The organism is Acidobacteriota bacterium, assembly GCA_004299485.1.
Taxonomy (GTDB): Bacteria; Acidobacteriota; Terriglobia; order Terriglobales; family SCQP01; genus SCQP01.
Window position 1 is genome coordinate 171900 of sequence record SCQP01000001.1, and the last position, 230686, is coordinate 402585.

General features: G+C 64.1%; 207 protein-coding genes, 3 tRNA genes and 2 pseudogenes (3 of these 212 cut by a window edge). 137 read left to right on the plus strand and 75 right to left on the minus strand.

Annotated elements, in window-relative coordinates:
• The 7 genes from EPN33_00770 to EPN33_00800 all read left to right on the plus strand — a co-directional run.
• Positions 1–367, plus strand: the final stretch of a protein-coding gene (locus tag EPN33_00770; GenBank protein ID TAN24332.1) for an NADP-dependent oxidoreductase. It extends 629 nt beyond the left edge of the window; only the last 367 of its 996 coding nucleotides appear in the window; the start codon falls outside the window, past its left edge; the stop codon is at positions 365–367.
• Between the two features lie 14 nt (positions 368–381).
• Positions 382–687 carry a hypothetical protein gene (locus EPN33_00775; protein ID TAN24333.1) on the plus strand — a complete coding sequence of 102 codons (306 nt, stop codon included), beginning with the start codon at positions 382–384 and terminating at the stop codon, positions 685–687.
• Positions 680–1036, plus strand: a complete 357-nt coding sequence (locus EPN33_00780) for a DUF86 domain-containing protein (GenBank protein TAN24334.1) — start codon at positions 680–682, stop codon at positions 1034–1036. Before EPN33_00775 ends, EPN33_00780 begins: the two co-directional genes overlap by 8 nt.
• 7 nt (positions 1037–1043) lie before the next feature.
• A complete protein-coding gene (locus tag EPN33_00785; GenBank protein TAN24335.1) occupies positions 1044–2012 on the plus strand; it encodes a CoA ester lyase in 969 nt (322 codons plus the stop codon).
• Positions 2002–2616, plus strand: a complete 615-nt coding sequence (locus tag EPN33_00790) for a MaoC family dehydratase (GenBank protein ID TAN24336.1) — start codon at positions 2002–2004, stop codon at positions 2614–2616. Before EPN33_00785 ends, EPN33_00790 begins: the two co-directional genes overlap by 11 nt.
• A gap of 25 nt (positions 2617–2641) precedes the next feature.
• On the plus strand, positions 2642–5104 hold the full coding sequence (locus EPN33_00795; GenBank protein ID TAN24337.1) for a sensor domain-containing diguanylate cyclase: 2463 nt from the start codon (positions 2642–2644) through the stop codon (positions 5102–5104).
• Positions 5105–5305: 201 nt separating this feature from the next.
• Positions 5306–5674, plus strand: coding sequence for a hypothetical protein (locus EPN33_00800; GenBank protein ID TAN24338.1), 369 nt, complete (start codon positions 5306–5308; stop codon positions 5672–5674).
• A gap of 222 nt (positions 5675–5896) precedes the next feature.
• Here EPN33_00800 and EPN33_00805 read toward each other — a convergent pair whose 3' ends face one another.
• Entirely contained in the window at positions 5897–6505 is a 609-nt protein-coding gene (locus tag EPN33_00805; protein ID TAN24720.1) for a peptidylprolyl isomerase, read from the minus strand.
• A 68-nt stretch (positions 6506–6573) separates the two neighbouring features.
• Between EPN33_00805 and EPN33_00810 the strand changes: the two genes are divergently transcribed.
• Both EPN33_00810 and EPN33_00815 read left to right on the plus strand, forming a co-directional pair.
• Positions 6574–7110 carry a DinB family protein gene (locus EPN33_00810; GenBank protein TAN24339.1) on the plus strand — a complete coding sequence of 179 codons (537 nt, stop codon included), beginning with the start codon at positions 6574–6576 and terminating at the stop codon, positions 7108–7110.
• A 26-nt stretch (positions 7111–7136) separates the two neighbouring features.
• Positions 7137–7213, plus strand: a tRNA-Pro gene (locus tag EPN33_00815).
• A gap of 216 nt (positions 7214–7429) precedes the next feature.
• Here EPN33_00815 and EPN33_00820 read toward each other — a convergent pair.
• Positions 7430–10390 carry a DEAD/DEAH box helicase gene (locus tag EPN33_00820; protein ID TAN24340.1) on the minus strand — a complete coding sequence of 987 codons (2961 nt, stop codon included), beginning with the start codon at positions 10388–10390 and terminating at the stop codon, positions 7430–7432.
• Between the two features lie 78 nt (positions 10391–10468).
• Here EPN33_00820 and EPN33_00825 point away from each other — a divergent pair, with 78 nt between their 5' ends.
• Genes EPN33_00825 through EPN33_00835 form a run of 3 tightly spaced genes read left to right on the plus strand, consistent with a single transcriptional unit; the run spans position 10469 to position 12238 of the window.
• Positions 10469–10840 (plus strand): hypothetical protein, encoded by a 372-nt coding sequence (locus EPN33_00825; protein TAN24341.1) that lies wholly within the window; start codon positions 10469–10471, stop codon positions 10838–10840.
• Between the two features lie 18 nt (positions 10841–10858).
• Entirely contained in the window at positions 10859–11425 is a 567-nt protein-coding gene (locus EPN33_00830; GenBank protein TAN24342.1) for a hypothetical protein, read from the plus strand.
• Positions 11426–12238, plus strand: coding sequence for a hypothetical protein (locus EPN33_00835; protein TAN24343.1), 813 nt, complete (start codon positions 11426–11428; stop codon positions 12236–12238). It begins immediately after the preceding gene.
• Positions 12239–12380: 142 nt separating this feature from the next.
• On the opposite strand, the gene EPN33_00840 is transcribed toward EPN33_00835, so the two are convergent.
• Positions 12381–13136 carry a hypothetical protein gene (locus tag EPN33_00840; GenBank protein ID TAN24344.1) on the minus strand — a complete coding sequence of 252 codons (756 nt, stop codon included), beginning with the start codon at positions 13134–13136 and terminating at the stop codon, positions 12381–12383.
• Between the two features lie 401 nt (positions 13137–13537).
• Between EPN33_00840 and EPN33_00845 the strand changes: the two genes are divergently transcribed.
• Together EPN33_00845 and EPN33_00850 are read left to right on the plus strand one after the other, a co-directional pair.
• The gene (locus EPN33_00845) at positions 13538–13852 is read left to right on the plus strand and encodes a nucleotidyltransferase (GenBank protein ID TAN24345.1); all 315 of its coding nucleotides are present in this window, start codon (positions 13538–13540) and stop codon (positions 13850–13852) included.
• A gap of 136 nt (positions 13853–13988) precedes the next feature.
• Positions 13989–14165 carry a DUF86 domain-containing protein gene (locus EPN33_00850; protein TAN24721.1) on the plus strand — a complete coding sequence of 59 codons (177 nt, stop codon included), beginning with the start codon at positions 13989–13991 and terminating at the stop codon, positions 14163–14165.
• Positions 14166–14494: 329 nt separating this feature from the next.
• On the opposite strand, the gene EPN33_00855 is transcribed toward EPN33_00850, so the two are convergent.
• On the minus strand, positions 14495–15433 hold the full coding sequence (locus EPN33_00855; GenBank protein TAN24346.1) for a restriction endonuclease: 939 nt from the start codon (positions 15431–15433) through the stop codon (positions 14495–14497).
• 571 nt (positions 15434–16004) lie between these two features.
• On the opposite strand from EPN33_00855, the gene EPN33_00860 reads away from it, so the two are divergent.
• From EPN33_00860 to EPN33_00870, 3 genes are all read left to right on the plus strand, one after another.
• Positions 16005–16391, plus strand: coding sequence for a hypothetical protein (locus tag EPN33_00860; GenBank protein TAN24347.1), 387 nt, complete (start codon positions 16005–16007; stop codon positions 16389–16391).
• Positions 16392–16570: 179 nt separating this feature from the next.
• On the plus strand, positions 16571–17029 hold the full coding sequence (locus EPN33_00865) for a hypothetical protein (protein TAN24348.1): 459 nt from the start codon (positions 16571–16573) through the stop codon (positions 17027–17029).
• A gap of 8 nt (positions 17030–17037) precedes the next feature.
• Positions 17038–17724 carry a hypothetical protein gene (locus EPN33_00870; GenBank protein TAN24349.1) on the plus strand — a complete coding sequence of 229 codons (687 nt, stop codon included), beginning with the start codon at positions 17038–17040 and terminating at the stop codon, positions 17722–17724.
• Positions 17725–17846: 122 nt separating this feature from the next.
• Here EPN33_00870 and EPN33_00875 read toward each other — a convergent pair whose 3' ends face one another.
• Entirely contained in the window at positions 17847–19280 is a 1434-nt protein-coding gene (locus tag EPN33_00875; GenBank protein TAN24350.1) for a hypothetical protein, read from the minus strand.
• Positions 19281–19607: 327 nt separating this feature from the next.
• On the opposite strand from EPN33_00875, the gene EPN33_00880 reads away from it, so the two are divergent.
• Positions 19608–20618, plus strand: a complete 1011-nt coding sequence (locus EPN33_00880; protein TAN24351.1) for a hypothetical protein — start codon at positions 19608–19610, stop codon at positions 20616–20618.
• Positions 20619–20822: 204 nt separating this feature from the next.
• On the opposite strand, the gene EPN33_00885 is transcribed toward EPN33_00880, so the two are convergent.
• On the minus strand, positions 20823–21092 hold the full coding sequence (locus EPN33_00885) for a hypothetical protein (GenBank protein TAN24352.1): 270 nt from the start codon (positions 21090–21092) through the stop codon (positions 20823–20825).
• Positions 21093–21214: 122 nt separating this feature from the next.
• On the opposite strand from EPN33_00885, the gene EPN33_00890 reads away from it, so the two are divergent.
• On the plus strand, positions 21215–21628 hold the full coding sequence (locus EPN33_00890; protein ID TAN24722.1) for a helix-turn-helix domain-containing protein: 414 nt from the start codon (positions 21215–21217) through the stop codon (positions 21626–21628).
• 53 nt (positions 21629–21681) lie between these two features.
• On the plus strand, positions 21682–24885 hold the full coding sequence (locus EPN33_00895; protein ID TAN24353.1) for a carboxypeptidase regulatory-like domain-containing protein: 3204 nt from the start codon (positions 21682–21684) through the stop codon (positions 24883–24885).
• Positions 24886–24890: 5 nt separating this feature from the next.
• Here EPN33_00895 and EPN33_00900 read toward each other — a convergent pair whose 3' ends face one another.
• From EPN33_00900 to EPN33_00915, 4 genes are all read right to left on the minus strand, one after another.
• Positions 24891–25319 carry a hypothetical protein gene (locus EPN33_00900; protein TAN24354.1) on the minus strand — a complete coding sequence of 143 codons (429 nt, stop codon included), beginning with the start codon at positions 25317–25319 and terminating at the stop codon, positions 24891–24893.
• A gap of 147 nt (positions 25320–25466) precedes the next feature.
• Positions 25467–26948, minus strand: a complete 1482-nt coding sequence (locus tag EPN33_00905) for a hypothetical protein (protein ID TAN24355.1) — start codon at positions 26946–26948, stop codon at positions 25467–25469.
• Between the two features lie 11 nt (positions 26949–26959).
• Positions 26960–27655: a hypothetical protein gene (locus tag EPN33_00910; GenBank protein ID TAN24356.1), complete on the minus strand. Its 696-nt coding sequence runs from the start codon at positions 27653–27655 to the stop codon at positions 26960–26962.
• A gap of 76 nt (positions 27656–27731) precedes the next feature.
• On the minus strand, positions 27732–28775 hold the full coding sequence (locus EPN33_00915; GenBank protein ID TAN24357.1) for a GGDEF domain-containing protein: 1044 nt from the start codon (positions 28773–28775) through the stop codon (positions 27732–27734).
• Between the two features lie 63 nt (positions 28776–28838).
• Between EPN33_00915 and EPN33_00920 the strand changes: the two genes are divergently transcribed.
• Together EPN33_00920 and EPN33_00925 are read left to right on the plus strand one after the other, a co-directional pair.
• Positions 28839–31079 (plus strand): acylase, encoded by a 2241-nt coding sequence (locus tag EPN33_00920; protein ID TAN24358.1) that lies wholly within the window; start codon positions 28839–28841, stop codon positions 31077–31079.
• Positions 31076–32047 (plus strand): D-2-hydroxyacid dehydrogenase, encoded by a 972-nt coding sequence (locus tag EPN33_00925; GenBank protein TAN24359.1) that lies wholly within the window; start codon positions 31076–31078, stop codon positions 32045–32047. The genes EPN33_00920 and EPN33_00925 overlap by 4 nt, the downstream gene beginning before the upstream one ends.
• Here EPN33_00925 and EPN33_00930 read toward each other — a convergent pair.
• The 6 genes from EPN33_00930 to EPN33_00955 all read right to left on the minus strand — a co-directional run bounded on the left by EPN33_00930 (position 32044) and on the right by EPN33_00955 (position 40309).
• Positions 32044–33399: a hypothetical protein gene (locus EPN33_00930; protein TAN24360.1), complete on the minus strand. Its 1356-nt coding sequence runs from the start codon at positions 33397–33399 to the stop codon at positions 32044–32046. The genes EPN33_00925 and EPN33_00930 overlap by 4 nt on opposite strands.
• Positions 33351–34409: an aminotransferase class I/II-fold pyridoxal phosphate-dependent enzyme gene (locus tag EPN33_00935; protein TAN24723.1), complete on the minus strand. Its 1059-nt coding sequence runs from the start codon at positions 34407–34409 to the stop codon at positions 33351–33353. The genes EPN33_00930 and EPN33_00935 overlap by 49 nt, the downstream gene beginning before the upstream one ends.
• Before the next feature lie 84 nt (positions 34410–34493).
• Positions 34494–35633: a radical SAM family heme chaperone HemW gene (gene hemW, locus EPN33_00940; protein TAN24361.1), complete on the minus strand. Its 1140-nt coding sequence runs from the start codon at positions 35631–35633 to the stop codon at positions 34494–34496.
• Positions 35634–35645: 12 nt separating this feature from the next.
• Positions 35646–36656: a tagatose 1,6-diphosphate aldolase gene (locus EPN33_00945; protein TAN24362.1), complete on the minus strand. Its 1011-nt coding sequence runs from the start codon at positions 36654–36656 to the stop codon at positions 35646–35648.
• Between the two features lie 24 nt (positions 36657–36680).
• A complete protein-coding gene (locus EPN33_00950) occupies positions 36681–39134 on the minus strand; it encodes a glucan 1,4-alpha-glucosidase (GenBank protein TAN24363.1) in 2454 nt (817 codons plus the stop codon).
• The gene (locus EPN33_00955) at positions 39131–40309 is read right to left on the minus strand and encodes a site-2 protease family protein (protein TAN24364.1); all 1179 of its coding nucleotides are present in this window, start codon (positions 40307–40309) and stop codon (positions 39131–39133) included. Before EPN33_00955 ends, EPN33_00950 begins: the two co-directional genes overlap by 4 nt.
• Before the next feature lie 58 nt (positions 40310–40367).
• Between EPN33_00955 and EPN33_00960 the strand changes: the two genes are divergently transcribed.
• From EPN33_00960 to EPN33_00975, 4 genes are all read left to right on the plus strand, one after another.
• The gene (locus EPN33_00960; protein ID TAN24724.1) at positions 40368–41069 is read left to right on the plus strand and encodes an iron transporter; all 702 of its coding nucleotides are present in this window, start codon (positions 40368–40370) and stop codon (positions 41067–41069) included.
• On the plus strand, positions 41069–41983 hold the full coding sequence (locus EPN33_00965; GenBank protein TAN24365.1) for a GTPase Era: 915 nt from the start codon (positions 41069–41071) through the stop codon (positions 41981–41983). Before EPN33_00960 ends, EPN33_00965 begins: the two co-directional genes overlap by 1 nt.
• Positions 41984–41992: 9 nt before the next feature.
• Positions 41993–42448: a transcriptional repressor NrdR gene (gene nrdR / locus EPN33_00970; protein TAN24366.1), complete on the plus strand. Its 456-nt coding sequence runs from the start codon at positions 41993–41995 to the stop codon at positions 42446–42448.
• A gap of 140 nt (positions 42449–42588) precedes the next feature.
• Entirely contained in the window at positions 42589–43350 is a 762-nt protein-coding gene (locus EPN33_00975) for a hypothetical protein (protein TAN24367.1), read from the plus strand.
• Positions 43351–43437: 87 nt separating this feature from the next.
• On the opposite strand, the gene thiO is transcribed toward EPN33_00975, so the two are convergent.
• Positions 43438–44517 carry a glycine oxidase ThiO gene (gene thiO / locus EPN33_00980; protein ID TAN24368.1) on the minus strand — a complete coding sequence of 360 codons (1080 nt, stop codon included), beginning with the start codon at positions 44515–44517 and terminating at the stop codon, positions 43438–43440.
• Between the two features lie 45 nt (positions 44518–44562).
• On the opposite strand from thiO, the gene EPN33_00985 reads away from it, so the two are divergent.
• Genes EPN33_00985 through hutH form a run of 4 tightly spaced genes read left to right on the plus strand, consistent with a single transcriptional unit; the run spans position 44563 to position 48089 of the window.
• A complete protein-coding gene (locus EPN33_00985; GenBank protein ID TAN24369.1) occupies positions 44563–45534 on the plus strand; it encodes a KpsF/GutQ family sugar-phosphate isomerase in 972 nt (323 codons plus the stop codon).
• A gap of 2 nt (positions 45535–45536) precedes the next feature.
• The gene (locus tag EPN33_00990; GenBank protein TAN24370.1) at positions 45537–46118 is read left to right on the plus strand and encodes a phosphatase; all 582 of its coding nucleotides are present in this window, start codon (positions 45537–45539) and stop codon (positions 46116–46118) included.
• Positions 46115–46567 carry an acyl-CoA thioesterase gene (locus tag EPN33_00995; GenBank protein TAN24371.1) on the plus strand — a complete coding sequence of 151 codons (453 nt, stop codon included), beginning with the start codon at positions 46115–46117 and terminating at the stop codon, positions 46565–46567. The genes EPN33_00990 and EPN33_00995 overlap by 4 nt, the downstream gene beginning before the upstream one ends.
• Positions 46568–46571: 4 nt before the next feature.
• Positions 46572–48089 carry a histidine ammonia-lyase gene (gene hutH / locus EPN33_01000; protein ID TAN24372.1) on the plus strand — a complete coding sequence of 506 codons (1518 nt, stop codon included), beginning with the start codon at positions 46572–46574 and terminating at the stop codon, positions 48087–48089.
• Positions 48090–48104: 15 nt separating this feature from the next.
• Here the strand turns inward: hutH and EPN33_01005 are convergent, their stop codons facing one another.
• Entirely contained in the window at positions 48105–48533 is a 429-nt protein-coding gene (locus EPN33_01005) for a hypothetical protein (protein ID TAN24373.1), read from the minus strand.
• The gene (locus EPN33_01010) at positions 48530–48787 is read right to left on the minus strand and encodes a hypothetical protein (protein TAN24374.1); all 258 of its coding nucleotides are present in this window, start codon (positions 48785–48787) and stop codon (positions 48530–48532) included. Before EPN33_01010 ends, EPN33_01005 begins: the two co-directional genes overlap by 4 nt.
• Before the next feature lie 57 nt (positions 48788–48844).
• On the opposite strand from EPN33_01010, the gene EPN33_01015 reads away from it, so the two are divergent.
• The 4 genes from EPN33_01015 (at position 48845) to EPN33_01030 (ending at position 54924) form a co-directional block, all read left to right on the plus strand.
• Complete coding sequence (locus EPN33_01015; GenBank protein ID TAN24375.1) at positions 48845–51064, plus strand: S9 family peptidase; 2220 nt, start codon at positions 48845–48847, stop codon at positions 51062–51064.
• Positions 51065–51073: 9 nt separating this feature from the next.
• Positions 51074–53122, plus strand: coding sequence for a thioredoxin domain-containing protein (locus EPN33_01020; protein ID TAN24376.1), 2049 nt, complete (start codon positions 51074–51076; stop codon positions 53120–53122).
• Between the two features lie 84 nt (positions 53123–53206).
• Entirely contained in the window at positions 53207–53680 is a 474-nt protein-coding gene (locus EPN33_01025) for a redoxin domain-containing protein (protein ID TAN24377.1), read from the plus strand.
• Between the two features lie 41 nt (positions 53681–53721).
• Positions 53722–54924, plus strand: a complete 1203-nt coding sequence (locus EPN33_01030) for a PAS domain-containing sensor histidine kinase (protein ID TAN24378.1) — start codon at positions 53722–53724, stop codon at positions 54922–54924.
• Here EPN33_01030 and EPN33_01035 read toward each other — a convergent pair.
• From EPN33_01035 to EPN33_01045, 3 genes are read right to left on the minus strand one after another with little or no spacing between them, the layout of a single operon-like run.
• Entirely contained in the window at positions 54809–55858 is a 1050-nt protein-coding gene (locus tag EPN33_01035) for an A/G-specific adenine glycosylase (protein ID TAN24379.1), read from the minus strand. The two genes, EPN33_01030 and EPN33_01035, sit on opposite strands and share 116 nt — an antisense overlap.
• Positions 55859–55863: 5 nt before the next feature.
• A complete protein-coding gene (locus EPN33_01040; protein TAN24380.1) occupies positions 55864–56292 on the minus strand; it encodes a PIN domain-containing protein in 429 nt (142 codons plus the stop codon).
• On the minus strand, positions 56289–56564 hold the full coding sequence (locus tag EPN33_01045; protein ID TAN24381.1) for an AbrB/MazE/SpoVT family DNA-binding domain-containing protein: 276 nt from the start codon (positions 56562–56564) through the stop codon (positions 56289–56291). Before EPN33_01045 ends, EPN33_01040 begins: the two co-directional genes overlap by 4 nt.
• Positions 56565–56671: 107 nt before the next feature.
• Between EPN33_01045 and EPN33_01050 the strand changes: the two genes are divergently transcribed.
• The 3 genes from EPN33_01050 (at position 56672) to EPN33_01060 (ending at position 60978) form a co-directional block, all read left to right on the plus strand.
• A tRNA-Val gene (locus EPN33_01050) sits at positions 56672–56748 on the plus strand.
• A 456-nt stretch (positions 56749–57204) separates the two neighbouring features.
• Positions 57205–58866 (plus strand): NAD-dependent malic enzyme, encoded by a 1662-nt coding sequence (locus EPN33_01055; protein ID TAN24382.1) that lies wholly within the window; start codon positions 57205–57207, stop codon positions 58864–58866.
• Between the two features lie 390 nt (positions 58867–59256).
• On the plus strand, positions 59257–60978 hold the full coding sequence (locus EPN33_01060) for a chloride channel protein (GenBank protein TAN24725.1): 1722 nt from the start codon (positions 59257–59259) through the stop codon (positions 60976–60978).
• A 5-nt stretch (positions 60979–60983) separates the two neighbouring features.
• Here the strand turns inward: EPN33_01060 and EPN33_01065 are convergent, their stop codons facing one another.
• Both EPN33_01065 and EPN33_01070 read right to left on the minus strand, forming a co-directional pair.
• Positions 60984–62105, minus strand: a complete 1122-nt coding sequence (locus tag EPN33_01065; protein ID TAN24383.1) for a hypothetical protein — start codon at positions 62103–62105, stop codon at positions 60984–60986.
• Positions 62106–62110: 5 nt separating this feature from the next.
• Complete coding sequence (locus tag EPN33_01070; GenBank protein TAN24384.1) at positions 62111–64654, minus strand: FtsX-like permease family protein; 2544 nt, start codon at positions 64652–64654, stop codon at positions 62111–62113.
• Between EPN33_01070 and EPN33_01075 the strand changes: the two genes are divergently transcribed.
• The 5 genes from EPN33_01075 to EPN33_01095 all read left to right on the plus strand — a co-directional run bounded on the left by EPN33_01075 (position 64515) and on the right by EPN33_01095 (position 73885).
• On the plus strand, positions 64515–66326 hold the full coding sequence (locus EPN33_01075; protein ID TAN24385.1) for an amidohydrolase: 1812 nt from the start codon (positions 64515–64517) through the stop codon (positions 66324–66326). The genes EPN33_01070 and EPN33_01075 overlap by 140 nt on opposite strands.
• A 96-nt stretch (positions 66327–66422) precedes the next feature.
• Complete coding sequence (locus EPN33_01080) at positions 66423–67928, plus strand: peptidase S10 (protein ID TAN24386.1); 1506 nt, start codon at positions 66423–66425, stop codon at positions 67926–67928.
• Between the two features lie 54 nt (positions 67929–67982).
• Positions 67983–69545: a hypothetical protein gene (locus EPN33_01085; GenBank protein ID TAN24387.1), complete on the plus strand. Its 1563-nt coding sequence runs from the start codon at positions 67983–67985 to the stop codon at positions 69543–69545.
• A gap of 103 nt (positions 69546–69648) precedes the next feature.
• Positions 69649–70788, plus strand: a complete 1140-nt coding sequence (locus tag EPN33_01090; protein TAN24388.1) for an efflux RND transporter periplasmic adaptor subunit — start codon at positions 69649–69651, stop codon at positions 70786–70788.
• A 7-nt stretch (positions 70789–70795) separates the two neighbouring features.
• Positions 70796–73885: an efflux RND transporter permease subunit gene (locus EPN33_01095; GenBank protein ID TAN24389.1), complete on the plus strand. Its 3090-nt coding sequence runs from the start codon at positions 70796–70798 to the stop codon at positions 73883–73885.
• A 7-nt stretch (positions 73886–73892) separates the two neighbouring features.
• Here EPN33_01095 and EPN33_01100 read toward each other — a convergent pair whose 3' ends face one another.
• The 3 genes from EPN33_01100 to ypdA form a co-directional block, all read right to left on the minus strand.
• A complete protein-coding gene (locus tag EPN33_01100) occupies positions 73893–75104 on the minus strand; it encodes a GGDEF domain-containing protein (GenBank protein TAN24390.1) in 1212 nt (403 codons plus the stop codon).
• Positions 75105–75187: 83 nt separating this feature from the next.
• A complete protein-coding gene (locus EPN33_01105) occupies positions 75188–75628 on the minus strand; it encodes a DUF111 family protein (GenBank protein ID TAN24391.1) in 441 nt (146 codons plus the stop codon).
• A gap of 8 nt (positions 75629–75636) precedes the next feature.
• Positions 75637–76620: a YpdA family putative bacillithiol disulfide reductase gene (gene ypdA, locus EPN33_01110; protein ID TAN24392.1), complete on the minus strand. Its 984-nt coding sequence runs from the start codon at positions 76618–76620 to the stop codon at positions 75637–75639.
• An 81-nt stretch (positions 76621–76701) separates the two neighbouring features.
• Here ypdA and EPN33_01115 point away from each other — a divergent pair, with 81 nt between their 5' ends.
• On the plus strand, positions 76702–77757 hold the full coding sequence (locus tag EPN33_01115; GenBank protein ID TAN24393.1) for a hypothetical protein: 1056 nt from the start codon (positions 76702–76704) through the stop codon (positions 77755–77757).
• Between the two features lie 17 nt (positions 77758–77774).
• Here EPN33_01115 and EPN33_01120 read toward each other — a convergent pair whose 3' ends face one another.
• The 7 genes from EPN33_01120 to EPN33_01150 all read right to left on the minus strand — a co-directional run bounded on the left by EPN33_01120 (position 77775) and on the right by EPN33_01150 (position 85491).
• Positions 77775–78683, minus strand: coding sequence for a tetratricopeptide repeat protein (locus tag EPN33_01120; protein TAN24394.1), 909 nt, complete (start codon positions 78681–78683; stop codon positions 77775–77777).
• A 92-nt stretch (positions 78684–78775) separates the two neighbouring features.
• A complete protein-coding gene (locus tag EPN33_01125; GenBank protein TAN24395.1) occupies positions 78776–79531 on the minus strand; it encodes a flagellar motor protein MotB in 756 nt (251 codons plus the stop codon).
• Positions 79532–79590: 59 nt separating this feature from the next.
• On the minus strand, positions 79591–81000 hold the full coding sequence (locus EPN33_01130) for a translocation protein TolB (protein ID TAN24396.1): 1410 nt from the start codon (positions 80998–81000) through the stop codon (positions 79591–79593).
• Positions 80952–81425, minus strand: coding sequence for a cytochrome c (locus EPN33_01135; GenBank protein TAN24397.1), 474 nt, complete (start codon positions 81423–81425; stop codon positions 80952–80954). Before EPN33_01135 ends, EPN33_01130 begins: the two co-directional genes overlap by 49 nt.
• Before the next feature lie 231 nt (positions 81426–81656).
• Positions 81657–83063: a transglutaminase domain-containing protein gene (locus EPN33_01140; GenBank protein ID TAN24398.1), complete on the minus strand. Its 1407-nt coding sequence runs from the start codon at positions 83061–83063 to the stop codon at positions 81657–81659.
• 48 nt (positions 83064–83111) lie between these two features.
• Entirely contained in the window at positions 83112–84476 is a 1365-nt protein-coding gene (locus tag EPN33_01145) for a DUF2029 domain-containing protein (GenBank protein ID TAN24399.1), read from the minus strand.
• Positions 84436–85491: a hypothetical protein gene (locus EPN33_01150; protein TAN24400.1), complete on the minus strand. Its 1056-nt coding sequence runs from the start codon at positions 85489–85491 to the stop codon at positions 84436–84438. Before EPN33_01150 ends, EPN33_01145 begins: the two co-directional genes overlap by 41 nt.
• Before the next feature lie 43 nt (positions 85492–85534).
• Here EPN33_01150 and EPN33_01155 point away from each other — a divergent pair, with 43 nt between their 5' ends.
• Positions 85535–87781: a DUF3488 domain-containing protein gene (locus EPN33_01155; GenBank protein ID TAN24401.1), complete on the plus strand. Its 2247-nt coding sequence runs from the start codon at positions 85535–85537 to the stop codon at positions 87779–87781.
• Between the two features lie 2 nt (positions 87782–87783).
• Here EPN33_01155 and EPN33_01160 read toward each other — a convergent pair whose 3' ends face one another.
• A complete protein-coding gene (locus EPN33_01160; GenBank protein ID TAN24402.1) occupies positions 87784–88644 on the minus strand; it encodes a hypothetical protein in 861 nt (286 codons plus the stop codon).
• A 7-nt stretch (positions 88645–88651) separates the two neighbouring features.
• A complete protein-coding gene (locus EPN33_01165; GenBank protein ID TAN24403.1) occupies positions 88652–89503 on the minus strand; it encodes a hypothetical protein in 852 nt (283 codons plus the stop codon).
• On the opposite strand from EPN33_01165, the gene EPN33_01170 reads away from it, so the two are divergent.
• The 7 genes from EPN33_01170 to EPN33_01200 all read left to right on the plus strand — a co-directional run bounded on the left by EPN33_01170 (position 89492) and on the right by EPN33_01200 (position 97051).
• Positions 89492–90646: an acyltransferase gene (locus EPN33_01170; GenBank protein TAN24404.1), complete on the plus strand. Its 1155-nt coding sequence runs from the start codon at positions 89492–89494 to the stop codon at positions 90644–90646. The genes EPN33_01165 and EPN33_01170 overlap by 12 nt on opposite strands.
• 162 nt (positions 90647–90808) lie before the next feature.
• Entirely contained in the window at positions 90809–93763 is a 2955-nt protein-coding gene (locus EPN33_01175) for a hypothetical protein (GenBank protein TAN24405.1), read from the plus strand.
• A 106-nt stretch (positions 93764–93869) separates the two neighbouring features.
• Positions 93870–94115, plus strand: coding sequence for a type II toxin-antitoxin system Phd/YefM family antitoxin (locus EPN33_01180; GenBank protein ID TAN24406.1), 246 nt, complete (start codon positions 93870–93872; stop codon positions 94113–94115).
• Positions 94096–94512, plus strand: coding sequence for a PIN domain-containing protein (locus EPN33_01185; protein TAN24407.1), 417 nt, complete (start codon positions 94096–94098; stop codon positions 94510–94512). Before EPN33_01180 ends, EPN33_01185 begins: the two co-directional genes overlap by 20 nt.
• 26 nt (positions 94513–94538) lie before the next feature.
• Complete coding sequence (locus EPN33_01190; GenBank protein TAN24408.1) at positions 94539–96386, plus strand: CocE/NonD family hydrolase; 1848 nt, start codon at positions 94539–94541, stop codon at positions 96384–96386.
• 30 nt (positions 96387–96416) lie between these two features.
• Positions 96417–96671 (plus strand): hypothetical protein, encoded by a 255-nt coding sequence (locus tag EPN33_01195; GenBank protein TAN24409.1) that lies wholly within the window; start codon positions 96417–96419, stop codon positions 96669–96671.
• Complete coding sequence (locus EPN33_01200) at positions 96653–97051, plus strand: type II toxin-antitoxin system VapC family toxin (protein TAN24410.1); 399 nt, start codon at positions 96653–96655, stop codon at positions 97049–97051. The genes EPN33_01195 and EPN33_01200 overlap by 19 nt, the downstream gene beginning before the upstream one ends.
• A gap of 10 nt (positions 97052–97061) precedes the next feature.
• Here the strand turns inward: EPN33_01200 and EPN33_01205 are convergent.
• A tRNA-Arg gene (locus EPN33_01205) sits at positions 97062–97139 on the minus strand.
• A 39-nt stretch (positions 97140–97178) separates the two neighbouring features.
• Between EPN33_01205 and EPN33_01210 the strand changes: the two genes are divergently transcribed.
• Both EPN33_01210 and EPN33_01215 read left to right on the plus strand, forming a co-directional pair.
• Positions 97179–98486, plus strand: a complete 1308-nt coding sequence (locus EPN33_01210) for an amidohydrolase (GenBank protein ID TAN24411.1) — start codon at positions 97179–97181, stop codon at positions 98484–98486.
• Positions 98487–98502: 16 nt separating this feature from the next.
• Complete coding sequence (locus EPN33_01215; protein TAN24412.1) at positions 98503–99423, plus strand: CPBP family intramembrane metalloprotease; 921 nt, start codon at positions 98503–98505, stop codon at positions 99421–99423.
• On the opposite strand, the gene EPN33_01220 is transcribed toward EPN33_01215, so the two are convergent.
• Positions 99420–100472 (minus strand): NAD-dependent epimerase/dehydratase family protein, encoded by a 1053-nt coding sequence (locus EPN33_01220; protein ID TAN24413.1) that lies wholly within the window; start codon positions 100470–100472, stop codon positions 99420–99422. The genes EPN33_01215 and EPN33_01220 overlap by 4 nt on opposite strands.
• A 197-nt stretch (positions 100473–100669) precedes the next feature.
• Here EPN33_01220 and EPN33_01225 point away from each other — a divergent pair, with 197 nt between their 5' ends.
• From EPN33_01225 to murG, 10 genes are all read left to right on the plus strand, one after another.
• Positions 100670–101113, plus strand: a complete 444-nt coding sequence (locus EPN33_01225; GenBank protein ID TAN24414.1) for a division/cell wall cluster transcriptional repressor MraZ — start codon at positions 100670–100672, stop codon at positions 101111–101113.
• Positions 101114–101119: 6 nt separating this feature from the next.
• The gene (gene rsmH, locus EPN33_01230; protein ID TAN24415.1) at positions 101120–102010 is read left to right on the plus strand and encodes a 16S rRNA (cytosine(1402)-N(4))-methyltransferase RsmH; all 891 of its coding nucleotides are present in this window, start codon (positions 101120–101122) and stop codon (positions 102008–102010) included.
• An 8-nt stretch (positions 102011–102018) separates the two neighbouring features.
• On the plus strand, positions 102019–102405 hold the full coding sequence (gene ftsL / locus EPN33_01235) for a cell division protein FtsL (protein ID TAN24416.1): 387 nt from the start codon (positions 102019–102021) through the stop codon (positions 102403–102405).
• A gap of 76 nt (positions 102406–102481) precedes the next feature.
• On the plus strand, positions 102482–104479 hold the full coding sequence (locus EPN33_01240; protein ID TAN24417.1) for a PASTA domain-containing protein: 1998 nt from the start codon (positions 102482–102484) through the stop codon (positions 104477–104479).
• Between the two features lie 8 nt (positions 104480–104487).
• A complete protein-coding gene (locus EPN33_01245; protein ID TAN24418.1) occupies positions 104488–105966 on the plus strand; it encodes a UDP-N-acetylmuramoyl-L-alanyl-D-glutamate--2,6-diaminopimelate ligase in 1479 nt (492 codons plus the stop codon).
• Positions 105954–107186: a UDP-N-acetylmuramoyl-tripeptide--D-alanyl-D-alanine ligase gene (locus EPN33_01250; GenBank protein TAN24419.1), complete on the plus strand. Its 1233-nt coding sequence runs from the start codon at positions 105954–105956 to the stop codon at positions 107184–107186. The genes EPN33_01245 and EPN33_01250 overlap by 13 nt, the downstream gene beginning before the upstream one ends.
• Before the next feature lie 6 nt (positions 107187–107192).
• On the plus strand, positions 107193–108326 hold the full coding sequence (locus tag EPN33_01255; protein TAN24420.1) for a phospho-N-acetylmuramoyl-pentapeptide-transferase: 1134 nt from the start codon (positions 107193–107195) through the stop codon (positions 108324–108326).
• A gap of 73 nt (positions 108327–108399) precedes the next feature.
• Entirely contained in the window at positions 108400–109824 is a 1425-nt protein-coding gene (murD, locus tag EPN33_01260; protein ID TAN24421.1) for a UDP-N-acetylmuramoyl-L-alanine--D-glutamate ligase, read from the plus strand.
• Positions 109825–110913: a putative lipid II flippase FtsW gene (gene ftsW, locus EPN33_01265; GenBank protein ID TAN24422.1), complete on the plus strand. Its 1089-nt coding sequence runs from the start codon at positions 109825–109827 to the stop codon at positions 110911–110913.
• 1 nt (position 110914) lies between these two features.
• Positions 110915–111976 carry an undecaprenyldiphospho-muramoylpentapeptide beta-N-acetylglucosaminyltransferase gene (gene murG, locus EPN33_01270; GenBank protein ID TAN24423.1) on the plus strand — a complete coding sequence of 354 codons (1062 nt, stop codon included), beginning with the start codon at positions 110915–110917 and terminating at the stop codon, positions 111974–111976.
• A gap of 1284 nt (positions 111977–113260) precedes the next feature.
• On the opposite strand, the gene EPN33_01275 is transcribed toward murG, so the two are convergent.
• The 3 genes from EPN33_01275 to EPN33_01285 are packed head-to-tail and all read right to left on the minus strand — an operon-like array spanning position 113261 to position 116094.
• Positions 113261–114145, minus strand: a complete 885-nt coding sequence (locus EPN33_01275; GenBank protein ID TAN24424.1) for a hypothetical protein — start codon at positions 114143–114145, stop codon at positions 113261–113263.
• Between the two features lie 16 nt (positions 114146–114161).
• A complete protein-coding gene (glmU, locus tag EPN33_01280) occupies positions 114162–115670 on the minus strand; it encodes a UDP-N-acetylglucosamine diphosphorylase/glucosamine-1-phosphate N-acetyltransferase (GenBank protein ID TAN24425.1) in 1509 nt (502 codons plus the stop codon).
• Positions 115570–116094 carry a hypothetical protein gene (locus tag EPN33_01285; GenBank protein ID TAN24426.1) on the minus strand — a complete coding sequence of 175 codons (525 nt, stop codon included), beginning with the start codon at positions 116092–116094 and terminating at the stop codon, positions 115570–115572. The genes glmU and EPN33_01285 overlap by 101 nt, the downstream gene beginning before the upstream one ends.
• A 305-nt stretch (positions 116095–116399) precedes the next feature.
• Here EPN33_01285 and EPN33_01290 point away from each other — a divergent pair, with 305 nt between their 5' ends.
• The 13 genes from EPN33_01290 to EPN33_01350 all read left to right on the plus strand — a co-directional run bounded on the left by EPN33_01290 (position 116400) and on the right by EPN33_01350 (position 129628).
• On the plus strand, positions 116400–116741 hold the full coding sequence (locus EPN33_01290) for a four helix bundle protein (GenBank protein ID TAN24427.1): 342 nt from the start codon (positions 116400–116402) through the stop codon (positions 116739–116741).
• A 12-nt stretch (positions 116742–116753) separates the two neighbouring features.
• Complete coding sequence (locus tag EPN33_01295; protein TAN24428.1) at positions 116754–118169, plus strand: phenylacetate--CoA ligase family protein; 1416 nt, start codon at positions 116754–116756, stop codon at positions 118167–118169.
• Positions 118170–118252: 83 nt separating this feature from the next.
• Positions 118253–119572 carry an inositol-3-phosphate synthase gene (locus tag EPN33_01300; GenBank protein ID TAN24429.1) on the plus strand — a complete coding sequence of 440 codons (1320 nt, stop codon included), beginning with the start codon at positions 118253–118255 and terminating at the stop codon, positions 119570–119572.
• Positions 119573–119643: 71 nt separating this feature from the next.
• Positions 119644–120411: an SDR family oxidoreductase gene (locus tag EPN33_01305; protein ID TAN24430.1), complete on the plus strand. Its 768-nt coding sequence runs from the start codon at positions 119644–119646 to the stop codon at positions 120409–120411.
• A gap of 24 nt (positions 120412–120435) precedes the next feature.
• Positions 120436–120927 carry an acyl carrier protein gene (locus tag EPN33_01310; protein TAN24431.1) on the plus strand — a complete coding sequence of 164 codons (492 nt, stop codon included), beginning with the start codon at positions 120436–120438 and terminating at the stop codon, positions 120925–120927.
• A 59-nt stretch (positions 120928–120986) separates the two neighbouring features.
• Positions 120987–121496: a beta-hydroxyacyl-ACP dehydratase gene (locus tag EPN33_01315; GenBank protein ID TAN24432.1), complete on the plus strand. Its 510-nt coding sequence runs from the start codon at positions 120987–120989 to the stop codon at positions 121494–121496.
• A complete protein-coding gene (locus EPN33_01320) occupies positions 121493–122785 on the plus strand; it encodes a beta-ketoacyl-[acyl-carrier-protein] synthase family protein (protein ID TAN24433.1) in 1293 nt (430 codons plus the stop codon). Before EPN33_01315 ends, EPN33_01320 begins: the two co-directional genes overlap by 4 nt.
• Positions 122754–124076, plus strand: coding sequence for a beta-ketoacyl-[acyl-carrier-protein] synthase family protein (locus tag EPN33_01325; GenBank protein TAN24434.1), 1323 nt, complete (start codon positions 122754–122756; stop codon positions 124074–124076). The genes EPN33_01320 and EPN33_01325 overlap by 32 nt, the downstream gene beginning before the upstream one ends.
• Positions 124054–124815 carry a 3-oxoacyl-ACP reductase FabG gene (locus EPN33_01330; protein ID TAN24435.1) on the plus strand — a complete coding sequence of 254 codons (762 nt, stop codon included), beginning with the start codon at positions 124054–124056 and terminating at the stop codon, positions 124813–124815. Before EPN33_01325 ends, EPN33_01330 begins: the two co-directional genes overlap by 23 nt.
• A complete protein-coding gene (locus EPN33_01335; protein TAN24436.1) occupies positions 124812–125702 on the plus strand; it encodes a hypothetical protein in 891 nt (296 codons plus the stop codon). The genes EPN33_01330 and EPN33_01335 overlap by 4 nt, the downstream gene beginning before the upstream one ends.
• 1 nt (position 125703) lies before the next feature.
• Positions 125704–126948 (plus strand): beta-ketoacyl-[acyl-carrier-protein] synthase family protein, encoded by a 1245-nt coding sequence (locus tag EPN33_01340; protein ID TAN24437.1) that lies wholly within the window; start codon positions 125704–125706, stop codon positions 126946–126948.
• A 3-nt stretch (positions 126949–126951) separates the two neighbouring features.
• A complete protein-coding gene (locus tag EPN33_01345) occupies positions 126952–128289 on the plus strand; it encodes a phenylacetate--CoA ligase family protein (GenBank protein ID TAN24438.1) in 1338 nt (445 codons plus the stop codon).
• 82 nt (positions 128290–128371) lie between these two features.
• A complete protein-coding gene (locus tag EPN33_01350) occupies positions 128372–129628 on the plus strand; it encodes a DegT/DnrJ/EryC1/StrS family aminotransferase (GenBank protein TAN24439.1) in 1257 nt (418 codons plus the stop codon).
• Between the two features lie 4 nt (positions 129629–129632).
• Here the strand turns inward: EPN33_01350 and EPN33_01355 are convergent, their stop codons facing one another.
• From EPN33_01355 to EPN33_01380, 6 genes and pseudogenes are all read right to left on the minus strand, one after another.
• Positions 129633–130130, minus strand: a complete 498-nt coding sequence (locus tag EPN33_01355; protein ID TAN24440.1) for a type II toxin-antitoxin system VapC family toxin — start codon at positions 130128–130130, stop codon at positions 129633–129635.
• Entirely contained in the window at positions 130025–130285 is a 261-nt protein-coding gene (locus EPN33_01360) for a ribbon-helix-helix protein, CopG family (protein ID TAN24441.1), read from the minus strand. Before EPN33_01360 ends, EPN33_01355 begins: the two co-directional genes overlap by 106 nt.
• A gap of 166 nt (positions 130286–130451) precedes the next feature.
• Positions 130452–132989, minus strand: a pseudogene (locus EPN33_01365) (hypothetical protein).
• 178 nt (positions 132990–133167) lie between these two features.
• Positions 133168–133707 (minus strand): DNA starvation/stationary phase protection protein, encoded by a 540-nt coding sequence (locus EPN33_01370; GenBank protein ID TAN24442.1) that lies wholly within the window; start codon positions 133705–133707, stop codon positions 133168–133170.
• A 26-nt stretch (positions 133708–133733) separates the two neighbouring features.
• Positions 133734–134885, minus strand: coding sequence for a glutathione-dependent formaldehyde dehydrogenase (locus EPN33_01375; GenBank protein ID TAN24443.1), 1152 nt, complete (start codon positions 134883–134885; stop codon positions 133734–133736).
• The gene (locus tag EPN33_01380) at positions 134886–135686 is read right to left on the minus strand and encodes a hypothetical protein (GenBank protein ID TAN24444.1); all 801 of its coding nucleotides are present in this window, start codon (positions 135684–135686) and stop codon (positions 134886–134888) included. It lies immediately after the preceding gene.
• A gap of 144 nt (positions 135687–135830) precedes the next feature.
• Between EPN33_01380 and EPN33_01385 the strand changes: the two genes are divergently transcribed.
• The 4 genes from EPN33_01385 (at position 135831) to EPN33_01400 (ending at position 139534) form a co-directional block, all read left to right on the plus strand.
• Positions 135831–136247: a PaaI family thioesterase gene (locus tag EPN33_01385; GenBank protein ID TAN24445.1), complete on the plus strand. Its 417-nt coding sequence runs from the start codon at positions 135831–135833 to the stop codon at positions 136245–136247.
• A 17-nt stretch (positions 136248–136264) separates the two neighbouring features.
• Positions 136265–137056, plus strand: coding sequence for a hypothetical protein (locus tag EPN33_01390; protein TAN24446.1), 792 nt, complete (start codon positions 136265–136267; stop codon positions 137054–137056).
• A 240-nt stretch (positions 137057–137296) separates the two neighbouring features.
• Positions 137297–138454, plus strand: a complete 1158-nt coding sequence (locus EPN33_01395) for an MFS transporter (protein ID TAN24447.1) — start codon at positions 137297–137299, stop codon at positions 138452–138454.
• 141 nt (positions 138455–138595) lie between these two features.
• Entirely contained in the window at positions 138596–139534 is a 939-nt protein-coding gene (locus tag EPN33_01400) for a hypothetical protein (GenBank protein TAN24448.1), read from the plus strand.
• Between the two features lie 50 nt (positions 139535–139584).
• On the opposite strand, the gene EPN33_01405 is transcribed toward EPN33_01400, so the two are convergent.
• Entirely contained in the window at positions 139585–141006 is a 1422-nt protein-coding gene (locus tag EPN33_01405; GenBank protein TAN24449.1) for a hypothetical protein, read from the minus strand.
• 189 nt (positions 141007–141195) lie between these two features.
• On the opposite strand from EPN33_01405, the gene EPN33_01410 reads away from it, so the two are divergent.
• The 4 genes from EPN33_01410 to EPN33_01425 all read left to right on the plus strand — a co-directional run bounded on the left by EPN33_01410 (position 141196) and on the right by EPN33_01425 (position 143216).
• On the plus strand, positions 141196–141591 hold the full coding sequence (locus EPN33_01410) for a hypothetical protein (GenBank protein TAN24450.1): 396 nt from the start codon (positions 141196–141198) through the stop codon (positions 141589–141591).
• 289 nt (positions 141592–141880) lie between these two features.
• Positions 141881–142141: a hypothetical protein gene (locus EPN33_01415; GenBank protein TAN24451.1), complete on the plus strand. Its 261-nt coding sequence runs from the start codon at positions 141881–141883 to the stop codon at positions 142139–142141.
• The gene (locus tag EPN33_01420) at positions 142138–142698 is read left to right on the plus strand and encodes a hypothetical protein (protein ID TAN24452.1); all 561 of its coding nucleotides are present in this window, start codon (positions 142138–142140) and stop codon (positions 142696–142698) included. Before EPN33_01415 ends, EPN33_01420 begins: the two co-directional genes overlap by 4 nt.
• Positions 142695–143216: a hypothetical protein gene (locus EPN33_01425; GenBank protein ID TAN24453.1), complete on the plus strand. Its 522-nt coding sequence runs from the start codon at positions 142695–142697 to the stop codon at positions 143214–143216. Before EPN33_01420 ends, EPN33_01425 begins: the two co-directional genes overlap by 4 nt.
• A gap of 340 nt (positions 143217–143556) precedes the next feature.
• On the opposite strand, the gene EPN33_01430 is transcribed toward EPN33_01425, so the two are convergent.
• Positions 143557–144465, minus strand: a complete 909-nt coding sequence (locus EPN33_01430; GenBank protein TAN24454.1) for a pirin family protein — start codon at positions 144463–144465, stop codon at positions 143557–143559.
• 96 nt (positions 144466–144561) lie between these two features.
• Here EPN33_01430 and EPN33_01435 point away from each other — a divergent pair.
• Positions 144562–144675 (plus strand): annotated as a pseudogene (locus EPN33_01435) (XRE family transcriptional regulator).
• Positions 144676–145907: 1232 nt separating this feature from the next.
• Here the strand turns inward: EPN33_01435 and EPN33_01440 are convergent.
• Entirely contained in the window at positions 145908–146177 is a 270-nt protein-coding gene (locus EPN33_01440) for a superinfection immunity protein (protein ID TAN24455.1), read from the minus strand.
• Between the two features lie 78 nt (positions 146178–146255).
• Here EPN33_01440 and EPN33_01445 point away from each other — a divergent pair, with 78 nt between their 5' ends.
• The 6 genes from EPN33_01445 (at position 146256) to EPN33_01470 (ending at position 151400) form a co-directional block, all read left to right on the plus strand.
• Complete coding sequence (locus EPN33_01445; GenBank protein TAN24456.1) at positions 146256–147302, plus strand: L-threonine 3-dehydrogenase; 1047 nt, start codon at positions 146256–146258, stop codon at positions 147300–147302.
• Between the two features lie 23 nt (positions 147303–147325).
• A complete protein-coding gene (locus EPN33_01450; GenBank protein ID TAN24457.1) occupies positions 147326–148510 on the plus strand; it encodes a glycine C-acetyltransferase in 1185 nt (394 codons plus the stop codon).
• A 134-nt stretch (positions 148511–148644) separates the two neighbouring features.
• Positions 148645–149457, plus strand: coding sequence for a cytochrome c biogenesis protein CcdA (locus EPN33_01455; GenBank protein ID TAN24458.1), 813 nt, complete (start codon positions 148645–148647; stop codon positions 149455–149457).
• A gap of 10 nt (positions 149458–149467) precedes the next feature.
• On the plus strand, positions 149468–150067 hold the full coding sequence (locus EPN33_01460) for a TlpA family protein disulfide reductase (protein TAN24459.1): 600 nt from the start codon (positions 149468–149470) through the stop codon (positions 150065–150067).
• Positions 150042–150560: a hypothetical protein gene (locus EPN33_01465; GenBank protein TAN24460.1), complete on the plus strand. Its 519-nt coding sequence runs from the start codon at positions 150042–150044 to the stop codon at positions 150558–150560. Before EPN33_01460 ends, EPN33_01465 begins: the two co-directional genes overlap by 26 nt.
• Positions 150561–150566: 6 nt before the next feature.
• Entirely contained in the window at positions 150567–151400 is an 834-nt protein-coding gene (locus EPN33_01470; GenBank protein TAN24461.1) for a prephenate dehydrogenase, read from the plus strand.
• A gap of 1 nt (position 151401) precedes the next feature.
• Here EPN33_01470 and EPN33_01475 read toward each other — a convergent pair whose 3' ends face one another.
• From EPN33_01475 to EPN33_01485, 3 genes are read right to left on the minus strand one after another with little or no spacing between them, the layout of a single operon-like run.
• Positions 151402–151818, minus strand: coding sequence for a PIN domain-containing protein (locus tag EPN33_01475; GenBank protein TAN24462.1), 417 nt, complete (start codon positions 151816–151818; stop codon positions 151402–151404).
• Entirely contained in the window at positions 151815–152045 is a 231-nt protein-coding gene (locus EPN33_01480; GenBank protein ID TAN24463.1) for a hypothetical protein, read from the minus strand. Before EPN33_01480 ends, EPN33_01475 begins: the two co-directional genes overlap by 4 nt.
• Before the next feature lie 10 nt (positions 152046–152055).
• Positions 152056–152970: a tetratricopeptide repeat protein gene (locus EPN33_01485; GenBank protein TAN24464.1), complete on the minus strand. Its 915-nt coding sequence runs from the start codon at positions 152968–152970 to the stop codon at positions 152056–152058.
• 126 nt (positions 152971–153096) lie between these two features.
• Here EPN33_01485 and ggt point away from each other — a divergent pair, with 126 nt between their 5' ends.
• Entirely contained in the window at positions 153097–154878 is a 1782-nt protein-coding gene (ggt, locus tag EPN33_01490) for a gamma-glutamyltransferase (GenBank protein ID TAN24465.1), read from the plus strand.
• Between the two features lie 5 nt (positions 154879–154883).
• Positions 154884–155732 (plus strand): sugar phosphate isomerase/epimerase, encoded by an 849-nt coding sequence (locus EPN33_01495; GenBank protein TAN24466.1) that lies wholly within the window; start codon positions 154884–154886, stop codon positions 155730–155732.
• On the opposite strand, the gene EPN33_01500 is transcribed toward EPN33_01495, so the two are convergent.
• Positions 155729–156175 carry a VOC family protein gene (locus EPN33_01500; GenBank protein TAN24467.1) on the minus strand — a complete coding sequence of 149 codons (447 nt, stop codon included), beginning with the start codon at positions 156173–156175 and terminating at the stop codon, positions 155729–155731. The genes EPN33_01495 and EPN33_01500 overlap by 4 nt on opposite strands.
• A gap of 31 nt (positions 156176–156206) precedes the next feature.
• On the opposite strand from EPN33_01500, the gene EPN33_01505 reads away from it, so the two are divergent.
• The 6 genes from EPN33_01505 (at position 156207) to EPN33_01530 (ending at position 164461) form a co-directional block, all read left to right on the plus strand.
• Positions 156207–157514 carry an asparagine--tRNA ligase gene (locus EPN33_01505; GenBank protein TAN24468.1) on the plus strand — a complete coding sequence of 436 codons (1308 nt, stop codon included), beginning with the start codon at positions 156207–156209 and terminating at the stop codon, positions 157512–157514.
• 2 nt (positions 157515–157516) lie between these two features.
• Positions 157517–158599: a hypothetical protein gene (locus tag EPN33_01510; GenBank protein ID TAN24469.1), complete on the plus strand. Its 1083-nt coding sequence runs from the start codon at positions 157517–157519 to the stop codon at positions 158597–158599.
• Positions 158550–162665, plus strand: a complete 4116-nt coding sequence (locus tag EPN33_01515; protein TAN24470.1) for a carboxypeptidase regulatory-like domain-containing protein — start codon at positions 158550–158552, stop codon at positions 162663–162665. Before EPN33_01510 ends, EPN33_01515 begins: the two co-directional genes overlap by 50 nt.
• Positions 162666–162834: 169 nt before the next feature.
• Positions 162835–163746, plus strand: a complete 912-nt coding sequence (gene rocF, locus EPN33_01520) for an arginase (GenBank protein TAN24471.1) — start codon at positions 162835–162837, stop codon at positions 163744–163746.
• Positions 163747–163784: 38 nt separating this feature from the next.
• On the plus strand, positions 163785–164054 hold the full coding sequence (locus EPN33_01525) for a type II toxin-antitoxin system Phd/YefM family antitoxin (protein TAN24472.1): 270 nt from the start codon (positions 163785–163787) through the stop codon (positions 164052–164054).
• Positions 164051–164461 carry a PIN domain-containing protein gene (locus EPN33_01530; protein ID TAN24473.1) on the plus strand — a complete coding sequence of 137 codons (411 nt, stop codon included), beginning with the start codon at positions 164051–164053 and terminating at the stop codon, positions 164459–164461. Before EPN33_01525 ends, EPN33_01530 begins: the two co-directional genes overlap by 4 nt.
• Here the strand turns inward: EPN33_01530 and EPN33_01535 are convergent, their stop codons facing one another.
• The 5 genes from EPN33_01535 to EPN33_01555 are packed head-to-tail and all read right to left on the minus strand — an operon-like array spanning position 164462 to position 169132.
• Positions 164462–164950: a DinB family protein gene (locus tag EPN33_01535; protein ID TAN24474.1), complete on the minus strand. Its 489-nt coding sequence runs from the start codon at positions 164948–164950 to the stop codon at positions 164462–164464.
• A 15-nt stretch (positions 164951–164965) separates the two neighbouring features.
• Positions 164966–166432 (minus strand): fatty acid--CoA ligase, encoded by a 1467-nt coding sequence (locus EPN33_01540; GenBank protein ID TAN24475.1) that lies wholly within the window; start codon positions 166430–166432, stop codon positions 164966–164968.
• A gap of 9 nt (positions 166433–166441) precedes the next feature.
• Positions 166442–168427, minus strand: coding sequence for an excinuclease ABC subunit UvrB (gene uvrB, locus EPN33_01545; protein TAN24476.1), 1986 nt, complete (start codon positions 168425–168427; stop codon positions 166442–166444).
• 4 nt (positions 168428–168431) lie between these two features.
• Positions 168432–168878 carry a PIN domain-containing protein gene (locus EPN33_01550; protein TAN24477.1) on the minus strand — a complete coding sequence of 149 codons (447 nt, stop codon included), beginning with the start codon at positions 168876–168878 and terminating at the stop codon, positions 168432–168434.
• Entirely contained in the window at positions 168875–169132 is a 258-nt protein-coding gene (locus EPN33_01555; GenBank protein TAN24478.1) for a CopG family transcriptional regulator, read from the minus strand. Before EPN33_01555 ends, EPN33_01550 begins: the two co-directional genes overlap by 4 nt.
• Positions 169133–169194: 62 nt before the next feature.
• Here EPN33_01555 and EPN33_01560 point away from each other — a divergent pair, with 62 nt between their 5' ends.
• The 5 genes from EPN33_01560 (at position 169195) to EPN33_01580 (ending at position 174314) form a co-directional block, all read left to right on the plus strand.
• Positions 169195–169452 (plus strand): AbrB/MazE/SpoVT family DNA-binding domain-containing protein, encoded by a 258-nt coding sequence (locus EPN33_01560; GenBank protein ID TAN24479.1) that lies wholly within the window; start codon positions 169195–169197, stop codon positions 169450–169452.
• Positions 169452–169844 carry a PIN domain-containing protein gene (locus EPN33_01565; GenBank protein TAN24480.1) on the plus strand — a complete coding sequence of 131 codons (393 nt, stop codon included), beginning with the start codon at positions 169452–169454 and terminating at the stop codon, positions 169842–169844. The genes EPN33_01560 and EPN33_01565 overlap by 1 nt, the downstream gene beginning before the upstream one ends.
• 55 nt (positions 169845–169899) lie before the next feature.
• Entirely contained in the window at positions 169900–170241 is a 342-nt protein-coding gene (locus tag EPN33_01570) for a PadR family transcriptional regulator (GenBank protein ID TAN24726.1), read from the plus strand.
• A 1-nt stretch (position 170242) separates the two neighbouring features.
• Positions 170243–172843, plus strand: coding sequence for an ABC transporter permease (locus EPN33_01575; GenBank protein TAN24481.1), 2601 nt, complete (start codon positions 170243–170245; stop codon positions 172841–172843).
• A 178-nt stretch (positions 172844–173021) separates the two neighbouring features.
• A complete protein-coding gene (locus EPN33_01580) occupies positions 173022–174314 on the plus strand; it encodes a DEAD/DEAH box helicase (protein TAN24727.1) in 1293 nt (430 codons plus the stop codon).
• 287 nt (positions 174315–174601) lie between these two features.
• Here the strand turns inward: EPN33_01580 and EPN33_01585 are convergent, their stop codons facing one another.
• On the minus strand, positions 174602–174898 hold the full coding sequence (locus tag EPN33_01585; protein TAN24482.1) for a type II toxin-antitoxin system Phd/YefM family antitoxin: 297 nt from the start codon (positions 174896–174898) through the stop codon (positions 174602–174604).
• 69 nt (positions 174899–174967) lie between these two features.
• Here EPN33_01585 and EPN33_01590 point away from each other — a divergent pair, with 69 nt between their 5' ends.
• The 15 genes from EPN33_01590 to EPN33_01660 all read left to right on the plus strand — a co-directional run bounded on the left by EPN33_01590 (position 174968) and on the right by EPN33_01660 (position 188923).
• On the plus strand, positions 174968–175261 hold the full coding sequence (locus tag EPN33_01590) for a type II toxin-antitoxin system prevent-host-death family antitoxin (protein TAN24483.1): 294 nt from the start codon (positions 174968–174970) through the stop codon (positions 175259–175261).
• Positions 175258–175686 (plus strand): PIN domain-containing protein, encoded by a 429-nt coding sequence (locus tag EPN33_01595; GenBank protein TAN24484.1) that lies wholly within the window; start codon positions 175258–175260, stop codon positions 175684–175686. Before EPN33_01590 ends, EPN33_01595 begins: the two co-directional genes overlap by 4 nt.
• Positions 175687–175747: 61 nt before the next feature.
• Complete coding sequence (locus tag EPN33_01600; protein TAN24485.1) at positions 175748–176140, plus strand: NADH-quinone oxidoreductase subunit A; 393 nt, start codon at positions 175748–175750, stop codon at positions 176138–176140.
• Positions 176140–176520, plus strand: a complete 381-nt coding sequence (locus EPN33_01605; protein TAN24486.1) for an NADH-quinone oxidoreductase subunit C — start codon at positions 176140–176142, stop codon at positions 176518–176520. Before EPN33_01600 ends, EPN33_01605 begins: the two co-directional genes overlap by 1 nt.
• Positions 176521–176522: 2 nt before the next feature.
• The gene (locus tag EPN33_01610) at positions 176523–176723 is read left to right on the plus strand and encodes a hypothetical protein (GenBank protein TAN24487.1); all 201 of its coding nucleotides are present in this window, start codon (positions 176523–176525) and stop codon (positions 176721–176723) included.
• Positions 176723–177934: an NADH-quinone oxidoreductase subunit D gene (locus EPN33_01615; protein TAN24488.1), complete on the plus strand. Its 1212-nt coding sequence runs from the start codon at positions 176723–176725 to the stop codon at positions 177932–177934. The genes EPN33_01610 and EPN33_01615 overlap by 1 nt, the downstream gene beginning before the upstream one ends.
• A 99-nt stretch (positions 177935–178033) precedes the next feature.
• Positions 178034–178528, plus strand: a complete 495-nt coding sequence (locus tag EPN33_01620) for an NAD(P)H-dependent oxidoreductase subunit E (GenBank protein ID TAN24489.1) — start codon at positions 178034–178036, stop codon at positions 178526–178528.
• The gene (gene nuoF / locus EPN33_01625) at positions 178525–179841 is read left to right on the plus strand and encodes an NADH oxidoreductase (quinone) subunit F (protein TAN24490.1); all 1317 of its coding nucleotides are present in this window, start codon (positions 178525–178527) and stop codon (positions 179839–179841) included. The genes EPN33_01620 and nuoF overlap by 4 nt, the downstream gene beginning before the upstream one ends.
• Positions 179841–182006, plus strand: coding sequence for an NADH dehydrogenase (quinone) subunit G (nuoG, locus tag EPN33_01630; GenBank protein ID TAN24491.1), 2166 nt, complete (start codon positions 179841–179843; stop codon positions 182004–182006). Before nuoF ends, nuoG begins: the two co-directional genes overlap by 1 nt.
• Positions 182006–183016 carry an NADH-quinone oxidoreductase subunit NuoH gene (nuoH, locus tag EPN33_01635; protein ID TAN24492.1) on the plus strand — a complete coding sequence of 337 codons (1011 nt, stop codon included), beginning with the start codon at positions 182006–182008 and terminating at the stop codon, positions 183014–183016. The genes nuoG and nuoH overlap by 1 nt, the downstream gene beginning before the upstream one ends.
• Positions 183017–183026: 10 nt before the next feature.
• Positions 183027–183590 carry an NADH-quinone oxidoreductase subunit J gene (locus tag EPN33_01640; GenBank protein ID TAN24493.1) on the plus strand — a complete coding sequence of 188 codons (564 nt, stop codon included), beginning with the start codon at positions 183027–183029 and terminating at the stop codon, positions 183588–183590.
• Between the two features lie 12 nt (positions 183591–183602).
• Positions 183603–183905: an NADH-quinone oxidoreductase subunit NuoK gene (gene nuoK / locus EPN33_01645; protein ID TAN24494.1), complete on the plus strand. Its 303-nt coding sequence runs from the start codon at positions 183603–183605 to the stop codon at positions 183903–183905.
• A 3-nt stretch (positions 183906–183908) separates the two neighbouring features.
• Positions 183909–185876 (plus strand): NADH-quinone oxidoreductase subunit L, encoded by a 1968-nt coding sequence (locus EPN33_01650; GenBank protein TAN24495.1) that lies wholly within the window; start codon positions 183909–183911, stop codon positions 185874–185876.
• A gap of 3 nt (positions 185877–185879) precedes the next feature.
• A complete protein-coding gene (locus EPN33_01655) occupies positions 185880–187460 on the plus strand; it encodes an NADH-quinone oxidoreductase subunit M (protein TAN24496.1) in 1581 nt (526 codons plus the stop codon).
• The gene (locus EPN33_01660; GenBank protein TAN24497.1) at positions 187457–188923 is read left to right on the plus strand and encodes an NADH-quinone oxidoreductase subunit N; all 1467 of its coding nucleotides are present in this window, start codon (positions 187457–187459) and stop codon (positions 188921–188923) included. The genes EPN33_01655 and EPN33_01660 overlap by 4 nt, the downstream gene beginning before the upstream one ends.
• On the opposite strand, the gene EPN33_01665 is transcribed toward EPN33_01660, so the two are convergent.
• On the minus strand, positions 188920–189255 hold the full coding sequence (locus EPN33_01665; protein TAN24498.1) for a hypothetical protein: 336 nt from the start codon (positions 189253–189255) through the stop codon (positions 188920–188922). The two genes, EPN33_01660 and EPN33_01665, sit on opposite strands and share 4 nt — an antisense overlap.
• A 122-nt stretch (positions 189256–189377) precedes the next feature.
• Entirely contained in the window at positions 189378–189740 is a 363-nt protein-coding gene (locus EPN33_01670; GenBank protein TAN24499.1) for a hypothetical protein, read from the minus strand.
• Positions 189741–189946: 206 nt separating this feature from the next.
• On the opposite strand from EPN33_01670, the gene EPN33_01675 reads away from it, so the two are divergent.
• From EPN33_01675 to ygiD, 14 genes are all read left to right on the plus strand, one after another.
• Positions 189947–193084, plus strand: a complete 3138-nt coding sequence (locus tag EPN33_01675; protein TAN24500.1) for a DUF3857 domain-containing protein — start codon at positions 189947–189949, stop codon at positions 193082–193084.
• 546 nt (positions 193085–193630) lie between these two features.
• Positions 193631–194140 (plus strand): GNAT family N-acetyltransferase, encoded by a 510-nt coding sequence (locus EPN33_01680; GenBank protein TAN24728.1) that lies wholly within the window; start codon positions 193631–193633, stop codon positions 194138–194140.
• An 18-nt stretch (positions 194141–194158) separates the two neighbouring features.
• A complete protein-coding gene (locus EPN33_01685) occupies positions 194159–195094 on the plus strand; it encodes an MBL fold metallo-hydrolase (GenBank protein ID TAN24501.1) in 936 nt (311 codons plus the stop codon).
• A complete protein-coding gene (locus EPN33_01690) occupies positions 195094–196074 on the plus strand; it encodes an aldo/keto reductase (protein ID TAN24729.1) in 981 nt (326 codons plus the stop codon). The genes EPN33_01685 and EPN33_01690 overlap by 1 nt, the downstream gene beginning before the upstream one ends.
• Before the next feature lie 150 nt (positions 196075–196224).
• Entirely contained in the window at positions 196225–199311 is a 3087-nt protein-coding gene (locus EPN33_01695; protein TAN24730.1) for a glycoside hydrolase, read from the plus strand.
• A 94-nt stretch (positions 199312–199405) separates the two neighbouring features.
• Complete coding sequence (locus tag EPN33_01700) at positions 199406–200428, plus strand: hypothetical protein (protein ID TAN24502.1); 1023 nt, start codon at positions 199406–199408, stop codon at positions 200426–200428.
• A 485-nt stretch (positions 200429–200913) separates the two neighbouring features.
• Entirely contained in the window at positions 200914–201204 is a 291-nt protein-coding gene (locus EPN33_01705; GenBank protein ID TAN24503.1) for a hypothetical protein, read from the plus strand.
• Positions 201185–201625: a PIN domain-containing protein gene (locus tag EPN33_01710; protein ID TAN24504.1), complete on the plus strand. Its 441-nt coding sequence runs from the start codon at positions 201185–201187 to the stop codon at positions 201623–201625. Before EPN33_01705 ends, EPN33_01710 begins: the two co-directional genes overlap by 20 nt.
• A gap of 133 nt (positions 201626–201758) precedes the next feature.
• Positions 201759–202925 (plus strand): ADP-forming succinate--CoA ligase subunit beta, encoded by a 1167-nt coding sequence (locus EPN33_01715; protein ID TAN24505.1) that lies wholly within the window; start codon positions 201759–201761, stop codon positions 202923–202925.
• A 3-nt stretch (positions 202926–202928) separates the two neighbouring features.
• Positions 202929–203825 carry a succinate--CoA ligase subunit alpha gene (sucD, locus tag EPN33_01720; GenBank protein TAN24506.1) on the plus strand — a complete coding sequence of 299 codons (897 nt, stop codon included), beginning with the start codon at positions 202929–202931 and terminating at the stop codon, positions 203823–203825.
• Positions 203815–204234: a nucleoside-diphosphate kinase gene (locus tag EPN33_01725; protein TAN24507.1), complete on the plus strand. Its 420-nt coding sequence runs from the start codon at positions 203815–203817 to the stop codon at positions 204232–204234. Before sucD ends, EPN33_01725 begins: the two co-directional genes overlap by 11 nt.
• Before the next feature lie 52 nt (positions 204235–204286).
• Positions 204287–205141 (plus strand): YihY/virulence factor BrkB family protein, encoded by an 855-nt coding sequence (locus EPN33_01730; protein ID TAN24508.1) that lies wholly within the window; start codon positions 204287–204289, stop codon positions 205139–205141.
• A gap of 12 nt (positions 205142–205153) precedes the next feature.
• Positions 205154–205558 (plus strand): NADPH-dependent 7-cyano-7-deazaguanine reductase QueF, encoded by a 405-nt coding sequence (queF, locus tag EPN33_01735; protein ID TAN24509.1) that lies wholly within the window; start codon positions 205154–205156, stop codon positions 205556–205558.
• Positions 205474–206331 (plus strand): 4,5-DOPA dioxygenase extradiol, encoded by an 858-nt coding sequence (ygiD, locus tag EPN33_01740; protein TAN24510.1) that lies wholly within the window; start codon positions 205474–205476, stop codon positions 206329–206331. The genes queF and ygiD overlap by 85 nt, the downstream gene beginning before the upstream one ends.
• A 119-nt stretch (positions 206332–206450) precedes the next feature.
• Here the strand turns inward: ygiD and EPN33_01745 are convergent, their stop codons facing one another.
• Together EPN33_01745 and miaB are read right to left on the minus strand one after the other, a co-directional pair.
• Positions 206451–206936 carry a bifunctional nuclease family protein gene (locus EPN33_01745; protein ID TAN24511.1) on the minus strand — a complete coding sequence of 162 codons (486 nt, stop codon included), beginning with the start codon at positions 206934–206936 and terminating at the stop codon, positions 206451–206453.
• A gap of 8 nt (positions 206937–206944) precedes the next feature.
• Positions 206945–208312 carry a tRNA (N6-isopentenyl adenosine(37)-C2)-methylthiotransferase MiaB gene (gene miaB, locus EPN33_01750; protein TAN24731.1) on the minus strand — a complete coding sequence of 456 codons (1368 nt, stop codon included), beginning with the start codon at positions 208310–208312 and terminating at the stop codon, positions 206945–206947.
• A 138-nt stretch (positions 208313–208450) separates the two neighbouring features.
• Between miaB and EPN33_01755 the strand changes: the two genes are divergently transcribed.
• Entirely contained in the window at positions 208451–208756 is a 306-nt protein-coding gene (locus EPN33_01755) for a prevent-host-death protein (GenBank protein TAN24512.1), read from the plus strand.
• Between the two features lie 379 nt (positions 208757–209135).
• On the opposite strand, the gene EPN33_01760 is transcribed toward EPN33_01755, so the two are convergent.
• From EPN33_01760 to EPN33_01780, 5 genes are all read right to left on the minus strand, one after another.
• Positions 209136–212285: a glycosyl hydrolase gene (locus EPN33_01760; GenBank protein TAN24513.1), complete on the minus strand. Its 3150-nt coding sequence runs from the start codon at positions 212283–212285 to the stop codon at positions 209136–209138.
• 76 nt (positions 212286–212361) lie between these two features.
• On the minus strand, positions 212362–214806 hold the full coding sequence (locus EPN33_01765; GenBank protein ID TAN24514.1) for an ABC transporter permease: 2445 nt from the start codon (positions 214804–214806) through the stop codon (positions 212362–212364).
• A 1-nt stretch (position 214807) separates the two neighbouring features.
• Complete coding sequence (locus EPN33_01770) at positions 214808–217354, minus strand: ABC transporter permease (protein ID TAN24515.1); 2547 nt, start codon at positions 217352–217354, stop codon at positions 214808–214810.
• A gap of 39 nt (positions 217355–217393) precedes the next feature.
• Complete coding sequence (locus EPN33_01775; protein TAN24516.1) at positions 217394–217939, minus strand: Uma2 family endonuclease; 546 nt, start codon at positions 217937–217939, stop codon at positions 217394–217396.
• Positions 217940–217948: 9 nt separating this feature from the next.
• A complete protein-coding gene (locus EPN33_01780) occupies positions 217949–220483 on the minus strand; it encodes an ABC transporter permease (GenBank protein ID TAN24517.1) in 2535 nt (844 codons plus the stop codon).
• A 95-nt stretch (positions 220484–220578) separates the two neighbouring features.
• Here EPN33_01780 and EPN33_01785 point away from each other — a divergent pair, with 95 nt between their 5' ends.
• Both EPN33_01785 and EPN33_01790 read left to right on the plus strand, forming a co-directional pair.
• A complete protein-coding gene (locus tag EPN33_01785; protein ID TAN24518.1) occupies positions 220579–220842 on the plus strand; it encodes an Arc family DNA-binding protein in 264 nt (87 codons plus the stop codon).
• Positions 220839–221222: a PIN domain-containing protein gene (locus EPN33_01790; protein TAN24519.1), complete on the plus strand. Its 384-nt coding sequence runs from the start codon at positions 220839–220841 to the stop codon at positions 221220–221222. Before EPN33_01785 ends, EPN33_01790 begins: the two co-directional genes overlap by 4 nt.
• Here the strand turns inward: EPN33_01790 and EPN33_01795 are convergent.
• The 4 genes from EPN33_01795 to EPN33_01810 form a co-directional block, all read right to left on the minus strand.
• Entirely contained in the window at positions 221219–224164 is a 2946-nt protein-coding gene (locus EPN33_01795; protein TAN24732.1) for a hypothetical protein, read from the minus strand. The two genes, EPN33_01790 and EPN33_01795, sit on opposite strands and share 4 nt — an antisense overlap.
• 133 nt (positions 224165–224297) lie before the next feature.
• Positions 224298–224747: a hypothetical protein gene (locus tag EPN33_01800; GenBank protein ID TAN24520.1), complete on the minus strand. Its 450-nt coding sequence runs from the start codon at positions 224745–224747 to the stop codon at positions 224298–224300.
• 42 nt (positions 224748–224789) lie between these two features.
• Positions 224790–225203 (minus strand): DUF3887 domain-containing protein, encoded by a 414-nt coding sequence (locus EPN33_01805; GenBank protein ID TAN24521.1) that lies wholly within the window; start codon positions 225201–225203, stop codon positions 224790–224792.
• An 11-nt stretch (positions 225204–225214) separates the two neighbouring features.
• Complete coding sequence (locus EPN33_01810; protein TAN24522.1) at positions 225215–227341, minus strand: M20/M25/M40 family metallo-hydrolase; 2127 nt, start codon at positions 227339–227341, stop codon at positions 225215–225217.
• A 279-nt stretch (positions 227342–227620) separates the two neighbouring features.
• Here EPN33_01810 and EPN33_01815 point away from each other — a divergent pair, with 279 nt between their 5' ends.
• Positions 227621–228058, plus strand: coding sequence for a PIN domain-containing protein (locus EPN33_01815; protein TAN24523.1), 438 nt, complete (start codon positions 227621–227623; stop codon positions 228056–228058).
• A gap of 1 nt (position 228059) precedes the next feature.
• Here the strand turns inward: EPN33_01815 and EPN33_01820 are convergent, their stop codons facing one another.
• Positions 228060–230686, minus strand: the 3' portion of a protein-coding gene (locus EPN33_01820) for an ABC transporter permease (protein ID TAN24524.1). 1 nt of this gene lie beyond the right edge of the window; 2627 of the gene's 2628 nt are visible here — the last part of the coding sequence; the start codon is cut by the window's right edge — 2 of its three bases fall inside, at positions 230685–230686; it ends in the stop codon at positions 228060–228062.
• A protein-coding gene (locus tag EPN33_01825) for a PadR family transcriptional regulator (GenBank protein TAN24525.1) crosses the window boundary here: on the minus strand, positions 230684–230686 show its final stretch. The gene runs 330 nt beyond the window's last position; the window shows 3 of its 333 coding nt (coding positions 331–333); its start codon lies off the right edge, out of view — the gene reads right to left on this strand; its stop codon occupies positions 230684–230686. The genes EPN33_01820 and EPN33_01825 overlap by 4 nt, the downstream gene beginning before the upstream one ends.

The following is a 230686-nucleotide window of genomic DNA, read 5'->3' on the forward strand; positions in this document are numbered from 1 at the left end:
CGCCGATCCGGTTATCGATAACCAGTCGCAGCGCTTTGAGAGCGTGGTTCACGCCCTGGATGCCGTCATCGATCTGGTGGGCGGCGAGCTGCAGGAACGCTCCTACCAGGTGCTGAGGCGCGGAGGCGTGCTCGCTTCCACAGTTGGCATTGCCGACGCAGCGGCGGCGGAGCGACTGGGCGTGCGTACGCTTGCCTTCTTCATGCGCCGCAAGGCCGCCGACCTGGTGAGGCTGGCACAACTGGCGGCGGGTGGAGCGCTGCGGGTCCGGGTTGCGCAGGTGCTTCCCTTCCCCGAGGCCCGGCGGGCGCAGGATTTGAGCCAGCATGGGCACCCGGACGGCAAAGTGCTGCTGCGCGTGGGCTAAGTTATTCTGAAGCCATGCACGCCATCATCGAGGCCAACCGAAAGGCCCTGGAAGAGCTGTGCCGGCAGTATCACGTGCGCAGCCTGTCGTTGTTTGGCTCGGCACTGGGCGATGAATTCGAGCCGGGCCGCAGCGACGTGGATTTTGCGGTTCAGTTCGAGCCGTTGGCTCCGGGAGAATGGCTGCGCACTTACTTTGGGCTGGTCTGGGCGCTGGAACGGCTGTTCGGGACCAAGGTCGATCTGACCGAACTCGATGCGGTTCGCAACCCCTATTTCCGAAATGAATTGATGAGAACTCGACAGCCAATTTATGGCTAAGGAACTCCGGATGTACGTTCTGGATGCACTCGATGCATGCGCGCGCATCTTCGAGTACACCGCCGAGCGTGATCTGGAGAGCTTTCTCGCGGACTCCCAGCTCCGCTCGGCGGTCGAGCGACAGTTTATTACCGTAGGTGAGGCACTGCAGAGGGCAGCGGAACTGGCGGCCGACGCTGATGCACGCATCGGCGAACTGCGTGAAATTGTCGGGTTCCGCCACGTCCTGGTACATGGGTACAGTCGCGTCGAGGCAAAGCGAGTCTGGGACGTTCTGACGGGTGATCTCCCGGGGATCCGGAGCGAATTGGAAGCGTGGCTGCGGGAGCTGGACCCTGATTTAAGATAGTCACTGTATGGGCATCCCGGAACGGCTGGAACGAACGGCGCTGTTTGTACCGGCGACAAACTGGCACCGCATTGAAAAGGCCGCGGCCTCGGAGGCCGATGCGGTCTGCATCGATCTGGAAGACGCCGTGCCGGCGGAGCAGAAAGCCGCAAGCCGCGCGAATGTCATCCGGGCGCTGCGCGAGCTCGACTTTGGACGGCGGATCCGGATGTTCCGCATCAATGGACTCGACACCCCGTTCGCCTATCGCGACCTGATTGAGGTGGTCGAAGCAGCCGGCGACCGGCTCGATTTGGTGATGCTTCCGAAAGCCGGCTCGGCCGGGGACATTGAGTTTGTGGACCGGCTGTTGACGCAGATCGAGCAGAGTAAAGGTTGGGCGCGGCGCATCGGGATTGAAGCCCAGATTGAGACGGCGCGCGGATTCATGTACTGCCGCGAAATCGCCGCAGCCTCGCGGCGCCTCGAAGCATTGATTTTCGGGCCGGGCGACTTTGCCGCCTCGATGGGGATACCGTCGAGCGGCATCGGCGATTTCGACGAGCACGACGCCCTCTACCCCGGCCACCGCTTCCATGCGCCCATGGCCGCCATTGTGGGCGCGGCCCGCGGCAATCTGCGTGGCGTCGCCTTGCGGGCGATTGACGGACCGTACGCGGCCTTCAAGGACGAACCGGGCTTTAATCTCTCCTGCCGGATTGCGCTGGCCATGGGCTTTGACGGCAAGCAGCTCATTCACCCCGCGCAAATCCCCATCGCCCGGAGCATCTTTACCCCCAAACCGGAAGCGGCGGCGCACGCGGCACGCGTGGTGGCGGCGTATGAGGCTGCGGCGGCCGAGGGGCGCGGAGCGGCGAGCCTCGATGGCGAGATGATTGACGCCGCGAACCTGCGGCTGGCGCAAGTCGTAGCCGCGCGGGCAAAACGCTGCCGCGAAGCGGATGCAGTCTCAGGAAAGGAAAGTCATGCCCGATAACGATAAGCACGATGCGCGCAGCACCGGGCTGGGGCTCGGGGGCCCCCAGCCCAGTGCGAGCACAAGCGGGACGCGCGGTGAAGCCGCGCAGGGGCCCGCGCCAATCGAAGCCAGCGCGGGGCGCTGCTATGAGGATTTTGAAGTGGGCGCGATCTTGCGCCACCCATTGGGCCGTACGGTCAGCCAGACCGACAACACCTGGTTTACACTGCTGACGGCGAACACCAACCCTATCCATTTTGATACCTATTACGCAGCCCAGACTGAATTCAAGCGGCCGCTGGTGAATTCCTGTTTCACGCTGGCCCTGGTGGTGGGCCTTTCGGTCAACGACGTTTCGCGCAATGCGGTCAATTTGGGCTGGGATGAAGTGCGGCTGCCTGCACCGGTATTTGAAGGCGATACGATTTACGCCCGAACGGAAGTGTTGAGCAAGCGGGAGTCCAAATCACGGCCGCATCAGGGGCTGGTTGAAATCAAGACGATTGGCTACAAGCAGGATGGGACGGTTGTACTCACCTACCGGCGCACGATTCTGGTGTACAAGCGCGGTCACGCGCCCCGCATCCCGCAGCCGGTAATTGCAACATCGGCGAGCCGGTAAGCGAAGCTGCATCATCTTTTACAACATGAGACTGCGGTCTGCGTCCGAGTGGATGGCGGTGTCGGCGGGCGTGCTGGGCACACTGGTGCTCGTGGGCTACGCGATGCGGTCGACGGTGCTGGCGCAGTTGCAGCCCTGGCACAACGCGACCATTGTCCCCGGCAGCGCCATCAGCTTGATTTTGGGCGCGCTGGCACTGCTGTTCGTCAAGCGCTGGCGAACGATCTTCGCCCTGCTGCTGCTGGCGCTGAACCTGGAAATGCTGCTGGAGATCGCCTTCGGGTTGAACCTGCGGCTGAAGCTGGCGGAGAACTACCTCTGGCTGCAAGGGCCTGGGGTAGTACCGGACCGGATATCGCTGCTGGTCAATATCGGCTTTCTGTTGCTGGGCGTGGCCGTATTGCTGCTGCTGTGGGCGCCCCGGCGCAGCGCCTGGGTATTGCGCTGGTTGACCTGGCTGGTGGTGGCCATCGGCATTGCGAGCGTGCTGACGCCATATCTGCGGCTCGACCTGATTTATGAGTTCCATGCCCTCACGCGTCCGGCGCAGCTCAGCGGCCTCGGCATGCTTCTGCTGGGCTTGGCGCTGTGGCTAGCCTGTCGTGACTGCCGCTGGAACCGCCCGGCGGCGGGCTATGAACAGGCCAGCCGCATTCTTTCAGCGGCCACGCTGGCGCTGGTGGTGGTGCTGGCGGTCGCGGCCTTCAGCGGCCTGCTGATGATGCGGCGTCTGGCCGAGCGCGGCGCGATGGATAACCTTACGCTGCGGCGCGACGAACGCATCAACTATGTGCGGCTGCTGATTCAGGAAGCTGTGGCACGGGGCCGGGCGTACGCGCAGGATGCAGCCCTGGTGGCAGCGGTGCAGCATCCGAACGGCGCCATGGCGCGGCTTCGACCGCCGCAGGACTTCAGCTCGGTAACGGTGTATCGCGGTCAGCGGAAGCTGTGGGAGTATGGGACGCCGGTGCAAAGTCCGGAGGCAAGCGTGCCGCTGCCGCTGAGTTCCCCGGCCAAGCTGCTCTGGGAGGGGGAGTTCTTTCTGCGCCAGCGCCTGCCGGTGATGGCGCCGAACCAGCAGAACCAGGTGTTAGGCACGGTGGTGATTGAACAGCCGCGCCCGCTACTGGGAACCATCGGGATGGAGAGCGCGGCATTTGGTTCCAGCGGCGAAGTGGCACTCTGCGGGCTGCCCTCGCTCGACAGCGCCACGCTTGCGTGTTTTCCGACCCGTCTCCGCCAGCAGCCGTATCAACGGCCGGATAGCGATAGCGGCGATGGGTCGGCGCATCCGATGGCACTCGCTCTCGCCGGCAAGGCGGGCATCGTGGACACAATCGATTATCGGGGCGTACGCGTGCTGGCCGCCTATGCACCCGTGCCCGGCATGGGACTCGCGCTGATGGTAAAAATGGACACTCAGGAACTGTACGCTCCCATACGCGATGAGATCAACATTCTGGGACCGGTGTTGCTGCTGCTGGCGGTACTCGGCATTCAACTGCTGCGCTGGAGGGTGCAGCCGGTGGTGAGCGCGCTGGTAGCCAGCCGGAATCAGGTCGCCAGCAGTGAGGCCCGCTTCCGCGCGGCGGCGGAGAGCGGCATGGATCCGTTCTATATCTTTGAAACGGTGCGCTCCGCGGTTACCGGCGGGATTTCGAACTTCCGCCTGATTTACGCCAATCAGCCCGGCGAGACGTTTGCCGGAATCGAGCCTGGGCGCGGAGAAATCCTGGGCCTGGCGTCGGTGCCACAGTTGCAAGCTACCGGCGATGTGCTGTCGAAATTGCAAGCGGTGGTGATGCGCCGCCAGCATTGGGTAGAGGAATTCGCCGTGCCTGGCCGCAAGACCGCAAACGGACCCCAATGGCTGTATTTGCAGGCGGTTCCGCTCGGCGACGGCGTGGCCGTCACCCTCCGCGACATCAGCGAGCGCAAATGGGAGGAGGACCGGCTGCGGGTGATGGCGCAGACCGACGCGCTCACCGGTCTGGCCAACCGGGACGCGTTTCGCAAGCGGCTGGCACACGCCATGGCCAGCTCGCGCCGGCTGCGGCGGCAGGCGCTGCTGGCCGTGCTTTACCTGGATATAGATTATTTCAAGGACATCAACGATACTTACGGCCATACCTTCGGTGACCGCATCCTGCAGGCATTTGCCGCGCGGCTGCAGCGCTCGGTGCGCAGCGCGGATACGGTGGCGCGGCCGGGAGGCGATGAGTTCGCCATCCTGCTGGAAAACATGGAAAGCACGCAGGATGCCGAGCGCGTAGTGGCGGCCATCTTCGCCGCGCTCGAGGATCCCATCCACATCGGTAGTCACCAGGTCCGGATCTCCACCAGCATCGGCCTGACCTACTACCGTGGCGAAGCCTGTGATCTGGAAGAACTGGTGCAGCAGGCCGATGCCGCCCTCTACATGGCGAAGCGCAGCGGCAAGAACACTTGGCGGCAATTTGCCGAACGCGGCAACTTGGAGACGCCCTGATCGCCAGCCGGCGTCCGGTACAGGGGGGCGACGCTGGGCCACAGCCCGACCATCGCCGGGGCCCCCAAGCCGCACGCGGCTTGGGGTGGCAGCGGGAGGGCGGCTCCAATAAGAGGTGGCCGTGCCACTTGACCGCAGGATTCGGCCAGCCGGGCAGGGGAAAGTACCGTTCAGACCAGCAACCTGCTAAACTAGGAGTGCATGGAACGCAAGCAGCACACCATCGCCATCCACCATCGTCATGCGAACGAAGAAGGCGTAGTGGACACTATTACCGAGTCCGTGCCGGTCGATGAGCTGGAATCGGGGCTGAAGCGCGCCAACCAGGTCCTGGCGAATAGCCAATGCCGCAACTGGGGCTGCCGCATCGAGTTGGACGATCAGGTCATTGTCTATACACTGGTGCGCGATAATAGCCCGCTGCCGGGACCGGTGCGCTTTTGCAAGCTGGATGCGCTGGCGCTGGCCAAAGAACGCAACGCCTCGTTGAGCTTTGAGACCACCTGGCGGGTCAACCGTGACCTTCAGCCGTCCAACCGCCCCGTGAACCGCCGCGCCCGCGGGCGCTAATTAATCGCGGGCACCCAGCGCGGCTGCGCCGCGCGGCCCGCTCTCTACGGCCGACAGCCCGCTGCGCCGGGGGCCCCTACGCCCCGGCTTCGCTTAAAGCAGTTTTAGCATCGCTGTAGCCCGTGTCAACCATACCGCATGCGGCTTTGACAACAGGAAAAGCCGCACGTACTCCGCCGGAGCAGGGTACACCGACGCTAAAACTGCTTTAGGACAATCCATTCACCGCCGAACCGTCGCAACCTGGGTCGAGAGGATGCGGTCCAGCAGCGGAAAATCCTTGCGCAGGTAAGCAGCGCCCTGCTGGGTGATCTTGTCCTGATTAGGGCCGTGGCCGCGCGGTGGGCCGTCACCGTAGCCGGCATAGAGGGCATCGACGACATCCATGCCGGAGATCACTTTGCCGAACGGGGCAAAGCCCATTTTGTCGAGCCGCGCGTTATTGCCGTAGTTGATGTAGACCTGCGTGGTGCGGGTGTTGGGGCCGCCGGTGGCGTAAGTAATCATGCCGCGCGTGTTGCTCTGGGTCACGGGATCGTCGGGGATATTGGCGTTGTTCCAGACGGCGGCAATTTTAGGCTCGGGGCTGATGCCCCACTGCACCACGAACTTCGGCACCACGCGAAAAAACGCGCAGTCATCATAGAAGCCGTGCCGCGCGAGGTAGTAGAAGCGGTCGGCGCCGCGCGGAGCCCAGGCGCGATGCACTTCGACCACAAACGCCCCGCGGGTGGTGCGGAAGGTGACGGTGTAGAGAGCGGGCGCGGCGTGCTCGGACTGCGGCACATGCAAGAGCGCATGTTGCGGCTGCAGGAAGCAGCCGGACAACATTAGCGTCAGGGCGAACGCGAGCGAAGCGCCGAACTTTTTCATGGTGCACATTATGGCATCATCGAGGAATGACAGGCACCAGTGCGATCCCCACGCTTGAGGAAACCCACGAAACTGTCCGGCTGCTGGAGCGCTCACGCGACGAGCTGGTCGCGCACTGCGCCGCGCTTTCGCCCACCGATTGGGCGCGCAGCGATGGTCCCGGCCGCTGGACGCAGGCAGGCATTCTGGAGCATCTGCTGATCGTCGAGCGCGGCATCCAAAAACGCATGGAGGCCATACTGGCCGGCCCGGCGGACCCCGATTGGGAGGCGCACACCACCGCCAAGGATGCCGTGGCCCCGGAAGTGGCCCAGGTTACCGAGCGCGTGATGGCGCCCGAACGGTTGCATCCAACGGGGAAGGCGGCACCGGCCGAATCGCTGGCCGCGTTTCAAGCAGCGCGGGCGCAGACGATTGCGCTGGCGCAGCAGCCGGGCGTGCCCTTCAAGCAATACACGTTCGAGCACCCGGCGCTGGGCCTGCTGAACGGCTTTCAGGTGCTGCGCGTGACGGCCTACCACACCCTGCGCCACCTTGGCCAAATGCGCGGATGTAGCGCCTGACCGCTTGCTATAATTAAGTCCGGCGTCGGGGCGTGGCTCAGCCTGGTAGAGCACCTGGTTCGGGACCAGGGGGTCGGAGGTTCAAATCCTCTCGCCCCGACCAACATTCCATAAAGGTTGCGGCGTTCCGCTGCCCTGCCCGCAAAAGCCGCTGTAGATGATTTTGTAGCTGTGGAAGCCTTCAGGCTCAACCATTCGCAGAATTCCCTGGTACCGCGATCAAACGTCGCAGTGAAGTTGGGGAGCGCTGGTGAGCTCGACAGCGTAGCGCCCGCACTTCATGTTTGGTGTAAGAGATTGAGGCGCTGCACCGTGAAGCCTATAGGGAATGCGTCGGTGTGCCGCCAAGCCTTTCAAGATCGGCGACACCTGGCGTTATAGCCCACGCGAGAAAATCTGTGGGAGGCAGGTTGCCCGATACAACCCGCAAGATCCCTTCGATGAACGCCGCATGCTCAATAAGGGTGATGTCTCTTGCGCCCGCAGCCTTTTTCTTTGACGACTCGTCGAAAGCAGGTTTCCCCAACGTTACGCGGCAGAACGCAGCCTCGTAATCGGCAGCCTTCTGCATCACCGCCCAAGCATCCTCCTTCTTGACCAGCGCCGGGTTGCGAGTGCTTGTCTTGCATTCGAGCAGAATCCTGAATTCTAGGTGCCGAATCATGATGTCCGGCACATTCCGCCGACTACCGTCGTCAAGTTGGTCAACGGTCCAATCCGTTGCCCGGCGCATAAGGGCGATGACCGCTTCTTCGTATGCAGTTCCAGTCGCGCGGTTGCATTCGTCAACGAGGGCACCCATGCCCATCTTCTCGGCCACATGCTGATGTTGAGCCTGAAGGCGATTTGTGCCGAGCCCGTCCGTGCCGCATATCGCCTCCACGAGGGCGTTTGCACGTTGTGCGCTCTGAAGCAAACGGGCAAGGAGATCAATAGGAGCCTCGAGTACCTTGTGAAAGGTCTCGATGCCTGCAGACAGCAGCGCCATTGCCCGCTGCCGCCCCAATCCCGGGACACGGTGGCGTTCAGAAACTCGAATGACGTCCAACGCCTCGGCAGGCGCCCCCCAACGGACCCGACGAGCCAACGCCGCGATCTGATTGCTTACCCCTTGAAGGCATCGGAGCTCGGGCGCGCAGGATATCTTGTGAACGCCATCTAGCACCCATGCAACATCGCCCGCCAAGCGATGAATGTTACCGGCCGAGACTGCAGTCGCCTGACTGATCTGCTTTTCCGGAATGCCCTCTTTGAAAAGTTGTATCGCGTGAGCACACTGCGCGAGCTTAGTATCAGTGTCGTCAATCGTCGCCCACGGTGCTGCGTGGTGCCAAAACCCGACCGAATCGTACAAGGTTCGGCGTGGAAACGGAAGGAACCGTGTCGCCAATTCTCCCTGAAACTCCTGACAAGCGCATGCGACATAAATGAGCCCGTCGCTTCGATCATCAAAAGAGCGCTCAAGCTCGGCTGCAGACGCACGCAGAATATTTACGAACGTAATGGCGCTGTCTGGCTGCAGTCCCGACTGTGCCACCGCTTTGCCCAACGGTGTAGCTGAAACCGCTCCGCCGCCGCGATCCACAACCAGCTGGTGATCAATGAGCCATCTCACCGCCTTGTCGATCATTCCCGGTAGACTTGTGAATCTCCCCGGTGTGCGCTGTGAATAGAGGAGTGTGGACTCAAAAAATGCAATCGCATCTGCCGCCGTCTGAACGATTCGCGATGCGAATATCGAAAGCAGGGTCTTACGGATACTGATATTCCCAAGCTGCGAAACGATGTTGTCGTCTTCAGGCCGAACAAGTACCTTTGCGTGCTCGAGCTCCACAGCATTCGTAGGGAGGAGCACCGCATAGCCATCCACGTGAATCCCAAGTCGGCCGGCACGCCCGGACATGTTACGGTAGTCGGTTCTTGAGAGGCGACCATCGCGATGCTGATATGTTATTTTCGGAAAAACGACCGTTCGGAACGGGAAATTGACTCCTGCGGCAAGTGTCGACGTCGCAAAGCAAACCTCAAAGTGGTTCTTCTTAAAGCCATCTTCGATGATCTGGCGCTCATGGGAGGAAAGATCGGCTGAATGGAACGCGACTCTGCGTTCGGCGCCAGTGCGCAGCAATGCCGAAGAATCCGTAGGCTCTGTGAAAAGATCCAACTGTTCCGCCACCGCAACGCCAGCTGCGGTTACTTGCCGCGATTCAGCAAACTCCCTCGCGAAATCGGTAGACTCTCGGCGAGTCTCGGTGAACACAAGAATGGGTCCGCGTCCCGAAGCAAGAATGCTGCGAACTACGGCGAATGTGTCTCGCAGCGCCGGGCCAGCAGCTATTTCCCGAACGTCAGCTTCACCAAACGTTGCACACCAGCGGCGAGTACCCATCCAAATTTCCTGGTGCAATGGGACGACTCGTTCCGTGCTTCGAATGACGTCACAGCCTAACCATTCAGCCAGTTCCTCGGGATTCGAGATTGTTGCCGTCAGCGCCACGAACTGCGCAGGAGCACGTTGGCGCAAGACGGTACATAACACTTCAATATCGGGGCCTCGCTTTTCTTCGCCGATGATTTGAAGTTCGTCAGCTACGATCAGAGAGCCCGCAGGCCGGATTTCGCCGGTCAGAAGGAGGCCGAGCGCTTTCTCGTAGGTCGCGACGAGCACCTGAGCATTTGCTGCGCCGTCAGACCTGTCGCCAGTGCTCAGGCCGACGGACGCAATTGGCCTCGCAGCCTTTTCGCCAAGCCGTGAATCAAAGTCGGCAAACTTCTGCTCCGCAAGCGCTCGGTGAGAGACGAGGTATACAGCCCTGTGACCCCGTCGAATCGCGGCCAGCAATGCCATCTCCGCTACAAGTGTCTTGCCGGAGGAGGTCGGCGAGCACACGACCATACTCTTCTCATCAAGAATTCCCGCTTCGACAGCTTCGCGCTGAATGTCGGTAAGCGACGTGATTCCCCACGCGACGAGGAACTCTCGAGCCCAGCCGTCAAGCCGTGCAGGGAAATCGTCTCTTGATGCTGCTTCTTGGCCTTTCACATGCATGCGCCTTGTGAGTCCTGCACCGTGCGGCCTTCGGAATTGCTTGTCCGAAAACTGACTGCAGCTTGCTCGCATTCTAGATTGTAGTGCACGGAATACGGCATTATGGCGTTGATAGGCCATGATGGGCACATGATGGGCAGCGGTCATCATCCTCGAGCAACCTCCGGCAGCAGATGAAATATGGCTGCATGGTGCGATACAGATCCCAATTTTCCTTTGCCTACGGAGCATCCAGCTACGCCTGGTGGCACACCTTGACACCGCAGCAGTGCACGACGATAATAGCCAATACCATCAAATAGTAGGACTATGGCGAAAGCGACAATCAAATCAAATAAGGGCGCGTTGATCACGATCGAAGGTACTGAAAGTGAGGTGTCGAGCATTCTCACAATGCTCGAGCGGAGCGCCACCGCGGGCCACGCTAAAGCGGCAATTGGCAAGGAGCAGGCCACAAAGAAGGATCAGAAAAAGCGAGCTGCCGCTTCGGACCTCGTCGTTGATCTCAAGGAAGAGGGATTTTTTGAAAAGCCGCGCGGCCTCGGCGACATTTCAAAGGCTCTCGAAGAGAAGGGTTATCTGTATCCCTTGACCACGCTGTCGGGCGTCGTTTTGGGTCTCGTTCAGCGCAGGCTGCTTGGAAGAAAAAAGGTCGATGGAAAGTGGGTCTATGGAAAATAGCCCACAATCGGAGCGCAGATGGCAAAAAAGCAAATGAAATTGACCGATGTTGTCACGAAGATCGTAGACACGTTGGAGCCGCTTTCTTCCGACGATCGGAAGAAGGTATTGAGGTCAGCTCTTGCATTGCTCGATGAAGCCGTCTCGGCATCGACTGGCGGTTCTGATGCCGAAGATGATTGGGGTGGCTCTGGTCCCGGCGAGCTTGGGCTTCGCGTAAAGAGTTGGATGAAGCAGAACCAGTTGACTTCTGCGCAAATCGCAGAGACGTTCCACCTTGAGGACGATGCGGCGCAGTTCATTGGCGAGGCGCAAGGGAAGAGCGCCAAAGAACAGACTTTTAACGCCTACATTCTCGCGGGGCTTGCCGCATTCCTTGTTTCCGGCGAAACAAAGTTCACGGAGAAGGATGCAGTCGAGCTGTGCAAGAAGCTGGGCTGCCACAACACCGCAAACCATGCCGCCTATTTGAAAAACCACGGCAATGAATTTACAGGAACCAAGGCGAAGGGGTGGACCCTGACGACCCCTGGGTTGCGGCGCGCTGCGGAGTTGGTGAAGACCATCGCCAAGACAGAGGGATAAATGGAAAGGGCGAAGGTATTTGCAGGGATTCCATCTGGCTTGCGCGAGCCGTTGCTCAAAAGCTACGAGGAGATCGCGGCGAATTACGCGAATCGGAGGTGGGAGCCGTCCGAGCTGAACGGCGGCAAGCTATGCGAAGTCGTTTACACGATCATCGAGGGTGCACTCAAGGGTGCCTTTCCGACCAAGCCATCGAAGCCATCGAACATGCCTCAAGCCTGCAGAAATCTGGAAAGCATCTCGGGAACTCCGCTGCCCGTTGGTGATCGCAGCCTCCGAATTCTGATTCCCCGCGCATTGCCTGCTCTTTACGAAGTCCGCAATAACCGTGGCGTTGGTCACGTCGGTGGCGATGTTGATCCGAATTTCATGGACGCTACCTTTGTGTTCGGCACGGCGAGCTGGATCATGGCTGAGCTCGTCCGAGTGTTTCATCAAGTTGATACTGGCGAGGCGCAAGAGACCGTCAACGCGCTCGTCGAGCGGAAGCATCCGCTTGTTTGGGAAGTGGGCGACAAAAAGCGGGTTCTCAGCCCAAAGATGAGCAAGACTGACCAGACTCTTGTTTTGCTCTATGGCGAGCCCGGTTGGGTGTCGGAAGCTGACCTACTTCAGTGGGTAGAGCACAGCAATCCTGCGGTCTACGGCCGCGATGTCCTCAAGCGCCTCCACAAGAATCGGCTAGTCGAGTACGACCAGGAGCAGAAGCGAGCGCATATTTCATCTCTGGGCGTTGCGGAAGTCGATGAACGGATACTCAAGGCGCAGCCGGCCACTAGCAAGAAGACGCGCCACAAAAAGCGGTCACGCTGAAGATGGCCGTCGCTCGAGGGAACAATGCCCGCTTTCGACAATCGCGACTCGATATATGTTCTGTAGCTGGCTGTGAATTCAATTGGCGGCTACGATGCTACCTTCGAGGCGCCGTGCACCCCGCTTCAAAACGTTCAGGGCGTTAGTGGTCGAGTTGAACGCCCCAGAACTTCAGCACTTCTAAAACTTCGTCGCGCGGAAAATGTTTGAGTCCGCGATCCTCGATGAGGTTCTTTATTCGTTGTTTCTGCTTTGCGATCTTCTCCTCAATGCAACCCGTGAGAGGAGCAGTCCCCTGGGGCAGAACGTTGGGCCGCTCGGGCGCTGGCCAGGTCCTTGGATATCCATCGGGAACCCAGCCGGATCGCACCCTGGCAGATTTTTCCGCAACTGCCGGGTGATCGCAGGCCCATCCATACAATTGAAAAGCGCAGACGCGCAGCATGTCTTTGACTTCCGGGAGGGCGTCCGTGAAGCCCTTTAGCGGCGTCGGCAACCAGATCATGTTTGCAAGGCATGAATAATAGCGTGGGTCCTGGACAACCTCGCTCCGCTGAGCGTACGAGGAATCGTCGTATCCCCAGATGTGGCAGACCGTCCAATTTTTGGGCCTTGGATTCGTCACGCCGAGCGCGGCCTGTAATGCCTTGAGTGCCGCGACATTCCCTTCGACTTTTTCGGCGGTGACGCCGGTAGCCTTTCGCGTGTTTGTGTAACGGCGATTCCACTCCGCGTTGTAAAGCGAACGTCCGCGAGCCATGTAAGGCGCCCAGACCGGCAAGCGACGAAAGGTCTCGGGGTTCACCCAGAGCGCCGTGCGTTCAATGAGCTCAACGACGACTGGGATGTCGCCGCGAAGCGCTTCGTTTCCGTCGGGTATGACGAATTCGTTTCTCATCTTCGGCTACCAGCGCTGTACCAACCCGCGCCACCGCCGCCGCCGAAATGCAGGCGCCGATCGCTGTGCTCTGGGGCCATTCTGCCACTTGCTGTGGGGAAACCGAACAACTTTACATGAGCCCGCCGGATCTGTACGGGGGTTGCTGCGCTGAAAACCTCGATCAACTCTCTGTCGGTGTTACGGCCTGGGATTATGCGCGCCGTGTAGGTGATTTCGTAGCTGCCGAAGCACCCCGCTTCAATACGCTTCAACCAAATTCGACAAGCGCGCCCCAACGCCTTCAACATCAATGACTTGGAATCTACAAAAAAACGGTAGAATTCGAGAAGGCCCGAATTGGGGTTCGGGACCAGGCGGTCGGAGGTTCAAATCCTCTCGCCCCGACCACTTTTACGCGCATGATCCCGAGCGCCCATCCCGCGTCGCCGCCGGTTAGCGCAGCGCGACTTGACGAGATCTGCCGTCGCTACCAGGTACGTGAGCTTTCGGTCTTCGGCTCGGTAGCGCGGGGAGAGGACCGGGACGAAAGCGACATCGACCTCCTGGTCGAGTTTCTGCCCGGAGCGACTCCCGACCTGGTCGACTTCGCAGGGCTCATGCAGGAGCTGTCGGCAGCCTTTGGCAGGCATGTAGATTTGGTCTCCAAGCATAGCCTTAGCGCGCGAATTCGTCCCTCAGTGTTAGCCGACGCCCGGCCTCTGTATGCGGTCTGACGCGGCATTGCTTGCCGACATTCTCGATGCAGCGGGCCACGTTGCGAGCTTTATCGCCGGACTAAACGTTGGTTGGCGCGGGGCCTGGCGTGGCTGCGCCACGCCACCCGCTTGACGCTCGGCCGGGCCGGGGCCCCTGGAGTCCCAGTCCGGCGGGTTCCGTGAATCGGAGCTGGTTCGGAGCGCGGTCGTGCAGAAGCTCTCTGTCATCGGCGAAGCTGCCAGCCGATTATCAAAGGATTTCCGGGACCGTCAAGCCGGGATACCGTGGCCCCAAGTGATCGCGTTTCGGGACCTCCTGATTCACGCCTAGTTCAGCGTCGACTGGGATATCGTCTGGCGCACCGCTGTCGTCCGATGCCCGCAACCACGCGGTCAGATCGCCACGATCGCGGCCTCGGGAAACGACACTGCCGGCTAATGTGAGCGGCCTCCCGCCCTGCACACCAGCGACAGGTAGGCGCTGGCCAGATCCATGCACACCACCCGCACCTCGGCTTTGGAAGGATCGACGGGCGAGCCGCAACGCCCTAACCATCAATCACTTGGAATCTACAAGAAAGAGGAATATCCAGTGATCTGCCCACTTTTTCTAATCAGGCGCAATCGGAGGCGCGCCGGGCTTCCGGGGATCGGTAGCGCTCACCCAATGCGGTCGCTCCCTACCTCGGCGGGAGGCGTGGCACCGTAGCTGCACTCCATCATTAGCGCCTTCGTTGCAACCCATTTCAGCGCGGGCACATACAGGCGATCTTCACCTTCGGGACACAGCAGCACGAGCACTAGGACGCCTTCGGGGTGATCGATATACACGGAATATTCGGGCCCCCGATACCCCGCGCCGACCCGGCCTATCCTGAAAATTGTGTCCTCGGGGGTTCGACCCGCCCAGCTCTCTCGCTTGATCGGCGTGAGCCGCTCAAACGACGCCCCAGGGCACTCGGCCAGCACCGCGACCTCATGTCGCGACGCAATTGCCTCCATGGTTGGCTCCGGTTTTGTCTTGAGAACAATGTTTCCATACAAGAACGCACCGTGTCGCATCGCGGATTCTCGGCTGTGCCCAAGTAAATACATGGAAAATTGGAACGAGTTCGGTGCTGTCTGGTTATCGACGACCCAGCCGCTAGGCGGGCTGCAAAGGGCAGCAACCGAACCTTTCCAGAGGAGCGCGCAGCCGATGTGTTGAAATTCAGAGAGTCGCTCGGCGTCGATTATTTTCAATTCGATATCCCTTGACGCTTTTTCGGCTCGCCGGTACGCAGATTTTGTGTAGCCCGCGGCAGATACAAGCACGCCTTTGCTGATTCGTACGTCCTCCAGCGTGCCGAGGAACCGATCTACGTCGCTTACCGTGACTTTACGCCGGTGGTGCTTGCAGTCTACAGCGATCGTCAACTCGAATGGGCCGCATGCCTTGCGGACGAGGACATCGACCTGTCGCTGGCGGCCGGACACTATTCCAGGCAGCCGGATGTCTCGTTCCACTTTTGCGCCCGGGATTAGACGGCTCAGTGTGCTGAATACGTAGGTTTCGTATTCCTGCCAGCTGACTTCGAATCGCTTCACACTCGCTCCCATAACGATCCCCCAGGAACCATACAAGCGAGGGTACAACGTTGCGCTCGCGACGCGGGCCACGTTATCGACGACGCCGCCCGGGGGCGTCTACCTGGTACATTTCGCCGGAGCGGCGTCGGCCCCCCACTCTGCAGGCTTAATAAAATGGCGGCCGGGCGCGCGCCCCTCGGTGAAGCCGTGTTTGCGGGGCGGCGAAGCCGCCAAGCCCGTCTCTCCTGAGATACGCGCTAAGCTGGCTGCCCTGAATTGGGAGGCGATTTGCGGCATGCGCGACATGCTGATCCACGATTAAGTAGCCGATCTGGATGACGTGCGGTTCAACCACAAAGTGCCTTGGCGCATGCAGTAGTTTTCGAAGTCCCGAAAACCGCACTCTTGGCGGCTCATGGGATCCATTTAGTCGTGAAAGCCATCGGTGATGCCGTCGTTGCGGCTAAGGAGCCGCATCGTGGCGATTTTCTCCAACCATGCAAGGTCCTCGCACTCCCGAACCGGCCCCGCGCGCTAGCTTGCGCAATAGGCCGCGCCGGCGCTTGATAGACTTGGGGGAATTTCACCCAAGGGGCGACTCATGCGCTTCGCCATGCTCATTTATGAGACGCCGGAGGCGTTCGCGTCACGCGCCCACAACGATCCCGAGCCGTACCGCGCCGCCTGGCGCCTTTACCACGAGGCCATGACCGCCGCCGGCGTCGATGTCGGCGGCGATCCGCTGGACTTGCCGCACACCGGCGCCACCGTCCGCGTCACCGACGGCAAGCGGCACGTGCGGGACGGCCCTTATGCCGACACCAAGGAGCAGTCGGCCGGAGTGGCGATCCTGGAATTACCCTCGCTGGAGGAGGCCATCGCCTGGGCTACGCCGCCTTCGGTCTGGGGTGGAACGCTGTCCCTGGCATTCCCGGCGACGCCGCCCGTCCGGCGCCCACGCTGGCGCCCGCGCTGGCGCCCACGCTGACAGAAGAGGCTCTCTGGATCGCCCGCGACCTGGAGCACCTGCTGCCCGACGAGCCGGAAGCGCTCGGCCTGCTGGCGCTGCTGCTCCACTGCCATGCCCGCTGCGGCGCGCGCCGCACCCCGGCCGGCGCCTACGTTCCGCTCGGCGAGCAGGAGACGCGCCTGTGGGATCAGGCGCTGATGGCCGAGGCCGAGTCCCTGCTGGCCCGCGCGGCATTGACTGGCGCGGGACCGCGCGCAGGGTTCCGCCGCGCCGGACGATTTCAATTGGAGGCGGCGATCCAGTCGGTGCATGCCGAGCGTGCCCGCACCGGCCGCACGGAATGGACCGCCATCGTGACGTTCTATGAGCAGCTCGTGCGCCTGAGCCCGTCCGTGGGCGCGCGCACCGCCTATGCCGCCGCGACGGCCGAGGCCGACAGCCCCGCCGCAGGACTTGCTCGTCTCGAGGCCATCCCGGCAAAAGCGGTTGCGGGCTATCAGCCCTACTGGGCCGTGCGCGGCCATCTGCTCGGGCAACTGGGACGCCGCCAGGAGGCGCAGGCTGCCTACACGCTTGCAATCGAGCTCAGCAACGATGCGGCTGTCCGCGATCACCTGTTGTCGAAAAGCCGCGTCCTGGCACGTCATGGTTTGTGAGGCCCACCATGAACTCCAGAATTTCCGCCGCGGCAGCCCTTGCCGCGCTTCTGTTCCTCGCCGTCCGGCTCCCCGCCCAGGCCATGCCGCAATCCTACCCGCACATGACGGCGCTGGCGCGCTATCTCATGCCCCGCGCGGCCGAGATCGCGCTCGCGCGCAGCGCCGCTCCGCCCTCCGTTTCCGCCGCCGCGACGGTGCTGGTGCTGACGCCGAAAGGCTACGTGACCGCCGCCAAGGGCAGCAACGGCTTCGTTTGCCTCGTCGAACGCTCGTGGGACAGCCCTTTCCATAGTTCCAAGTTCTGGAACCCCCATATCCAGGGCGCGGACTGCCTCAACGCGCCTGCCGCGCGATCCGTACTTCCGATCTTCCTGTTACGCACGAAGCTGGCGCTGACCCGCCGCTCTCAGGCGGGAATTCTGGCAGGGTTGCGGGCCGCAGTGGCCGCCCATCGGCTGCCGCCGCTGGCGCCGAACTCGTTCTCGTTCATGCTGTCGAAGCACTCGTACATCACCAACTCCGGCGGCAACGCGGCGCACGTGATGTTCTTTCTCCCTGCCGTCCCATCGAGTGAAATGGGAGCCGACCTGCCCGGCTCGCCCGTCAGCCTGGCCGGCGATTTCGACGTGGTTCCCATCGCCATCTTCGTCGTCCTGGTTCCCCAGTGGTCGGACGGCACGCCCGCGATGTAGCCACACGCGGGCCGGGCTGCGGCCAGAATGGCGCAAGCAGGGTGGCTCGCCACTTTTTGCCCTGGTCGCTCCCGTTGGTCGCTTGTGAGTCGTGGGCCTGGGGGGAATTGTGAGATCTGCGGTCACTTCTTGGCGAGGTCGCGGAAGAAGAGGTCGAGGCGATTTCCGACGGCTGCGGGTTCGGTGGCGCGGAACCGCGGCTGCTGGGCGGCCAGCAGTGAAATCAGATGTCCGGAGCGCATCTCACACAGCTTGATCTGGAACACAGCGCGCCGGATGAGGTCGTCGTCACGCTCGCCGGAGTTTCTCGAGAACAGAAGGTGCCCCGCGCGGGTGACGTTGACCATGGCGGACGCGTTATCGCGGTAGCCGGCGGGGTCGAAGGAGATGGCGTAGGGGCATCCCGCAACGGTATTGAAGGCGTCGCGAAAATCCAGCTCGCCATGGAAAACGAGGTTGAGCATTGTTCCACGTAAGATCCGCAGATCTCGCGCCAGGTCCCGATCCTGTGTTTTGCCGACAATAATAACTTTGAAGGAGTCCGGAAATTGCGCCCGGCGAAACATCGAACAGAGATTCCGGACATTGTCGACGGTTGTGCCGTGGCGGGTGGTGATCATTCCGAAAATCAGCACCCCCGTGAATCCGCGCGTCATCCGATTGCCCATCGAATGCGTGTAGGTGTTCTGCAGCCGCAGCCGGTGCAGCAGACATGCACCCGCGAGGTTGAGAAAATCGGCGCTCTCTCCCTGCAGGAAGCGCAGGACGATATCGACGCTGGTGGTGTGCAGGCTGGTCATGAGACTTGGCACCTGCGAGAGGCCGGTCGGCAGTCCTGAATTTTGGAGGAACTGCTGTACGGTAGGGTTTAGCGCCAGCAGCGCCGTGGGATAGAAGCACCATGCGTTGGCCCAGTCATTACCTAGTCCCTCGCTCTCATGGACGGTGTAGACCACGATCAGCCGGAAGCCAGCCCGGCGGGCGAGCCCCTGCAAGCTCTCGACCAGGCCCCGGTTGCTCCCGCGGCCCGTCCAGGCGTTGGGCCGTCCGGTGCGGCGGATGTGCCAATTGAGGATGATAGTCCGGGTTTGCGTTAGCGCCCGGCTCCCCAGAATCTGCTGGAACTGCCGACTAAAATCATCGTTCAGAAGTGGTATGAGAGCGGCATCACGGCCTACCCGTCTTTGCCCATAAATCATCTGTTGCACCGCAATGCAACCCTCCGGATCAAGGCTGGCCAGGAAATGCCGGTGCAACCAATCAGCGTAGGCTCCATCACCGCCCATTGGATCCGGTGCATTCAATCCAAGCGTGTGAACTAGCGCATATGACGACTGGGGAAGGAGGCGGGGACGTCGGAGCGGGGGGTGAATCGTGGAGGCCAGTTCCTCGGCGGAGCCGGAGGCGCGCCTTTTTCTGAGATTGGGCTCCTCCTCCTCGCCGACTTCCTCAATGGTGATTGTGCTGGAGCTGGGTGTGAACGAGGTGGTGTGGCAGACGGGACAGACACGTGAGCCGCAAATAATATGGCCACAGTGCAGGCATTCGTAGTTCATCTTGCGGATGACCCGTCACTTGTGGGCCCGATCTATCTTCGTGCGCTCGGAGGGGGTTCCCGCTAGCGGCAGGGTCCACCCGCTCGCGCCCACGCCTTTTCTAGGCTACCACTAGGGTTACCAGGCTGGCGACTAATTAACACTTCCATTGGGGTACTTTATCGCGCCGGGAGGAAACTCCGTGATGCACTGCGGTGGAGATGATTCCGTAGCTGCCAGGCACCCCACAAGCCTTCACCAACAATCACTAGTAACCTGCAAGAAGCTGTTATATTCAAAAAGGCCCCAGCAGAAGAGGTTCAAATCCTCCCGCCCCGACTGCTTGCTATGATTGCGACCCCTGTCTGGAACCCGGCAATTTGGGCAGCGCGCGTCCAGCCCATGAACGCGCGAACCAACTGCGCCCGAATCGGCATGGCGCAGATCCTCAACAACTACTTTCAAGACTCAATCAACTGTCTGGCGAATCGCCGTGCCGACGGCCTTGCGCCGATTGACCAGGCCGCGCACGCCCTCACCGCCGCCTGGCCGGGCGCAGGTCCCTTAAGCGCTCTGATCGATGCCCGCGTAACCGCCGTGTTGAACGCCTGTAGTTCGTGGCTTACCAACCGGCGATTCTTAGGTTTCCGCGTCACGGGTTGGCGGGAGGCAGCCATCGCTGCGCTATACTGGCAGACCGCCTGGTGCTACTCCTGCGATAATTATGCGCGGCGGGCAATTTTGGCCATCGGAGTCAATAATGGGCTGAATGTCGCCACCACCGCTACTGAACCCGTCCTCGTGGCTCAGTTGATTGGCAATCCCTACCAATTTGCCGGCAGCGGTTATGCACATCAGAACGTACCTGGCCTCCTGCGCGGGGACAGCCGGGGTCCGGACACGATTGCCAACGTTTCCAATGGATTTCAGCCGCGCACGGTAATCTATGGCGCTTATCAGCCCTGGTTTGACGGCCACAATACGGCGACTCCTTCCACGACCAATGACCAGCAACTGGCGATCAATGCCGCCAAGGCAGCAGCCGGCCCGGGTGGATCGCCCGCCGGGATCCTGCCTGCCTGGCTGAACGGCGTACTGACTGGCCTGGCCCCGTTGGGAGCCAATCGGCGCGGGTTCGTCTATGAACTGGGCAATCTTGGCGCTCTCAATTCCACGCGGTTGCTGGCCGCTCCCCTCGGTCGCGAGCACATCTTCCTCGCCATACCGCCGGCAGCAATCACCCGATGGTGGGTGGTTCTCAGCAACAGCCACACCGTCGGCCCTTTTCCGTTCCCGGCTGCCGCCCTCGCTCCCGCCATGGGCGTAGCCTATTCCGGGAACCCGAACGTGCTGGCCTAGGTGGCTCGCCACTAGTTGCCCTGGTCGCTCCCGTTGGTCGCTTGGAGTGCGGGTTTCGATTCCCAGCAGGGTCCGCCGGCTGGCGCTCGGGGCTCCTCCAAGCTGCCGCCACCGGGTCGAAGGTTCAATTCCTGTCGTGCCGACAAAATTTCCCAATGACTTGCGTGACCTCCAGGTCCCACGCCAGCGACAGCGGCCGGGGCATCAGGGCCGAAGCGGATCAACGACTTCGAGGAACGGGAAGCGGTGAAAGCCGGTATCGCGCGTGCACACGCGCCGGATTCCATGCTCGCGCATGAGGATGGCCGTATGCGTATCGTGGAGCACATTGCCCATCAGATCGGGCAGTTCCTCGACCACCTGCGCGGCAATATCCGGGTGCCGCTGCGTCGGCACGAGCACGCCGAGGCCCGGCGAGGCCAGCAGCGCGGCCACAAAGCCCCATGCTGCCGACAGGTTCCACGGTCGCCTCATGACCCGTGGGTGCGTGGTCACGCGCAGGAACTCGTACAGAATCGGCCAGGTCGCCAGGGCAAAAAGTGGCGAGCCACAACCCGTTGCCGGCTTGACGGCATAGGCCCTTGTCGGTCAGGCTCATGGTTGTGCCCGGCACCGACTTGCTCAGACCGCGCGAGGCCGCTCAGCTTCTGGGCGTGAGCTATCCGACCCTGAAGCAATGGATCTACCGGAAAAAGATTCAAACGGTGCGGACCGCCGGCGGCCATCATCGCATTCCGCGCAGCGAGGTGGATCGCTGGCTGCGGCATACGGGGGCGTCCGCGTTCGTCGCCCGCAACCTGGGGAAACGCATCAGCGGCCGCAATCAGTTGATCGGGCGGGTGGTGGAGATTCGGCGGAGTGGTTTACTTGCCCAGGTAAAGCTTTCGATTTCGGGACAGACCGTAACCTCGCTGATCACTGCAGATGCGGTGCGCGCCATGGGGTTGAAGGTCGGCGATCTCGCGGCGGCACTGATCAAATCCACGGAAGTGATGATCATCCTGCCGTAGTAGCTTAACGATTCCGACCACTCATACCGTATTAAGCCGTATTAACATGGAGCATGCTTCGCCGGCTTTGCCTGATTGCGGCGGGCCTGCTCCTGACGTTGCCGCTTTGGAGCCAGGCCACGGCGCGGATTTCTGGACTGGTAACCGACGCCTCGGGCGCGACCATCGCGGGCGCCGCGATCAGCGTGACCAGTTCGCAGACGGGGTGGGTGCGACACGCTAGGACCAGCGCGCACGGCTTCTACCAGGTGGCGGCGCTGCCGGCGGGTTCGTATCGCGTGGCCGCCACTAAATCCGGCTTTGCCGCTCAGGGCCATGGTGGCGTGGGCCTGGCGGTGGGGCAATCGGCCACAGTCGATCTGCGCCTGCGCCTGGGCGGCCAGAGCCAGCGGGTCTCCGTCGGCGGCCGGGCCGCCGTGGTTTCCGTCACCTCAGCCGGCGCCGCCGGCCTGGTCGAGGGGCAAACGGTCCGCGACCTGCCGCTGAACGGCCGCAGCTACGACCAGTTGCTCACCCTCAACCCAGGGGTAGTCAACTTCACCGCCGAGAAGGTGGGCGGGGTCGGGGTATCCAACTCCACCGTGGCCAACGATTTTGCCGTCAGCGGTAACCGTCCGCAGCAAAATCTGTTTCTGCTGAACGGCATCGAATTCACCGGCGCGGCCGAGAATAACATGCAACCGGGCGGGGTGAGTGGCCAGTTGCTGGGGGCGGACGCGGTGGCCGAGGTCAACACCCGCGACGATTCCTACAACGCCACCTACGGCAAGCGCCCGGGCGCGCAGGTGCAGATCGTCACCCGCGGCGGCGGTGACGCGTGGCACGGCAGCGTGTACGAATACCTGCGCAACAACGTGATGGATGCGCGTAACTTCTTCGATCGCGAGCGTACGCCGGGCTTGCAGCGCCATCAATTTGGCGCAGCCGCCGGCGGCCCGCTGCAACGCGGCAGAACCTTCCTGTTTGTCAACGCCGAAGGCTTCAACCAGCATCTGCATCAAACCGGCGTGGATCTCGTGCCCGACGCCCAGGCGCGCCAGGGCCTGCTGCCCTGCGCCCTCGTCAGCCATGCCCTGCAGTCCTGCCCACCCTCGGGCCTGGTGCCGGTGGGCGTCAACCCCGGCGTTGCCTCCTGGCTCAACCTCTGGCCGGCGCCGGCAGCCAACTCGCCCGACCTGGGCGGCATCGCCGAAGTCTTCAATCAACCCCTGCAGACCATCCGCGACGGTTTCTTCACCTCCCGCCTCGACCGCGTGGCGTCGCCGCGTGACTTGATCACCGTGGTCTACACGCTCGATGAAAGCTCCGACCACACCCCGACCCGCAGCAACGCCTTCAGCACCGATATTGAGTCGCTGGGTGAACAGGTCGTCAGCCTGGAGCAGAACTTTGCCATCTCACCGGATGCGGTCAATGTCCTGCGCGCCGGCTACTCCCGCGCCGCCTACTTCTACACCGGGGAACCGACCCCGGGCACACCCGCGGCCGCCGTGCCGGGATTTCTCCAGGGGTTGCCGCCGGGAGCGGTGGTGGTCGGCGGCAGCGCCGCCTCCAATCCCGCCGCGCAACTCAGCCTTGCCGGCAGCAACAACGGCAGCCAGTTGAACCTGACGCGCAACCTTTTTACCGCCGAGGACACCCTCACCCTGACCCGCGGCCGCGACACCCTGCAGGCCGGCTACTGGGCGCAGCGCGTCGAATCAAACGAGGATTTGGCGCTCAGCCAATACGGCCAGGCGAGCTTCACAGGCTTGCAGGCGTTGCTTGCGGGCAAAATCAGCACCTTCCTGTTTGACCCTTCGCCAACCGAAATGTACTGGCGAAGCTGGCTGGGCGCGCCCTACCTGGACGACACCTTCCGCTGGCGGCCGAACCTGCTGATCGAGATCGGCTACCGGGGCGAGTTCACCACCGGGTGGAACGAAGCCCAGGGACACGCGGCCAACTTCATCCTCCGTGACGGCGTACTGCAGACACAGCCGCGGATCGCCCGCTCCGCATTCACCGTCAACCGCGCTACCTTCCTGTCGGAACCGCGTCTCGGCCTCTCCTGGAGCCCCTTCGCCGCAACCGTGCTTCGCGCCGGCTTTGGCCTGTACAACGATCTGCAGGATGCGCTCGGCTACCGCCTCGACCAAAACGCTCCCTTCAACCCCACCTACAGCCTCGCCAACATCGCTGCCGCCCAGCTCCCGATCGCACCTGGCGCCATCCCCGCCGCCGCGAAAGTCCTGCCCGCTGGAGTCCAACCCGATCTCTACACGCCTACGCTGGTGTCGTGGTCGATGCGCGTCGAGCACGCCTTGGGCGCGAACAGCAGCGCCAGCCTGGGCTATGTCGGCTCGCACGGTTACCATGAAATCCTCAGCCTCGACGACAACGAACCCGTGCCGGTGCGCTGTCCCTCGAGGCAGTGTCCCGCGTCGTATCCCGGCAATTTTCCCGCCGGCATCGCCGGCACGCCGGTGCCGACGGGCGCCGACTATATTCCCACCGGCACGCCACGCAGAAACCCCGCCCTCGGCGCCGCCTGGGCGTGGTACTCGGAGGGCAACAGCTCCTATAACGCGTTGCAGCTCGAGGTGCGCCACCGTTTCGGCGCCGGCAGTTTGCGCGGTGCCTACACCTGGTCCAAGGCGCTCGACGACGGCGACTCGCTCAACTCGACCGCTGCCGGCAATGCGCCCGGCCTGGTCTCCGACCCCGCCAACCTGCACGCCGACTGGGGTCCGGCGACCTACAACGTCACCCAGGCCGCCGTGGTCGAGGCCGCGGTGCCGCTGCCGCGCGGCTGGACGCTGACGTCCATCCTGACCTTGCAGTCGGGCTTCCCGTTCACGCCACAGTTGAGCTACAACCCGTCGAACAATGGCGATTCCAAAAATCCGGTCCGGCCATTCCAGAACCCCAACTTCTCCGGCCCGGTCATCGTAGGCCGGCCCGGTGAGTGGTTCAATCCCGCGGCCTTTCTCGCGCCGCCGCCCGGCAGCGGCTTCTACGGCAATGCCGGCCGCAACAGCCTAGCCGGCCCCGGCCTGGCAGATTGGGACCTTTCGATGGCGAGGGATCTGGCGCTCGGCGAACGCTGGCACGTTCGTCTCAGTGCCGACGCTTTTAACGTCCTCAACCACGCCAACTTTAGGACCCCCAACGCCGTCGTCTTCACTCCCGCCGGCGCCTCGCCCACCGCCGGCGTCGTCACCGCGACCTCGACCCCGTCGCGCCAAATCCAACTCGGTCTGCGCGTCGTGTGGTAATCCGGCTAGGAACGCTGCGCCGTCTGCGGCACGCGGGCGAGGACCGGCGTGGCGGACCGGAACAGCAGGCCGCCGCAGAGCAGCAGGATGGCGGCGGCGCCGATCATCTCGTTGCCGATAAACCAGCCCATCGCCCAGGCGCCGGCCAGCGCCTCCAGCAGCACCGCGGCGCCGCAGAACAGAACAATTGCGTTCCGCAAGCGGGTTTGGACGGCGCTAGCAAGAGCCGTGACCACGGCGGTCATAATCCAGTGCCAGCCCAGCGAGACAAAGACGACCTGAAACGCCGACTGTACCGCCGGGCTCAGGTTCGATGCCGCCAGAGCGGGAAAACCCACTTTAATGCCGCCAAAGACGTGCAAGACGGCGCTGATCACAAGGACTGCGCAGCCGGCAAGGGTGAGAGGTCGAGCGAGCCTGTTAGGGTTCGTCATCTTCAGGCGAAGTATACACTGGCCGAGGGCGGGTCACTATTTCAGTTCCGCCGGGCACACCCCGACGTCCCGTGCCAACTGAAATACTGACAAACTGAAATACTGAAATACTCCATCAGAGCGTGCTTCCGCCCCATTGTCTGATTTTCAGATTCCTCCGGCACCCCTGCCGCCGCGCGCACCGCGCCGCTTGGTTTCGGTCATGTGATCCATCAGAGCGCCGTAGGAATCGCCGGAGCGCACCAGGTAGTTGATCCAGGGTTGCGCCTGCGCCGCGGTGGGCGGGCGGTGATAAAACCGTTCCCAGGCACGTGTGACCATGTCCCGGCGTTCGGCAGCCGCGGCGGCGCTGTTGCCGCGGAGCAGACCACCCAGATAGTCCTGCAGGGCGGCGGCGCTGCTGACCAGCGGGTTGCCGGCGGGGACACGCGACCAGACGGCCATTTCCGTAGGGTTGGGGTTGCGGCCGTAAGCGTTGGCAAACGCGTCGCTCACCAACTGGCTGCGGCTCACGACCACGGTACGGGGCGGAGGCGGAGACGCCGGCGGCGGCACCGGCGGCGGCGTGGGCCGGGGTGCAGGCGGCGCGGCGGCAGCGCGCGCGAGCGCGCTGACGATGGCATTGTAGAGCGTGCCCTGGGCACGCACGGTCGCGTCCCATTGATTCATCTCCTCTGGACTGGGATCGCGATGCAGCGCGGCCTGAAAGGCGCGGGCAATAGTAGCCGAACGCTCCGCGGCGTTTCCGCGCAGCCAGTTGGAATTGGCGCCCAGCAAACCGTTGAGGCTGGGCGGACGCGACAGCGTGGCCCAGTAATGGAGTTCGCCCTGCAGGCCGCCACTGGGGAAGCGGCCGAAGGCCTGCACATAGCCCTGCATGACGATGCAGACCTCGCCGATGGCGTTCAGTTGGGCCGCGCTGGGGGGGTGGCCATACACGCGCTCATAGGCAGCCTCGCCATTACACTGCATCGCAGCGGAGCTGAGCGCCTGCACACCGTAGCCCGATGGATTTGCCAGATTGTTGCCGATTGGCATAGTGAAAGGCGCCGAACTGGTAAGAGGCGAAGCACTGGTCAGCGGCGAGGCGCTGGCGAGGGAATCGCCCGGGCCCAGGAACGGCGACGCGCTGGTCAACTGCGCCAGGAGTTGGCCATTGATGTCCAGCGTGGGCGCCAAGTTGGGCGCTGGGGGCTGCGGACGTTGGGGCGTGGGCTGAGAGGGCGCTGCGGCTGGGGCGTTCCAGTTGAATCCCCAGGTATTCGCAATGCGTAAGGGGCTGACCCAGCCGTTGGCGCAATACGTATGCGTCTGATGATCCCAATTGCAGTGTGCCGGCGACTGCAGCGTACCATCAACATAAATGTCCGCGGTGTAGTTGAAGCTCCAGCCGCCGGGAATCTTGACGTTCACGCCCAGGCTGCTGCCATTCCAGCTTTGGTCCCAAGCGTCTTTCTGGTTGTTGCAGGTACGCGCCATGCCGCCGTTGACTACAACGGAGCAATCCAGGCCGTAGCCATTATGGCTGGCCAGCACCACCCGGAATGTATGCTGCGCCCGGGCCGAGATCGGCAGCCAACAAGCCCATAACAGGGCGGCAGAAACCACAACGGTGCTTTTGAGTTTCACTGTGTTCTCCTTTACCAGGAACGCCAATGCAGGACTTCTTTGCCCAGGACTAAGCCGCTTGCGCCCTGAGGCCCGATCATCTTAATGGGGACGGTTTGCGACGGGGCAGCTTGGGCGCTGCTGGCGCCCGAGAAACGGCCGCTTACCGAGGCGGAGACAGAGGGAGCGAATTGCAGGGTGATGGTGCCATCGCGGTTGAGGGTGTAGACGCAACGCTGGCTGCTGCCGCCGGCAAAGCCCACGGCATGGACGACGCCCCGATGCAGGCAGGTGCCATCGGTGTAGAAGTCCCACTTGTCGAGGTGGCCCTGCACCATGGCGTAGTAGGAGCCGCTCCAGCCGCTGGGGTGATAGTGAAGACCGGCCTTCAGCACCGCCTGCTCGCCCCAGGTCAGACCCGCCTGGGGCGCAGGGACGGCAGCGGGTAGCAGCGGCTGCGTGGCTGGAGTGGCGGCGGGAGCGGCGGGTTTGCCGCCATTGGGAGCAGGGACCTCGCCGAATTGTGGGGCAGGGACTTCGCCAAATTGAGGAGTGGGTACCTGCCCGAAGGCAGGAGGAGCGGTGCTGTCGCGGGAAGCGGGGGCAGCCGCTGGCACGGCCGTCTTTGGCGGGGCGGTCTGGGCGGGCGGTTTTACGCCCTGGGCGGCGAGCGACAATAAACCGGCCAGGAAAACCGAGGGAATCAGGGCAGCGGTGCGCCTGGGCATAACTGTCTCCATTAATAAACGCGAAAACGGCGGTAAAACCCTGCCAGCAAAACAGGTGGAGCGGGCTAGCGCAGAGCTAACGGGTGGGTGTGGCAGCGAGTTTGCGGCGGCGCTTCTCCGCATACATGTCGCGGTCGGCGCGGTCGAGGAGGGTTTCGGCGGTGTCGTTGGGTTGGGAGGCAGCGGCGCCGATGCTGGCGCCGACGACCACGCGGGCGTCTTCCTCGGCACGCGTGAGGAGGAACTCCCCGAAGCCTTCGCTCAGAATGCGCTCCGCGGTGGCGCGGGCCAGGTCCAGATCGGCGTGGCGCATGATCACGACGAATTCGTCGCCGCCCCAGCGGCAGACCAGGTCGGCATCGCGGACCAGGCGGCGGGTCTGATAGGCCACCAGGCGCAACAGGCTGTCCCCCTGACTATGGCCGTAGGCATCGTTAACGTTCTTGAAGCCGTTCAGGTCGATCATCAGGATACTGACGGGTACGCCCTCGGCCAAAGCCTGGGCGACGGCGCTTTCGGCCAGACGGCGATTGCCCATACCGGTGAGGGTGTCGGTGCTGGCGAGCGTCGAGGCCTGCTCCAGCTTCTCACGAGCGTGGCGCAGTTCTTCATTCAACTGCCGCGCCTGCGCTTCGCCCTCCTGTCGCGCCAGCGTGGCAAATTCGCGCAGCTCGAGCACCAGGGCATGCAATTGGCGGCGGGTTTCGATAGTGGGTTCTGAGTTGGCGATCGCTTCCAGGCGCGTGGCGTGGCCCTGCAGCGCGTCACTATGGGCCGCGCCGGTTTGGGCGATGGTGGCGCCGGTACGCGCCAGGATGCGGATAATATCGCGGTATTCGGCCTCGCGGCGGTTCACCGCCTCGGTGAGTGAGCGCAGCGCCTCGACTGCCTGGGTGCGGGTCTTTTCGAGCGTGGCCTTGTCCGGGACCTGTTCGGACGGCGGCTTGAGGTAGCTCAGGATGGCCTGCATGTCCTCGCGGAACTGGCCGCCCAGGCCACGCGACATTTCCCCGGCGGCGGTTTCGAGCGCCTGCAACAGATGCAGATAGCCCTCACCGAGCAGCCGGATGCGGCCCTCGAGGCTGTCCCATTCCTGCCAATGGCGTTTGAGCGATATCATGAGTGCCCTTGCTCCGCCTACGGTCCCTGGAGTAGGCTGACAATGTTCCACACAGGATACGCCATGACCAAACGCATTGCTACCGGCTTGGTGACGGGCCTGGCCGTCGCCGGCTTTTCCCTACTGGCACAGGCACAAGTGGTGCCTGCGCCCACACCGCAGGAACTGGCGCGCTGGAGCCAGGAAGCCACAGCGGTGACCATCACACGCGACAACTGGGGAATCGCGCACGTGCACGGCGCGACCGACGCCGAGGCGGTCTTTGGCATGGAATACGCCCAGGCCGAGGATGATTTCCATCGCGTTGAGACCAACTATATCAATGCGATAGGCGAGCTGGCGCAGGCCGAAGGGCCGTCGCAAATCTGGCGCGATCTGCGCATGAAGCTGTTCATGGACCCTGCGGCGCTAAAGCAGAAGTACGCCGCCAGCCCGGCGTGGCTGCAAAAGCTCGACGACGCCTTTGCCGACGGCCTGAATTACTACCTGTACACGCACCCGGAGGTGCATCCGCGCGTGATTCACCGCTTTTACCCCTGGATGGCCTATGCCTTCAGCGAAGGCAGCATCGGCGGCGATATCGAACGCGCCAGCCTGCACTCGATTGCCGCGTTTTACGGGACCCAACCGGGCGGCATCGATCCGGCGGCGCCACGCTTCGCCGAAAATTTTTTACCTCCGCATCCCGGAGGGTCGAACGGCATCGCCATCGCACCCAGGAACACGCTTGACCACCACGCCATCCTGGTGATCAACCCGCACACGTCGTTTTACTTTCGCTCGGAGCTGCAAATGTCGAGCGACCAGGGGCTCGATGCCTACGGCGCGGTGACCTGGGGACAGTTTTTCGTCTACCAGGGCTTCAATACGCGCTTGGGCTGGATGCACACCTCGGCAGAAACCACCAACAATATTGATTTCTATCTGGAGACCGTCAGCAAGCGCGGCGATCACTACGTCTACAAGTACGGCAATCAGGAGTTACCGGTGACGCAGCGGGTCATCGAAATTCCCTACAAAACCGCGCACGGCATGGCGGTGCGACGCTTCACGGCCTACTGGACGCGGCACGGGCCGGTGATTGGCGAAGTCAATGGCAAGTGGGAAACGATCCGGCTGATGCAGCGGCCGACACGGGCGCTGGAACAGGACTTTCTGCGCACCAAGGCGCTCAACTTCCAGCAGTTTCAGAAGACGATGGAGCTGCACACGAACTCCAGCAACAACACCATCTACGCCGACGCGGACGGCAACATCGCCTACTGGGATTCGGATTTCATTCCGCGCCGCGATTCCAACTTCGACTGGCAGCAGCCGGTGGATGGCAGCAATCCGGCGACCGAATGGCACGGCGTGCTGTCGCTCCAGGAAACGCCGCATCTGTTCGATCCGGGCACCGGCTGGCTGTATAACTCGAACAACTGGCCCTGGTCGGCGGCCGGGCCGGACAGCCCGAAAAAAGCCGATTACGCGCCTTACGTCGATTACGCCCGCTACGAAAGCATGCGCGGCCTGCATGCGCTGCGGGTGCTGACCGGCATTCACGATGAAACCGTCGCCAGCGTCATCCAGACCATCGACTTTGACAGCTACCAGCCCTGGTTTGCGCGCACCATTCCGACGCTGCTGAAAGACTACGATGCGCTACCGGCAACGGATCCGCTGAAGGCGAAGCTGGCGGGACCGATCGCCGAGCTGCGGCACTGGAGTTACCGCTGGGGCGCGGACTCGATCCCGACTTCAATTGCCGTTTATTGGGGCCGGGCGATGTACCGGTTGACGGGAAGCGAGGCGCGGGCGCGGTTTGAGGACGACTCCACCTACGTGCAGCACAGCGCCAAGCCGGAGCAATTGCTGCAAGGCCTGTCGCAGGCGGTCGATCGGCTCACCCGCAACTGGGGCACGTATCAGGTGCCGTGGGGCAAGATCAATGTCTTCCAGCGACTGGATGATTCCATCCATCATCCCCGGTTTGACGATTCCCTCCCCGGCACGCCGGTCATGTTCACCACGGCCACCTGGGGATCGCTGGCCTCATTTGCACCCTGCCGCGGCTTGACCACCAAGCGCATTTACGGCTGCAGCGGCAACAGCTTTGTCGCGGTGATCGACTTCGGCCCCAAGGTCACGGCCCGCGCGATCACGGCCGGCGGCGAGAGCGGCCATCCCGGCAATCCGCACTTCAAGGACGAAGCCGAGCGCTACGCCACCGGCAACTTGCGGACGGTGTATTTCTTTCCGGCGCAGCTCAAGGGGCACACGGAGCGCGTTTACCACCCCGGCGAAAAGCCCGCCTACGAATGAAACTACTGGCGATTGTACCGGATGAACTTCCGTCGCTACGGCTGCTGCGGCCCCTGCGCCGGGAGGGCGTCGAGATCGCTGTCGGCCATACGCCGGAAGTGATCGCGCGGGAAGCGCCGGGCTCAGAAGTCATTTTGTACTCGTCGCTGGCGGGAGGGACCCCGCCGTTTTCGGAGGTGTGGCCACACACGGGGCCAGGCTTGAAGTGGGTGCATTCGTTTGAAGCCGGACTCGACCGGCTGCTTACGCCGGAACTCATCGCCAGCCCCGTGATGGTATCGAACGCGCGCGGGGCGTATGCGCCCCCTCTCGCCGAGTTTGCCGTCTACGGCATCCTGTTTTTTTACAAGCAGACGCGACGGATGCTGGCGCAACAGCAGGCGCACCGCTGGGAGCAATTTGAAGTCGAGAGCCTGGCCGGCAAAGTCATGGCGGTAGTGGGCTACGGCGGCGTGGGTAGCGCCTGCGCCCAAGCAGCGCGCCGGCTGGGCATGCGTATTCACGCCCTGCGGCGGCATCCGGAACGGAAAGAGCGGGGAGTCGAGCGCTTCTTTGCGCCCGAGGACCTGCTGCCGATGCTGCGCGGCGCCGACGTTGTGCTGGCAGCGCTGCCGCTGACGCCGGCAACGCGGCACTGGCTCAATGCCGAGGCGTTCGCCGCGATGAAGCCGTCGGCAATATTCATCAACCTCGGCCGCGGACCGGTGGTCGATGAAGCGGCGCTGGTTGAGGCCCTGCGGCGGGGCCAGATTGCCGGGGCGGCACTCGACGTCTTCGAGCACGAGCCGCTGGCCGCCGACAGCCCGCTCTGGGCGATGGAGAACGTGCTGCTCTCGCCGCACTCGACCGACCGCACGGTCTCGCCGCACTGGACCGACGTGGGAATGCGCTGCTTTCTCCAGAATTGGCGCTGCTACCGCAAAGGCGTGCCGCTGCTTACGCGAGTGGACAAAGCCGCCGGCTATTAGTGAGCGAGCCGCAGGGCGCCCAGAATTTGGATCAAGCCGTGGCCCAGACTGCCATCGGCATCGCCGGGAATGGCCGGGTCTGCGGTGCCCTCGATTTCGTTCACGATATCGGCACGCGATTGGCCGAGCTGGACCAGCAGCGCGGCCTCGCCGCTGACCAGGGCGGCGCTGAACGACGTTCCAGTCGATTCCGCCCAGATCAGGCCGAAGCCGGGGAAGGTGGTTAGCAGGCGCACGCCGGGCGCGGCCACATCGGCGTCCAGAATACCGGCTGGAGGGTCGTAGTTGGAAAAGCCGGCGCGCAGCAGCAGAGGATCGGCGAGGCAGGAAGCGGGCGCCCGCGTACCGCAGCCATCGATGGCGCCAACGCTCAACACGCCGGGCAGTGCGGCAGGATAGAACGGAGCATCGGTAGCGGAATTGCCGGCCGCAGTCACAACCACAATGCCGTGAGCCTGCGCGGCCGCCACGGCAGCTTCAATGACCGCATAACGCTGCGGGCTGGTGAAGCTCAGGTTGATTACATTTGCATGCCGGGCGATGGCGTAACGTATGGCTGCGGCAATCGCAGCGGGTGTGGCTCGTCCGTTCGGCCCGAAGGCATTGATGGGCAGGATTTTTGCCTGAGGTGCGACGAGGTGAATCAGACCGGCCGCCGCAGTGCCATGGCCAAAGCCGGGTTCACACTTCTCCAGCCTGGTCATGAGTGCCAGGACTTCACCGGTCGAATCCTGATCAGAATCGAAAGGCTCGGTAATGCCATTGAGGATGATGTTGGCCTTGAGCGGAGCGGGTTGAATAAACGGACAGGTGCCGGAGCTGGCAATAGCCTTCAAAACGCCGCCCAGCGGCTGACCGTTGGGTGCCAGTTCGGACCAGGCGGACCAGTTCGCCGAGTTGTCGTAAAAGTTCCAGCCTTGGGAACCCAGCAGAGCGCCGTTTAGGGCGGGGTTAAATGGATCGACACCGTTGTCGATCAGGGCGACGATGACGCCTGCGCCTGTAGCGGTTTGCCATGCGGCTTCCCCGGCGGCGATCTGCGAGCCCAGGGACTGTTTGAGGTAGGCCGAAGGCACCGAAACACCGTAAAACTCGGCGTCAAGTCGCAGCGGTGCCAGGGCGCCGGTCCGCGGCGGGATGGCCAGCGCCGCCGAGGCCAGAGCCAGACAGATCACTCCAATCCAGGTCGTCCGGCGGCAGCATGGAGGAGCCCTGAGCGTCAGCGGGCGGACCCTGCCGGAAATCGAAGCCCGCACTCCAAGCGACCAACGGGAGCGACCAGGGCAAATAGTGGCGAGCCACCTCATTCGCGCTCGATTACCGCCCGGAGGGCAAACAAAGCCTCCTGGCATTGCGCCTCGTCGACGTCCCGATGGGTGACAAAGCGGATATGAGTAGGATCGAGCGCGCTGGCCAAAACGTTGCGGTCGCCCAGATTCTCGACGACGTGAGCCGCAGAAAACTCCGTTTGGCCAACGTCAAAGATGACGATGTTGGTGGCGACTTCGGGCGGATCGAGGCGCAGGCCGGTGATGGTGGGGATTTCTTTGGCCAAAAGTTGGGCGTTGCGATGGTCCTCCGCCAGGCGATCCGGGCCTTTTTCGAGTGCGACTAATCCGGCGGCGGCCAGTACGCCCGCCTGCCGCATACCGCCGCCGAGCATTTTGCGTACGCTGCGGGCGCGAGCGACGAACTCCGCACTGCCGAGCAGCATCGAGCCTACCGGCGCGCCCAGCCCTTTAGACAAGCAGAACATCACGGAATCAAACGGGGCGGACAATTCGGCCACCGATACGTCCAGCGCCGTTGCCGCGTTGAAGATGCGGGCGCCGTCCAGGTGCGTAGCTACGCCCAGCTTGCGCAGCTCGCCGCACAAGTGCTTCGACACCTCAGGCTTGGTGACCACGCCACCGGCAAAGTTGTGCGTATTCTCAACGACCACAAGGCCAGTCTGCGCATGGTTCTGAGGGTCGTCCAGGCGCAACGCGGGCTGCACTAAATCCCAGGGCATGCGGCCGCTGCCGGAGGTGACCGGACGGAAGATGCATCCGGAAAACGCCGCCGCCATGGCCATCTCAACGTTATAGGTGTGCGACTTGGCTTCGCAAATGATTTCCTGGCCTGGCCGGGTATGCACGTGAATGGCGATCTGGTTCGCCATGGTGCCGCTGGGCACGAAGACGGCGGCTTCGCGCTGAAAAATTGCCACCGCCTGCGCTTCGAGGCGGTTGACGGTGGGGTCTTCGCCGTAAACATCGTCGCCAACTTCGGCGGCCATCATGGCGCGGCGCATTTCCGGCGTGGGGCGGGTAACGGTGTCGCTGCGCAGGTCGACGGCGGCATGCACACCGCGGCCTTCCATCTCTGCGACAGCAGTCATGCCTTTGGGGGTGAAGCGTCCGCGCATGAGTTCAAGTTTACAGCTTACAGTTCACAGTTCACAGTCTCACGGGACGACGACGGGTTCGAGGAATTCGGCGAGGACGCGATTGGAGAGCATGCGGCCGCGCGCTGTCAGTGCAATGTTGCTGCCGGTGCGTCGCAGCAAGCCGGAGGCGACCAACGCCGGAACGGCGGCGGCTTGGGGATCGTCTTCGCGCAAGGCGACGCCGGCGGTGCGGCGCAGGCCGAGAAAGTAGTATTCCTCGCGGGCAGCGGCGTCGGTCAATGCGGTTGCAGGCGTGCGCGGCAGGCGTCCGGCGCGCAAGGGTTCGCAATAGGCGGTGAGCGTGTCGGGGTTGGCGAAGCGGCGATTGGCGATGAACGAATGCGCATCGAGGCCGCAACCGAGATAGGGTTGCCGCAACCAGTAGCCCTCGTTGTGGCGGGACGCGAAGCCGGGACGGGCGAAGTTGGAAATTTCATACTGCTGCACGCCGGCCGCCGTAAGCTGATCGCAGGCCCACTCGTAGTTGTCGGCAATAAGATCGTCGTCAGGCACAAAATGGGCGTGGTAACGTTCGCCGCCGGCCAGCAGCTCGTGGCCGAGGCGGCTGTCATCATCGACTTCGAGCATGTAGACCGAAAGATGCGGCACGCCGGTGTCCAGGGCGCGCTCGACCGAGATGCGCCAGGATTCTGCAGTTTGGTGGGGCAAACCGGCAATCAGGTCGAGGTTGAGGTTGCGGATGCCGGTGGCGCGGGCACGGGTGATGTCGCTGTCGCTCGCCTCGGCACGATGCAGGCGCCCGACGGCGCGCAGCTCGGCATCGTGATAGGATTGCGCGCCGAGACTGAGACGGTTCACGCCGCAGGCAGCCAGCAGGTCGAGGCGCTCGGCGTTGAGCGTGCCGGGTGCGGCCTCAACGGTGTGCTCGCAATCGGGCGCGAGCTGGAAGGTGCGCTGGATGGCGGCGATGACGCCGGCGAAGCCATCAGCCGGCAGCAGCGTGGGCGTGCCACCTCCCCAATAGATGGTGTCGACGGCTGCGCCCTCGAGGCCATCGGCGGCGGCGGCCAGCTCGATTTCGCGCGCCAGCAGCTCGCAGTATTCGCGATAGACCGCAACCGGATAGACCTGGCTGGCGAAGTTGCAGTAGCTGCACTTCGAGCGGCAAAACGGCACCGCGAGATACAGGCCCAGCATCGTCTCCTGCTTTCAGGCGAGCGCGGCTGCGGAAGAGGCGCCGTAGGCGGCGAACCAGGGCGTGGCGGCCTGCAAGCTGCGGTTGACGGCTTCGATATTGGCGCGGCCCTCGGTAGCCAGCCACTTCTCAAACGCGGCCAGGCCCTGCTTGCCGTAAATGGGGATGCCATCTTTCCAGGTGGCGCGGCCACAGAGCACGCCATTGAACTTCACTCCGGCCTCGGCCGCCACTGCCAGGCTCTCGTTGAACTCAGCGTTGCTGACACCCGCGCTCAGGTAAATGAAAGGCTTGTGCGCGGCCCCGGCGGCAGCGCGGAAGTGGTCGGAGGCTTCGGCTTTGCTGTAGGCCGACGCGCCGGTGCAGGCGGCGGCGCCGGCAACGAATTTCATGTTCACGGGAATTTCCACCTTGAGCACGTCCACGGCGTAGATATCCTTGGTGAACTCGGCGATGCTGCCGCGCACGACTTCCGGTTTCCTACGCGCGTACTCCAGGCCCTTTTCATCTCCGCCATCGGGATCGTAGCCGACGAACTCGAGGAAAAAGGGTATATCGTTGGCGCGGCACTCAGCGCCGATGCGCTCGATAAAGGCATGCTTGATATCGTTGATGGGCGCCTTTTCCAGCGGCGTGTAATAGAGCAGCACCTTGATGCAATCGGCGCCGTCGGCCTTCAGGCGGCTGACCGAGCAGTGTGGCAGCAGATCAGGCAGACGGCCGGGCTGGGTATTGTCGTAGCCGCTCTGCTCGTAGGCGAGCAACAGGCCGGCATTTTTGGCGCGGCTCTTGGCCGCCGGCAGGCCATACTCGGGATCGAGCAGAATGGCGCTGGCATAGGGAGTGAGCGCCTTGCTGACGGCGACTTTGAATTCCTCCATCATCGCCGGCTGCGCCGGGCTGCCTTTTTCCTTGGCCAAAGCCTTTTGCAGACTGCCGCGCTGATCCATGGCGGTAGCGGCAATGACGCCGCGCGCATCGGAGACTGCATTCATGCCTTTGAGTTTTCCAGGAGTGAGTTTCATAGGATTCAAGGTTACGGTTACAGGTTACAGTGTTCCGGACTCAGGGACTATTTTGACCTCAAAGTCCTGGCCTTGCCAGCGGCCATCGGCGACGTAGCGCATGGTGAAGCGGAGGGGAGCTTTTTGCGCCGGTTTGGTAACAACATCCACGTACTCGAAGCCGCAATCGGTAGGGGTTGAGCGCTGGTCGGTCACGGTGGTCCATTCATCCAGACTAGAGTGCAGGAAAAACGGCGCATCGATTTGGACGCGCAGGGTCGCGCCGGCCGGCATGCGGGCGACCTGGCGATGGAACTTCCAGACTTCGAGGAAGCGGGTACGCTTGCGGGCGCCACGGCTGTAGCGGTCGGCAACTTCGGGAATGAGATCGAAGACGGCGCCGTCAGCAAGGGAGCGCAGCAGGCGGACGTACTCGGCATGCGCCCACAGCAGCGGCATGGCGCTGCCGCTGGGGCGGCCGAAGTACAGGAACCGACGCGGCAGGTCGGGTAAGTCCCAGATTTGCTCCGGCAGCATCTGCATATGGTTGGCAAGCCGCTCCATCGCGTGGACGTAAGGCGCGGCATCGCGGCCGGCGGCCAGCTCGTAGTGGCCGCGCTCGCCGGTGAGCAACGGCCAGGCGCCGCCGCGGCCCCAGCCGGTATAGGCCGAGCCATCCGTGTGCTGGCCATAGCCGTCGTGGTTGTAGCGATGCCAGCAGTCGCCAAAGGGCGTGGAGACTTTCAGGACAGCATCCACGACGCGGAGAGAGTCTTCGATCAACGGATCGCCGCCGGCGCGGATGCCGTAGCGCACCAGTTCGAGAAAGCCGCCGTCGATGATGTCGCGGGCGGGAAAATCCGATGGTTCGCCGGGCGCGATGTTGTTGATATGCAGGATGGCGGAGTTGGGATCTTCATCCGCGCCCACGCCCATGCGCGGTGCGGGATTGATGCGGATGTAATGCCGCCGGATGCCGGGCACGATCGCTCCTTGCGTGGTCACGGTCCAGGCTTCGAGGTGGCTCTCGACGAAATCGGCGTAGTCCAGGGCTAACTGCGCCATCGCGGCATTGCCATGCGCGCGGGCCAGATCGGCGGCACAAACCAGGCCGGCGATATGAACCGCGAGGCTGGAGGGCGAGTAGCCGCCCGCTTCTTCCCAGCGCTCCTGCGGCGTGGCGGGGCCGTGGCGCAACATGTAACCGACGGCGCGCGCCACCATGGGATACGGATCAATGTCGGGCAGGGCCCCTTCACGGCGCATCCGCCAGGCGAGCAGAACCGGAAATGCGACTTCGTCGAGCTGAATGCCTTGCCAATAGGGCGTGCCGTTGACCCAGAAGTTCTGCGCGAAGCCGCCGTCAGGGTGCTGCGAGGCCGCCAGGTACAACAGAGCGCGCCGCGGCGTTACATGGTCGCCGCTGGCGAGCAGACCGGTAGCGCTCTGCACCAGGTCGCGCGTCCAGACCAGATGATAGCCGCCCAAATCCTCATCGCCCTTGGTTTCACCCCAGGGAATGGAGAGGGAGGCGATCATGGCGCCGGGATAAGTTTTATCCTCATGGGCGAGCAATAGGCTGACGCTGCGCTGGTAGAGCGCCCCACCGTCCTGCGCGTATTGCGTCAGGGCCTTGCGATGAACGCAGGTGCGCTGCCACTGCTCCAGAAAGCGGTCCCGCGCCGCGTCGTAGGGCTGATCCAGGCTTTGCAGCAGGGTGTTGATGGCGGCCTGGCGGGTATCGCCAAAGGCGAGGCTCACGACAAACTCGCGGCTGGCGCTCAGGTCTAGCTCGGCCGTGAGCGCCACGTTGCCATCGCTCGCGGTGTCGAAACTGAAGTTGGGCTGGCAATCGGCGGCCAAGTCGGTCCAGCCGTCACTTTTGCCCACAAAACCGGCGGAGCTGTGATGCAAGGGCACGGTGGCGCCGATGGCCAGCCAGGAGGTGCAGCGGTGCGCCAAAAGAATGGGGCGTGAGGCAACTTCGGACACTTTGGCGAAATTGTGCCAGCCGATGCCGTCCATGTGCGGGGCGCACAGCAGGAACATCCGCAGGTTGCGCGCCAGCGCAGCGCTGGACTCGACTTTGGTATGCAGCAGCACGCAGCTCAGATGTGGGTCGGCGATCAGCTCCTTATGGCAGCGATAGCGGCCCTGACGGTCTTCGGTGGTGATGCGGAAGCCGAGCGCTTCCTGCGCCAGTGCCTCGACGTGGGAGTCGCAGTCGCGCCGCTCGCTATGAAAGAACGTCTGACCGTCGGTGAAGAGGAACTGGAAGTCGCGGACCTGGGGACGGTCAAGGGTAGGAAAGTAAATCTCCGTGAGCGTGCCCTGCGCGAGTGTGAACCACACGCGGCTGGAGGCGGCGTACGCAGTGCCGATGGCGTCCTTGCCACCGCGCGTCCAGCGCGGCGCAATGCCGGGCGAGCCGAACGCTTCCCCTCCCTGTCTTTGCGGCTGTGCCCCTGGTTCCACGCGGATGGCGCTGGCTGCGCTCATGAATTCCCTCCTGCCAGAGTTGTATTCAACAGTTCGATAATGCGATCACGGCGGATGATGCCGCGGACGCCGCTATCAGTCAGTATGGGCAATTGGCCCACATTGTGCTCCACCATTTTCCGCAGTGCCGAGTGCAAACCTTCGCCCGGCAGCACCGTAGCCATGGCGTCGCGCGGCACCATCACATCACGAACCAGCGTCGTGCCCCACCGCTCACGGGGGATGCGCGACAGATCGGCGGCGGTAATAATGCCCAGCAAGTTGTCGTGGGTGTCCATCACCAGGCTGGCGCGGAACTGATGCTGGGTAGCCAGATCAGAGATGAAGCTTTCGAGATTGATGTCCGGTGGCACGCGCGAGAAAAATGGCGTCTCCAGATCGCGCACGGTGTAGTGGCTGAGCGCCGATTCCAGCTCCGTCTGACGCCAGCTCTGTTCGGCCGCGCTCAGCAGGAACCAGCCGATGAAGGCGAGCCAAATGCCGTCAACGCCCTGCCCGCTGAAAAACTGAAACACGCCCCAGAGAATGAAGCCGATGGCTACTACCTTGCCGACCTGGGTGGCCCAGCGCGTGGACTTGACAAAGTCCTTGTTCGAGCTCCACAAAATGGCGCGCAGCACGCGGCCGCCATCCAGCGGGAAGCCGGGGATGAGGTTGAACAAGGCAAGCAGGATGTTGATGTAGCCCAGCCATTCGAGGATGGCGAAGAAGGGCGTGTGGACATTGCCGCTCTGGCCCCACCACAAACAGAGGCCGCCAAGGACCAGGCTGCAGAGCGGGCCGGCGATGGCGACCTTGAACTCCGTGCCGGCATCGTCCGGCTCGCGCGTCAGCTCACTGACGCCGCCGAACACGAAGAGCGTGATGACATGGACGGGCAAACCTTTGGCGCGGGCGACCAGGCTGTGCGCCAGTTCGTGGAGTACGACCGAGACGAAGAACAGGATGGTGGTGACCGCGGCGGCGGCGACGACGGCGAGCTGGGACCAGTGCGGGTTAGCGCCGGCGAAATAGCTGGCCAGAGTGACCGCAATGAGCACCAGGATGATGATCCAGCTCATATGGAACTGGATATCAATGCCAAACAGGCGCACCAGACGATGGCTTTGGGGGCTGCGCGGCGGCATGAGGCTTCTACCCCCTATTATGGCCGGGACTGCGCCCCCGCGCTGCATGGCGGAAAGCTGTTAGCATCGTAGCGTGAGCACGCCCACTCCTGCTGCCGCCGCCCACATGCCTGCGACCGAGCCTCAGCATACCGAGCATCACTTTCGCGGCAGCGCCCGCCTGCGCGATTTCGTCATTGGCATGTCGGACGGGCTCACGGTGCCGTTTGCTCTCGCCGCGGGACTGAGCGGGGCGGCACTGAGCAGCCGGATCGTGGTCACGGCAGGCCTGGCGGAAATTGCGGCAGGTTCGATTGCCATGGGCCTGGGAGGGTATCTTGCGGCGCGCAGCGATGCAGAACACTATGCCAGCGAGCTTGCCCGCGAAGAACGTGAAATCGCCGAGCGTCCGGAGGACGAGCGCCAGGAAGTCGCCGAGATCCTCCAGACCTATGGCATGAGCGAGCGCGAAAGCACGCAGGTCACTTCCGCCCTCGCGGAGAGGCCGCGCGCCTGGCGCGACTTCATGATGCGCTTCGAGCTAGGCCTGGAAGCGCCCGAACCCGGCCGCGCCTGGGCGAGCGCCTCCACCATTGCCGGCGCCTACATCCTGGGCGGGATGATTCCGCTGGCGCCTTACTTTGCGCCGATTTCGCTGCACGTGGCGCTGGCAGCGTCGATTGCGGTCACAGGGACGGCCTTGCTGGTGTTCGGCTATATCAAAGGCCGCTTTACGGGTTCGCAGCCCTTGCGCTCGGCACTGCAAACGGCCGTCATTGGCGGCCTGGCGGCGACAGCCGCCTTCTTCATTGCCCGCGCGATTTCCTAATGCACTCTGGATTCGTCACCATCCTGGGGCGGCCGAACACGGGCAAAAGCACGCTGGTCAACGCTCTGGTGGGCAGAAAAATCGCTGCCGTCACGCCACACCCGCAGACCACGCGCACGCGCTTGCTGGGCGTGGTCCGTACGCCGCAGGACCAGGCCGTGTTTGTGGATACGCCCGGCGTTCATCGGGGCAAGGGCCCGCTCGCGCGCGAGCTGACGCGCAGCGTTCACGCCGCGCTGGAGGGACGCGACCTGGCTCTATTCATGGTGGACGTTACCCGCGCCTGGGGAGCCGAAGACGCCATGGCGCTCGACCTGTTGCGCGGCGAGAATGCCCCGCCGGTTTTCCTGGTGCTGAACAAAGTGGATCTGCTGCCACGCCGGGATGAGTTGCTGCCGCTAATTACCAGCTATCGCGAACGTTACCCGTTTGCCGAGATGATTCCGATTTCGGCGCTCAAGAAAGTGAACCTGAAAGAGTTGCTGCGGCTGGTATTCGCCGCGCTGCCGGAGGGTCCGGAATATTTTCCGGGCGAGCAGACGACCGATCAACCGGAGCAGTTCTGGATTTCAGAAGTCATCCGCGAGCAGGCGATGCTGGCGATGCGCGCGGAAATCCCCCATGCGCTGCGGGTCAGAATTGAGGGCGAACGGATGCGCCGCTCCCAGGGCAAGCCCTTGCGGATCATCGAAGCGGTGCTTATCTGCGAGCGCGAAGGCCAAAAGGCGGCGCTGGTCGGCCGCGGCGGTACGACCATCCGCCGCATCGGTTCGGGGGCACGCCAGCAGCTCGAAACGACGCTAGGTACGCACATTCTGCTGCAGCTACGGGTTCTGGTGCGTGCGGACTGGCGTGAAAACCCGCGAGCGGTCGCGGAAGTCGATTTCCATAATGGATCCAGCAGCTTAGGGTAGAATGCCGCCATGCGCTGTCCGTTCTGTGGGCACTTGGAAGATCGCGTGGTGGACTCGCGCGAAAGCAAGGAAGGGGCGTCGATCCGCCGGCGTCGGGAGTGCCTGGCTTGCGAAAAGCGCTTCACCACCTACGAGCGGCTGGACGAAATTCCCTACATGGTGGTGAAGAAGGATGGCCGGCGGGAAAAATTCGAGCGCCAGAAAGTGCTCACCGGTCTATTGCACGCCGCAGAGAAGCGGCCCATCTCGATGAGCCAGCTCGAAACCATCGTGAACGAAGCCGAGGCAGTGATTGTGGACTCGCCCGAGCGGGAAATTCCGACCAGTACCATCGGCCAACTGCTGATGGAACGCCTGCGCCAGATCGACAAAGTCGCCTATGTCCGCTTTGCTTCCGTGTACATGGATTTTAAGGACGTGAGCGAGTTCCTGACCGAGCTCAACCGGCTGTTGCACCAACGCTAGATGGGGCGGATACGCGAAGGCCGGGCTGGGGCTCCCGGGGCCCCCAGTCCGGCCGAGCGTCAAGCGGGTGGCGTGGCGCAGCCACGCCAGGCCCCGCGCCAGTGAATAGATGTAGCCTTCTCCACCTTTGCCGGCATCGCATGATTCGGGGGTGTTTTATGCGAACACGAACCGGACTCACCGCCTTGGCAGTGGCAGCTCTGCTTTTCGCCTGGATCGGTCCCACCTGGCTGCACGCGGACAGCACACGCGACGACGATGTCGCGCGGCTGAAAAGCGCCTCCCAGGTCTTCCAGCAGATCATGGCCACGCCCGATCGTGCCATTCCTCAGGAGATTCTCGACGGCGCCCACTGCATTGTCATCATCCCGGGCATGAAGAAAGGCGCGTTCGTATTCGGCGCCAACTACGGCAAAGGTGTTGCCACCTGTCGCAACCAGAGCGGACAAAAGTGGGGTCCACCGCTGTTCGTCACGATTGGCGGCGGGAGCTGGGGGCTGCAAATCGGAGCCCAGTCGAGCGACATTCTCATGGTGATGGGCAGCCGTGCGCAACTGAATAGCCTGCTGAGCAGCAAATTCCGCGTGGGTGCGGAAGCCGCCGCGGCCGCTGGGCCGGTGGGCCGGCACGTGGAAGCCGGCACCGACGTCAAGCTCAACTCGCAGATTCTGACCTATGGCCGCAGCAAGGGCGCCTTTGCCGGCATCAGCATCAGTGGCGCGGTGGTGCAGCCGGATACGACCGGCAACGAAGCCATGTACGGCAAGCACAGCAACATGGAGGAAATTCTCAGCGGCAGCGGCGTGACGGCGCCGTCTGCGGCGGTGCCGCTGCTGCAGCAACTCAACGCCTTTCCGGCCAAAACGGCCGGCACCGCTGGCGGCAGCTTGGAGGAGCCCTGAGCGCCAGCGGGCGGACCCTGCCGGGAATCGAAGCCCGCACTCCAAGCGACCAACGGGAGCGACCAGGGCAATAAGTGGCGAGCCACATCAGGCCGCCACGGCAAAGCGGCCCGGCCGGAACGGGGTTAGATCGAGCGCGGACGTCAAGAAACCTTTGGTGATGGCCGAAGTCAGAATTTTCGCTGTTATGGGGGCGAGGAGAATGCCGTCGCGGTAGTGACCTGCCGCCAGCCAGTATCCAGGACAACTGGTCGGCCCCAGAATCGGCAACTCATCGCCCGAACAGGGGCGGAACCCTGCCCAGGTCTCCTGCACGGCAGCATCGGCCAGCGCCGGCACCAGCGCGGCGGCGTGCCGGCGAAATTCTTCGATGCGCGCCGGCTCGACGCCGCCGGCAAAGCCCACGTCCTCGACGGTTGAGCCAACCAGGATGCGCCCATCGGTGCGCGGCACCAGATAGATATCGGCGCCTTCGATCACATGGCGCAACGCGATACGGCTGCGCAGGCAAAGCATCTGACCCTTGCGCGGGCGCACCGGAACGCTCACCGGCGCCACAATTTGGGACGCCCAGGCGCCGGCCGCGTTCACCACGATGGGCGCATGATGGCGCTCGCTCCCAGCCGTGACCGTCAACCCGCCGTCCAGCGCTGGCTCAATGGCGCTGACGGCTGCGTGTTCGACGAGGCGAACGCCGCGAGCACGCATCGAGGTGAGCAGCGCGGCCGACAAGGCGCGATTATCTACGCTGTGGTCATCGGCGATGCGCCAGACTTCGATTTTGCCATGGCAGGCAAGCTGCGGCTCCAGCTCGGCAAGGCGGGCGTGATCGATCTTTTGCCAGCCTTCCAGGGCCGGCGCAGGCGCCGGATGATTCGCGCTGGCCAGAAACAGCGTTCCACCGGGACGGTAACCGACCGAAGCGCCAGTTTCACGCTCCAGCTCGGCGACCCAGGTGGGATAGAGCCGCGCACTGGCGATCGTCAGCGGCCGCAGTTGCGGATCGCTCGTCTGCCGGCCTGCCAACATGCCCGCGCCCGCCCAGGAGGCCTGCTGCGCGGCCGCGCCGGCGTCGAACACAGCGACCCGAAGTCCGTGCGCTGCGAGTTCGCGCGCCAGCGCCAGACCGATCAGTCCCGCGCCGGCAACGATTACATCAGTCTCCATGAGTCCAGCTTAACGCGGCGCGAATGCTACCATGGGCTTTCACTCATGCCTGATTCTCGCGCCATTCAAGCCGCAGCGAAACGCGTCCTGGCCGTCGAGGCCGCAGCCGTAGCGGCCTTGAGCGAGCACATCGGAGCGGATTTCGAGCGCGCAGTAGCCCTGGTGCTGGCGTGCCAGGGCCGGGTGGTGGTCACCGGCATGGGCAAGAGCGGCCTGATCGCCCGCAAGATTGCGGCCACGCTGAGCTCGACCGGCTCGCCGGCGGTGTTTCTTCACCCCGCCGAGGCGCTGCATGGCGACTTGGGCATGCTGGTGCGCGGTGATGTGGTCATCGCGCTCTCACAGAGCGGCGAGACGCTCGAGCTGGTAAATCTGCTGGCGCCGATTCAGCGCCTGGGCATTCCGACGATTGCGCTCACGGGCGCGCCGCAATCATTGCTGGCGCGCACTGCCGAGGCGCATCTCGACGTGAGCGTGCCGGAAGAAGCCTGTCCGCTGGGGTTGGCACCCACGGCCTCAACCACAGCCGCGCTGGCGATGGGCGACGCGCTGGCGTTGGCCGTGGCGGAGCAGCGCGGCTTCAGTTCGCGCGATTTCGCGGATTTGCATCCCGGCGGCGTGCTGGGCAAGCGGCTTAAGCCGGTCGAGGAACTGATGCACACCGGCGACGCGCTGCCGGCAGTCGCTCCCGCCTGCGCCTTCGCCGATGTTGTGTATGAAATGAGCCGCAAAGGCTTCGGCATGGCCTGCGTAGTCGAGGAGGGCAAACTTGCGGGCGTCATCTCCGACGGCGACCTGCGGCGGCTGTTTCAGGCGCAAGGCGCCAAGGCCGTCGAGCTGGCAGCGCGCGAATACATGACACGCCAACCCGCCACGATCGCCCCGGACTTGCTGGCGCCCGCCGCCCTGCACGTCATGGAAGCGCGCAAGATTACCGCGCTGCCGGTGGTAGATGGCGACGGACGATTACTGGGTCTGGTCCACCTGCACGACCTCTGGACCACGGAGATGATCTGAACATGACCACGCCCGATGCCATCGCCCGTGCCCGTTCGATCCGGCTCATTCTGTTTGACGTGGATGGCGTGCTAACGGATGGCGTGCTGTGGTACGTGCCCGGTGAGACCGCGGAAAACGGCCTGGTCGAGGTCAAGGGCTTCAGCGCCCACGATGGCATCGGCATCGCCCTCGCCCGCCGTGCGGGCCTCAAGACTGGCGTCATCACCAAGCGCACCTCCGCCTCGCTCGCCCTGCGCGCGCGCGACCTGCGCATGGATTACGTACGCCAGGGTGTCGACCGCAAGGGCGCGATGCTGGAGGAGATCTGGAAGCTGAGCGGCTGCGCGGCCGAGCACACCTGTTGCATGGGCGACGACATTGTGGACCTACCCATGCTGCGTGTCGCGGGCCTGGCCGCCGCGCCTGCCAATGCCCGTGCGGAAGTGCGTGCAGCGGCTCATTTTGTGGCGCAGCACGCCGGAGGCGGCGGCGCGGCGCGCGACTTGATCGAGTTCATTCTCAAAGCACAGGGCAAGTGGGAGCAAGCGATGCAGAGCTTTCTGGCGGCGCCGGAATCCGACTACGCTCCGGAAAACGCATGAAGGCAGTTACCGAGACCCAGGTGCGCGTGCGCTATGCCGAGACCGACCAGATGGGCGTGGTCTACCACGCCAACTATCTGGTCTGGTTCGAGGTCGGCCGCGTCGAGCATTTGCGCCAGAACGGCATCAACTACGCCGATATGGAGGCCGACAACTGCATCGTTGCGGTGGTCGAAGCACGCTGCCGCTATAAGTCGCCGGCGCGGTACGACGACATCATCACTATCCGCACGCGCGTCACCAGCCAGCGCGGACCGATTATCCGTTTTGAATACGAAGCGCTGCGTGCCGACGATGGAGTGTTGCTGGCCGAAGGCGAAACCGTGCATGTGTGCATCGACCGTGAATTCCAGGCCTGCCCGCTGCCGGACAAATACCGTTTACCGCTCGCGGAGACAGGGCTGGGGCCACGGGTCCCCGCCCGTGCCCGTCAAGTGGAAGGAGAATAATTTCATGCCCCGGGTTCTGGAACTGAAAGGCGCCGGACTGACGCTCGAGCAGGTCGCCGAAGTTGCCACGGAATATCGTCCGGTGCGTCTGGCAGCGAGCGCTGTGCCCAAGCTGCGGCGCACGCGGTCGGTTGTGGAGGCCGCGCTCGGCAAAGATGTTCCGGCCTATGGCATCAACACCGGCCTCGGCCGGTTGAGCGATGTGCGCATCCCGCCGGACAAGATCCGCGAGCTGCAGCTCAACCTGATTCGCAGCCATGCCTGTGGCGTGGGTGCGCCGCTCGGGACGCCGGTGGTGCGCGCCATGCTGCTGCTGCGCGCTAACTCGCTCGCCAAAGGGTTTTCCGGCGTCCGGCCCCGGGTGGTCGAGGCGCTGTGCGCGCTACTGAACCGGCGCGTGCATCCCGTCGTTCCCAGCCAGGGATCGGTGGGCGCGAGCGGCGACCTGGCGCCGTTGGCGCACCTGGCGCTGGTGCTGATTGGCGAAGGTGAGGCCGAATATAACGGCCGCGTCATGTCGGGCAGGGCGGCGCTGCAACAGGCGGGCCTGCGGCCGCTCACGCTCGAAGCCAAGGAGGGCCTGTCGGTACTCAACGGCACCAACGCCATGCTCGCCAGCGGCTCGCTCAGCCTGCTCACTGCCGAGCGCTTGGTGGAAGCGGCCGAAGTGATCGGCGCACTCTCGCTGGAGTCGCTGCGCGGCACGCCGGCGGCCTTCGACGCCCGCCTGCAGGAAGTGCGCGGCCAGACGGGCCAGGCCGTTTCCGCAGAAAAGCTGCGGCGGCTGATTGCCGGCAGCGCCATCCGGCGATCGCACCTGCATTGCAATCGCGTGCAGGATGCTTACAGCCTGCGCTGCATGCCGCAGGTGCATGGCGCCGTACGCGACACCCTGGCTTTCGTGCGCCGGACGTTTACCAACGAAGCCAACGCCGCGGTAGACAATCCTCTGGTATTTCCGACGCCCGGCAGCGCCGCGAATGGCGCTGTGCTCAGTGGCGGCAATTTTCATGGCGAACCGCTGGCCTACGGCCTCGACTACCTCGCCATTGCCCTCTGCGGCCTGGCCGGTATTTCCGAACGCCGCCTCGAACGCCTGGTCAATCCGGCCCTGAACGAAGGCTTGCCGGCGTTTCTCGCGCCCGATGCCGGTTTGAATTCCGGCTTGATGATGGCGCAGGTTACGGCGGCCGCGCTGGTGGCCGACAACCGCGTGCTCGCGCATCCGGCATCGGTCGATAGCATCACGACGTCAGGCAATAAGGAAGACTACGTCTCTATGGGCATGGGCGCCGCGCTCAAGCTGGAACGCGTGGTCGCCAATACCGCCTCGGTGCTGGGCATCGAACTGGTGGCCGCCTCGCACGCACTCAAGCACCTCGAACCCCTGCTGCCCGGCCGCCGCCTGCAAGCCGTACTCGCCATCGTGCGCCAGCGCATCCCACCGCTCGGCCGCGACCGCATCCAGGCGCCTGACCTCGCCGCCGCGCGCGAGCTGATCCTCGCCGGCGCGATCCTCTAAATGCCGGGCAGCGGGTTAGTCTAGAGGGTCCACCACCCGCAGTCCTTCGGGCGCGCGAAACGACCGATCGTGCGTCCACAACTCGGTCGCGCCGTTTTGCAGCGCCGTCAGCCCGATTTGCCAGTCGAAAATGCGGCGTCCGGAAATCTCTTCTCCGGCGGCTCTCTCGAACAACCACCGGCCGAATCCCGGTAGGGGCAGCCAGAGATGAGCGCCCGCCGTGTAAAGTTCCGAGAGGTAGCCGTCAGCCTCCGAGGGAGTCGCGGCCGCAGGGCCTCGCAGCGGGCGGGTCACAATGCTCCAATACTCAACCGCGCTCGCCAATGCAAAACCCCAATCGTTGTCTCCAGCCGCTAAGCTCTCGATCATCGCGCGCGTCCTAAGGTGCTCGGACGTGCCGGCGTCAAACGCGTAAACCAGAAGGTTTGTGTCCAGCGCGATCAATGGTTAAGTTCCGGTTCGTCCGACTCTGGACTCTCCAGCCATTCCCACATCTTCTCGCGGCTGGAAAGGTCAAGGTCCTTCGGCAGCGTTCCCGAAGCCGTGACCCAGCGAATCTTCCCGCGCGACGGCAGCTTTGGCTTCGTCTCGCGCTGCAAGCCCTCCTTCACCATTTCTCGCATGGAAATCCCAAATTCCGCGCCAATCCGCTTGGTCTGCCGTAGCAAGGTGTCGTCGATCTCTACCGTGGCCTTCATTTTGCCTGCTTCGCTCCTTTCATCTGCTGTTCTTTCACTTTTTGCGACGGCAGCACGATGATCGACCAACGCAGCGCACGCTCGACCATCTCCCGCATCGTGATCCCACGCTCGGCAGCAATGATCTTCGCCTTCCGCCAGAGGGCCTCGTCAACTTCGAACGTGGTTTTCATAGTATGGCCATATTACCATATCTTGCGTTGCCGGCCGGGCTTTGGTCTAATCCGAGCTATGTTGCGGCTCTTCTCGCTCATTCTGCTCTCGGCCGGCTTGGCGCTGGCGCAAACCCCGAAATTCACCAATTGCGTGACCAACGCGCAGATGCGCGACTATGGCACGGTGAGCAACCCGCAGCTTTCGCCCAACGGGCACGAGGTGGTGTGGGTGCAGCATGAATCGACCGCCGATGGCGCCGCCAGCCATCTCTGGATAGCGCCGAGTGATGGATCGGCGCCGGCGCGGCAAATCACCTTCTCACCGGCGTCGGATAAATTCGGCGAGAGTTCGCCCGAATGGCTGCCCGACGGCTCGGCGATTCTGTTTACCGCCAAGCGCGGCGCCGCGCACCAGATTTTTCGGCTGCCCATCGGTGGTGGTGAGGCAGCACCGATTACCCTCGAGACGGGCAAGCTGGCGCTCAGCCCGGGCCGCTTCGAGGTCTCGCCAAATGGAAAATGGATTGTATTTAGCGCGCGCCAGCCACAGACCGAACAGGAAAAGAAAGACAAAAAGGACAAGAAAGACGCAGTGATCGTCGGCCAGAACACCAACCCCACCCGCATCTGGCTCTACTCGCTGACCGGTAAGACGATAACCGCGGTCACACCCATGTCGGAAGAAGCGGAAGGTTTCGCCTGGAGTCCGAACTCCAACCAGCTCGCCATCAGCGTAGGTCCGGCGGAAAATCATGCCGAGCTGCCGCCCAGCTCGAAGTTGGAAATCGTATCGGTCACCAACCTCAGCAACGTCCGCACCGTTGCCGGAATCCCGCCGACGATTCAGACCTTCGCATTCTCACCCAACGGCCAGCGGATTGCCTACCTGGCGCAGTCGGAGCACGATACGCCGCCGGGCGTAAGCGACCTCTATGTGACTGCGACCGACGGCAGCGACGCGCCGCACGATTTAAGCGGATCGAGTTCATTTGCCATCAGCGGTTATGGCGGCGGGCTGGTTTGGAATCACGACGGCAACGGCATTTACGTCGAGGCGCAGCACGGGACCAGCCGCGCGCTGCTGGCATTTGGCCTATCGGGCGACACGCCGCAATGGCAGGCCGCCGCAACGGCGATTGCCAGCGGCTACTCCACCAATCACGCCCAAACCGGCTGGGCCTTCATCGCGCAATCCACGGACCGCATGCCGCAAGTTGTCTATGCGAGCTCACCCGATACGCCTGGCAAGGTGCTGAGCAACAACAACCCGGACTGGCCGCAAACCGGCTGGCGCGGAGCGACCCCGGTTTCCTGGCAAGGACCGGACAACCTGACCATCCACGGCCTGTACTATCAGCCGGCCTCGTGTCCCGGCGGCTCGCCTGCGAGTGACGGCAAAACCCCGATGATCCTGCGCGCTCACGGCGGGCCGACGGGCGCCTTCACGGAAACCTTCGACCCGTTCATGCAATGGCTGACCTCCCAGGGCTGGGCGGTGCTGGAGATCAACCCGCGCGGCAGCACCGGCTACGGCTGGCAGTTCACCGCTGCAGACCGCAACGATTTGGGCGGTAAGGATTTTCTCGATGAAATGGCGGGGCTTGATTGGGCGCTGGCGCACAAGCCGGTCGACGCCAAGCGGTTGGGCATGTTCGGCTACAGCTATGGCGGCGAGATGGCCGGCTTCATCGAAGGCAAGACTGACCGCTTTGCCGCCATCGTCTCCGGCGCACCGGTGATCGATCAGTACAGCGAGTACGGCACCGAACGCGGCCCGAACTATGACGAGTGGTTCTTTGGCCGCCCCTGGCAGCGGCCGGCCGATGCCTGGCGCCAATCCGGGCTCTCCTACGCCAAAAACGCCAAAACGCCGCTCTTGCTGCTGCAAGGCCAGGCGGATACGACCGACCCATTGGGACAGTCGGAAGAGGAATACCGCGCGCTCTTCGAAGACGGTGTGCCGGTGCGTCTAGTGACCTTCCCCGGCGACGATCATGGCCCGTTGGCGGAAGCCATTTTCGGCGCGCCCAGCCATGACCCCTGGCACGGCTACGAAGGCCGCTCGCAAATCCTTGACTGGTACACCCAATGGTTCAAGAAGGCTGAATCAAGCGAACGCTAAAATGGATTAGTGCCCAATCGTCTTGCTGCCGCCGCCAGCCCGTACCTGCAACTGCATGCGTCCAATCCCGTGGATTGGTATCCTTGGGGCGAGGCGGCGTTTGCGCGCGCGCGGGAGCTGGACCGGCCGATTTTTCTCTCCATCGGCTACTACACCTGCCATTGGTGCCACGTCATGGAGCGGGAGTCGTTTTCCGAAGCCGCCTGCGCGGAATTGCTGAACGACAACTTCGTCTCCATCAAGGTAGACCGGGAAGAGCGACCCGACATTGACCGGCTCTACATGAGTTTCGTACAGGCAACGACCGGCGGTGGCGGCTGGCCCATGTCGGTGTTCTTGACGCCCGACCGGAAGCCATTTCATGGCGGCACCTATTACCCGCCGCGCGACCGCCATGGCTTGCCCTCCTTTAGCCGGCTGCTGCGCACCATTGCCGCGGCCTGGCGTGACGACCGGCCACGTCTGCTCGCTGCTGCTAATGATGTGAGCGCGTACTTAGAGCAGGCGCTCACGCCGGCGGCCGCCGCTGCGGGAGCATCTACTTCGGCGGCGGTGATGCTCCAGGATTCGTGGCCAAAACTCTTTGCCGAGCTGAAGGCCAGCTACGATCCCGCCAGCGGCGGCTTCGGCGGCGCCCCGAAATTTCCCCGGCCGGTGGCGCATGCGTTTCTGCTTCGCTACGCCAAGCTCCACCAAGGCGAGCCCGAAGCCGGCGAGGCCATCGCCATGGTCACCTCCAGCCTGCGCGCCATGGTCCGCGGCGGAGTCCATGACCAGCTCGCCGGCGGCTTTCACCGCTACGCGGTCGATGCCGCCTGGCGCGTGCCGCACTTTGAAAAAATGCTCTACGACCAGGCGCAACTGGCCTCCTCGTTTGTTGAAGCCTGGCAGGTCACGCACGCGAGCGATTTGGCTGAAGCTGCGAGCTCGACCTGCGATTTTGTGCTGCATGAAATGACCAGCTCTGAGGGCGGTTTCTATTCGGCCCAGGATGCCGACAGTCCGGTTCCGGAAAACCACCGTGAGTTGAGTGGGAGCCACGAAGGCGAGGGCGCCTATTATCTCTGGACACAGGAGGAGATCAACGGCCTGCTGCAGCCCGAGCCAGCCGCGCTTTTCTGCCGCGCCTATGGAGTGAAAACGGACGGCAATGTGGCCATGCCGCTTGATCCCCAAGGCGAGTTCCGTGGCCGCAATATTCTCTACCTAGCCGATGAAGCCGCCAGCCAGGACCCGAAACTTACCGAAGCGCGCGCGCTTTTGTACGCCCGGCGTCGTGAGCGCCCGGCGCCGCCGATCGACACCAAGATTTTGACGGCCTGGAACGGGCTGATGATTTCCGCCCTGGCGCAAACTGCGGCGGCGCTCGATGAACCCAGCTTCCGGGCGGCCGCCATGCGCGCCGCTACGTTCATCGAGGCCTCGCGTTGGGACCGCTCGGCGCAACTGCTGCGCCGCACGGCTGAAGTTGATGGTTTTGCCGAAGACTACGCCTATCTCATTCAGGGCCTGCTCGACCTGCATCAGGCCAGCCTCGAGCCGCACTGGCTGGAGTGGGCGCACCTCTTACAGCAAGCACAGGAAGAACGCTTTGCCGCACCCGGCGGTGGCTATTATTCCTCGCAGCCCGATCCCGAGCTGCTGCTGCGCGTGCGCGAGGATTATGACGGCGCCGAACCTTCGCCCAACTCGGTCGCGGTCTCCAACCTGCTGCGGCTAGGCCTTTGGTATGAGAACGAGGGCTGGCGGGAAAAGGCGGAAGCGGTAATTACGGCGTTCGCCGACAAGCTGCGCACGATGCCGCAGGCGCTGCCGTTGCTGTGCGCCCAGCTTGAGGCAGTCGCGGCACCGCCGCGGCGGCTGATGATCGCCGGTGATCCAGCCGCGAGCGACACCCATGCCCTTCTCGCCATCGCGCGCCGGCGCTTCCTGCCCGGTTACTGGATTATGCCTGCAGCCGCACCGGCGTCGGGCAGGGCGGCTGCATATCTTTGCGAGGATTACACTTGCCAGCTTCCGGTCACTACTCCCGAAGCTCTCGAGCAAGCACTGATCTGATCCTTTTCTGGCCCCTGGCCCCTGTCCTCTGCTCCCTTTTCTTCTCCGAGCGCATCCGCTTAGGAGAAGGGATAGACTGAGGTCATGTCAGCGATAGTCGGTGAGTTGGCGTTGGAATTTAGCCTACCCGACACGGACACCCACGTGCGGTGGCTAAGCGAATTTCATCGTTTGGGGCCAGTGGTGCTGCTGTTTATGCCGAGTGCCTACGGCTGGCGGCCACGCTGGCAACTCTGGAGCCTGCTGCGGCACTATGACAGCTTCGTGGAGATGGCCACCGAGGTTGTCGTGGTCACCCGTGACCCGCTTCCGGAGTTGCGCATTTTCCAGATCCGCCGCGGCTTCCCTTTCGTGTTCCTGTCGGACCGCGACGGCGCCGTGGCCCGCAGCTATGATGTGCTCCCGGGACGTGCGGGGGCGTTTGTAATCACCACCACGGGCGTGATCCGGCTGCACCGCGTGGTTGAAGGCATGGGGTTGCGCAGCTCGGGCGCTTCCCTGCTGCGGCTGCTGCACCGGCTCGACGGCCGGGATCGTCTGCCCGCCCGTGCCCGTTAAGCCATTGACCAGAGTGACTGATTCTTGCCACACTTGAGCCGTTGGCAAGGCTTCCCCCAAAGCGCCCACAGCCGGAAGTTTGGCTTGGCATCTCCGAATTCCAGGCCACGAAAGTGCTCGACGCTACGAGCGAAGGGATTTATGTGCTCGATCCCGAGGGGCGTTGTCTGTGGTCGAATCCGGCCGCGGCGCATATCTTTGGCTACGAAAGCCCGCAGGCGTATGTCGGCAAGCAAATGCATGCGGTCGTGCATCATACCCGCGCGGACGGCACCCCTTTTCCGGAGTCCGAATGCCGTGGTCTCCAGAGCCTGCGCGCAGGCGCTGGAGTGGTTCAATCTCAGGAGATGCTCTGGCGTGCTGACGGCACCAGTTTTTACGCCGAAGCCCGTGTCAACCCGGTTTACGAAAATGGGCAGCTGCAGTTTGCGGTGGTCATGTTGCGCGACATCACCGAGCGGCTCCGGCTGGAAGAGCAATACCGGCATGCGCAAAAGATGGAGGCGGTCGGCCGCATCGCCGCCGGCACCGCGCACGATTTCAACAATCTGCTGACCGTGATCAGCGGCTACACGCAGCTTCTGCTGAAAGATCCGCCGGATCCGGTCCGGAGCAAGCGCCTGCATGGCATCAAACAGGCCGCCGCCAGCGCCGCCATGCTGACGCGCCAGTTGCTCGCCTTCAGCCGCACCGACCCTGCCAATCCGACGGTGCTGGATCTGAATCAGGTGGTGGCGTCGGCCGAGCCGCTGGTCCGCAGCACGACGGGCAATCAAGTCGAACTGGAGATGACCCTGGCGCCCGACTTGCCGCCCGTGATCGCTGATTTCCATGAAATCGAGCAGGCGCTGATGAATCTCGTGGTCAACGCCTGCGATGCGATGCCGCAAGGCGGCCGGCTGAGCATCCGCACCTGCGCGGTGGCGTCGTCTCCGGCGGCGCTGCGCGCGCAAGCCCTGCAACCCTGCGCCTGCGTTCTACTCGAGGTCACCGACAGCGGAATTGGCATGGACGAGGCCACCAGAACCCAGATGTTCGAGCCTTTTTTCACGACCAAACCGCCGAGTCAGGGCACCGGGCTGGGCCTGGCGATGGTCATGAGCGCGGTGCGGCAGGCAAATGGCGGCGTCACGGTTGAGAGCGAGCCCGGCCGGGGAACGAAGCTGCAGGTTTTCCTGCCGGTAGCGAAAGAGCTAGCGGTGAAGGCCAAAGCCGCAGCAGCATCTTCCGCGCCAGACCGGTAAGCGGCGCCTGGAACGCCTGCTCGCGCGACCACCAGCGGCCAGCGCCAGCCGGAGCGCGCACGCGAAAGACGCGGGCCGTAATGCGGGAGTTGGTGATGGTATGGCGGAGGATGAGCAGGGGTGTTGCGCCCTCGGACGGCGTTGCGGTGGGCAGCTCCCACAGGCCCGACATTTGGCGCGCGGCCGGGGAACGCTGGCAAAGCCACGCCTTGCCGCCGCCTAGCAGCCAGCCGTAGTCGGCGGTGACGGCGCGCGCCGCCGGTCGCGGCCTCACGGCGGGCACGTGGTCGCGGCTGCGGCAGACCCGTCGCAGCGGGCAGGCCTCGCAGCGCGGGCCCCGGGGCGTACAGACGGTTGCGCCCAGATCCATGACCGCTTGATTGAACTCGCCGGCACGCCGCGGCGCTAGCCACTGTGCCCAGAGTGCGCGCGCCTGCGCAAGCGTCAATGCGCGCCGCGTAAGCCGGCAGGCAATGCGCAGACCGTTGCCGTCCACCGCCGCCAGACGGAGACCACCCGCAATGCTCAGGATGGCGCCGGCAGTGTACTCGCCGATGCCCGGCAGTGCCCGCGCCGCAGCCGCATCCAGAGGAAATTGCCCACCATACCGCTCGACGATGATCGTCGCCGCCGCCTGCAACTGCCGCGCCCGCCGGTAATAGCCCAGCCCGCTCCAAGCCGCCAGTACTTCGGCTTCCGGCGCCCGCGCCAGTGCCGCGGGATCAGGAAATCGTTCCAGGAAGCGCCGATAGTAGGGAATCACCGTAGCGACGCGCGTCTGCTGCAACATGATCTCGGAAACCCAGACGCGGTAGCCCTCCGCCCGCTCGCCTGGCTCCGCCCGCCAGGGCAGTGAGCGCCGATGGCGCCCGTACCAGCGCAGTAGCTGGCGCCGCATCCAGGCCGGACTGTCGAGGCTGCTCGTGTTTTTCACCCTTTCTAGGCCGGCGTTCGTACTCGAGCGGCGATCTCGGGACCAAGGCGCAAGAAGTCACGCAGGTTCCAGGTATACACGACGTCGGCACGGAACTTCAGTGCGCACTGCGCCAGCAGGGCGTCGTAGACCGCAGCACCCGCGAGACCTGCGGCCGCGGCGCTTTCCAGCACCTGTGCGTAGTCGGTGTCTACCAGTGCGATTTGCGTCAGCCTCTCGCGCAGGCTGGCGATGTACAGTAGCGCCTGATCTGGTCCGACTCTCGCCGGTGCAGGCATCCGCGTCAGGTTGCAATAAACTTCGGCCAGACTGTGTAAGGCACAAGCGGACTGGGACACTCGGGACCGCCGCAGGAGGCCAAAACTCGGCGTATGGTGGGGATGGTCGGGATAGAACGCCGCAATCATGACCGAGGTGTCGAGAAATTCTCTCACCCGTCCACCCCGGAGACGTGGCGGTCGCGCTCCTCGCGCAGCTTGCGTTGCAGCTCCTCGGTTTCACCCTCGCCGAAACGAGCGTGGCCGCCGAACACCCAAATGCCCTGCTTCTTCCGCAGCGGCGGGCTATTGCGACGAGGACGGAGTGTGATTTCCTCCTCATGCACGGCAATCTCCAGCGTGTCTCCCGGACCTAAAGACAACGCCTCGCGCACACGCTTGGGCAGCACAATGCGGCCGGCGCCATCCATAGCTATAGTGGTATTCACAGTGCCAATTTACCACTGCAGCTACCATGGCTGCAATCGTCCGCGATGGCCCGCACCATGGCTGCGTCGGCGAACGCGTCCCGAATGATAAACTAGGGCATCGGCGTAGGCGCGTAGCTCAGTTGGTTAGAGCGCTACCTTGACACGGTAGAGGTCAGCGGTTCGAGTCCGCTCGTGCCTACCACTTCCCTCCTCATACGCCGGCGCGCGGGCCTTAATGAAAAGTTTGTAGCAGCAGCACGATCCAGAGCACCGCCGGCAACTGCCGCTCACTGTCGAGCAGGCGCTGCTGCCGTCCTGGACGACGTGGAACTCATTCTGCGCCGCCGCATGCTGCAGCGCTGGTCCCAATACCGTTTTTTACGGTCTACTGCTGGGTCTGGTGGCCATCGATCTCTGGCCGAAGCAGGACGCTGCCGAATTGAACGCCATCGCCGAAAGCAACCAGGTGCGCATTAACCACAAAGCCTTTCCGGTGGTCCAATAGCAGGCGCGAGTATGACGTTCATAATGCCATTTTGCCGACGAAAATGCCGCAATCATCGGTAGCTCAGGGGCTGGCGGATGCGGCATTCTGGAAGTGAGAAGAGAAGTGAGAAGAGAAGTGAGGAGAGAAGTGAGGGGAGAAGTGGGAGAGGGGATGACAGAAGCGGTGATTCGGACGCATCTATCTGGGTTTGCACTGCTTAATGATCCGCGGCTGAACAAGGGTACGGCGTTCAGCGAAGAGGAGCGCGACCGGTTTGATCTGCATGGCCTGCTGCCGCCGCATGTGGGCACGCTGGAGGAACAGATTGCCCGGCGGCGGCAGGTTTTCGATCGGCTGCCGACGGCGTTTGCGAAGTACACCTTCATGCGCGAGCTGCAGGACGTCAATGAAACGCTGTTTTATGCCTTTCTCATGCACTCCATCGAGGAAATGCTGCCCATTGTCTATACGCCGACGGTGGGCGAAGGCTGCCGCCGCTTCAGCGAAATCTGGCGCCGGCCGCGCGGCCTTTTTCTGAGCTATCCCAACCGGCAGCGCATGGAGGCGATCCTCGGCCGCAAGCATTACGACCGGGTGCAGTGCATCGTGGTGAGCGACGGCGAGCGCATTTTGGGGCTGGGCGACCAGGGGGCCGGCGGCATGGGCATCCCCATCGGCAAAATGGCGCTCTACACGGCGCTGGGCGGCATTCATCCCGTCCGCTGCCTGCCGGTTCTGCTCGACGTCGGCACCGATAGCGAGGCCTGCCTCGCCGACCCGCTCTATATCGGCTGGCGCCACCGCCGTATCCGTGGCCAGGAGTATGACGATTTTATTGAAATGTTCGTCACGGCGGTCGAGCGGCGCTGGCCACACGTCTTGCTGCAATGGGAGGACTTTGCCGGCACGAACGCCACGCGGCTGCTGCACCGCTACCGCAATCGCTTGTGTACCTTTAATGACGACATCCAGGGTACGGCAGCAGCGGCGCTGGCCACGCTGCTGGCTGGGGTCAAAAAAACGGGCGGACAAATCTGCGATCAGCGGATTGCCATTTTTGGTTTTGGCTCGGCGGGTATGGGTATCGCCGACTTGCTGGTCAAGGCGCTGATGGGCGAGGGACTGACTCAGGCCGAAGCTCGGGCGCGCATTTATCCGATCGGGCGGCCTGGCTTGCTGGTCGAAGGCGCCGAGGGCATTCATTCTGACCAGATGGCCTTCGTGCTCCCGCGCAGCGATGTGGAGGGCTGGCGCATGCAGACTCAAGGCCAGATTGGCCTTGAAGACGTCATCCGCAATGCCCGAATAACCGCTTTGATTGGCGTGGCCGCGCAGGCCGGCGTGTTCACCGAAGGCGCCATCCGCGCGCTCGCACAGAACACCGCACGGCCCATCATTTTTCCGCTGTCAAACCCGACCTCGCGCTGCGAAGCCACCCCCGAGGACCTGCTGCACTGGACGGATGGCCAGGCGATCGTCGCTACCGGCAGCCCCTTCGCGCCGGTGCCGTACGGTGGACGTAGTATTGCCATCGACCAAGCCAACAACTCGTATATCTTCCCTGGCCTCGCGCTGGGCACGCTGGCAGCTCGCGGGCGGCATGTCTCCGACGGCATGATTATGGCTGCGGCAACCACGCTGGCGGCGCAGAGCCACGGCGAGAGCCTCCTGCCGCCGCTGACCCAATCGCGCACGCTGAGCCGGGTAATCGCCGCCGCCGTCGCACGGCAGGCGATCCGCGAAGGACTGTCAACGCTCTCGGAAGCGGGCATCGACGCCGCCATCGCGGATCTGCTCTGGGATCCGGTTTACGCAGGCTATCAGGTCGAGTAACAAGGTAGAGCACGACGGAGGCGCGAAGCCGGGCAGCGCGCGGTAAAAACCTGGAATGCCGCGCATCACGCGCCGCCGCTTACCCTGCCCAGTTGCGACGCCGGAAGCGGCCAGTAGGTGAACCCAGAGCGACAACCCCGCCTCGAACCAGGGCGCCGTTCGGACCCCTGCGGCCGGGTGGATTTCATGGCATAATTTCCTATCACGGCGGATTGTTTCTCCGGTAGGGCCGAAGCGGTGTATGTGTGCCCTGAGGGAAAGTGTTGCCCGCCGAACAGGAGAGCGAGTCCTCTGAGTACCGAATTGCAAGCGCCCGCGCAAGGAAGCCATACCCGTCACCTCTGGGATCGACCGCTGATCCGCCGCTACCGCTCCCTGGTGGGCGCGGACATGCGGGCCACCTATTCCCGCGACCTGCACAAATGGATCTTGTATGCGCCGATTCTGGGCGTAATTACCGGCCTGCTGATCACCCTCATCGCCAAGACCATCCTGGAATGGTTATGGCCGCCGGTCCTGGCCTTGTATCTGGCCCACCCGATCTGGATCGTCCCCGGCCTGGCCACCGGTTTTTTGATTGCCGGGCTGCTGATGCAATATCTGACGCCCGACCCGAACGATCACTCGACGGAGGAGATCATTCGCGCCTTTTTCGAGCGCCGCTCGGAAATCAAGATGAAGCCGTTCGTCCCCAAGCTGCTGGCTGCCGTGGCCACCGTGGGCATGGGGGGTAGCGCGGCCCTCGAGGGGCCGAGCATTTATGGCGGCGGCGCGCTCGGCTCGTGGATGTGGGCGCGGCTGCGCAAAATGGGGGTCAAGCTGGAACCGCGCGACCGCCGTATCCTGCTCATCAGCGGCGCCGCGGCGGGCATGTCGGCGGTATTCCGCGCGCCCTTCACGGGCGTCATCTTCGCGCTGGAAATGCCCTATAAGGACGACCTGGCGCATGAGGCCCTGATGCCGGCGCTGATCGCTTCGGTGGTGGCGTTTGCCACGCTGGCTCTCTTCATGGGCGCGCAGCCGTTATTCAATTTCGGCGGAGCCGGAACCGCCACCTGGACGAGCCGCGACCTGCTCTGGTCGGCGCTGCTGGGCGGCATCTGCGGCCTCATCTCCATGCCCTTCACGATCACCTTCCGGCGCTTCCGCGAGTTCATGGTGCACTGGAAAGCGCCGCACTGGTTCAAGATGTTGCTCGGCGGACTGGGCACGGCAGCCTGCGGCCTGATCTTCCTGCAGATGTTTCCCGGACACTTGGTGCCGCTGGGCCCGAACTACGAGGCGGTCGGCATCATTCTCCTGCATGTACACAGTTCGCTCGAGCTGGTGGCGTTCGGCTTCCTCAAACTCCTGGCGACACTGTTTTCGCTGGGTTCCGGCGGCGTCAGCGCCATGTTCGTGCCGCTGTTCCTTTCGGGCAGCTCCTTTGGCACCGCGTTCGCGCAAAGCGTGGTCCATTCCAGCTCGCTGAATCTATTCGCCGCGGTGGGCATGGCCTCGTTCATTGCCGCCGGCTACAAGACCCCGCTGACGGCTGTCGTGTTCGTCGCCGAAGCCACGGGCGGGCACTCCTTTATCGTGCCCGTGCTGATTGGCGCAGCAGTGGCGTACGCGGTGTCGGGGCAGGCGTCGGCATCAGGCGATCAGCGGCTGCACGAAGGCGTCACGGTGGAAGAATTGACCCAGATTCATGTGCAGGACGCCATGCAGCGCCACATCGCGACCGCTGAGGCAAGCTGGACCCTGCGGCGCTTTGCCGAAGCTGCCACCGGCGCCACCAACTACGCGTCCTATCCAGTGCTCGACCATGGCAAGGTGTTGGGCACGATAGCCGTCCCGGCGCTCACGCATGTGCCGCCGGAGCAGTGGGATCACGTGCGCGTGAGCGACCTAATGGACCGCGAATGGGCCTCGATTGCGCCCGACGCCAACCTCCAGGACGCGCTGCGCCGGCTGGTCGTGAAGCGCCGTGAGCACCTGCTGCTGGTGGTCAACGATCAGGGCCATCTGGACGGCATCGTCTCCCAGACGGATATTCTCGCCGCCATGAACGCGGCTCACCGCGGCGGCGAGCACTCCCTGCGCGGCAGCGAAGAAGAAGAAGAAGCCTGAAGCTGTTAAATGACTCCCTCGACCTGTAGGTTGAACGCCACCAGCGGGGTCGCACCTGCCGGAAATGGCGAGCCCGGCGCGGGCGAGAGATTGCCCTTACTGCTCCACAGGAACGCCAGAAATCCGCCAGGCGAACTTTCTGGCACAAGCACCCAATTGCCAATCCAGTTCATTTCCCCGGTGGCGTTCGCTGCCGCGAATGGCGACGCTGTCAGCGCCGTGAGCGCGCCGCTGGAGGAATCGATACTGTATCCGGACATGTTGCCGGTGTTTTCGCTGTAAAGATACTGGCCCACTTGCGTCAATGATGACGCGCCCGCTTCGGCCGGGTAGGGTGAGCCCGCGATGGGCTGTAAGCTGCCGTCGCTGGCGATGGAGAACGCTGCGACCTCGCCCGCGTGGCTCAAGGCCGCGTACACTCGCCCGCCGGTGCTAAAAAGCCCCTCGGGCTGCCCGTCCGCCACGGTAGCGAAGGGCGAGCCGGGCACCGGCGTCACGGTTCCATCCGTGTGCACCGCAAAGGCAGAAATGCTGCCGTTGGGATCAGAACTGTTGCTGGCATAAAGGTAGAACGTTAACGTGGTCCCTCCCGACGCGCACAGATGTGTAGTTCCAGCGCCGGACGCAAACGGCGAGCCGGGCAAAGGCGTCAGGGAGCCATCGGCTTGCACCTTGAAGCCGAAAACTTCGCCGGCGGTGCTGGCGACGAAAAGATCACCGTTCGCCACCAGGATCTGCTGCGGCTCGCCTGTGCCACTGAGCGCGTACGGCCCCAGCCCCGAAGGCGAAAGGCTGCCGTCGGCATGGCTGATGCGGTACACGCGGATGGCGTTGTTCTCCGGATCGGATACATACAGGTCCGCCGCCTGCCCAATCTGCCAGACGGCCGCAATGCCGCGGCTATTCGCCGGCCCCAGCGTGAGAACCGGCGCGGTCCAGGCCTGTTGGCCGGCAGAGAAATTCTCTTCCAGGATCGAGCCGGAAACGCTCGTGGCGTAGAAAAAGTTGCAACCGCCGCACTGGTTCTCTCGCAGGGAAGTGTTCGGGACACCGCCGCAGCCCGTCAGGATGCAAGCAGCAAGCGCGACCGCGAGCGGCGTTACGAATTGGGCGTGGAGATGGCGCATTCGGGTTACTCCCTTCGCAGGGCGGACCAGGGGACGACGCGCGAGGCACGGAGTGCGGGCAATGCAGCCGCCGCAACCGCAACCAGCAGAAGCACGCCCAGCGACAGCGCTATAGCCGCAGGATCGAGGGGTGACAGGCCGTGCAGACCGTGGCGGAGCAGGTGCGCCAGCGGCAAGGCCATTGCCAGGCCGGCAGCGAGACCGAAGCCCACTATGGTCAGGGCCGACTGCAGAACCAAGAGCAGGATTTCCCTCGGACGGGCGCCGAGGGCCATGCGAATGCCCACCTCCTGCTCCCGCCGCGCCACCGCGTAGCTCATGACGCCATAAATACCAAGCGCCGCGAGCAGCAGTGCCAAAAGGGCGAAGGCGCCACTCAGATCGGCCAGCGCGCGCTCGCCGCCCAGACCTGCGCGCAGACGATCCTGCAGCGTGTGCAGCGAGATGACCGGCATCGTCGGGGCGATCTGCGCGAGAGCCGAGCGGATTTCCGCGATACCGGCGCTGGCGTCGCCGCGGAAGCGCACCGCAAGGAAATGTGACGACTCGGGGTCTTGCGCCTGCGGGTGATAGACCATAGGCGGTACGGGCTGATCCGCCCCGTGGACGCGCGCATCAGCAACCACGCCCACAACCGTCGCATCGCGGAAATCGTTGATCACCGCCCCCAGCGGCTGGCAATCGGTGAGGTAGCGGCGCACAAACACCTCGTTCACAATGACGACCTGCGGCGCATGCGCATCATCGCCGGCACGAAAACGGCGGCCGCGCAGCAGCGGGATGCCAAGGGTGCTGAAAAAGCCCGGCGAAACAGAATCTTCCTCCGTGTGAACATGGCGGACGCCATTGGGCTCGACCGACAACGTACTCCCGTAGCTGTTGCCGGCCAGCACGCCGATACTGGCGATGGTGGCACTCGCAACCCCGGGCTCGGCGTTGAGCCGCGCCAACAGCAGCCTGTGCTCGAGCCCGGGAAACGTGGCCGGCGTGTAACCAGCGGAGCGTGGCGCGATGGTGGCGCTGATCACTGAAGCCGTGGCAAACCCTGGGCGCAGGCGGAGCAGGCGCACCAGACTCAACGCCAGTAAGGATGCCGCCAGCAGCAGCACCAGCGAGAGCGCGACCTGGGCTCCGATCAGCCAGGACCAGCCTCGGGCTCGCGCGGATTGCTGGCCGCCGCCTTCGCTCTTGAGGGCCTCATTGACGTTGACGCGGGCGGCGAGCCAGGCTGGGGCCAGCCCGAATAGCAGGCCCGTGATGACTGCGGTGGCAACGCTGAAGCTCAGCACGCGCGCATCGAGCGCGACCGTTCCAGCCGGCAGCCGCACGCCCAGCAGTGCCATCAGCGCCGAGCGACCCCAGAAGGCCAGCGCTAGGCCCAGTCCGGCGCCGAGCGCAGCCAGCGCCAGCGAGCTGGCGAGGGCGTTCCGCAGCAGTCTTCCCTGCCCTGCGCCGAGCGCCAGGCGAACCGCCCATTCGCGCCGGCGCGACATCCCTCGCGCCAGCAGAAGCAGGGCAACGTCGGCGCAGGCGATCAACAGGACGAGTCCGGCCATCCCCAGCAGCAACTCGAGCGGTGCGGCGATTTCTTTACTCAGGTAGGCCAGGCCGGTGCTGCCGCGAACAAACCAAACGGCATCACGGCTTTTCGGCCCCTGCGCCGCATACGGCGCCTCGACATTCCGCTCTGCCGCCGTGGCTGCGGCTGCAATGCCGGGGGCGGTCGCCGCACCCGGAATCCGCGCCACGACATTCAGCCAGTGAATGCCAGATTGTGTGTCCCAGGGCTTCGTAGGATCGACGGCGCCGCGGCCGCTATCCATATAGGCGCTGCCAGCGTAATGCAGCCGCTGCTGCAAGCCCATGGGAACCCAGGCGTCGGCTGGCCGGGCCTTGCTCAAGCCGTAGAATCCAGGCGGCGCTATGCCGATGATGTCGAGCGCCACGCCATTCAGGGTAATCGTCTTGCCGACAACCGGACGGCCATCGTAGTGCTGAAGCCAATACGCGTAGCCCAGCACAGCAGCGAGCGCTGCCGCATCGCCGGAATCAAGCACGCGGCCGCGCGTGGCCCGAACGCCGAGCAGGGTGAAGTAGTTCGGGCTGACTAATTGCGTCGCGACCATCTGCGGCGGCGCACCCGGGCGAGGAGTGAACATTTCGTACCCCTCGGTGAAGCAGGCCAATTGTGCGGTGGGTACGGCAGCTCGCATCTGCCGCACGACGGCGGAGGAAAACTCCGTATCCGGCTGGGAAGGCAGGCCGTTGCGGGCGAAGTAAATTTGCCATGGCTGGCCGACGGGCAGCGAGCGCAGCAGCACCGCGTCGAGGCCGCTAAAAATCGCAAGATTGGCGCCAATGCCGAGCGCCAGCGCGGCCACGATGACGAGGTGCAGCTTCCACTCTCGCATGCGGCGAGTGTACCATGCTGCCATGCGAGTTTTTTCCTGCGCTCTCGTTCTGCTTTTTACCGCTGCCGCTGCTGCCCAAATTCCCGGTTTCCCGCCGCCGATGCCACCGGCGACTCTGGTGTTGCGGAACGGCACCATTGAAACGCTGAATCCGCTGCAGCCGGAAGTCGAAGCGCTGGCCGTGCGCGATGGCAGGATTGAAGCCCTGGGCAGCAATGCGGCCATCGCCCATTACATCGGCGCCGGAACCAAAGTGCTCGACCTGCACGGCGCCTTTGTTACGCCGGGCTTCATCGAGGGTCACGGCCATCTGATGGACACGGGCCAGGACACGATGGAGCTGAACGTGGGCAAGGCGCCGAACTGGGACGCGATTGTCGCCATGGTCAAGGCAGCGGCTGCCAAGGCCAGGCCAGGGCAATGGATCATCGGAGCGGGCTGGCAGCAGAGCAAATGGAACCGCGTGCCGCAACCCAATGTCGATGGCCTGCCCCTCCGCGCTTCGCTCGATGCGGTTTCACCCAATAATCCCGTGATGCTGGAGCATGCCAGCGGCCACGCCATTTTCGTGAACGGCGCGGCGCTCAAGCTGGCAGCCATCAGGCGCGCCACGCCCAACCCGCCCGGCGGGACGATTGTGCGCGATGCCTCCGGCATCGCCATCGGCATGCTCCGCGACACCGCTGCGGGGCTGGTCCGCCGCGCCTACAACCGCTATCTGCAAACACTGCCCGCTTCGGCACTGGCGGCTCAGCGCGAGCGCGCGCTGCACCTGGCGGTCGAGAACGAAATCAGCAAGGGCATCACCACCTTCGTGGATATGGGCGAAAGCTTCCAGACGGTGGACTGGCTCAAACAGGAAGCCGCAAAAGGGCTACCCCTGCGGCTGTACGTAAACATTAACGGCGAGCCGGTCTCGGCGCTCGAGGCGCGCCTGCCGCAGTACAAGATCATCGGCTACGCCAACAATCATTTCACCGTGCACGGCATCGGCGAAATCACCAGCGATGGCGCGCTGGGCACGCGCAGCGCCTGGTTTCTCCAGCCGTATTCGGATGCACCCAGCATCACCGGCAAAAATGTAGTCGCCATGAGCACCATTCGCCAGATGGCGGAAATCGCCGCCAGGGATGGCTTTCAGGTTTCGGTCCATGCCATCGGCGACCGCGCCAACCGCGAAACGCTGAACCTGTTTCAGCAAATCTTCACTGCCGACCCGGCGGCGCACGCGCTGCGCTGGCGCATCGAGCACGCGCAGCACTTACAGCCGAGCGACATTGCGCGCTTCGGCAAACTGGGCGTGATCGCCTCGATGCAGTCCATCCACGCCTGCTCGGATGCGCCCTTTGTCGTCACCCGCCTCGGCGAAACGCGCGCACGCGAAGGCGCTTACGTGTGGCATTCGCTCACCTCCACCGGTGCGATTGTGCTCGATGGCACCGACACGCCGGTCGAAGACACCAACCCGATTCCCAACTTCTTTTGCGGCGTGACCCGGCGCGAGGGCAATGGCACGTACTTCTTCCCGGCGCAGAAGAAGACGCGGATGCAGGAACTACGCGACTACACCTGGAACAACGCTTACGCCATCATCGAGGAGAACGAGGTCGGCTCGCTCGCCCCCGGCAAGCTGGCCGACATGGACGTGTTCTCCGGCGACCTGCTGACCATTCCCGCCGCGGACATCCTCCGCACGCGCGTGCTCTACACCATCATCGGCGGCGCGATCGTCTACACGCGCCCGGGCGCGGCGGCCTGGCGCAAGGGCCAGTTCTTCCCCGCCATGCCCGAGTTCGACCATGTGAATTAGAGGTACTGCGCGGCTGTACATGACCGCCGCAACAACCACTGATTCATTGAGACTCCCGCGCGGAATCTCTATACTCTACGTATCTAAGGAACATTCATGAAACATTACATCGCGTTGTTCTGTACCGTGGCGCTGTGCGGATTGGCTGCGGCGCAAACCCATCCCACGCCGCCCAAAGCCACGCAATCGATCACCCAGGGCAGCGTCACCGTCGAAGGCCAGCGCATCGACTACACCGCGACCGCGGGCACCATCATCCTGACGAACCGTTCGGAAAAGCCCACCGGCAGCATTTTTTACGTGGCCTATACCAAAGACGGCGTCAAGGACGAAGGCCAGCGGCCGGTGATGTTTCTGTACAACGGCGGGCCGGGCTCGTCGACCATCTGGCTGCACATGGGTTCATTCGCCCCGGTGCGCATCGTCACCGCCGATCACACCCACACGCCGCCGGCGCCCTACAAGCTGGTGAGCAACGAGTACAGCCTGCTCGACGCCTCCGACCTGGTTTTTGTGGATGCCATGAGCACCGGCTACAGCCGCATCATCCGCAAGGATGAGGGCGGCGCCGGCACGCCCGAGATGTTTTACGGCGTCAACCAGGACGCCGGGGCGTTCGCGCAGTTCATCATGAAGTACCTGAGCAAGAATAATCGCTGGAATTCGCCCAAGTACCTATACGGCGAAAGCTATGGCACGGTGCGCTCGGAAGTGTTGGCGAACATGCTGGAGCAGCAGTACGACATTGATCCGAACGGTGTGGTGTTGCAATCGGCCTACACCGGCGAAGGCACCTTCGGCTCCGATATCGAGTACGCCAACGACCTGCCTACGGAAGCTGCGGTCGCCTGGTATCACCACAAACTGCCCAACCAGCCTGCGCAACTGCCGCCCTTCCTCAAGCAGGTGGAGCAGTGGACCTGGACGACCTACGCGCAGGCGCTGGTAGCGGGCAACAGCCTGAGCGCGGCGCAATGCAACACGGTGGCGGAGCAGTTGCACAACTACACCGGCCTGAGCACGGACTTCATCAAGAAGGCGAACCTGCGCATTAGCGAGGGCGAGTTCCGCCATGATCTGCTGGGCAGCGAGGATCAGACCGTGGGCGATCTCGATGGCCGCTTCGCCGGCCCCTCCATGAACCCCCTGAGCCTGAACGCGCAGTATGACCCGCAGTCGGCAGGCATCAGCGCGGCGTATGTGGCCGGTTTCACCATGTACGCCCATAACACGCTGCATTACGGGCGCGGCGAGACCTATCGTCCCGAAGCCTACAACATCATCACCAACTGGTCGCACAGCGCCGGTGGACGCGGCGGCCGCTTCCAGCGGCGGGTCGATCCGGGCGCCGATCTGGCGAGCGCCATGAAGTACAACCCGCTGCTGCGCGTCGAGGTGGATGCCGGCTATTTCGACCTGAATCTGCCCTATGGCGGCATGGTGTACTCGGTGCGGCATCTGAGTCTGCCCAAGGCCCTGGAGTCGCACATCCAGTTCAAGTATTACTACTCCGGCCACATGATCTACGTGAACGTGCCCTCACTGAAGGAGCTGCACGACAACACCGCGGCGTTCATTCGTTCGACCAGCAGCCAGCAGTAGCGCAGGTGATCGGGGTCACGTCCCCGGCCGCGCCGGAGATGTGAAAATACCTTAATGACTCTAGCGGGCTCGGCGCGCGGCACGGAGAGCCTACCCGAGATCTGGCGCGCTGCATTTGAGCGCGAACGGGCGGGAGTACGCACCGGCGCCGATCCCATGCCGGAACGGCGGGCGGCGCGCCTGCTGGCCGCCTTCATTGCCGTCGGGCTGTTTTTCCTGGCGCTGCCGGGCACGCTCATTGGGGTCGGCAATCTGCTGCTGATTGCCATGGAGCGGCTGCCCACCGCGCCGCGTCCAGCCTGGATTCAGGCGCACGGGCAGGCACAGATCCTGGGCTGGGTGGGCAGCTTCATGCTTGGCATTGCGTTGTTCTTTTTGCCCAAGCTGCGGGTCGCCGACAATCGCCACATCCGGCTGGGATGGCTGGCGTGGGTGCTCTGGAGCGCGGCGGCACTGATCCGCTGGCGGGCGGGAACGAGTGCGAGTGATCCGCGCCCCTGGTTGATCGCAGCGGCGCTGCTGTTTCTGGCCGCCTTCGCGCTGGTGCAATGGATTCTATGGCGGCCGCAGCATCGGAGCTCCAATCCTGACCGCGCGCTGCCCGTGCTGGTAGCGACGGGCTTCGCCGGCCTGGGCCTGGCGCTGCTGGTGAATCTGGCCGGAGCTTGGGCCAGTAATCCGGTCACCGCGACCATTCCCCCCGCATGGGACCAGACGCTGATCGAACTCGAAGTCTGGGCGTTTATTCTGCCCGTGGCCGCCGGCTTCAGTACGCGCTTCGTCGCCACGGCGCTGGGACTGCGGCCGCATCGCTTCCGCGCCAGGCCGCAGCTTTGGTTGCAGGCCGGGTTTACGGTTCTGGCGCTGGCTGCGCTGACGCGCGTTTTCATAGCGTCCGGCGTGCTGGCAGTTGCGCTCGTGGCCGCGATAGTGTGGGGCCTGCGGATTTTTGAGCCTCCCGCAAGCGCGCCCAAACGGGAAGGCGTTTATGCCGGGTTTACCGCTTTTTTGCGCATTGCCTATATCTGGCTGTGCGCAGGCGCGGCGCTGGGCGTAGCGGCAGCACTCGTACCCGCGCATCCCGGACTGGCCGGAGCGTCACGCCACGCCGTCACGGTGGGCTTTGTGGTGACGCTGATTTTCTGCGTCGGCCCGAGGATCCTGCCCAGTTTCTTGAACCGTCGCCAGCTCTTCAGCCGCTCGCTGATGGCCCTCACCCTGTGGTTCATCACCGCCGGGTGCCTAATGCGGGTCATCAGCGAAGCTGCCGCCTACGGAGACCTGCATAGCTGGGCCTGGACGTGGCTGCCAATTTCGGCTTACATCGAGCTGCTCGCGATCCTGCTGTTCGTGATCAACCTGGCCGGCACCATGTTGCGGCGTGCACCCGTCTGGTTCAGGCTGGAAACTATTAGCGTCGCCACGCCACTTTATTGGTACACCTCGAGCTACCCGCGCACGCGAGCGGTTCTGGTCCAAGCCGGCCTAAGCACACTGGACCGGACCAAGGACGTACCCCGCACACTGACTCTGGAGGAAGCGGCGGCGGCCGACCAGGTCGATGCAGAGCAGTTGGTGGAGACCCTGCGCAGCTTCTTCCGGACGAAGCAGTCATAACGCCTCGGCCACTGTAACCTGTGGCACAACTCTGTCGTAGAAACTTGCGCCCGCGGATATAAAATCTAATCTTCCGGGTGACAGATGTGCGCCCCTGCCGCCTATGACTGTTTTTCGACGCCCCGTTTCCATCGCCCTCCTGGCTACCGCCGGCATGCTTACTGGCTGTAGCAAAGCCAAGCCCGTAGCCCACACCGCCCAGCCGGTCTCGGTCACCGTCGCGCGGGCCATGACGGAAGACGTTCCCACCAATCTGCAGGCCATTGGTTCCGTCCAGGCCGTCAACACAGTTTCGGTGAAAACCTTAGTGGGCGGACAGTTGCAGAGCGTCAACTTTCATCAGGGCGATGAGGTGCACGTCGGCCAGGTGCTGTTCCGCATCGACCCGCAGCCATTTGAAGCCGCACTGGCGCAAGCACAGGCGAATCTGGCGCGTGACCTCGCCACCAACAGCCAGAACCAGGTCGAAGCTCGCCGCTACGCCGACTTGGCCAAACAGGGCATCGTCTCCGCGGAGCAGAGCGAACAATTGGCCTCGACCGCCGCTGCCTCCAAGGCCCTGGCAGCCGCCGACCGCGCCGCCGTGCAGGCAGCGAAGCTGCAGCTCAGCTACTGCACGATTACGGCACCGATCAATGGCCGCACTGGCGACCTGCTGGTGCAGGCGGGCAACACGGTGCAACCCAATACTTCCGTTTTGGTGTCCATCAACCAGATCAAGCCGATCTACGTTTCCTTTGCTGTGCCCGAGCAGTTCCTGCAGCAGATCAAGCACCTGAACGGCGCGCATTCGCTCGCGGTGAGCGCGCATGCGCAAGGCGATAACGACCTCGAATCCGGGCACCTGTCGTTTATCAACAACGCCATCGACACCACTACCGGCACCATCCAACTTATGGCCACGTTTGCCAATCCGCGCGAGCGGCTCTGGCCGGGCGAGTATGTCAACACCAATCTCACGCTCGACGTACAGCGCAACGCCACCGTGGTGCCCGCCACCGCCGTACAGAATGGCCAGAACGATCTCTACGTTTTCGTGCTGAACCCTAACGACACGGTCGAAAACCGCACGGTGACCACCTCCACCACCTACGACGGCAAGACAGTCATCACTTCGGGCGTCAAACCCGGCGAGACGGTTATTACCGACGGCCAGTTGAGCTTGTTCCCTGGGGCCAAAGTCTCGGTTAAGCCGGGCGACGGACCGGCGGTCGGCTCCGTAACCGCGGCCGCGCGGCAATAGGAACGGCATGAATCTTTCCGGCCTGTTTATTCGCCGCCCGATTGCTACCGCGCTGCTCATGATGGCGCTGCTGGTGTTCGGCATCGCTGCCTATTTCCGGCTGCCGGTGAGCGATCTGCCCAACGTCGATTTTCCGACGATTGAGGTCAGTGCCGGCCTGCCCGGCGCGAGCGCGCAGACCATGGCCTCGTCGGTAGCTACGCCGCTGGAAAAGCAGTTTTCCGCCATTCCGGGCCTCGATGAAATGAGCTCAACCAGCTCGCAGGACCGGACCTCGATTGCCCTGCAATTTGACCTCTCGCGCAATATCGACGGTGCGGCCAGCGACGTCCAAACTGCCATCGCGGCCGCCGCCGGCCAGCTTCCCGCCGGCATGCCCTCCCCGCCGACGTTCCGCAAGGTAAATCCCGCGGATTCATCCGTCATCAACATCGCCATCAGCTCCGCCACCCTGCCGCTGCGCACCGTCGATCACTACGCTGAGGTCACCGTCGGCGAGCAGATCTCCATGATCAAAGGCGTGGCCCAGGTGAACGTCTTCGGGCAGCGCAAATTCGCCGTACGTATTCAGTTGAATCCGCTGGCCATGGCGGCGCGCGGCATCGGCATCGATCAGGTGCAGCAGGCCATTCAGCAGGGCAACGTGAACCTGCCCTCGGGCGTTCTCTGGGGCCGAACCAAGGCCTACACGCTGCAGGCTACCGGGCAGCTCACCAGCGCGGCGCAGTACAAGAATCTGATTATTGCCGTCCATGCCGGGGCGCCGGTGCGGCTGCAAGACATCGGCGATGTCGTCGACAGCGTGCAAAACGACAAGACCGAGAGCTGGCTGAACGGCACCCCGACGGTAATGCTCAGCATCATGAAGCAGCCGGGCACCAACACCATCGATGTCGTCAACCGAATCATCGCCATGCTGCCCACCATCCGCCAGTCGGTGCCCCCCTCAGTGCAGGTGAAGGTGGAGTACAACAAGGCGATCCCGGTCGAGTCTTCCATCAGCGACGTAAAGTTCACGCTGATTCTGGCGATTCTGCTGGTGGTGCTGGTCATTTTCCTGTTCCTGAAGAACTTCTCCGCCACCATCATCCCCAGTCTGGCGCTGCCCTTCACCATCATCGGCACCTTCGCCGTGATGTACCTGCTCAGCTATAGCCTGGACACGCTCTCGCTGCTGGCGCTGACGCTCTCGGTGGGCTTCGTGGTCGACGATGCCATCGTCATGCTCGAAAACATCGTGCGCCACATGGAAATGGGCAAGCCGGTGTTGCAGGCGGCGTTCGATGGCTCGAAGGAAATCAGCTTCACGATTTTGTCGATGACGCTGGCGTTGACCGCGGTATTTATTCCCTTCCTGTTCATGGGCGGCGTCTTGGGTCGCCTGCTGCACGAATTTGCAGTCACGATCATGGCGGCGATTCTAGTCAGCGGCTTTGTGTCCCTGACGCTGACGCCGATGCTGTGCAGCCGCTTCCTCAAGCACGAGGGAAACCGCAAGCACAGCCTGCTGTACCGGATGCTCGAGGGCGGCTATCAGTGGATGTACCGCGTCTACGACGTGAGCCTGCGCGCGGTGCTGCGCCATCCGGCGCTGACCATGCTGGGTGCGGCGATTCTGTTGCTGGTGACGGTAAAGCTGTTCCTGGTGCTGCCCACCGGCTTTTTGCCCAGCCAGGACATGGACGAGGTGGTCGGCAAGCTGCAGGCGGCCCAGGGCATTCCCTGGCCGGAGCTGAAGCAGAAGGAGCTGCAGGCAATCAAGGTATTTACGGCCCTGCCCGGCAGCGACGCGGTGATGTCGTTTGCCGGCGGCAATACCGGCTCCATCTACGATCACCTGGTGCCGGCTTCGCAGCGCAAAATGACCGCGGACGAAATCATCGCCAAGGTGCGGCCGGAGCTGGAAAAAATTCCCGGTGTGCGGGTGTTTTTACAGAACCCGCCGCCCATCCGCATCGGCGCACATTCGACCAATAGTCTCTACCAGATGGCGCTGGAGGGCGCGGATCCGGAGGAGCTGTATCACTGGGCGCCGATCCTGGAGCAAAAGCTCGCGGCCGAACCCATGCTGAAGGGCGTCAACACCGACATGCAGTTGGCCAACCCGCAGATCAACGTGGTGATTGACCGCAACAAGGCCTCCACGCTCGGGGTCAGCGCCGAATCAATTGAGAACGCGCTCTACACCGCCTATGGCCAGCGCCTGCTCTCGCTCATCTACGCCCCCGACGACGAATACTACGTCATCACCGAGCTGCAGCCGAAGTTCCAGATCAACCCGCAAACCCTCAGCTACCTGTACGTGCACTCCAGCACCGGCGCCCTGGTGCCGCTGAGCGCCGTGACGCAGTTTCACCAGAGCCTGGGGCCTTTGCAGGTGAACCATATCAGCGAGTTCCCCGCAGTCACCATCTCCTTCAACCTGGCGTTGGGCGCGTCACTCGGGCCGGCGGTGGCGCTGATCCAGCAGACGGCGAAGCAGACGCTCCCGAGCGACATCAGCGTGGTGCTGGAAGGCACGGCGCAGGTGTTTCAGCAGTCGATGCAGGGCCTGGGGCTGCTGGTGCTGATGGCGATTGCCGTGATTTATATCGTGCTGGGCATCCTCTACGAAAGCTTCATCCATCCCCTGACGATTCTGTCCGGCCTGCCGGCAGCGGCCTTTGGCGCGCTGCTGGCGCTGTGGTACTTCCACTTCGACCTGAATATCTACTCGATCGTGGGCATCATCATGCTCATCGGCATCGTGAAGAAGAACGCCATCATGATGATCGACTTCGCGCTGCAGGCCGAGCGTGACGATGGCCTGGGACCGCGCGATTCGATTTACCAGGGCGCGCTGATCCGCTTCCGCCCGATCATGATGACCACCTTCTGTGCGCTGGTGGGCACACTGCCCATCGCGGTGGCCGTGGGCGCGAGCGGCAAGAGCCGGCAGCCGCTCGGCGTCGCCGTGGTAGGCGGCCTGGTGTTCGCACAGTTCCTGACGCTGTACATCATCCCGGTGGTCTATATCTACATGGACCGCTTCCAGCGCGCCTTCGGCCGCAAGAAGGCGCCTGCCCCCGCACCCCAACTGGCGTCGCAGCACCAGTGAGCTAAATTTAGTGGCTGGAGGCGGAGGCGCTGGCGACGTCCGGCTGCGCGCCGGCTGCGGCGGTGGGTGTGGCGGAGCTGCAAATACGGTTGCGGCCGGTACGCTTGGCCTCGTACAAGGCGGCATCAGCGCGCTGCAGCAGAGAAGGCCAGGAATCGGCGGCGGTGGCCATGGTCACGCCAAAGCTGGCGGTGACACTGATCGAGGCGCCTTCAAAATCGATGCGCAGCGCCTCCAGTTGACTGCGCAGGCGCTCGGCCACCAGACCCGCGCGCGCAGCATCCCGTGCCGGCAAAACCGCGACAAATTCTTCCCCGCCTAGCCGCGCCAGCAGATCGCTGCGGCGCAAGCACTGGGCCAGCAGTTGCGCCGCGCCTGCCAGCGCGGCATCACCGGCAGCATGGCCAAAGTGATCGTTCAATCCCTTGAAATGATCCAGGTCCAGCGCGACCACGGCCAACGGCGTTTGCAATCGCCGGCTGGCGCTGAGCGCGCGCTGGGCCTCGATCTCGAGACCGCGGCGGTTGAGCAGGCCGGTCAGCGCATCCGTACGCACCTGTTGCTCCAATTGCAGCCGCAAGCGCGCCGTTGCCATCCAGACAAACCCAAAGGCCATGCAGGCAGTGGCGATCAGGAAAATGATGAGTCCCACAACCGCGGTCGAATTGGGCCGGAACGCCTCAGTGGGAATAAACGGCACGCCACGCAACGGGCCGAAAATAGCGCGGACCGCAAACAGCAGCATGACCACGCCCAGCAGTGCGGCGACCCCGCGGCCCGCCGTGCTTTCCAGAGGCTCCGTATGCGCCAGCAGTAAAAATACTCCCACCAGGAGCTGACCGATAAAAAAGATCGCAAACACCTGCATCGCCGCCTGCATATTCACGGCGAGCAAAAAACCCTCAGCGGCGCAAAACACCACAACCAATCCCAGGCCCCAGTGCAGGACGCTGTTGCCGCTATGGGTGAACTCGCTCAGGCCGTGGGTCAACAGCACCGCGCCCAGCAGCACCAACGCCCGGGCGCCATAGACCGTCGCGGGCTCGGGCCCGTCGGCGCGCAGCGTAACCAGCAAAAGAGCGACGGCAACGGCGGCATAATAGTAGGCGTACCAGCGCAGATTGCGCATGTGCTCCGCGCTGCGGCTGAGCAGCAGCAGCGCCAGCGCGCAGGCCGCCTGCACGAACAGATCGGCGAATAGCAATGTGCGAAGAACCATGCTCACTCACTCGGCCCAGTCGGTGCCCGATAGGGGGAAGCACGGTGGAACAGTAGCACGCCCGAATGACTCTTGGCCAGAGTCTACCTTGGTTCCGGCGGACAATGCAAGGCGCGGCGCGCCGCATCCTGCACCCGCTGCAGCGGCACGCCGTGGCGGCGCGCGGCGGCGCGGCAATCCTCATACTCCGGCAGCGCCCGGTCTCCCGAAGCTTTTACGCGGATGGGGCCGTAGGAAGTATCCACAGTAGTGACTGACCGTTTAGCTACAAGTCGCTCAGTGATATGGAACCGCACGCCAAGAGTCGTGGTCTCAGTAAGCAGCAGCTCCGCCAGCGCGTGCTGCAACTCCGGTCGCGCCAGCAGGGTAAGCAAAACGCCGGGGCGGTTCTTTTTCATCTGCACCGGCGTGGTATAGGCGTCCAGCGCGCCCAGTTCGAGCGCGCGCTCCAGCACGTAACCGATGACCTGCGGGCTGCAATCGTCCAGCGTGCTTTGCAACTCGACAATCGTCTCGGTCTGCATGGCTGCGGCTAGCGGGCGATGGCGGCGCCACGCTGCGCCAGAATGCTCGCGACAATCACTTGCCCGTGGAAGCGTCCGTTTTCGATGAAAATCTCCGACGTGTTCCGGCCCGCCACCACCACGCCGCCCAGGTATAGCCCGGGAACATTGGTTTCATACGTGGCCGGATCGCACACCGGGCGCTCGGCGTCATCGAGCGTCACGCCGGCATCGCGCAAGAACTGAAAATCGGGGTGGTAGCCGGTGAGCGCGAAGACAAAATCGGCCGGCATCTCGGATTCACCATCGGGGCCGTGCAGCCGCAGTTTGCCGGGCTGGATTTCGCGCACGTGGGTCGAAAAACGGGCGGCAATTTCGCCCGCCTTGAGACGGTTATCGATATCCGGCCGGACCCAGTACTTGATGCTTTTGGCCAGCTCGGCGCGGCGGTGAATCAGCGTCACTTTGGCGCCGTGACGGAACAAGTCGAGAGCGGTTTCGACGGCGAAATTCTTGCCGCCAATGACCGCGACGCGCAGGCCGGCAAAGGCATGGGCCTCGTGAAAATAGTGATACACATGCGGCAGTTCTTCGCCGGGCACGCCCATCAGATTAGGCAGATCGTAGTAGCCGGTGGCGATGACGACGGCTTCGGCTTCATAGCGGGCGCGATCGGAAATCACGCGAAAGCCTGGAGTGCCGGGCGTACGCGGCGTAATGCTCTCCACCCGCTCGTACTGCCTCACGTCCAATTGGAAATGGGCCGTCACTTTGCGGTAGTATTCCAGGGCCTCCAGCCGCGAGGGCTTCGCTTGGGCGCAGGGGAATGGGATCCCGCCGATTTCCAGTAGCTCTGAGGTGGTAAAAAAAACCATGTTGGCGGGGTAGTGAAAAATCGAGTTCACCAGGCAGCCTTTTTCGATAACCACCGCACGCAGGCCCTTTTGCTGGGCTTCAATGGCGCAGGCGAGCCCGGTCGGCCCCGCCCCCACGATCAATACATCAATTTCCATACCGCTATTGTAGTCTCCAGCTCCCCTGCCCCCTGGCCTCTGACCTCTGACCCCTGGCCCCTGCTATATACTGGCGGTATCATGTGGCGCTGGGTAGCAAGCTGCGCTGTGGGAGTTGCCATGCTGGGCACTGCGATCGCGCCCCGGACCCTCGCGGCCTCGCAGCCTAAACTGACGGAAGCGCAGCGCATCGCCATCATCCGCGCCCTGATCGCCGAAGTGGGCATTGCGCGGCAGCCCCTGCCACCCGACAAACACGGCGTGGTCATCAACCCCGAGGGCCAAATCCTGAACTTGAGCGCCGTCCAGCAGGCACTGCTGGACCGTGGCGATTCGGCGCAACGCGGCGCCCGCGTCGCCATCACCGCGATTGAGTTCAAGAGCGACCACATCGTATTCACCATCAACGGCGGTCCACATAAAACGCACTGGTACAATCACGTCCATATTGGCATGAGCGGCAACATGTCCCCCACGCAGACGACCGTGCAGGGCGGACCCCATGGCTCGGTCATCACCCTGCAGTTTGCCAACGACGTTCCACCGCTCACACCGGAGCAGGTCAGGCATTATCTTTCGCCACTGATCGACTGGGATCCGCCCGCCAAAGCCATGGTGATGGTGCAACCGCTGCCAGCGCCGGTGAAAGCGGCGATCAAAGACCACAAGGTCCTGGTGGGCATGACCAAGCAGATGGTGGTCGCCGCGCTCGGCCGCACCGGCAACAAGAGCGGCTCAACCGACGCGCAGGGACAGCAGGTGGAGGACTGGGTTTATGGCAAACCGCCGGAGACCACGTTCGTGCGCTTCCAGGGCATCCGCGTGATTCGCGTCACCGTCTGGCATAACGGCGGGCAGACGGTTTCCACCCAAGCGCCCCCGGAGCTCTCCGCAGAGATCCACCGGCGCCAGCAGCAAGCCGCGCAAGTGGAGCAGGAGGCTTCCCAGCCCCCGCCCACACTGCGCCGGCCCGGCGATGCGCCGCCGCCCAAGCCGCAGCCCGGCCGCACGACACAGCCGATGCTGCCACCGCAGCAGCCTCCTCCGCCTCCGCCGCCGGGAACGAGCACGAACCCGCAGCAAAACCCCCAGTTCCCGCCGGTCATCTGCTGCGGCGGCCGGCCGCAAGAACGATAGACCGATCAACCCGCCCGCTAGCGTTTGCGTTCGAGGCGATGCAGTTCGACGTCGGCCTGGCGCGCGGCCTGGGTGCCCGGGTGGTTTTTCGACAAGGCGCGGAATTCGCTGATGGCGGCCGCGCGGTTCCCCATCTTTTCGAGGCTGACGCCCTTGTTCAGCTCCGCCAGCGGGGTCTTGCCGTTGTCCGGGTACATTTCGATCAGGGTATTGAACTGATCGATGGCCTCGTTGAACTGGCCGTTATTCAGGAACACGGTGCCCAGGAAATAGGTCGCATCGGGCACCTGTGGCGCCGCCGGGTTCCTGCGGATGAAACGCGCCAGCTCGACCTGTGCCTGCGGCGCCCCACTCTGAAAGTCGTTCAGCGCCTGCTGATACTGTTGCAAGGACGAGGCCGCCGCCCCGCTCGCGGATGCCGGGTTGGCCGCGCCATTCGGCATGCTGCCGTCGGCCGCGGTCCCATTACCGTTCGTGCCCGGCGCAACCGCGGTACTGGACGGAATGGTCTGCTGCATCTGGTGGACCTGCTGCAGGGTTTGGTCCATCTGCTGCATCTGCGCCTTCAGCGCGGCCACCGCATCGGAGAGCTGCTGGAACTGCTGCGAGATGCCGGTCTGGTTCTGCGAGGTCACCAACGTATTCCCGTTGAGGGTGTGTTGGATGGTGGCCAGCGTGCCCGCCAGCTTGTTAACCGTGTCGGTATTCTGGGTGACCAGGCCCTGCATCATGCCAATTTGCTGATTGAAGCTTTTCTGCAGATCGGCGAGCTGGCTCATCAGCAGGGCCACGCTCTGCTGCAGGGCGATAATGCCTTTGTCTTCCGCTGCCGCCGGGCGCGGCAGCGCCAACACCGCCAACATGGCCAGAGCCACAATTGCTACTCCCAACTTCCGCATACAAGCCTCCTGCGGCGCCAGCCGCATTTCTGATTTGCCCTGATTGTAAACCAAGCGGGCGGCCCGAACCGAGGGCCGCCCGCCGTGCTTCCGTGTTGCTGTTTACCGATCGGCTTCGGCTACTGCCCCTTCACCACGTGACCGCGCCGGTCGAGCTGGTAGCAGTCCTCGGTGGCCTCGGTGCAGAAGGGCTGCTCTTTGCCCACCGTGGTCGAGCTGATGCGGCTGGCGTCGATGCCCTGGGAAATCAGATACGCCTTCACCGCCGCTGAACGCCGCGCGCCCAGTGCCAGATTGTACTCCGCCGTGCCGCGCGGATCGCAGTGGCCCACAATGTTGATCTGGAAGCCAGGATGCGCTTTCAGAAAAGCCGCATCAGCCGACAGCACAGCTTCGGCATCCGGCCGGATGGTGCTCATGTTGAAGTCGAAGAAGGCGTCGCGCACGACTTCCGCAAAGCTCGACTCGTTGGTGGCGTTGGGCGTTGGTGCTGCCGTGGGCGCCGCCGCAGCCGTCACCGTCACCCGGGCCGAAGCCGTCGCGGTGCGGCCGTCCGAACTCGTGGCCACCACTTCATAGGTCGTCGAGTCGCTGGGGCTGACCGGCTGGCTGCCGTTCAGGTTCACGGCCTCGCCGTTCAATTGCACGTTGGCGGCGTTGGTCGAAGTCCACTGCAGAGTGCTGCTGGAGCCGCTCTCAACCGAGGTCGGCGTCGCTTCCAGCGTCACGGTGGGCGCCGGAGCCGCCGCGGGTGCCGGCGGCGCCGGCGGCGGGGGTGCGGTTTTATGCCCGCACGCGGCCAGGCCCAGGCTCAGCACCAGAGCCCCTGTCACGGCGAACACGGTGGATAAACGTTGTGAAGGTTCACGTTTCATAGTCTTGTTCCTTGTCCTTTTCCTGACAAAATCGAATGCCACGCGGGGCCCTGCGCCAATTATTGGCCCCAGTTGGGCATTTCATTGTTACCGCTCGTGGTCAACTGTGCCGGAACCGACCCGTCCGCTGCGACGGTGTAGAGCTGAGTGTGGAACGGCGGTCCTGATTCAAATACAATATGCCGGTTGTCACGGGCCCAACTAGGAAAATCGTTCCGCTGCTCATTATGAGTCAACTGAATGTAATTTTTGGTCCCAAAATTCCATATGTATATGTCGAAGGCCCCGGCGTTCCGGCTGCCGTAATTCCGCACCCAGGCGAAGGCCAGCATCAGCCCGTTGGGTGACCAGGAGGGGCTGGAGGCAAAGCCGCCCAGCGGCAACCGCGTCGGATCGCTACCGTCGGCATTCATGATGTAAATCTGGGGCAGGTTCGCGCGGCTGCTGACGTAGGCGATTTGGCCGCCGGGACTCCCCTTCGGCGGCTTGGGGTTCCAGGCGGGCGAGACGTTATCGTAGCCGCGGGAGTGCGTCAGACGCAGCAAGCCGCTGCCGTTGACGTTGATGGTGTAGATCTCCATGTTCGGCCCGCTCATGTTGGAAGCAAAGGCCAGTTTGGTGCCGTCTGGCGACCAGGCGGGTGACTCGCTAAGATTGCCCCGGAAATGCGGGAAGGGCAGCAGCCGGTTGGTCAGCAGCGACAGCAACCGGATCTGAAAGTCACCGTGGATGGACTGCACGAAGGCCAGCTCGGTGCCATCGGGCGAAATCCGGGGCGAATAGATGATGCCCTTCAGGTGCGTCCGCTGCTGCTTGTTGGCGCCATCGTAGTCCATCGTCCAGACTTCCTGCTGGCCCCCGGGGGTACTGTGAATGTAGGCAATTTGCGTGGTGGCGATGCCCGGACCGAAGCCGAGGGCGTTGATAATGTCGTCGGCGAGGTGGTGGGCGATCGAACGCGCGCCTTCGGTTGTGTCGGGATTGACGTAGCGCCGCGCCAGCAGCCGCCCGCCGCCGGGCGGCTGGGTCACATCGTAGAGATAGCCACTCACCATCAGGCCCCCGGCCTGGACGTCCATCGTGCCAAACACCAGCCGCTGCACGCTCAGCGGCGCCGACGACCACGCCGAGCGCAGACTGGCGTTGTTCAGGTCGGCCTCAGAGTTGGGCACCGGCGCGGTGTACAGACTCCGGCCCACCATCACCACCACTGCCGACTGGTAGAGGTCGTTCCAGAGCACTTGATTCAACGTGTCCTGCACCTCCTTTGGCACAGCGCTGCTGGCGCGAAAATCCGGGACGGCCATGTGGAATTTGGAGGTGCCGGTGATAACAATATTGGCTTGATCCTGTGCGACGCCGGCCAGGGCCAGCAGCAGCACAGCGCACAAAATCCGCATGCATCGGGTTAAGCGAGGTTTCATCGTGGGTTTGGTTTGAACGTCCGGATGAGATTGACCAGACCCCATATCTGCGGATCGCTTTCCTGACTCCAAGCCGGCATGCCGCTCATGCGAATGCCGTTGCGGATGGTGTAGAACAGAGTGCCGTCGCTCTTGTTCTGCGTCAGGCCGCGCAAATCGGGGACGTGGGGATACATGGATTGGCCCATTGTAGTATGGCCATCGCCGTTGGTGTTATGGCAGACGGCACACTGGGTGGCGAACAAATGCCCGGCCGCGGCCAACTGCTGCGGCGTCGCCGGATCGGGATTTTTGACGTCAGCTTTGCTGGAGGGCAGCGCCAGGCGGCGGCTGAGCTGGGCCAGTTCGGCCTCGATCCAGGTCGGCTTTGCCTTGGCGCTGAAGCCGTGGGCGCTGTGCACCCAAACAGCGGCGCCGCCGCCCAGCACCAGCAGCACGATCATGCCTGCAATGACGAGGCCCTTGGTCATCGGCCCCAGCCGCTTCTACCCGGGGCTTCGCCCTGGATCTTTCGCTGGTCGGCCTCCCCAACGTCTCCGGCGAAGGACCAGTGCGGCACTTTGGGGGCTTCCAAGTATTCGAATTGGATCAATAAGTTCGCGGGACACTCCCGCCCGTAGCGCAACCCGAACCCGTGCAGATCGCCTGCTTCTTTTAGCTTAAACCGCTCCGGCCAGCGCTGCCAAGTGGAATCATGATGGCTACTGTGGAACGTGTGCCGCCGTGAGCCGTACCGCCCCGGCGGCAGAGGTTGCGGCTACCGCGGAGGCTTCCTGCACGTGCACCAGCTTTGTCTGGTCACGGCGGACGAGGAGCGCCAAGCCGTTTCTGTCACCCTGGGGCAGATCACCTTCAGGCAGGTGCGGCGCCGTAGTATCAATCCACTGGCCGGTCGCGGGAATATAAACCAGGGCGTGATCGAAGGCCGCCATGGTCGCCGCCACCTGTCCCTGGGCGTTGGCCGGCGCGATCGGCCCCATGGCCGGGGTCCGCACCAGCGCCAGGTCGGCCTGCACGCCCAGCATCCGCAGCCAGGTGACCAGCAAAAGCGCGCCGTCTTTGCAGTCGCCCTGTCCGGATTGAAAGACCTCGCTCACCGGCGCGGGCACGTAGGCGTGGACACCATCTTCCACACCCCGATACGACAGGTGATTCGAAAGATAATGCCAAACGCGCTCGACTATGGCGCGGGCGTCTTCGTTCGTGCCGGCTGGCCCAGCGGCGATGCGCCGCAGATCCGCGGCGAGCGCTGGGGCGACCTGCGCCCGTTCGTGCAGCAGGCCGCCGTACCAGCGGGTCATGGCTGCCCAGGTGGTAAAGCTGGAAACCTGCACAAAGGGCGAGACGGCGGTAATGGCGGGACCATCGGCGGACTGGAAAAACGCCGGCAAATCGGTGGCGTCCCACTCCCAGGTACGCAGGCCGCCTGCGCCTGTGCCCAGTCTGGGCGCGGGCAAGCCTGCGGCGCTCACCGCCATCGACTCGTGCGCCGCCAGCACATAGTGCACTTTTTCGGTGGCGAAGCTGTCGCGTAAGGCGAACATATTCCCGATGAAGTGACCGGCCAGAAGCGACCAGTTCGTGCCGGTATCCGGCAGGACCGCATAGATGACGCTCACGCGGTCGCCCGCATGCAGGCGTGGCAGCCCCAGCCGCCGCGGCTGCGTGCCGGCAGCAAAGCCGGGCAGATCGCCCAGGTCCTTGCCCTGGCCGGCGATGGCGTAGGGCGCATGCGCGCCGTGCCGCCGCCAGACCTCGGCGCGGACGAGCTGGAAGCGGCCACGGCCATTGTCGTACCAGAGGTTATCGGGCGCGAAAAGCTCCGCGCCGGCGCGGCTGCGGATCTGAAAGACGCGCTGCACCAGCAGCGCCGACAGGCCGCTCGGCACCACCTGTTCGTAGCGCAGATGGTAAAGCTGCACGGCGCCTTCGCGCGGAAACTGACCGGGTTGGTCGCGCAGCGCAGCCGGCGAGACCAGGTACGCCTGGGCGTTCTGCGCCAGATGCGCGGCAGTTAGCGATGGCTGTGGCGCTCTCTGCCCGGCCGCGAAGACCGCGGCGAGCACACTGAGCAGGCACACGTGGATGGTACGGCGGCGAAGTGGCAATTCGGCGCGAGCTCCTCAACCGAGTGTGCTTTGCCGACGCAAACGGGTCTATCCGGTAGAAGCCTTAAGCGAAACTGAACCGCGTTCGTGCCACGCCCACCACGCACTCAGCACCACCAACGGGATGATTACCAGGAAGAAATCGCTGCCGTAGGTTTGCAGCACGCGCTGGCGGGCTGCGCCGGGCACAAGCGGCTCGAGCGCCGAGGCCAAAACCGCAGCCCAAAGCCAAATCTGCGCCCGGCCGCGCAATCTCCCGCTGGCCCACTCTGCGGAAAGCCACAGCGCCGGCCACAGCAGCGTTACCATCACCAGCCGGTGCACGTGCGGCTCGAGCAGCACTTCCATCGCAAACATCAGCGCCACAACACCGTCGGCGGGCCCTTGCATCTTCGCCAGCCAGTAGAACATGGCCAGCGTGAGCACCGCCGCCAGCGCCATCCATAAGTGTTCGACCGTCGACGGCGCCAGCCGCAGCCAGGCGATCTGATGGTAGCCGGAGGCATCGGCCAGCCGCGCATAGTCGATGACCCGCAGGTAGCGCGCCAGCACGTCGTGCAGCGACTGGCCCGGATACCATAGCTCGCCCGCTGCAGCGCTGAGCGCCGCGATGCCGCGCTCCTGCGCCAGCCACTGATGCAGTAGCGCCATCTGCGCGCTCCAGCCACGCCACAGGACGGGCAGCAGCGTCCAGCCGGTTCCCCAAGCGGCCATCCAGCCGGCGGCTTTCCACCTGCGGCGAACCAGAAGACAGGGCAGAAAGAACAGTGGCCAGACTTTGAGCGCCGCCGCCCACCCCAGCCAGAAACCGCGCCACAGCGGCGGCTCTACAAGAAAGGCCACCATGACCATCAGCACGATATAGAACTGAGCGTTGCCGTAGCGCAGCTCCTGAATGAAATACGCTGCCACCAGCAACAGTCCCGGCCACAAGCAGAGGACGGACTGGGGTCTCGGGCCCCCAGCCCGTCCGAGCATAAGCGGGTCGCGTGGCGCAGCCACGCGGGGCCCCGCGCCAGTCGATCGTCCCGCGGCATCGCGCAGGTTCCAACGTTTCCTCAACGCAATCACCGCCGCCCCGCCAGCCGCGACTTTACCCGCCGCCCACAGCACCACCGCGACCCGCAGCGGCAGCAGCGCCAGCGGCCGGAACAGGTCTAAAAAGATCGGCGGATACCGATAAATACCGCCCGGCCAAGCCATGCCGCTTTTCGGCCCGTACATCGGTGCGCCAGCGTAGTAGTGCCGCGCGTTCTCAAAATAGACGTGAAAATCGATAGCCTTATCCGGCCGCAGAAGGGCCAGCAGAGCCGCTGCCAGCGCCACCACGGCAAACGCCAGCCACTCCAGCATCTCCACCGGAATGCCGGCGTCAGCTTTGAAGGTAGCGGCCCGGATCGCGCGCAGTGGCATAGAGGCAGTAAGTGGCGGCGATCTGCGTCAGCCGCTTCAGGTCTTCGGTATTGGCGCCCAGCTCTTCGTCGCCTTCGCTGGGCGCAAAAAACGCTTCGATCGATTCTTCCACCGCGGGCAAGCTCAGCGGCACTTCGAGCGGGATAAAGCCGAATTCGCCACGCTCGTCGTAGGTAATAAACATCAGCGTCAGCTCGCGCTCTTCGGCCGGTGTCGGCGGCTCGAAATGGGTGAGGTAGACCTCTTTCGCCCACTGCATCCGGCCCCCGCCCACACCGCGCACCGGCTGCGTCCAATCCACAAACTGCACGCACAGCGCGGGAGCAGGCGAACGGAACTGGGTGGTATTAATGCGCAAGTAGCGCGGGTCCTCAAACGCCTGGGCCAACGCCTCGGGCACGCGCGCATGCACGGCCTCAAAGCGGCGGTAACAGGTCCAGGTGTGCAGCATGTGCAGGAATAGGTTCTGGTCCCGTTCGTCTTCATGTGCGGCGGCATAGTCGGTGAACAGCGGCAGTTCGAGATAGCTCAGCAGGTTAATGACGGGCAGGCCATTGCCCTCGATCCAGGCGATGGTTTGCTCCAGGTTGCGGTCCATCTCCGGATCGTCGCCGCGCAGAATGTCGTACAGCGGCTCGGGCGCCAGCGGTGGACGCTGCGGCGCGAGCGCCGCTGCGGGCGCCTGCCGCCGCGCCAGCGGTTCGGCCCCATCCAGCGCGAACGCCTCGAGCGCCCGCCACCCCTCCTCCGGCTCAAAGCCCTCGACCAGCTCCATCGCCAGATTCTCGTCGAGCGACCGGCTATGCAGCTCCGCCCAGTAGGCGCGGCCACGCTCCTCGGCTTCGTCGCCATCTCCAGCAAAGGCTACATGCAGCACCAGGCCATCGCCCCGCCGCGCCCCCAGCAGCCGCACCTGCTGCGCCTGCGCAATCCCGCTCGCCAGCGCGACAAAGGCCTCCGTCTGCTCAGGAAACGGTGTATGAAAGGTCCAAGTGAATGCGGCCGGCTCGCTCATCCTGCCAGCCACCTTAGCACAGCCCCGCTGCTAAACTGGCCTTATGCGGCGGACGTGCGAGGGGCTGCTGCTCCTGCTGCTGGCGACCGGGTTCGTGACGCTGGCCATCACCGGACGGCTGGGCTGGGTGGTGATCGCGGTGGCTGCGGTGCTCTATCTGCTGCGCGGCTACATATTTCTATGGCAGCGGCCGGTGCAACCCGCGGAGGACGGGCTGGAGCAAAAGCGGGTTGTGTGGCGCAGCCACGCGCGGCCCCGCGCCTATCCATGGTCGAGCCGGGCGTGGAGCTATGCGCTGCTGGCCTATCTGCCGATTTTTGCCTGGGATGGCTTGTGGTTTTCGCACAGCTTCGTCGACGCCAGCCTGCACCTGGTGGTGCTGGCAGGGGCGGCGCGGCTGTTTGCGCCGCATTCGGGGCGGGATGACCTATTGCTGGGGCTGCTGGCATTTCTCGAAGTCCTGACGGCTTCGCTGCTGACGGTTTCCGGCATCTTCTTCCTGCTGTTCCTCGTTTTTCTGATACTGCTGGTCGCCACGCTGGTGGCGTTCGAAATGGAGCGCGCGCACGCAGCCGCCGCAACGCCGCGGGGGGCACGGATTCCAAGGGCGGGACTGCTGCAGTTTTCGCTGGTGCTCTCGGCGCTGATCGCGGTTTTCGGCACGCTGGTGTTTCTTCTGTTGCCGCGCACCACGCTGGGCGGCTGGGCGGCGCGGCCGCTCGATCGCGGCCTCACCGGCTTCAGCGACGAGGTACACCTGGGCGCGATCGCCAACCTGCAGCGCAGCAACCGGCCGGTGATGCACATCCGCGTGCTTGACGCCAATCCGCCGCTGTCTCCGGCGGCCTTGCAACGCGTTCCCTGGCGCGGCCGTGGGCTGACGACGTTTGATGGCACACGCTGGTACGACCCTGACACCCCCTCCGTCTTCGGTTCCGATTCCGGGCGAGTCGACGTCGGCATCCGCACCGCTGACGGTACGGCCCAACTGGTGCGTTATGAGGTATCGCTGGAGCCGCTGCGCTCGCCGGTGCTGTTTTTCCCGCCCCGGCTGCTGCGCGCGGCCACCCATTTTCCCGTGCTCGCCTGGGACCGGTACACCGATACGCTGGCGGGTATGGGCATCAACGGCACGGGCACATCGTATTCCGGCGTTTCCGACCTCGCGGTACCTACGACGCAGGATCTGCGCCTCAATGGCGTCTGGCCGCGCGGCGATTTTCCGCTGCGCCGCTACTTGCAACTGCCGCGCGACCTCGACCCCCGCATCCCCGGCCTGGCGCACCGCATTGTCGCCGACGTGCCCGACAACAATTGGGCGCGGATGCAGGCGTTGACGAACTACCTTAAGACACATTATTCCTACACGCTGCGCGACCTGCCGCAGGGATCGCATCCGCTGGCGGCGTTTCTGTTCGATCCCGCCAGCGGTGATTGCGAATATTTCGCCTCGGCGTTGGCGGTGCTGGCGCGGACGCTCGGCATTCCCACCCGGGTGGTGAACGGGTTCCTGTCTGGCCAATACAACCCGCTGACGGGAGAGTATCTGGTCACGGGCGGCGACGCACACACCTGGGTGGAGGCGTATTTTCCGGCCTCCTATCAAGGCCGGCTCGCCGGCTTTGGCCGCGCCGTTTGGGTGACGTTTGACGCAACACCCAGCTCGCCGGCGACGTCCTCGAGTTTGCTGCCGGGTTCGGGCATGTTTCTGGACGCCTTCTCGACCGCCTGGCAGCAGTGGATCGTAAACTACGACTGGTTCCGGCAGGCGCGCCTGGCGGCTTTTCTGCAGCAGGACGTGGGCGCCGAGGCAGGAGCCGCATGGGACAACACTACCGCCGCGGCGGAGCAGGCATGGCAGCAGGTACGTGCAGGCCGGCAAGGCTCGGGCGCGGTGAGCGAGTTCTGGGCGAGCGCCGGGTTCGTGGTTGCCATTTGCATTGTCGGCGGGATCATTCTCTGGCGCAGCGGCGGGGCGCTGCGGCGGCGCCGGGGACAGGAACTGCGTGACCAGTTGGCGGCACGGCGGCAAGCGCAGGCGGCCTATCGCCGGCTGTTGCGCTATCTCGGACGCTGTGGCATGGAGCACCCGCCCGGGCAGACCGCCGAGGAACTGCTGGCCACCTTAACGAATGAGAATGCTCCCGAGGCGCTCACGATCGCGCTGACGAGCTTCCTGAGCGACTATCAGGCGGTGCGCTTTGGTCCCGAACCGGCAACGCGTGCGCCACAGCTTCGTCCGCAACTCCAGCAGTTGCGGCGCCTCTGCCGCCGCGGGGCGCTTGCCTAAATTTAGCCGCGATGGGCGCAGTGGGGCACGGGCGGCGTCGGGCCCTGAAGCGGATGACCGGGAACTGGGTTCTTGGAGTCCATGCTGTTGAACAGACCCTGAACGACGTCGGGCGCATAGCCGGGCGTGGGCGTAATCGAGCTGGGATTGGGCGCGCTGGCACTGAATTGCGCGGGCGGCTTGGGACCCGCGGCCAGGACGGCCCGCTGAAAGGCCTCGTCGCGGCGCTTGCTCCAGAGCTGCCACTGATCCGGCTTGAGCAACGAGAGAAGGCGGATGCCGCTACGGGGCGCGAACTCGAAGCGGCGGGTCGAATGCACGGTTTCGTTGAGGCCACCCGTCTGAACAAGGACCTGACCATTCAGCACTTCAACGCTCGCGGGCTTGCCCGCAGGCGCATCGAGACGGAGCTTGGCGCCGCCATCGGGCATGCGGATAACGCCCCCGCCGATGCGGGTCTCGAAGTCGCGGCTGTCGGCGTCTTGCATGGTGAAAAACGCTTCGCCGAGATGCAGCGTGACCGTGGTGATAGGCACGCCGTCGTTGCTCAGCCGCAGGCGGTTGAAGGTGAGCTCGCTACCCGGCGCCAGGCGCAAGGCGGAGCCGCACTCCAACTCGATTTCAGCATCGCTTTGGATCTGGGTGCGAATGCTCTCGCCTTCAATGACGGGCGCGTTCATCACCGCCGTGGTCCAGCGCAGCGCCTGCTGCGGATCGTTGGGCGGCGGCGGCAGCTCGACCTGCACACGGTGTTCGAGAAAACTGATCACCACAATGCGGACACGCGACTCGCCCAGCGCTGCGGCTGCCGCCGCCGCCAGCAGCAGCAGGAAACCAAGGCGAAATGTTCGGCGCTTCACCATGGCTCGTTCATCGGTGCGCGCAATACGGCACCCGGCGCATCCTCGCTACGCGACTGGCCTCATCGTTCATAGCCCCCAAGATCGGACCGACAACCGTCTGCGGACTGGAGCCAAGAACGCCCGGCGTCAGTGGCCCGGTGGCCGATGGGACCAGTGCACTCAAATCCCGCGGTCTCGTCGTAGTCTCCTGCGCGATCACTTGACGATGAAATGCGTCGTCGCGCCGCTGGCTCCATTTCTGCCATCGGTCGGGCTTCAACATCGCGACCTGATGCATCCCGCCGCCGGGCACAAATTCGACACGCCGTTTCGCTTTTACCTGCTCTGATTTGCCTCCTGCCTGAATAGAAATTTGTCCGCCGAGCACCTCGACACTGTTCATCCCGACGGACGGCACGTCCAGGCGCAGCCTTTCGCCGCCTTTGGTCATGCGGATGACGCCTCCCGGCAGCACGGCATGAAAGTCCGGCACGTCGGCGTCCTGCATGGTGAAAAACACTTCGCCGCGGTTCAGCTTTACCGTGGTTTCCGGCACGCTTTTCTGGCTCAGCCTCAAGCGGGTGAACATCATGTCGCTTTCCGGCGCGAGCCGCAACGCCGAGCCGCACTCGAGCTCGACCTCGGCAAAGCTATTGGGTTCGGTCCGGATACCTTCGCCTTCGATCACTGGCGCATTGCGTGATGTGCGGGCCCACGCCGCTACGGCTGAAGTTGTGCCCGCTGGCGGAGGGAGCTTTGCCTGCACTTGATTGCCCACGGCGCTGATTGTAACCATGCGCACGCGCGATTGGCCCGAGGCCGCTCCCGTAGCCATCAGCAGCACGATTCCTACATAGCAGGCAGCAACATGGAAGCGCATCGGAATCCCTCATCCAACTGCTACTTTCAGTTTGGCTCCATTGCCACTTCTGTCAAGTCAACTAGAGTAAGAACAGCGCTTATGGCAAAGCCTGCCTGGCTCCCCAACCATATTCCATCGCTGGACGGCCTGCGCGGGCTGGCTATTGCGCTGGTGCTGCTGCACCACTGCGAGCCGCGGCTGCGGCCGCTGGGCCTGGGCCCGCTCGCGGCCTGGGGCTGGATGGGCGTTAACCTGTTTTTCGTCCTCTCGGGGTTTTTGATCACTGGCATCCTACTCGATGAACGCGGCCAGCCGCACCTGTTCCGCAACTTTTATGCCCGGCGCGGCCTGCGCATCTGGCCGCTGTATTTTCTGGTCGTGCCGCTGGTCTACTTCGCCTTTGGACCCCACGCCACCTGGAAGGGTTCCCAGCCCGGCTGGCTCTACCTCTTCTTTTACGTTCAGAACCTGTTTCCGGGGCTGAACGGGGCACTGTATCCCACCTGGAGCTTGGCTATCGAAGAGCAGTTCTACTTGGTCTGGGCGCCGCTGGTGCGTTTTCTGCCCAAGTGGCTGCTGGGGGCAGTGCTGCTGCTGGTGTTGGCGAGCGGCACGGGCCTGCGCGGCACTTTAGCCGGCTCACTACCGCCGATTCACACCCTATACCACCTCGATGGACTGGCCGCCGGCTGCCTGCTGGCCCTGGCAGTGCGTACCTGGCACGCCTCGGCCGCCTGCTGGCGGATCGTGGGTTGGTTGGCGGCGGGGACGGGACTGGGCGGCTGCCTCTATGCTTCGTTCTACCGGCCGTCACTGCTCAATACGTTTCTCGCAATCGGTTTTGTGGGCGTGCTGGCGCTCGCCGCCACCGTGCCGGCGGCGGCGGGCCTGACCTGGCGGCCGCTGCGCTTTCTGGGCAAAATCAGCTACGGCGTGTATCTCATCCATATGCCGGTTTTCGTGCTGCTGGGTGGTGTAGACGTGTACCTGGACCGCATCCATGCTGGAGCGGCCGGCGACCTGCTCATCGTGGTCATGCGCCTTGCGGTTTCCCTCGCCCTGGCCACAATGCTCTGGTACGGCTTCGAGCGCCCCATCCTGCGGCTGAAGCGCCTATTCCGGCCAAACCCAGTGCCTGCGGACACAACTGTCGCAGCGTGAGCGGTTCGCGCCGCGCCTCTGCTTGGTCGGCCTCCCCGTCTGCGCCCCCGTGAGCATTCCGAACGGCGTGACAAACACATCATTTGCGGACCGTTTTTTCGGTTCGCGCACGGCCTGATTGTGGTACAGTTCCCGGTGTTCTGCTGCCCGCGAGGTCAGTGTATGACGAACCAATCCCTATCCCATTGCTTACGTATTCCTCTGGCTCTTGCCCTGACGCTGGCTACCGCCGGCTGGCTGGGCGCGCAGGAGCGCCGGCCGGCGCCGCCGCCGAAACCGCCGGTGAACGCATCGACGAATCCGCTACTGCGGCCGTTCGTGTTCCGCTCCATTGGGCCGGCGACGATGCTCGGCCGCGTGGATGACATTGAAGGCACGCCACAAGATCCGATGTTGCTGTACGTCGGCTTCGCCACCGGCGGCCTTTGGCGCTCGACCGATGGTGGCCTCCACTGGACCTCGCTGTGGGACAGCCTGCCCAATGAATCCGTAGGTGCGATCGGCATCGCGCCGTCGGACGAGAACATCGTCTATGCCGGCAGCGGCGAAGCTAACAACCGGCAGAGCTCCTCGATTGGCGATGGCGTCTGGGGCACGCGCGACGGCGGCAAGACCTGGCATTATCTCGGGCTGGGCGAGACGCAATCCATCGGTGGCGTTGCGGTTGATCCGCGCAATCCGGACGTGGTTTACGTAGCGGCGAACGGCCACTTGTTTGGGCCGAACGCCGAGCGCGGTCTCTATAAGACCACCGACGGCGGCAAGACATGGAACAAGGCGAAATACATCGATGAGAACACAGGCTTTGAAGACGTAAAAGTCGACCCCAGCGACCCCAACATCGTCTACGCCACCAGCTATCAGCATCGGCGCACCTGGTGGGGCTACGACGGCGGCGGGCCTAACAGCGGTCTCTGGAAGTCGACCGATGCCGGCACAACCTGGACGCGCCTGGATGGCGCTGGCTGGCCCAAGCCCAAGGACGGCCTCTACGGCCGCATTGATGTCTCCATTTTCCGGGCGAATCCGAAGATCATTTACGCCCAGGTGGAAGCCGGCGCCAGCGCCGGCGTTGGCGGCGGCACGGACGTGAACGGCGGCCCGCAAAAGCCGCGCACCGGACCGCCCGAAGCCGGTCCACGCAAGCCCGAGCCGCCCAACCCGAACGGCAATGGCGTCTACCGCTCCGAAGACGGCGGCCGGACCTGGACCTTCATGAGCAATCAGGACCAGCGGCCGATGTACTTCAGCCGCATCCGCGTCGATCCCAAGAATTCCGACAAGGTGCTGGTGGGCGGCACGCCGGGCCAGATCTCGATGGATGGCGGCAAGACCTGGAAGCCGATGACCGGTTCGCACACCGACTACCACGCCATATGGATCAGCCCGTCCGATCCGCGCATTGTGCTCATTGGCCACGACGGCGGCTTCGACATCAGCCACGACGGCGGTCAGAGCTGGTACTACAACAACAACCTGGCGGTGGGGCAGTTCTATCAGGTCTCCACCGACATGCGCCATCCCTATTGGGTCTGCGGCGGCCTGCAGGACAACAACGCATGGTGCGGTCCCAGCGCGGCACGCAACAATACCGGCCCCGTCAATGCCGACTGGTTCACCGTGGCCGGCGGCGATGGCTTCTACACGCGCCAGGATCCGGCGGATTACAACATCGTCTACGGGGAATCGCAGGACGGCAACATGAGCCGGCACGATTTCCGCAACGGCACCCAGGTCAACATCCGGCCGCGCTTTTCCTCGCCCGCCAACCAGGGCGGCTTCTTCCCCGGTGGCCCGGGCAACATCATCAACCAGCCCAAGGACGATCCGCCGCTGCGCTATTACTGGAACGCGCCGTTCGAGATTTCGCCGTTCAATCCGAACAAGATCTACATGGGCGCGCAGTTCTTCTTCTACTCCACCGACCGCGGCAACACCTGGACGATGAATCCGGAAGACCTTACCAAGAGCATGAGCCGCTGGTCGGCGAGCAACAACATCATGGGCATGCCTGACAACCAGCCCATGGTGGAGAAGAACGACGGTCTTGCGGCCAGCTCCATCATCACGCAAATCCGCGAGTCGCCGTCGCAGCCGGGCGAAATCTGGGTCGGCACCGACGACGGCAACCTGCAGCTCTCGCTCGACGGTGGCCGGCACTTCAACAATCTCATGTCCAATCTCGATGCCAGCGTCCCCAGCGTGCCCAAGGGCTACGTGCTGGTGAGCCGCATTGCACCGTCGCACTTCAGCGGCGCGGTGGCGTACGTGGCGCTCGATAACCATCGCAACGACGATTACCATCCCTACCTGTACAAGACCACCGACTACGGCAAGACCTGGACCAACCTGACGGCAAACTTGCCGGCGATGGGCGAAATTCAGGCCTTCCGCGAAGACGCGCGCAACCCCGAACTGCTGTTCGTGGGCACCGAATTCGGCTTGTTCCTCTCGACCAATGGCGGCCAGAGCTATGAAAAATTCATGACCGGTCTGCCCGAGGTGCCAGTGAACGACATCCTCATCCAGCCGCGCGAGCGCGACCTCATTCTCGCCACGCACGGCCGCTCCATCTGGATTGCCGATGATATTACGCCGCTCGAGCAGCTCAGCAACATCGGCGAAGCCGATGTGCATCTGTTCGATCCGCGCCCGGCGGTGGAGTGGAAGAGCGATTCGGAAGATCAGCCACACGTCTATCAGGACCAGTTCCATGGCCAGAATCCGCAGGGCGGCACGGCCATCGACATCTGGGCCAAGAGCGACATGGGGCCGGCCACGATCGATTTCCTGAAGGACGGGAAAGTGGTCAGCACCATGAAGGAGAAAGACATTCACGCCGGCATCAATCGCTTCCAGTGGAATATGCGCGGCATCGCACCCAAGCCGACCAAGGAGCAGGAGGCGCAGATGCAGCGCTTCCGCCGCTTCAGGGGACGCGCCAGCCGCGGCGTGCCGTTCGTCGCTGAGGGCGGCGGTGGGTTCTTCGGCCGCTTCACCGGCCAGGGCCCGCTGCTGGCGCCGGGCAGCTACATCGTCCGCGTCACCGTGGGCGGAAAGACGCTGACCTCCTCGGTCGACGTGGAAGCCGACGTCTGGCTGCACCACGAAAACTGAAACCAAGCGCAAGCAAAGGCAAGGAAAAGGCCCGCTTCGGCGTGGCCTTTTTCTTGCCCGCACCAACTTGACTAGTCGTTTCGACCAGTCATATAATGCTCTTGCCATGAAGACAGTGCAATGCTCGGAGGCCAAGACGCATTTTCTGCGCATGCTCGATGAAGTCGAGGGCGGCGAAACCATTGTCATTACCCGCCGCGGCGTGCGGGTCGCACGTTTGGTGCCCGATCGCGAAGCAGACCGGCGGGAGCGCGATCAGGTGGTCACAGACATCCGCAACCTCGGACGACAAAACGGCAAGATCACAGCCGATGAGTTGGTGGCATGGAAGCATGAAGGGCACCGTTACTGACGGCTTCGTGCTGGATGCCTCGGTCGCGCTTTGCTGGGCCTTTGACGATGAAGACCAGCTAATGGCGCAGCAAGCCCTAGGAGCCGCGGGAAGGGGGGGCGCGGTCGCGCCTATCGTTTGGTGGTATGAGATCCGCCACGGCCTGCTCGCAGGCGAACGACGCGGGCGCCTGACCGCCGCGCGAAGCGCCGAATTTCTGGATCACTTGCAGCAACTTCCGATCAAGCTTCGTTTCGACGCTGCCCCCGGCAGCCTGCTACCCTTGGCGCGAACTTATGGCCTGAGTGCGTACGATGCGTCCTATCTAGAGTTGGCACAGCGGCTGGAACTGAGGTTGGCCACGCTGGACCGGCATCTGGCCGCAGCGGCGCAGGCGGCGGGAATTCCGCTCTTGTAGTGTGCAATTCAGGTATGATCGCTGCCATGCGGCGAACTCTCCTCGTGATCCTGGCGCTGGCGGCGGCGGCACTGGCGCAGACGGCGAACTGGCAGCAGAGCTACAGCAAGCGCGACGTGATGATCCCGATGCGCGACGGCGTGCGGCTGCACACGGAAATTTACACGCCGCATGCGGCGCACGGGCCACTGCCCTTCCTGATCACACGCACGCCTTATGGCCTGAACGACAACGGCGCCGGGTATAGCCGGCTGCTGGCCTTGTATCCGGTGATGGAGCAGGCGGGCTACATCTTCGTCATGCAGGATATTCGCGGGCGCTACGGCTCCGATGGAAAGTTCATTATGCAACGCCCACCCTGTGCCAAGTCCGCGCCGCATTGCGTGGGCGAAGCCACCGACACCTACGACACCGTCGCCTGGCTGCTGACAAACGTGCCCAACAACAATGGCCGCGCGGGCCTGCTGGGGATCTCCTACGGCGGCTGGCTGACTACCATGGCGCTGCTCGATCCGAATCCGGCGCTCAAGGCGGTATCGGAGCAAGCCTCGCCGGCCGACATGTTTCTGGGCGACGACTTTCACCACAACGGCGCCTTCCGGCTGAGCTACGGCTTCGAGTACGTGGCCATGATGGAAACCGGGAATACCAACCAGTTGTTTCATTTTCCCGATTACGACACCTACGGCTGGTATCTGAAGCTGGGCTCGCTCGCCAATGTGAACCAGAAGGTTTTTCACGGCCAGAAGCCGACGTGGGATGACTTTGTGAATCATCCCAACCAGGATTGGTTCTGGAACAAACAGTCGTTCACGGTGCAACTCAAGAACGTGCAGTTGAGCGTGCCCGATCTCAACGTGGCCGGATGGTGGGATCAGGAAGACTTCTACGGGCCGGTCGATATTTACGAAACGCTGCTGCCGCACGATGTGGATCATTACGACTATCTGGCGATTGGCCCGTGGAATCACGGCGGTTGGTCGCACGGAACGGGCGAACAGCTCGGCCCGGTACACTTTGGCAGCGACACCAGCGCTTACTTCCGGGCACACATTCAGGCACCCTGGTTTGCCTACTGGCTCAAGGGCGAAGGCGCGAAGCCGCCGCACGTTCGCACGTTTGCGACCGGTTCGAATCAATGGCAGCAGTACGATGCCTGGCCGCCGGCGCACGGGACGCAGGATCGCGCTCTGTACTTGCATGCCGATCACTCGCTTTCGTTCGCGCGCCCCACCGCAGCCGGCGCCGCGTTCGACAGCTACACTTCCGATCCCGCGCATCCGGTCCCCTACCGCCATCGGCCGGTTCAGGAAACCTACGGTCCGGGCAGCCAATGGTACACGTGGCTGCTGGAAGACCAGCGCTTCGTGGACAATCGCCCCGACACCGCGACCTGGACTGGTCCCGTACTCACGCAGCCGCTCTGCATCGCGGGCAACATTCAGGCCAACCTCTACGCTTCGACCACCGGCAGCGACAGCGACTGGGTAGTCAAGCTCATTGACGTTTACCCGCAGAAATATCCCGCCCAGCCCACCATGGCCGGCTACGAGCTGATGATCGCCGATGAAATTTTCCGTGGCCGCTTTCGGCAAAGCTTCGAGCATCCTGAGCCGATCCCGCCCAACAAGGTCGAGCTCTACGATTTCTCGCTGCACACCAACGACCACTGCTTCCTGCCCGGCCACGCAATCATGGTCCAGGTGCAAAGCACCTGGTTCCCGCTCTACGACCGCAACCCGCAGACCTTCGTGCCCAACATCTTTCTCGCCCCGGCAGGCGCCTTCCGCCAAGCCACGCAGCGCATCTACGCCAGCCCGCAGCACCCCTCCAGCATCACCCTGCCGGTGCGCAGCCCGGCCGGTTCCCATTGATGTGCCTACACTCGGCGTTATGATGTAGGCATGAAGGCAAAGGCGAAGCCGGTCCAATATACGATCCGGGGAGTACCCGCGGAAGTCGACCGCATCCTGCGCCGCCGTGCGGCCGACCGCCGTCAGAGCCTGAACCAGGTGATCGTTAATGAATTAACCGCGGCTACGAATGGCGCCAAGAAATACGCGGATTTTACCGACCTGGTCGGCAAATGGGTGGGTGACCCGGAGTTCGACGCCATCATGGCTGACCAGCGCCGTATTGATTGGGAGATGTGGCGCTGAGAGCCGCCATCGACACCAACCGGATCACCGATCTACTGCGCGGCGATGCCGAACTGAGCGATTGGCTGGGCCGATGCGAACAACTATTCGTGCCCCTCTTTGTACTTGCGGAAATCAAGGCAGGGTTCCTGGGAGGCTCACGTCCCCACCAAAACGAAGCGTTGCTTCGCCGCTTCCTGGACAAGCCAAACGTGACCTTGCTGTTGCCCGACCATGACACTGCTGAGGGGTATGCGCATTTGTGGGTTCAGCTCCGGCACGGCGGCCAGCCGATCCCGGCTCACGACATCTGGATCGCAGCGCTTGCGCTGCAGCACGACCTCGTGCTCGTCACTCGCGACCGTCACTTCGCGGCGATTCCTCAGTTGGTGCTGGCTTAGCGCAGGCTCTTGGCGGGCGCGGCAGGATTCGAACCTGCGACCGTCGGCTTAGAAGGCCGATGCTCTGGTCCAACTGAGCTACGCGCCCGCGAGCACTTTGATTATAGTTTCGCGTAGACTGTGCGGTATGTGGAAGCGGACCTTGGGGATGTGCCTGCTGCTGGCGGCCATGGCCGTTGGGCAGTCAATGGGCGGGAAGATCGACCCGGGCATTTTGGCGGCGATTCAGAAGACGCCAGCGATTGATGATCACGCACACCCGCCGGCGCTGCCGGTGAACGCCATCGCCGACACCAACTACGACGCGCTCCCCTGCCCGCCTAATGACCCTATTCCGCCAACGCTGACAAGCGAACCGACAAACCCGATTTATCAGCAAGCATGGATGGCACTGTTCGGAGCGCACACGGCGGCGCAGGATTTGGCAGCCAAGGCGCGGGTGAAGCGCGAGCAGGGGCGGAACTATCCGAATTGGGTGCTGCAGAAGCTCGGCATTCAGGTGGAATTTGCCAACCGCGTCGCGATGGGGCCGGGCCTCGGGCCGCCGCATTTCCGCTGGGTCGCGTTCGACGATGCGCTGCTGCTGCCACTCGATAGTTCGGGCCTGGCGATGAATCCAGACCTGAAATTTTTCTTTGAGCGCGAGAGGATGATTCTGCAGGACGACTACCTCAAGCCGCTGCACGTGACACGGCCGCCGGCGACGCTCGACGCGTACCTGAGCGAGGTCGTGATCCCGACGCTCGAGCGCGAAAAGGCTGAAGGCGCCGTCGCCGTCAAATTCGAAGCAGCCTATCTGCGGCCGCTGAATTTTCATCGTCCGGACATGACCGCCGCGCGTGAGGTTTACGCCGCTGGAGGGGCGCCTGGTGCGGCGCAATATTACAAGCTGCAGGATGCGATCTTTCATACGATCGCGCTGGAGGCGGGACGGCTGGGGCTGGCGGTGCATATTCATACTGGCTTTGGCTGCGGATCGTACTTCAACATTGCCGGCGCGAACCCGGCGCTGCTGATGGACGTGTTCAACGACCCCAGCCTGCGGCACACCAACTTCGTGCTGCTGCACGCGGGACTGGGACCGTATACCAACATCGTGGCGGCGCTGCTGGCCAAGCCGAACGTCTATACCGACACCTCGGGCCAGACCTGGCTGCTGACGCCGGCCGGGATCGCGCACAACCTTCGCACGCTGCTGGAGTACTACCCCGACAAGATCATGTTCGGCACGGATTTGTCGCCAGGCGAGGGGGCGATCGACTGGGAAGAGATTGGCTATCAACTGGAAAACGCCGCCCGCGACGGACTGGCGATGGCGCTGACGGGCATGATGCGCGATCACGAAGTCACGCGCGGGCAGGCGTTGGAGATTGCCCACGCCGTGATGCGGGGAACGGCACGGAAGCTTTATCCCCAACTCCGGTCTCCGCGCTGATCTATCATGAGGCACTATGGACATCTGGTTCACCCGCTCTGAAGAACGCAGCTTTGCCGGCCTGCGGGCGGGCTGGCGGCTTGCGGTTTTTCTGCTGATCGCCATCGGCGTTCCTGGACTGCTCACGGCGGTGGCGATGCTGGCGGGAGCCCAACGTAGTACGGGCGCGGCGACCGGCATTGCGGTTTCCCCCTGGACTTCGCTGGCCAGTGAGGCGCTGCTGTTCGGCTGGATTGCGTTCGTGACCTGGATCATGGCACGGCTCGAACACCGGAGCTGGGGTAGCTTCGGGCTACCGGTACAAAAAGCTTTTGGGAAATTGTTCTGGCAGGGCGTGGCGTGGGGCGTGGTCGCGCTCAGCGTGCTGCTGGTGCTCATCTTCATCAGCGGTGATCTGACCTTCGGGCATATCGTGCTGCGCGGTACGGCCATCCCACGCTTCGGGTTGGAGTGGGCACTGGCCTTTCTGGCAGTGGGGTTTTTTGAAGAGTTCTCGTTCCGGGGCTATACGCTGACGACGCTAACGCAGGGCACGGGATTCTGGATTGCCGCGATCATCCTCTCGGCTGGGTTTGGCAGTGCGCATTTGGGCAACGGAGGCGAGAGCTGGATTGGGGCGTTGAGCGCCGGGCTGATTGGCCTATTCTTTTGTTTCACCTGGCACCGTACCGGAAGCCTCTGGTTCGCGGTGGGTCTGCATGCGGCCTGGGATTACTGCGAGAGTTTTGTCTACGGCGTGCCCGACAGCGGTAGCGTCAGCCGGGGACGGCTCTTGCAGCCGCACTTTCACGGCTCTCATTGGATCACCGGCGGCACCGTAGGTCCAGAAGGCAGCCTTTGGGTCTTTGTGATCATTGGTTTGCTATTTGTGCTGTTTGCGGACCTGTACCCCCACAAGAAAAAGGCGGCGGATCAAACCGAGCTGATCGCCTCCTAGCTCATGACCCCTGCGGCGAGGCCGCAGGCACGCAGAGCGGCATCTTCCGCAATATATTCGGCTTCGAAATCCAGTGACAGTGGATTGGCCCGCGCCCAGGCGAGCGTCGTCCGCAGGGCCTGAGCCAAAGTGACCGGTGGAACAAAACCCAGTTCGCGCCGGATGCTGCTGCTGTCGGCGGCACAGGACTGGGCGGTATTGGCCGCCACGTGGAGATGCGGCGGCGTCAGTGCTGGGGGGGTGGTCACAATGCGGCCCCGCCAACCGGCGGCTTCGGCGGCGAGCTGCGCCCACGCAAGCTGGCAGTAGTTGCCTCCATCGGCAAGGTTAAAGATTCTGCCGCCGGCGCGCGGATCTGAGGCCGCCAGGGCCACGCCGGCCGCCATGTTCCCAACAAAGCCGCGCGCGGTGCGCCATGCGGCCCAGCCGCGCTCCAGCAACACGGCCGGACGCCCGTCCTGCATCCGCCGCCAAAGTGGGTACAGCCGGCGCTGCTGGTCGCCTGGGCCATACATGGGCGGCAAGCGCAGAATCGTGATGCGGCCATACCAGCCGCCGCGAGCCGCGGCGGCCGCCGCCCGCTCCATACCCAGCTTGTCGTAGCCTTCCGCCATCCAGGCATGCCGCCGCCGCAAACCCGCCAGCACTGCTGCGGGATACAAGCCGCTGTGCTCGCGCAGGGGGGAATCCTCGCGCAAGAGCCCCGGGGCCGGCGTGCCGGCTTCGGTACCGTGAAAGACGCCCCAGGCGCGGTATACATCCATGCTGCTGACGAAGACGACGCGCCGGTTCTGGCCGCGCACGGCGGCCATGGTCCGCTGGGCGGCGATGGCGGAGCCGGCAATGGTATCAATGACGACCTCGGGGTTGAAGCGCGCAAAGGCAGGAGCAAAGGCCAGGAGCTCGCGCCGGTCGCCATGGAAGTGGCCTTCCGGATCCTTGCAATCGCGGCCGCGGTGAAAGACGGCGACCTCGTGGCCGGCGCGGCGTAGGTGCCCGACCAGCGGGGCGCCCAAGAATCCCGTCCCGCCCAGCACCAGCATCCGCATTCACAGTAAGTTGCCAGCAGCTTGTCGCCAGTTGCCAATGGCTGCCACTGAGGCAAGGCACCGGGTGCCGCGAAGTGTTTCGCATTATCTTCGCGTAACTGAAGGTATACCCACTTTTTTCCCTTAGCAGCGACAAAATCTCGCACTAATATGTGGGCAGAAGTGGTGAGAAGTGGTAGATTGTGGATGGCAGAACTATGTTGCGGGGCAACTATCCAGCACGGGTGGACGAAAAGGGACGGCTCAAGCTGCCCACCGAGTTCCGCGCCCAACTGGACGAGTCGAATCCGGAGCACCGCTTTTATATCACCAGCTTCGACGGAGCGCAGTCCCGGATTTACCCGATGCCGGTGTGGGAGGCGATTGAGCAGAAGCTGGCGGCGCTGCCTTCGATGCACCCGACCAAGCAAAAACTGCTGAGCCGTACGAACTATTACGGCCAAGTGGTGGAAATGGACGGGCAAGGGCGGTTGCTGATTCCTTCGGTGTTGCGCGAGGCGGCGGAGATGCGCGGCGACGTGGCCGTGCTGGGCTATCTGCAGTACCTGGAAGTCTGGAACGAACAACGGTTGTTGGCGGACATGAAGGCCAAGGCGTTCACCGACGAAGACAAGCAGACGCTGGCCGATCTGGGGATTTAGCCGCAAGTGGCCGAAACCGGGCACGTTGCGGTGATGGCAGAGGAGTTGCTGGATTACCTTGCGCCACGGCGCGATGGAGTTTATGTGGACTGCACAGTAGGAGCCGGAGGACACAGCCTGCGGGTGGCGCAAGCCATCGGGAGCGGGCGTCTGTTCGGCTGCGACAAAGACCCGGTGGCTCTGGAGGCCGCGCGTAAAACGCTGGCGGCGGTGCCGGGGGTGGAGTTCACGGCGTGGCAGGGGGATTTCGCGGGCGCGCCGGAAGAGCTGCGGCGGCGCGGAGTCGAGCAGGTGGACGGCGTGATTGCCGACCTGGGGATGAGTTCGATGCAGTTGGACGCTGCCGAACGCGGATTCAGTTTTAGCGCTGACGGCCCGCTGGACATGAGGATGGATCCTCGCCAGGAGCTGACGGCGGAACAGGTGGTCAATCAGACGGATGAGCGGACGCTCGCAGATCTGATTTTCCAATACGGAGAAGAGAGGAGGTCGCGGAGAATAGCCAGAGCCATTGTCCGGGCACGGCCGCTGCAGACGACCCGCCAGTTGGCGGATCTGGTGGCGGCCGCGTCCGGAGCAATGAAAGAACGCCCACGGCGTTTGCATCCGGCGACGCGCACCTTCCAGGCTCTGCGGATTTACGTGAACCAGGAGCTGAGCTCTTTGTCCGCATTGCTGGCGTCGCTGCCGGGCTGGCTGAAGCCGGGCGGACGCGCCGTGATCCTTGCGTTTCATTCGTTGGAAGACCGTCCGGTGAAGCAAAGTTTCCGCGCGGGAGCGCGGGAGGGTTGGTACCGGCTGCTGACGCCGCACGCGCTGCGGCCGCAGGCGGAAGAAATGGCACGCAATCCGCGCGCACGGAGTGCGCGACTGCGGGCGATAGAACGAGAGGCATAAGGACGCCTATGGAAATTTACTTCCGGCAACAGATCGACAACTCGCACGTGGTCCGCACGCTGGATCCGCGGCGGCGGCGGGAGCAGCGGGCGTACCTGGTGGCGGTGGTGCTGCTGTTCCTGCTGGGCTTTGGCTACGCCTCGATGCGCTTTGCCACAGTGCGGCTGGGCTATCAACTGGCCACGGCGCGGCAGCAGGAAGCCCAGTTGCAGCAGTGGAACCGCGGCCTGCAGTTGCAGGCGGCGGCGCTGGGGGCGCCGGCGCGGGTATACAACCTGGCGGAATCGCGCCTGGGGATGCAGAGCGCGCTGCCGGGACAGGTGCTGGCGCTGGATGTGGCGCCGGTACCGCAAGCTGGGCCTTCGCCGGTGACGGCTTCGTTGCATTTGCACTAGAGTTTTCAGTTTTCAGTCGTCAGTTCTCAGTTCGGATCGTGGCAACTGAAAACTGAATACTGAGAACTGAGAACCCTTGCCTTCTCACGCAAAACCCGCGTCGCGTTATCGGCTGCTGAGCTTGCAGGTTGCACTCGTAGTCTGGAGCCTGCTCGTAATCGGGCGGCTGTTCTGGCTGCAGGTGCTGGATCACCACGGGCTGGAGCTGCGCGCCCAGGATCAGCAGCAGCGGCTGGTGACGGTGCGGGCGCACCGGGGCGCGATTTTGGACCGCAATCTGACGCCATTGGCGATGAGTTTGCCGGTACGGTCGCTGTATGCAAACCCGCGGCAGATCGAGCATCCGGCGCGGGCGGCGCGGAAGCTGGCGGCGGCGCTCGATCTGAGCGACAGCGGACTGCAGCAGAGCCTGAGCTCGCGCCGGAGCTTCGTCTGGATTGCGCGGCAAGTGACGGCGGCGCAGGCGCAGGCGGTCGACGCAATGCATCTGACGGGCGTGTACTCGCAGCCGGCGTCGCGGCGGTTTTACCCGATGGGTGGTCTGGCGGAAAATGTGCTGGGCCTGGTCGGGGTCGATGGCCACGGGCTGGCCGGCCTCGAATACAGCTTCAACCATCTGCTGCGCGGGCACAACGGTAAGGCGCTCGAAGAAGTGGACGCGCGGGGTGACAGCTACAGCCAGATCGAGCAGAAGCCAGAAGAGGGCGGGAACCTCATCCTGACGCTGGACCAGAACATTCAGTACATTACGCAGCAGGCGCTGGACAAGCAGGTGGCCGCCGAACATGCGCTGCGCGGCATTGCGGTGGTGGAGAACCCGGAGACGGGGGCGATCCTGGCACTGGCGCAGTCGCCGGCGACGCAGTTGGGCGACGCGGCGGTTTCCGAACCCTACGAGCCGGGCTCGGTGCTCAAGCTGGTGACGCTGTCGGCGGCGCTGGAGCAGGGGCTGATCACGCCGCAAACACTGATCAACTGCGAGATGGGAGCGATCCGGATCGGACGGGTGGTGATTCACGACCATGCACCGTTCGGCATTATTACGGTTACCGACGTCCTGAAACATTCGAGCGATGTGGGCGCGATCAAGATTGGCCAAAAGCTGGGGGCCGATGAGCTGTACCACTATCTCCGAGCGTTTGGGTTTGGGCAGAAAACGGGCGTCGACCTTCCGGGCGAATCGGCGGGCATTCTGCGGCCGCCGCAGCGCTGGGTGCCGATGATGCTGGGGGCGATCAGCATGGGCCAGGGGATTGCGGTGACGCCACTGCAGGAGGCGGCGATGGTATCGTCGATTGCGGAGGGGGGCGTTTATCATGCGCCACGGCTGGTGCTGGGCACGTTCCAGGGTTCGCTTCCCGAGCAGGCACCGGAATACCAGGCGCCGGCCGGGCGGCGTGTTCTGACGCCGCTGGTGGCCAACGAGATGAAGCAGATGATGGCGCAGGTGGTGCTGGGCGGCACCGGCCGCAAGGCCCAGCTCAACGGCTATACGGCGGCGGGCAAGACGGGCACGGCGCAGAAGGCCGATCCGCAGACGCATCGCTATTCGCATACCAACTACGTGGCTTCGTTCGCCGGCTTCGCGCCGATCAATAACCCGGCAGTGACGATTCTGGTGGTGATTGATTCGCCGCACCATGGCAGCTACGAAGGCGGCGACGTTTCGGCGCCGGCGTTCAAGGAGATTGCCGAGCAGGTGCTGCCGTATCTGGGCGTGCCGCACGATGTACCGGCGAGTGCCGAGCCGGTGGCGCCCGTCCGAATTGCGGCCGTCGATCAGCATGAAGAATCGCAGGAGGTTCTGCAGGCGGGGCTGGCAGTTGAGCCGCCGCCGGTGAGCGAGGCGGCGGCGGCAGCGAAACCGAACCAAGTGGTATTTGATTACCGCAGTCAAAGCCTCATCCTGGTGCCGGACTTTAAAGGCCAGTCGCTGCGCGACGTGAGCGCGGCCTGCCAGCGGCTGGGTTTGGATCTCACCTTGCAGGGCGACGGGGTTGCACAAGCGCAATCGTTGGCGCCGGGCACACGTGTGTCCAGCGGTAGCGCCATTACCGTGCGCTTCGTGCCCTGAGCTTCGCCATGCGCCTCGACGACCTGCTCCACGGAATTGCAGTCCGGCAAAAGATGGGAACGCTGCCTGCGGAGATCGCGGGGCTGCACTACGACTCGCGGCAAATCCAGCCAGGCTGGGCGTTTGTGGCGATTCAGGGCTTGGAGGCGGATGGACATACGTTCATTCCGCAGGCGGTGGCGAAGGGGACGCGGCTAATTCTGTCGGAGCGGCCGGCGCCGCAACCGGCGCCGGTGGCGTGGGTACAGGTGGAAAACGCACGGCAGGCGCTGGCGCAGGCAGCAGCGAACTTTTTCGGGCAGCCGTCGCAGCGCCTCCAGCTCATTGGCGTGACGGGAACGAACGGCAAAACGACCACCACCTTCCTGATCGAGGCGATGCTGCGGCAGGCCGGGTGGACGACGGGGCTGCTGGGCACGATTGCATACCATGTGGGCGCGGCGGTGGAGGCGTCGCCGCATACCACGCCGGAATCGTACGATCTGCAAAAGCTGCTGCGGCGCATGGTGGATGCCGGCTGCCGGGCGGCGGTGATGGAAGTGAGCTCGCATGCGCTGGCGCTGGCGCGGGTGTATGCTTGTTCGTTCGCTGCCGCTGTGTTTACCAATCTGACGCAGGATCATCTGGACTTCCATGGCAGCATGGAAAATTATGCTGCCGCCAAACGGCAATTATTTCTGGGCCAGGGCGCGCCTCCGCCACGGGCGGCCGTGGTGAACGCCGACGATCGTGCGTCGGAAGGGATGGTGCGCGGCTTTGCCGGTCCGGTGCTGCGGTATGGGATGGGAGCAAGCTCAGATTTGCGGGCGGCGGCGATTACCTATACGCCGGAGGGAACACGGTACCGGCTGGAAGGGCCTGCGGGACTGAGGGCCGAGGTGACCAGCCCGCTGGTGGGACGGGTGAATGTACTGAACTCGCTGGCGGCTATTGGCGTGGGCCTGAGCCTGGGGCTGGAGGCCGAAAAGATCGTGGCGGGCATTCCGCGCTGGCCGCACGTGCGGGGGCGGTTCGAGCGGGTGGCGGCGGGACAGCCGTTCACGGTACTGGTCGATTACGCGCATACGCCGGATGCGCTCACGAACGTGCTGGCGGCGGCGCGCGAGTTGGCGCGCGGGAGACTGCTGCTGGTGTTCGGCTGCGGCGGCGACCGCGACCGGGGCAAGCGGCCGCTGATGGGACAGGCGGCAGCGGCGGGCGCGGATTGGGTGATCGTGACCAGCGACAACCCCCGGAGTGAAAACCCGGAGGCGATTATCGCAGACATTTTGCAGGGGATTCCGCATCCGGCGGGCGGGGCGGAGCCGGACCGGGCGCGGGCGATCGCCAAAGCGATGGGCGAGGCCAAGGCCGGCGACACGGTGGTGATTGCGGGCAAGGGGCATGAGACTTACCAGATCCTTGGGACGGAGACGCGGCACTTCGATGACGCCGAACAGGCGACCCAGGCGATCGACGCCCTGAGGGCGCGAGGATGGTCCGCATGAGCGCGGTGATTGACTCGCGTGTGGTGCAGGCCGGCGATGTTTTTTATGCGCTGCCGGGCGAGAAGCGCGACGGGCATGAGTTTGTGGAGGCGGCGCTGGCGGCGGGCGCAGCGACGGCGGTGATTGCGCGCGCACAAGCCGGGCAATTCCCTGCCCTGCTGGCGTCGCGGCTGCGGGTGGTGGACGACCCCGTGCGGGCGCTGCAGGCGGATGCGCAGGCGGCGCGGCGCGCCTGGGGCGGTCCGCTGGTGGCGATTACCGGCTCGGCGGGCAAGACCACGACCAAGGAAATGATCGCCGCGGTGCTGGGAACGAAAATACGGGTGCTGAAAAACGAAGGCAACTACAACAATCATCTGGGGGTGCCGCTGACGCTGCTGCGGCTGCAGCCCGAGCATGAAGTTGCGGTGGTGGAGATGGGCATGAACCATGCCGGCGAAATCGCGGCGCTGGCGGCGATCGCGGAGCCGACGGTGGGCGTGTTCACGAACGTCGGCTCGGCGCACCTGGGCAATTTCAGCTCGATTGAGGGGATTGCGGAAGCCAAGCGGGAGCTGGCACGGGCGATTCCAGAGACCGGAGCGCTGGTGTTGAACCGCGACGATGCGCGGGTGGCGCGATTTGGCGAAGGATTTGGCGGGCGCGTCGTGATGTACAGCGCCGCGGAGTTTACGGGCAAGCTGCAATTGGCCGGGGAGCATAACCGGGCGAATGCGGCGGCAGCGATGGCGGTGGGCGGGCTGTTTGGGATCGATGCGCACGCAGCCCTGGAAGCGTTGGCGGCGCTGCGGCCGATGACGGGCCGGGGCGAGATTGTGCAGCACAACGGCATCACCATGATTCAGGATTGCTATAACGCCAATCCGGAAGCGATGCTGCGGATGCTGGCGGTGCTGGCGGCGACACCGGCGCGGCGACATGTGGCGGTGCTGGGCGAAATGCGGGAACTGGGCGCGGCGGGCGGGCGGCTGCACCGCGAAGTGGGACGCGCGGCAGCGGCGAGTAACCTCGACGCGCTGTGGGCGGTGGGCGGCGAGGCGGAGCAGATTCTCGAAGGCGCGCGCGCAGCGGGGTTTCCGGGGCCAACGCAGTTTTGCGGCAGTGCGGCGGAAGCGGCAGTGCAACTGCGGCCGTATCTGCACGCGGGGGATGCGGTGCTGTTCAAGGCCTCGCATGCGCTGCATCTGGAGGAGGCGGTCGAAGCGCTGCGGCGCGGCTAACCTACCATGCTCTACTGGCTGCTCTACGAACGCTTGTTCCCGTACTTCACGCCGCTGCGGCTGTTTCGCTTCATTACCTTCCGCACGGCGTTTGCGGGAATTACGGCGCTGGTGATTGCGCTGGCGTTGGGGCCATGGCTGATCCGGCGCTTGCAGGAATTTCAGATCGGCCAGTACGTGCGCGACGATGGGCCGCAAAGCCACTTGAAGAAGGCGGGCACGCCCACGATGGGTGGGCTGCTGATCAACATCGCCATTCTGGTGCCGACGCTGCTGTGGTCGGATTTGCGCAATCCCTTCATCTGGCTGGCGATGTTCAGCGTGGTGGCGTTTGGGGCGATCGGCTTCGTAGATGATTTCTCCAAGGTACGACATCACCGCAGCCTGGGACTGCGGTCGATGCAGAAGCTGGGCTTGCAGGCGCTGGTGGGGCTGATCATTGCGCTGGCGCTGCTGTGGATGGCGCACGGGGGCGGGTACTCGACCAGCCTGGTGGTTCCGTTTGTCAAGCATTACCGGCCGGCGCTGTCGATCCATGCGCTGCTGGCGCACCACGGCTGGTACGTACTGGCGTTCCTGCCCTTTATCATCTTCGTAATGATCGTGGTGGTGGGATCGAGCAACGCCGTCAACCTGACGGACGGTCTGGACGGGCTGGCGATTGGCTGCACCGTCATCGCCGCCGGGGCGCTGACGGTGCTTACTTACGTTTCCGGGCATTCGGTGTTTGCGGCTTATCTGGAGATCGAGCGCATTCCGCAGATTGGCGAGCTGACGATTTTCTGCGGCGCGGTGGTGGGGGCGAGCATTGGCTTTCTGTGGTACAACGCGCATCCGGCGGAAATCTTTATGGGTGACGTGGGCTCGCTGGCGTTGGGCGGGGCGATCGGCACGGTGGCGGTACTGATCAAACAGGAGCTGCTGCTGCCGTTCATAGGCGGCATTTTCGTGATCGAGGCGGTGTCGGTGATTCTGCAAGTGGGCAGCTACAAGCTGCGGAAGAAGCGGATCTTCAAGATGGCGCCGCTGCATCATCATTTCGAACAGTTGGGCTGGAGCGAGTCGAAAATCATTACGCGGTTCTGGATCGTGGCGGGGGTGTGCGCGCTGTTTGCGTTAACAACGCTGAAGTTGAGGTAAAGGCCGAAAGCACTGGGCGGCAGTGGTTAGTGGCTAGTGGCTAGTGGCTAGTGAAGGCTCGGAAGTGAGGCGTATGGAGATTGAGGGACAACGGATATTGGTCGTGGGGATGGCGGCGAGCGGGATGGCGGCGGCGCGGTTCTTGCGGAAACGCGGAGCAAGGGTCGTGGTCTCGGAGGTGCGGGCGGCCGTAGAGCTGCGGGCGCAGATCGCCGAACTGCTGGACGCGGGGATTGCCGTCGAAACCGGGGGGCATCGCGAGCGGAGTTTTCTGGACGCGGACCTGATCATCACCAGTCCGGGAGTGCCGGCGGATTTGCCGCTGCTGCGGCGGGCGCGGGCGCAACAGACGCCGGTGCTGGGCGAGCTGGAGCTGGCGTCGCGGTACTTGCGGGGGATGCTGGTGGCCATAACCGGGGCGAACGGGAAGACCACCACCACGGCGTTGACAGGGCATATTCTGACGGCGTGCGGACGCAAGGTGCAGGTAGGCGGCAATATTGGCACGCCGCTGATCTCGCTGGTGGAGAGCTCGACGGCGGAGACGGTGAACGTGGTGGAGGCGTCGAGTTTTCAGTTGGAGACGACCGAGACGTTTCATCCGCATGTGGCGGCAGTGCTGAACCTGTCGCCCGACCATCTCGACCGGCATGGCAGCATGGAGGCGTATGCGGCGGCGAAGCAGCGGATTTTCCGGAACCAGACGAAGGAGGATTTTGCGGTGCTCAATCCCAATGACGTCTGGTGCCGGCAGTTTGCTGCGGTGCTGAACAGCCAGGCGGTGTGGTTTGCGGCATTTCCGCTGGAGTCGCAGACCGGCGCGGAAGTGCGCGAGGGGCAGATCGTGTGGACGCGGGGGGGCAAGCAGCATCCGATTATGCCGGTGAAGGAAGTGCCGCTGCCGGGCGCGCACAATCTGGAAAACGTGCTGGCGGCAGTGGCGATGGCGTGTCTGGTGGCGGGGCCGGAAGCGGCGCCGGCGATCCGCCAGGCGGTGGGCAGCTTCAAGGCCGTCGAGCACCGGTTGGAGTACGTGGCGACCATCAACGGCGTGGCGTATTACAACGACTCGAAAGCCACGAACGTGGACGCGACCATGAAGGCGCTGGCGTCGTTCGAGAAGGGCATCTGGATCATTCTGGGCGGCAAGGACAAGGGCAGCGACTACACGACGCTGGAGCCGCTGCTGCGGGAGCGGGCGCGGGGCGTGCTGTTGATTGGCGCGGCCACCGAAAAGATCGCGGCGCAGCTTGCGCCGCTGAGTGCGGCCGTACCACTGACGCGCTGCGGGACGCTCGATCAGGCGATTGCCACCGCCAGCGCGCAGGCGCAGGCGGGGGACACGATTCTGCTGGCGCCGGCGTGCGCGAGCTTCGATCAGTTTGAGAACTACGGGCATCGCGGGCGGATGTTCAAAGAGCTGGTGCGTAAATTAGGGGCCAGGGGTCAGGGGCCAGGGGCCGGCGGTCATCAGTCATCAGTCATCAGTCATCAGTAAATGCCGAAGAAACTCGCCTATGACCGGACGTTGTTTGTTACTACGCTGGCGCTGGTGACGTTCGGGCTGGTGATGGTGTTTTCGGCTTCGGCGCTGATGTCGGCGGAGCAGTTCCGCTCGCCCTACAGCTTTCTGCTGCGGCAGGGGGCAGGGGCGGTGCTGGGGCTGATCGCCATGGTAGTGCTGATGCGGTTGGATTACCGCAAGCTGCGGGAGCCGCAGGTGGTGTATCCGCTGCTGTGCCTGACGGTGCTGCTGCTGGTGGCGGTGTTCGGACTGGACCGCTCGCACAACACGCACCGCTGGATCCGCATGGGGCCGCTGTCGCTGCAGCCGTCGGAGCTGGCGAAGCCGGTGCTGGTGCTGTTTCTGGCGTTCTATCTGGAAAACAAGCTGCGGGATGTGAATGAGTGGCTCACGCTGGGGCCGATTCTGGTCTGCCTGGTGGCGCTGTGCGGGCTGGTGGTGTTCGAGCCGGACCTGGGCACGACAGTGGCGCTGGCGCTGATCGCGGCCACGATGCTGTACGTCGCGGGCCTGCGCTGGAAATGGATGGGCTACGGGGCGCTGGTCAGTCTGCCGATTCTGTATGTGCTCGTGTTTCACGTGCATTACCGGCGGGAGCGGATCCTGGCGTTTCTGCATCCCTGGCAACATGCGCGCAATGTGGCGTTCCAGATCGTGCAGTCGCTGATTGCGCTGGGCAGCGGCGGCTGGGCGGGAGTGGGGCTGATGAACGGGCGGCAGAAGCTGTTTTTTCTGCCCGAGGCGCACAGCGACTTCATTTTCGCGGTGGTGGGCGAGGAGTTCGGCTGGGTGGGCTGCACGCTGATTGTGCTGGCGTTTCTGATTTTCCTGTGGCGCGGGTTGCGGATTGCGCGGCGGGCGCCGGACAGCTTTGGGCGGCTGCTGGCGATTGGGGTAACGGCGATGATTGTGATTCAGGCGCTGATCAACTTCAGCGTGGTGACGAGCATTTTGCCGGACAAGGGGATTCCGCTCCCGTTCATCAGCTACGGAGGCTCGTCGCTGCTGTTTTCGCTGGCGGCGGTGGGGATGCTGCTGAGCGTGTCGCAGTACACGAGCTAGTATGGCGACGTCAGGGAGCATCGTCATTGCCGGGGGCGGGACGGGCGGGCACTTGATGCCGGGGCTGGCGGTAGCGAGAGCCCTCCGGGAGGCGGGCGCGGAAGAGATCACGTTTGTAGGTACGGCGCGCGGGTTGGAGGCGCGGCTTGTGCCGGCGGCGGGATTTGCGCTGCGGCTGATCCGCATTGGCGGGCTGAAGTCGGGCGGGCGGCGGCGGCAGTTGGAGACGCTGGTGCAGCTTCCCGCGGCGGTCGCACAGAGCGCGCGGATTCTGCGGCAGGCGCGGGCGCGGGTGGTGCTGGGCATTGGCGGGTATGCGTCAGGGCCGGTGCTGGCGGCGGCGTGGCTGCTGCGGGTTCCGATTGTGTTGCTGGAGGTCAACGCCAAGACGGGGCTGGCCAACCGCTGGGCGGCGCGCTGGGCGCGGGCGTCGGCGGTGAATTTTCCCGAGACCGCACGGGATTTTGCACATGCCGAGGTTACCGGGATTCCGGTGCGGCCTGAGTTTTTCGCTCCCTGGCCTCTGGCTCCTGACCCCTCGCCCCTGGTCCTCGTCTTCGGCGGCAGCCAGGGGGCGCACGCGCTGAACGAGGCCGTTGCTGCGATGGCGGCCGGGGTGGATTTCCGCATCCTGCACCAGACCGGGCCGCGCGATTGGGAGGCGGTTGCCGCGCGGTACGCGGGCCTGGGCGAGCGGGTGCGGGCGGTGGCATTCATCGACCAGATGGCGGAGGCGATGGCGGAGGCGGCGGTGGTGGTGTGCCGGTCGGGGGCGAGCACGCTGGGGGAGATTGCAGCGGCGCGCAAGCCGGCGATTCTGGTGCCGCTGCCCAACTCGACCGACCAGCACCAGTTGCGCAACGCCCAGGCGTTTGCCGCCGCGGGCGCGGCAGTACTGCTGGAGCAGGCGCAACTGACGCCGGAGCGGCTCGCCGAGACGCTGCGGGCGTTGCTGGCCGATGCCCCGCGACGGGCGGCGATGGCGGAGGCGCTGGGTGGGTTCGCGCACGCGGGGGCGGCCGAGGCGATTGCGCGGCTGGTGCTGCGGCAGCGGCGCTGGTAGGCGAGACCAGACTCACACGCTGTTCCTTTTTTTTCCGCTAAGTGTCTCACTTTGCAGTGCAAAGCTGCGTGTTTACTGGGAATCCTGAATGTTTCGGGTGGCACACGTGGAACAGCAAATGGAACAGCAGGTCTATCGGTCGATCGGTCTATCGGTCTGTCGGCCGGCACGGGGATAGGAGCGGGATAGCGTCTGAGCGCAGTTCAGGTGTTCTGTCGACGGTGCGCGCCCACGGAAGCCATTGCTCGGCTAGTGCTGCAGCGGAGCTGGGCGTAGGTTGAATCTGTCTCACGCCCTGTTCTTTTTTTGGTGCTAAGTGTCCCACTTTGCAATACAAAGTTTTGTGTTTCCTTGGAGTTACGCGCGCGAAGGGTGAGACAGGCGAGACAGCAAATGGAACAGCGGGGCTATCGGTCAATCGGTCTGTCGGTCGGCAGGGGGATAGGGGCGGGATAGCGTCTTGACGCAGTTCAGGTGTTCTGTCGGCGGTGCGCACCCACGGTGTCCGGCGGGTTGCCCGGCGCAGCGCCGCGGCGTGGCATGGGCGGCGACGCTGCTAGGATGGCTACGAATGGTTAGAAGCGGAAAAGAGCTGGGTGGTTGGCCGGAGGTGGTGATTTTAAGGCAAAACCAGACTTGGTGTGGCGGGCGCAGTCGGGGAGCGTGCAGCCTCTCCTGATGTCGAGGCCGCACACGACCCGGGCCCGCAGGCTAACGCTGGTCTGGTTTTGCCCTAGGGCCGCCCCATGCGGTCGAGCAGGTCGGCGGAGCAGCCCAGGTTCACGCCGGGCAGGGTGCCGCCCGTGCAGCGGGAGACAAACAGTTCTGCCGGTCGGCGCCAGGGGGACGTGTGCGCGCGAGGGTTTCCCGCACGGAGCCCGAGATTACCGCAGTGAGGGTGCGCCAGTTTCCACGTCCAGGCGTTTGGCCTGATCCAGCAGGGCGGCGTCGAGGCGGAGGGTGGTGCGGCGCTCCACATGTAAAAGCGTTTTTGCAATATGTGTCAAGACGGACAGCGAAAGGGGAACGCGTCAGTCCTCGGCGAGGGCAGCCTCGGACCGCGATAAGCGGAACTCCCGTCCCCTCTCGATTGCTGCTAGGGTTTCCTTCGCTTTGGCGAGCTGCGCCTGGGTGAGTTCTTTTCTCCCCAGGTAAGCAAGCCCGGATTCGATCTCACCGATGAATCCATCGAAATCGAAGCGGCTTATAAAGCTGCGGTCCTGGAGTGCCTCCCACAGTGTTGCACAGCCACCTCGCAGCTCAGATTTTCCGTCCTGGGCTCGCCTAACGACCCACATACAGGTATCGGCAATTTGCAGGCCGAAACTTGACGCTGAATCGCGGACCTCCATTGGGCACGAGAACGCCCCGGAACGGGAGTAATCCGACAACATTGCGGTTGGGCTGGTATTTGCCTCGAACTTTGTCAGGAAATCGTAGGCCCTCGTGAATGAGGGCACGAATTGGTCTTGTTTCGTCGTGTACAAAACGACCGATCGTGTGGCCCGTGCGGTGGTGGAACTCGTGCAGATGCTGGAACAGCGAAGTGAACGCGACGAAATTGGGGGAGTCCCCTGCGCCGAATGGATCTAAAACCTTTTCAGGGTTTCTACTGGCCCAATTGAGCGACTCCGTGAGGATTTGGATGGTGCGCCTGTCGTATGGTGCCACCGGGGCACGAGCGGACAACTCAGCGAGAAGGCGCCCGAACCTGGAAGGATCCTGACTCTGAAATAGTCCCCAGAACTCGACCAGATCTTTTTCATTGAGGAGCTGCACGAAGTGCATTACTGTGATTCGGCGTAGAAGATTGACGCCGTACACCTGTGGGGGGACGGCCGGATTGTTGCCTGAGTCGAAGGCCAGGTCAAACAACTTCGTGGCCGCCAACCAGGGTTTGAAGACCCGCACGAACGAGAACTGGATCTTCTTTTCGCGAATAAAGCAGGCGATCCGACGACTGATCTTATCGATTCGGCCGAGCCCCAGCTCGTTGCCGTGGAGCTCCGTGGCGCCGACAGCAGCAAGCAGTTCTTTATGCACGGCGGCGTACTTAATGTCGAGGTCGGAGAAGGATATGAGCGTGCCGGTCCAGAAGGTATCGGACTGGGGGTCAAAGAGCTTAAGGCCGGTGTTGCCTGACTCGTCGACGTAAGCGTAACAGCGCATCGGCGCGAATCCAGCGCTAATCGCGCTTTTGGCGGCGTTTGGAGGGCCAGCCGGGTTTGAGGGTTTGGCGGGCGCGGCCGAGGGCGAGGGTGTCGGCGGGGACGGGGTCGGTGATGACGCTGCCGGCGGCGATGTAGGAGCCGGGGCCGATTTCGAGCGGGGCGACCAGAGTGGCGTTGGAGCCGATGAAGGCGGCGTCGGCGATGGTGGTGGGGTGCTTGGCCGAGCCGTCGTAGTTGCAGGTGATGGTGCCGGCGCCGATGTTGACGCCGGCGCCGATGGTGGCGTCGCCGAGGTAGGCGAGGTGGTTGGCTTTGCTGGCGCGGCCGAGGCGGGATTTTTTGACTTCGACGAAGTTGCCGAGGTGGGCGGCTTCGCCGATGTGGGCGCCTTCGCGAAGGCGGGTAAAGGGGCCGAGCTGGGCGGCGGCGTCGATGCGGGATTTTTCCAGGACGCAGTGGGAGCGGATGAGGACGCCGTCGGCGACGGTGCAGTCTTCAAGTATCGAATACGACCGGATGCGGCAGTTCGCGCCGATGCGGGTCGAGCCCAGGAGCTGGACGCCGGATTCGAGGACCGTGTCCTGACCGACTTCGACATCGGGATCGATCACGACGGCGTCCGGGAACTGGATGGTCACGCCCGCGCGCATCAGGGCTTCGGCTTTGCGGCGACGGAAGTCGCGATCAAGCTGGGCGAGCTCGACGCGGTCGTTGACGCCGAGACACTCGCGATCATCGGCAAGGGCGACGGAAGTTACCAGCGAGCGGCCGGCGGCGAGGAGGGCGATGGTGTCGGTGAGGTAGTACTCGCCGTGAGGGTTGTTGGTGCGCAGCCGGGCGAGGGCGGCGGCGAGGGGCGCGGTCGCGAAGCAGTAAAAGCCGGCGTTGAGCTCGCGGATTTTGCGCTGGACGGGAGTGGCGACGCCATCCTCGACGATGCCGACGACACGCTCGGGGTGGTTGGCGTTGCGGAGAATGCGGCCGTAAGCGCGGGGTTCGCGCGGTTCCGCGGTAGCGAGAACACAGGCAGGGTGGGGCTTAGCAGCGGCGGCGGCGGCGAGTGAGGTGATGGTGGCGGAGGAGAGCAGGGGCATGTCGCCGTGGACGACGAGGAGGTGGTCGTAGTTCTGCCACCAGGATTGGGCGGCGAGGACGGCGTGGCCGGTGCCAAGCTGGGGTTCCTGCAGGATGATTTGCAGGCCGCCGGATTCAAGTTCGGCGAGCGCAGCGCGGATCTGGTCGAGGCCGTAGCCAGCGACCACGGCGATGTCGCCGAGGGCGATGCCGGCGCCGCGCACCGCGGCCAGGACGTGAGCCAGAAGGCTGCGGCCGCCAGCCTGATGCAGCACCTTCGGCAGCGCCGATTTCATGCGGGTGCCGCGGCCGGCGGCGAGCACGAGGGCGGCGAGCGGCTTCGGCACTTTAGGCTTTGGGCTCCGGGTAGAGGATTTCGGTGAAGCGGGGGTCTTCCATGAGGGCGTCGAAGTCGTGGTCCTGCTGGGCGAGCACGCGGCAGAAGCCATCGCCCTGAATGGCCTCCTGCAGATGCACCAAGGCAGCTTCGCTGTCGTGGGTCTGGGCGTGCAGACAGGCGAGCGCGTAGGAGACATCGGGACCTTTGAAGCCGCGCTGGAGCGCCTTGGTGAGCAGGTCTTCGGCGTCCTGGTACTGGGCGGAGTTCAGCTTGACGATGGCAGCCTGGTAAAGATCCTGGCCGGATTGGGGCTTGCCATCAGCCGCGGCGAGGCGGTTGTTGCAGGTGTGGAGATGAACCTGAGCGCGCTCGGCAAGCTCGCGGTAGGGACCTTCACAGACCTTTTCGAGATGGGGCTTGGCTTTATCGAATTTCTGCTGGCCGTAGAATTTCATGCCGGCAGCGTATTGTTCCAGAATGGCCTGGTACTTGGGATCCACTGCGCTAGAAGAACGGGCAACTCCAGTACTCATGTTCAGTATTAGAGGATGGAAAAGGCTCGGAGGTCAAGGCGGCACCCAGGGGCGGAGTGGGCGGAGGCGGCACGGCGGGGCTATCATGACGGGAATAGTGGCTAGTGGCTAGGGGTTAGTGGCTAGCCGGGCTCGGAGGTCAAGGCGGCACCCGAAGGCGGGGTAGGCCCAAGGGGCACGGCGGATCTATGATGGCCGGGAATAGTGGCTAGTGGCTAGGGGTTAGTGGCTAGCCGGGCTCGGAGGATGAACGGGGGCGGGGCGTGGTGAAATCTTACGAGGATTTGATTGTTTGGCAGAAGGCGATGGCACTCGTCACCGAGGTGTATAAGGCGACCGGGAGGTTCCCGGCGGCGGAGATGTACGGATTGACTAGTCAGATCCGGCGGGCGGCGGTTTCGGTGCCATCCAATATCGCCGAGGGGCAGGGGCGGGAGGGGAGTAAGGAGTTCCGCCATTTTCTGGCCATCGCCAAGGGGTCCTTGCAGGAGTTGCGGACGCAGATTCGGATTGCACAGAACCTGGGGTTCCTGAAGGCGGAGGAGATGGGGAGCATGCTTGAGCATTCGGATGAGGTCGCGCGGATGCCCAGCGGGCTGTTAACATCCCTGAAGGAGAGGAGCCGGCTGCTAGCCACTAACCACTAGCCACTGTTCTTTATGCTGGACCAAGTCCCAACTTTATTGGAAAAGCTGTTCTTGGGGCCGAGTGTGCCGCGGCGGGCGGCGCTGGCGCAGCATGCACCCCGGAAGTGGATCGAGCGGGTGCAGTTGGCGGAGTTTCAGTCAACGCTGGAGCGCGTCAACACGCACAGCAAGTTTTACCGGGAGCGGTTTGCCGAGCGCGGGATCAATGTCCGGAACGTCAAGCGGCCGGAAGATTTGGGGGATTTCTATACCACGTCGCAGAACTTGCGGGAGCGGGACACGCTGGAGTTCGTCTGCTGCCCCCCGCAGGCGGGGTTTGAGACCACCGGCACGACGGCGAAAAACAAGCGGCTGTATTTTTCCAACGAAGAAGTCCATGACATTGGGTTTGAGGGCGCCGTGGGGTTGTGGAACTTAGGACTGCGGCCGGAAGATCGCGTGGTGGACGCGTTTGACTATGCCTTCTGGAATGCCGGCATCAGCCTGATGCACTCGCTCAACGCGATGGGCTGCTTCCACATGATTGCCTCGAAGCTGGAACCGGCGGAGTTTTACCGGCGGGTGCGGGATTACGAGTTCAACGTGATGGTGGTCGATACGGCCTGGCTGGTGAGCCTGACGGAGATCGCCGAGCGGCAGGGGACGTGGCCGGTAAAGTTCATCCTTTCCGGCAGCGAGGCGATGAGCGACCGGACGCGTAAGTGGATTGAGGGCGTGTGGAACACGAAAGTTTACCAGGCGTATGGACAGACGGAGTCGCTGGGGGCGAGCGGGATTGAATGCCCGGCGCAAAAGGGTTATCACCTGAACGAGGCCAACTTCATTTTTGAAATTCTGAACCCGAACGAAGAGGGATTCGGCGAGCTGGTGTTCAGCACGATTACGCGCAAGGTGATGCCACTGATCCGCTACCGGTCAAACGACATTACGCGGTTTCTGGACGAGCCGTGCGGGTGCGTGCTGCAGAAGTTGCGGCGGATTGACGCCATTCAGGGGAGGGGAGATGAGATCATTTCCTGCGGCATGGGGATGATCAGCCCGTGGATATTCGAGAAGCTGCTGGCGGCGGATGCGCGGATTACCGACGACTGGCAGGTGGCGGTAACACAGCCGGAGAGCCGGGACATTATTGAGATCCGGTTGGAGGTGCGGGACGGGGCGGGCGGGAGCTCGCGCGAGCTGGCCAGCCGGGAAGCGGCGCTGCGGCAGCGGTTCGCCGAGATATTCCCTTACTACCAGAAGAACCTGCAGATGGGGATGTTCGACCTGAAGGTTCAGTGGTTGCCGCACGGGACACTACGCGGCGGTGGCGATGGCGGCCGGCGGAAGTTGCGCCGCGTAGTGGACGAACGGCTTGCGCCGTCTTTACGAGGGGCTTCGCCCCTGGCCCCCCGCTGGTCGGCCACCCCTACTAGCGGTGATCAGTGAGCGTTCCGACCATTGGGCCTAAGTTAAAGACCTTTAATCCTTATTTAACGTCCGATTAATTGGGATTTGCCCAAAATCGAGGCGTGCGGGCAATGCCCGCCGGGAGGGAACAAAGCATGTCTGCATCGGCTAAGAATCAGTCTCCGCGTTTAGGTGTCCTGCTGGTCGGCATGGGCGCTATTTCGACAACGCTCGTGGCCGGGGTGGCGGCCGTCAGCCAGGGGATGGGGCGTCCGTTCGGGTCGCTCACCCAGTTGGCACAGGTGACGCCGCCGGGCGGAAAAAAGAGCGTGGCGCTGAGCGAGTACCTGAACCTGGTGCCGCTGGAGAATCTGGTTTTTGGGGGATGGGATATTCATCGGGGCAACGCCTACGAGATGGCAGTGGCGGCGGCGGTGCTGGAGCCGATGCAGTTGGCGGCGGTGAAGCCGGCGCTGGAGGCGGTGACGAGCATGCCGGGGATCCATGACGCCCAGTACAACCGGCGCGCGGAAGGCAGCTTTGTGAAGCCGCAGACGAACAAATTCGAGCAGGCCGAGGCGCTGCGCGAGGACATCCGGGGCTTCAAGAAGAAGCACAACCTGGATGACGTGGTGGTGCTGTGGTGCGGATCGACGGAAGTGTTTCTGCCGATTGGGCCGGCGCACCAGAACCTGAAGATTTTTGAGGCGGCGATGAAGGAAAACGAGCCTACCATCGCGCCCAGCATGATTTACGCCTACGCGTCGCTGCAAGAGAAGTGCAGCTTCGTGAACGCCACGCCGACGCTGACGGTGGATCTGCCGGTGATGATCGAGCTGGCGAAAGCGCAGGGCTGCCCGGTGAGCGGCAAAGACCTGAAAACGGGGCAGACGCTGCTGAAGACGATTCTGGCGCCGGGGATCAAGCAGCGGATGCTCGGCCTCGCGGGGTGGTTCTCGACCAACATTCTGGGCAATGGCGATGGCGCGACGCTGGACGATCCGGCGGCGTTCAAGACCAAGGAAGAGTCGAAGCTGTCGGCGCTGACGCACATCCTGCAGCCGGAGGCGTATCCGGAGCTATACGGCAAGGTGTCGCACCAGGTGAAGATCAACTACTATCCGCCGCGCGGGGATAACAAGGAAAGCTGGGACAACATTGACATCATCGGCTGGCTGGGCTACCCGATGCAGATCAAGATCAACTTCCTGTGCCGCGACAGCATTCTGGCGGCGCCGCTGCTACTGGACCTGGCGCTGCTGAGCGAAGCGGCGAAACGGGCGGGGGAAGCGGGAGCGCTGGAATGGCTGGGCTTCTACTTCAAGAGTCCGCAGACGCTGCACGGCAAGCCGGAACATGATCTGGGGGCGCAGTATCAAATTCTCCAGAGCGCGTTTCATCGCCTGGCGCCGAAACTACAGGGAGCGACGGTCAGGGCGTAAGTACGTAGAACAGTGGCTAGTGGCTAGTGGTTAGTGGCTAGTCAAGGCTCGGGAGATGGGGAGAACTGCGAATGACGGATGGGTTGACGGGGAAGATTGCGCTGGTGACGGGGGCGGCGCGGGGGATCGGGCGCGCGATCGCGCTGCGGCTCGCGCGCGGGGGCGCGGATGTCGTCGTCAACTACGTCACTAGCGCGGAGGAAGCCCGCTCGCTGGCCGGGGAGATCCGGGGGATCGGGCGGCGGGCGGAAATCGTCAGCGCCGATGCGACCAGCACGGAGGGGATTGCCGCAATATTCGGGGCCGTCAAGGAACATTTTGGGGCCCTGGACATTTTTATTAACAACGCCATCGACGTCGGGACCTATGGGCCGGTGATGCGGCAGCGGCTGGCGGGGTGGGACCACACCGTCAACGGCAATACCAACGCGCTGCTGTTGAGCGCACAGAAGGCGGTGCCGCTGATGAAGGGACGGCGGGGGAAGATTCTGAGCCTGTCGAGCCTGGGGTCGCAGTACTACATTCCCGGGTATGCCTCGATCGGCGTGACCAAGGCGGCGACCGAGGCGCTAACGCGGTATATGGCGGTGGAGTTGGGCAAAGAAGGCATTAATTGCAATACGCTTTCGGGCGGACCGATTGACACCGAGTCGCTGCGGCGGTTTGCCAACTTTCAGCAGATGAAGGAAGCGTGCGAGAATCTATCGCCGGCGGGCCGGATCGGGACGCCGGAGGATCTGGCGGAAGTGGCGGCGTTTTTGTGTTCGGATGCCGCCAATTGGATATACGGACAGACCATTATTGCCGACGGGGGTCTGTCGCTGTTGAGCGTCGGCTAACCACGTTCACCCAGCAAGGAGCTCATGCCTATGCCTGAAATCAGTGCCAATGAAAACGAAGTCCTCAAAATCCGGGAAACCGCCGATCACGTGCTGGCCAGCCGCCACGACGAGATTCTGGGCACGGTGCGCAGCGCCGTGGCCGAGGTGCTGGGGCGCGAGGAAAACGAAGTGCAGGCTAACAGCAGCCTGATGAATGATCTGAATGCGGAATCGCTCGACTTTCTGGACTTGCTGTTCCGGCTGGAGTCGGCGTTCGGCATCAAGATTCCGCGCGGCGGGATTCAGCGGGCGACGCAGGGGTCGCTGACCGACGCCGAGTTTCAACAGAACGGGCTGCTGACGGAAGCGGCGCTGGACCGGCTGCGGGTGCTGATGCCGGAAGTCACTCCGGGCAAGCTGAAGACCGGCTTGACGTCGCGGGAGATTCCGGCGCTGTTCACGCCGGAGACCTTCGCGCGGCTGGTGGCGTGGCGGATCGGGGAGATGGAGGCGGAGAAGGCGGCGGCGAAGTAGCGAGAGGGAAGAGGGAAGAGGGAAAAGGGAAAAGGGAAGAGGGGGCGGGCTCTGGGGCCATGCGGTATCTGCTGCTCGATCGAATCAGTGAGTTGAAGCCGGGGTCGCACGCGGTGGGGTCGAAGTGTGTCGCCATGACCGAAGACTACTTCAACGACCACTTCCCTGCTTTTCCCGTGGTGCCGGGGGTGCTGCTGGTGGAGGCCATGGCACAGCTTGCGGGGCGGCTGATCAGCTATTCGGTGGAGACGGACGGGGGCTCGCGGGTGCTGCCGGTGCTACTGGGGATTGAGAAAGCCAGGTTCCGGAAGTTTGTCAGGCCGGGAGATACGGTGGAAGTGCGGGCGGAAATAATTGGACTCGTCGATGGCGCGGGACGGTGCCGCTGCACGGCGAAAGTGGGCGGCAAAGCGGTGGCGTCGGCAGAACTGATGCTGGGGTATGACACGGGGCAAAACCAGGTGATTCCGCCGGCGTCGCGGGCCACGCTCGATGCCTGGGCGGAAAACATCAACCGGACGCTGATGGAGGGCTGCACGATACTGGCGCCGGAAGGAGAGCCGGTATGAGCGAGCGGCGCGTGGTAGTGACGGGGTTGGGGGCGATTACGCCGCTGGGGCATACCGTGGCGGAGACGTGGGCGGGGCTGCGCGCGGGGCGGTGCGGGATTGGGCCGCTGACGCTGTTTGACGCCTCCACGTTTGAGACGCGGATTGGCGGCGAGGTGAAGGACTTCCAGCCGGAGAAGGTGCGGGAGCTGGTGCAGCGGGAGGGCCGGCAGGAGATCGCCGAAGCGCTGGACCGGAAGAACTCGTTTGGCTGGGTGGCGGCGCGGGAAGCGTTTGCCGACGCCGGGCTGACGCCGGGATCGAAGGATGCCGAGCCGCGGCGGCTGGGCATATCGCTGGGCACGGAGGGGCGGCGGGACAGTTTGCTGCCGGAGCTGGCGGAGCGGAAGCTGCGGCCAGCGGATGTGGCGGCGCGGCGGAAGGCGCTGGCGGAAGTGCCGTCGTGGGAGTACTTGCGGTACTCGCCGTATGGGCTGGGCTACATTCTGGCGGCGGAGTTCGAGGCGCGGGGGCCGATTACGACGATTTCGACGGCCTGCACGTCGAGCTCGCAGGCGCTGGGGTATGCGCTGGATGCGATCCGGAGCGGAGCGGCGGATGTGATGCTGGCGGGCGGAGCGGAATGCCTGATGGAGCCGACGATGGTGGCGGGCTTCATTCTGCTGGGGGCGTTGTCGAAGAACAACGACCATCCGCTGCAGGCGTCGCGGCCGTTTGACCGGGAACGGGATGGGTTTGTGCTGGCCGAAGGCGGGGCGATGCTGATTCTGGAAGAAGCCGAGCACGCGCGGCGGCGGGGAGCGCGGGTTTACGCCGAGCTGGCGGGGTTTGGGATGTCGATCAACGCCTACCGGATTACGGATATGCCGCCGGATGGGCAAGGGCCGATGCTGGCGATGAAGGCGGCGCTGGCGGATGCGGAAATTACTCCCGGCGACGTGGATTATGTGAATGCGCACGGCACCTCGACGCTGCAGAACGATTCCAGCGAGACGGCAGCGATCAAGCGCAGCCTGGGGGAGCGGGCGTACAAGATTCCGGTGAGCTCGACCAAGTCGATGACGGGGCACATGGTCAATGCCGCGGGCGCGATTGAGGCGCTGATTGCGGTGAAGACAATTGTCGAGAGCTATGTGCCGCCGACGATCAACTACGAGCACCCGGACCCGGTATGCGACCTGGACTACGTGGCCAACCGGGGACGCGAGCAGAAGGTGCGCACGGTGATGTCGAATTCGTTTGGGTTTGGCGGCTCCAATGGAAGCCTGGTGCTGCGGGCGTATGAGTAAGACGAAGCGCAGAGTTGCGATCACAGGCGCCGGGGCGGTTTCGCCGCTGGGGAATGCCGTGACGGAGATCTGGGCGGCGCTGCGGGCGGGCACGAGCGGTGTGGGGACGGTGCCGCACATGTCGCTGGAGGCGTACCGGACGCATGTGGGCGGGGCGGTGCGGGACTTTCAGCCGCGCAAATATATCCGCGATCCCAAGACGCTGAAGCTGATGACGCGGCCGGTGCGGCTGGGGGTGGCGGCGCTGGAGCTGGCGGTGCAGGACGCCGGACTGGACGAAACGCGCGCGGGGCTGGCGCCGGAGCGGGTGGGCAGCTATGTGGGTTCGCCGGGCCACGCGGGCGACCGCGATGAATTGCTGCCGGCGCTGGATTTGTCGTACGGCGCGGACGGACTCGACCTGAAGCGGTTTGGCGCCGACGGAATTCCGATCATTAACCCGCTGTGGCTGCTGAAGAGCCTGGCCAACCTGGGACTGTATTTCGTCAGCATGCGACTGGGAGCGCAGGGGCCGAACGCCAATATCTGCATGTCGGGTGCGGGCGGGACGATGGCGGTGGGGCAGGCGTTTCAAGCGGTGCGCAGCGGACGGGTGGATATGGCGCTGGCGGGCGGGTACGAATCGCTGCTCGATGAGGAACGGCTGGAGAGTTTTGAGCCGACCGGGCTGCTCTACGTAGGCGACGGAATGGGGCCGGGGGCGAGCCGTCCGTTTGACCGGGACCGGGCGGGGTTTGTGGTAGCGGAGGGCGGCGCATTCGTGGTGCTGGAAGAGTTGGAGCATGCACGGGCGCGGGGCGCAAAGATTTACGGCGAAGTGTGTGGCTATGGCAGCGCCAGCAGCGGCGTACCCGAGCGGCCGAACGATACCGCCGCGGCGTACGAGGCGGCGATGGAAGCGGCGCTGGCGGATGCGGGCATGGACGCGGCGGAAGTGGGCGGCATTTACGCGCATGGAATGGCGAATGCGGTGGGCGACCGGGCGGAGGCGGAAGCGATGGCGCAGCTTCTGGGCGGACGGAAGAGCCAGACGCCGGTGACGGCGATCAAGTCACTGACCGGCAACCTGCTGGCGGGTTCGGGGCCGCTGGAACTGATTGGAGCGCTGGGAGCGTTCGGCGCGGAGGGATTCATTCCGGCGATTTTGAATTGCGAGCACCCGGATCCGGATCTGGGGCTGGATTTTGTGCGTGGCGAAGCGCGCACGGGATCGTTCCGCCACCTGCTGCTGAATGCCAGCGGTTTGGGGGGCAATGCAGCTTCGTTAGTTGTGGACCACCCCGTTGACTGAGCGGTTACAGGGACAGGCGGTGCTGGTGACGGGCGCGAGCCGGGGGATCGGGCGGGCGATTGCGCTGCGCGTGGCGAGTGAAGGCGCGCGGGTGGGGGTGAACTACCGCGCCGGCGCGGAGGCGGCGCAGGGCGTGGTCGAGGAGATTACGCACAAGGGCGGGACGGCGGTGGCATTGCCGGGCGACGTGGCGGATGCGGCGTCGGCCCAGGCGCTGGTGGCGGCAGCGCGGGAGAAGCTGGGGGGACTGGACGGGCTGGTGAACAACGCCGGCATCGTGCGCGACAACCTGCTGCTGGGGATGGAGGAGCAGGAGTGGGGCGACGTGCTGGGAACGAATTTGACGGGCATGTTCCATTGCTGCCAGGCGGCGGCGAAGCTCATGGTGCGGCAGCGGCACGGGCGGATTGTGAATTTGTCATCCACGTGCGGCGAGCGGCCAAACCGGGGACAGGTGAATTATGCCGCGGCCAAAGGCGGCGTGAACGCATTGACCAAGGCGCTGGCGCAGGAGCTGGCGCCGCGCAACATTACCGTGAACGCGGTGGCGCCGGGGATGATTGAAACCGAAATGAGCGCGAACGTGCGGGCGCTGGCGAGCGAACAGATTCTGGCCGCGATTGCGCTGAAGCGGTATGGGCAGCCGGAAGACGTGGCAGCGGCGGTGGCGTTTTTGCTCTCGGCGGATGCAGGCTACATCACCGGACACATTCTGAATGTGGATGGAGGACTGGCGTGAGGCGCGAGCGGCAACGGGTGGTGGTGACCGGGCTGGGCGCGTTTTCGCCGGGCGGACTGGGCGTGGAAGCGTACCGGCGCTGGCTGCCGGCGCGGCATACGGCGAGCGATCTGCGGGTACCGGAGTTTGATGCGGCGGTGTTCATCCGCAACCCGCGGCGGCTGCGGACCATGCACCGGAGCTTTCAGTTGGCGACGGCGGCGGCGGTGATGGCGATGGAAGCGGCGGGAATGCCGAAGGAGGCCGAAGCCGGGGGCCTGGAAGCGATGGGCATCGCGCCCGAGCGCGCCGGGCTGGCGACGGCGATGGCGGATATTTCGCCGGTGACGGCGGATCTGCTGCGCGTGCTGGCGACGGTGGCGGGGGAGATGGGACGCGGGCCGAATGGCTATGCGCAATTTGCAGAGGTAGGGGCGCGGGAGCTGCATCCGTTCCGGCGGCTGGCGCTGCTGGCGAATATGGCGGCGGGGCACACTTCCCTGCTGTTGAATATGCAGGGACCGGGATTTTCGTTTACCTCAGGCGCGGGCGCGGGGATGCAGACGGTTACGGAATGTTTCTGGACGGTGGCGGAAGGGCGCGCGGACCTGATGCTGGCGCAGTCGGCGAGCTCGCCGGAGCAGTCGTACAACAGCACGCAGCAACCGGAAATCAGCGGCGCGGTGGTGCTGGAGTCGGGGGCGAGCGCGGAGCGGCGGGGCGCGACGGTGATTGCGGAAATTGTGGCCGGTGAGGAACGGACGCCGGCGGCGCCCGCCGGGATGGAACCGGCGCCGGAGCTGATGGCGGCGCTCATGCGGCTCGCGGAGAACGGACCGGTGGTCGCGCTCACTGAGCTGGCACGGGCGGCGGCGGAAGCACCGGCGATGATCGAGGTGCATAAATAAAATGCCGCGCTGCGTGGTAACGGGGGTGGGGGTGGTATCGCCGCTGGGGTGCGGGCTGGAGGCGAACCGCGCGGGACTGGAGCGCGGAGTGAACGGGATCATTCCGCTGCGGGCGTTTCCGGCGCAGGGGTTTCCGATTTCGTGCGCGGGCGAGGTGTGCGACGAGCGCATTCCGGCGGGGGCGGCGCGGATGGAAGCCATGGCGCTGTGGGCGCTGGGAGAGGCGCTGGCGATGGCGGCGTTGCCGCCGGCGGCGCCGCAGGCGGAACGGGCGATTTCGTTCGCTATTGGCAAGGCGACGCTGGAGCTGGATCCGCTGGCGCAGCGTTGTGCGGAGGATGCGGCGCGGCTGGGGCTGGAGCAGCTCGATCCCGAGAATCTGCTGCGGCATTTTCCGGACCTGGAGCAGCACCGGAATTACTACGACATCAGCGCGGTGCTGGAGCGGCTGGCGGCGCGGGCGGGGGTGGGCGGCGCGCGCTACTCCTGCTACACGGCGTGCGCCAGCGGGAATGACGCCATCGGACTGGGCAAGCGGCTGATCGAGCGGGGCGAGGCGGAGGTGGTGATTGCGGGCGGGACCGACTCGCAGGTGCATCCGCTGAGCATGCTGGAGTACGAGATGCTGTCGGCGCTGTCACGGGAGCCGGCGGCGACGGCGTGCCGTCCGTTTGACCGTAAGCGCAGTGGGTTTGTGGTGGGCGAAGGCGCGGCGGTGCTGGTGCTGGAAGCGGCGGAGCACGCACGCGCGCGCGGGGCGCGGGTGCTGGCGGAGCTGGCCGGATATGGAAGCTCGATGGACGCCTACGGGCTGACGAAGTGCCATCCCAAAGGGCGCGGGGCGGCGCAGTCGATCCGGGTGGCGCTGGCGGATGCGGACCTGGCGCCGGGCGACATTGACTACTTGAACGCGCACGGGACGGGAACGCTGCTGAACGATCAGTCGGAGGCGGCGGCGATTCATGACGTCTGGGGCGCGGATACGGCGCGGCTGCCAGTGAGTTCGACCAAGGGGATGACCGGACATCTGCTGATTGCGGCCTCGGCGGTGGAGGCGGTGTTCAGCCTGATCGCGCTGGAGGAGCACCTGCTGCCGCCCAATCTCAACTACGCGAATCCGGATCCGGAGTGCGAGTTGAATCTCATTACGGCGCCGGGCACGCGTGCAGCGCTGCGGACGGTGATGTCGAACGGGTTTGGATTTGGAGGGCAGAATTCGAGTTTGATTCTGCGGTTACCGGCATAAGCCATGAACATTGATTCTCTATTTGGGTTTGTTGATCATCTTTTTTTACGCTCGACCGCAAGCCGGGTGCGGGTGGCGCGGCATCTGTCGCCGCACACGGTGCGGCTGCTGCAGCGGGCAAAATTCCGGGTGCTGATGGAACACGCGGCGAAGCACTCGCGTTTCTACCAGGAGAAATTCCGGGAGCACGGCATTGACTGGCGCAAGGTGCGCAGCCATGCCGACCTGGGCGATTTTTTCACGACCGCGGATGACCTGCGCACCCGGCCGATCGAGGATTTCCTGTGCGGAAGGCCGGAATTTGGATTCGAGACGACGGGCACGTCGATGGGCGTGAACAAGCGGGTGTACTTTTCCTACGAGGAAATGAAGGAGTACGGGCGCGACGGCGCGGTGGGGATGTGGAACCTGGGACTGCGGCCGGACGACGTGGTGGCCGATGGGTTCGACTACTCGTTCTGGAACGCACCCTTTACGGCGTATTACACGGTGGAGGCGATGGGATCGTTCCACGTGATCGGAGCGTTTGTCGAGCCGCGGGAATTCTATGAACGCATCCGGGGCTACAAGCCAACGGTGATCATGGGCGTGCCCACGCACCTGGTGCGGGTGACGGAAGTGGCGGAGCAGGAGGGCATCTGGCCGGTGAAGTTCCTGCTGCTGGGCGGGGAGAACCTGAGCGAGCGGACGCGCAAGTACATTGAAGGCGTCTGGCAGGCGAAGGTGTACCTGAGCTATGGACAGACGGAGGCGTTCGGGTGCAACGGCATCGAATGCCCCGACAAGGGCGGCTATCACTTGAGCGAGCTGAGTCTGGTGAGTGAAGTGACGGACACGAACGAGGAAGGCTACGGCGAGCTGACGTATTCGACGCTGAACCGCAACGTCATGCCGCTGCTGCGCTACCGCTCGGCCGATATCACGCGCTGGGCAACGGACGGAGAGTGCAACTGCCTGCTGCGGTTCACGCCGCGCATCGCCAAGATCATCGGGCGCAGCGATGAGCTGATCAACTGCTCGATGGGCAATATCAGCCCATACTGGTTCGAGGAGATGCTGCGGGATATTCCGCAGATTACCGACGACTGGCAGGTGATCGTGCGGCGCGGGGATCGCGACGACCGGATCGAATTCAACATGGAGCTGCGGCCGGGCGGGGATGCCGAGGCCGTGAAGGAGCAGTTGTTCAAAAACATCCAGGAACGGTTCCCGGATTGCTGGCGGTACTACACGAAGAAGTTCTTTGAGTTTGATTTCCGGTTCCATCCGCCCCGGACGCTGAGCGGCGGGCGGAAGCTGCGGCGGCTGATCGATGCGCGTGCGCAGGCGTGGGCGGAGTAGCAGTTGTCAGTTATCAGTTGTCAGTTGTCAGTTTTGACGAGGCGTCGGCGGGAGCTGGTGGTGATCGCGAAAGGATGAAGGAATGAAAGCTTTGGATGCGGAACTGGCGGTGAAGGGGGGAGCGAAGGCGGTGGAGGATTCCCTGTCCCGGGTGCATTGGCCGATCGTGACCGACGAGGATCGGGCGGCGGTGAACCGGGTGATGGACCGGCAGATACTGTGGGCGCAGACGCGGCCGGAGGGTCTGTACGCGCCCGAGCAGCAGGCGCTGGAGCAGGAGTTTGCGCAATTTCTGGGCATCAAGCATGTACTCGCCACCAACGGCGGCACGGCGGGGCTGCATATGGCGCTGGTGGCGGCGGGAGTTGAGCCGGACGACGAGGTGATTACTTCGGCGTTTTCGTTTCTGGCGACGCCGGCGGCGATTCTGCATGCAGGCGCCAAGCCGGTGTTCGTCGATATCGATCCGCGCACGTTCAATATGGACCCGAAGCAGATTGAGGCGAAGATCACGCCGCGAACCAAGGCGCTGATGGTGGTCGATATTCACGGGCTGTGCGCGGATTTTGATCCGATTCTGGCGATTACGCGGAAGCACAAGCTGGCTCTGACGGAAGACGCGTGCCAGGCGCCGGGAGCGACGTATAAGGGCAAGCAGGCGGGGACGTTTGGCGTGGCGTCGGGGTTCAGCGTGAACGGGACCAAGAATTTTGCCGTGGGCGAAGGCGGATTCATGGTGACCGACGACGACGACTGCTATTTCAAGGGCAATTGGCTGAAGCAGGTGGGCGAGGGGCTGCCGGAGACGGACCGGACGATGGAGTTTCAGCATCTGCTGGCGTGGAATTACCGCGTGCAGGAGCTGCCCTGCGCGTTCGGGCGCAGCCAGTTGGCGCGGCTCGGTGAGGTGAACGCCACCGGACAGCGGAACGCGAAGATTCTGGACGGCTATCTCAACGATCTGCCGGGCGTGAAGGCGCCGTATGTGCCGCAGGAGTGCGTTTCGGTGTACCACAAGTACCGGGTGACGCTCGTGCCCGAGGAGCTGAAGACGAAGCTGCGCGGGGCGGCGCTGCGCGATGCCTTCATGGCGGCGCTGCGGGCCGAGGGCGTGGATGTGGATACCTGGGGCGCGGCGCCGCTGTCGGAGCATCCGATGATCAAGGCGCGGTATCCGGAAGACCGGGCGGAGAACTATCCCACGACGGTCGCCATGTTTGCTAACTCGTTCTGCGTAACCAACGACGAGTATCCGATCTATGCGCAACCGGAAGCGCTGATGCACGCCTACGGGGAGGCGATCCGGAAGGTGGCGCAGGGCGCGGCGCGGCTGGGGTGACGGCTCAGCCGAAAACTTCGCAGCCCTGTTCGTCGAAGTCGCGGTCGTAGGTCCACACCTCGGCGAGCGCGTGCTGGCGCATTGCCGCAAGCGAAACCGCGTCCACAAGGCTGAGGCGGCGCGTGCTAGCGCGCCAGAGCTCCAGGCCGGCGAGATGCAGGCGTTCGTCCACCCAGAGGACTTCGAAAAGGGGCACAAGGCCCTGCTCGAACGCACCAGCCCGCTCACGGCCGAAACGCCGATCTAACAGCGCATGGGATTCGAGCAGCACGTAGGAGGTGGCGATGAGGTGGGAGCGGCGGAGCGTCACCTGCTGGAACGCCGCGACCGCGCGTGGATGGAAGCGGTCGATGGGGCTCACCAGCGCGATCAGTGCCGAGGTGTCGACCAGCAAACCTACCAGCGCGAGCCCTCGTTCAGGTAGCGGTCGTGATTTTCTGCGATATCGGTTTCGCCATGGAGCGGCGTCGCGGAACCGATGAATCGCTGCGCGCGGACGTATTTGGCGGCGAGGTCATCGCGCTTGGCCTGCTCAGTCGCAGCGGCCTGGTCGATCGCGCGGCGGATGATTTCCGATAAGGAGACGCGGTCGTCGTGGGCCTTTTGGCGCAGGAAGCGGGCCTGCTGCTCGGTGATCTGGATCTGCGTGCGGACCATACCGCGAGTGTAATCACATCATGATGGCATGTCAACGCCCGCCGAAGCGGCCACGGGCGGGGGTCTTGGGGGCTTGGATGGCTTCGGGACCGGGGTCTTTCGCGGGGATTTCTCTGGGGGCGGGGGGCCAGCCGAACTCGGTGGGGTGGGCGGAGGCGGGGGAGTCGTAGAGGGCGTTAAAGATGAGCGGGTAGGTGCCGTGGGACTGGCCGCGCCACTGGGGTTTGAAGCCGAACAGGTAGATGCGGCCTCTGCCGTAGGCGGCTTCGAGCTCGGCGGCTTTGCCTTCGAGATATTCCGGGCCGAGTAAGAAGCCGCTGGCGAGGGGGTTTTCGCGGTTGGGGTAGACGACGAGGACGCGGCCGCGGAAACCTTTTTCGGTGGCGAAGGCGAGGCTGTTGTCAAACATCGCGGCCTGGGCGGCGGGCATGCCCCAGGTGCCGGCGATTTCGGGCTGCTCGACGTGGGTCCAGATGAGCGAGCCGGCACTGTAGAACTTGCTGGGGCTGACGCCGTGCAGCACGTCCGTGACCGGGAGGCCGAAGTGCTCGATGGCGAACAGCGACGCCTGATTGAAGCAGATGAGGGTGCCACCGTTGGCGACGAACTTGCGCAGGTTAGCGACGCCCTGCTTGCCGACGCCGCCGACGTAGGGGCCGGGCATCACGCCGTCGGGCCAGCCGTTGAGGATGCCGGAGGCGCGCTGATCGGGCAGGATGATGGCGTCGAGGCGGGCGTTGAGGTTGCTGGCCTGGATGTCGGCGTTGCGCAGCAGGACGGGCGGGAAGTCGTAGTTTTGCAGGATCCAGCGCGTCCAGCCCATGTCGATGTTGGCCTGCCAGGAACGGTAGAGGCCGACGCGGGGCTTGCGCGTGGCGACGGCGCCATCGGGGACGGCGGCGGCGGCGCGAGCCGAGGTCTGGGCTTGATCAAGGATGGACTGCATTTGGGAGCGGCTGAGGCCGCTGACGGCGGCGGTACCGGCGGGCAGGTCTTTATTGGCGCCGGAGGTGACGACGCTGACGTGGGCGCCGGCATCGAGGGCCAGGTTCATGGCGTGGAAGTGCTGGTCGGAGTCGGGCGGCAGCAGGAATACATCGCCGCTGCCGGTGATTTTGCCATTGGGCGTGCTCACGGCCGGCAGCAGGGTGAGGCCGGCGAGCTGCGCGGCGGTGATGGGCTGATCGACTTTGTCGACTTCGACGTTCATTTGCTCCGGCAGCGTCCAGCCGGCGACGTCGTAGGGGCGGACGGGGCGGCCATTGGCGGTGATGCTGGGATAGACCTGGGGCTGCATCAGCTCACGGACCAACTCAGAAAAGGGCTGGTTCATGAGGATGACCCAGGAGCCGGCGGGATAGGTACGGTCGTTGGCGGCGAACGAGGTCTTGACCTGATGCACTTCGACGCCGTTGACGGAGAAGACTTTGGCCAGGCGCGCAGCTTCGGCAAGACGGGGCTGGTCGGCGGGGATGACGTAGGCGTAGGGCGGATTGTTGGTGAACTTCTCGATGGCGTCGCGACCGGTCTGGTACTTGTTGTAGAGCAACTGCTCGTGGTACTTGGCGGCGGTGTCGAGCACCGACATGGAGGCGCCGACCATATAGCGCACGGCGTCGCCGAGGCGCCACCAGCCGCCGCGCCAGGGGCTGTTGTAGAAGATCTGGGGCTTGAGGTTGCGGTAGGCGGCGGGAAAATCGCGCAGGGTGTAGAAGTGGGGGGTGGCGTAGCCGAAGAGCGCGGTTTCGGTGAAGAAGGCGATTTCGTTGCGGAAAATACCGGTGAAGTCCTGATAGCCGGGATACCAGTTGTCGAAGCCGACGCGGTGGATGGCGCCGGGCATGCCGTGCTCGTCGAGATAGGTGCCCATGGCGATGCCGATCTGGTTAAGCCAGCGCATGTTGATGGGATTGATGTTGGGCGAGACGGGATCGACGAAGGGCGGGATGAAGATGCGGGCGGGAAAGGGCGCGGTCTGGTGCTGGGTGTACCAGATCTCGGGATTCCATTTGAGCTCCTGTGTGGTGATTTCCTGTGACTCGAGCATGTTGTTCATATAACCGTCACGGTTATTGTCATGGCCGACATACTTTTGAAACAGAAACGGAATGGGAGCGACTTCGAAGCTGGTGCCCAGGTTTTTGCGATACCAGGCGACGACTTCGTTCTGGCCGTCGGGGTTGAGGGTGGGCCAGAGGACAAAGATGACGTTGTTGAGGATGGCGGAGATCCGGGGGTCGTTTTGCGCCGAGCAGAGCTTGTAGGCGAGGGCGATCATGCTCTGGCCACCGGCGACTTCGGTGGAGTGCATGCCGCCATCGATGTGGACCACGACCTTGCCCTGCTGGGCCAACTGATGCGCCTGGGCATCGGTGAGGCCGCGCGCCCAGGTGAGGCGGCGGTTGATCTCGAGGTAATGGTCGAGCTGGGCGAGGTTCTGAGGCGCGGAGATGACGGTGAGGTAGATTGCGAGACCGCGCGAGGTCTTGCCGACATCGAAGATTTTGATGCGGTTGGAGGCCGCGGCCAGCTTGCGGAAATAGCCGACGGCATCGGTGTAGCTGGCGAGCTTGAAGTCGGCGCCGGGGTTGTAGCCGAGCACGGACCTAGGCGTGGGGACGCTGGCGATGACACCATTGGGGGAGGCGGCGATATAGCCGGCTTGGGCTTGGACCAACGACGGCAGGGCCAAGCTCAGGGCCAAGAGGACGGCGAGTGACAGCGGCAGTTTGGGGAATCTCACGCCGTCAGCGTAAACAAACCCCCTAGAAAAGTAAACCGGACCGCAGGGACCCTCCTTCGCGCTGCGCGCTTCGGGTGGCCCGCCACTTTTTGCCCTGGTCGCTCCCGATGGTCGCAGGGTGTTTGCAGCAATGCGCGCGCTACAGCGCGCGTGTTGCTTCAAACAAAAACCAGGCGCGGCGTTCGGCCTCGTCGGTCCAGACTTCGATTAGGCTGGCGGAGGCGATGTCGCCGTGGTCATCGCAAACGCCGTGGGCCTGGCGCAGGTGCGCGGCCATGTCCTGATTGTCCTGGCGCAGCTCGGCCAGCATCTGATGAGGTTCGACGAACTCCTCGTCGTTGTCGGCGACACGCTGGCGGTCGGCAATGCCGCGGATGGAGTGCAGAGTGGGGCGGCCGAGCTTGCGCACCCGCTCGGCGATGGGGTCGCTCGTGGCGAGGACCTGCGCCGCCTGCTCGTCGAGCAGGAGATGGTAGTCGCGGAAGTGAGGGCCGCTCATGTGCCAGTGAAAGTTCTTGGTCTTGATGTAGAGGGCAAAGGAATCGGCCAGCAGCGTATTGAGGGCGAAGGCGATTTCGCGCGTGGCCTCATCGTCCAGATCGGAAGGGGTGTGGAGTTCGGCGATGGGAAGGGTTTGGGGGTTGCTGCTGTGGCGGGCGGCCAGGGTTGGCTTTTTCATGACAATACCTCTCTCTCGGATTCAAATTACGCTGCTTGCTGGGGCCAGGGGTTGAGCACCACTTTGATGCAGTCCTGTTGTTTGTGGTTGAAGAGGCGATAGGCTTCCGGCGCCTGGGCGAGCGGGCAGCGATGGGTGATGACAAAGGCAGGGTCGATTTCGCCCTGCTGGATGCGCTGCATCAAGGGTCGGAGATAGCGGTGGATGTGGGTGGGGCCCATGCGGAAGGTCAGGCCCTTGGCAAAAGCGGTGCCGAAGGGTACGCCGTTGAGGTCGCCTTCGTAAACGCCGGGGATGGAAACTGTGCCGCCTTTGCGGCAGGCGGCGATGGCCTGATGTAAGACCGTCGCGCCTTGACTGGAGCCGGGGCGGCGGCCATGCGGCTGCAGGCCGACGGCATCGATGCAGGCGTCGGGACCGCGGCCGCTGGTGCGCCAAAGCAGCTCTTCCTGCAGATCGTCCACCTGGTTCGGGTGCAGGGGCTCGGCGCCGCCGGCGGCCGCCATGCGGAGGCGCTCGGGAATGCGGTCGATCGCGATAACCCTGGCGGCGCCCAGTATCAGGGCGCTGCGGATGGCGAACTGGCCTACGGGACCGCAACCCCAGATGGCGACCGTGTTGCCGGGGTGGAGATCGCAATTTTCAGCGGCCATGTAGCCGGTGGGGAAAATATCGCTGAGCAACAGGGCCTGTTCGTCGCTCACGCCGTCGGGTATTTTCAGCGGGCCGACATCGGCGTAGGGGACGCGGACGTACTGCGCCTGACCGCCGGCGTAACCGCCCATGGGGTGGGAGTAGCCAAATAGCGCGCCGACGCCGTCACCGTAGATCCTGGAGGAAAGAGCGGCGTTGGGGTTGGAGTTGTCGCACAGCGCCCAGAGCTCATGGCGGCAGGCATAGCATTGGCCGCAGCTTATGGCAAAAGGCACGACGACGCGATCGCCGCGCTGGAGCTTTTTCACCTCCGGGCCGGTCTCGACGACTTCGCCGGTAAACTCGTGGCCGAGGATGTCGCCGGCCGCCATGCCGGGAACAGCACCGTGTAGCAGATGCAAATCGGAACCGCAGATGGCGGTGCGGGTGACGCGCAGAATGGCGTCGGTGGGGAGCAGGAGTTTGGGGTCGGCGACGGTTTCGACGCGGACATCGTTTTTGCCGTACCAGCACAGGGCCTGCATTTAACCTACCTTCCGCTCGGGCTGAAACTGCGGACCCTTGAGGATGCGGAGCAAGACGCGGCCTTTGCGGCTGCGGCGGCCGGCGGGCTGGCCAGTGGTGGTGGCGAGCGCACCGGTTTCGGCGAGCGAGCGCAGGCGGCGCAGGGAGGTGCGCATACCGGCGGCAATCCGCGCGCGTACCCAAGGGAGCGACGGCGCGTCCAGGACGGCGAAGCGCAGTTGCACCTCCGTACACTCGGCTTCGCCAGAGCGCCTGGGACACGGGCGCAGTTGCAAGAGGCCGCGTGGAGAGACACGCAGGTGGCTCGCCACTTTTTGCCCTGGTCGCTCCCGTTGGTCGCTTGGAGTGCGGACTTCGATTCCCGGCAGGGTCCGCCCGCTGCCGCTCCGGGCTCCTCCAAGCTGCCGCCAATGGCGGACGGGCAGGCCGGGGCGGAAAAGAATTTGCAGATTTTCCGTGACCCATTCGAGACGCTCGGACGGCTGCTCGTGGGTGAGGTGGATTTCGCCGGTGATGTGGCCGCCGTTGGGGAAGTCGCGGCGGAAGCGCCAGTTGGCGCCGTTCCCGGCGAGGGGCGTGACCTTGGCCTGGCGCAACTGGGCGTGCACATGCGGGTCGCGCCAGAGCTCGTAAATACGAGCGGCCGGGGCCTGGATGGTGATGGTAGCGCGCAAGAGGAGCTCGCGCGGCAAGGCGCGCGCCCGGCGGCGCGCCCACACCATGGCGGCGGTTGCGCCGGCGCCGACGAGCGCCCATGCCCAGGGAGGAACCGAGGAGCGTTGTTTGGCACAGCCGCGCATGAGCCTGATGGATGCGAGCGCGGTGGTTCGAGCTGTCTGGTGGCTCGCCACCTTTTGCCCTGGTCGCTCCGGTTGGTCGCTTGGAGTGCGGGCTTCGATTCCCGGCTTGGAGGGTGATGCTGATTTTGCTCTAAGCTGAATAACATGATTGAAACACTGGCGCCGGTTCCGGATAACCAATGTTTTGGCTGTGGTGGAGGGAACGCACACGGGCTGCGGCTGAGCTTTGAGCTGGACCGGGAACAACGGCAGGTGCAGGGGCGATTCCGGATTGGGGCGGAGTTTCAGGGCAGCCAGGGGATATTGCACGGCGGCATCATCGCACTGCTGTTGGATGAGGCCATGGGCAAGCTGACCCGGCTGCACGGCGTGCGGGCCGTGACGGCGGAATTGGCGGTGGAGTATCTGCGGCCGATTCACGCGGAGGAAGAGATTGCGATCCGCGCGCAAGAAACGGCGCAGGACGGGCGCAATCTACACTTTGCTGCAGAGATTCAGAATGATCAAGGCAAGTTGCTGGCGCGGGGACGGGGACGGTTCGTGGTCATCGGAATGCGGTAGGCCGCTATAATCTTTGCATGCACATCAAGGGAGTCGCGGCGGGGTTGGCGCTGGTCCTGATGACGGGCACGCTGGCGTTCGCGCAGACGGCAACGATTCCCACCGGGCCTTCCGAGCGGGACAGTCTGAAGGCGATGGTGCAGATCTTCAATGATCCGAACTCGCAGCCTTCGACTTTTGATGCTGCCATCGACAGCTTTCAGCAGCACTACCCGACGAGCAAGAACATGGTCCGGGTGCTGGTGCTGGCGGTGCGCTACCACCGCATGCGGCAGGAATTTCTGCCCGAGCTGCACTACGGGCTGGCGGCGCTGAAGCTGGATCCGCACGATTTGTACGTGATGTCGAGCCTGGGGATGACCATTCCGGACAACGTCAGCCCGAACGACCTGAACCTGGAACAACTGCTGAGCGAAGCGGAAAGCTACGACCAGCAGGTGCTGGCAGTGGTCAAGACGTTCCAGATTACGGCCAAGGGACTCGATTTTGCGGGGACGCATTATACGAAAAGGCGGGCGCACGAGCTGACCGACAATCTGGCCGGTCCGGCGTATGTTTCGCTGGGGCAGATTGCGATGCTGCGGCAGAAATATCCGGAGGCGGTGGCCGCATACAAGAGCGCGCTGGCGTTTCAGCCGGCCGCCGCCGTGCAGGCGCAGAGCTACTACCACATGGGCGCGGCGGAAGTGGCGGCACAGCAATTCGCCGCGGCCAAAACGGATCTGGCAAAGGCGCGCGCGCTGGCGCCCGGGTCGCGACTGCTGCAGAGAATGATTGCGGTGCAGGAAGCCAAACTCAACGGCAACTAGCCACTGCATGGCCCGTAACCCGCACCACCGCCCGCGCTCCGCTCGCATGGCGCGTAACTGCCGTCCGCAGGTGGCTCGCCACTTTTTGCCCTGGTCGCTCCCGTTGGTCGCTTGGAGTGCGGGCTTCGATTCCCGGCAGGGTCCGCCCGCTGGCGCTCCGGGCTACTCCAAGCTGCCGCCACAGGCGAAGGGTTGAGGGACTCCGCGCCCGAGCCGGCGCCGCCAATCCAGGCGCCATGGATGTTGCCCGTTATCTGCACCGCTGCCTTCCTGATCTTCGTTCAGGCCTTCATGGTGGCGCCGCTCATTCCGCACCTTGCGGCAGTCTTTCACACGAAGATCGCCTGGGTGGGGCTGGCGGTGCCGGCCTACCTTCTGCCTTACGGGACGACAACGCTGGCGTGGGGACCGCTCTCCGATCGTTTTGGACGACGCACGGTCATCCTGGTGTCACTGCTGCTGTTTATTGCGTTCACGATCGGCACGGCGTCGTCCGCCGGCATCATCGAATTTCTGGCGTGGCGCATGGCTGCGGGATTGGGTGCTGCGGGGGTGGTGCCGATCGGTCTTACCCTGATCGGTGATGTCGTGCCGTTTCGGCAGCGCGGCCGTGCCCTGGGCTGGCTGTTCGGCTCGATTGCCGGAGGGACCGCCACCGGGGCCACCGTGGGCGCGTTGCTGGTAACGGCGATTGGATGGCAGGGCCTGTTCCTCATCGTCGCTGCACTCTGCGCCCTCGTGGTCGTGCTCGCAATCACACTGCGGGCGATTCCGAGACTGCCCCGATCCGCAGCGCCGCCGCTGGCTGTGATCGTCCGCGGCTATTTTGCCTTGCTGGCGCTGGCGCGAGGGCGCCGCACCTACGCGTATGTGCTCCTCAATGCGGTTGTGCAATCGGGCGTCTACACCTGGTTGGGGGTGTATCTGCAACGGCGCTTCGGACTTGGCGAAGTTGGAATTGGATTCGCACTCCTCGGGTACGGCGTCCCCGGTCTGCTGTTTGGTCCGGTCATTGGCCGCCTGGCAGACCGCCACGGCCGCGCCCGCATCATTCCGGCGGGGGTGGCGCTTACCGGCGTGTGCGCGCTGCTGTTGGCCGCACCGCTCCCGTTGGTCGCGGTCCAGGCGGCCATCGTCGCCTTCTCGTTGGGCTTCGATCTGACCCAGCCTCTCCTCGCTGGCATCGTCACCGACCTGCGCGGAAACCGCGCCCAGGCGGTGAGCCTTATGGCGTTCGTCCTGTTTACCGGTTTTGGGTTCGGCAGCCTGTTGTTCCAGATCGTACTCACGCAAGGTTTTACGACGGCGCTCGTGCTGTTTGGCTCCGCGGCGCTGGTGGCGGCTGGAGTCGCGCTTTCTTTGTTCCGTGCAGAACGTCCACTCCCGAGTTGTCCGTGACGGTGGCTCGCCACTTTTTGCCCTGGTCGCTCCCGTTGGTCGCTTGGAGTGCGGGCTTCGATTCCCGGCGGGGTCCACCCGCTGGCGCTCAGGGATCCTCCAAGCTGCCGCCGTCGGCTATGCTTGGGGCAGGAGGCGGGCATGATTACGGAAGCGGGCTGGCCGGAATTGCCGTTGGCGGCTTGGCAGGAGAGCTACACGACGCTGCATCTGTGGACCCAAATCGTGGGGAAGGTGCGCACGGCGCTCAGCCCCCTGGTGAATCATTGGTGGAACTCGGCGCTGTACGTCTCGGCGCGTGGGCTGACGACGTCTCCGATACCGTGGAAGGGAGGGTCGTTTGAGGCGGAATTCGACTTCATCGATCATCAGCTTGCGCTGCGGGGCAGCGACGGGGCGCGGCAATATCTTCCGTTGTACCCGCACACGGTAGCGGATTTTCACCGCGAGTTTTTCGCGGTGCTGCAGACGTGGGGCATCGAGGTGGTGATCGCCGAGGGACCTTCGGAGATGGCAGATCCGATTCCGTTCGCGGAAGATAAGATTCACGCGGCGTACGATCCGGAATACGTCCAGCGCTTTCATCGCGTGCTGGTGTCGTGCGATGCGGTGTTCGAGGAGTTCCGGGCGCGGTTTATCGGCAAGGCGAGTCCGGTGCATTTTTTCTGGGGCAGCTTCGATCTGGCGGCGACGCGGTTTTGCGGACGGCGGGCGCCGGAGCGGCCGGGAGCGGATGCGATTACGCGCGAAGCCTATTCGCACGAGTGCAGCAGCGCCGGGTTCTGGCCGGGCGGCAGCGGGATAGATGCCGCGTTTTACGCCTATACCGTGCCGGCGCCGGAGGGATACGCGAAGCAGAAGATACGCCCGGCGGAGGCGTTTTTTCACCAGGGGCTAGGCGAGTTCATCCTGATGTACGATGTGGTGCGGCGCGCTGCTTCGCCGCGCGCGATGCTGCTGGATTTTCTGCAGAGCAGCTACGAAGCAGGAGCGAACCTGGCGGGCTGGGATCGCAAGGAGCTGGAGCGGGAGCCGGGGGCGGAGTGGCCGGAGGCTGCAGAGGTGCGGCGCACGGCGTAAGTGGCTCGCCACTTTTTGCCCTGGTCGCTCCCGTTGGCCGCGCGGGTGATTTATCTCACGCTCCAGATGGTGAGGGTGCCGATGGTGGAGCGGCGGTTGGCGTTGCCGTCGGTCATAAAGATGTGGCCGTCAATGACGACCGGGCTTTGCCAGTGGCCGCGTGGGCAGGCGAGTTGGGTGACCCGCTTGCCGCTGGCGGCTTCATAGACGTTGAGCAAACCCGCGGGATCGAAGACGTAGAGCAGGTCGCCGGCAACGAAGGGGCTGGTGCCGTCGGTGGCGTTTTTCCATTGGGTCGAGAGCTTGCGGTTGGCAAGCACCCAGGCTTCGGTGCCGGCGGCAGTGGCAGCAAAGACCCAGGTCTCGCCGTCATGTTGCCACACCGCAGGCTGACCGAAAAGCATTTCGCCGCGGCGGGTGTCGTTGGCGGGTAATCGTGCGACCTGGAGCTCGTGATCCTTATGGGGCGCGGTGCCGGCCATGGAGGCGATGCTGATGAGGCGGAAGGTGCCGTCTTTGCCGCCCTGAGCGATGATTCCGCCGCCGAGCCAAACCGGCGAGCTCGAGCCGACATCGAGATCGCGATCGTTGAGTTCATCGGTATTGGCGGGAGTATAGTTGCCCAGCATTTGGGTGGCGCCCGAGTTGAGCTGGATGACGGCATCGCCCCAGTTGGTTTTGCCGTTCCAGGCGGCGTTGCCGGTGGCGATGAAGATGTCGCCGGTGGCGGGATCGATCTGGGGGCCGGGACGGCCCCAGATGGCGGAGTCACTCTCGGAGCAAGTGCTGGGATCGAGCAGGCCGGGGCGGTCGCTGCAAAGCGAATTCCAGACGTGGAGCAACTCGCCGCTGGCGGCGTCAAGGACGGCAACGTGGCCCTGGTAGGGCGGACGGTCGCCGTTGTAGCCGGCGGTGACCGCGATGACGCGGCCGCGATCGACCTTGAGACCGGAATCCATCTTTTCGCGCAGCGGCAGCCGGGTGATGGAGGTGCGCCAGATTTGGTGGCCGTCGGCGACGGACAGCTTCTCGATATATCCGTCGGGCGAGGCAGTGTAGATGTGCTTGAGGTCTGGATCGGCGGCGGGAATGGAGTTGGTGACCTGATGACTGCCGGCGAGCTGGCTATAGCTCGAGGGCGTGTAGACCCAGAGAATTTTGCCGCTATCGGCGTCGATCGCCATGGTCTTGCCGTAGAGGGCGGTCAAAAAGAGGGTGTTGTGGCGCGCCCCCTTGACCATGGCTCCGTGCAGATAGATGCCGCTGGCATCGACGGTGCCGGGAAGCTGGACCTCGCGTTTGCTTAGCTTGGCGACGTTGGCGGCCGTGATACCGCCGGAGCTGGCGATGGCGCTGGGGCTGGTGAGTGAACCGCCGAACATCAGCCAGTCGCGAGCGGGGGTGGATTGGGCGGAGGCGGTCATCACCAAGCCAGCCCCGAGCAGAAACGAGAGAGCCAAGGAGTGTCTCATGCGGTGATTATAAGGCCACGGTTGGCAATCTCCTGGAACTTGGACTATAGTCGCGTTTATGAAGCGGAGCGCATGGACTGTCGTGCTGTTTCTGCTGGCGGCCACGTGCGTATGGGCGCAGAGTGGGCACAGCTTTGACTTGGCTGGCGGGGCGGGCACTGGCTTCGGGGGTAACTTTCACGGAGGGTTTTGACCGGCCGTCAGCGCGACGGGATGGTTTGGGCGCTGCTGGGGGCGAATGGAGAGTTTTCGTTCGCCTCCACGGATAACCCGCCCAACATCAGGCCTTGGGCGCTCGATGCCAACTTGGCGTTGCGGCCGGTGAACGGGCCGGTCACGCCGGTGATCTTGTTCGGCGTCGGCGTGCTGCAGTACGGCGTTGTTTCCTTGGGGTTGCCGAGCGGTTTTGGGCCGGGTTACATGTCGATCACGAATGCAGCTTACCATTTGGGTTTTGCGCTCAAGCGGTACATCCACGGCCGGTGGTTTCTGCGGCTCGGTTACAGCCTGTACTGGGCGCATCAGATTAAGGGCCATCCGCAGCGGATTACGGTGATGATCGGCTACACCTGGGGGAAGCCGTGAAGCGGTGCACGTTGATTGTGGTAGTGATGCTGGTGACGAGCGTGAACCTGGGTGCGCAGAGCATTGACGTGGCTGCGGGCGGTGGGACAGCGGCGTATACCGGTGTTCCGGGCGGCTTCTGGCCAGCATTTAGCGCCACCAAGATGTTCAACCCGCACATCGGCATAACGGCGCGTTTTCCTTTGATACCGGATCGCTCTCGTACCACCCGTGGCTGCTGGAGGCGAATCTGGCGCTGCGCCCAGCGCGCAAGCGGTTTACGCCGGAACTACTTATCGGCTATGCTGCGGTGGATCTCTCCGGACCGGGGCTGGTTGTGACCTGCGCTTCCAATCAGCCGGGACTCATCCTGTCCTGCGCTCAGCCGCGGCTGAGCCGGAATGCCTTTCATCTTGGCGGGGTGATCCGGACGTATCTGCAACGTCACGTATTTCTGCAGTTCGGCTACCACCTTTACCTCGGCAGCAGGTTGAACTTCACGGGATTTAGGTACGACACCAATGTTTCGCGTTTTGTGGTGATGATTGGCTACACGTGGGGGAAAGCATGAACAAGTGGGCGTGGGTCGCAGTGTTTTTTGTGCTCGCGGCGGTGAGCCTGGGCGCCCAAAGTGTCGATCTCGCTGCGGGGGGCGGTACGGCGCTCGCGGGCAAGCAGGTCGACAACAATGTGGCCGGTGGCTTCTGGCCGGAGTTGAGCGCCACCAAGATGTTCGACGCGCACATCGGCATCAATGGCGAGTTCTCGACGCATCTGGAGGTTGGAAAATTCGCTGCACACCCCTGGGTTCTGGACGCCAACTTCGTGCTGCGGCCGGGACCCATGCGCTTTACGCCGGAGCTGATGCTCGGCTACGGTTGGTTCGATACAGGGCCGGCCGACGTCGGCTGCGAAGCGAACCTGCTCGTGCCATGCACGATACCCAAGCTAAATCGCAGTAGCTTTCATTTGGGCGGAGCTGTCCGAACGTACCTGCAGGGGCCGGTTTTCCTGCAGGTCGAGTACCACCTTTATCTCGGCGATAGACTCTGGCTGGGTGAGAGCGGGTTTCGCGGCCGAATCACACGGCTTGCAGTCGTGCTCGGTTACACGTGGGGAAAAACATGAAAAGGTGCAAGCTCGTCATCATCCTTGTGCTCCTGGCAGCGGTCGGGCTGGGAGCGCAAAGCCTGGATCTGACCGCAGGGGCTGGCGCGGGGCTGGGCGGCAATTTCATGCACGGGTTTTGGCCGAGCTTCAGCGCAACCGGCTGGATTGACCAGAACGTAGGGTTCGAGGGCGGGATTGCATTTAATGTGGGCACCTCGGTGCGGAATTACGCTGCGGAGGGGAACCTCGCCGTCCGTGCCGCGGCGAAGAGTTGGACACCGGAATTCTTGCTTGGGTATGCGCGGCTGCAGACGGCGCAACCGAAGTGCAGCCTATGCCTCATCAATCCGCTCGCACCTGCGGCGTTTTCTTTGCCCAAATACAACACGTTCGATCTGGGCGTGGCGGTGAAGCACTATGTGTCCGGCGGCGCCTTTTTCCAGGCCGACTTCCGGACCTACTTCGGCGGCGGCAGCGAGTTTGGCCAGCCCTGGCGATTCGCGTTTTCGATCGGCTACACCATCGGCAAGCACTAGCGCGTCTTGAGGAAGGTGCCTTCCTGGAGCTCGCGATAGGCCTCGCGGAGCTGGGCATTTCTGGGCGCGGGCCCCAGCGCGGCTCATGCCGCGCGTCCCGCTTGTGCTCACGCCGGGTTGGGGGCCCGCAGCCCCAACCCGGCGCTGCGCTGCCGGCCACTCCGCCGCTTAGCGCGTCTTGAGGAAGGTGCCTTCCTGGAGCTCGCGGTAGGCCTCGCGGAGCTGGGCATTTCTGGGCGCGGGCCCCAGCGCGGCTCATGCCGCGCGTCCCGCTTGTGCTCACGCCGGGTTGGGGGCCCGCAGCCCCAACCCGGCGCTGCGCTGCTGGCCACTCCGCCGCTTAGCGCGTCTTGAGGAAGGTGCCTTCCTGGAGCTCGCGATAGGCCTCGCGGAGCTGGTCCTGAGTGTTCATCACGATGGGGCCGTACCAGGCGACGGGCTCCTCGATGGGCTTGCCGGAGACGAGGAGGAAACGGATGCCGTCTTCGCCGGCGTGGACTTCGAGCTCGTCGCCGCGGTCGAAGAGGATGAGGGAGCGATTTTCGACATCAGCGGGCGGGGGGGCGGTATCGAGCCAGCCGACAGGCTCGGTGGGTACGGCCAGCGGCTCGCTGGCGTTGCAGAACTTGCCGCTGCCGGCAAACACGTAAGCAAAAGCGTGGCGGGTGATCTCGACGGGGAGGGTGCGGCGGGTCCCGGGCGGGACGGAAACGTCGAGATAGACGGGATCGGCGGCCACACCTTCGACCGGACCTTTGCGGCCCCAGAAATTGCCGGAGACGACGCGGACGTGGGTGCCGTCGTCCTCGGTGCGCTCGGGGATCTCTTCGGCTTTGAACTCCTGGTAACGCGGGGCGATCATCTTCTGCGAAGAGGGCAGGTTGCCCCAGAGCTGAAAGCCGTGCATGCGTCCGGCAGCGTCCCCTTTGGGCATTTCCTGATGGATGATGCCGCTGCCGGCGGTCATCCATTGCACGTCTCCGGAGCCGATGGCGCCGCGGTGGCCCATGCTGTCGCCGTGCTCGACCGTGCCGGCGAGCACGTAGGTGATGGTCTCGATGCCGCGATGGGGATGCCAGGGGAAGCCGGCGAGGTAGTCGGCGGGGATGTCGTTGCGGAAGTCATCGAGGAGCAGGAAGGGATCAAAGTCTTTGGTGCTGCCCCAGCCGAAAGCGCGGCGGAGATGGACACCGGCGCCTTCGAGGGTAGGTTTGGCCTGGATGATTTTTTTAACGGGGCGGAGCGACATGGCGAAGCCTCCTGATGCCAGTCTACGCCGGAGGGCAAGTGTCGTATAACAGATTATGTTATATTGTGGTTGTGGGTGGGTGGAGGAGTGGACTGAATGAACGGGAGGGTGCTGAAAGATGCGCGGAGAGAGCGGGGCTGGACGCAGAAGCACGCGGCGGCGGTGTTGGGTGTGACGCAGGCGTACGTGTCGATGCTGGAGAGCGGGCGGCGCACGGTGCCACGCCGGCACGCGCGGCGGCTGGTGAGCCGGTTACGGCTTGCGCCGACCGCGCTACCGCTGAGCGCCGGCGTGGCGCCGGCTGGGGCGCCGAGTGAAGCAGTGCGGGATGAGTTGGCGGCGCTGGGGTATCCGGGGTTTGCCTACCTGCGCCGGAGCGGGGCGGCCAGGAGGCACAATCCCGCACAGGTGCTGCTCACCGGGCTCAGCACACCCGAACTGGACCGGCGCGTGGCGGAAGGGCTGCCGTGGCTGGTTTATGCTTTTGAGGAACTGGATCGAGACTGGCTGAACGGAAACGCCAAGATGCGGGATTGTCAAAATCGGCTGGGGTTCACGCTGGCGTTGGCGGCGGGGGTGGCGCGGAAGACAGGTGACGAGAAGCGGGCGCAGAGCCTGGAGCAGTGGGAGCGGGGGCTGGAACCTTCGCTGCTGGCGAGGGAAGACACGTATTGTCATGAGGCGATGACCGCGACCGAGCGCACGTGGCTGCGAGAGCATCGGTCGCCGAAAGCGCGGAAATGGAACCTGCTGACCGACCTGACGGCGGAGCAGCTTGATCATGCCGCGGGTTGAGTATGTCCCGGAGCCGTGGCGCTCGTTCCTGCGGGAACTGGACGCGGCCGTAGGAACCGAGGTGCGGCTGGTGTGCATGGGTGGGTTCGCGGTTTCACAGTTTTATGGCTTCGCGCGGCCGACACCAGATTTGGACGTACTCATGCTCCGGCCATCGGATGTGCCGCCGGTGATCAGTACGCTCGGCCAGCGGGGCGGAACTTTGCACAAGAAGCACCGCGTCTACCTGGAAGTGGCTCGCCACTTTTTGCCCTGGTCGCTCCCGTTGGTCGCTTGGAGTGCGGACTTCGATTCCCGGCAGGGTCCGCCCGCTGGCGCTCAGGGCTCCTCCAAGCTGCCGCCAGTCGTCGCCGTGGCTGCCGTGCCGGACGGCTGCGAGGAGCGGTTGACGGAGATGTGGCCTGGGGCTTTTCGCAACCTCCAGTTACGCGTGCTGGATCCCTACGATCTGGCGCTTTCGAAGCTGGAGCGGAACACGGAGCGGGACCGGGCCGATGTGCGCTTTCTGGCTCGAGCGATTCCGCTGGATTTGGATTTGCTGCGGGAGCGAGAAAGAATTGCGCTGGCAGTTGGGGAACCCGGAGCGCGAGGACCTCACGCTGAGACTGTGGCTGGAGATGATCGGCGAGGACCGGGTGTAACAAGCGCTAGCGGCGGCAGTGGCGACAGCCTTGGGAGATGGGGGCGCCGCAGAAGCCGCAGAAGTGACCGGAGGCGGCGCCGGCGGCGGCGGGGATGACGACGACGCGCGGGGCGGCGGGTTCGTCGGCGAGGGCCCAGAGGAGAGAGGCGATCCAGCCGATGACGGTCCAGGCGAGGAGCGCGTCGAGCAGGAAGATGGCGGTGAAGTTGCGCTTGTTGTGCGCCAGGATGGCGGGCAGGAAATAGAGGAAGGCCAATACGCAGAACGTAAGCATTCGGGTCGCTCGCTCAGGTTAAGGATACGCCGGTGGTGGCGGAAAAGTTCCCGGGGGCTGCTATTCTGAAGTTTCGCCATGTCCAACACCATGCGTGCCCTTGTGAAGCCCCGCGCTGCGGCGGGGGCTGAGCTGCAAACCGTTCCGGTGCCGGAGATTGGGCCGCGCGAGGTGCTGGTGCGGGTGCATACGGCCTCGATCTGCGGAACCGACCTGCACATTTATGAATGGGACGAGTGGGCGGCGAACCGGATTCATCCGCCGTTGACGTTCGGGCATGAGTTTTGCGGGTATATCGAGCGGGTGGGCGCGGAGGTCGAGGGCCTCAAAGCGGGGCAGTACGTATCGGCCGACATGCACGTGTTTTGCGGGCATTGCTTTCAGTGCCGGAGCGGGCAGGCGCATATCTGCCAGTTCGTGAAGATTCTGGGCGTGGATGGGCCGGGATGCTTTGCCGAATACGTGAAGATTCCGGCGGCCAATATTGTGCCGCTGAAAGCGGAGATTACGACCGACTACGGGGCGATTCTCGACCCGCTGGGCAACGCCGTGCATACGGTGCTGGCGGGGGAAACCGCGGGACGGAGCGTGGCGATTGTGGGCTGCGGGCCGATCGGGCTGATGGCGATTGCGGTGGCGCGGGCGGCGGGCGCGGGGCCGGTCTTTGCGCTCGAAGTCAATCCCTTCCGGCGCGAACTGGCCAAGCAGATGCAGGCGGATTTCGTGCTGGATCCGGCGAAGGACGATGTGCTGAAAACCGTGCGGGAGCATGTGCAGGCCGAGGGTGTGGATGCGGCGCTGGAGTTCAGCGGGCATCCGGACGGGATTCACATGGCGCTGAAGCTGGTGCGGGCGGGCGGACGGTTGAGCCTGCTGGGCATTACCCACAAACCGGTTGAGATTGATCTGAACCACGACATTATTTTTAAGGGGCTCACGGTGCAGGGCATCAATGGGCGCAGGCTATTCGACACCTGGTACCAGATGATCGGGCTGCTGGCGGCGAAGCGGCTGCCGCTCGAGCCGCTGTTCACGACGCGGCTGCCGCTGAGCCAGTTCAAGGATGGGTTTGAGCGGCTGCGCCAGGGCAAGGCGGCTAAAATTTTGCTCGATCCGCAGGCGTAATTTTCTCGAGGGAGGGTAGGTTTATGGCGCGTCCACAACTGAAATATCTGGCTGACGAACTGCAGCAGTTGGAGCAGAAGGGGCTGCGGTTCAAGCTCCGGGTGCTGTCGGGCGAACAGCTTCCGGTGGCAACGTTTGACGGCAAGCGCGTCATTAACCTGAGCTCGAACAACTACCTGGGGCTGTGCACGCACCCGAAGCTGCGCGCGGCGGCGCTCCAGGCAACGGAAAAGCTGGGGGTGGGGTCGGGTGCGGTGCGGACCATCAGCGGGACGATGGACATCCACATGGAGCTGGAGCGGTATATCGCCCAGTTCAAGCACACCGAAGCCTCGGTGGTGTTTCAGAGCGGGTTCACGGCCAACGCGGGGACGGTGGGCGCGCTCATGGGGCGCAACGATTTCATCGTGAGCGATGAGCTGAACCACGCCAGCATTATTGATGGCGCGCGGCTGTCGCGGGCGACGATCAAGGTGTTTCCCCATAAAGATGTGAACGCGGCCGAAGCGATTCTGAAAGAACTGGCGCCGCAGCCGGGGCGGAAGCTGCTGATCACCGACGGGGTGTTCAGCATGGACGGCGACATTGCGCCGCTGCCGGACCTGTGCACGGTGGCGGAGAAATACGGCGCGGTGATGATGGTCGATGATGCGCATGCCTCGGGGGTGCTGGGCAAGAACGGGCGCGGGACGGTGGATCACTTTGGGGTGCATGGACGGGTCGATGTACAGGTGGGAACGCTGTCGAAGGCGATCGGGTCGCTGGGAGGGTATGTGGCTGGGACGAATGATCTGATCGAGTTTCTGCACCTGCGCGGGCGGCCGTTTCTGTTCTCGACGTCGCATCCGCCGTCGGTGGCGGCAAGCTGCCTGGCGGCATTTCAGGTGCTCGAGGCCGAACCGGAGCGGATACAGAAGATGTGGGACAACACCAAGTTTTTCAAAGCTGGGCTGACCAAGCTGGGCTTCGATACGGGCGCGAGCGAGACGCCGATTACGCCCATCATGATCGGGGACGGGCGCAAAGCGATGGAGTTTTCGCGGGCGCTGTTCCAGAACGGGCTGTTTGTGACCGGCCTTGCGTTTCCGACCGTGCCGGAAGGGAAAGCGCGGCTGCGGACGATTGTGACGGCGACGCATACGGAGGCGGAACTCGCGGAGGCGTTGGGGATACTGGAAAAGGTTGGGAAGGCGCAGGGACTGATATAGCGAATGGCTATCAGCGATCAGCGGTCAGCGGTCAGCTAGGCACCGCACCCGCGGGCGAATCGGAGCGGCTGATGGCTGATGGCTGATGCTGAAACGGTGTATCGTTTGCCGGAGATGGCAATCTAAAATAAGGAATGCAAGCCGCCGCCAACGCCAGTGTCGTGTACGCCTTTGCCGCAGGGCTGCTTTCCTTTCTGTCCCCGTGCGTGCTGCCGCTGGTGCCGGGGTATGTTTCGCTGCTCTCCGGCGGGATTACACAGAACTTGCCCGGAGAGGGGCAGGCGGCACCACAACCGGGCGGCGGAGGGGTGGCAGTGGCCACTTCCACGGAGGCCGGCAGCCGAGTTGCCGTGCGGCACGCCCGCGGCGTGCTGATCGCCAACTCGATTTTCTTCATTCTCGGATTTTCGCTGGTGTTTATTGCCCTGGGGGCAACGGCAACCTCGGTGGGGCAGGCGCTGCGGACACATCAGGAGCTGTTCAGCGAGATTGGCGGCATTATCGTCATTCTGTTTGGGCTGCACCTTCTGGGCGTGGTGCGGATCAGCGCACTCTACGGGGACAAAAGGGTACACAAGAAGATCAGTGTCAGCAGCGGACTGGGCGCTTTTGTGGTCGGCTTTACGTTCGCCTTCGGCTGGACGCCGTGCATTGGGCCGATGCTGGCGACGATTCTGCTGCTGGCGGCGAATGTGGGAACGGTCAGCCACGGGATTTTTCTGCTGGCGGTGTACTCGGCGGGACTGGCGGTGCCATTTCTGCTGACGACGCTGGCGATTGACCGATTTGCTACGTTCTATAAGGGATTCCGGCAGCACTTGGGAACCGTGGAGCGGATTTCGGGCGTGCTGCTGCTGCTGATTGGCGCCCTGCTGCTGACGCACCGGTTCACCATGATTTCCGGTTACTTGGCGCAAATCCCGTTTTTCAATAAGCTAATGCTGTAGGAGGAGCCGCGTGCCCGAGCCGACACCACAAACTACCCCGAACCGAAAATCCAGCGCGTGGAATTGGGTCATTATCGGGATCATCATCATTGGCGGACTGGTATACCTCGCCTTCAGCCATGAGAAGACCATGGCCAACCAGCCGGTCGCCGAGGCCAACGGCTCGCCGGCGAACGCAATTCTGGAAACGGGCAATCCGGTTGGCCGCACAGCGCCGGACTGGACACTACCGACTCCAAGTGGCAAGACGCTGAACCTGGCGCAATTTGCGGGGCATCCGGTGGTGCTCGATTTCTGGGCGACCTGGTGCGGACCGTGCAATGTCGAGCGGCCCTGGTGGGAGCAGTTGCAGAAACAGTACGCCGGGCAGGGGCTGGTGATCATCGGCATTTCCGAAGACAGCTCGATCAACGACGTCAGCAACTTTCTGGCGAAGCACCCGACGAACTACCGGATGGTCTGGGACAATCAGTCGCTGCAGGCCACGTACGGTGTGCCATTCGGGCTGCCGACGACATTATTTATCAATAAAGAGGGCAAGATCACACAGCGGGTGACGGGCCTCGAAGGCTTGGCAGAACTGGATAAGGCGATCCGTGGAATCCTGTAAAAGAAGCTTACAGCTTACAGCTTGCAGCTTACAGCTTAAGGCTCTGGGGGTGGTGCTGCTCTTTGGGATTGGCGCGCTGGCGCTTGCGCAAAACCCGGGGGTGGCGAAGATTGCGGCGCCAGTGGGGGTGCAGGCGCAGGCGCATAGTACCGCTACGGCGGATTTCAAGATTGCGGTTCAGCCGGGGTTTCATATTCAGTCGAATCATCCCAAGCTGGACTATCTCATTCCGTCGAGGATTTCGTTGACAGCGGCGGATGGGGTGTCGGTGGCCAAGGTCAACTGGCCTGAGGCGAAGGCGCATACCTTTAGCTTTGCGCCGGGACAGCCGCTGAATGTATTTGAGGGCACGTTCACTGTACCGGTCATTTTGAAGACGGGAGCGGCGGGGAACGCTCTGCTGCACGGGACGTTCCGCTACCAGGCGTGTAATGACCAGCTTTGCAAGCCACCAGTGACGGTGCCTTTTACGCTCGCCGTTCACGTACACTAAGACCGCATGCAGCGGGTTCTGATTATCGGCACCGGGCTGATCGGCGCCTCGGTGGGCCTGGCGCTGCGCGCGGCGGGCTTTCAAGGCGACATTGCCGGGTGGGACCGGAATCCAGCAGAAGCGGAGACCGCGCTGCGATTGCAGGCGGTCGATGCCGTCGCAGCGGAACCGGTGGCGGCGGCCAAGGCCAGCGATGTGATTGTATTGGCGACGCCGGTGCTGGCGATTCTGGAATGGATGCTGCGGCTGGGGCCGGAACTGCGCGAAGGCCAGCTTGTGACGGATGTGGGCAGCACCAAACAACAGATTTGCGCCTGCGCGGTGGCAAACTACAACCGGCCGGGACGGGCGGAATTTTTGCCGGGGCATCCGATGGCGGGCAAGGAAACGTTCGGAGCCGCGGTGGCCGAAGCTGGACTGTTTCAGGGCGCGATGTGGCTTTTTACTCCGCTGGGAGATGCAGGCGGGGAATGGCGAAGCTGGGTGGCAAAGTTTGGCTGCCGGACGCTTGATCTCAAGCCGGGGCGGCACGATGAACTGGTGGCGTGGGCGAGCCATTTGCCACAGTTTCTGGCAACGGCGCTGACGGCGGCACTGGAGGACGAGTTTGGAGCGTCGCAGGATCTGCGTGCCGTAGGTGGACGGGCGATGCGAGAGATGACGCGGCTGGGCGCGAGCCCGTACTCGATGTGGCGCGACATCGCGGAGACCAATATCAAGCCCATAGCAGCGACACTGCAAGCGATGGAAAAACGGCTGGCGCAGGTCCGCAAACAGCTGGCGAAAGCATCACTGCGCGACGAGTTCGACCGGGCGAATCGCTTTCGCGGACGCTTTTAAATCAGGCGTCGCGGGGCCAGAGGCGGGGGTTGCCTTTCAACTGCACGGCGGCGAAATGGCGGAGGTCGAGGGTGACGATGGCGGTGGCGTGGAGACGCTCGGCGGTGGCCATTACCAGGGCATCGACCAGGCCCAGGCCCAGATCCGCGTAACGGAGATTCAGCGCGATGGCCGCAGCCAAGTCCGATTGATCGTTCCAGGCGACCGTATACGTACCCTGGGCCAGGTCGTCGAGCCAGGCTGCCTGAACCGAGGCGGCCAGTCGCACGCTGATGAGGTAATCGACTTCGGGCAAAATGGCCGACGGCAACAGCCAGTGTTCGCCGGTTCGCTTGTAAAGCGCGCGCAAACGCCTGTGCTCGATTTCACTCCGGTCCAGGAGTGTGATCATCACGCTGGAATCGGCGATAACGATCACTCCTCGCCAAAGCCTTCGAGATAACCCTCGTCGTGGGTGCCCAAGTCCGGGAGGCCGCTGTGGCCGGCGCCGATGCTTTTCGGCCAAGGCCGCTTCTGGCCGTGCTGGCGGACGTAGTCGGAAATAGCGGTACGGATCAGGGCCGCCGGGGCCAAGCGACGTTCGCGGGCCAATCGCTTCAGGTGCAGGTAATCGCCCTCGTCCAGGTAAACTGTCGTTCGCGTCATGACATATATGCTAGCATACGTTCTTCGACTCGACGAGCTGGAGGGCGTCGCGAGCGAGGGCCTGCTTGAGCTGGGCGCGGGCGTGTTGGGCCCAGGGGCTGGAGCGGTCGAGGCCGAGGTATTCGCGCCAGTGGGGTACGGCGCGGCGGGGCTGGCCGAGGCGCTGGTAGGCGAGGGCGAGGTTGTAGTGGGCGTCGGCGTAGGCAGGTACGAGCTGGACAGCGGTGAGATAGGCGGCGATGGCATCGGGAAGATGGCCGGTTTCGTCGAGCACATTGCCGAGGTTGAAGTGGCCGAGAGCATAGGTGGGGTCGAGATCGAGGGCCTTGCGGTAGCACTGCTCGGCGGCGGCAAAATCCTTCTGATGGTAGCGCAGCGTGCCGAGATTGATGTAGGCACTGAGAAAACCGTGATCTAACAGGAGACAGTGCTCGTAGGCGGCGGCGGCCTGGTCGCGCAGCTCGGGATCACCCTCGAGCGAGAGGCCGAAGGCGAACCACTGCTCGGCCTCCTCGCGCTTGCGCTCGGCGCGCGCCTGTTTGGCGTCGGTGGAAGCACGCACGGGCGCGGGCGGCTCACCGCCGATCTCGAAAGGCAAGCGGAGCTGGCCGCTGAGGGCATCCATATAGACGCCGGCATAGCGCAGCTCGACGCGACCGGCGAAGACGCCCAGGCGGGCGTTGCTGGAAGGATCCTCGGCCAGTGCCGGCTCGCGCTCGCTGGCGGCGCGCAGGCTGGTGGCCACCACGCCGGAGCGAATGTTTGCCGAATCATACTGGCGCAGGGCACGGGCGCGGAGCAGGTCCTGCCACTCGTAGCGGTCGCGGCGGGGGAACAGGCCATTGTGCTCCCAGCGGGCAAGCTGGCGCGGGCGCAAGTGCAACATGCGCAGCAGATCGCGGCGGGAATAGAAGAGGCGTTGCATAAACTCAGCGGAGCAGCGGCTCAGCGGATCAGCTTATCAGCGAATCCGCGCGGCGGCGCATCTTTTGAATACCTGAAAACCGCCCGGCTGCGCAAGCGGGGATTTTTCCGCTATGCTGGATGCGCTATGACTAGGAATCTGACATTGACTGGCGCGGGGCCGGGCGTGGCTGCGCCACGCCACCCGCTTGACGCTCGGCCGGGCTGGGGGCTCCGGGATCCCCGGCCCGGCCTCCGGGTTGCCTGTGTAATTGCCACCGCACTGGCGCTGCCGGTCCTGGGCCAACACCTGCCGGCGCTGGGCGCGCACGGCGCGGTTTCGAGCGCGGAGGCTCATGCCAGCCAGGCGGGCATTGCGATCATGAAAGAGGGCGGGAACGCGGTAGACGCGGCGGTAGCCGTGGGCTTTGCGCTGGCGGTGACGCACTCGGACGCCGGCAACATCGGCGGCGGAGGGTTCATGCTCATCCGCCAGGCGGATGGGCAGAGCTATTTCGTGGACTTCCGCGAAGAGGCGCCGGGGAAAGCGACGCCGACGATGTACCAGGACGCGCAGGGCAACATCGTCAAAGGCCGGAGTCTGAACGGCATGCTGGCCTCGGGCATTCCGGGAACGGTCGCCGGGTTGGTGTCGGCGCAGAAGCGGCTGGGGAAGCTGACGCTGGCGCAGGACATGGCGCCGGCCATCCGGCTGGCGGAGGATGGATTTCCGCTGGATACGCACGAGGCACGGCTGATGCGGGCAGGCAAGCTGGCGAACTATCCCAACAGCCACCAGATTTTTCAGCGCAACGGCAACTATTACCAGGCCGGCGACATTTTCAAGCAGCCGGAGCTGGCGGCGACGCTCAGGGAGATTGCGCGAGGCGGCGCGGCGGCGTTTTACCGGGGGCCGATTGCGCACAAGCTGGCGGCGTTTGAGGCGGCACATGGCGGGCTGATCACGCTGAAGGACATGGAGCATTACCAGGCTATCTGGCGCAAGCCGCTGGAGATGGACTATCACGGCTATCACATCATCAGCTCGCCGCCGCCGTCGTCGGGCGGAGTGGTGATCTTCGAGATGCTGAACATGCTGAATCATTCGCAGTTCGTGCCGGACGGGATGGATTCAGCGGCGGCGCTGCACGATGAGATCGAAGCCATGCGGCGGGCATTTGCCGACCGCGCGGTGTATTTGGGTGATCCGGGATTCGCCAAGCTGCCGTTGGCCACGCTGCTCAGCCCGGAATATGCAGCCAAACGGTGGGCGAGCGTCAAGCCCGAGCAGGCGAGCCTGAGCAGCGAAGTGGGCGCCGGGCCGGTGCCCAACTGGAATGGCGACACGGAAACGACGCATTATTCCGTGGTCGATCGGGCTGGGGATGCGGTGGGCGTGACCTATACGCTGAATTTTTACTTTGGGTCGGGCGTGACGCCGAGCGGGCTGGGATTTTTGCTGAACGACGAGATGGATGACTTCACGTCAAAGCCGGGATCGCCGAACGGGTTCGGGCTGATTCAGGGCAAGGTGAACGACATTGAGCCGTACAAGCGGCCGCTGTCGTCGATGACGCCGACGATAGTGGCCAAGAATGGCAAGTTGTTTCTGGTAGTGGGGTCGCCGGGCGGACCGCGGATTATTACGTCGGTGTTTGAGGTCATGACCGACGTGCTCGACTTCGGGCTGAAGGTGCAGCAGGCGGTGGACGCACCGCGCTTCCACCAGCAATGGATGCCGAAGGCGGTGTACCTGGAAGGACCGGACCGGTTCTCACCCGACACCATCGCGCTCCTGGCGAAGATGGGCTATCCGCTGAAGATCGGCCGGACGTGGTGCGATGTGGAAGCGATCGAGATCGACCCCAAGACCGGCATGCGGATGGCGGCAACGGACCCGCGCGCGGACGGCGCCGCGGTGGCGTACTGACGCCTATGGCTGCGATCGTTTCCACGCAACTGTTCCGCTTCCAGCGGCTGGGCGCGGCGCAACTGGATCTACTGCAAGGCGCCGGCGCGGCGGGCGTGGAGTTGTTTTGCGGGCGGGTAAGCTTCGACTACCACAACCGCTCGCAGACGGAAGAGCTGGGCAACTGGTTCGCCGCAAACCCGCTGAAGCTGCACTCGGTACACAGTCCAATTTACGCCGACGAGCGTGATGGGCGGACCGGGGAAATGCCGCTCAACATAGCCGACACCGATCCGCGGCGGCGAGTGAACGCGCTCGATGAAGTGGAGCGGGTGATTGAGTTCAGCGAACGGGCTTCGTTCCCGCTGCTGATTCAGCACCTCGGCGCACCGCGCGCGGAGTGGAACGAGCGCATGGCGGATCACGCGCTTTCGAGCCTGGAGCGTATCCGGCTGCTGGCGAAACAGGCCGGGATCACGGTGCTGGTGGAAAACATTCCCAACGGGCTTGGCGAACCGCAGCGGCTGCTGCCGTTCCTGGAAGTCAGCCATCTCGAAGACGTGGGCATTTGCTTTGATACCGGCCACGCGCACCTGGCCGAACATCTGTTTGGCGGCGGTGGCCTGGAGCGAAGCTGGGAGGCGCTGAGCGCGCGGGTGCGCTCCACGCACATTCATGACAACCACGGAACGCAGGATGAGCACCTGTGGCCGGGCGATGGCACAATCGCCTGGGCCGAGTGGCTGCGCAAGGTTCCGGTGAGTGTGCCCCTGGTGCTGGAAGTGACGGACCTGCCCGGTAATCACGAGCTGGACCTGAAGCAGAAGCTGCAAGACTGCTTCCGGCAACTGGAGAACTCGCGGGCTGAAAGCTAGCCCATTTTGGCGAGTTCTTCGGCGGGCACGTCTTTGATGTGGGTGGCGAGCCACCAGGTGTAGCCGAAGGAGTCGCGCACACCGGCCATGCGGTCGCCGTACGGCTGATCGGTGGGCTCACGCTCGCTGGTGGCGCCGGCGGCGAGGGCGCGGCGGTAGAGGGCGTCGCAGTCGGCGACGTAGATGACGAAGCTGACGGAGGCGCCGCCATAGTGGCCGGGGCCGAAGGCGCTGATTTCGGGGTGCTCGTCGGCCAGCATCACGACTGAATCGCCGATCTGGATTTCGGCGTGGCCAATGCGGCCGTCAGGCTTGTTCATGCGCAGGCGCTCGGTGGCGCCGAAGGCCTTTTGGTAAAACGCGACGGCGGCGGCAGCGCCGGCGACGATAAGGTAGGGCGTGAGGCTGTGGTAGCCGTCGGGAATCGGCTTGGCGGCGGGCATGGTGCACTCCTTCGATAAAATAATAACCGGCATGAGCGAACCCTACGTTTCCATTCACGAGATCGGCCAGCACGAAGGGCAGCGGGTGCGGCTGCGGGGCTGGCTGTACAACCTGCGCGAGAGCGGCAAGCTGCTGTTTCCCATTCTGCGCGACGGCACGGGCTGGATTCAGGGCGTGCTGTTCAAGAAGAACGTTGCGCCGGAAGTGTTCGAACGGCTGAAGGGGCTGAGCCAGGAGTCGTCGCTGGAGATTCTGGGAACGGTGCGGGCAGACGCGCGGGCGCCGGGCGGATACGAGATTGACGTCGAGGATGTGACCGTGGTGCAGGCGGTGGATGCGGCACATCCGTACCCGATCACACCCAAGGAACACGGCATTGAGTTTTTGATGGAGCACCGGCATCTGTGGCTGCGGAGCCAGCGGCAGGCGGCGATTCTGCGCGTGCGGCACGAGATCATCAAGGCGGTGCGGGATTTTTTCGACCAGGACGGCTTTGTGCTGGGCGATGCGCCGATTCTAATGTCGAATGCGTGCGAAGGCACCAGCAATTTGTTTGAGGTGGATTACTTTGACCGCAAGGCGTACCTGACGCAGTCGGGGCAGCTTTATGCCGAAGCCGTCGCTATGGCAGTAGGCAAGTGCTATACGTTTGGGCCGACGTTCCGGGCGGAAAAGAGCAAGACGCGACGGCACCTGACCGAGTTCTGGATGGTCGAGCCGGAGGTCGCCTTCGCCTCGCTCGACGACGTGATGGCGCTGGCGGAGCGGCTGGTCGCGTTCGTGGTGGGGCGGGTGCTGGAGCACCGGCGGGCGGAGTTGAAGACGCTGGAGCGGGATGTGACGAAACTGGAGGCGGTGCAGCTTCCCTTCCCGCGCGTAAGCTACGACGAGGCGGTCGAGCGGGTGAACCAAGCCGGCGGCACGATGCAGTACGGCACCGACCTGGGCGGCGGCGACGAGACGCTGCTGTCGCAGCAGTTCGACCGGCCCGTGATGGTACACCGCTATCCGGCGTCGGTGAAGGCGTTTTATATGCAGCCCGATCCGGAGCGGCCGGAGCTGGCGCTGTGCGTGGACATGCTGGCGCCGGAGGGGTATGGCGAAATCATCGGCGGCAGCCAGCGCATTCACGACCTGGCGCTGCTGGAGGAGCGCATTGCCGAACATAAGCTGCCGACCGAGCCGCTGGAATGGTATCTGGACCTGCGGCGCTTTGGCTCGGTGCCGCACGGCGGCTTCGGCATGGGGATCGAACGGGTGGTGAGCTGGATATGTGGCCTGGAACACGTGCGCGAGGCGATTCCCTTCCCGCGCACCATTTATCGCTTGCAGCCGTAGTCTTGGCGGCTGTCCTCGCCGGCTGCGCGCCCAGCGGATTGCATTACACGCTGACGGCGAACGCGTACGGACCCAACGCGCTGCAGCCTCCGCGCGCGGCCGCCCACGCCAAGCCGCGGCGTTTGCACCTGCGGTTGCAGGGCGGCGCTGCCTGCCGCGCGCTGCACGGCGGCTACGACGGCGGCGCGCTGTTTGGCTTCGCCTGGCGCCTTCGCAACCGGGACGTCGGGGTGATGGTTGACTCCCGGCTCAGCCATTTTCACGGCAATCTCCCCGTCCCCCTCCTGCACGGCATCCAGAGCCTGCACAACACGCTGGAAAGTGCCGTCGGCGCCGGCTGCCTTAGCCCCGAGGCAAGCCAAACGCTGCTTCGGCGCACCGCCGCCGATGTCGCCCTGGACCCCGGCCTTGCGCAGCGCATCGTCTTTGGCGCCTACGGAACGCAGCAATACATTGACATTGCAGGCGCGGTCGAACTGGACCTCACTTACGCTCTGCACCAGAATCAGCCCCGACGCTACGATCGCGGCTACGTCGCGCGCCGCTACCGCTTCCGCAGCCACGACGGGCTCGGCCGCGGCTGGCTCCAGTTGCGCTCGACCCGCGTGCAGAACGCACCCGTTCCGCATCACATTCCGCCCGCGCCCATTCCCCTGCCGCTCGCCGGCCCGCCCGTCTACCTGCGTCTGTTCTTCTATCTCCGCATCGCGCCCAACGCGCACGATGTCGCCTTGGTGGCGGCCCGCACCCACGCCGCCCTCGCGCAAGCCACCACCATTCTTCACCATAATCCGCGCTCCTGCGCCAGCATGCGCGTCCCCGGCATCCGCTGCCTCGTCACTCCCGCCGACGACACCCTCGAAGCCGGCATCGCGGTCACCGTCCAAGGCGTAGCTGTCGCCGCTCCTCTGCCCGGCAGTGTGCGCCAGGCGCTCAACGCCGCCGGCCTCTACGACACCAATACCCTCGCCCGCACCCTCCGCGTCCTCCGCCCGTATCAGGGGCACCTCATCCCCGTCCACGCCCCCAACCCCGATGCCCTTCTCGATCTCGTCCTCAGCGGCGGGGAACGGATTTCGTGGTAGTACGCCGGTGGTGCGGTTCGAACTTACTGAAAAGAACGGTGCGACTCAGGTTCGGCTGACCCATTCCGGCCCGGTGACTGGGCGGATGGCAGCAATCACCGAGGCTGGGCAGATATTTTGCGCTGGCTGGCTGAATCTTGTCAAAAGGCGTGATACATTAGCCGCGTACGGAGGGGTTATGAAACTTGCAGGTGCGGTTTATGTTCTGCCGTTGCTTCTCGCCGGCGCTTTGGCCGCGGGTCCGCTTGCGGCTCAAACAGCAAACTCGGGCACCGTCATCGGCGTGATTCTGGATCCGTCGGGCGCGGCGATTCCCGGCGCCCCGGTGCTGCTGCGTGACCAGGCGACGCAACAAGTGCGCGCCACCATCAGCAACCGCCACGGGCGCTACAGTTTCATCGGCGTAAATCCGGGCGAGTACACGGTAACGGCGAACGCCAAGGGGTTCCGCACGGCGCAGCAGTCGAACCTGACGGTGGAAGTCGGCAAGAGCTACGCCATCAATTTGAAGCTGCAGGTGGGAGCAGCGAACCAGACGGTGGAAGTGAACGAGACTGCGACTGCGGCGCTGCAAACCATGGACTCGACCGTCGGCTCGACGATCAGCGGGCAGACGCTGATTGAACTGCCGACGCGGACGCGCTCGGCGACGAGTTTGCTGCTGTACCAGCCGGCCTCGATGCCGCAGCAGGGACCAAACCAGAGCTCGCGTCAGGGCGGGCAGGTGGCGGGCGCGGGCAGCGAGCAAAACACCATCACGCTTGACGGCGGCAACGTCACCAACACCACCGCGGCCAACTCGGACTATTTCACCGGCTTCACGGGGGCGCCGGAGGGTTCGATTCCGACGCCGGTCGAGAGTCTGCAGGAGTTCAAGGTGGCCACCAATAATCCCAACGCGAGCTTCAGCGGGGCGGCGGGCAGCGAAGTGATGCTGGTCACCAAACGCGGCACCGGCTCCTACCACGGCTCCGGGTACTGGTATCTGCAAAACGACGTGCTCAACGCCAACACCTGGGATCTGAACCGCCTGAATCAGCGGCGGCCCGTCAGCAAAGACAACCGCGTGGGCGGTAGCCTGGGCGGGAACATCCCCGGGTTGCCAAGGTCGGCGGCGACGTATTTTTACGTGAACTGGGAGGGGCGCTGGAACTCGAATAACCAGCTCGTCAGCCGCGAAGTGCCCACGGCGACGATGCGGCAGGGGATACTGCAGTTCCGCGACGCTGCGGGCACAGTGCGGCAATATAACCTGCAAACCGCGCTGAGCTGCGGCCCGAGCGGAGCCAGCGCCTGTGATCCGCGCCAGCTCGGGCTCAACCCGCTGGTGAGCAAAATCTGGAGCCAGTACGAGCCGGCAGGCAATGATACTTCTGTCGGCGACGGGCTGAACACAACTGGCTACACGGCTTCGGCCAACTTCCCGATTGACGATCAGTTTGTGGTGCTGCGGCTGGACCACTCCTTTGGCCAGAAATGGCAACTCATGGGCAGCTACCGTTATTTCAGCGAAACCGCGGCAGCCACGCGGCAGATTGATATCGGCGGCTTTTTGAGCGGCCACACGCTGGGCACGCCGGTGTCGACGGCCAGCATTCCGCGCGAGCCGCGCTATTTCGTGGTGGGGCTTACCGGCCAGCTCACGCCGTCGTTGACGAATCAACTGCATTTTGACTACCTGCGCGACTGGTGGGATTGGGCCACCGCCGGCGCGCCCAACCAGTTGCCGGGCCAGAGTGCGGCGGCACTGGAAATCGGCGGAGAAACCAGCAATGCACTCATCCCCATCAACCTCAATACCGGCGGCAGCCGCATGCGCGCCTGGATGGACCACAACTTTGCCTTGAACGACAGCCTCTCCTGGCTCAAGGGTAACCACCTGATGCAGTTCGGCGGCTCCCTCAGTCACTCTTACGTGCAATTCAACCGCAATGATGGCCAGACCGGGTCGACCACGTTTCCGGTGTATCAGGTGACGACCAATGCCGGCATCAACGTGCCGGCCGCCTACCGGCCGCCCACCTGCAGCAAGACGCAGACCACGGCCTGCCTGCCCTCGAGCCTTACGTCCACCTGGGACGGTTACTACGCCGATGTGCTCGGGCTAGTGGATGTGGGCACGGTGCTGGGCACGAGGAACGGCAGCTTCCAACCCAACCCGCTGGGGACGTTTCTCGAGGACACCGACTCGTACAACAACTACAGTCTCTACGCCAATGATTCCTGGCACCTGCTACCCAGCCTGACGCTGAACTATGGGCTCAACTGGTCGGTCGAGATGCCGCCCACCGAAAAAAACGGCACCCAGGCGCTGATGGTCAACGCCAGCAACAACGATGTGATTGATCCCATGTCGTATCTGACGGCGCGAGCGGCAGCAGCGAGCAAGGGGCAGATTTACAATCCGGTGCTGGGGTTTGAGCCCATCGGCAAAACCGGGCTGACGTACCCCTGGAAAACCGCGTACAACGACTGGGCGCCGCGCATTGCCGTGGCCTGGAACCCGAACCTGGGCGATAGCTGGCTGGGCAGGCTGTTCGGCCACAACCGCACGGTGCTGCGCGGCGGGTATTCGCGGCTGTACACGCGGCTGGTGGGCGAGCAGAAAGTCATCAACGGACTACAAGGACTGGGATTTGGGCAAACACTGACCTGCATCGGGCCCTCGATGACCGGCGGGTGTCTGGGCGAGCAGGGCGCCGATCCCAGCGACGCTTTCCGCATCGGCACGGATGGCAAGGCGGTTCCGATTCCGGCGCTGAGTTCCGCGCCGGCGCCGCTGATTCCGGGCACGGTGGCGGGCGCCAACTCCTCGTTTGCTCCAACCACCTACCAGATGGACCCGAGTTACACACCGGGCCCCAGCAACGAATTCGATTTCACCCTGCAGCGCTCGCTCAACGACAACGTCCTGCTCGAGTTCGGCTACATCGGCCGGACCGCGAGCGGCCTGTACATGCCGGTACAGTTGAACCAGGTGCCCTACATGATGCAGGAAGGCGGGCAGACATTTGCGCAGGCCATCGCGCAGCTTGCCGGCGAACGCGCCGGTGGGGGTGCGATCACGCCGCAAGCGTGGTTTGAAACCGCGCTGGCGGGAAGCAAATACTGCACCGGCCAGTCGAGTTGCACCGCGGGCATGATGGCCAAACTGGGCTCGGATGTGGCGAACGGCAAGGTCTTCAACCTCTGGCAGGCCATCCAGCCGTCCTTCACCATGGGCAACGTGACCGCCTCGACCGCACAGGTGCAGAGCCTGTTTTTCTGGTCCAACCAGGCATACTCGAACTACAACGCCGGCTTTGCCGCGCTGCACGTGCGCAATTCCCACGGCCTCACGCTCGATTCGAACCTCACCTGGTCGCACGCGCTGGGCGACAAGGCGGAAAACCAGGACGACGACACCGCGACCTCGAACTCGTTCAATCCCAAGTACGACTATGGCACCCTGCGGTTCGACCGCACCTGGGTACTGAACGTACTGGGCAGCTACAACCTGCCCTTCGGGCACGGCGGCAGCGGCTGGGGCGCGCGGCTGATGCGCAACTGGATCGTCTCCCCGATCTTCTCCTGGTACGGCGGCCAACCGCTGCACATCAGCAGCGGCGGCGGGCAGGAGTGGGGAGAAACGAGCGCACTCGGCGCCGATGCCATTCTTACCGCCGGCGACAGCTTCGGCAACATCGTTCACTCCGGCATTGCCGGCAACGGCACGGTCGCGACGACGGGGAATCCGGCCAAAGGCGGAACCGGGCTGAATCTGTTCGCGGACCCGGCGGCGGCGTACGCTGACTTCCGCCCGGCACAATTGGGCGTGGACACCACCAGCGTGGGGGGCATGGTGCGTGGCCTGGGGAACTGGAATGTTGATTTTGCGCTGGCGCGTAAACTGCAGGTGAACGACCGGGTGAGCGCGACCATCAACGCCCAGTTTTTCAATCTGTTCAACCACGTGCAGTTCAACGACCCCAACGTGAACCTGCAAAGCCCGCAGCGATTTGGGGTAATCACCAGCCAACTGAACAGTCCGCGGGTCGTCGAGCTAGGGCTGCATCTGGACTTTTGATTGATCGCGGGCTTCCAGCCGGGCTGGGGGCCCCGGGAGCCCCAGCCCGGCCGGGTCTGCGCCTCGTGGTTTGCCGGGGGCGGACCGCCACTCCGTGAGTTTCGCAGCCCTCCGCGCCGACGTGGCCCACAGTGCCAGCGGCGCGGCCCCCGCGTTATGCTGGATGCGTATGACCAAAAACATTCGCATTATCGGAGTACCGCTGGATTTGGGGCAGGACCGGCGCGGCGTGGATATGGGGCCGGCGGCGGTGCGCGCGGCGGGGTTACAGGCGCGGATTGAGCGGCTGGGCTACGCGGTCAAAGAGGCCGGCAACGTGGATGTGGCCTATGCCGAGCAGAAGACGCCGGGCAATGCCAAGGCCAAGTATCTGAAAGAAATCGCGCGCACGTGCCAGAAGCAGGCGGACTGGGTGCGCAAGACGCTGGAGGACGGGGCTTCGCCGCTGGTGCTGGGCGGGGATCACTCGATTGCGGTGGGCACGGTGAGCGGGGTGAGTTCGTATTACCGCGACCAGCATAAAGCGGTGGGGCTGATCTGGCTGGACGCGCACGGGGATTTCAATACGCCGGAGACGACGCCCAGCGGGAACATCCACGGCATGCCGCTGGCGTGTTTGCTGGGGCGCGGCCCCAAGGAGCTGACCGACCTGTACGGCTACAGCCCCAAGCTGGCGGCGGCGAATACGGTACTGGTGGGCGTGCATTCGCTCGACGAGGAGGAGAAGCGGGCGCTGCACGAGGCAAAAGTGAAAGTCTTCACCATGCGCGACATTGACGAGCGCGGGATGCGGTCGGTGGTGGAGGAAGCGATTGCGGTGGCCAGCAACGGGACCGAGGGCTTCTGCACCTCGCTCGACCTGGACTTCATCGACGCCGCTTACGCGCCCGGCGTGGGCACGCCGGTGCGCGGCGGGGCGACTTACCGCGAAGCGCACCTGGCGCTGGAGATTATCGCCGACAGCGACAGCATGCTGTCGCTGGAGGTGGTCGAGGTGAACCCGGTGCTGGACGAGCACAACCGCACCGCGGAGCTGGCGGTGGAGCTGATTTCGAGCGCGCTGGGGAAGAAGATCTTCTAGCCGCCGATTGTGTGGCTACATTTTGCTAAAATGTAGCCATGGCGACCGAAGTGGGTGTGCGGGAACTGAAGAACAAGCTGAGCGAACACCTGCGCCGGGTCAAAGCCGGCGAAGACGTGATCATCACCGAGCACGGCAAGCCGATTGCCAAGCTCAGCCGGCTGCAAGCGCGGCCGGCATGGATGGAGGGGATGATCGCGCGGGGCGAGCTGATTCCGGGCGACGGAAGGCCGCTTAAGGGCGCGCGCATCAAGCTGCGCGGCAAGGGGCCGCTGGCCTCAGACTACGTGCGCGAGCAACGCGGGTGATTCTTTATCTGGATACGAGCGCTCTCGTTAAGCTCTACGTACCGGAAGCCGGCGGCGATTTCGCCGCTAGCGAAGCGGGAGCGGCACGGATCGTGGCAACTGCTATCGTCACCTACGCCGAGGCGCGATCGGCATTTGCATCCATGCACCGAAACCGCCGATTGGACACAGCCGCACTGACGGGTGTAAGGCGGGCCTTAGACGACGGCTGGCCCGGGCTGAGCGTGGTCGCCATCACGCACGAAGTCGTCCGCAACGCCGGATCCTTAGCGGAACGCTACGGACTGCGGGGTTACGATGCCGTGCAACTCGCCTGCTATGACTGGTTGCGCCGCTCGGCGACCGAACCTTGCCGCTTTCTGACGTTCGATGAACGCCTCGCGCAAGCTGCCGAGAGGCTCCGGTAATCAATCCTTCCAGGCGCCGAGGAGCTTGCGGACGAGGACGAGCTGGCCGAGGTGGTAGGCGTTGTGGTCGGCGAGCACGAGGGCCTCGCGAAGGAGGGTCTTATCGGGGGCGTGCGGGAGCGGGGCGAGCAGATCGCGAGCGGGATCGAGGACGAGCGCGACCATGGCGTCGAGGTCGGCAGTGGCGGCTTTTTTGGAGCGTGTGAGGGCAGCAGCGCTGGGCGGCGCGGGTGTGGGCGGCCAGTAGCCGGCGGGAAACTCCGGCGATTGCCAAGCAGGGTCGCGGCTGAACTCGAGGATGTCCTGCTGCGCTAGGCGAAGATGCTCGAGGAGCTGCCAGCAGGTGTAGGGAGTGCGCGGAGCTTTTTTGCCGGCGATGGCGAAGCTGAGGCCGGCGAGCGCCTGGGCGAGGGTGGCGTGAGCGCTGCCGCCGCGTAGGACATTGGCGATGGGCAGGCGGAGATCAGGATTTGACGGGAAACGGGGCATGGGCGTACTCCTCGGTCATTGCCGTTGCGCGGCGCGCAAGGCGCGTTTGTCGATTTTACCAGTGGCAGTGCGGGGCAGTGCGCCGACGACGCGGAACTCGTCGGGACACTGCCAGGCGGGAAAACTGGCTTCGAGGTGCTGACGCCAGGCGGCGGGGTCAGCAGCGGCGCCGGCGCGCAGGACGACGAGCGCCAGCGGGCGCTCCTGCCATTTGGGATGCGGCACCGCGATCACCGCGGCTTCGCGGATATCGGGATGGCAGGCGAGAGCGTTTTCGAGGGCGACGGAGCTGATCCATTCGCCGCCGCTGCGGATGAGGTCTTTGGTGCGGTCGATGATTTCCATCAGGCCATCGGCGTCGAAGCGCACAATATCGCCGGTGCAAAACCAGCCGTCGGCGGTCCAGCTCTCCGGCGCAATTCCGGCGTGATAACTCGAAGCGACCCAGGGGCCACGGACTTCAAGCTCACCGTCGACTGCAGTACGGGCTTCGACGAAGGGCAGCGGACGGCCTTGGCGGGTGCGATCGGGGCCGGACAGCAGCGGATTCATCGTACCGACAGGCGTCATTTCGGTCATGCCCCAGCCCATGTTGACGGCGATGCCGGCGCGGTCGAAGCGCTCGAAGAGCGCGGTGGGCGCGGGCGCGCCGCCGAGGTTGACGCGCAGGCGCGGATGCAGCTTCCAGCGGCCGGGCTCGCGCTCGAGGGCGTCAAGGACCGACTGCCAGATGGTGGCGACGCCGGCGCTGCGGGTGACTTGCTCGCGGGCGAGGAGATCGAGAACGGAGGCGGCGTCGAAATGGCTGCCGGCGAGAACTTGTTTGCAGCCGATGAGGGCGGCGGTATAGGGCAGGCCCCAGGCGTTGGCGTGGAACATGGGGACGAGCGGCAGGACGCAGTCGGTAGCGTGCAGGTCGAGGGCGTCGGGCAAGGCCGTGGCGAGGGCATGAAGGGCGAGAGCACGATGGGAATAGATCACGCCTTTGGGTTCGCCGGTGGTGCCGGAGGTGTAGCCCATGGCAGCGCCATCGGTTTCGGCGAGATCAGGTAGCGGCCCGTCGTAGGCGTCGGGCCAGGCGAGGATGCGCTGCGGACGAGCCTCGGGAGTGACTTCGTTCCAGCGGTCGAGCAGATCGTCCGACACGATGGCGAAGCGGTCGCCGGCCTGGCGGAGGATGCGCTCCCACTGCGAGGGGTGCTGGCGCAGGTTGAGAGCATGGACGATGCCGCCGGCGAGCGGGACGCCGAAGTAGGCCTCCAGATGCGTAGCGTCGTTCCAGAGCAGCGTGGCGACGCGCTCGCCGGGCTGCAGGCCGAGCGCGAGGAGTTTGCCGGCGAGGGCGCGGGCGCGGCGGTCGAGTTCCGCGTAGGTGCTGCGGCCGTCGCACCAGACGATTTCTGTGCCGCCGAACCAATCGCGGGCCCGCCGCAGGATGGCGGCGACGGTGAGCGGGTAGGCCATCATGCTGGAGCCGGGCATGCACCCAGCTTACACGGCGATTTGGCGGTCGCGGAGTTCGCGCAGGCGGTCGCGGAGTTTGGCGGCGCGCTCGAACTCGAAGAGCTTGGCGGCGGCGCGCATTTCTGCCTCGAGCTGCTTGAGGTAGGCGGTTAAGGCCTCTTCGGTCGGGAATTCGTCGAGGGACTCATCGAGCGCCACCGGCGTGGCGTAGTCGCCTTCGGCCACGCCGACCAGGGCGGCATCGAGCGGGTGCAGGATGCTTTGCGGGGTGATGCCGTTCTCGGCGTTGAACTCTTCCTGCAGCTTGCGGCGGCGGGTGGTCTCCTCAATCGCCTGCTGCATGGAGCCGGTCATGACGTCGGCGTAGAGCAGTGCCTCACCGTGCAGATGGCGGGCGGCGCGGCCCATGGTCTGGATGAGGGAGCCGGTGGAGCGCAGAAAGCCTTCCTTGTCGGCGTCGAGGATGGCGACGAGAGAGACTTCGGGCAGGTCGAGACCTTCGCGCAGCAGGTTGATGCCGATGAGGACGTCGAAGACGCCGCGGCGGAGATCGCGCAGGATTTTGATGCGCTCGAGAGTTTCGATCTCGCTGTGCAGGTAGCGGCACTTGACGCCAGCCTCGCCGTAGTACTCGGCCAGATCTTCGGCCATGCGCTTGGTCAGCGTGGTGACCAGGACGCGCTCGTTGCGCTCGGCGCGGGCGCGGATTTCGGCCAGCAGATCATCCACCTGGCCTTTGCTGGGGCGAACTTCGATGGCAGGGTCGAGCAAGCCGGTGGGGCGGATGACCTGCTGGATGACCGCGCCCCCGGTTTGCTGCAGCTCGTAGGGGCCGGGGGTGGCGGAGACGAACATGGTCTGGCCGACGCGCTGGTTGAACTCCTCGAATTTGAGCGGGCGGTTGTCGAGCGCCGAAGGCAGGCGAAAGCCGTACTGGATGAGGGTTTCCTTGCGGGCGCGGTCGCCCTTGTACATACCCCGGAGCTGGGGCAAGGTCTGATGACTCTCGTCGAGAAAGACCAGCGTGTCACTCGGCAGATAGTCAAGCAGCGTCGGTGGGGGCTGGCCGGGGGCACGGCCAGTGAAGTGGCGGGAGTAGTTCTCGATGCCGTGGCAGTAGCCGATTTCGCGCATCATCTCGATGTCGAAGCGGGTGCGCTGCTCCAGGCGCTGCGCCTCCATATGCTTACCCTGGTGCTCGAGCTCGGGCAACCACTCGGCCATCTCGGCCTGGATGGAGCGGATGGCCTGCTCTTTGGTTTCCGGCTTCATGACGTAATGCGTTTTGGGGTAGATGGGCAGGCGCTGATAGGTCTGGCGGACTTCCCCGAGCAAGGGATCGATTTGCGAGAGGCGCTCGACTTCGCTGCCGAACAGCTCGATGCGATAGGCGTAATCGTCGTAGGTGGGAAAGACCTCGATGACGTCGCCGCGCACGCGAAAGGTGCCGCGCTGAAAGTCGTGGTCGTTGCGGACGTAGAGAATGTCAACCAGCTTGCGCAGGATCTGCTCGCGGCGGATCTTCTGGCCCTGTTCGAGCAACAGCAGCATGCCGTAGTAGGCTTCCGGCGAGCCCAGGCCATAGATGCAGGAGACTGACGCCACGATGATGCAGTCGCGGCGCTCGAACAGCGAGCGCGTGGCCGAGAGGCGGAGTTTGTCAAGCTCGTCGTTGATGGTGGCTTCTTTTTCGATGTAGAGATCGGCCGCGGGGACGTAGGCTTCGGGCTGGTAGTAGTCGTAGTAGGAGACGAAGTACTCGACCGCGTTGCCGGGGAAAAAGTTCTTGAACTCGTGGTAGAGCTGGGCAGCGAGGGTCTTGTTGTGGGCCATCACCAGCGCCGGACGCTTCATCCCGGCGATGACCTTGGCCATGGTGTAGGTCTTGCCGCTGCCGGTGACACCGAGCAGCACCTGGGCGGCCTCGCCGGAGCGGATGCCGGCGCTCAGGCGCTCAATCGCCTGCGGCTGATCGCCGCGGGGCGTATATTGGCTCTCCAGCGCAAACTCCATCCTTTCAGGATAGCGTGGCCAGCAAGGCGGTTCCGGCTTCGCCGAAAGGATCGACCACCTGGAGCGCGCCAAAGCGCCGACCCGGCTGGAGATCTTCGCTCAGCAGGTAGCCGGCACCACAAACTTCCGCCGCGGCCACAATCAGAGCGTCCCAGTACGCCACCTGCGCCTGGTCACACCAGGACCACGCCCGGCGAACCAATCCCGCAGATGCGCCCACCGGCTCCCACAGCAGCATCTCTTCGGCAAACTCCCGCGTCGCAGCAACGCTGATGCCCAACTTTCGAGGGGCGTTCCAGTTGAACTCGTGGACCACCTGCCAGCTCAGGCGGCCGATCTCGCGCATCCCAAGCTGTTCCATCCACAAGCGCGCGCGGTCGCGCTTTTCAGGGTTGCGTGCATCCACGCAGTACAGCGGGACGTTACTGTCGACGAAAATCGATCCGGTCATTTCGACCAGTCATGATGGCCGCGCTCGTGCGTTTCCTCACGGGAAAAACGCCAGCCAGGCTCGGGCCTGCCCTGAGGCCACCGACCTTCTTGCGTCCAGTTCTGAAAGGCGCGCCGATGCTCGGCTTCGCGCTGCATCTCCCGCTCCAGCATCTCGCCCAGCATGCGCGATACGGAGGTTTTTTTCTTGGCTGCCTCGATGCGCGCCCAGTCGGCGGCCTCCTCGGACAGCCGTATGGTCACATTCTTTTGCACGCAACTAGTGTAGCACGAACTTCGTGCGAACTTGAGGCATTACTTTGGCTAAAATGTAATACATGGAATCCAAGCTGACCAGCAAGGGGCAGGTGACCATTCCTAAGGCCCTGCGCGAGGCGCTGGGCGTCAAGCCGGGGGACACCGTTAGATTTTTCAAGAACATTGACGGTCATTGGGTGATCTTGCCGACGGTGCCGGTCACGGCGCTGCGCGGGATGTTCGCCCGGCCTGGGCGCAAACCCGTATCGTTGCGCGCCATGCAGCACGCCATCGAGCAGGGTGCCATTGAAAGCGGCCTGCCGCGCGCTCGCCGCTGATGGTCGGGATCGAGGCCAACGTACTGGTGCGCTATATCGTCCGCGACGATGCAGCGCAAACCGCCAAAGCTGACGGCCTGCTGCAGCGCCTCACGCCCACAGACCCTGGGTACGTCACGATCGTGGCACTGTCAGAGCTCATTTGGGTGCTGCGCCGCAGCTACCGGCTAAGCCGATCCGAAGTTGTGGCAGCCCTGGAGCCGTTGCTGCTCTCGCAAACCGTTCGCGTGCAACATGAGGTCGCGGTATTGCCAGCGCTCAACGCGCTCCGGCGCGGCACGGGAGAGTTCGCCGATGCCGTCATTGCCACGTTGGGCGAACAGGCCGGCTGCAGCACGACGTACACGTTTGACCAGGGCGCGCTGCGGCTGCCTGGGTTCACTGCTTTATAGGTCTGCATGCAATTGACACTGCGGTCCGTAGGGCGCATACTCCCCTAAACACATGATGTCAGGCAAGCGAGAGCGGACGAGCGCGCTGGTGCAGGGGACGCTCGCCATGTTGATCCTGAAGACGCTGGCGCGGACAGCGAGGGCGCATGGGTATGCGATTGCCGAGGCGATTCATCATCGCTCGGACGATGTGCTGCGCGTCGAGGAAGCGGCGCTGTATCCGGCGCTGCACCGGCTGGAGCTGCGCGGGCTGCTGGCGGCAGAGTGGGGCGTGTCGGAGAACAAGCGGCGGGCGAAGTATTACTGGCTGACGGCGCGCGGGCGGAAGTACTTGGAAGCCGAGTCGGTGCATTGGGCGCGGATGGCCGCGGCCATCGCGCGGGTGATGGAGGCCTAGCATGCCGGAATGGACGACGGCGCTGTGGTTGCGGCTGAAGGCGCTGCGGCGCCGGCACGCGCTTGACCGTGACTTGCGCGACGAACTCGAATTTCACCGCGCCATGCGGGCAGAACAGCCGGGCTACCGCTTCGGCAACGACGTGCTCGCGCAGGAAGCCAGCCGCGAGTTGTGGACGTTCGCGGGGCTGGAGTCGGTGCTGCGCGATGTGCGCTACGCCGGGCGGCAGATTCGGCGCAGCTCGGGATTCGCGGCGGTGGCGATCCTGACGCTGGCGCTGGGGCTGGGAGCGACGACGGCGATTTTTTCGGTGGTGAACGGCGTGCTCCTGCAGCCGCTGGCCTACCGCAATCCAAAGCAACTGGTGGCGCTGGAGCTGTACGTGCCTAAGCTGGCGAAGACGTTTCCGACCCTGCCGATTGCGCCGGCCGACTTCCTGGCCTGGTCGCAGGCCAAAACGCTGGCGGGGATCGCCGAAGTTGACGGCGGCGAGCAGGTAAACCTGACCGGGGCGGGCCGTCCGGCGCTGCTCGATGCCGACGGGGTGAGCGCCAATCTGTTTCGGGTGCTGGGCGTCACGCCCGAGCTGGGCCCGGGATTTTCGCAGCACGCGGATCAGGCCGGATACGGCCACGAGGTGGTGCTGACGAACGCGCTTTGGCGGAGCAGGTTTCATGCCGATGCGGGCATCGTGGGGCGCGGTATCGCGCTGAATGGCGCGAGCTACACAGTCGTGGGGGTTTTGCCCGCGGCGTTTCACTTTCCGGCGTTCGACAATCTGATCAGGATGCAGATGCCGGGGCCGAAAGCGGCGCTATTTGTGCCCTTCGTGATCACGCAAGAAAATTTGCACGGGAACGGACTGGCGGCGATTGCGCGGCTCAAGCCCGGAGTGAGCGAAGCGGAAGCCGTGGCGGAACTGAACAGCATCGTGCAGCGGGAACCGAACCTTGGTGCGGCGCATGCGACCACGATCCTGACGCCGCTGCGGAGCATGATTGCGCACGCCTGGCGGCGCGCGCTGTGGATGCTGCTGGCGGCAGTGCTGGCGGTGCTGCTGCTGATTTGCGTGAATCTGGCGAATCTGGCGCTGACGCGGGCGAGCGCGCGGCAGCCGGAAGCGGCGATCCGCAGCGCGCTCGGGGCCAGCCGCGGACGGTTGCTGCGGCAGGCGCTGATCGAATCGCTGCTGCTGGGGCTGGCGGGCGGGGCTCTGGGCGTAGCGCTGGCGGCCGGGGGGTTCCAGGCGCTGCTGGCGCTGGCGCCGGCGGGTATGCCGCGGACCGCAAATATTCATTTGGGCGGCACGGTACTACTGGTGACGCTCGGCGCATCGTTGTTGGCGGGTTTGCTGGCCGGAGTGCTACCGGCATGGCGGATGGCGCAAGGCAATCCGCAGGAGGCTCTGCGTGCAAGCAGTGCGCGCGCGGGCGAGAGCGGTGCGCGGCTGCGGCTGCGCGGACTGCTGGTAGGCGGGGGGACGGCGCTGAGCACCGTGCTGCTGATCGGCGCGGGGCTGCTGCTGACGAGCTTTACGCGGCTCGCCAATGCGCCCACGGGATTTGCGGTCGAGCAGGTGCTGACCGCAAACCTGCAGTTGCCAACCGCGGACTACGGCAACGGTGCGCAGAAGCGCGCCTTCTGGAACAAGGCAATGGCGGAAGCGGCCAAGCTGCCGGGCGTGCAGGCTGCGGCGGCGACCACCTTTTTGCCGCTGAGCGGAACAATCAACGACAACGGCGTCTGGACGGGCGCGCCCGCACCAGGCCCGCCGCGACTGTTCGCGAGCTACCGGCCGGTGAGTCCGGAGTTTTTTCACCTGCTGGGTATTTCGCTGATCGAGGGCCGGGAGTTGACGGCTGCGGATGCGGGCAGCGATGCGGTGGTCATCTCCCAAGCTGCAGCGCAGGAGATTTGGCCGGGGCTTGATCCGATTGGGCAGCGGTTTGACGTGAGACGAGGATTTACGGGCTATCGTGTAGTCGGCGTGGTGGCCAACACGCGGGCGGTCAGCCTCGCCGCGGGACTGTCGGCAGTGATTTATCAGCCATTCAAGGGCTACCTGTCGAGCTCACTGCTGCTGCGCACGGCGCTGCCGGCCGCCACGATTGCGCCCGAGCTGCGGCGGGCGCTGGCGGAGGTGGACCAGGGCGTGGCCGTGCCACCGCTGCGCAGCATGGGCGCGATTGTGGCGGCCTCGCTGGCGCCGCGCCGTTTTGGATTGCTGCTGATGGCGCTGTTCGCCGGGGCGGCGCTGCTGCTGGCGTGCCTGGGGATTTATGGCGTGGTCTCCTACAGCGTGGTGCAGCGCAAGCGCGAAGTCGGGATGCGGATGGCGCTGGGTGCGCAGCGCGGGGCGGTGGTGCGGATGATGATCGGCCAGGGGATCCGGCCGGCGCTGATTGGGCTGGGCGTGGGACTGCTCGCAGCGGCCGGCCTGGCGCGCGTGCTGGCGAGTGTGCTGTACGGCGTGGCGCCCGATGATCCGCGGACGTTTGCCGCGGTTGCGGCGATGCTGGCGGCGGTGGCACTGCTGAGCTGCTGGGTTCCGGCGGGGCGGGCGGCGCGGGTTGATCCCGCCGTGGCGCTGCGGCAGGATTAACATGCTACACTGCTTGGGACGCTGAATATCACACGGGCTCGTGTGGTGTGGTGCCCTTCGCCCTTCCAGGTTCAGGAATTCCCCGCCTTCGTTCGATTTTCCGTTTGGCTTGGCGTACATTCGCAGGGAAAGTTCTGACTTCATGAGCACCTTTACCGAGCTGGCGCTGGCGCCGGCGATTCTTGACCGCCTCGCGGCGGCCCAATTCTCAACCCCCACTCCGGTGCAGGCGGCGGCGCTGCCACCGGCGCTCGCCGGCCAGGACGTGCTGGCCACGGCGCAAACCGGCACCGGCAAAACGCTGGCGTTTTTGCTGCCGATACTCCAGCACTTGCTGCCAGGAGCCAGCGCCGCGCGGCCGCACGGCTTGCAGGCGCTGGTGCTCACCCCCACGCGCGAGCTGGCGATGCAGATCGTCGCGCAGTACGAGCTGTTGCGGCCGCGCGGGCTGCCGCCGGCGGCGCTGCTGGTGGGCGGCATGAACGAGCGTCCGCAACTCGCGGCGCTGCCGCCGCGCGGCCACGCACGCCTCGCGGTGGCGACGCCCGGGCGCCTCGAAGACTTTCTGCAGCGCAAGCTCGTCTCGCTCACCGGCATTAGCGTGCTGGTGCTCGATGAAGCCGACCGCATGCTCGATGTCGGCTTTCTGCCGGCGATCCGGCGCATTGTGGCGGCGGCGCCGCGCGAACGGCAAACGCTGTGCTTTTCCGCCACCATGCCGCCCGAGGTCGAGGAGCTGGCGCGGGCGGCCATGCGCAAGCCGCAGCGGCTGGCGCTGGGGTCGGTCGGCAAGCCCGTGCCTTCGATTCAGCTCGATGCCTACGAACTCGGCGATGGCCAGAAACTCAGTCAGCTGCAGGACCTGCTGCGGCGCGAGCGGGGGCGCTGCCTGGTCTTTGCGCGCACCAAGCACGGCGTCGACCGGCTGGCAAAAACGCTGGTGCGCGACGGCTTTGCCGTGGCGGTGATCCACGGCAATCGCTCGCAGGCGCAGCGCACCAAGGCGCTGGCCGGATTCCAGGGCGGGCAGTTTCAAATCCTGGTGGCCACCGACGTTGCCGCACGCGGCATTCACGTGGATGATGTAGCGCACGTCATCAACTACGACCTGCCCGAAGTCGCCGACGACTTCGTCCACCGCGTTGGCCGCACCGGCCGCGCCGGCGGCAGCGGCCGCGCCAGCACCTTCGTTACCCCTGGCCAGCGCGCCGACCTGCAGCGGATGGAAAAGCAGTTGGGCATCCGCCTGCAACGCTGCACCGTCACGGCGGCGCCGGCCGTGCCCACGCCCCTCAAGCCGGCAGCAGCGGGAAGCCCTCTTGCGCGGCCGCGGCCCGCAGCCGCTCGTCGAGACAAACGAACGGCAAGAGGTCCGCACGAGTGGGTGAAGCAACGAGGGCGGCGGCAAGCTGGATCGCATCGGCCGCGCGCAACGCGTGCTGCCGCAACAATCGAACGGCCAAACCTTTGATCTCTTTGACTGGCGCGCGGCTGAGCTGGGGGCCCGATAGCCCCAGCCCAGCCGCGTGTCGCTGGGCGCTACCTGCCGCCAGCCGCGGCTGGCGCGATCCAGGCTCTAGCTCAGCGCCATAAAATCCGCTCCACGCGGGCATTCGCGCTCCAGCCGTGCCAGCGCGGAAGCGCATTCGACCTCCGTCGCCCACCAAACTGCGATGTCTTCCTCGGGCAGGCCTCAGAGTTCCGCCGACTGATGCTGATCCACGAGCAACGGCACGAGAGCGGAACTGTCCCAAAATCTCATCGGTTCTCCTCGCGCTCATCGAGAAGCGCCCGCAGCAGCGATCCCGGCTCCGGCAGTTTGGGAAGCGGACGCGTATAGAAGTCGTGAGGCAACGGCTCGCGCGCCGGTAGCAGCACGCCCCGCCGCTCCAGGTCCGCAATCCGCGCATCTTGCTCCGCTGCCGCGCTGAACGCCGCCGCATCGAGGCGCGCCACCGGACGGCCCCGGTCGGTGATCAGCACCGGACCGCTGCGCAGCCCATCAATGAGCTTGCTCAGGTTGTTTTTGGCCTCCGTAATGCTCGCCGTTTTCATTAAGCTATTTTGGCTTGGTTAGACTTGGGGCGGCCTAGTGGCGCCCAGCGAAAAGGCTACAATAGCCAGATGAAGCGCGCGAGCATTTCCGAGGCTAAAAACAACCTCAGCGCCCTGATCGACGGGCTGCGTTCCGGCAACGGGGTGCTGATCACCGACCGGGGGCGCCCGGTGGCGCGGCTGGAACCGGTGCGGGCCGGCGACCTTAGCGAGGATGAAGCTTTGGCGGCGTTAGTCCGCGATGGCCTGGTCACGCCACGCAAGCATGCACCTTCCGAAACGTGGCTGCGCGAGCCTCCGATCAAGGTGGCGGGGGTTGACCTGACCGCTGCGCTGCTGGAGGAGAGGCGCGAGGGCAGGTGAGATTCTGGGACGCATCCGCGCTGTCGCCTCTGATTGTTACCGACGTGTTCACCGCGCGGGCCGAAGCGTTGATGCACCAGGATGAGGGCATGATGGTCTGGTGGGGCAGCCGCGTCGAGTGCGCCAGCTCGCTGGCGCGGCGGGAACGCGAGGGACGGTTGGCAGCGGCCGAGAGCGAAGCTTCCTGGCGCCGCCTCGAACGCATGGTGGTCACGTGGAACGAGGTCGCACCCAATGACGACCTGCGCGCCGAATCCGTGCGGTTGCTGCGTCGTCATAGCTTGCGGGCGGCGGATGCGCTGCAGCTCGCGGCCGCGGTACTCGCTGCCAAAACCCGCCCACAGCCGCTCGACTTCGTCACCTTTGACGAGCGACTCGCGGACGCCGCGCGCGAGGAAGGTTTCCGAATTCAGGGAATTCGCTGAGATTTATTGACAGGGTGGCGGGGGTGCCTTTATAGTCGGAAGTTCCGCACCGCCTACACCGATGCCTCCGTCCTACATGGCCAGCTATCTGCCGATCCTGATCCAGCTTGTGCTGGCGATCGGGCTGGCGTCGATCATCATCACGCTGTCGTACCTGATCGGCCAGCACAAGCGCACGGCGGTGAAGGGCGGAGCCTATGAATGCGGCATCACGCCGGTGGGTGATGCCGAGCACCGCTTTTCGGTGAAGTTCTACCTGGTGGCGATCATCTTTATTTTGTTCGACATTGAGGCCGTATTCCTGATTCCCTGGGCGATTGAGATGAAGAAGCTGAAGCTGTTCGGCTTCTTCGAGATGCTGGTGTACGTGGCCATCGTACTGGCCGGGTTCTACTACATCTGGACCAAGGGCGTGATCGACTGGAACCGGCCGGAGCGAGCCTCAGAAGATTAATGAACGAACAGGCCACCATCACCACCACCCCCGGCGAGTGGCGTGCCCTCGCCGAGCGTCTGCGCGGCGAGGGATTCGATCAGCTCTGCGATCTGACCTGCGTGGACTGGTATCCGGAAGCGGACCGGTTCGAGGTCGTCTGCCAGCTTCACAACACCAGGACCTTCCAGTGGCAGCGAATCAAGACGCGCTGCGGCGAAGCCAACCCACCGGCGACGCTGGCGACAATTTGGCCGTCGGCGAACTGGTTTGAGCGCGAGGTGTTCGATCTGTTTGGGGTGCGGTTTGTGGGGCATCCGGATTTGACGCGGATGATGCTGCCGGACGATTTCGAGGGGCATCCGCTGCGCAAGGATTATCCGGTGGAGGGCTACCGGTAACCATGGCGACCACCTTCGAGCCTGTGGCGGGTGAGCAGGGGCAGGATCGCTCCCGCAACCTGATCATGAACATGGGGCCGCAGCACCCGGCTTTTTATTGGCGCGGGTCCCTGCGCGGCGCCGCCGCGCGTCCCGCTTTTGCTCGCGTCGCCCTGGGGGCCCCTGAGCCCCAGGCCGGCGCTGCGCTGGAGGGTTGCTGCTAATGGCGACCACGTTTGAGCCGGTAGCGGGCGAGCAGGGGCAGGACCGCAGCCGCAACCTGATCATGAACATGGGGCCGCAGCACCCCTCCACGCATGGCGTGCTGCGCATGGTCCTGGAGCTGGATGGCGAGGTCATCGTCAAGGCGCGGCCCGACATCGGTTATCTGCATACCGGCATTGAGAAATCGGCGGAGTCGAAGTTTTACCAGCAGGTCGTCACCCTCACCGACCGGATTGATTACCTGGCGCCGCTGTGCAACAACCTGGCCTACGTGCTGGCGGTGGAAAAGCTCCTGCAACTTGAAATTCCGCGGCGGGCGCAGTGGACGCGGGTGCTGCTGACGGAGCTGACGCGGCTCAACAGCCATCTGGTTTGGCTGGGCACGCACGCGCTCGACATCGGCGCCATGACGGTGTTCCTGTACTGCTTCCGCGAGCGCGAGGAGCTGCTGAAAATTTTCGAAATGTTCAGCGGGCAGCGGATGATGACCTCGTACTTCCGCGTGGGCGGGCTGGCGCTGGAGCCGCCGCTGGGCTGGGCGGAGCGGATCAACAAGTTTCTGGCGACCTTCCCCGGCCACATCGACGAATACGAAGCGCTGCTGACGAAGAACAACATCTGGGTCGGGCGCACCAAGGACATCGGCTATCTTTCGCCGGAGGATTGCATCGCCTGGGGCGTGACCGGCCCGTGCCTGCGGGCGGTGGGGCTGGCGAGCGATCTGCGCAAAACCTCGCCGTATTCGTCGTACGAAGAGTTTCAGTTTGACGTGCCCACGCGCACCGAGGGCGATGTCTATGCCCGCTACCTGGTGCGCATTGCGGAAATGCGCGAGAGCGTGAAGATCATCCGGCAGGCGATTGACGGCATGCCGGAAGGCGCATGGAAGGTCGATGCGCCGGGCATTGTGCTGCCCGACCGCGACCAGATGAAGTACTCGATCGAGAGCCTCATCTACCACTTCAAGATCGTGACCGAAGGCTTCAAAGCGCCGCGCGGCGAGGCCTACCAGGCGATAGAAGGGCCGCGCGGCCAGATGGGCTATTACGTCGTTTCCGATGGCGGGCCGAAGCCGTACCGCTGCCACATGCGTTCGGCGTCGTTCGCCAACTTGCAGGCGCTGCCCAAGATGATCGAGGGGCGGTTGCTGGCGGACGTAGTGGCGATTATCGGGAGCATTGATATTGTGCTGGGGGATGTGGACCGGTGAGGAAAACAGTGGCTAATTGCCAGTGGCTAGTTGCTAGTGGGCGCCCGGCGTCCGCGCCTTTACTAGCCACTGATCACTAGCCACTGGCAACTTTGAGCTATGCCAACACCGTTTAGTCAAGGACTGGAGCAAAAATTCGCGGACCTCATGGGCCGGTATCCGGCGCGGCGGTCGGCGCTGGTGCCGATGCTGATGTACGCGCAGGATGAGCTGGGCTACCTGACGCCGGCGGCGATTGCCCGCATTGCGGAGCTGCTGGGCGAGAGCGAGATGGCGGTGCGCGAGGTGATTGGCTACTACTCCATGCTGCGCACGGAAAAAGCAGGCAAGTACCACGTGCAGGTGTGCACCAACATCAGTTGCCTGCTGCGCGGCGGCGAGGAGCTGTACGAGCATTGCCAGAAGCGGCTGGGGATCGGCAACAAGCAGACGGCCGCGGACGGGGTGTTTTCGCTGGAGGAAGTCGAATGCCTGGGGGCATGCTCGTGGGCGCCGGCGGTGCAGATCAACTATGACTTTCATCAGGAGCTGACGCCGGAGCGGCTGGACCAGATACTCGATGCCTATCGCGAGCGGGCGGTGCAGGGGGCATGAGCACGCAAGCGCATCCGCTCGAAACGCGCGTGGTCAGCCGGCGCTTCGATCAGGCCGACGCCTACACACTGCAAGGCTATTTAGCCTCAGACGGTTTCAAGGCGCTGGACAAAGCCTTTGCCATGCAGCCGGAGGCGATCATTGAAGAGGTCAAGAAATCCGGACTGCGCGGACGCGGCGGCGCGGGCTTCCCTACCGGCATGAAGTGGTCGTTCGTGCCCAAGCAGTCGCCGCGCGAAAAGTACGTGCTCTGCAACGCCGATGAGAGCGAGCCGGGCACGTGCAAGGACCGGCTGATTCTGGAGTACGACCCTTTTTCGATCATCGAAGGCATGCTGATCGCCGGCCTCGCCATCGGCGCGCGGCGCGGCTACATCTACATCCGGGGCGAGTACCGCTATCTGCTCGACCGGATGGAGAAGGCGCTGGAAGAAGCGCGCGCGGCGGGCTACGTGGGCAAGAACATCCGCGGGCGCGGCTTCGATTTCGACATTTACGCCCACACCGGCGCGGGCGCCTACGAGTGCGGCGAGGAATCGGCGCTGATGGAGTCGCTCGAAGGCAAGCGCGGCATTCCGCGCCTGAAGCCGCCGTTTCCGGCGGTGAGCGGCTATCTGGGCGGGCCGACGGTGATCAACAACGTCGAGACGCTGGCCTCGGTGCCGCACATTCTGCTGCACGGCGGCGAGTGGTTTGCGGCCTTTGGGCCGCCGAAAAACGGCGGCACGCGGCTGTTTTGCCTCTCGGGCCATGTGAACCAGCAGGGCGTGTGGGAGCTGCCGCTGGGCTTCCCGCTGCGGCGGCTGATCGAGGAGCTGGGCGGTGGGATGCGCAACGGCGCCAAGTTGAAGGCGGTGGTTCCGGGCGGATCGTCGACGCCACTGCTGCCCGCCGATGTGGCCTGGAACGTCAATCTGGATTTTGATTCGATGGCCAAGGTGGGGACGTTTCTGGGCTCCGGCGGCGTGGTGGTGCTGGACGAAACGACCTGCATGGTGAAGTTCGCGCTGCGGATCATGCAGTTTTACCGGCATGAATCCTGCGGCTGGTGCGTGCCCTGCCGCGAGGGCACCAACTGGCTGCAGACCTCGCTCACCCGCTTCCATAACGGCGGCGGGCGCGAAGCCGACATCGCACTGATGCAGGAGGTCTCGCAGAACATTCTGGGGCACACCTTCTGCGCCTTGGGCGATGCCGCGGCGATGCCGACGATTTCGATTTTGCAGCACTGGCGGCAGGAGTTTGTGGACCACTTGGCGGGGAAGCCCTGTCCGTTTGGAGCGAAAACCGCCGTCGCGGTGGGAGCGCACTGATGGCTGATGTTCATTTCACGGTTAATGGCAAAGCGCTCACCGCGCCCGCCGGCACGCTGCTGATTGAGGCCTGCAAGCAGGCGCACATCGAAGTGCCGTCGTTCTGCTATTACCCGAACCTGTCGCTGCAGGCGGCGTGCCGCATGTGCCTGGTCGAAATCGAGAAGATGCCCAAGCTGCAGACCGCCTGCACGGTGGTTGTCACTGAGGGCATGAACGTAAACACTGACAGCGAGACGGTACACAAGGCGCGCAAGTCGGCGATCGAGTTCATTTTGACCAACCATCCGCTCGACTGCCCGGTGTGCGATGCCGGCGGCGAGTGCGAACTGCAGGACATGACCTTCAAGTACGGAGCGGAGAAATCCCGCTTCGTCGAGCCCAAGCGGCACCGCGAGGAGCAGCAATGGTCGCCGGTGGTGTACTTCGACCGGCCGCGCTGCATCCTCTGCTACCGCTGCGTGCGGGTGTGCGGCGAGGGCATGGACGTGTGGGCGCTGGGGGTGTCAAATCGCGGGATCAACGCGACCATCATTCCCAACCACCAGGACCATCTTGAGTGCGAAGAGTGCGGCAACTGCATTGACATCTGCCCGGTGGGCGCGCTCACCAGCGGCGCGTACCGCTACCAGACGCGGCCGTGGGAAATGGAGCATGTGGGCGCCATCTGCACTTTCTGCGGCGATGGCTGCAAGACGACGCTGGGGGTGCGCAACGACCGCGTGGTGCGGGGCGACAACCGCGACAAGAGCGGCATCAACGGCGATTTTCTGTGCGTCAAGGGCCGCTATGGCCTCGACTTCACGCAGCACAAGGACCGCCTGACGCAGCCGCTGCTGCGCATGGGCGGCGAGCTGAAACCGGTGAGCTGGGCGTTTGCGCTGCAGACGATTGCCGAGAAGTGGAAGGAAATCGGTAAAGGCAACGTGGGCGTGATCGGCTCGACGCGCGCGCTCAACGAAGAGGCGTATACGCTGCGCAAGTTCGCACGCGAAGTGCTGGGGACGCCGCACCTCGACCATCACCGCACCGCCGACTTCCCTACCCTGCTCAGTAACGCAAAGTCGTTCGCCACCATGAGCGACCTCAAGACGGCGCCGGTGGTGCTGCTGGTGGGCGGCAACCCGACCGATGAGCATCCGCTGGTGGCGTGGAATATCCGCTGGGGCTACCGGCTGCACAAGACGCGGCTGTACGTGCTGAACCGCAATGAGATCAAGCTGCGGCGGCAGGCGTACCGCTACGCGCGGGTCGAGAGCGAAGCCGCAGCAATTCAGTTCCTGAACGGCAAGGGCAAAGCCGCAGGGGCGCCGCTGACCGGCGTGGGGGAAGCCAGCGAAAAGCGCTGGCCGCAGACGCCGGTGTCAGAACCGCAGACGCTCGATGAGAGCCTGCAGGATTTCCGCGCCCGCCTGCAGCAGGAGCAGGACGTGATCATGGTGATCTCGCCCGACATTGCCGGTGACGATCTGCGGCAGCTTATCGCATTCGGCAACGGCCTCAGCGGGACCACGCGCTACATGCTGCTGGGCGACAACAGCAACTCCCGCGGTGCGTCAGACATGGGGCTGTACCCCGGCGAAGGCGGCATGAACCTGGAGCAGATGGTGAACGGCAGCCTGCCCGCGCTGTATGTGGCCGGCGCCAACCCTTTCCGCCTCTACCCGCAGACGCGCGACAGCCTGGGGCAAAGATTCCTCGTAGTGCAGGACCTCTTCCTGACCGAAACCGCGCAGGCGGCGGATGTGGTGCTGCCGGCGCTTTCGGCTTACGAAAAATCCGGAACCATCACCAATACCTGCGGCGAACTGCAGCTTCAGCGCCGGGGCGGAGGGTTCGAGGGCGCCAAGAGCGATCTGGAAATTCTGTATAAGCTCGCCATCGCCATGGGTGCGGACTGGGGCGCGGCGAATCCGGAGCGGACGCTGCAGGAGATCCGGCAGCAGGTGCCCGGCTACAACGTCTCGCTGGCTAAATTAATGTCCGGCGAAGCGGTGCTGACTGGGGCGGGAGGGAAGAGGGAAGAGGGAAAAGGGGGCACGCTGGCGCCTAATCACGATACCTTGTTCACCGCCGGTACGTTGGGCCGCTACTCGGCCACGCTCAACCAGGTGCTGGAGCGGCATTTGCCGGACGTCACCGAGGCAGAGGAGAAAACCCGCTAGTGTCGAACCTCGCTTTTTTCGTCGTCTCGCTGATCAAGTGCCTGGTGATCCTGTTCATTCTGCTCACCGCGGTGGCCTACATTCAGTTGGCCGAACGCAAAATTGTGGGCCGGATGCAGGCGCGCGTGGGGCCAACGCGGGTGGGGCCGTTCGGACTCTTGCAGCCGGCGGCCGATGCGGTGAAGTTCATCCTCAAAGAAGACGTCACGCCCGACACCGCGCACAAGTTCCTGTATCTGCTGGCGCCGGCGCTGGCGGTCGTGCTGGCGCTGCTGTCGATCACGGTGATTCCCTGGGGCGGCATCGTGCATATGTTCGGCTACACGATCCCGCTGCAGATCACCGACATTAACGTCGGGTTGCTGCTGATTCTGGGCGTAACGTCGCTGGGCGTGTACGGCATTGTGCTGGCGGGCTGGTCATCGAACAGCAAGTACTCGCTGCTGGGCGCGCTGCGCGGCGGCTCGCAGATGATCAGCTACGAGCTGGCGCTGGGGCTGGCGCTGATCGGGCCGCTGATTCTGGGTGGCACGCTGAGCCTGCGCGGGCTGGTGGACGCGCAGACGCACATCTGGTTTATCGTCCCGGAGATCGTGGCGTTTTTCATTTATCTGTGCGCCGCGTTTGCCGAGACCAACCGCATTCCGTTTGACCTGCCGGAAGCCGAAGGCGAGCTGGGCGCCGGTTACCACACCGAGTACAGCGCCATGAAGTTCGCCATGTTCTTCCTGGCCGAGTACGTGAACATGATCACCGTAAGCTGCGTAGCCACCATCGTGTTTCTGGGCGGCTGGATGGGGCCGCTGTTCGGGCCGGCGTGGCTGATGGCGATTCTGCCGACGATTTACTTCCTGATCAAGGTCTGTTTCTTCCTGTTCCTCTACATCTGGGTGCGCGGGACGCTGCCGCGCTACCGCTATGACCAGCTCATGGCCTTCGGCTGGAAAGTGCTGGTGCCGCTGGCGCTCGCCAACGTGCTGGTGACCAGTCTGGTGGTCGCGCTCCAGTGAGGATGCCGCTATGCAGATGACGCTATTTCTGATTTTTGCGGCGCTGGCGCTGGCGGGCGCGATCAACCTGCTCGTGCAGCGGCACCCCATCTACAGCGCCCTGTCGCTGGTGACGGTGATGGGCGCGCTGGCGGTCGAGTATCTGATTCTGGGCGCGGAGTTCATCGCCTTCATTCAGGTCATCGTCTACGCGGGCGCCATCATGGTGCTGTTCGTGTTCGTGATCATGGTGCTGAACGCGGGCGAGGTGCAGCGCGAGTCGAAAAGTAAAGTCGCGGCGCTGATGGGCATTCCGGTGCTGATCCTGTTCGCCATCGTGCTGCTGGTGCGCGTAAGCACGGACTTTGCCGGCCGCAACCTCGGCTTTGGCACCTATATCGTGCAGACCGGCCCGATTGGCGAGAGCCTGTTTCATGATTTCCTGCTGCCGTTTGAAGTGACCTCGGTGCTGTTCCTGGTCGGCGTGCTGGGCGCGGTGGTGCTCGCGGCGCGGCAGGAGAAGCGCGCCCCCGCCGCCGTCAGCGCCGAACCCGAAGAAAAGGAGGAAGCGGCCGGCGTCGCCGCCGGCAAATAGCCGCAAGTCGCTATGGTTCCCCTTTCCTGGTACTTGATTCTCAGCGCCATCCTCTTCTGCCTCGGAATTGCCGGCTTTCTTTTTAAGCAAGACATCATTACGGTTTTCATCTCGATCGAGCTGATGCTGAACGGCGTGAACTTGGCGTTTGTGGCCTTCAGCCACGCCCTCCATCAGATTGCGGGCAACGTCTTCGTCTTTTTCGTAATGGTCGTTGCCGCCGCCGAAGCGGCCGTGGGCCTCGCGATCATCATTGCGGTGGTTCGCAACCGCAACACCCTCGCCGTGGATGAGCTTTCGAGGCTTCGAGATTAGCGCATGTCCTTACACCTCTGGGTAATCCCGATCCTTTGCTTCCTCGGCTTTCTCGCCAACTTGCTCTTTGGGCGGCGCTGGAGCAAACGCGTTGCCGGCGCCGTTGGCGTGGCGTTTCCGGCGGCGGCGTTTGCCTACGCGCTGTGGGTGGTGTCGCGCTGGAGCGTTATTCCGCACCCGTATATTGAGACGCACCTGCCCTGGATCAGCGCCGGGGTGTTGAGCATTCCGTTCGGGTTTCAGCTCGATCCGCTTTCGCTGGTGATGCTGTTGATCATTACCGGCGTGGGGCTGCTGATCCACATTTACTCGCTCGGTTACATGGAGCACGACGGCGGATTTTACCGCTTCTTCTCGCTGCTCAACGTCTTCATGTTTTTCATGCTGGTGCTGGTGCTGGCCAACAACTACCTGCTGATGTTCGTAGGGTGGGAAGGCGTCGGCTTCTCCAGCTACATGCTGATCGGCTTCTGGTACAACAAGGAATCCGCCAACCGCGCGGGCATGAAGGCGTTCATCACCAACCGCATCGGGGATATGGGCTTCCTGGTGGGACTGTTCTTCATGTTCGACTACTTCCACACCTTCACCTATAGCGCGCTGTTCCCGCAGGTGAAGCAGATGGGTGTCGAACACGGCTGGTCGGGGCCGCTGACCATCATTGCGATTCTGCTGTTCGTGGGCGCGACGGGCAAATCGGCGCAGCTTCCGCTCTACGTCTGGCTGCCGGACGCGATGGAAGGCCCGACGCCGGTCTCGGCTCTGATCCACGCGGCCACCATGGTCACCGCGGGCGTGTATATGGTCTGCCGTTCGGCGGCGATCTACAGCCGCTCGCCTGCCGCGCTGAGCGTGGTGCTGGCGGTGGGCGCGCTGACCGCGATCTTCGCGGCGTCGATTGGCTTGCTGCAGCGCGACATCAAGAAGGTACTGGCGTACTCGACCGTCAGCCAGCTCGGTTACATGTTCATGGCCTGCGGCGCGGCCATGTACGGCGCGGGCGTGTTCCACCTGATGACGCACGCTTTCTTCAAGGGCTTGCTCTTCCTGGGCGCCGGCAGCGTGATTCACGCCATGAGCGGCGAGCAGGATATGTGGAAGATCCGCGCGGGCGCGCCCGGCGGGTTGATGAAGTACGCACCGATTACCTTCATTACGTTTTTGATCGCCACCTGTGCGATCAGCGGCATTCCTTTCTTCAGCGGCTTCTACAGCAAAGACCGGATTCTCTATGACTCGCTCACCTCGGCCAACGGCAGCGTACTGTGGTGGGCGGTGGGCACTATTGCTGCGGGCATGACGGCGTTCTATATGTTCCGCGCGTTGTTCGTCACGTTCTTTGCGGATCCGAAGAAAAAGCTGGTAGCTAGTAGCTCGCAGCTTGTAGCCAAACAAGAGCACGGCGGACATCATGGGCCGCATGAGTCGCCGGGGGTGATGACGTGGCCGCTGATGATTCTGGGATTTCTGGCACTGACCGGCGGCTACATCGAGTGGGGCGACCGGTTCACCAACTTTTTGGCGCCGGTGTTCGACACCGGGGTGCCGACGCTGCCGACGCATCCCATCGCCGGGGGCGAAATGACGGTCAGCATCATCTCGGTCGCTATCGCCTTTATCGGGCTGGCTCTGGCCTGGTACTTCTACCTGAAAAATCCCGAGGCGCCGGAGAAGCTGGCCGCGTCGATGCATGGACTGTATGACCTGGTCCTGAACAAGTACTGGATTGACGAAGTCTACGGCGCGCTGATCACGCGGCCGCTGGCGGCGTTTTCGCGCGTAGTACTGTGGCGCGGCGTGGATGTGGGCCTTATCGACGGCGCGGTGAACGGCATCGCAACCACCGCGCGCGATTCCGGCGACCGGCTGCGGCGGCAGGCTTCGGGCAATATCCGCAGCTACGCGACGTGGGTGGTGCTGGGGGCGGTGGCGGCGCTGCTGTGGATGGTTTATGGAGGGGCAAGGTTCTAAGCCATGACTTTCCTGAACCACACTATCGTGAGCTGGATCATTTTCTTTCCGATGATCGGGATTGTCGCGCTGCTGCTGACGCGCGGCGAGCAAGCGATCAAGCGCGTAGCGCTCGTCTTCACCGTCATCACCTTCGCGCTTTCGCTGCATCTGCCGTTTCACTGGAACAGCGCCGAGGGCGGCTTCCAGTTCCTGCAGGCGAAATCCTGGATTCCGGCGTTTGGCATTCACTACCTCGTCGGCGCCGACGGCCTCAGCCTGTGGCTGATGGTGCTGACGACGTTCCTCAGCGTGCTGGGCGTGCTGGTGTCATGGAAGTCGGTCAAGCAGAATCTCAAGGCCTTCTTCATCCTGCTGCTGCTGCTCGAATGCGGCATGCTGGGCGTCTTCAGCTCGATCGACCTCTTCCTGTTCTACGTCTTCTGGGAAGTCACGCTGGTGCCGATGGCGTTTTTGATCGGCATTTGGGGCCACGAGCGGCGGATTTACGCGGCGGTCAAATTCTTCCTGTACACCATGGCCGGCTCGCTGCTGATGCTGGGCTGCATTTTGTGGCTGTACAACCTCACCGGCACGTTCAACTACATGACCATCAAGGCCGGGCTGGCGAACGGGCTGTACCACCTGAGCCCGACGACCGAGCTGGTGCTGTTCCTCGGCTTCTTTGTGGCGTTTGCGATCAAAGTTCCGCTGTTTCCGTTTCACACCTGGCTGCCGGACGCGCATACGGAAGCGCCGACGGCCGGCTCGGTGCTGCTGGCCGGCGTGCTGCTGAAGATGGGGCCGTACGGCATGCTGCGCTTCAATCTGGAGCTGTTCCCGCACGCCGCCCGCACCTGCGCCTCGTGGATTGTGATTCTGGGATTGATCGGCATCATCTACGGCGCGCTGGTCGCCTTCTCGCAGCCCAACATGAAAAAGCTGGTGGCCTACAGCTCGGTCAGCCACATGGGCTTCATCATGGTGGGCGTGTTTACCTTCAGCCTGATCGGCACGCAAGGCGCGATCTACCAGATGCTGAACCACGGCATTTCGACCGGCGGCCTCTTCATTCTGGTGGGCATGCTCTACGAGCGGCGGCATACGTTTGATCTGAAGGAATACGGCGGCATCGCCAAGGTCATGCCGCTCTACGCAGGCTTCTTCATCTGGATCGTGATGTCTTCGGTTGGTCTGCCGCTGCTGAACGGTTTTGTGGGCGAGTTCATGATCATGCTGGGCACCTTCACGGCTTCGGTCGCCCATGCGCACGTGTTCGGCATTGTCGCCTGCGTCGGCATCATCGTGGGCGCCATGTATCTGCTGCACTGGACGCGTTCGACGGTGTGGGGCGAAATCACCAACGCCAAGAACAACGTGCTCGCCAAGCTCGACAAGCGCGAAATCTTCGTGCTCACCTGCATCGCGGTGCTGACGCTGTTCATGGGCGTGGCTTCGCCCTTCTTCCTGAATAAAACAGTGGCTAGTTCTCAGTTGTTAGTGGCTAGCGTGAACGCGCCATCGGCGCGCACCCGCTCGGGCGTCACCGCCGCACTAACCACTAGCCACCAGCCAGTAACCACTGTTCGCGGAGGTGGCCAATGAGCCTGGTGCCTTCGGTCTACTACCTGCGCATCCTGCCGGAGATCATCCTCGCGGTTTTCGGGCTGGTGATCATGCTCGTGGCCGGGCCGGCGCGGCATGGCAGTCGCGCCCGTGTGTGTGGCTGGATCGCGTTCGTGGGCAGCATACTGGCGCTGTTGAGTGTGCTGGTGCAGGCGGCGAATCCGGGCACGGCGTTCAACGGCATGTTCCGCGTGGATGCCTTCACGACGTTTCTGCATGTCGTGCTGATCGCCGCCACGGCGGTGATCGTGCTGCTGGCGATGGATTACCTGCCGCAGCAAAAGCTGGAACGCGGCGAGTTCTACGCGCTGCTGCTGTTCGCCACCATTGGCATGGGCTTCATGGTCGGCTCGGTGGAGCTGATCATGATCTTCATTGGGCTGGAGATCAGCTCGATTTCGACCTATATTCTGTGCGGCTACCGGCGGCATGACGGCAAATCGACCGAGTCGTCGCTCAAGTACTTCCTGCTGGGTTCGTTCGCCACCGCGTTTTTCCTCTACGGTATTGCGCTGCTCTACGGCGCGAGCGGCACGACCGATCTGTACGCCATGGCTGCGCAAGGTTTCCACATCAGCTATGGCGGCATCAGCAACGCCGAGCTGGTGCTGGCCGCGGCGGCGCTGATGTTCATCGGCCTCGGCTTCAAGATGTCGGTGGCGCCGTTTCAGATCTGGACGCCCGACGTCTATGAAGGCGCGCCGGCGCTGGTGACCGGCTTCATGTCCGCCGGGCCGAAGGCTGCGGCCTTTGCGGTCGCGCTGCGCATCTTCTACGTCGCGCTGCACGGCTCGACGGGCGCGTGGTTCTGGATGGTCTGGGCGGCGGCGATTCTGTCGATGTGCCTTGGCAACCTGGGCGCGCTCATGCAGAACAACCTGAAGCGCATGCTGGCCTATAGCTCGATTGCGCAGGCCGGCTACGTGCTGGTGGCGTTTGCCGCGCTCGGCCAGGCGGGCGCCTCGGCGGTGCTGTTCTACCTCGCCGCCTACGTGGCGATGAACATCGGCGCCTTCGCCATCATCGCCCACTTCGCCCACAGCGAAGAGCGGTATGTGAACCTGCACGACTACGCCGGTCTGGGTTTCAAATCTCCCTGGCTTGGCTTCTGCCTGGCGGTGTTCCTGTGCTCGCTGATCGGCGTGCCGCTCACCGGAGGCTTTTTCGGCAAGCTCTACGTCTTCCAGGCCGCGCTGCATTCGCACCTCATCGGCCTGACCGTCATTGGCCTGCTGAACAGCGCCCTGGCGGCGTTCTACTACCTGCGCGTCATCGTCTACATGTATATGCGCCCGGAGGAAGAACCCATCGCACAGTCGCGCTCGAACGCGCCGCTGTTCGTCGCCGTCGCCGCCTGCGTGCTCGTCACCTTCTGGCTCGGTATCTTCCCCTCGACCGCCTTGGCGCACGCGCTCAAGGGCGCGCAGCAACTACTGCACTAGTGGCTCGCCACTTTTTGCCCTGGTCGCTCCCGTTGGTCGCTTGGAGTGCGGGCTTCGATTGCCGGCAGGGTCCGCCCGCTGGCGCTCAGGGCTCCTACAAGCTGCCGCCGAAGGTCGTCGTCTGGCTCGATCTTCTGGTCAGGCACCTTCGCAAGCACGGCCAAGTACTTCTCCCGGTCGCCTCGCGCTGCCCGCTCGCGCAGCCTGTCCCACGCCTGTGCCTGATCGGCCAGCGCGGCGTTGACCACGTCTTCGACAGAGATCTGCCGTGCCTCCGCGATCTTGCGGACATGGTCGTAGGCTTCGACCGGAATCTTGATCTTCACGCTCACAACGCCCTCAGCGTGGCTCGCCACTTTTTGCCCTGGTCGCTCCCGTTGGTCGCATGGCGAGCACCTCAGCCGGCGTCTTCACCACGACCCCGATCCGCCGCGCACCTTCAAAGTCGTGCAAATTAAATGATCGCGCCGCACTGCGCCGCTAGCTCGAGAATACTCTCGTCATCTGGATCAGGCAAAACCGTCCGCAAGCGCGGGACGGAAGGCTCCAGGCGAGTGCGCTGCAGCAGGTAGTCCAGAAAGTCGTCGATATCCTGGGCGCGCATGCCCGGCACCATCCCCGGCCGCTGGTGGCTCGCCACTTTTTGCCCTGGTCGCTCCCGTTGGTCGCTTGGAGTGCGGGCTTCGATTGCCGGCAGGGTCCGCCCGCTGGCGCTCCGGGCTCCTACAAGCTGCCGCCGTAGGATGTCTTCATACTCCAGCGCCAGCGCCACGGAAACGTGAAGCTCGAAGCGGTCTTCGGGGATTACCCGCAACAACTCGTACGAGGCGCCTCGTCGAGACCGCAGCCTCGCAACCAGGTGGCTCGCCACTTTTTGCCCCGGTCGCTCCCGATGGTCGCTTGGAGTGCGGGCTTCGATTCCCGGCAGGGTCCGCCCGCTGGCGCTCGGGGCTCCTCCAAGCTCCCGCCAAAAGAGCTGAAACAACTCCGGGCGATTGTGGCTTTGGCTTGGGGATTTTGCGCATGTATACTCACCGCATGAGATATGTAGTGGCCATCGTGTCGCTGCTGGCGGTAGCCGGACTGGCACAGGTTCCGCGCTCGGCCGCGGGGAGTGCAGCGGCAAGCAAACAACAGGCGTTCGTGATTCAGCAGTTGATCACCCAGGTCGCGTTTCGTGACGATGGCACCGGCGGACGGACGACACAGGCTACGCTCACGGTCGACTCCGATGCCGGCGTGAAGGCTCTGGCGGTTCTCTCGTTTCCGTATACACAGGGGTACCAGACGGTCAAGGTCGACTCAGTGCGCGTCCGGCAGGCTGATGGCACGGTAGTAACGACGCCGGCGGAGAATGTCCGCGACATGCCCGCCGAGATCTCGCGGGTGGCGCCCATGTACAGCGATCTGATGGTGAAACAAGTGGTGGTGCGCGGTCTGCAGGTGGGCAGCACGCTGGAGTATCGGGTGGAAAGCAAGCGCGTGAAGGCGCTGGTGCCGGGGCAGTTCTGGTTCGCCTACAACTTCGCGCGCGCGGTCGTATGCAAGCAGGAGCAGTTAACCCTGTCGGTGCCGGCCGATCGCGCGGTGCTGGTGGATAGTCCCGGATTTACGCCCACCGTTACCGAAGCCGGCGGCCAGCGCGTCTATGCGTGGCAAACTTCCAATGCCGCGCCCGCCAAGGCCAACCTTGCCGAGCTGCCGCCTCCGCCGGCGGTGGAAGCGACCACATTCGCCTCCTGGGCTGCCGTGGGCGCCTGGTACAACCAATTGCAGCAACCCGAGCTCAAGCTGACCCCGGCAATCCGCGCCAAGGCGGCGGCGCTCACACGCGGACTGAACAATGACGACGTCAAAATTCAGGCGATCTATGCCTACGTGGCGGGGCAGATTCATTACGTGTCACTGGATTTCGGCATTGGGCGGTATCAGCCACACGCGGCCGACGATGTGCTGGCCAACGGCTACGGCGATTGCAAAGACAAGCACACGCTGCTGGCCGCGCTGCTGCGGGCCGCCGGCTACGACGCCCGCCCGGTGCTGGTGAACACGGCGCGGCGCATTGATCCGAAGATTCCCTCGCCCGCGCAGTTCGATCACGTCATCACCGCCGTGCAGCGCCCCGGCGGACTGGAATGGCTGGATTCGACCGCGGGCGTGGCACCGGCAGGGTGGCTGGAGACGCAACTGCGCGGGCAAAAGGGCTTGCTGATCGGCAGCCAGCCCATCCAGTTGGTCACCATGCCTTCCGTCTCGCCGGTTGCCTCGACGGCGGACTTCGTGATGACGGGAGCGCTCTCGGCGCAGGGCACGCTGAAGGCCCATGTGACCTACCGCCTGAAAGGCGATGCCGACGTGCTCACGCGCGCGGCCTTTTTGAACGCGGCGCCGGCACGGTGGCAGAACATGATGCAGTATATCGTCCGCTTTTTGGGATTCGGGGGGACGGTGAGCAACGTGGTGACCAATGCGGCCGGCGATATCGAGAAGCCGCTGGTCATTACCTACGACTACGAACGGGATAATTTCGGCAGTTGGAGCACCCAGCAAATTACGCCGCCGCTACCCGTCATGTTGCTGCCGCAGTGGAATGACCAGGATCAGCCGACTATGACCTCGGGGCCGCGCCAAAGCACAGCCCGCTGCACCATTACGCTGCCGGCGGGCTATGGCATCACGCCCACACCCGACGTGCACGCCAAGGCCGATTTCGCCACCTACCGCTCCTCTTACTCGTTTCAGCAGGGGACCTACACGGCGGAGCGCACGCTGGACGTGCTGACGAGAACGGTGCCCGCCCCGGACAAAGCGCACTATTTGGCGTTCAACAAGACCGTCCAGGGCGACGTCGACGCCTGGACGACGGTGGATCTGCCGGCCGGTGCCATGACGGCGGCACAGCAAAGCCAGGCGCTGACCAGCAAGGGCTGGGCGCAGTATGAAAGACACCAATACGAGGCTGCCGCCCGCACCCTTCAGGCGGCGGTGCAGATAAACCCTAACAATAACTGGGCGTGGAATGATCTCGGGGACGCGGAAATGTCCCTGCGCCAAATGGCTGCCGCCGCCAAGGCGTTTCGCAAGGCCATTGCGGTCGATGCGAACGATCCCTATGCCTACGACAACCTGGCGCGCATTTTTTGGAATCAGGGGAATCTCGAGCAAGCCGAAGCGCAACTGCGCAAACAGATCGCAGTGAATCCCAACGGGCCGTACGCTGCGGCCGATTTGGGCGGGCTTTTGCTGCAGGAAAAGAATTATGCTGCCGCCGTGGCGGAGTTGGAAAAGGCGCGCGGCATTGCTGACTCGGCACGCATCGAAGTGAACCTGGGCGAGGCTGATTTTGCGGTGCATGACGAAAAGAGAGCAGAAGCGGCGTGGAATAAAGCCATGGGCCTGCAACCCTCGCCGCTGGTGGAGAACAACGTTGCCTGGCAGCTCGCCGATGCCGGCCTCGCTTTGGCTCAGGCCAAGAAATACGGCCGGGCCGCTGTGGCCGGACTTGGCACCGAAGTCGCAGCAATGAAATTGCAGAACTTCACCCAGACGCAAGCGGCCGCGGTGCATCTACTCGCCGACACCTGGGACACGCTGGGCTGGATTGAGTACAAGCAAGGTGACAGCAGCGGCGCCGTGTCGTATTTGGCGGCGGCCTGGCGGCTGGCGGGCGATCCGGTAATCGGCGACCATCTCGGCCAGGTGTACGAAAAACAAGGGCAGAAGCAGAAGGCCGAGCAGATGTATGCGGAGGCTGGGGCCGCGGCGCCGGCCAGCTTCCGCCATCCGCGCCGGAGGCTGCGTGCCTTGTTGGGCAGCGACGCGGCCGCGGAAGATCTGGTGCATGAGCATTTCGGCGACCGCTCGCAGCAGCGCAGTGTCTCGATTCCACGCCTGGCGCCGGGCAGCATCAACGCGAGTCTGCTGCTGCGCTTCTCGCCAGGGCCCGGCGGCAAGCCGAAACTGGACGAGGCGATCGAGGCGAGCGGCGACCCGTTGCCGCGCAACTGGACGCAACGGCTGACGGGGGTGAGCTTTCCAGTGCTGTTCCCTGACGGCAGCAGCACGCAACTGATCGAAGGCGCCGAAGTCGCCTGCAACGCCAGCGCTCCGGACTGCGATCTGGTGCTCATGCTGCCCCAGCCCGCCTCGTTCAACCCGTAAGGCCCGATTCGTCGCGCCAAAGCCAGCGCGATGCCGCTATCGGCGAGGTGATTTCCGAACTCGCGCGACGGAGCCTATGCGGGCAGGGGACAGCACGGCACGTGCGCAACGGCGTACCGCTGCTGCCCCAGCGGCGCACCAGCGTGCACGTGTTTTCCGAGCTGATCCGCCGCATCGAGGAAAGAACTGCCCTGACGCGCTAGCTGCGGGACGTCAACGCCCTGATCGCGCTGGTGGCTCGCCACTTTTTGCCCTGATCGCTCCCGTTGGTCGCTTGGAGTGCGGGCTTCGATTCCCGGCAGGGTCCGCCCAATGACGCTCAGGGCTCCTCCAAGCTGCCGCCATTCGACCCGGACCACGTGCTGCACGACGCCACATTCGGCATCTAAAGAGGGGCCGTCTGCGGTTGCACCACTGCTCGCCGCCATGCGCCAGCTCGCCCGACGCCGTCCACGGCGGTTTGGCGGGGCTGCACCTCATTCGCTCGCCCACGTGAGGGGGTTCGGGCATACTGGGGCGATGGCGGTGAGGGTCAGATTGGCGACGATGGCGGACGTGCCGGTGCTGCGCGACATTATTGAGCGCTCGGTGCGGGGGTTGCAGGCGCGGGAGTATTCGGCGCAGCAGATTGAGCTCGCGCTTGAGAGCGTCTATGGCGTGGATACGCGGCTGATTGCGGATGGCACTTACTTTGCCGCCGAGGCCGAGACCGGTGCGATAGCCGGCTGCGGGGGCTGGAGTCAGCGGCGGACGCTGTTTGGCGGGGACCAGTGGCAGGGGCGCGAGGACGAGAGGCTCGATCCGTCGTGCGAGGCGGCGAAGATCCGGGCGTTTTTCGTGCTGCCGGAGTGGGCGCGGCAGGGCGTCGGCAGCCGGATTCTGGAGACGTGCGAGACGGCGGCGAAGACGGCGGGATTCCGGGAACTGGAGATGGGGGCGACGCTGAGCGGCGTGCCGTTTTACCGGGTGAAGGGTTACGTCGCACTGGAAGAGGTCGCGGTGCCGCTGGGCGAAGGGCTGACATTGCCGATCGTGCGCATGGGCAAGGCGATTTAAGGCAGTTATACTTGCCGCATGCGGAAAGTGCTGGCGGGTGTGGCGTTGTTGGCCGTGGCGGCAGCGGCGCAGACGGCGGCGCCGAAGGTTTATTTCAATCTGCATGAAGTCGCGCCGGGGGTGTTTGCGGCCATCGATGCGCCCCACAGCCCGGCGGGCAGCAACGCCGGGTTCATCATTGGCAGCGATGGCGTGGCCGTGGTCGACACCTTCGAGAACGTCGATGCCGCCAGGGCGCTGCTCACCGCCATCCGCGAGCGCACCAAGCTGCCCATACGGTTTGTCATTAACACGCACTATCACCTCGATCACGTGACTGGGAATCAGGTGTTTTCCGGTGCCGGCGCGGAGATCATCGCGCAGAAAAACGTGCATGCCTGGATTCATAAGGACAACTACAAGTTTTTCGGGCCGCATCCGACGGCGGCGCAGATCACACGCGTACATGCCTACCGGGCGCCCGACTTGGGCTACAGCGGCGATGTGACTCTCTGGCTGGGCACGCGCAAGGTCGAGATCCGGACGCTGCAGGGGCATACGGGCGGGGATTCGCAGGTGCTGGTGCCCGACGCCAACGTGGTGTTCACTGGCGACTTGTTCTGGAATCACCTGCTGCCTAACCTAGTGGATGCGAACACGAAGGTTGTGCTGCAGTCGCTGAGCGCACTGGAAACCATGCCGCCGCATCCGGCGACGGCAACCTATGTGCCGGGGCACGGCGAGCTGGGCAACCTGGCGGCGCTGCGGCAGTTCCGGACGTACGTGGCGACGCTGCGCAGCAACATTGAACGCGCGCGTAAGCTGGGCATGAGCGGCCCGGGGCTGGTGACGACGGTGCTCGCCCAGCTCAAGCCCGACTACCGTTCGTGGGCGGATTTCGCCTACTTCGCCACGAAGAATATTGAGCAGACGACAGCGGAGCTGGCCGGCACGAAGAAAGTACTGGAGCCATGATGCAGACACGAAAGCTGGGTGAACTGGAGGTTTCGGGACTGGGGCTGGGGTGCATGGGACTGAGCCATGGGTACGGCACGCCGGTCGACCGGAAGCAGGGAGTTGCGTTTCTGCGGGCTGCGGTGGAGCGCGGGGTGACGTTTTTCGACACCGCGGAGATGTATGGGCCGTATACGAACGAAGAGCTTGTGGGCGAGGCGCTCGGGCCGGTGCGCGAGCGGGTGACGATCGCCACCAAGTTTGGGTTCCGGATCGTGGACGGCAAGGCGTCGGGAACGGACAGCCGGCCGGAGCACATCCGCGAGGTGGTCGAGGCTTCGCTGCGGCGGCTGCGGACCGATCATATTGATCTGCTCTATCAGCACCGGGTCGATCCCGAGGTGCCGATTGAGGATGTCGCGGGGACGGTGAAGGAGCTGATCGCGCAGGGGAAGGTGCGTTATTTCGGACTGTCGGAGGCGTCGGTGCGCACCATCCGGCGGGCACATGCGGTACAGGCGGTCAGCGCCTTGCAGAGCGAGTACTCACTCTGGTGGCGGGAGCCGGAAGCGGAGATTCTGCCGGCCTGTGCAGAACTGGGCATCGGGTTTGTGCCGTTCAGTCCGCTGGGGCGTGGGTTCTTGACGGGCGCCATTGATGAAACGACGCCGCTCAACGCCAACGACTTCCGGCGCAACATCCCGCGTTTTACGCCCGAGAACCGCAAAGCCAACCAGCGCTTCATCGCGGCACTGGAGGAATTCGGGAAGCGGAAGGACGCGACCGCGGCGCAGATTGCACTGGCATGGCTGCTGGCGCAGAAGCCCTGGATCGTGCCCATCCCGGGTACGACCAAGCCGGCGCGGCTGGAGGAGAACCTGGCGGCTGCCGCGATCCCGTTGACGGCGGCAGACCTGCGGGCGCTCAATGATATGACACGAACGATCCCGGTGCAGGGCGCGCGCTATACGGCGGCGCAGCAAAAAATGGTTGACCGCTGACCTCTTCCCGGGCGAAGAATTGCGCTACACTCAAGGGGTTTTCCGGAGGGTTGCCCCGTGCGCAGAATCGCATTTCGTCTCCTTACGATCGTTGCTTTGGCTTTGATGACGGGCTGGGCATTGGCCCAGAAACCGAGCACCTACGGCGCCATGCGCTGGCGCGAAATTGGACCGACGCGCGCCGGACGGGCGCGAGCGGTGGCCGGCGATCCGGTACACTCCAACATTACCTATATCGGCTTCGACAACGGCGGGGTGTGGGAGTCGACCGACTACGGCTCGAACTGGTTTCCGATTTTTGATGGCGAGGCGACGGGGTCGATTGGCGCGATTGCCGTGGCGCCCTCTGATCCCAGCGTGATTTACGTGGGCACGGGCGCGGGCATCATCCGGCCGGATCTGTCGACCGGCGGGGGCGTGTATAAATCGACCGACGGTGGCAAGACCTGGACGCGCCTGGGACTTGACGACACGGAAATGATCGCCAATATTGCCGTCGATCCGCACGACCCGAACCGGGTATTTGTGGCAGCGCTGGGGCATCCGTATGGGCCGAATGCGATGCGGGGCATTTTCCGCTCGACCGACGGCGGCAAGACCTGGAAGAAGGTGCTGTACGTGGATGAGTACACCAGCGCCAACGATGTGCGCATCAATCCGGAAAATCCCAACGTGGTCTACGCCGCGCTGTGGCAGCAGCAGGAAGGCTTTGCCGAGGATATGAGCTTCAGCGGCGGCAGCGGCGGGATTTACAAATCGACCGACGGTGGCAGCACCTGGCACAAGCTGACCAAGGGCCTGCCGGAGGTGCTGGAGGCGAACCTCGCCATCGCGCCCTCGCAGCCCAACACCGTGTATGCCGCGGTGGCAGCGGTGCGGAAGCGCAACGGGCCGGGAGGGTTTTTTGGTGGGGCGCCGGTGCATTTCTATAAGACCACCGATGGCGGCGCGACCTGGACGGAAGCAAGCACCGATCCGCGGCCGATGGTACGGATCGGCGGCGGCGACGTGCCTACGCTGGCGGTCGATCCGAAAAATTCGAATGTGATTTATGACTGCTCGACCGTGTTCTGGCGGTCGGAGGATGGCGGCAAGACCTGGTCGGCGGTGCGGGGTTCGCCCGGCGGCGACGATTACCAGAAGGTGTTCGTCAGCCCGGCGAACGACAACGTGATTGATCTGGTGTCCGACCAGGGTGGTGTGATTTCAGCTAACCGGGGCCAGTCGTGGAGCAACTGGTACACGCAGCCGACGGCGGCGATGTACCACGTGACCGCGGACGATGCGTTTCCTTACCGGCTGTGCGGCGGGCAGCAGGATTCCGGCTCGGCCTGCGTGGAGAGCCGCTCGATGGATGGGCGAATCACCTTCCACAACTGGCATCCGGTGATGATTCAGGAGTATGGCGAAGCGGCGCCCGATCCCAAGAACCCGAACCTGGTTTATGGTGCGGCGCACACCTCGGTGTCGCTGTACAACCGGGCGACAGGGCAGAGCGCCAGCGTGGGGCCGGACATTGCGCGCGGCAGCCAGTATGGCCGCAGCGTGCGGACGATGCCCATCATCTGGTCACCGGCAAACGACAATATGCTGCTGTTCGCCACCAACGCGGTATGGAAGACGCTAAACGGCGGCCATAGCTGGACGCGCATCAGCGGCGACCTGACGCGCGGCGCAGACTGGGCGGTTCCGGCCAACGCCGGCAAGTACGCCGCGGAAGTGAAACCCTCGGCGCTGGGGACGATTACGGCGCTGGGGCCCTCACCGCTGAGCGACAAGGTGATCTGGGCGGGCAGCAGCGACGGCCTGATTCAGGTGACGTTCGACGGCGGCGCGCACTGGAAGAATGTGACACCGCCGGGGATTAAGCCCTGGACGCGCATTTTCAATATTGATGCCGGCCATTTCAGCACCCAGACCGCCTATGTCGCGGCCAACACGCTGCGGCTCGACGACATGAACCCGCACTTCTGGAAGACGCACGACGGCGGCAAAACCTGGACCGAGATCGACAACGGCATTGCGCCGGGCGCGGTGGCCAATTCCATCCGGCAGGACACGAAGGTGAAGAACCTGCTGTACGCGGCAACGGAAACACAGGTGTGGGTGTCGTTCGACGATGGCGGCCAGTGGCAATCGCTGCAGCAGAATATGCCGGCGATTTCGGTGCGCGACATCGCCGTCAAAAACGACGCCTCCTGCCTGTGCGACGACCTTGTGGCCGGCACGCACGGCCGCGGCTTCTGGGTTCTGGACGATGTAACACCGCTGCAACAGCATGCGCAGGCGGAAGCGGCCGCAACGGCGTACTTATTCAAGCCGGAGACGGGGATTCGCATCCGCTTCGCCACCAATGACCCCACGCCCTGGCCGCCGGAGCTGCCGGCGGGGCACAATCCGCCGCCGGGACCGATCCTTGACTACTACCTGGCGCAGAATGTCAGCGGGCCGGTCACGATTCAGGTTTTGAAGGGCGATCAAGTGATCCGCACGTATACCAGTGCGGACAATCCGACGGGGCCGAATCCGGACCAGGACCCGGTGGCGTACAACGAGCTGTGCCAGAAGAATCCGGCGCTGGCGCACTGCGACATGACCATGTACTGGCCGGCGTCGCCGCGCACCATTGCGACCAGCGCGGGCGAGCACCGCATCTGGTGGGACATGCATTACCAGTCGATAGCGGGCGTGCAGGCATTTGGCGGCGATGGCGGTGAGGGGGCGGTGCCGCACCAGACCAACTCCAGCGTGGCCACGCCGCTGGCGCCTCCGGGCAACTACACCGTCAAGCTGACGGTGGAGGGACACAGCTACACGCAGCCGTTTGCGTTCCAGATGGACCCGCGCGTCAAGACGCCCGCGGCCGGGCTCGATCAGCTCTATCGGCTGAGCGCCGAGATGTACGACGGCGCCAAGGCCGACCGCGCCGCGTATGAGGAAGCGCGCGCGGCTCTGGCGAAGACGAATGATGCGGCGCTGAAGAAGCAGATCGCAGCGCTGGCGCCACCGCCGCCGCCGCCGGGACGCGGACGGTTTGCCTTCTTCTTCCGGCGCGGGCCGATGGGTCCGCCGACACTGGCGAGCATAGCCAATGCCGAGATGAACGCGGCCATGGCGATGCAGCACAGCGACATGATGCCCACGGCGGCGGAAATCGCCGCCTGCCAGCAGGCGCACGCGCAAGCGGAGACGGTGCTGGAGCAATGGACGGCACTGAAGGCGAAACTAGGGCAGTAAATCCGCGATCACATTAAGGTTGCGTTCAGCTTCGGCGGGAGAGGATGGTGGACGTGTGCCGCGGCTGAGCGGCGCAGCAAGGAGATATCCGCCCATGAAACGACTGCTTACGCTCACGCTGACGGCTTGCGCGCTGCCCTTGGTGTCGCTATCCCTGGGAGCGCAAACGGCGCCCCTGCGGCTGGCGGCGCGTTTCCAGATGCCCGCCTCGGTTCAAGGGCGCTTCGACCATCTCGCCGCGGATGTGGCGCGCGACCGGTTGTTTCTGGCGGCGGAGAGCGCGCACGAGGTGCTCGTCTTCAACCTGCGCACCGGCCACTATGAGCGTGCGATTGCGGGCATTCAGATCCCGCATGCCATCTTTGTTCGCGACGACCGCAACCGGATTTACATCACCGATGGCGGCGCGGGCGTCTTGCAAATCTTCAACGGCACTACCTACGCCCACATCGCCAGCGTGCCGCTGAAGGTAGATGCCGACTCGATCGGCTACGACCCTACCTCTGGCGATTTGTATATCGACAATGGCGGCGGCGATGCGCACGAGAGCTTTTCCATGTTCAGCGCAGTGAATACCGTCACCGGCCGGCGCGTGCTGAACATGAAAATCAACGGCGACACGCTGGAAGCGATGGCGCTCGCCCGGCACAGCCCTCTGATTTACATCAACAACCGCGCTCTGGGGAAAATCAGCGTGGTCAACCGGCACACGCACGCGCTGGTGGCGAACTGGCCGGTGACGCTGGCGAAAGGCAACGTGGCTATGGCACTCGATGAGGCGCATCACCGCTTGTTCGTGGGCTGCCGCAGCGGCGCGATTGTGGTGTTTGACACCCGGACCGGCAAAGAGTTGCAGGCGCTGACGATTCCGCGCGGGATTGACGATTTGATTTACGATGCCGCCAGCGGCCGCCTCTATGCCACTTGCCCGGACGGCGGCGGCGCCGTGGCCGTTTATCAGGAACAGTCGCCCGACCACTACGTGCTCCTGGGCGATGTCGCTTCCGCGCCCGGCGGCAAGAACGAGGTCCTGGTCCCGGCGCTGCACCGGCTCTACGTCACGATCCCGCCTGGCGCCCATGGCCGTGGCGCGGTCTACGCGTACGCGGTGAATTAAAGCGCGGGTGGCACAGCCACCTCTTGCTGGAGCCGCCCTCCCGCTGGTCGGGCTGTGGCTGGGCTTCGCTCCCGGCAACGGACGCCCGCAGGTGCTCAAGTACCAGCGGCAGTGGGGCACGAGCCCCGCCCTGTGGATCAGGGCGTGTGCCGAATATCAAGGGTCGGATCCAGCTTTTTCAAAAAACGAGCCGCCGTAGGTGCGTCGAAGCCGTCGCCGCGTCGCGCTCCCGCCATGTACCAGTCAGGGTCGGCCTTCTCGGCTGCAACGGAAATCACGGTTTTCGGCGACCAGTTCTGGTCGCCATAGAAAACTCGCCACGACCGCGGGTCACGCTCGGACCCCGCGCCCGGGGCGGTAGCCGCTTCTCAGTCGCGCCAGGGCCTCGTGCACATGCCCCTTGGTAATCTTTTCCGAAATGGCCATAGGCGAGAGTATAGCCCGGTGCCGCCAGCGGGCACGGCCTGCGATGTATACTGCGATGTATGGCGGAGACGATGGTGCGCAAGCAGCTCTATATCGAGCCGCGGCAGGAGCGGTTGCTGAAGCGGCTGGCGAAGGAGCGGGGCACGACGGAAGCCGAGATCGTGCGCGCCGCGATTGATAAGTACGCCAGCGAGCCGGAGGAATCGCGGGAGCAGCGGTGGGAACGATTCATCGCGCGGCTACGCGCGCGCGCGGAAGCGACGAAAGGAGCACCGCAGCATCCACGCGACTGGACGCGAGAGTCGCTCTACGAAGAGCGCATGCGGCGCTATGACCGGCATTCTGGTTGACACCAACTTATTGGTGTACACCGTCGATCCTGGCGAAAGCACCAAACGCGAGCAGGCGATTGCCGCTGTGGACCGCTTGGGTCTTACGGGGCGTGGCTGTCTGAGCGTGCAGTCTATGTCTGAGTTCGCCAACGCGGTGCTGCGCCGGCGGCTGCTCAGCGCCGCGGAAGCGGACGATTACGTTGGGGAATTGACGGGCAAGTGGAAGATTTTTGATCTGACTCCGACGGTGGTGCGCGAGGCGTTGCGGGGCGTGCGGGAGCACCGGATGAATATCTGGGACGCGCAGATCTGGGCGGTGGCGCGGCTGCACGGGGTCGAGACGGTGCTGAGCGAAGATTTTCAGGACGGGATGCGGGTCGAGGGAGTACGCTTTGTCAATCCCTTTCAGCGGGCTTTCGATCTGGAAGCGCTGCTTTGAGTGGCTCGCCACTTTTTGCCCTGGTCGCTCCCGTTGGTCGCTTGGAGTGCGGGCGTCGATTCCCGGCAGGGTCCGCCCGCTGGCGCTCAGGGCTCCTCCAAGCTACCGCCATTTGCTATCCTAGAAATTCATCATGAAAATCCATGAATATCAGGCCAAGGAACTGCTGCGCGGTTTTGGCGTGGCGGTTCCGCGCGGGCGCGTGATCAGCGAGGCGGCCGAGGCCGCCGCGGCGGCGCGCGAATTGGGCGGCCAAGCCGTCATCAAGGCACAGATCCACGCCGGGGGGCGCGGCAAGGGCGGCGGCGTGAAGCTGGCCAAGACGCCCGAGGAAGCCGTCGCGCTGGCGGGCCAGATTCTGGGCATGACGCTGGTGACCCACCAGACGGGGCCAGAGGGGCGGCTGGTCCGCAAGGTGCTGGTCGAAGAGACGGCCAATATCGTGCGCGAGCTGTATCTGGGCATTGTGCTCGACCGCAATGCGGGCACGCCGGTGTTCATGGCCTCGGCGGCGGGCGGCATGGAGATTGAAGAAGTTGCAGCGAAGACGCCTGAGGCGATTCTGAAACAGCCGTTCTTGCTGGGCACGCTGCAGCCGTATCAGGCGCGGGAGCTGGCGTTCGGACTGGACCTGCCGGCGGCGGCGCTGGGCAGCGCGGTGAAGATGATGACCGGGCTGGCCAAGGCCTATGTCGCGCTGGACGCCACGCTGGCCGAGATCAACCCGCTGATTCTGACCGCAGAAAACCAGGTGGTCGCGCTGGACGCCAAGATCAACCTGGACGACAACGCGCTGTTCCGGCATCCGCAGCTTAAGGAGTTGCGCGATTTGAACGAAGAAGCGCCGCTCGAGGTCGAGGCCAGCCAGTACGGGCTGAACTACATCAAGCTCGACGGCAATGTGGCGTGCATGGTCAATGGCGCCGGCTTGGCCATGGCGACCATGGACATCATTCAATACGCGGGCGGGTCGCCGGCAAACTTTCTCGATGTCGGCGGCGGCGCGAATGCGGAACAGGTCAAGCACGCGTTTGAGATTCTGCTGAAGGATCCGGCAGTGAAGGCGGTGCTGATCAATATCTTTGGCGGCATTCTGCGCTGCGACACGCTGGCGACGGGCGTAGTCGAAGCAGCGCATGCGGTGAAGCTGAGGCTGCCGCTGGTGATCCGCATGGAAGGCACGAACGTGGCCAAGGGACGCGAGATTCTGGCGGCATCGGGGCTGAAGATTACCGTGGCCGAGGGCATGAAGGACGCGGCCGAAAAGGTCGTAGCGGCAGCGAAGGCGGCAAGGGCATAAGACATGAGCATATTGGTCGACAAAAATACGCGGCTGCTGGTGCAGGGGATTACCGGGCGCGAGGGCAGCTTCCACGCACGCCAGTGCCGGGAGTACGGCACGAAGGTTGTGGCCGGCGTTACGCCGGGCAAGGGCGGGACGGAGCATGAGACCGTGCCCGTCTATAACACGGTGCGCGAGGCAGTGAAGGCGACGGGCGCGAATGTGTCGGTGATATTCGTGCCGCCGCCGTTTGCCGCGGACGCGATTCTGGAAGCTGCCGACGCCGAACTGCCGCTGGTGATCTGCATTACCGAGGGCATGCCGGCTCTGGATATGGCGCGGACGTGGGCCGTCGTGCGGAACTCCAAAACCCGGCTGATTGGGCCGAACTGCCCGGGCATCATTACGCCGGGCGAGTGCAAAATCGGCATCATGCCGGCGTCGATTCATCTGCCCGGGCGCGTGGGCATTGTCAGCCGCAGCGGGACGCTGACCTATGAGGCGGTGCATCAGTTGACGCTGCTCGGCATCGGGCAGTCCACCGCCATTGGCATCGGCGGCGATCCGATTATCGGAACCACGCACCGCGACGCGATCGAGATGTTCAACGCCGACCCGAAGACGGACGCCATCGTGATGATCGGCGAAATCGGCGGGACGGGCGAGGAAGAAGCGGCGGAATACATCAAAAAGAACGTCAAGAAGCCGGTGGTGGGATTCATCGCCGGGCAAACGGCGCCGCCGGGACGGCGCATGGGCCATGCCGGCGCGATTATTTCCGGCGGCAAAGGCACGGCAGCCGAGAAAATGGCGGCCATGAAGGCGGCCGGCATTCACGTCTGCCAAAGCCCGGCCGATATTGGCTCGACCATGGCATCCCTGCTGCCGAAAGGCGCACAAAAACAACATGCCCATTGAACGAACGCTCACGATTGTTAAACCCGATGGCGTCGCTGCCGGACTGACCGGCGCGGTGCTGGCGCATCTCGAAAAAGCCGGATTCAAGATCCTGGCGCTGCGGCGCTTGCAGCTCACGCGCGCGCAGGCGGAGGGCTTTTACGCGGTCCATCGCGAACGCGGTTTCTTTCAGGATCTGATCAGGTTCATGACCGAAGGACCGGTGGTGGTGGCGGCGCTGGAGCGCGAAAACGCTATCGCCGAGCTGCGGCGGCATATGGGCGCCACCGATCCGGCGAAGGCGGAAGCCGGCACGCTGCGGAAGCTGTATGCGACCTCGATCGAGCGCAATGTGATTCACGGCTCGGACGCAGCGGAGACGGCGCGGCAGGAGATTGCGTACTTTTTTGCGCAGGCGGAGCTGATTTAGCTGGTAGCTCGTAGCTCGTAGCTGGTAGACCTGTGGCCGCATCCCAGAGAACATGACGTGGGGGCGGGTGCTCAAGGCCGCGGGGATGGCGGCGAGCCGCGATGGTCTGCTGAACTGGGCGGCGGCGCTCGCCTACTACTTTTTCTTCTCGCTCTTCCCGGCCATTCTCCTTTTGGCGGCGTTGCTGCACGCGTTTCAACTGCAGCACCTCACGAACAATGTAATCGCCGCGCTGGGGCAGAATTTGCCGCGCGGCGCGGCGCAACTGATTTCGAATCAGATGCAGGGTTTGCTGGCGCACCACGTACCGGGATTGTTGAGCGTGGACATCGTGCTGCTGTTTCTCGCCGCCGGGCAGGGGTTTGCGGGGCTGATGGCGGCGCTCAATGCCGCCTATGAGGTACGCGAGGGGAGAAAGTTTCTCCATCAGATGTGGCTGCAGTTCGCGCTGACCCTCAGCGCGGGCCTGCTGGTGGTGCTGGCGCTGGCGGTGATTATTCTGGGCCGGCACACGCTGACGATTCTGGCCGGACCCGTACATCTTAGCCATGTGCTGGTGGCGGTTTGGCCGGTGATCCGGTGGGTGATCGTGGTGGTGTTTATGGCGGTGGCGTTGTGGCTGCTGTACCGGTTTACGCCAAACGTGGCGCCGCAGGACGCTGGACTCGTGCCGGCGGTGGCGACGGCGATCGTCATTTGGCTGATCGCGTCAGTCGTACTGGCGTTCTACATCAATAATTTCGGAAATTACTCGGCGGTGTACGGATCGCTGGGCGCCGTTATCGGACTGATGCTGTGGTTCTATGTGATTGCGCTGGCAATTCTGTTTGGAGCTGAAGTGCATGCGCAATGGCTGCGTGCGCATGGCATCAAACCGACGCCACATAAGCCGCCGAAAGCAGCCTGATATTCTAGCTGCATGCCGAAGACGCAGGTACGCCGTTATACCGACGCTCAGGCCAGGGCGGGCATTGATGCTCGGCTGCCGGGGCTGGAAACGTTTCCGAACCAATATCCGGGATATGAGATTGCGATTGCGATTCCGGAGTACACGTCGGTGTGCCCGAAGACAGGCTTGCCCGATTTTGGCAAGCTGACGATCACCTATATGCCGCGCGGGCGGTGCGTGGAGTTGAAGTCGCTGAAAGAATATCTGCTGGCATACCGGAATCTGGGGATTTTTTATGAGAATGCGGTGAACCGGATTCTGGAGGATTTCGTGGTGGCGTGCAAGCCGGTATGGGCGCGGGTCGAGGGGGCGTTTACGCCGCGCGGCGGGATCAGCAGCACCATCACCGCACGCTGGCCGAGACCGAGGAGGTAAGGATGCTACCCGCCATCTTTTTTGGCCACGGAAACCCGATGAATGCGCTGGCGGAGAACCAGTACACGGCGGCGTGGCGGCGCATCGGCGCGGGGATGGCGCGGCCGAAAGCAATCCTGTCGATTTCGGCGCACTGGTACGTGCCGGGCACGGGCGTCACCATCAGCACCTCCCCACGGACGATCCACGACTTTGGCGGCTTTCCGCGGGAGCTGTACCGGGTGCAATATCCGGCGCCGGGTGATCCGGCGCTGGCGCAGCGGGCGCAAAAGCTGCTGGCGCCGATCCCGGTGGTGTTGGACAACTCGTGGGGCCTGGACCATGGCACCTGGGCGGTGCTGCGGCACGTGTATCCGGAGGCGGACATTCCGGTGGTGCAGCTCAGCATTGACGAGACGCGGCCGCCGGCATTTCACTACGAGATCGGACGGCGGCTGGCACCGCTGCGCGAGGAAGGCGTCCTGGTGCTGGGCAGCGGGAATATCGTGCACAATCTGCACACTTACGCCTGGGGACAGCATGTGGCGGATGCGTATGACTGGGCGGCGAAGTTTGAAAGCGAGGCGCGGCAGATGATGCTGGCGGGCGACGTGAAGCCGTTGCTGCAGTATGACCGGCTGGGACCGGAAGCGGAGCTGGCCATCCCCACGCCGGATCACTTCCTGCCGCTGCTGTACGTGCTGGCCGCGGCGCAGCCGCACGAAGCGATCTCGTTTCCCGTCGAAGGCGTGGACGGCGGTTCGATCTCGATGCTGGCGGTGCAGGTCGGCTGAAGTGGCTCGCCACTTTTTGCCCTGGTCGCTCCCGTTGGTCGCTTGGAGTGCAGGCTTCGATTCGCGGCAGGGTCCGCCCGCTGGCGCTCAGGGCTCCTCCAAGCTGCCGCCGGCGGCGGCTACATTTTGTAGTGGCCGGTGTCTTCTTCGCCGAGATTTTCGAGCCAGCGGCGGAGTTCTTCGCTGGAGCTGGGGTCGGCGGCAGCGGCGGCGATTTTCGAGCTCTTCAGGACTTCGTCGTCGACGTAGATGGGGCAGTCGAGGCGCAAGGCAAGAGCCAACGCATCGCTGGGGCGCGCGTCGACGGTCATGGTTTCGCCCTCGTGATCAAGCCAGAGAACGGCGTAGAAGGTGTCGTCGCGCAGCTCGTTGACGACGACCTTGCGCAGGCTGGCGTTGAAGCCCATGAGGACCTGCTTGAGCAGGTCGTGGGTCATGGGGCGCGGCGTCGAGACCTTCTCAATTTCCAGGGCGATGGCGTTGGCCTCGTAGATGCCGACCCAGATAGGCAGGACGGCGCTGCCATCCTTGTCCTTGAGAATGACTATGGGCGTGTTGGTGGAGGCATCCATCATCAAGCCACGAATTTTCATCTCGACTTCCATCGTCACTCCTATTGGATGAGACGCCCTACGAAGCTGTTTGCTCCTGCTTTTTCGACCTGAACCCGCACATAGGCGCCGGGCGCCAGGCTGCCGACAGGGGACGGCGCAGGCGTGGACACCACTGCCTGTCCTAGTATCGGCAAAACCGCGACGGCACTTGACCGGGGTGCTGCCCCAGCGGGCGGAGCAGGGGCGGCGAAGTTCACTACGCGATTCGAGCTGGCCCGGCTGGCCCATTGATTGAGCTTGGGGTGGTAAGCCTCGACCATGACTTCCAGTTCCCTGCCCACCCAAGCCTGATTGTCGGCGTACTGCAATTCCTGCTGGCGACGCTGGAGGATCATGAGGCGCTCGGTCTTGATGTGGTCGGGAATGGAATCTTCCCACGCCCGGGCTTCGGTGTGCGGACGCGGCGAGTACTTGAAGATGAATGCGCCAGAGTAACGGACCTCGTGCATGAGATCGGCGGTTTGCTCGAAGTCGGCATCGGTTTCGCCGGGAAAGCCAACGATGATGTCGGTGGTGACCGCCAACGGACGCGGACAGGCGCGGATGGCCTCGATCAACTCCAGGTAATGCTCGCGCGTGTAGCCGCGGCGCATTTTGCCGAGCACCGCGTTGGAGCCGGACTGGACCGGCAGATGAACGTGATCGCAGAGAACAGGATTGCGGCCCATGGCGGCGACGATGGCGGGCGTGAAGTCGCGCGGATGCGAGGTAGTGTAGCGGACGCGCTTGAGGCCGGGGACTTCGGCAACTGCCGTGAGCATCTCAGCAAAATTCAGACCAGCGGGCGAGGAGTCGCGGTAAGAGTTGACGTTCTGCCCCAGAAGCTGGATTTCGGTATAGCCCATCCCGGCGAGCTGGCGGGCCTCGCGCAGGATGCTGGCGCTGGCGCGGCTGCGCTCCTTGCCGCGCGTGTAGGGCACGACGCAATAGGCACAGTGCTTGTCACAGCCTTCGATGATGGTGATGTAGGCACGGAAGGGGTGGTCGCGGCGGGTGAGCTCGGTTTCGAAGGCCTCGTCGGAGGCTTCACCCAGGCCGGTGACGTGGCGCTCGCCGGCTTCAAGCTGGGCGATCAACTCCGGCAGCTTCGGGTAGCTGGCCGAGCCGGCCACCAGGCTGACATGGGGAGCACGTTTGAAGATGGCTTCACCTTCCTGCTGCGCCACGCAGCCCAGAACGCCGAAAATCTTGCCCTGCTTCTGGAGGGCCTTGTAGTTGGCGAGACGGTCGAAGACTTTCTGGGCAGCCTTGTCGCGGATGGAGCAGGTGTTGAACAGAATGAGGCCGGCCTCCTGCATGGTTGCCACCGGCGTGTAGCCGTGGGCGACGAGGGTGCCGGCGACGCGCTCGGAATCATGGACGTTCATCTGGCAGCCGAACGTCTCCAGGAAAAAGGTTTTGCCCGTCACTGGGGCAAGTATAACAAGTAGGGACCAGGGGGCAGGCGCCAGAGGTCAGGGCAGGCTCGAGTTGATCCGTAGCTACCTGGTGGCTACTATAGAGACATGCTTGCTGTGGGGATCAAAGTTCTTAAGAACCGGTTGAGCGAATACGTGCGCTTGGCCGCCGGAGGAGAGACCGTGCTGGTATTGGACCGCAACCGCGTGGTGGCGGAATTGAACCCGCCGCGGCCGGCGAACCCCGTGCCCAGCAGCGATGAGGACTGGAAGGCGCGTGGCGTGCGCGAAGGTTGGCTAACGCTGCCAACGCACAAGATGACCGGTGCCCCCAGGAACTTCCCCACGATGACGTTGGAGGAGCTCCTGGCGGACCTGGACGAGGCGCGCTCCGATCGTGATATACCTCGATAGTTCGGTGGTACTTGCAGCCCTGTTTGTCGAGCACCGGCGTCCTCCAGGTCAGTTCTGGATGCAGGATTTGACATCGAGCTGGTTGCTTGGCTATGAGGTGTGGAACCGATTGCATGCACACGCCGCCCCTGAAGCGGTCAAGGATACTGCCCGCATCATATTACGGAGCGTATTCCTGATTGACTTGGCGCACGCCGCCCTCGGTCGCGCTTTGGATCCATTTCCAGTCGCGGTCAAAACGCTGGATGGACTTCACCTTGCAAGCATGGATTTTACGCGTAACACCGGTCGAGACGTCCGCGTTGCCACCTACGACCGGCGGCTGGCGCAGGCGGCGGAGGCGATGGGGTTCGCGCTGTGGCAGTGGAACGAGAGCTAGTTAGGGCATAAGTTGCTTGGCAGCGGCGATGGCGGTGGTGAGGTGCTGCTCACCTGCGGCGGCTTGCTGGCTCAGCGCGGCGAAGACGGCGACCTGTGCTGGCGTGGGATGCAGATAGGCCAAGTCGAGGTCGGCGACTAAATACGCCAGATGGCTGCGGAGTTTGGCTTCATAGGAAAGCGTACCTTCGCTGGCGTGTTCCTGTAGATCCACAAGGCCCAGGATGGTGCGGTTGAGGTTGATCAGCACCGGGTCTGCCTTGGCGGCAGGAACGGCGTGCTTGGCGACGGCGGCCTGCAGGGCGGATTGGACAGCGAGCGCCTGATTGAGCTTTGTGTCGAGGGCGTTCAAGGTGGTGTGAATCTTGAGCGACAGGACGAGACGCGCGTTCAGGTCACCCTGACTGGCGTCGATGCGCGGATCGAGCTTCACCGTGAAGGGCTTGCTGATTTTTTGGCCCGCGTAGTTGAGGGTGACGGTGTAGGCGCCGGGAGTGACGACCGGGCCTTCGACGCTGTCGTCCAAGCCGCCGGCCGCGGCGGGCACGTAGAAGCCTTTGACTTCGGTGGCGTCGGGATACCGCAGATTCCAGACGAAGCGGTTCATGCCGGGCGTGATGGCGGTCAGGCGCTGTTGCTGCAGGGCGGTGCGCTGAGATGGGCTCAGCGTGGCCATGTTCACCTTGGGCGCGTGGGCCGGTTTCAGGTGGAGGCTGTAGGTATTGACCACCTGGCCGAGATTGTTGGTAAAACTGAGCGTGACCGGCGTTTTGCTGCTGTAACTGGCGGGGACGTGGAAGAAAACGACGGCGCCAAAGGGCGGGTTTTCGCCTGATACGCCACCGCCGCCAAAGCCGCCCCCGGAACCGTAGGCGTGACTGAGCCAGGCGGTGTCAGGCGAAAAGACGGCGACTTGGGCGCTGGTGGGTGACTTGCTGAGCTGCTCAAGTAGCGCGAGATTATCGAGAATCCAGAAGGCGCGGCCGTGGGTGGCGATGACGATATCGCCCTGGCGTGTATTGAGTGCAATGCTGCGCACATCGGCACGCGGCAGATTGAGCGTCAACGGCTGCCAATGTGCGCCGCCGTTGAGACTGACGTAGACGGTCTGGTTGGTAGCGAGGAAAAGCAGATTGGGATCGTTGGGATCCTGAACGATGGAGTTGGCGTACTGGGCATTCCGGCCCTGGGGCAGGCCGTTGGTGATGGCGGTCCAGGTTTTGCCCATGTCGGTGGTTTTGTAGACGTAGGGGCGGAAATCGTCCCACATATGGCGTTCGGTGGTGACGTAAGCGGTAGCGCTGTCGTTGACGCCTGGCTCGATCGCGCTGTACCAGCTCTCAGCGGGCGCCGACGGCGGGTTGACTTGCTGCCAGCTTTTGCCGCCGTTGAAGGTGACATGAAGTAGGCCATCGTAGGAGCCAGCCCAGATCACGTTGTCATCCTTGGGCGAGACGGAGATGACCGACAGGCCGGGATAGGTTTCCGCGCCGGATTGATCGAGTGAGACCGGGCCGCCGGTGGGCGCTTCGGTTTTCGGATCGTTCCGCGTGAGGTCGGGACTGATCTGGGTCCAGTGCTGGCCGTAATCGTCGCTCTTGAGGACGTACTGCGCGCCAATCAAAAGCTCTTTGGGATTGACCGGCGAAAAGGTGATGGCGTGGGTCCAGCCGAAGCGGTACTTCAGCTCGCCGGCGGAAGCGCCTTCCATGTAGTTGGGCCAGGGGCTGATGTCCTGGTACTGGCCCAGCTTCAGGTTGTAGCGCATGAAGAGGCTGAAGTAGCCGCTGCCGTAGGTGATGTTGGGATCGCCGGGCTGCGGAACGACCCAAGTGCTTTCGCCGTAGGCGACGCGCTGCCAGGCGGCGGTAGGAATCGAGCCGCCCACGGCGGCGCTGGGGCCTTCGGTTGAGCCTTCATCCTGCTGCGCGCCGTAGACGTGGAAGGGGAATTGGTCGTCAAGGTTGACGTGGTAGAACTGGCCGGTGGGCTGGTTGTGTTCGCTGGACCAGGTCTTGCCGCCATCCTGGGAGACGGTGGCGCCGCCGTCGTTGCCTTCGAGGAGAATTTGCGGATTCTTGGGGTTGATCCAGACGATGTGGTTGTCGCCGTGCGGCGGGTGCAGCGGCGCCCAGGTTTGGCCACCGTCGCGTGTGGCCCAAACGCCATCCACTTCGGGGACGTAGGCGGTGTTGGGATTGGTGGGGTCGACAAAGATCTGCATGTAATAAAAGGCGCGCTGGCGGAGTTCCATGCCGGCGAAGACGTGCTGCCAGCTCCGGCCGCCGTCGTTGGAGCGGTACACGCCGCCGGCGGCTTTGTTCTGGATGATGGCGTAGACCACGTTGGGCGAGCTAGCGGCCACGCCGACGCCGACGCGGCCCCAGACGCCCGTGGGCAGGCCAGTTTTGTGGGTGAGGTTGGTCCAATGCGCGCCGCCATCGGTGGATTTATAAAGGCCGCTGCCGGGACCACCGCTGAGGAGCGACCAGGGCGTACGTTGTGCCTGCCACATGGTGGCGTACAGGACGTTGGGCTGGCTGGGCGCCATGGCCAGATTGATGGCGCCGGTATTGTTGTCGACGAAAAGAATCTGTTTCCAGGTCTTGCCGCCGTCGGTGGTCTTGTAAACACCGCGGTTGGGATCGGGCACGAAGACGTGACCCATGGAGGCGGCGTAGACGACATTCGGATCGGTGGGGCTGACAATGAGGGCGCTGGTGCTGTGGGTGTCGGCGAGACCGGCGTAGGCCCAGGTTTTGCCGCCATCGGAGGAGCGGAAGACGCCATTGCCGGTGAGCATGTCATTGCGGATGTCGGTTTCGCCGGTGCCGGCATAGATGATTTGCGGATTGGAGGGCGCGACGGCGAGGGCGCCGATGCTGGGCGCCATAGCGCGGGTCTTGTCGGTGAGATTGGTCCAGCTCAGGCCGGCATTTTCGGTTTTCCAGACGCCACCGCCGACCGTGCCCATGTAGTAGAGCTTCGGGTTCGAGGGCACGCCGGCGATGGCAACAGCGCGGCCGCCAACAAAGGGGCCGATGCTGCGCCATTCGAGCTTGCCCAGGAGAGTTTGCGTCGGCACCTGGGCGGTGACCAGAGCGAACGGCAGAAAGGCGGCGGCGAGGGCCAGAGCGATGCGGAGTCTCATTGTGTCCAATCCTCCAGACACAGATACTCTAAACCGTTCAGTGGCTAGTGGCTAGTGGTTAGTGGCTAGCGAAGGCTCAGGATTCACGAAGGGCGGTCAGGGGGTCGACGCGGGTGGCCTGGAGGGCGGGTACGTAGCAGGCGAGGGCCGCCATGAGGACTAAAACCAGGCTAATCAGCGAGTAAATCGCCCAGTCGCCGGCGCCAGCGCCTTGAATCAGGCCCTGCAGCGAGCGCGCCATGGCATAGGCGAGAGGCAGGCCGACGAGCAGGCCGATACCCAGCATGGCGCCGCCGCGGCGCAGAACCAGCATGACGATGGAGCCGTGCGAGGCGCCGAGAGCCTGACGGATGCCGAACTCGTGAACGCGCTCGTTCACCAGGAAGGACATGACGCCGTAGACGCCAATGGCGGCCAGAATGAGCGCCAGCAGGCCGGCGACACTCAGCATGACCGAAACATAGGCGATGCCGATACTGGCCTCGTGGATGACCTGATGGAGCGATTCCATGGCGAAGAGCGGATCAACGGGATCGACCGAAGCGATGGCGTGACGCATGGCGGGACCGGCGGCGGTGACATCGCCCGAACCGGAGCCGCGCAACAGGAAGAAGGCTGAGTGATTGGGATGCTGGGCGGCGGGCATGTAGAAGGTTGAGACCGCCTGCGGGCTGGACCAGTTCCATTTCACGTCGCCGGCGACGCCCACAATGGTCAGCCATGGGTTGCTGGAGTTATCGTTTCCGAGCTTGATGTGCTGGCCGAGCGGGCTGCGATCGGGCCAGTAATGCTGCGCCATACGTTGGCTGATCACGGCAACGGGCTGCGTGCCGGCGCCGTCGGAGGCGGAAAAGGAACGTCCGGCGAGCAGCGGCACCTGCATCAGGGTGAAGAAACTGGGGCTGACAGACTGCGCCACAGCATAGCGCTGCTGGCTGGCGTTGCCGATGGGACGGCCTTCGATGCTGAAGCCGTTTTGATTGAGATCATTGCTCAGCGGGAGATACGTCGAGGTGGCGGTGGCGCGCACGCCGGGCAGCGCCTGTAGCTTGGCGAGTGTCTGCTGAAAGAACTGGGCGCGGGCGATGTCGGACTGCCAATGGCCGGAGCTGGGCAAGCGCATGGCAGCGGTCAGGGTGCGGTCGGGCTGGAATTGGGCGCCGGCGCCGAGGAGGGTGCGGAAGCCCTCGACCATCAAGGCGGCGCCGACCAGCAGAACAAGAGCGAGCGCGATTTGGGCCACGACCAATACCGCCCGCAGGCGCTGGCGGGACTGACCGATGGCGCCGCGGCCGCCTTCTTTCAAGGTGGAATTCAGTTGCGGACGGGCGGCGTGCAGCGCGGGCGCCAGGCCGGCGATCAGGCCTGCCAGGATGGCGATGCCGAGGGTATAGAGCAGCGCGGTTCCGTCGAGGCGGATGCGATCCCAGCCACCGATAAACTGGGCCACGTCGGCGGGCATGTTGACCAGAATGAGACGAATGGAGACGTAGGCGAAACCGAGACCTACACCGGCGCCGCCGATGATGCCGAGGAGGACGTTTTCGGTGAGCAGTTGGCGCACCAGGCGGCCGCGGCTGGCGCCGAGAGCCACGCGCAGGGCTAGTTCCTGACTGCGGCGAAGGGCGCGGGCGAACTGCAGGTTGGCGACATTGGCACAGGCGATGAGCAACAGAAAGCCGACGGCGCCAAGCAGCAGCCAGACGTAACTGGCGGTTTCGTAGCCGATGATGTAGTTCGTCAGCGTCTGCACGTTCACGCCCCAGCCGCTATTGGTAGCGGGATACTGGGCATCGATGCGGGCGGCAAGAGCGCGCATTTCCGCTTGCGCCTGCGTCAGGGCAGCGCCCGGGCGAAGCTCGGCAATGACCTGCAAGTTGTGGTTTTCGCGGTCGGCGAGCTGTTGCGGTGTGAGCGCCAAGGGCAGCCAGAGCTGCACCGCTTGCGGCATCACGGCATCTTTGCCCAGAATGCCGACGACGGTATAGACCTGCTGGTTGAGTTGGATCGTCTGGCCCACGATTGCAGGGTTGGCGGCGAACTGATGCTGCCAAAGCGACTGGCTGAGGATGGCTTCGCGGTCGTGGCCGGGCTGATCTTCGCCAGGCAGAAAGACGCGGCCGCGCAGGGGTACCGAGGGCAGCAGTTTGAAGAAATTAACCGAGACCGCACCCGCCTGCACCATGACCGGCGTGCCGGAGCCGCTCAAGTTTACGTCGTTGTACTCGTAGGCCGCCAGCGCCTGGAAGACACTGGCCTGCTTGCTCCAGGTCGCGTAATTGAAGGCGGAAACAGTGTTGGTTGAGGAAGGCGGCGAATGCGGTGGGACCTCGGAGATGTCGAGCAGACGGTTCAGGTGGGCATAGGGCAACGGGTGCCGCAGGATGCCGTTGGCTACGCTAAAGATGGCGGTGTTGGCGCCAATGCCGAGGCCGAGCGCCAGAATGGCAATCAGGCTGGCGGCGGGCGCTTTAGTGATCAGCCGCAGACCGAAGCGCAGGTCATTCCAGAAGGTGCGCATCTCAATCCTCCCTGAGCGCAGCGAGCGGATCGACGTGGCTGGCGCGGCGGGCGGGCAAGAAGCCGGCAATCATGGCCACGATCGTTAATGCGACGGCGGCACTCACATAGACGGTGGGATCGGAATAATGAAGCTGGAAAAGGTCCATGCGATGGACTGAGAGCTTGGCCAAGCCGAGGCTGACGGGAATGCCGATGGCGACACCAATGCCGAGCAGCAGCAGCATTTCGCGCATGACCATGCCGATGACGTTGAAGCGGGAAGCCCCCAAGGCCATGCGGACGCCGATTTCCGCCTGGCGGCGGGTGACGCTGTAGGCCATGACGCCATAGAGCCCGATGGCGGCGAGCAATAGCGCGAGGACGCCGAAGAACCCGCTCAGTTTGGCGAGCAGGGTTTGGCTGACGGCGGTCTGAGAAATCAGCGTTTGCACGGGCGCGAAGTCCTGCACGCGGATACTGGGCGCAAGCGCGAGAATTTCATGGCGCAGCGCCGTGGCGACCGCGGCCGACGAACCCGATTCGCGGATCAGAACGGAAGTGCCCGGTGGCGGGGTGGCCACCGGCAGACCGTTGAGGAAGGGAAAATACATGCGCGGCATGTCCGGTTCATCGAGGCTGCCGACTTTGATATCGGCGCAGACGCCCACCACGGTGTACTCAGCGCCATGGTCGTCCGGAAAAGCATCGATGATGTGATGCCCGATGGGGTTCCGGGTGGCAAAGAAGGTTTTGGCCATGGTCTGACTGATGACCACGTTTTTGGTGGCGCTGGTGGCATCGGCCTCATTGAGGGCGCGGCCCATGAGAATCGGAATGCCTACCGTCTTGAAGTAGCCGGCCGAGACCTGATCGACCATGGCGGCGCTGCCCATGCCTTCGCCCATGGAGCCGGCGGCAGGAGGAGTGTAGCCGTTGACCTTGATGGGAATGCCGGCGTTGCTGCCGTCAAACAGACCAATCATGGAGAGCGCGACGCCCTGCACGCCGGGCGTCGCAGCGGTGCGGTCGAGAAAGCGGTGATAGAACGCCGCCAGCGATTCGCCGCGAAACCCAGCACGTTCGGCGTTGAGGTCAGTTTCAACGAGATCCTTGGTGGAGAAGCCGACGCTTTGCGACTCGAGCTTGAGGAGGCTGTGCAGGAACAGACCGGCGCCGACGAGCAGGATCACCGAGAGCGCGACCTGGCCGGCGACCAGGGCTTTGCCAAGCGGCATGCGGGCGTGAACGGCGCGGCCCTCGGCTTTGAGCGTGGCGTTCAGATCCGTGCGGGCCATGCGCCACGCCGGCGCGAGGCCGAAGAGCAGACCGGCGAGCACCGAAATGCCGAGCACGAAGCCCAGCACACGAGCATCGGGGGCGAGCGGCAGCGTCAGCGAACCACCAGCGCTGACCATGCCCAGCAATAAGTGCACACCCCACCAGGCGAGTAGCGCGCCGAGGGCGCCGCCGCAGAGTGCCAGCAGCACGCTTTCGGTGAGCAATTGCCGCAGGATGCGGCCGCGACTGGCGCCCAACGCCAGACGCACACAAATTTCCTTTTGCCGCACAGCCGCGCGCGATAGCAGCAGACTGGCGAGATTCACCACCGCAAGCAGCAGGATGAGGCCGACCAAGGCCAGCAGCGCCAGCAGCGGGGCGGAAAACTGGCCGCGAGCGGCCGAGGCTCCGCGGGCGCCACTCGAGAGCTGCAGCCGCTGGCTGAGCACCGACTGGCGGATTTGGCCGGAGGCGGCACCCATTTGGGATTGCAGCGCTTGCTGGAAAATGGCGTTGCTTTGGGCTTGCGCGGCGGCCAGCGTGACGCCGGGTTTCAGGCGGCCGATGACTTGCAGCCACATGAAACGCGAGACGCCAGGCGGGTTATGGAGCAAGTCCCGGCCCGGCAATGCTTGCGCCTGCATGGCGATGGGCATCCAGAGGTCGGGCTCGAGGCCAACGTCCGTACCGAAAAATCCGGGCGGGGCGATGCCGATGATGGTGAAGCTATTGCCGTGCAACGTAAAGGTACGGCCGATAACGTCTGGATTGCGGTGAAAGCGCTGGTTCCAGTAACCGTAACGCATGAGGGCGACCGGGTCGGCGCCGGGCTTAAGCGCCTGCTGATCGGCAAAAGTTCGACCACGATAGGCCGGCACTCCCAATACGTTGAAATAATTATTCGAGACTAATTCAATACGGGCAAGTTCAGGAGTGGCGGACTCGCCTGAGCGGCTCCAATTCACAAGAGTGCGCGGATGTTCGGTGCCAAAGGCGGCCAAGCCGCGGAAGGAAGTATCGGCGGCGCGCAATTGCTGGTATTCCGGATAGGCGAGCTTGCCGCGGCGGCCACCGCTCGTGCCCAGGCTGAGACCGTCCTGCGCCGGATCAGTGAGCATGACGAGCTGACTGGGATGGCTGACCGGCAGCGGCTGCAGCAAAACGGCATTGACCAGCGTGAAGATCGCCGCATTGGCGCCAATGCCGAGGGCCAGCGTGAGCAACGCAACGGCGGTAAAACCGGGCGTTTTGAGCAGCATCCGGCAGGCAAGGCGGAGGTCACGCAGCATACTACTGGCTATACGCGGGAAGCGGCTTACCGAGTTCCGTTAATGTAGAAAGGATCCCAGCAGCATGGTCCAGCCGGGCAGCAGCTCGGGGGCATCCATGTATTCGCCACGATCGGCGGAGCGAACCTCGGGTTGGATGCCCGGCTTGGTGAACAGGTGGGCCTCGCCATATTCTGGATACAATACCCAGACTCGGACAGTGCCCGCGGCCAAGTACTGGTTCACTTTTCCCTGCATGGCGCCAGGGCGGTCGCTGCTCGATATAATTTCAACGGCCAGATCGGGCGCCATCGGCTGCACGTTCAGGCTTTCATATTCCGTTTGAAAGCGCTCGGCGCGAATGAATGCCACATCGGGGCGCCGTACCGTATCTGGGCCGAGCTGAAAATCGCTTTCGCTTGTAACCACGCCCATTGGGTGATCGCGCAGCCATGCGCGTAACGAGGCGTTGATGAGATCGCGGATTTCGTTGTGCCGGAAGGTTGGTGCAGCGCACACGACCAGCTCTCCTTCGCTCAGCTCGTAGGGCGCGCCCTCGGGCAGGGCCATGTAGTCGGCCAGCGTCCAAGCGGTTTTGGTCGCCATGAGGGTAGTTTACTCCTGGCGCAGCGCCTGCAAGGGGTCGACGCGGCTGGCACGAAGGGCGGGCAAATAGCCGGCGAGACTGGCTACCGCCGCCAGAAGAACCACGGCGGCGGCAAGCGAAGCGGGATCGAAATAGCTAAGACCAAAGAGGTGGATCTGGCTGGAGACAATTTTGCCGCCGCCGAGCGCCGCGGGTATGCCGATGATCACGCCGACGGCGACCAGCAGTAGCGTTTCGCCCAGGATCATGCGCACGACGGCGCTGCGGCTGGCGCCCAGCGCCAGGCGAACGCCCAACTCGCTGGTGCGCCGGGCGACGCTATAGGCCATGACGCCGTACAGGCCGATAGCGGCCAACAGCAGCGCCAGCAGGCCGAAGAAGCCACTGAGGCGGGCGAGCATTTTCTGCGTGGCCAGGGAGGCGTCCACCATTTCTGCCATCGTGCCTAAGTCGCCGAATTGCACGTTGCTATCGAGCGAGCGCACGGTGCGACGCACGCCCTGCGTCACCGCGGCGGCGGGGCCGGAGCTGCGGACGAAGATGCGGGCGTCGGTATTGGCCTGGCCCGGCAAGCCGTTGAAGAAGGATAAATAGAAGCGGGGCGGCGTTTTTTCTGACAGGCTGTTGTATTTGGCGTCGGCGCAAACGCCCACAACCGTGAAGACCGCGCCGTGATCGTCGGGATAGATATCGTGGATTTGCCGGCCGAGCGGATTGCGGCCGGCGAAGAAGCGCTTCTGCATGGTCTGGTTGATCACAGTGTATTTCACGCCGCTGGTCGCATCCTGAGGGGTGAAGCCGCGGCCGAGCAGGATGGGAATGCCCACCGTCTGAAAATATCCGGTAGAGACTTCGTCTGCGCGGGCGCCGCTTCCCTGCCGACCATTGGGCGGCGTATAGCCGTCGACGGCGACGGGCAGACCCATTTCGCTGTGGGCGAACAGGCCATCAACACTAAACGCCGCGCCGCTGACGCCCGGCAGCGCGCGCAGACGATCGAGAAGATGGTGAAAGTAGGCCGTGGCGGCAGCGCCTTTGTAGCCGGCGGTATTGGTATTCACCCCGAAAAGCGAGAGGCCTTGTGCCTCGAAGCCGAGAGGCACGTCCTGCAATTGGCTCAGACTGCGGACGAACAGGCCCGCGCCCACCAGCAGCACGATGGAGAGCGCGATCTGCGCGATGACCAGCACCTTGCCGAGGCGCAGGCGCTGATGGACGCTGCGCCCCTGTGCTTGCAAGGTGTTATTCAGATTCGTGCGCGACAGACGGAGCGCGGGAAGAAGGCCAAACAGAACGCCACTGAAGAGGCACAAAATGGCGATGAAACCGAGCACGCGCCAGTCTGGCGCAAGGCTAAGACTCATCGCGGTCCGCCCCGCGCCGGAGCCGGCCATCGCCAAAAGCAGATGCTCGCCCCAGAACGCCAACACCACGCCCAGCAGTCCACCCACGACCGCGAGCAAGACGCTTTCGGTCAGAAGCTGACGGATGATGCGGCTCCGGCCGGCGCCGAGCGCCAGGCGCACGCTGACTTCTTTTTGCCGTGCCGTGGCACGCGCCAGTTGCAAGCTGGCGAGGTTCACGATAGCTTCCGCCAGAACCAGACCCACGAGCGCCAGCAGGGCCCAGAGCGGATCGGCAAACTGGCCGCGCAAGCTGGAAGCACCGGTACGGCCGCTGGAAAGTTTCAAGTGCTGGGTCAGCAGGTTGCGGCGGGTTTGCGCATCCGCGGCCGCGCCCGCCTGCTGCTCGATGACGTGATGGAAAATCGAGTTGCTGGCGGCCTCTGCCGCCGTCAGCGAGACATCGGGCTTGCGCCGGCCGAGAACCTGGAGCCACATCGCGCGCGATACGCCGGGTGGGTTGTGCAGCAGATCGCGGCCGGGGCGAACGTCGAGTTGCATACTCAGGGGAAACCACAAATCCGGCGCCTGACCCACGCTCTCGCCAAAGAACCCGGGCGGAGTAACGCCGATGACCGTAAACGTGTGGCCATGCAGACGCAGTGTGCTGCCCAGCACGGCGGGGCTGCGCGCGAAGCGCTGGTTCCAGTAGGCGTAGCTCATGACCGCGACCGGGTCGGCGCCGATCTTGATGGCCGCATCAGGCGAAAACACCCGGCCGCGGAAGGCCGGAACGCCCAGCACGCTGAAGAAGTTGTTGCTGACCAATTTGGTCATGACGCGCTCGCCGCCGGCGCTGCCTGCACCCCAGGTCACCTGCTGGCGGTCTTCGCTCGATTCCGCGGCCAGCAGGCCGGCGAAGACATCGTTTTGATCGCGCAGGGCGGTGTACTCGGTGTAGGCCAGCAGGCCGCGTTGGCCGCCGGTGGTACCGAAGTCCATGCCCGAGTCAGTGGGATCGGTTAAAAACGCTAACTGCGAGGGGTTCTGCACAGGCAGCGGCCGCAGCACGATGGCGTTGATGAAGGTGAAAATGGCGGTATTGGCGCCAATGGCGAGCGCCAGCGTCAGCAACGCGACGGCCGCAAAGCCGGGCGCTTTGCGCAGGGTGCGGAGGGCGAATTTCAGGTCTTGCAGCATCTGGCAGGCTTGGACGAACCGATGGAGTCCCGGTTAGTTATACCACCGCAAGCGGAAAAGGTTCCATGCAACCAAAACGGTTGTAAAATGGTTGCATGGTGTCGATCACCTTGAAAAACGTGCCCGACGACCTGCACGTCCAGCTTAAACAAATGGCGAAGCGAGACGGCAGGAGCCTCAATCAGGAAATACTCGTACGTTTGCGCTCGGCGTTGAGCGCCGTGCCAAAACCGGCAGAGGTGAAAGCACGACTGGCAGCGCTCGACCGGCATCACCGGGCCCTACTAGCCAGCGGATATGTACCGCCGTCGCTGGATGAGATTGTGCGCATCATCCGAGAGGGCCGCGAGAGCCATTGATCGTTGTCGACGCGAACATTATCGTGTACTACTGCCTGCCCGGACCGCAAAATGAAGCGGCGAAGCTGCTGTCAGTTGTCGAGCCTGACTGGCAGGCTCCCGCGCTGTGGCGCTCGGAGTTGCGGAACGTGCTGGCTGGCAAGCTACGCCATGGCATGGCGATGTCAGCGGTGCTCGACGCGCTGTCGGATGCGGAGCGATGCATTGCCGATACGCATGAAGCGGACAGCCGGCGCGTAATGGAACTGGCCGCTACGACGCATTGCACCGCTTACGATCTCGAATATGCGGCACTGGCGCTGCAACTCCACGTAGATCTGGTCACGATGGACACGGAGCTGCTACGGGCGTTTCCGGAGATTGCGCGGCCGCTGGTTTAATTGCCGGCTCCGCCCAGCAGCGCGTTGGCTTGCGCTTGCAGGGCGTCGAGCTGGGCTTTGAGCACCTGATAGCGGGCGATGGCGTCCTGACCGATTTGCTGATCGGCGCGGTTGGTCATGCCGTAGAGATAGGTGATCTGGGTTTGCAACTCGGGCTGGCTGTAGCGGATGGCAGGAGTGATGAGCTGCGCCGCCAGCGCCTCCAGTCTGGCCGGATCGACCTTGGGCGAGGGATCTTTTTGGGCTGTGCGGATGCGAGCGACGAGTTGGTTGACTTGGCTGACCAACGCCAGCACGCGCTGGTTGTGATCGAATTGCTGCTGCAAATCCACCTGCGTCACGCCGTCGCCGGTGTTGCGGGGATCTTCAACCAGCGTCAGCGGCTGAGTTTGGCTCCAGGAGCCGAAGCTGAGGCGCACCTGATATTGGCCGGGAACGGCCAGCGGGCCGTTACCACCGTGCGGCTGGCGGGCGCTTTCCCATGGGCCGGGATAGTGCAGATTCCAGGTGAAGCGGTGCATGCCGGGCGTGGCGGCGAGGCGCTGGGGCGAGCCGAAGCGGCCAAAGCGGCTGCGGGCTGGAGCGGGCGCGTTGCTGGAAAACGTCTGGATCACGTTGCCGGCCGAATCGAGGATTTCGAGCTGCAGCGGCGCGGCGGGCGTGGCTTTGAGGTAGTAACCGATCAGAGCGCCCGGTGCAGGATAGGATGGGCCGGCGGCGCGTCCGAAACCGAAGAACCCGTAACCGCTGCCGGAGCGGATGGCGGTGCGAGGCGCAAACAGGTAGGCGTTCGAGGCCTCGATGGCCGGCGTCAGGTGCTCCAGCGGGCTGAGATTGTCCAAAATCCAATCGGAGCGGCCTTGGGTGGACAGGATCAGATCGCCGTGAGCGATTTTGATGTCGGTGACGGGCGTATGCGGCAGATTGAGCTGGAACGGCTGCCAGTGGCCGCCGTTGTCGAAGGAAACGTACATACCGAACTCGGTGCCAGCGAAGAGCAAGCCGGGGCGGACGGGATCTTCGCGGACCACGCGCGTGGGCGAGTTGCCGGGAATGCCGTTATGGCCATCGGTGAGCAGCGTCCAGTGGGCGCCGAAATCGCCGGTGCGGTAGATGTAGGGCTTGAAGTCGCCAAGCAGATAGCGATAAATCGCGGCGTAAGCGCCGGCGGCGGAATAGGGGCTGGGGTCAATGTTCTGGACGCGGCCACCGGGCGGGAGGCCTTGGGGCGTGACATTGGCCCAGGTTTTGCCACTGTCGCGGGTCACGTAGATGAGGCCGTCGTTGGAGCCAGTCCAGATCACGCCTTTTTGGACCGGCGAGACGCGGATGGAGTAGAGCGTACTGTAGACTTCTTCGCCGGTGGCATCGCGGGTGATGGGCTGGCCGCTGGCAATTTGCGTGCCCGGAGGATGCGCGGTGAGATCGGGGCTGATGCGCTGCCAGTGCACGCCGCCATCGAGGGTGCGGTGCAAGTATTGCGAACCATAGTAAACGGCGTAGGGCGGATGGGGCGAGACTTCCATCGGCGCCACGCGCTGGAAGCGGTCGATGAGGCGCGGCGGGTTGTTGCCGTAGAGTGATTGCGCGCCGACCCAGTAATTCATTTCGTTGTGGGTGCGGATGTCCTCGCGCGTGAACTGGCCCTTGCAGCCGCCGTAGACGATGTCGGGTTTGGCGGGATCGGGAATGATGGGGCCGGTTTCGCAGCCGGGGCCGGAACGGAAGGCCTGATCATCGCCGAGCGGCAGGCTGGGGATGATGACGGTGTCGTCGTCCTGCTGGGCGCCATAGATGCGGTAGGGGTGCTGGTCATCCACGGCGACCTGATAGATTTCCGCGGTGGGCTGATTGAGCTGCGTGCTCCAGGTCTTGCCGCCGTCGAGCGAAACGTTGGCGCCGCCGTCGTTGGCCTGGATCATGTCGAGCGAATTGCTGGGATTGATCCAGATGCCGTGATTGTCGCCATGCGGCGTGCGCTCGCGCTGAAAGGTTTTGCCGCCATCGGTGGACTGGAACCAGTTCTCGTCGCCAACGTAAACCACATCGGCATGGTTGGGATCGACGCCGAGCGCGTCGTAGTAGAAGGGGCGCGTGATCAGCTCGGCGTTGCCGTTGATGAGCGACCAATGCGCGCCTGCATCTTCGGAGCGGTACAGGCCGCTGCCGGGCTTGGCCTCGATGAGCGCGTAGATGCGGTTGGGAGCGACGGCAGAAATCTTGATATTGCTGCGGCCGAAGAGCTGCTCGGGCAGGCCGTTGCCGAGCTTGGTCCAGTGATCGCCACCGTCGGTGGATTTGTACAGGCCTGCACCCTGGCTGGCTTCTGAGCCGCTGATGATGGTCCAGGGCTTGCGCAGACCGTGCCAGAGGCCAGCGTAGAGAATCTGCGGGTTGACCGGATCCATGGCCAGCGCGGATGCGCCCAGCTCGGGCGAGATGTAGAGCACCTTCTGCCAGGTTTGGCCGCCGTCGCGGCTGCGGTAGACGCCGCGATCGGGGCCGTTCGCGAAGGGATTGCCCTGCGCGGCAACGTAAACAAGATTGGGGTCATGCGGCGCAATGTCAATGAAGCGAATCTGGCCGGCGTCGGGCAGGCCGGCGAACGTCCAGGTTTTGCCGGCGTCGGTGGATTTGTACAGGCCGCGGCCGATGGAGACGTTGCTGCGAATGTCGGCTGAACCCGTGCCGGCATAGACGACGTTCGGATCAGATGGCGCGACAGCGATGGCGCCCATCGACCCAACGGTGAAGTACTTGTCGCTGACGTTGCTCCAGGCTGCGCCGGCATCGGTGGTTTTCCAGACGCCGCCCCCGGTCGAGCCGAAGTAGAAGGTGTTGGGCTCGCTCGCGACGCCGGCGACCGCGGTCACGCGGCCGCCACGGAAGGGACCGATCAGGCGATAGCGCATGCCGCTCCAGAAAGCGGGATTGACCGGCATGGGAATCTGAGGAAGGGCAGGAAGCGCGGCAACGGCCAGCAGGGCGAGCGGCAGCAAGCGGTAGATTCGGCGACGCAGCATAGGGCGGATTATAGCGGCATCAGCCCTGCTCGGGAATGTTATGACGTACGGTTCACTCTGGCGCCGGCGGATGATGAAAGCGGGCTGGGAGGGGTGCGGGCGCGGAGACGCCGAGGATTAAGCCGAGAGCGGCAAAGGCCAGGGCCGTAGCAACGGCTGGCCGCACGGGGCTGCCGAGGCCGGCATTGATGCGCACCAGCGACCAGAAAACGCCGCCGATGAAGCCGAAGAGACCATAGCAAAAGCTGAAGGCCAGTGTGGCGGCACCGCGGCCGCACTCACCCTCGCGCGGCAACAAGCAGGTGGCGAGCGCGACGACGGTACAAAGAACTGCCAGGGTCACGAGAGCGAAGACGGGGCGCGGCAGGAAGCGGCTGGGAGCATCACCGTGGCTGAAATGAATGACGAGAGCGTGAGGCAGCGCCGTCCAGCGCAGGCCCAGGAGCAGCGCATAGGCCGCGGTCATCAGCCACAGCGGCAGCAGGCGGCCTCGGACGCGCATGGTAATAACCTACCCTGACGCGAGCGTATCTTTGGGCGGATTCTAGGAACCACCGGCCAGGTGCAGGCCGGTAACCTGGAGATTGGCATTAGCCAGAGTCCAGTCGAGAAATTGCGTGCCTCGGAGGAAGTGGCAGGCCACGACTACATCGGTGGCCGTGGCGCCATGCTGGCGATTCTCGACGGCGGAAGCGCTATCGAAGCTGCCGTATTTACTCTCGAAGCCCTGCCAGAGCTTGGCCATTTGCATCGGTGGGAGAGCTTTTTGGAGCGCCGGACTGAAACGGGCGTAGACCTGAGAAAAATGCTGACCGGCAAGTTGATACGTGATCGCCACGGCGGCAGTGCTAGCCTTTACGTCGCCAGGGCTGTCGCCCTTGTTGTTGACACAGCCGCCGGCCAAAAGACAGGCTATGGCCAGCAGCGGAAGGCTCATTTGGCGCCAGGCACGGAGCACTCCTTCAATTATTACCAGGAATGGGCGAGAGTCTCGATGATCTGCGTCAGGGAATCCAAATCCCTGGTGTCGATAACTTCCGCGGGCGAGTGCGAGGTGCGCAGGGGCCAGCCCAAGGGCAAATCGACCGAGCCATAGGGCAGAAAAGCGGAACCATCATTGCCGCCGCTGGTTTCGCCAATCTGCACGGGAATGTGGGCGGCAAGCGCCATCGAGCGCACGCGGCGGGCGAGGTCCCAGGGGGTAATGCTGGAGTCGTCGATGGCGCGGATGACGAAGCCATCGCCGAGCGCGGCGTCGGCGTAGCGGTGCGACTCGAGGGGCGAGTCGGAACTGACGAAGGTGTCGATGGCGAAGACGTAATCAGGCGCATGGCCGGCCGCGGCCATGCGGGCAGCGATAACTTTGGCGCCCAGCAGGCCTTCTTCCTCGCCGGTGGACCAGGCGAGGGTGACGTCGCGACCAGGCAGGCTGGGGCCCAGCGCCCAGGCGGCGGCAATGAGCGCGGCACAGCCGACACGATCGTCAAAACTGCGGGCACTGGCGCGGTCGGCCAGCAGCGCGCGATAGCGTTTGGGAATGGTGACGGTGTCGCCGGCGGCAATGCCCAACGCCTGAACTTCGGCCGGCGTGTGCGCACCAACGTCCGCCCAGAGGGGCATGCCACGCTCGAATTTGAAACCGGGCTGATCCCAGCCTTGCGGGAGTTCGAGCACGGCGGGGCGCATCCCCTTGCCGGTATGCACGACGAGCGGGTGACCAATGTAGAAGCGCAGGTCGACGCCGCCGCGGGTTTCGAGGCGCACCCGGCCGTCGGGGGCAATCGCTTGCACGGCGAAACCGGTTTCATCCTGATGGGCGACAAACAGGATGCGGGGGGCGTTGGGTCCGCTATCAGCCCCATGCAGTACCAGGTCGCCGGCGCTGTCGCTGATGGGGTGCGCCCAGGGCGGCAGCAGGTTCTGGATCGCCTGCGCGACGCGCGACTCGTGCGGATGCACGCCATACTGCGCGACCAATTGCTGCAGCGCCGCGGTGGGCGTGGGTGCGGTAGCGGGGCGCGCGGGCAAGGGCGGGAGCGGCAGCAGCGCAGGCTGCGGCAGCAGCGGTGCCGACGGGGTCTCGCCGAGTGCTTTCTCCACGCGCGCGACCAGATCGTCCAGCGGTTTGGCGTCGATCGTGGCGGCGGGTGTGGAGCGCCAATGCACCGGAATCGACCAATATTGGAGGGTGGGAACCGGTGCCGCAGCCTGCGCCGCACGTAAGCGCCGGGCCTGGCGCGGCGGCGCCGGCCAGCCTACCAGTACCGCCGGGACGGGAGCGGCGGCGTTCGTCTGCTGCGCAAGCTGCTCGCGCACGCGAGCGAGGCCGCGTCCACCGCTCCATTGCTGCGTCACAAAGGCGATGGTGACCGGGCCGGGCAGTTTGGCCGCGTCCACATGGCGCAGGGCTTCGACCAGCACCGCCGCGCCATAGCGGTTGCCGATGCTAAAGCCGGTAAGCGCACCATCGCCGAGCACCTGCAACTGGCGGTCGAGCGCAATCGGGCTGAGCACATGGACGCCGGCGGCGCGCGTCTCCGCGGCGGAGGAGGCGCCGACGTCGACATACATGTTGTCCAGGTTTGCCGGATCGGGCGGGTTCAGGCGGCCGCCGCGCAAGTGGACCGAAAGGCCGGTAACGACGCCTTGCAGCCAATGGCCGGATGGGGTCTGCACCTGAATAGGCTGACCTGTGGCCAACACATTGAACAGGGGCAGGAAACCGCGCGTGGGCAGGCGCTCGACGCGCAGATAGCCCTGGCTGGTGATGGCGCTGACTACGTAGCCCGGCTCGTCGAGCGGCGCCACCAGCAGCAGCGGCGCGCCCGTGGCGGCGGCTGGCGGCGAGAGAGTGACAATGACATCGCCGAGATTGTCGCGCGTGGGATTGAAGGCGGCAAGTTCATCGGCGATGTGATTGGCCAGCGCGCTCTCGTAGCCAGACACCGCGGGCGTGGCCACGTAGTTGCGCAAATCCTGCGCCATGGAGCCGGAGACGGCCTGGGCGATGGCAAGGGCAGCTAAAAGAGCGCACGTAGCCGAAAGTGCAAGGAAGCGGCGCACGCTTTCCATGCTACTCGGGATGGCGGTTGACATCACAATGCAATTTGCGCATCATTTTGCTATGCGGACGACAATATCCGTAAACGATGACTTATTGGAAGAAGTGCATCATTATGCCAGCAGCCGCGGCCTGCGGTTCAGCCGGGCGGTCGAAGAGCTGCTCAAGCGGGGACTGAAGCCACGCCCCCTTCCGGTGCAGTCCCCAGGGGACGGGCTAGAGCCATTCGACCTTCCAGCCGGTTCCCCGGCAATGACATTAGAGAGATTGCTCCAGCTTGAGCGGGACATGGAAGATGAAGAGGACGCAAGGAAATGGTCGCCCTCCTCGACGTAAATGTTCTCATCGCGATTACGTGGCCAGCCGATCCGGCACATTCAAAGTGCCGCGAATGGTTTATACACACGTGCCCTCAGGGATGGGCAAGTTGCCCATTGACGCAAACCGGGTACGTTCGCGTCATTACGAGCCCGGGATTTTCGCCTGATGCACCTTCGATCGCAGAGGCCGTTTCCAAGCTTGAACGCCACATTGCCCACCGGGATCACCAATTTTGGGCAGCAGATCTGCAACTGCCAGAAGTGTGGCGCTATTTCGTTGGCCGGCTGCAAGGGCATCGGCAAATCACGGATGCATACCTGTTGGCGCTTGCCATTCATCGCGGGGGCGTGCTGGTCACACGAGATAGAGGTATTCGTTCGCTGCTGCCCGCGGGCAGCCCACTGGTGAAGCATCTGCTGGTGCTGGAATGAATTATTCGTAGCGCAGGGCGACGGTGGGATCGACGCGGGTGGCGCGGCGGGCGGGGAGATAGCAGGCGGCGAGAGCCACCAGAATCAGGACGGCGGCGACGGCGAGCAGCGTGACGGGATCGTCGGGGCGGATCTGGTAGAGCATGCCGCTGAGGAAGCGCGTGAGCGCCAGCGCCGCGGCCAGGCCGAGGATCACACCCAGCAAAGCCAGGCGCATGCCTTCACGCACGACCGAGCGCAGGACATCGGCGCGCTGTGCGCCGAGCGCCATGCGGATACCGATCTCGTGGACGCGGCGGCTGACGGTATAGCTGAGCACGCCGTAAAGGCCGATGGCGGCGAGGAAAACGGCGCAGAGCGCAAACAGCGCACTGAGGGTGGTTTCGTAACGGCGCGGAGCGGTGCTGGCAGCGAGGACGCCTTGCAGGGTTTGCTGGCTGGCGACCGCTACGTTGCGGTTCACCCTGGCAAGCACGCGCCGGATCACGGCGCCGGCGGCTTGAGGCGACAGGCGCGTGCGTACGATCAGGCTCTCGCCGGGTTCAGCGAAGAACCAGATGGGAACGTAAACGGCGAGTGCAGCCGGTTTCTCCGCGCCATCACGCACGTCGCCGACGACGCCGACGATTTCGAAGGGCTTGGGCGTTTCGTTCGGCGCCCACATCAGGTGCAGGCCGAGGGGATTGCGGCCGGGCAGCAGGCGCTGGGCGACGCTTTGGGAGATGACGGCCACATCGTTGCCGCGATCAGATTCCGCGATGCGCCGGCCGGCGATGAGGGGCAGCCCCATGACCTGGCTCAGCCCTGGGCTGACGAAATAGAAATCACCTAGTTTGACATCCGTTTTGGGCCGCGGGGCTTCGCGGAACTCGATGTCATCGCCCCAGCTTCCGCCCAGTAGCGGCAGCACCGGCGTAACGCCGGCGCCGTCAATGCCGGGCAGCTCTCGCACTTGGGCCAGGGCCTGGTGATAGAAGCCGGGAAACCCGGGAGGGGAGCGGAAGTCGGAGTAAGGTGTCACCAGCTTCAGCGCCAGCACATTCTCCTGCTGCATCCAGGCGTTGGCCTGCCCGATGCGCGCCAGACTCTGGACGAGCAGCAAAGCGCCGGCGAGCAGGATTCCGCACAGCGCCACCTCGGCCACAACCAGGGCGTTGCGCAGGCGGCTGTGGCCGCCGCTGACGCGCGCGCCGGCACTGCGCATGGCCTCGCCGGGCTGTACGCGGGTGAGCAGCAGGAGGGGTAGACCGGCAAACAGCAACGCGGCGACCATCGCCGCGGCGAGCGTAAACCAGAGGGCTGGCGCGCTCAGGTGAATCTCAGCCAGGCGCGGAATGCCAACGGGGGCGTGCCGGACAAGAAGATCCAACGCGCCGGCGGCAAGGAGTAAGCCGAGGCCGCCGCCGCCAACGGCCAGCAGAGCGGCTTCCGTCAGGAATTGCCGGAGCAAGCGGCGCCGCGTGGCGCCGAGCGAGGCGCGCATGGCGACTTCGCGGGCGCGATCCGTATTCTTCGCCAGCAGCAGATTGGCCAGGTTCACGCAGACGATCAGCAACACAAGCAACGCGGCGGCTTCGAGCATCCACAAGGCCCGTACGGCGGGGCCGAGGATGGCAGCCTTGAGCGGCGTGAGCGTCGCGTAAAGGTTGAATTGACCTGGGGCAACGTGCCGGTAAGAGTCGCCGCGGCGCGCAATGCCGCCTTCGACGGTGTTCAGTTGCGCCAGGGCCTGCTGCGGGCTGACTCCAGGCCGCAAGCGCGCGATGACGGTGTATTGGAACCCGCCGATGCCGGGCGTGCCATCGCCGGGGGGGGCGGGGATATAGTCGGGAAGAAACAGCTCCGGCGCTGGACTTTTCCATACGCCGGGAAAACGGAAGTTGGCGGGTAGCACTCCGATAACGCTGTACGGGTTGCCGTTCAGCGTAAGCGATTTCCCGAGCGCATGCGCGTGGCTGGCCGCCACCACCACTTCGTGGTTATGGCCCGGCTCAGTTTCGCCCGGCAGAAAGTTGCGGCCGCGCGTCATCGCAACGCCCAGCAGCGGAAAAAAGTTCGCCGGCACGAATGCCGCCTGCACCTGGCGCGTACGGCCGCTGCCGGTGAGTACCAGCTTTTGCGGGAGAAGCGCGGCCATGCCCGCAAAAGCAGAACAGCGCGTTTGCCAGAGTTTGAAGTTGCCGCCGTTGGCGTCGAACTGGGGCGCGAAGTGGCTCCATTGGGGGACGACCTCGTGAATGGTGTACAACTGCTGCGGCTGGCGATACGGCAGCGCGCTCAGGAGCATGCCGTTGAGCATCGAGAAGATAGCGGTGTTGGCGCCGATACCGAGAGCGAGAGTGAGAATCGCGACCGTGGTGAAACCGGGAGAGCGGCGGAGCTGGCGCAGGCCCTGGCGCACATCGGCGCGCAGTTCGCTCAGGAGGCGCACGCCGAGCGCCTCGCGGCACTCTTCCTGGCAGCGCTGGTAGCCGCCGAATTCGATGCGGGCGCGGCGCTCGGCCTCGGCAGAGTTCAGGCCTTCAGATGCCAGTGCGGCGGCGCGGCGGCGGAGATGCGCCTGCAGCTCTTCTTCCATTTCGCGCTCAAGTTGGGCGCGGCGGAATAGCCAGGCGAGGAGAGCCTTCA

What these genes read in the sequence shown, in the direction of transcription:
- EPN33_01500 (TAN24467.1), bottom strand. Translation starts at nt 156,175, where the DNA reads ATGCCCGCCGCCAAGCCGATTCCCGACGGCTACCACAGCCTCACGCCC.
- EPN33_01730 (TAN24508.1), top strand. Translation starts at nt 204,287, where the DNA reads ATGACGTGGGGGCGGGTGCTCAAGGCCGCGGGGATGGCGGCGAGCCGC.
- EPN33_00805 (TAN24720.1), bottom strand. Translation starts at nt 6,505, where the DNA reads ATGTTGTCCGGCTGCTTCCTGCAGCCGCAACATGCGCTCTTGCATGTG.
- EPN33_01440 (TAN24455.1), bottom strand. Translation starts at nt 146,177, where the DNA reads ATGCTTACGTTCTGCGTATTGGCCTTCCTCTATTTCCTGCCCGCCATC.
- EPN33_01575 (TAN24481.1), top strand. Translation starts at nt 170,243, where the DNA reads ATGCCGGAATGGACGACGGCGCTGTGGTTGCGGCTGAAGGCGCTGCGG.
- EPN33_01360 (TAN24441.1), bottom strand. Translation starts at nt 130,285, where the DNA reads ATGGTCCGCACGCAGATCCAGATCACCGAGCAGCAGGCCCGCTTCCTG.
- EPN33_01225 (TAN24414.1), top strand. Translation starts at nt 100,670, where the DNA reads ATGTTGCGGGGCAACTATCCAGCACGGGTGGACGAAAAGGGACGGCTC.
- EPN33_00865 (TAN24348.1), top strand. Translation starts at nt 16,571, where the DNA reads ATGGCCGAGGCCGAGTCCCTGCTGGCCCGCGCGGCATTGACTGGCGCG.
- miaB (TAN24731.1), bottom strand. Translation starts at nt 208,312, where the DNA reads ATGAACGTCCATGATTCCGAGCGCGTCGCCGGCACCCTCGTCGCCCAC.
- EPN33_01075 (TAN24385.1), top strand. Translation starts at nt 64,515, where the DNA reads ATGCGGCGAGTGTACCATGCTGCCATGCGAGTTTTTTCCTGCGCTCTC.
- EPN33_01255 (TAN24420.1), top strand. Translation starts at nt 107,193, where the DNA reads ATGCTCTACTGGCTGCTCTACGAACGCTTGTTCCCGTACTTCACGCCG.
- uvrB (TAN24476.1), bottom strand. Translation starts at nt 168,427, where the DNA reads ATGGAGTTTGCGCTGGAGAGCCAATATACGCCCCGCGGCGATCAGCCG.
- EPN33_00870 (TAN24349.1), top strand. Translation starts at nt 17,038, where the DNA reads ATGAACTCCAGAATTTCCGCCGCGGCAGCCCTTGCCGCGCTTCTGTTC.
- EPN33_00880 (TAN24351.1), top strand. Translation starts at nt 19,608, where the DNA reads ATGATTGCGACCCCTGTCTGGAACCCGGCAATTTGGGCAGCGCGCGTC.
- hemW (TAN24361.1), bottom strand. Translation starts at nt 35,633, where the DNA reads ATGCTGGGCCTGTATCTCGCGGTGCCGTTTTGCCGCTCGAAGTGCAGC.
- EPN33_01455 (TAN24458.1), top strand. Translation starts at nt 148,645, where the DNA reads ATGCAAGCCGCCGCCAACGCCAGTGTCGTGTACGCCTTTGCCGCAGGG.
- EPN33_01525 (TAN24472.1), top strand. Translation starts at nt 163,785, where the DNA reads ATGGCGACCGAAGTGGGTGTGCGGGAACTGAAGAACAAGCTGAGCGAA.
- EPN33_00975 (TAN24367.1), top strand. Translation starts at nt 42,589, where the DNA reads ATGATTCGGGGGTGTTTTATGCGAACACGAACCGGACTCACCGCCTTG.
- EPN33_01395 (TAN24447.1), top strand. Translation starts at nt 137,297, where the DNA reads ATGTTGCCCGTTATCTGCACCGCTGCCTTCCTGATCTTCGTTCAGGCC.
- EPN33_01570 (TAN24726.1), top strand. Translation starts at nt 169,900, where the DNA reads ATGTCAGGCAAGCGAGAGCGGACGAGCGCGCTGGTGCAGGGGACGCTC.
- EPN33_01190 (TAN24408.1), top strand. Translation starts at nt 94,539, where the DNA reads ATGCGGCGAACTCTCCTCGTGATCCTGGCGCTGGCGGCGGCGGCACTG.
- EPN33_01690 (TAN24729.1), top strand. Translation starts at nt 195,094, where the DNA reads ATGCAGACACGAAAGCTGGGTGAACTGGAGGTTTCGGGACTGGGGCTG.
- EPN33_01420 (TAN24452.1), top strand. Translation starts at nt 142,138, where the DNA reads ATGAACAAGTGGGCGTGGGTCGCAGTGTTTTTTGTGCTCGCGGCGGTG.
- EPN33_01700 (TAN24502.1), top strand. Translation starts at nt 199,406, where the DNA reads ATGAAACGACTGCTTACGCTCACGCTGACGGCTTGCGCGCTGCCCTTG.
- EPN33_01095 (TAN24389.1), top strand. Translation starts at nt 70,796, where the DNA reads ATGAATCTTTCCGGCCTGTTTATTCGCCGCCCGATTGCTACCGCGCTG.
- EPN33_01775 (TAN24516.1), bottom strand. Translation starts at nt 217,939, where the DNA reads ATGGCGACCAAAACCGCTTGGACGCTGGCCGACTACATGGCCCTGCCC.
- EPN33_00965 (TAN24365.1), top strand. Translation starts at nt 41,069, where the DNA reads ATGCACTCTGGATTCGTCACCATCCTGGGGCGGCCGAACACGGGCAAA.
- EPN33_01585 (TAN24482.1), bottom strand. Translation starts at nt 174,898, where the DNA reads ATGAAAACGGCGAGCATTACGGAGGCCAAAAACAACCTGAGCAAGCTC.
- EPN33_01695 (TAN24730.1), top strand. Translation starts at nt 196,225, where the DNA reads ATGCGCTGGCGCGAAATTGGACCGACGCGCGCCGGACGGGCGCGAGCG.
- EPN33_01390 (TAN24446.1), top strand. Translation starts at nt 136,265, where the DNA reads ATGCACATCAAGGGAGTCGCGGCGGGGTTGGCGCTGGTCCTGATGACG.
- EPN33_00785 (TAN24335.1), top strand. Translation starts at nt 1,044, where the DNA reads ATGGGCATCCCGGAACGGCTGGAACGAACGGCGCTGTTTGTACCGGCG.
- EPN33_01135 (TAN24397.1), bottom strand. Translation starts at nt 81,425, where the DNA reads ATGACCAAGGGCCTCGTCATTGCAGGCATGATCGTGCTGCTGGTGCTG.
- EPN33_00945 (TAN24362.1), bottom strand. Translation starts at nt 36,656, where the DNA reads ATGAAACTCACTCCTGGAAAACTCAAAGGCATGAATGCAGTCTCCGAT.
- EPN33_01540 (TAN24475.1), bottom strand. Translation starts at nt 166,432, where the DNA reads ATGCCCGGCTCCAGCATGATGGCCTACCCGCTCACCGTCGCCGCCATC.
- EPN33_01195 (TAN24409.1), top strand. Translation starts at nt 96,417, where the DNA reads ATGAAGGCAAAGGCGAAGCCGGTCCAATATACGATCCGGGGAGTACCC.
- ygiD (TAN24510.1), top strand. Translation starts at nt 205,474, where the DNA reads ATGGGCGCGGGTCGAGGGGGCGTTTACGCCGCGCGGCGGGATCAGCAG.
- EPN33_00990 (TAN24370.1), top strand. Translation starts at nt 45,537, where the DNA reads ATGACCACGCCCGATGCCATCGCCCGTGCCCGTTCGATCCGGCTCATT.
- EPN33_01055 (TAN24382.1), top strand. Translation starts at nt 57,205, where the DNA reads ATGACAGAAGCGGTGATTCGGACGCATCTATCTGGGTTTGCACTGCTT.
- EPN33_01680 (TAN24728.1), top strand. Translation starts at nt 193,631, where the DNA reads ATGGCGGACGTGCCGGTGCTGCGCGACATTATTGAGCGCTCGGTGCGG.
- EPN33_01655 (TAN24496.1), top strand. Translation starts at nt 185,880, where the DNA reads ATGACTTTCCTGAACCACACTATCGTGAGCTGGATCATTTTCTTTCCG.
- nuoG (TAN24491.1), top strand. Translation starts at nt 179,841, where the DNA reads ATGGCTGATGTTCATTTCACGGTTAATGGCAAAGCGCTCACCGCGCCC.
- ftsW (TAN24422.1), top strand. Translation starts at nt 109,825, where the DNA reads ATGCCGAAGAAACTCGCCTATGACCGGACGTTGTTTGTTACTACGCTG.
- EPN33_01765 (TAN24514.1), bottom strand. Translation starts at nt 214,806, where the DNA reads ATGCGCACCTTCTGGAATGACCTGCGCTTCGGTCTGCGGCTGATCACT.
- sucD (TAN24506.1), top strand. Translation starts at nt 202,929, where the DNA reads ATGAGCATATTGGTCGACAAAAATACGCGGCTGCTGGTGCAGGGGATT.
- EPN33_00885 (TAN24352.1), bottom strand. Translation starts at nt 21,092, where the DNA reads ATGAGGCGACCGTGGAACCTGTCGGCAGCATGGGGCTTTGTGGCCGCG.
- EPN33_00795 (TAN24337.1), top strand. Translation starts at nt 2,642, where the DNA reads ATGAGACTGCGGTCTGCGTCCGAGTGGATGGCGGTGTCGGCGGGCGTG.
- EPN33_01430 (TAN24454.1), bottom strand. Translation starts at nt 144,465, where the DNA reads ATGTCGCTCCGCCCCGTTAAAAAAATCATCCAGGCCAAACCTACCCTC.
- EPN33_01445 (TAN24456.1), top strand. Translation starts at nt 146,256, where the DNA reads ATGTCCAACACCATGCGTGCCCTTGTGAAGCCCCGCGCTGCGGCGGGG.
- EPN33_01550 (TAN24477.1), bottom strand. Translation starts at nt 168,878, where the DNA reads ATGACCGGATCGATTTTCGTCGACAGTAACGTCCCGCTGTACTGCGTG.
- EPN33_01310 (TAN24431.1), top strand. Translation starts at nt 120,436, where the DNA reads ATGCCTATGCCTGAAATCAGTGCCAATGAAAACGAAGTCCTCAAAATC.
- EPN33_01015 (TAN24375.1), top strand. Translation starts at nt 48,845, where the DNA reads ATGATCGACCAACGCAGCGCACGCTCGACCATCTCCCGCATCGTGATC.
- EPN33_01505 (TAN24468.1), top strand. Translation starts at nt 156,207, where the DNA reads ATGAGCGAACCCTACGTTTCCATTCACGAGATCGGCCAGCACGAAGGG.
- EPN33_01815 (TAN24523.1), top strand. Translation starts at nt 227,621, where the DNA reads ATGGTCGCCCTCCTCGACGTAAATGTTCTCATCGCGATTACGTGGCCA.
- EPN33_01710 (TAN24504.1), top strand. Translation starts at nt 201,185, where the DNA reads ATGACCGGCATTCTGGTTGACACCAACTTATTGGTGTACACCGTCGAT.
- EPN33_01705 (TAN24503.1), top strand. Translation starts at nt 200,914, where the DNA reads ATGGCGGAGACGATGGTGCGCAAGCAGCTCTATATCGAGCCGCGGCAG.
- EPN33_01340 (TAN24437.1), top strand. Translation starts at nt 125,704, where the DNA reads ATGCCGCGCTGCGTGGTAACGGGGGTGGGGGTGGTATCGCCGCTGGGG.
- EPN33_01170 (TAN24404.1), top strand. Translation starts at nt 89,492, where the DNA reads ATGGAAGCGCATCGGAATCCCTCATCCAACTGCTACTTTCAGTTTGGC.
- EPN33_01495 (TAN24466.1), top strand. Translation starts at nt 154,884, where the DNA reads ATGGCTGCGATCGTTTCCACGCAACTGTTCCGCTTCCAGCGGCTGGGC.
- EPN33_00935 (TAN24723.1), bottom strand. Translation starts at nt 34,409, where the DNA reads ATGGAAGGCCGCGGTGTGCATGCCGCCGTCGACCTGCGCAGCGACACC.
- EPN33_01285 (TAN24426.1), bottom strand. Translation starts at nt 116,094, where the DNA reads ATGAGTACTGGAGTTGCCCGTTCTTCTAGCGCAGTGGATCCCAAGTAC.
- EPN33_01660 (TAN24497.1), top strand. Translation starts at nt 187,457, where the DNA reads ATGAGCCTGGTGCCTTCGGTCTACTACCTGCGCATCCTGCCGGAGATC.
- EPN33_01795 (TAN24732.1), bottom strand. Translation starts at nt 224,164, where the DNA reads ATGCCGGTCAATCCCGCTTTCTGGAGCGGCATGCGCTATCGCCTGATC.
- EPN33_01375 (TAN24443.1), bottom strand. Translation starts at nt 134,885, where the DNA reads ATGCAGGCCCTGTGCTGGTACGGCAAAAACGATGTCCGCGTCGAAACC.
- EPN33_01725 (TAN24507.1), top strand. Translation starts at nt 203,815, where the DNA reads ATGCCCATTGAACGAACGCTCACGATTGTTAAACCCGATGGCGTCGCT.
- EPN33_00910 (TAN24356.1), bottom strand. Translation starts at nt 27,655, where the DNA reads ATGCCCAGGCGCACCGCTGCCCTGATTCCCTCGGTTTTCCTGGCCGGT.
- EPN33_00830 (TAN24342.1), top strand. Translation starts at nt 10,859, where the DNA reads ATGGCAAAAAAGCAAATGAAATTGACCGATGTTGTCACGAAGATCGTA.
- ftsL (TAN24416.1), top strand. Translation starts at nt 102,019, where the DNA reads ATGGAAATTTACTTCCGGCAACAGATCGACAACTCGCACGTGGTCCGC.
- EPN33_01780 (TAN24517.1), bottom strand. Translation starts at nt 220,483, where the DNA reads ATGCTGCAAGACCTGAAATTCGCCCTCCGCACCCTGCGCAAAGCGCCC.
- EPN33_01755 (TAN24512.1), top strand. Translation starts at nt 208,451, where the DNA reads ATGCTTGCTGTGGGGATCAAAGTTCTTAAGAACCGGTTGAGCGAATAC.
- EPN33_01125 (TAN24395.1), bottom strand. Translation starts at nt 79,531, where the DNA reads ATGAAACGTGAACCTTCACAACGTTTATCCACCGTGTTCGCCGTGACA.
- EPN33_00915 (TAN24357.1), bottom strand. Translation starts at nt 28,775, where the DNA reads ATGATATCGCTCAAACGCCATTGGCAGGAATGGGACAGCCTCGAGGGC.
- EPN33_01785 (TAN24518.1), top strand. Translation starts at nt 220,579, where the DNA reads ATGGTGTCGATCACCTTGAAAAACGTGCCCGACGACCTGCACGTCCAG.
- EPN33_01370 (TAN24442.1), bottom strand. Translation starts at nt 133,707, where the DNA reads ATGAAAAAGCCAACCCTGGCCGCCCGCCACAGCAGCAACCCCCAAACC.
- EPN33_01745 (TAN24511.1), bottom strand. Translation starts at nt 206,936, where the DNA reads ATGGAAGTCGAGATGAAAATTCGTGGCTTGATGATGGATGCCTCCACC.
- EPN33_00835 (TAN24343.1), top strand. Translation starts at nt 11,426, where the DNA reads ATGGAAAGGGCGAAGGTATTTGCAGGGATTCCATCTGGCTTGCGCGAG.
- EPN33_00875 (TAN24350.1), bottom strand. Translation starts at nt 19,280, where the DNA reads ATGAACTACGAATGCCTGCACTGTGGCCATATTATTTGCGGCTCACGT.
- EPN33_01350 (TAN24439.1), top strand. Translation starts at nt 128,372, where the DNA reads ATGAAAGCTTTGGATGCGGAACTGGCGGTGAAGGGGGGAGCGAAGGCG.
- EPN33_01060 (TAN24725.1), top strand. Translation starts at nt 59,257, where the DNA reads ATGCGGGCCACCTATTCCCGCGACCTGCACAAATGGATCTTGTATGCG.
- EPN33_01675 (TAN24500.1), top strand. Translation starts at nt 189,947, where the DNA reads ATGTATACTCACCGCATGAGATATGTAGTGGCCATCGTGTCGCTGCTG.
- EPN33_01380 (TAN24444.1), bottom strand. Translation starts at nt 135,686, where the DNA reads ATGCGCGGCTGTGCCAAACAACGCTCCTCGGTTCCTCCCTGGGCATGG.
- EPN33_01760 (TAN24513.1), bottom strand. Translation starts at nt 212,285, where the DNA reads ATGAGACTCCGCATCGCTCTGGCCCTCGCCGCCGCCTTTCTGCCGTTC.
- EPN33_01605 (TAN24486.1), top strand. Translation starts at nt 176,140, where the DNA reads ATGAACGAACAGGCCACCATCACCACCACCCCCGGCGAGTGGCGTGCC.
- EPN33_01600 (TAN24485.1), top strand. Translation starts at nt 175,748, where the DNA reads ATGCCTCCGTCCTACATGGCCAGCTATCTGCCGATCCTGATCCAGCTT.
- hutH (TAN24372.1), top strand. Translation starts at nt 46,572, where the DNA reads ATGCCCCGGGTTCTGGAACTGAAAGGCGCCGGACTGACGCTCGAGCAG.
- EPN33_01450 (TAN24457.1), top strand. Translation starts at nt 147,326, where the DNA reads ATGGCGCGTCCACAACTGAAATATCTGGCTGACGAACTGCAGCAGTTG.
- nuoF (TAN24490.1), top strand. Translation starts at nt 178,525, where the DNA reads ATGAGCACGCAAGCGCATCCGCTCGAAACGCGCGTGGTCAGCCGGCGC.
- EPN33_01245 (TAN24418.1), top strand. Translation starts at nt 104,488, where the DNA reads ATGCGCCTCGACGACCTGCTCCACGGAATTGCAGTCCGGCAAAAGATG.
- EPN33_01315 (TAN24432.1), top strand. Translation starts at nt 120,987, where the DNA reads ATGCGGTATCTGCTGCTCGATCGAATCAGTGAGTTGAAGCCGGGGTCG.
- EPN33_01650 (TAN24495.1), top strand. Translation starts at nt 183,909, where the DNA reads ATGTCCTTACACCTCTGGGTAATCCCGATCCTTTGCTTCCTCGGCTTT.
- EPN33_01100 (TAN24390.1), bottom strand. Translation starts at nt 75,104, where the DNA reads ATGGTTCTTCGCACATTGCTATTCGCCGATCTGTTCGTGCAGGCGGCC.
- EPN33_01160 (TAN24402.1), bottom strand. Translation starts at nt 88,644, where the DNA reads ATGGTGAAGCGCCGAACATTTCGCCTTGGTTTCCTGCTGCTGCTGGCG.
- EPN33_01090 (TAN24388.1), top strand. Translation starts at nt 69,649, where the DNA reads ATGACTGTTTTTCGACGCCCCGTTTCCATCGCCCTCCTGGCTACCGCC.
- EPN33_01400 (TAN24448.1), top strand. Translation starts at nt 138,596, where the DNA reads ATGATTACGGAAGCGGGCTGGCCGGAATTGCCGTTGGCGGCTTGGCAG.
- EPN33_00985 (TAN24369.1), top strand. Translation starts at nt 44,563, where the DNA reads ATGCCTGATTCTCGCGCCATTCAAGCCGCAGCGAAACGCGTCCTGGCC.
- EPN33_01620 (TAN24489.1), top strand. Translation starts at nt 178,034, where the DNA reads ATGCCAACACCGTTTAGTCAAGGACTGGAGCAAAAATTCGCGGACCTC.
- EPN33_00800 (TAN24338.1), top strand. Translation starts at nt 5,306, where the DNA reads ATGGAACGCAAGCAGCACACCATCGCCATCCACCATCGTCATGCGAAC.
- EPN33_01105 (TAN24391.1), bottom strand. Translation starts at nt 75,628, where the DNA reads ATGCAGACCGAGACGATTGTCGAGTTGCAAAGCACGCTGGACGATTGC.
- EPN33_01165 (TAN24403.1), bottom strand. Translation starts at nt 89,503, where the DNA reads ATGCGCTTCCATGTTGCTGCCTGCTATGTAGGAATCGTGCTGCTGATG.
- EPN33_01220 (TAN24413.1), bottom strand. Translation starts at nt 100,472, where the DNA reads ATGCGGATGCTGGTGCTGGGCGGGACGGGATTCTTGGGCGCCCCGCTG.
- EPN33_01295 (TAN24428.1), top strand. Translation starts at nt 116,754, where the DNA reads ATGCTGGACCAAGTCCCAACTTTATTGGAAAAGCTGTTCTTGGGGCCG.
- EPN33_01155 (TAN24401.1), top strand. Translation starts at nt 85,535, where the DNA reads ATGCGGCGGACGTGCGAGGGGCTGCTGCTCCTGCTGCTGGCGACCGGG.
- EPN33_01070 (TAN24384.1), bottom strand. Translation starts at nt 64,654, where the DNA reads ATGGTGCCGTTCCGCAACACCAGAGTCGCCGGTGGCATCGGCGGCGGG.
- EPN33_01560 (TAN24479.1), top strand. Translation starts at nt 169,195, where the DNA reads ATGGAATCCAAGCTGACCAGCAAGGGGCAGGTGACCATTCCTAAGGCC.
- EPN33_01080 (TAN24386.1), top strand. Translation starts at nt 66,423, where the DNA reads ATGAAACATTACATCGCGTTGTTCTGTACCGTGGCGCTGTGCGGATTG.
- EPN33_00820 (TAN24340.1), bottom strand. Translation starts at nt 10,390, where the DNA reads ATGCTCCGTAGGCAAAGGAAAATTGGGATCTGTATCGCACCATGCAGC.
- ypdA (TAN24392.1), bottom strand. Translation starts at nt 76,620, where the DNA reads ATGGAAATTGATGTATTGATCGTGGGGGCGGGGCCGACCGGGCTCGCC.
- ggt (TAN24465.1), top strand. Translation starts at nt 153,097, where the DNA reads ATGACTAGGAATCTGACATTGACTGGCGCGGGGCCGGGCGTGGCTGCG.
- EPN33_00960 (TAN24724.1), top strand. Translation starts at nt 40,368, where the DNA reads ATGCCTGCGACCGAGCCTCAGCATACCGAGCATCACTTTCGCGGCAGC.
- EPN33_01565 (TAN24480.1), top strand. Translation starts at nt 169,452, where the DNA reads ATGGTCGGGATCGAGGCCAACGTACTGGTGCGCTATATCGTCCGCGAC.
- EPN33_01065 (TAN24383.1), bottom strand. Translation starts at nt 62,105, where the DNA reads ATGCGCCATCTCCACGCCCAATTCGTAACGCCGCTCGCGGTCGCGCTT.
- EPN33_01800 (TAN24520.1), bottom strand. Translation starts at nt 224,747, where the DNA reads ATGCGCGTCCGAGGCCGCCTGCTGCCGCTGTGGCTGATGACCGCGGCC.
- EPN33_01085 (TAN24387.1), top strand. Translation starts at nt 67,983, where the DNA reads ATGACTCTAGCGGGCTCGGCGCGCGGCACGGAGAGCCTACCCGAGATC.
- EPN33_01025 (TAN24377.1), top strand. Translation starts at nt 53,207, where the DNA reads ATGTCAGCGATAGTCGGTGAGTTGGCGTTGGAATTTAGCCTACCCGAC.
- EPN33_01130 (TAN24396.1), bottom strand. Translation starts at nt 81,000, where the DNA reads ATGGGGTCTGGTCAATCTCATCCGGACGTTCAAACCAAACCCACGATG.
- EPN33_01810 (TAN24522.1), bottom strand. Translation starts at nt 227,341, where the DNA reads ATGTCAACCGCCATCCCGAGTAGCATGGAAAGCGTGCGCCGCTTCCTT.
- EPN33_00775 (TAN24333.1), top strand. Translation starts at nt 382, where the DNA reads ATGCACGCCATCATCGAGGCCAACCGAAAGGCCCTGGAAGAGCTGTGC.
- EPN33_01305 (TAN24430.1), top strand. Translation starts at nt 119,644, where the DNA reads ATGACGGATGGGTTGACGGGGAAGATTGCGCTGGTGACGGGGGCGGCG.
- EPN33_01120 (TAN24394.1), bottom strand. Translation starts at nt 78,683, where the DNA reads ATGCGGCTGGCGCCGCAGGAGGCTTGTATGCGGAAGTTGGGAGTAGCA.
- EPN33_00840 (TAN24344.1), bottom strand. Translation starts at nt 13,136, where the DNA reads ATGAGAAACGAATTCGTCATACCCGACGGAAACGAAGCGCTTCGCGGC.
- EPN33_01010 (TAN24374.1), bottom strand. Translation starts at nt 48,787, where the DNA reads ATGAAGGCCACGGTAGAGATCGACGACACCTTGCTACGGCAGACCAAG.
- queF (TAN24509.1), top strand. Translation starts at nt 205,154, where the DNA reads ATGCCGAAGACGCAGGTACGCCGTTATACCGACGCTCAGGCCAGGGCG.
- EPN33_01345 (TAN24438.1), top strand. Translation starts at nt 126,952, where the DNA reads ATGAACATTGATTCTCTATTTGGGTTTGTTGATCATCTTTTTTTACGC.
- glmU (TAN24425.1), bottom strand. Translation starts at nt 115,670, where the DNA reads ATGGCTTCTGCCGCGTGCTCGCCCAGCAGGACCACGACTTCGACGCCC.
- EPN33_00890 (TAN24722.1), top strand. Translation starts at nt 21,215, where the DNA reads ATGGTTGTGCCCGGCACCGACTTGCTCAGACCGCGCGAGGCCGCTCAG.
- EPN33_01215 (TAN24412.1), top strand. Translation starts at nt 98,503, where the DNA reads ATGGACATCTGGTTCACCCGCTCTGAAGAACGCAGCTTTGCCGGCCTG.
- EPN33_01290 (TAN24427.1), top strand. Translation starts at nt 116,400, where the DNA reads ATGGCACTCGTCACCGAGGTGTATAAGGCGACCGGGAGGTTCCCGGCG.
- EPN33_01470 (TAN24461.1), top strand. Translation starts at nt 150,567, where the DNA reads ATGCAGCGGGTTCTGATTATCGGCACCGGGCTGATCGGCGCCTCGGTG.
- murD (TAN24421.1), top strand. Translation starts at nt 108,400, where the DNA reads ATGGAGATTGAGGGACAACGGATATTGGTCGTGGGGATGGCGGCGAGC.
- EPN33_01145 (TAN24399.1), bottom strand. Translation starts at nt 84,476, where the DNA reads ATGCCACTGCGCGCGATCCGGGCCGCTACCTTCAAAGCTGACGCCGGC.
- EPN33_00855 (TAN24346.1), bottom strand. Translation starts at nt 15,433, where the DNA reads ATGGGAGCGAGTGTGAAGCGATTCGAAGTCAGCTGGCAGGAATACGAA.
- EPN33_01515 (TAN24470.1), top strand. Translation starts at nt 158,550, where the DNA reads ATGCCCTTCTCGATCTCGTCCTCAGCGGCGGGGAACGGATTTCGTGGT.
- EPN33_01325 (TAN24434.1), top strand. Translation starts at nt 122,754, where the DNA reads ATGGAAGCCTGGTGCTGCGGGCGTATGAGTAAGACGAAGCGCAGAGTT.
- nuoK (TAN24494.1), top strand. Translation starts at nt 183,603, where the DNA reads ATGGTTCCCCTTTCCTGGTACTTGATTCTCAGCGCCATCCTCTTCTGC.
- EPN33_01180 (TAN24406.1), top strand. Translation starts at nt 93,870, where the DNA reads ATGAAGACAGTGCAATGCTCGGAGGCCAAGACGCATTTTCTGCGCATG.
- EPN33_00930 (TAN24360.1), bottom strand. Translation starts at nt 33,399, where the DNA reads ATGCCAGGAGGCTTTGTTTGCCCTCCGGGCGGTAATCGAGCGCGAATG.
- EPN33_01210 (TAN24411.1), top strand. Translation starts at nt 97,179, where the DNA reads ATGTGGAAGCGGACCTTGGGGATGTGCCTGCTGCTGGCGGCCATGGCC.
- EPN33_01535 (TAN24474.1), bottom strand. Translation starts at nt 164,950, where the DNA reads ATGCCCCGTTTCCCGTCAAATCCTGATCTCCGCCTGCCCATCGCCAAT.
- EPN33_01320 (TAN24433.1), top strand. Translation starts at nt 121,493, where the DNA reads ATGAGCGAGCGGCGCGTGGTAGTGACGGGGTTGGGGGCGATTACGCCG.
- EPN33_01685 (TAN24501.1), top strand. Translation starts at nt 194,159, where the DNA reads ATGCGGAAAGTGCTGGCGGGTGTGGCGTTGTTGGCCGTGGCGGCAGCG.
- EPN33_01385 (TAN24445.1), top strand. Translation starts at nt 135,831, where the DNA reads ATGATTGAAACACTGGCGCCGGTTCCGGATAACCAATGTTTTGGCTGT.
- EPN33_00790 (TAN24336.1), top strand. Translation starts at nt 2,002, where the DNA reads ATGCCCGATAACGATAAGCACGATGCGCGCAGCACCGGGCTGGGGCTC.
- EPN33_01275 (TAN24424.1), bottom strand. Translation starts at nt 114,145, where the DNA reads ATGCGCTGTTACGCTTACGTCGACGAGTCAGGCAACACCGGCCTTAAG.
- EPN33_01610 (TAN24487.1), top strand. Translation starts at nt 176,523, where the DNA reads ATGGCGACCACCTTCGAGCCTGTGGCGGGTGAGCAGGGGCAGGATCGC.
- rocF (TAN24471.1), top strand. Translation starts at nt 162,835, where the DNA reads ATGACCAAAAACATTCGCATTATCGGAGTACCGCTGGATTTGGGGCAG.
- EPN33_00955 (TAN24364.1), bottom strand. Translation starts at nt 40,309, where the DNA reads ATGCAGCGCGGGGGCGCAGTCCCGGCCATAATAGGGGGTAGAAGCCTC.
- EPN33_01185 (TAN24407.1), top strand. Translation starts at nt 94,096, where the DNA reads ATGAAGGGCACCGTTACTGACGGCTTCGTGCTGGATGCCTCGGTCGCG.
- EPN33_01615 (TAN24488.1), top strand. Translation starts at nt 176,723, where the DNA reads ATGGCGACCACGTTTGAGCCGGTAGCGGGCGAGCAGGGGCAGGACCGC.
- EPN33_00995 (TAN24371.1), top strand. Translation starts at nt 46,115, where the DNA reads ATGAAGGCAGTTACCGAGACCCAGGTGCGCGTGCGCTATGCCGAGACC.
- EPN33_00925 (TAN24359.1), top strand. Translation starts at nt 31,076, where the DNA reads ATGAAACTACTGGCGATTGTACCGGATGAACTTCCGTCGCTACGGCTG.
- EPN33_01590 (TAN24483.1), top strand. Translation starts at nt 174,968, where the DNA reads ATGAAGCGCGCGAGCATTTCCGAGGCTAAAAACAACCTCAGCGCCCTG.
- EPN33_00845 (TAN24345.1), top strand. Translation starts at nt 13,538, where the DNA reads ATGATCCCGAGCGCCCATCCCGCGTCGCCGCCGGTTAGCGCAGCGCGA.
- EPN33_01715 (TAN24505.1), top strand. Translation starts at nt 201,759, where the DNA reads ATGAAAATCCATGAATATCAGGCCAAGGAACTGCTGCGCGGTTTTGGC.
- murG (TAN24423.1), top strand. Translation starts at nt 110,915, where the DNA reads ATGGCGACGTCAGGGAGCATCGTCATTGCCGGGGGCGGGACGGGCGGG.
- EPN33_01175 (TAN24405.1), top strand. Translation starts at nt 90,809, where the DNA reads ATGACGAACCAATCCCTATCCCATTGCTTACGTATTCCTCTGGCTCTT.
- EPN33_01115 (TAN24393.1), top strand. Translation starts at nt 76,702, where the DNA reads ATGTGGCGCTGGGTAGCAAGCTGCGCTGTGGGAGTTGCCATGCTGGGC.
- EPN33_00810 (TAN24339.1), top strand. Translation starts at nt 6,574, where the DNA reads ATGACAGGCACCAGTGCGATCCCCACGCTTGAGGAAACCCACGAAACT.
- nrdR (TAN24366.1), top strand. Translation starts at nt 41,993, where the DNA reads ATGCGCTGTCCGTTCTGTGGGCACTTGGAAGATCGCGTGGTGGACTCG.
- EPN33_00900 (TAN24354.1), bottom strand. Translation starts at nt 25,319, where the DNA reads ATGACGAACCCTAACAGGCTCGCTCGACCTCTCACCCTTGCCGGCTGC.
- EPN33_01425 (TAN24453.1), top strand. Translation starts at nt 142,695, where the DNA reads ATGAAAAGGTGCAAGCTCGTCATCATCCTTGTGCTCCTGGCAGCGGTC.
- EPN33_01405 (TAN24449.1), bottom strand. Translation starts at nt 141,006, where the DNA reads ATGAGACACTCCTTGGCTCTCTCGTTTCTGCTCGGGGCTGGCTTGGTG.
- EPN33_01480 (TAN24463.1), bottom strand. Translation starts at nt 152,045, where the DNA reads ATGACGCGAACGACAGTTTACCTGGACGAGGGCGATTACCTGCACCTG.
- EPN33_01770 (TAN24515.1), bottom strand. Translation starts at nt 217,354, where the DNA reads ATGCTGCGTGACCTCCGCCTTGCCTGCCGGATGCTGCTCAAAACGCCC.
- EPN33_01250 (TAN24419.1), top strand. Translation starts at nt 105,954, where the DNA reads ATGGTCCGCATGAGCGCGGTGATTGACTCGCGTGTGGTGCAGGCCGGC.
- EPN33_01150 (TAN24400.1), bottom strand. Translation starts at nt 85,491, where the DNA reads ATGAGCGAGCCGGCCGCATTCACTTGGACCTTTCATACACCGTTTCCT.
- EPN33_00920 (TAN24358.1), top strand. Translation starts at nt 28,839, where the DNA reads ATGACCAAACGCATTGCTACCGGCTTGGTGACGGGCCTGGCCGTCGCC.
- EPN33_00895 (TAN24353.1), top strand. Translation starts at nt 21,682, where the DNA reads ATGCTTCGCCGGCTTTGCCTGATTGCGGCGGGCCTGCTCCTGACGTTG.
- EPN33_00825 (TAN24341.1), top strand. Translation starts at nt 10,469, where the DNA reads ATGGCGAAAGCGACAATCAAATCAAATAAGGGCGCGTTGATCACGATC.
- EPN33_00780 (TAN24334.1), top strand. Translation starts at nt 680, where the DNA reads ATGGCTAAGGAACTCCGGATGTACGTTCTGGATGCACTCGATGCATGC.
- EPN33_00860 (TAN24347.1), top strand. Translation starts at nt 16,005, where the DNA reads ATGCGCTTCGCCATGCTCATTTATGAGACGCCGGAGGCGTTCGCGTCA.
- EPN33_01640 (TAN24493.1), top strand. Translation starts at nt 183,027, where the DNA reads ATGCAGATGACGCTATTTCTGATTTTTGCGGCGCTGGCGCTGGCGGGC.
- EPN33_01485 (TAN24464.1), bottom strand. Translation starts at nt 152,970, where the DNA reads ATGCAACGCCTCTTCTATTCCCGCCGCGATCTGCTGCGCATGTTGCAC.
- thiO (TAN24368.1), bottom strand. Translation starts at nt 44,517, where the DNA reads ATGGAGACTGATGTAATCGTTGCCGGCGCGGGACTGATCGGTCTGGCG.
- EPN33_00950 (TAN24363.1), bottom strand. Translation starts at nt 39,134, where the DNA reads ATGAGCGCAGCCAGCGCCATCCGCGTGGAACCAGGGGCACAGCCGCAA.